Raw genomic sequence first — 230,686 nt, forward strand, 5'->3', positions numbered from 1 at the left:
CAGCGCTCCCACATCAGCGCCTTCTGGCTTTCGGTGTAATGGATTCGCGGTCGCTGTTTCATCTTCAACACTCCTGTGACCTAAGGGTTTTAGGTTAGAGTGTTGCGTTGACCGATTGAATCCACAGGCGGTAGCCGACGTTGGCTTTGAAAGTGACGTAGGAATAGGATCACTTGGTCGACAGTGCCCCGATTCATGAGGCGGCTAATTGGGATTGCTCAACGGCTCTTTATTTGTCGGGTATAGCAGCGACATTTTCAGCATTAACGATTGCTTCTAACTGTCGTCCTAGCTTGTTCCATGCTTCCCGTTTTTCGCGGGCATAGTCGTAGTGCAGGTAGTGGCGGCGAACCTTGCTTCCCGCCAGCACGTGGTTTTGGCAACGGTCGATGACGTCCAGCGTGACGCCGAGACTTTGCATCAGTGTGGCACCCGTCCTGCGCAAGTCATGCGCGGTCCACGCGCCGTGTTTCCCACTTTGCAGCACAAGACGGTCATCCTGGCGGCGATGCGGCATCTTGGCGCGAGGACCGCCGTCGCGCCCGTGCTTGAACATGGTTTGCCGGTCGCTGATCTGTTTGGTGATCGCTCGCGGGGAAATGTGGAGCGTGCCCATGTAGTTCGGGAAGCACCAGTCGGTGTCTCCGCTGCAATCGTACAAGCGGCGAAAATATCGCAGCGCGAAATCGGATAGCGAGATCGTCAGACTGCTGATGCGGTCCTTCACGTTCTCCTTTGGTATAAACCATTCCGCGCGCTCGAAGCTGACGTGTTCCCAGCGTGCCATGGTCAACTCGCCGACCCGGCACAGGGTCGACAGCATGATCCAGATCGCACATTCGGTTGTGATTTCGATGGGCTGCACGGCGATGCGCCTGTTTGCCGCTTGCGCATATTCCTTCCGCGCGCGGTCGAGGACGGTGTGCAATTCGTGAATCTCGGCAGGGGAGAGCACCCGCTCGCGCACGCCGCGCGGATCGAACTCCGGGCTGACGATGCGGCCGATCTCGATCAGATCCATCGGGTTGCCCTCGACGAGCAGACGGCGCCACGGCTGACGCTTCTGTGCCCAGTTCAGCATCTGCTTCAGGTTGTTCCGCAACGAGACAGCGCTGCGGTTGGCGCCACGCGCCACCATGGTACGCAGCACGTGACGCAGATCGTGCTCCGTCAGTGCGCGGACGGCGACGCCGCCAATCTTGGGCAAGACGTCTGCATTGAACTGCCGTTTCAATTCTGCGTTCTCGTTCCTGCGCCGCACGCCGTCCAGCAGCCAGACGTCGAACATATCGCGCACCGTCAGGCCTGCCTCGCGTTGCGCCTCGACCTGGGCCAGCTTCGCTTCCAGCGCCTCCTGAACTTCGATCTTCTGCACCTTTTTTACCGTGGCAGGATCGGCTCCAGTGGCCGCGCGGTCGCGCGCGGCATCGCGGGCTTCCCTGATCTGCGCCAGGCTGTCATGCGGCCAGGAGCCGCATGAAATGTCGTGCAGCTTGTCGCCATGCCGGTAGCGGTAGTAAAACGGAATCGTGAGTTTGTTGTCGGCCTTCACGCGTACGCGCCCGAACAGTCCGCCATCATCCCGGACGACGAGTCCGACTTGTTTCGTCGTAATCGCCAACAATTCCTTCTGTGTGATCCTAGGCATCTTGTATTCCAGAACGTCAGCCCTGCAATGGGCCGGAGGTTTTTACAAGGGGTCGCAAGAGGAGCAAAAAATACCCCAACAAATACCCCAACAAGACGCTCGGCTAGGACTGGATGAGTACGGATGGGTATAGACGGATGGTAGCGCCAAGCCATTGATTATTAATGATGTTGCTCAATGGATGGACGTTCCTGGATGCTAAAGGAAGAGTTAACTCGGCCATGGGGTGCAAGGGGTAGGAAGTTCGAATCTTCTCGCCCCGACCAATAGAATCAACAGCTTAGGCCAGTCTTCGGACTGGCCTTTGTTGTTTTTGCAAGTCTGTACCCTAACAAATACCCCAATAATACACTCCGGTTCAAACTGGAGGAGACGACATCTCCGATCTATGAAAAAAAGCATTGTGGCCTTGTTGCCGGTTATTCTTTTTGCTGTTTTTGTGCCCTTTCTTGCTGCAACAGGTATTGCCCGGTCGAGTGGCGTATTGATTTTGAGTTTGGGATCTCCGGTAGCCGTTTTGTTTAGCTACTTCCTGTTCGGTAAGCGTGATTTTCAATCCGCGCTGTATGGCACCGCATTGTCATTGTTGTTGATGGCATGCTCGACATGGGTTATTTGCCTTGTCAGATCCGCAGAGTTTTTCATGCCAGATTTTTCGATCCAGTATATTTCTGCGATCGTGGCCGTCGCCTTGATGGCCGCAGTAGGCGAGGAGTTCGTTTTCCGGGGAGCTACGGTAGCTTTTGATGTCAATCACGCTGGCATAAATGATGTCGTGTTTTTATTGGCGGTCGGCACGGGTGCGCTGGTCCTGGCAAAATTTCTTCAGTATTCAGAGCGGCGTCTTCTGAGTGCGCGGAGTCAGTTCCTGCAACCCGCCAAATGGCACTTTGCAGGAACTGCCCCCGAAGCGCCGAAGCGCGTAAGTGAAGAGAGGAGACGGTAATTGAAACAAGCGGACTTCGCGGCCAGGCTGTGCGAGTTATTGGGGGCCTCGGCGGCCTCGCTGTTCGACGCGTGGCTGGCGCTGATGGAGCAGGACATCGCCGAGGGCTGGTGCGCCTTTTATGCGCGGGAACTGTGGCTGCGCGATCATCTTCCGCCGCCGCTGATCAACGAGCCGGGGCGGGCCTACATGATCGAGCAATTGCGGCAGCGCCTGCGGCTGCCCTTTGGCGAGGAATGCTTGCCCGCCGCGTCCGTGCTGCCGCAGGGATACCGGAATTACCTGGAGACCGGGCAGTTATCGGTGTTCCACCGGTCGGTGACGCCGTGGGATTTGACGGCCGATGCCGTCGCCACCCGGCTGCTGGAGGTCGAACACCGGCACGCCGCGTTCGAGATGGTCCGCAATGAACTCGACTGGTACGTGGCGGCGTGCGAGCGCTGCACGCTGACGCCGCCGTTGCTGTTGTTGCCGAAAGAGGAATCGCCGGCGCTGCGCGACCAGGCCGTGCCACTGGCCTACGACAACAGCTATTGGTGGGCGCTGTGCCAAGCGCTACTTCACGCAGGCCCTGATGGCACAGCGCGCTATGGAGCTGGAGCTGCGTTTTCATTTGCCGCGCATGCGGCGCTTGATCGCGATCTACCAACCCTTCGTGGACCAAGCCGGAGCGCTGCCGGCCTTGATGGCGACGCATTCGGAGCAGATCACGAAAGCATTTTAAACGGCTTGCGGGTGTCTGGCAGACCCGTGGCGATTCAGAGTGCAATAAGCTAGGGTTTCGTGAGCTAGTCCCGAAGCCCCGCTAAAGCAATTTTTTAAGTGGCTCGGGCGCATTGATAAAGTCGTATCAAGCACCATCTGCCGCTTATGTTTAAAACTAAACTTAACTGGCGGCGCCCGTTATTTTACCTACTGTTTCCGGTGCTACTGGTCATGGTGTTTTTAGGCATTCCGCTTCCGCTTGCGCCGCCACCTGCGACAAAACCTGCGCAAGAGCAGTCCGATACGGTGCGTAAGAAAAAGCGTCGGTGAAGTTGATCACATGTTGCGCCTGGGGGCCGGTGGGTACGCTAGGTTGTTAATTGCTGTAGGCTCTCCTAACATCCTCCACGTGTTTCCAAAACGCGTCCTGCCTCGTTGTTAATTGTCCTGCCTTATCCATACTCAGCAAGGTTCTGGTAAGGATAGGGACGATATCCGCATGAGACTTATGGACGTAGTGATAAAGAGGCCAGGATTGCAACGGCGGCTCCATCGAGCGGAGTCCCGTAATGTTCAGGCGCTCGACTTCGAGCCAGGCATTACGCGGTAAGACAGCGATATCGCATCGACCAGCCTTGAGCATGGAGAATATTTGCTGATAGCTGCTCACGACCGTGACATTCTTTTGTCCAGCCATAGCGAACTCGATTGCTTTAATTCCTCGTCGGATACATGTTTGATGCTGCGCCAAGCCTGACCAGCCCGTGATAAGGATGTCCTTGCCTGACGTAAATGCCACCGCGTCAAACTGAATGATGGCCACCGGGATGCGAATCAAATTGGGATAGTGGTTCTCCAGTCCGCCAACATGCATGACGTCGCCATATACTTCGCCGCTATTGACCATGACCACTGCGCGTTCGCCAGGAGCATTCCTCTCTACGACGGAAATGCCTACCCGACCATACACTTCCTTGAGAGTGGGGAACGCGATGTCTATCAGCGGTTCGTTCTCGGTTCGCGCCAGGTAGACCACGTTATTTGGGGCCGTCGCAGCGGCAATAGTTGCAGCATGAGCGACGATCAGGATCGGAAAAATAGCGCGCAACCCGGCATAAGCTGTTGTCGACCACATTGCGGTATATTCCCTGGCGTTAGGTTAGCTTGGGAGCGAAGGTGCGTCTCAGGCCATTCTAATCTAAATCAAGTTCCAGCTTGAAGTGTACTGTAAGCGTCTGTTCAGCCTTCCGATTTGAGCCAGCTCCACGTTAAATGAGCGAAACGTTCAACGTTTTACCAAGAGCCTTTGCAGCTTGTTCAACAAATTCAATTTTCGAAGAGTGCGTCAAGTCAAACAATCGATCTACTTGCGGCATGTGTACGTCGAGCCTGCGCGCCAGGTCTGCCTTGCGCATATTTTGTGCGTGCATCTCATTCCATAGAAGGACCTTTGCCGTTCCTAACGCAGAAAGGCTCACAACGGCGTTTCCGGTGTTGTTCGCCGATGGCAGCGGTATTGGGCGGCGTTCGTCGAAGTAGATCGACAGCGCTGATTCCAGCGCGTCACCTGCATTTGCCAGTGCGTCGGCGATGTCGTCGCCGACAGAGTTTGCTTCCGGGAAGTCGGGGAAACCTACCAAGTAAGTGCCGTTGGAGTCGGGCGTGAGAGTTATGGGGTAGTTCAACATATCATTCTCCGGTTGCTGTCAGACACTCTGGCTTTTTCATTTCAGTCCAAGGTCCTTTTTGATTTTTTCCACGAGTCCGGTTCCAATTTCTTTCGTTCCATGATCCGGAAAGATGGTCGACTTTCCGTTAAGAGTGACCCTATGGTGGCTGCCTTTGGCCGGTGTGAAAACCGCCCCTTGTCGCGCCAGCCACCGTCGGAACTCGCTGTACTTCATAGGGCCTCTACTTCGATGGCTGATAGCTTCAATATACAACATGTTTGTTGTATATTGTGGATGCAGATCAATGGGGACCTGCCCCGGAGGAACCATGCCACCGTGCCTGGCGAGCCACCGAATCCCGCCCCCGGCGCCGCCTGGCAGTCGGCTGTCGCCCTCCCACCTCTCTTGTTTCCTAAACAACGCTAAACTTCATGCAAACTTTGAAAGTTTGTAGAGCCACCTACGCTTCTTCTGTATAAATCTTTCTGGTTGGAATGCGGTCCCCATCGATATGCAAGCGGCTTTTGAGCCGTTTAGGAAATCCTCAGGGTTCGCGTTTCAATGCGGTAGCCTGCTGCCGCCAAATAAAAAATACAGCCCCTCGTAGGGCACACGACCAGGAGACAGCACATGACCTTAAAAACCCCTCACGCTGCACGCCAGCGCCGCTGGACCAAGACGCCGATCGCCACGGCCTTGAGCCTCGGCCTGATGACCCTTTCCAGCGCCCACGCGCAAACCGCGTCCGCCGATAAGCCGGCCGAGAAAACCGCCGACGGCAAGCCGATCGACTCCGTGGTCGTCACCGGCTACCGCTACGCGATCGAAAAAAGCCTCGACCAGAAGCGCAACGCCAACGCCATCGTCGACGTGGTCACCGCCGAAGACATCGGCAAGTTCCCCGACAAGAACGTGGCCGACGCGCTGCAGCGCGTGCCTGGCGTGATCATCGACCGCAGCGGCGGCGAGGGCAAGAACGTCAGCGTCCGCGGCCTGTCGTCGGAACTGACCCTGACCCAATTGAACGGCAACTACATCGCCACCGCAGAGTCCAACGGCGATCCGACCCGTTCCTTCAATTACATGCTGATGCCGGCCAACATGCTGTCCAGCGCCGAACTGTTCAAGACGCCGGAAGCGCGCATCGACGAAGGCGGCATCGGCGGCACCGTGATCCTGCACACCCGCCGTCCGCTGGAAGTGAAGTCGGGCACCGGCTTTGTCTCGGCCGAAGGCACCTGGGCCGACACCAGCAAGAAGACCGACGGCCAGTTCTCCGGCCAGTACGCCTGGCACGACGAGAGCAACCGTTTCGGCGTGCTGGTCGGCTACACGCAACAGAAACGCACCACCCGCACCATGGGCGCCAGCACCGAAAACTGGCAATGGTATGGCGACGACTACGACGCCCATCCGGCCACCGACGTCAACGGCAAGCCGTCCAATATGAACAGCTACTGGTGGGGCCAGTCCGGCTTCAAGGACCAGAGCGGCAAGAAGTACACCAACTTCATGATGCCGACCTCGGTCAACTTCGACGTCAAGACCGAGGACCGCGAGCGCAAGGGCGGCCAGCTGACCTTGCAAGCCAAGCCTGTCCGCAACCTGACCGTGACCGGTAACTACTTCCGCTTCGATCTGTCGCAGAACTCGCAGACCAACACGCTGAAGATCCCGGAATGGAATCTGGCTCGCTATGACGGCGACGGCAACTGGGCCGGCGGCCGCATGCTCGACGGCCTGACCTTCGACCGCAGCGGCACCATCGTCACCGGCGCGCAATACAGCGCGCATCCCGGCAAGACCTACTACTGCAGCGGCGACCAGGCCAAGGCGGGCGGCCTGACCAACACCGGCGGCTTCGGTCCGGACGATTGCACCATTCCAACGCCGCAGATTACCGGCAGCTACAACCGCGAAAAAGCGCTGTCGCAAACCGCCGACATCGAAGTCGAATGGCATGGCACGTCGCTGGACGCGACCTTCAAGGGCGGCCGTACCTGGGCCGGCGGCGGTCCGGAGCTGCAATTCGGCATGCCGATCAAGCCGCGCCTGCAAAACGCGGATGGCAGCTGGACCCTCGGCAACTACGCCAGCGCCTGGAGCACGGCCGGCAAGCCGACCATGACCTTCTCGCCGGAACTGATGTCTAACCTGCAGAAGGGCATAGGCGAAATCGACCTCGGTTCGACCAGCTCGTCGTGGACCCACAACAGCACCGAGCAGAAATACGCCCAGGCCGATTTCACCTGGCACGCCGACAGCACCTGGCTGGACTCGCTGCAATTCGGCGGCAAGTACCGTGATGGCGGCACCCACCGCAGCACCGGCAACAACTACTGGGTGTGCAAGGGCGCCGATCCGACCAACTACGACAAGCGCTACCAGGCCGGCTGCGATCCCACCGCCAACAAGTTCCAGTCGCAGTTCCTGTACAGCCAATCGCTGGACAATCTGGCGGGTGGCATCAGCGCCAGCGCTTTCCCGGCGATTAACTATCCGGCCTACATCGCCTACCTGAACCAGACCTACGGCGCTATGCAGACCCGCAACGAAGACAACTTCGTCTACAACGTCAACGAGAAGATTTCGTCGACCTACTTCCAGGCCAACATCAAGACCGACCGTCTGCGCGGTAACGTCGGCCTGCGCGTGGTGCGCACCAGGCAGCATGCGGACTCGACCGACCGCGTCGACAACTACAACGACTACTTCTTCAACGGCGCCAATGGCAGCCCGGCGCCTTGCCAGGCGGGCGGCGCTCCTGCGGTCGGTGCACCTGCCGGCTCCGGTTGCACCAGCGGCTTCACCCGACTGCCGGACAGCACCGCGCGCAGCTCGTCGTTCGTGCTCAGTTCGCTCGATCGCAGCTACACCGACGTGCTGCCTAGCTTCAACCTGGCCTTCGACGTGCGTCAGAACCTGCTGCTGCGCGTGGCCGCGTCCAAGGTGGTGTCGCGGCCGAGCTATGGCGACATCGCGTCGCCGGGCGGCTTGCAGTACTACAGCCAGGAATACGTCAACGACCGCCGTCTGATCGGTGGCGGCGACAAGCAGGGCTGGTTCGGCGAAGGCAGCAACAAGCAGCTCGATCCGTACAAGGCTACCCAGCTCGACGTGGGCCTGGAGTGGTACTTCCACCGTGGTTCCGTGCTCGGTGCCGACCTGTTCCGCAAGAACGTCAGCAACTTCTCGGTGCCGGTGGTGCGCGACGTGACCATGAATGTCGGCGGCCAGACCGTGACGGTGCAGAACTATTCGACCACGGCCGGCGGTCGTAACGGGGTGTCGCAGGGTATCGAGACGTATGTGCAGCACACGCTCGATTCCGGCCTCGGCTTCCAGGTCAACTACACGTACAACAAGACCAACCAGGCTGCCATCACCCTTGGCGACGGCACCGAGATCGGCAAGTCGCCGCTGGTCGGCAGCGCGAAGAACCAGGCCAATATCACCGTGTTCTACGAAACCGACAAGTATCTGGTGCGCGCTTCGTACAACCGTCGCGGCGAAGTGGTCAACGGTCTGGTCAACGGTCTGAACGTGTATGAAGATCCGTACAGCCAGATCGACGTGAACGTGGCCTACAACCTGACCAAGGAGCTGAGCCTGACCGCATCGGTGCTGAACCTGACCAAGGAAGAGACCCGCTCCCACCTGGGCAGCGACACCAAGGATCGCTTCTATTCCAACGGCTACACCGGCCGCATCGCGTACTTTGGCCTGAACTACAAGTTCTGATACCTTCCTCCCGTCCCCTCGCGCCCGCTGGTGTGAGGGGAGGTTCCCGTCGGCGCTTGCCTGTTTTGGCAACCGCCGACTTTTTTGCTTGTGCAAGGGATAGCGAAAAATGACAAACAACCGTATCAAGCGCGTGGTGGTGGTCGGCGGCGGCAGCGCCGGCTGGATGGCGGCTGCGGCGCTGGCCACCTATCTGGGCAAGCAGGCTTCCGTACGCCTGATCGAGTCCGAGGAAATCGGCATCGTGGGCGTCGGCGAGGCCAGCGTTCCGCACATCCGCATGTTCAACTCCCAGATGCTGGGCATTGATGAAACCGAGTTCGTCAAACGGACCCAGGGCACGGTCAAGCTCGGCATCGAGTTCAAGGACTGGTCGCGCATCGGCGACAGCTATATCCACGGTTTCGGCGTCATCGGTCGTTCGCTGGGGCCGCTGCCGTTCCACCAGTTCTGGCTCAAGTTGTTCCAGTCCGGCCGCGCGGCGGCGATCGGCGATTATTCGGTACAGACCGTGATGGCGCCGCAGGGCAAGTTCGTGCCGGGCGACGGGAATGCCCCGCCTAATTCACCGCTGGCCGACATCGCTTACGCCTACCATTTCGACGCCAGCCTGTATGCGCGCTTCCTGCGCGAGCTGTCGGAGCAGCGCGGCGTGCAGCGCATCGAAGGCAAAATCGTCGGCGTGAACCAGCGCGCCGATGACGGCTATGTCGAATCGGTGACGATGGAAAATGGCGAAGTGGTCGAAGGCGAATTGTTCATCGATTGCTCGGGTTTCCGTGGGCTGCTGATCGAGCAGACGCTCAAGACCGGCTACGTGGACTGGACGCATTGGCTGCCGTGCGACCGCGCGATGGCGGTGCCCAGCGAGCGCGTCGATTCGATCACGCCGTACACGCGCGCCACGGCGCGCGAGGCGGGCTGGCAGTGGCGCATTCCGCTGCAACACCGCACCGGCAATGGCTATGTGTATTCGAGCCGTTACCTGGGCGACGACGAGGCCGCCGCGACGCTGCTGGCCAACCTGGACAGCAAGGCGCTGGGCGAGCCGCGCCCGCTGCGCTTCACGCCCGGCATGCGCAAGAAGTTCTGGAATAAGAATGTGGTGGCGCTGGGGTTGGCCAGCGGCTTCCTGGAACCGTTGGAATCGACGAGCATCTATATGGTCCAGTCGGGCATCAGCCGGCTGCTGGCGCTGTTCCCCGGGCGTGATTTCAATCCCTTGCTGGCCGAGCGGTTCAACCGGGAATCGGCGTTCGAATACGAGCGGGTTCGGGATTTCCTGATCCTGCATTACCACGCTACCGAACGTAACGACACGCCGTTCTGGGATTACTGCCGCACCATGTCCGTTCCGGACAGCTTGCAGGAGGCGATGGAGTTGTTCCGCAGCGATGGGCGCTACTTCCGCAACGGCGAGGATTTCTTCGCGCTACCGAGTTGGGTGCAGGTGATGCTGGGCCAGCGCATCATGCCGCAAAGCTACCACCCGATCGTGGACGATATGCCGGAAGAGAAGTTGGTGCAATACGTCGAAGGCATGCGCGCGACGCTGGCGCAGGCTGTTGCGGCCATGCCGACGCATGGGGAGTGGATCAACCGGTATTGGAAGGCGGCCACGCCGTAAGCGTACCGGGGGCGTGCCCCCGGTACTTACTGCTTTACGGTCGCTGCGGCTCGCGCAGATCGGCGGGCAGGGCGTCGGCTTGCGTGCCCCAGGTTTGGGCGGCGGCATCGCTGCCTAGCTTCATCTGGATCTGTCCGCCGGCGTTGAGCTGCTCCCAATCCAGCCAGACCTTCGGCAGTGGCTGGCCGTTCCAGCGCACCTGCTCGATCGCCATCGGCGCCTTGTCGCTGGCGGCGTTGCTGTTGATGCGAAGGGTCTTGCCATTGCCGACATCAATCTCGGCGCTTGCAAATTTCGGCGCATGCAGCAGGAAGTGTCCGCTACCCGGCATCGATGGATACAGACCCAGCACACTGAACACATACCACGCCGACATGGTACCCAGGTCGTCGTTGCCGGTGACGCCGTTCGGTGCATTGGTGAACAGCGTCTCGGCAGCGCGCAACACGGTACTGGTCTTCCACGGTTGGCCAACCAGCGTGTACATCCACGGCGCGTGCAGGTCCGGTTCGTTGTTCGGGTTGTAGCGATACTGGCTGTAGTAGTTGTACGGCCCCATCACCCAATCCTTGCGCACCGCCTCGTAGGGATTCTTGCGCAAGGCGTCGTAGGCGAAGAAGGCGTCGAGCCGGCGCGCGGTCTGCGCGCGTCCGCCCATGGCTGCCACCATGCCGCCCACGTCCTGCTGCACCAGCCATTGATATTGCCATGCAGTGCCTTCGTGGAAGCCGTGCTCGGCGCGCGGGCTGTAGCTGCCGTCAAGCTCGGCAAACCATTTGCCATCGGTCATGCGCGCGCGCGGGAAGCCTTTGAAGCCGAGTTCCTTGTCGTCCGCCGCTTCATCCCACACCTTGTGCCAGTTGCCGGCGCGCTTGCGCAGCAGCGCGGCGTCGTCACGCTTGCCTAGCGCCTCGGCCATGTAGGCCAGTGCGCCATCGGCCTGCGCATATTCGAGCGTGGCGGAGCCGCCGTGGTGCGGATCGACATCCATGCCCTTGGCGCGGAAGGCGCGGTCGTACTGCACGTAGCCGTTTTCCAGATAGCTCGGATTGCCGGCGCGGCCTTCGCTGCGGCTGCCGAATGGCGGTGTGCCGAAGGCGTTCTCACGCAGCGCGGTGTAGGCGCGCTGTTCCTGGCCTTTCAGCGCGCCGAAGCGCCACAAGTCGACCAGGAACGGCGTCACCGGGTCGCCCGTCATGACGTTGGATTCGAAGTTGGCGTAGCCCCAGCGCGGCAGCCATCCACCTTGTTCGCGGGTCTTCAGCACCGAATCGGCGATGTCGCGCGCGCGTTCTGGACGCAGCAATGCCAGCAGCTGATTGTGGGCGCGGTAGGTGTCCCATAGCGAGAAGAACTCGTAGTAGGTGGCGCCGCCGGCGTTGTGCAGGGCGTCGTCGTAGCCGCGATAGCGGCCGTCGGCGTCGTTGCCCGTCAAGGGCTGCAGCAGCGCGTGATAGAGGGCGGTGTAGAACACGGTGCGCTGATCCTTGTCGGCGCCGCCGATGCGCACCGTGTTCAGCTCCTGCTGCCAGGCGCGCTGGGAGGCCTCGCGCATCGCATCGAAGCTGCGCGGCTGAGTGCCTGCGTAGGCGTCGGCGTGCAGGTTGCGGCGCGCGCCTTCGGCATCGACGTGCGAGATGGCGCTGATGGCGGTGACGGCCTTGCCGTCTTTCAGGTCAAAGGTGAACCATGCGCCGTGTGGACGGCTGTCGCCTTGCTGGCTCAGGCCGCGCGTGCCGGGCGTGCCGCCGGCGTCGCTCCATACGCCGTGGGTGCTGAAGGGACGGTCGAACTCCATGCGGAACCAGGTGGCGTACTGGGCGCCGCCGCAAAAACTCTTGGTGACGATCTTGCCTTCGATGGCTCGGTCGCCCACTACCTGCAAGCTGCTGCCGACCACCGAATGGCGCTCGTTGGCCTGGCCGACGTTGACCAGCACGTGCCCTTGGCGGGCGGTGTCCGCAAACGTGTAACGCTCGGCGCCGGCGCGCGTGAGCGCCGTGGTTTCGGCGACGATGCCGTCGTAGTCGGTGAGCTTGATCTTGAAGTAGCCGGCCGTGCCGACTTCGCCGTCATGGGTGTAGCTGGACGCGTACTTTTTCTGGTCGAAGCTGGCCGGCTTGGTGGTGTCGAATTTGGCGCCGGGGCCGATGTCGCCGGTCACCGGCAGCACCGACAACTGGCCGCCCTGTTCCCAGCAGCCCGCGCCGGACAGGAAGAAGTGGCCGAAGCCGCGGATCTTCGGGTCCAGGTAGCGCCAGCCGGCGTAGTGCTCGCCGATCGGGCTCAGTTGCAGCATGCCGAATGGGGCGGAGGCGCCGGGGAAGGTGTTGCCGTCGTCCTGGGTGCCGATGAAGGTATTGACCGGGAAGCCCGATTCAGTTGCGGGCGCGGGTGCGGGCGCAGCGGCGGCCCAGATGCTGGTCATGGCCAGCGCGATGCTGAGCGCCAGCTGGCCGGTGGTGCGGTGGTGCGTCATTGAGCGTCTCCAGTTGGTATTGTTGTTCTGTTGTTTATAGCATTTGAAGCCTGCGGCGGCGAGGCGAGGGCGGCGCGGACCGCAGAGTTTAGTGCGGTTTTAGTAAACACCGTCCTAGCTGATCACCTTAGTCGATCGCCTTGAAGCGGATCGCGGCGCCGCCGCCGGCTGCCAGCCATAGCGTCATCGTCTGGTCGCGCTGCGCGGCCTTCTTTTCGATGACGATGGCGTAGGGATTGGTTTCCCAGTGCGCGTCCGGGCCGTCGCGGTAGATTTCGGCCTGGTAGCGCTGGCCCGGCGCCAGGAAGTCGAGCTTGAGATCGAGCGTGCGCGCTGTTTCGTTGGTCAGCGCGCCGAGGAACCAGTCGCGGCCCCCGCGCTGTTGGCGGGCGACGGCCACATACTGACCCACTTCGCCGGCGATGGCGCGGCTTTCTTCCCAGTCGGCCGGGACGTCGACGATGAACTGGAAGGCGTCGCGCCGCGCCTCGTAATTCTCGGGCAGGTCGGCCGCCATCTGGATCGGGCTATACAGCACGACGTACAACGACAGCTCCTTGGCCAGCGTGGAGCGCACGCGGTTCTCCGATTGTTCGCCGTTCGGCTTGAGGTTGAAGATGCCGGGCGTGTAGTCGAAGGGGCCGGACAGCATGCGGGTAAATGGCAGCAGCGCCGTGTGCTCGGGCGGATTGGGCGGATAACCCCAGGCGTTGTACTCCTGGCCGCGCGCGCCTTCGCGCGTGAGCCAGTTGGGGTAAGTGCGGCGCAAGCCGGTGTCCTTGATCGGCTCGTGGGTGTCGATGCTGATGTGGCGCTTGGCCGCCGCCATGACGGAGTGCAGGTATTCGCCTGCCATGTACTGGCCGTCGTGCCATTCGTAGCGGGTGATGCCCTCGGCGTCGACGCGCTTGATACGCGCGTTGTCGGTGACGTAGCCGGTTTTGACCTGCGTGACGTTGTTGTCGCGGTAGTAGTCGAGCGCGCCGTCCATCTGGCTGGCGTAGTGCGATACGGCGCCCGAGGTCTCGTGATGGCCGATCAGGCCCACGCCCAGCTTCTTGCCGTAGGCGGCGATTTGGCGCATGTCGAAATCCGGGTAGGGTTCGGTGAAGCTGAAGCGGTCGCCGTTGTCCTGCCATTCGCCGTCCCAGCCGACGTTCCAGCCTTCCACCAGCACGCCGGAGAAACCGTACTTGGCGGCGAAGTCCATATAGCGCTTGGTCTCCGCCGTCGTCGCGCCATGCTTGGGGCCCGAGGCCCAGGTCTTCTGCCACAGGTGCATGGCCCACCAGATACCGACATATTTGCCCGGCTTGACCCAGGAGACGTCGCCCAGTTTGTTCGGTTCGTTGAGATTGAGGATCAGGTCCGAGTTCAGCAAGCCCTTGGCGTCGGGCGATACCTGCACGGTGCGCCATGGCGTCTTGAACGCGCCGCGCGTCTTGACGCGGCTGCCGTCGTACCACGGCGTGAGGTCGGCCTTGAACACGCCGTCGTGCTGCTGGTTGAGCGTCATCGATGCGTAGTCGGTCAGCGCCGCCTCGTGGATCGACAGGTGCACGCCGGACGGCAGGCGAAGAGTGAACGGCGTTTCCACATGCGGCGCATCTTTCAGCAGTGTGGAACGGTACAGGTATTCCAGGCCGCGCCAGGCGCGCGCCGGGATCCACCAGGCGCGGGTCTTGTCGGCGTCGGGGATCTGGAACTCGGTGGTTTCGTCGACGATCTCGATCTCGCCCGGCATGCCCGGCTGCTCGGGCACTTCGTAGCGGAAGCCGATGCCGTCGTTGAACACCCGGAAGCGCACCGTGAATTTGCTGCGCGTATCGAGCGCGCGCGCGAAGTCGACGCGCAGCTCATTGTGCTGGTCGCGCACCAGTTTGCGCTCACCCCAGGGCTGGGGCCAGGTGGTGTCGGCGCTGTCGCTGGCCGTGGTGGTGATGTTGTAGCCCTCGCCAAAGGACGGGCCGCGCTTGAACACCATGCCGAGGTGGGAGGGCGTGATGACCGGCACGCCGCGATATGTCACGCGATAGGTCGGGTTGGCGCGATCGTCGCTGATGCTGACCACCAGCGCGCCATCGGGCGAACTGACGCTGGTGTCGCGCGCGTGGGCGAAGGGGCCGGCAAGGGCCAGTAGCAGGAGATAGAAAGGTTTCATTATTGGGTTTTTGAGGGCCGTTGATTGACTATTCTCACCTACCCAGGCAGGAAAATTCGCGGAAAGCATGCTTGTATTGCGCAGTTTAGGAATGATTACTAAAAACGGCCCGGTCGCGTTTGCGAGCGGGCCGTTCTGAGTGTCGGTCAGCGTGGTGCTGTTTTACTGTTTCAATGCGTCGGCGGGGATTTCGATGGAGGTCAGCTTCCAGTTCCATAACCCGAAGCGTCGCAACGTTAGCGCACCTTCGGAACCTTCGGTGTCGGCGCGTTGCAAGGTCACCTTGCTCCAGCCCTTGAACGACAATTTGTAGTTCGGTTTTTCACTGGTGCCGGATGGACCGGCGGCCGTATCGGGCGCCGTCGGCGCGCGTTGCATCAGCGCGATCAGCCCGGCGGGCGAGACCAGCGAATCGATCATCGGTCCGATCATGGCCGCGCCGAGCGCCTGGCCGACACCGGCGAACGGGTTGGACTTCAATTCCGGCGTATCCATCGCCGCCATCATGCCGCCCATGACCTGGCCTTTCAGGTTTTCCCGAAGGGTGGGGAAGTCGACATGGTCGGAGATGGCCTCGGCGTCGCGCTCGGCGATGGCGGTGCGAATTTGATACAGGGCGATGTAGGGCGAGCCGAAGGTAATGACCAGGGCGATCGTGATAACCGCAACGGCGCTGAGCGTTAGTTTTTTCAAGTGGGTTCCGGGTTTCGGCAGGGGCGTGCCGTGGCGCGGCTTGATTATATGTTGATGTTGGTAACTTTACAAATCTTCACTCAACGGAGATAAAGCGGCAATCCCCCATCGGTTTAATGGCTGCTGTGTTATTCAACCACGGGGAACAACCATGACAGCATCCGCAGCAGCGCGACCCTTGATGGTCTTGCGCGATTTGAGCAAGCGTTACGACAGCAGCGCCGGCAGCCTGATGGCGCTGGACGGCATCAACCTTGAAGTGCAGGCCGGCGAGTTCGTCGCCGTGGTCGGAAAATCCGGCAGCGGCAAATCGACTTTGCTGAACCTGGCCAGCGGCATCGATACGCCGTCTTCCGGCGAAGTCTGGATAGACGGCGCCGCCGTGCACGGCATGCGGCAATCGGAGCTGGCGCGCTGGCGCGGCCGCCACCTCGGCATCGTGTTCCAGTTCTTCCAGCTGCTGCCGACGCTGACCGTGGCCGAGAACGTGATGCTGCCGATGGACTTCTGCGCCACCTATCCGGCGCGCCAGCGGCGCGCGCGGGCGCTGGCGTTGCTGGAGCGGCTGGATATCGGCGCGCAGGCTGACAAGCTGCCGTCGGCGCTGTCCGGCGGCCAGCAGCAGCGCGCGGCGATTGCGCGCGCACTGGCCAACGACGCGCCCATCCTGGTGGCCGATGAACCGACCGGCAATCTCGATAGCGACACCACGCGCCAGATCATGCAGCTGTTCGCCGGCCTGGTCGAACAGGGCAAGACGGTGCTGATGGTGACGCACGAACGCGACTTCAGCGCGTACTTCACGCGCCTCGTCACGCTGGCCGACGGCCGGATCTGCGTGCCGCGCGACGGCGTTGCGGGCATCGACCATGCCGCCAACCGGGTGCGTCATGCTTAGCCCGCGCTGGCGCAAGCTGTTGCGCGATGTCGCGCTCACGCCCGGTCGCGTGGCCCTGATGGTGCTGGCGATGGCGGCCGGCGTGTGCGGCCTGGCCACCATGTTGAGCAGCTACACCATCCTCAGTCGTGAGACCACCCGCAACTATCTCGACACCAATCCGCCGTCGGCCACGCTGCAACTGGAGCGCATCGACGCGCCGCTGCTGGCGGCGATACGCGCCTTCCCCGGCATCGCGCAGGCGCAGGCCAGCGGCACGGTCGGCGTCACGCTGGCGGGCGAGGGCGCCGCGCTGCCGCTGACCATCTTCGTGGTGGACGATTTCAACCAACTGCGCATCAACACAGTGTATCGCGAGCAGGGCGCATGGCCACCGCCGGACGGATCGCTGTTGCTGGAGCGCGAGGCGCTGCGCCTGATCGGCGCGCGCATCGGCCAGCGCATCGCCGTCGGCACCGGCCACGGCGCGCCGCAATCGCTGCAGATCTCCGGCACCGTGCACGATCCGTCGCTGCCGCCTGCCAGCCGTGGCCAGACGGTGTACGCCTATGCCACCCCGGCCACCGTGGCCGCGCTGGGACTGGACGGCAGCCTGCGCCAGCTGAAGCTGACCGTCAGCGAGCAGCCCATGAATGTCGACGCCATCGAGGCGACCGTGGCGAGGCTGGCCGTCTGGCTGCGGCAGAACGGCCACGCCGTGGAGCGCATCCGCATTCCACCGCCGGGCGAGCACCCGCATCAAAAGGTCATGAGTTCCATCCTGGCGATGCTGCTGGTGTTCAGCGGCGTGGCGCTGGTGCTGTCGGCGGTGCTGGCGGCGACGGTGGTCGGCGGCATGCTGCAACAGCAGCGGCGCCAGATCGGCGTGATGAAGACCATCGGCGCGCGGCGTTCGCAGATCGCCGGCCTGTATCTGACGCTCGTGCTGGCGCTGGCCGGCATCGCCACGGCGCTCGGCATGTCGGCCGGACTGGCGGCGGGGCGCGCGTTCTCGCGCGTGGTGCTGAACCAGCTCCTCAACTTCACCATGCATAGCGGCGCGGTGCCGCACTGGTGCTATCTGCTGATGATCGCGGCCGGCGTGCTGCTGCCGCTGGCGATCGCCGCGGTGCCGATCGCGCAAGCCAGCGGTGCGACGGTACAGGCGGCGATCAGCGACAGCGGCAGCCATGGCCAGCGCTTCGCCGCGCCGGCGGCGTGGCTGGACCGCCTGCCGCTGGTCGACCGCAGCCTGTTGCTGGCGCTGCGCAACAGCCTGCGCCGGCGCGGCCGCCTGCTGCTGACTTTGGGCTTGCTGGCGCTGGCCGGCGCCATGTACATGAGCAGCCTGAATATCCGGGCCGCGTCCGCGCAGCATTTGGTCGACGCGGCGGCGGAGCGCCACTACGACATCGAAACCACGCTGGCCCGTCCGGCGCCGATCGCGCAGGTCAGCCAGCTGCTGGGCGCACTGCCGCAGGTGGCGCTGGTCGAGGCGTGGGAGCGCAGCGGCGTGGCCCGCCAGCGCGCCGACGGCCTGGAGATCGAGCGTGTCTATCCGGACGGCGCGCACGGCACGTTGGCGGTGCAGGCGGTGCCGGAGCAGAACGCCACGCTCAAGCTGGAGATGTTGGCAGGCCAATGGATGAGCGCCGGCCAGCCGGACGAGGTGGTGTTGAACAGCGCCGCGCTGGAGTTCTTCCCGCAGGCGCGGGTCGGCGGCAGCGTCGGCATCGCCGGCCATGGCCGCGCGCTGACGCTGCGGGTGGCCGGCATCGCGCGCCAGGACATGACGGCGGCCACGGTATTCGTCTCGGCGCCGACCTATGCGCGGATGGCGGGGCGTCCGGGGCAGGCGTCCAGCTATCGCATCGTGCTGCGCGCGCACGACGAAGCGGCCATCGATGCGGCGGCGCGCCAGATCGGCCGCACGCTGGCCGCCGCCGGCATCGACGTCCGCATGAATTTGACGGAGACCATGCTGCGCAAGGAGGTCGACGGCCATTTCGATCTGCTGATCGCGGCCATGCTGTTCATCGCGCTGTTGATGGCGGCGGTCGGCCTGTTCGGGTTGGGTTCGGCGATGGGCAGCAACGTGGCCGAGCGCGGGCGCGAGTTCGGCATCATGCGCAGCATCGGCGCCAGTTCCGCCGTGGTGCTGCGCAATGTGTTGTGTGAGGGCGTGCTGGTCGCTTTGATGAGCGTGCCGCTGGCCTTTGCGCTGTCGCTGCCGCTGTCGGCGGCGATCGGCGCCTACCTGGGCGAACTGCTGTTCGGGCTGGCGTTCCCGCTGACCGTGTCTGGCGCCGGCGCGGTGGCCTGGACGGCGATGGTCCTGTTGGGCGCCTTGCTGGCGAGCGGCTTGCCGGCATGGGCGGCGTCGCGGCTCAGCATTCAGTCATCTCTTGCCAGTCTTTGAAAGGAAATCATCATGAAAAAATCCACCGTGGTGGCGGCATTGATCGTCGTCGTTTGCATCGGCCTGTATGCGGGCGCGCAGTATCTCGATCTGGTCGGGCTGTTCAAGCGCATGCACGGCATGTGAGCACCGCTTCAGGGCGGCTTGAGCGGCAGCACCAGCTGGCGCGCGAGCAGATGGCGGTTCATCAATAGCTGGAAGCGGGCGGCGCCGAGGTGGATCAGGCGTTGGTCGGTATATTCCTGGTGCCTCAGGAAATAGTCCGATTCCAGCACCGTCAGGCCGATGAGTGTTTCGTTGCCGAACTCGTCAACGGCGAGCGCGCCGACGATGACCAGAAAGGCCCGGCCACGGGATGATAGATTGAGCATGCTGCTCTCCAAATGTTTTTAACCAAAAGAAGAGTGTACGTGGCAACGGTTGGTTTTCGGTTCGGACTTGGCTTGCAAGCTTGTAGGAGCAACGCTCCCCTAGGACCCTGCCGCGACATGCTGTTGTATGCTTTCGATAACTTTGTCGGTGCGCATCTGGCGCAGCACGGCGGCCAGTTGCGGCACCAGCGCTTCGTGCTTCTTGTGCAGGTAGTGATAGACCGGGAAGGCGGCCAGCGGCGGCGTCATCACCACCACTTCGTCCAGCTTCAGTTGCTTGATCACCGCCATGCCGGACAGGCGGTTGCCGACCACCACGTCGGTGCGTCCCACCATCATTTTCTGGAAGGCCTGGGTCATGGTCGGCACCGCCTCGGTCTTCATGCCGATGGTGTTTTCCTGCACGATCTTGATGCCGCGCACGTGGCCGATGGTGTAGGGCTTGAGGCTGTCCCAGCCGTGGAGGACGAAGCTGGTGCCGTGCGTGAAGACCACGATTTCGTAGGTCAGCAGCGCTACCGGCACGATGACCAGGTTGCCGTAGGTGCGGTCCATGCCGAGCTTGCGATACAGCTCGCCGTCCATGCGGCCTTCGTTGGCGTAGATCAGGGTGCGCTCGCCGGGCAGGCGGTGCACCTCGAGCTGGTAGCCGAGCCGGCTGTAGGCTTCGCGCAGCACCAGTTCGGCGATGTCCGTGGCCGGATCGTCGCCGACCAGGGTGGAGACGTTGATCACCGGCTTGGCAGGCGCGGCCATGGCGGGCAGCCAGGGCAGCCAGGGCAGCAATGCCAGCCGTATCAGGGAGCGGCGCTTCATTTTGCGGGTGCTTTCTGCGTGGATCGTCATGAAGCCAAGTCATCAGCATATACGCTGTCGAGTCGCTACGCCAATAGTATCGTGTCGCTGCGAGTTTTGCATAAAAGCAACACCATGGCCGCCCACCATCGACAGGCTAGCGTGCTCAAGCGTAGGATCGAAGTGCTGCAACCATGGTTCATCCCGTCACCCACCATAAGGAATACCCATGAAACGTTATGCCATTGCTGCGCTCAGTTTGTTGTCGGTCACGCTGCCGGCGCTTGCCGCCGACAAGATGGCGACGCTCGATCCCAAGGTTCCCTGCGTGATCGAGTATCCCAAGGCCTCGCTGATGAACGAAGAGAAGGGCACGGTAGTGCTGAGCCTGAAGCTGTCGGCCGACGGCAAGGTGCAGGAGTCGAAGGTCAGCAAGTCGAGCGGCTTCAAGAACCTCGACAAGGCGGCTTCGACCAGTATCACCAAGTGCAAATTCCTGTCGCCGGGCGGGGATCAATGGCAAACCCTCGAGTACGTGTGGAAGCTGGAATAAGCCGGCGCTAGGGACACATCGGGCTGCCCGCCTGCAAGCCCAGCGACTCGGCCTTGACGATCGTGGTCGCGCTGGGCAGCGTGGCGGGCAGGCTGAACAAGGGCATGATGGCCTGGTAGCTCACCGGGTCGCAGTTGTTGCCGTTCGGCGCGCACAGCCGCACGCGCACGAAGCGGATGCAGCTGGCGCCGTTCGGATCGGCGATGCAATTGAGGCGCGCGCGCGCCACGCAGGCCGGCAGGTTGCCGCTGGGGATGGGCGTGAGCGTCAGGCCGCCGTTGGCGCCGCGCGCCAGCGACAGGTAGTCGATGCGCAGGTGGCTGTCGGTGACGGGCTGGCCCAGTGGCAGCATGCCGGGGCCGTCGCGCAGCAGCGCCGTCTGGCGCACCCGGTCCATCACGGTCGGGCTGCTGAAGTCGCTCACGGCGGCCAGCGCGGCGGCGCGTCGCGTCACTTCCTGCAAGGTATTCAACAAGTACATCGCGCGGGCCACTTCCATGGTGGCGAACAGCAGCGTAAAAAACAGCAGCGACAGCAGGCTGAATTCGATGGTGATCGCGCCGCGCCGCGGCGCGCGCGGGCGCTTAGTTGCCGACATAGCGCATGCTCGCGACGGCGGTCAGCGGCAGGCCGCCGGAACCCAGCAGGTTGTAGGAGAAGTCGGGCAGCACATCGTCCTCCAGCAGGGTAACGACTTGCACGCTGACCGTGGTGGGCACGAGGAAGCCGGTGCACTGGCCGCCGTCGCAATTGACGCTGACGACCGGCGCGTAAGTGCCGGCGCTGCTGCCGTCGAGCTCGGCGGCGGCGATGGCGCGGGCGGCGGCCACCACGTCGGCCGCGCGCGCCGGCGATTTGAAATCCAGCGCGGCGCAGGACGACAGGTAGCGCGCGGCGTCGTGGGCGGCCTTGTGCGAGAGCTGGTAGTGGTACAGCGCGCGCCCGAGGAACAGCGGCAGCGCCAGCAGCACCAGGAACAGCGGCAGCATCAGCGCCATTTCGACGGCGACGACGCCGCGCTGGTGCTGGGCCGGCCGGCTCATGGCAGCAACTCGACGGCGCCGCCCAGCGCCTGGTCCGGCACCGCACCGGCGAATTCGGCGACCAGGCTGGTGGCGGTGGCGGGCACCGTCATGAAGAACCTGCCCACTGCCAGCACGGTGGCGCCGACGGTGCCGCCGGCCGCCACCGGGCAGGCCAGCAGCGCCACATTGAGCACGCGGCGCTGGCGCAGGCCGGGCAGGTTGGCGCTGGACGGCGCCTGGAAGTTGGCGCCGACCAGCGCCAGATAAGGCGTGGTGGCCGGGTAGCCGCTGGCGGCCGGCACGCCGGGCGCATACAGCGATGCCCAGTTGCTGGCGGCGAAGGTGGCGTAGCCGGCGGCGGGTTCGGCGGCGCCGGGCACGTAGGCGGCATAGGGCACCGCCTTGGCGTAGGACCACAGCGGGCCGTAGTCGGCGTTCAGCGTGCCGGCCGGCGAGGGCAGCGGATCGGCCACGGTCCACAGTTTGCCGCTGGCGGCGTCGGCGAACTTCTTGGCGCCTTGGCCGTTGCGCGCCGTGCTCATCCACGGGATCGTCGTGTAGACATAGGCCTTGATGTTGGCGTCGGGCGGCGCGCCGTTGGGCGAGCAGGCGCCGCCGGCGTACTGGTCGAAGCGCGAGTTGAGCTGCGGGTACTGGGTGGCCAGCGGAAAGTTGTGGCTGACGGTGATGGCGCCGCCCTGCAGGCGCGGGATCTGCAGCGTGCCGGCGCACACATAGGGGGTGAGCACGCTGTCGGTGGTGTTGGCGGCGCTGCCGGCGGTGCCGGGCGGCGACAGCGGGTCGATGGCGTAGTGGGCCGGCGCCAGGCCGTTCGGGTTGAGCTGCATCAGGTCGTAGCCGACGCCGCGCCGGAAGCCGTACTCCACCAGCTCGGTCAGCGCCGGCGGGCCTGGATTGAGGCGGGCGGCGGCCGGCGTGTTGGACAGCGCGCACACCGCCAGCGGCGTGGCGGCGATGGTCAGGCGGCCGGCCACCGCGTGGGCCGAGGTGCTCACCGTGGCCAGTGTGTTCGACAGCAGGCGCATGAACACCGTTGTCAGCTGGCCGTGGGCCGGATCGAGCAGGCCGGTGTCGGCGCGCGCGTACAGCAAGCCGTCCGGCGCGGCCTGGGCGGCGGCGGCGTTTTGCCAGGGGCCGGCCGCGTCCGGCGTGGCGCTGAAGCGGAGGGCGGCGCTGGACCAGTTGACCGGCAGCTTGTGGAACTGGTAGCGGACGTCGCCGGCGGCGTCGGCCGCCTTGGTCAGCGCGCTGGCGACGCCGGCGGCGGTGCCGTTCAGTTCGCGCGCGGCGGCCAGCACGGTGGCGTCGGCCAGCAGTTGCAGCTCGGCCTTGCGGCTGTACAGCTGGCCCAGGTCGAGCGCCATGCCGACCAGCACCAACATGCCGACTACGGCCACGCCGAACATCAAGGCCAGGGCGCCGCGCTGCCGGCGCGGCCGGCGGCTGTGGGTTTCCATGCGCGGCCTCCTGAGTGTCGATACCGCTACAGTCTATCCACTAGGAAATATTGGCGTTTGATCGGCGACAAGCGCGATGCTCCTGACAGAAACTGTCACAGCCTGCCGTTAACATTCTGTTCATGCGGCGCCGGGACAGCGCGCCGCGCTAACCCACCAGGAGAACTTCCATGATCAGCCCTAACTATGTCCTGTTGTACGTCGACGATCCGGTCGCCAGCGCCGCCTATTACGCCGACCTGCTGGGCCAGCAGCCGGTGGACGCTTCGCCGACCTTCGCCTTGTTCATGCTGGAGTCCGGTCTGAGGCTGGGCCTGTGGTCGCGTCATACGGCGGAGCCGAAGGCGCTGGCGTCCGGCGGCGGCAGCGAGCTGTGCGTCAGCGTGGCCGACCGCACCGTGGTCAACGACATGCACGCCGACTGGTCGGCGCGCGGCGTGACCATCGCCCAGCGCCCGGTGGCGCTGGACTTCGGCTACACCTTCGTCGCCGTCGACCGCGACGGCCACCGCCTGCGCGTGTTTGTGCGCGAAGGCGAGTAAGCGCGGCGGCAGCCGGCCCGGCGCCGGCTGCCGCAATTGTCGGTTGACACTCAAAATCAATGGGTGATATATTCGTCCGCATGAATTGGTAACGTTTCCAAAGCTTGTTGCATGAACCGTGTCTCTTCGGTCGCGAAGTTGCCGGCGCCCAGGGTGGCGCCGGTTTTTTTGCCCGGAACGGCGGCAACGGCTAAGATCGCATACCAGAACAGCACTGCGCCGGGGCACATCGGCGGACAAGGAGACAGGATGACCAAGCACCGTAGGGGCGGCACCGCCGCGTCACTGCTGGCCGCGCTGGCGGTGGCCGGCGCCAGCCACGCGGCCGCGCCGGCCGCCGCGCCGCGCGCCGAAGTGATGCACTGGTGGACTTCCAGCAGCGAGTCGGCCGCCGTGCGCAAGTTCGCCGAAGCCTACCGCGCCGCCGGCGGCGTCTGGGTCGACACCGCCGTGGCCGGCGCCGACCAGGCCAAGGCGGTGGCGATCAACCGCATCGTCGGCGGCAATCCGCCCACCGCCGCCCAGTTCAACACCACCAAGCAGTTCCGCGACCTGATCGACCAGGGCTCGCTCAACAACGTCGACGACATCGCCGCGCGCGATCACTGGGATCAATTGATGCCGGCGCCGATGCTGGACGTGATCCGCGTCAAGGGCCATTACTACGCGCTGCCGGTCGACATCCACATGTCGACCTGGATCTGGTATTCGAAGGCGGCGTTCAAGAAGGCCGGCATCGCCGCCGAGCCGGCCACGCCGGAGCAGCTGTTCGCCGCGCTCGACAAGCTGAAGGCGGCCGGCGTGGTCGGCCTGGCGCACGGCGGCCAGCCGTGGCAGGAAAACATCCTGTTCCAGGCCATGCTGGCCAATGTCGGCGGCAAGCAGCTGTACCTGCAGGTGCTGCGTGACCGCGATCCCAAGGCGCTCAACTCGGAAGCGTTCAAGCAGGTGCTGGTGGCCTTCAAGCGGCTGCAAGGCTACGTCGACGCCGGCTCGCCCAACCGCAACTGGAACGACGCCACCGCCATGCTGATCAGCGGCAAGGCCGGGGTGCAGATCATGGGTGACTGGGCCAAGGGCGAGTTCGCGGCCGCCAAACAGACCGCCGGCAAGGATTACGGCTGCATCGCCGGCCTGGGACCTGCCGTGCCCTACCTGATCCAGGGCGACGCCTTCGTGTTCCCGAAGACCGCCAACGCCGACGCCGTCAAGGCGCAGAAGCTGCTGGCCACCACCATGCTGGCGCCGGCCGCGCAGCTGGAGTTCAGCAAGCTCAAAGGCTCGCTGCCGGTGCGCAGCGATATCGACGTGTCGTCGATGGACGCCTGCGCCCAGGCCGGCATGGCGATCATGAAGGACAAGGCGCGCCCGCTGGGCATGATCGAGGTCTACCTGACGCCGGACCAGAACGGCGCCCTGCAGGACGTGCTGACGGCGTTCTGGAACACCCGCATGCCGGTGGAGAAGGCGCAGAAGAGCATCGCCGCCGCGCTGCGCGATTAGCCGGATAAGGACCAATGCAATACCGGGCGCAGGCGGCCCGGCAAGCCGATGCCGGCGCGCTTGTCACCGCCGGGCGCGATGGGGTATGCTTGCCGCCGACTGAACGGATAAGGGAAGCTGTGGCAACCATCAAAGACGTAGCCCGCCTGGCGGGAGTAGGGCTGGGCACAGCGTCGCGCGTGATCAGCGGCAAGGGTTCGGTGTCGCAGGCGACGCTGGAAAAGGTGCGCAAGGCGATCGAGGAGCTGGAGTTCCGGCCGTCGCACGCGGCGCGCTCGCTGTTGTCGGGCAGTTCGCAGATGATAGGGGTGTACATCCCCTACCTGAGCGGGACGTTTTACACGCCGATCCTGCAGTCGATCTACACGGCGCTGCGGGCCAGCGGCTTGAACATGGTGGTGGCCTTCGGCGTCGGCGAGGGCGACGCGCGGCAGCAGGCGATCGAGGGCGTCAACTTCCTGATCGAACGCGGCAGCGACGGCTTGATCGTGATGAGCAATTCGCTGGAGGACGAGGACTTTGTGGCGCTGGGGCCGTTCCAGTCGCGGGTGGCGGTGATCAACCACGCCTTCGCCAGCATCGCCGAGCAGTGCTTCACCGTCGACCACGAGGCCGGCGGCCGGCTGGCGGCGCGCACCTTGCTGGAGCTGGGCCATCGCCGGATCGCGGTGATCGCGGGCCGCGCCAGCGCGCCGGACAACCAGCAGCGCATCGCCGGTTTCATGGCGGAGCTGGCGGCGGCGGGCATAGACCCGGCGTCGGTGTGGATGGAGGACGGGCAGTTTTCGCCGGAGGGCGGCTGGGCCTGCACCGAGCAGCTGATGGCGTCGGGCTATGAATTTACGGCGGTGTTTTGCGCCAACGATGAAATGGCGGTGGGGGCCTTGTCCTGCTTCCAGCAGGCGGGGGTAGCGGTGCCGGAGCAGGTTTCGGTGCTGGGATACGACGACACGCACAGCGCGGAATTCACCGCGCCGCGCCTGAGCAGCGTGCATATCCCGTGGAGCGAGATGACCTTGAACGGCCTGAACTTCCTGCTCAACCGCTGCTACGAATTGAAGCGGCCGGTCGAGCGCGAATACAGCGTGCACGTGACGCAGCGCGCGTCGCTGGCGCCGGTAGCTAAAAAGCCGTAAAGAATGAGGGTGTGCGCCGGTCGCACGCTCTTTTTTTGTAGTATATTGGAAACGATTCCACACACGGAGGCGCTGGATGGTCACAACACGATTGCTGAACGCCGCCTGGCTGGCGACCGCCTTGCTGGCCGGCGCAGCCCCAGCGCAGGCCGCGCTACCTATGCTGCACACGGAAGGCACGCGCTGGCTGGCGGCCGACGGCAGCGCGCCGGCGCTGCGCGGCGTCAACCTGGGCAACTACCTGATCCAGGAATTCTGGATGATGGGCCAGGGCAGCGCCGGCATCGGCGACCAGTGCAAGCTGGAGGCGGTGCTGGATAAACGTTTCGGCTACGCCGAGCGCGAACGCCTGTATGCGCTGTACCGCGACAACTGGATCACCGCGCGCGACTGGGACATGCTGCCCAAGCTGAAACTGAACCTGGTGCGCCTGCCCTTCATCTACAGCGTGCTGGAAGATGAAAAAAATCCGCGCCAGCTGCGCGCCGACGCCTGGCATTACCTGGACCAGGCTATTGATGAAGCCGAGAAGCGCGGCATCTACGTGATCCTCGACCTGCACGGCGCGGTCGGCTCGCAGGGCTGGGAGCACCACAGCGGCTGCGCCGGCAAGAACCAGTACTGGGACACGCCGGAGTACCAGGCCCGCACCATCTGGCTGTGGCAGCAGATCGCCGCGCGCTACAAGGACCGTGGCGCGGTGGCCGGCTACAGCATCCTCAACGAACCGTGGGGCACGACGCCGGAAAACCTGGCCGCCGTCATGGGCACGCTGTATCGGGAGATCCGCAAGGTCGATCCCAACCACGTCATCATCCTGCCGGGTCACAGCAAGGGCATAGACGCTTACGGCAAACCGTCCGAGCATGGACAGGTCAACGTGGCGTTCGAGATGCATCCCTATCCCGGCCACTTCGGCTGGGGCAAGCCGGGTGTCGCGGTGCACCGCGACTGGCTGCAATGCGGTCATGGCGCCGATGCCGGCAAGACCGGCGTCTGCGCGTGGAAGGCGCAGCAGCAAAAGCTGGACACCGCCTACTTCATCGGCGAGTTCCAGCCGTGGGCCTTCATGGGGCCGGAGCTGGGCGGCCAGGTCACGCGCGCCAGCTACGACACCTACGTCGCCAACGGCTGGGCCTCGACCGCCTGGGCCTACAAGCTGCTGTCCAACCAGGGCGGGCAGGGCAAGGGCACCTGGGGCATGGTGACCAACGCGCCCGGCGCCCGCATCCCCAAGCTGGACTTCAACAAGGCCTCGCTGGCGGAGATCGAAAACCTGTTTCGCCTGTTCGGCAGCGTGCCTTACGAACCGCAGCAAACCGTCATCAAATGGATGAACGCCACCGTACCGCCTACTCCTTTCGCACAATAAAACTAAAACCATGACCATGATTCTTACCGACCTGCCTACGGCGATCCAGCGTTCCGACTTTGCCAGCGACTTCCTGTGGGGCGTGTCGACATCTGCCTATCAGATCGAGGGCGCGGCCGCCGAGGACGGGCGCGTGCCGTCGATCTGGGACACCTTCAGTGCCACGCCGGGCAAGGTGCGCGACGGCTCCACCGGCGCCGTCGCCTGCGACCACTACCACCGCTGGGAGGAAGACCTGGACCTGGCCCAGTCCATGGGCCTGAACTCCTACCGCTTCTCGATCGCCTGGCCGCGCATCTTCAACGGCGTCGACGCCGAACCGAACGCCAAGGGACTGGCGTTCTATTCGAAGCTGGTGGACGGCATGCTGGCGCGCGGCCTGCAACCTTGGTGCACGCTGTATCACTGGGACTTGCCGCAGTACCTGGAAGACCAGGGCGGCTGGGCCAACCGCGCTACCGTCGACGCCTTCCTGCACTACGCCGATGTGATCAGCAAGCACCTGGGCGACCGCGTTAAGCACTGGATCACGCACAACGAGCCGTGGTGCACGGCCATGCACGGCAACTGGGACGGCATGCACGCGCCGGGCAACAAGAGCCTGCCGCTGGCGCTGCAGGTGTGCCACAACGTGCTGGTGTCGCACGGCCTGGCGGTGCCGCTGATACGCGCCAACGTGCCGGGTGCGAAGGTCGGCATCGCGCTGAGCCTGCACCCGGTCAAGGCGGCCAGCGACAGCGCCGCTGATCAAGAGGCCGTGCTGCGGCACGACGTGCTGCGCAACCGCTGGTTCCTCGATTCGCTGTATGGCCGCGGCTATCCCGAGCTGGCGCTGCAACTGGTGGGCCGGGACGCGCCGCAGGTGCTGCCGGGCGATATGGAAGCCATCGCCGCGACTATGGACTTCCTCGGCGTGAACTACTACTTCCCCGAGGTGGTGAAGGATGCGCCGGAGCAGTATCCGCTGCGGACCTCCATCATCTATCCGCAGGATCGCCAGCGCACCGACTTCGGTTGGGAAGTCTCCCCGCAAGGCCTGGTCGAACTGCTGGAGCGCGTGGCGCGCGATTATCCGACCGGCGATTTGTACGTGACCGAAAACGGTTCGTCCTACGACGATCACCTGGGCGCGGACGGCGCCGTCAACGACACCGCGCGGCGCGATTACCTGATCCGCCACCTGGCCGCCGTGCGCGACGCCATCGCCGCCGGCGGCAACATCAAGGGCTATTTCGCCTGGAGCCTGCTGGACAACTTCGAATGGGCGGAAGGCTATCTGCGCCGCTTCGGCCTGACCTACATTGACTACCCGACGCAGCGCCGCATCCTCAAGCAAAGCGGCCAGTGGTACAGCGGCTTTTTGCGCGACGCATAAAACACCATCAACAACGGAGACAAGTACACGAATGAAGACCAATAACTACATCTTGCGCCGCGCCGTGCTGGCCGCCACGCTGGCGCTGGGCGGCGCCATTGCAACCGCCGCCGCGCCGGCCGCCAAGCCGCTGGCCGACTGGCCGCACATCACCAGCGCCGTCAAGCAGGACAAGGCGATGGAAGCGCGCATCGCGCAGATCGTCGCCGGCATGACGCTGGCGCAGAAGATCGGCCAGATGACGCAGCCGGAAATCAAATTCAGCACGCCGGACGACATCCGCAAGTACTACATCGGCTCGGTGCTCAACGGTGGCGGCAGCTGGCCAAACGGGAACAAGCACGCCAGCGCCGCCGACTGGGTCAAGCTGGCCGACGCCTACTACGACGCCTCGATGGCCACCGACATGAAGGTGAAGATCCCCGTCATCTGGGGCATCGACGCCATGCACGGCAACAGCAATATGTACGGCGCCACGCTGTTCCCGCACAACATAGGCCTGGGCGCCGCGCGCGACGCCAAGCTGATCGGCCAGATGGCCAAATCGGTCGCCAAGGCGGTGCGCGCCACCGGCATCGACTGGGTGTTCGCGCCGACGCTGGCCGTGGTGCGCGACGACCGCTGGGGACGCACCTACGAATCCTTCTCCGAAGATCCGGCCATCGTCAAGGACTACGCCGGCGCCTACGTCAAGGGCCTGCAGGGCGATCTGAAATCGGACAACACGGTGGTCGCCACCGCCAAGCACTTCATCGGCGACGGCGGCACGGCCGAAGGCAAGGACCGTGGCGAGAACCAGTCGACGATGGCGGAGATGATCAACATTCACGCCCAGGGCTACTACCCGGCGCTGCAGGCGGGCGTGCAGACGGTGATGGCGTCCTTCAACAGCTGGAACGACGTCAAGGGCGGCACCGACCACGGCAAGATGCACGGCAGTAAAGAGCTGCTGACCGACGCGCTGAAAACCAAGATGGGGTTCGACGGCCTGGTGGTCAGCGACTGGAACGCCATCGCCGAAGTGCCGGGCTGCGCCAACGACAGCTGCGCCGCCTCGATCAACGCCGGCGTCGACATGGTGATGGTGCCAGAACATTGGAAGGCCTTCATCGCCAACACCATCGCGCAGGTGGAGAAGGGCGAGATCCCGATGTCGCGCATCGACGACGCCGTCACCCGCATCCTGCGCGTGAAGCTGCGCGCCGGTCTGTTCGACGGCAAGAAGCCGTCGCAGAACATCTACGCCGGCAAGCAGGAGCTGCTGCAGGAGCGCGCGCTGGCGCGCCAGGCGGTGCGCGAATCGCTGGTGCTGTTGAAGAACAACGGCGGCGTGCTGCCGCTGGCGCGCGGCAAGAAGATCCTGGTGGTCGGCAAGAGCGCCGACAGCATGGCCAACCAGTCGGGCGGCTGGTCGCTGACCTGGCAGGGCACCGACAACAAGAATAGCGACTACCCGGTCAGCGACACCATCCTGGCCGGCATCCAGGACGCCGCCGGCAAGGACAACGTCACCTTCAGCGAAAACGCCGCCGGCGTCGACGTCAGCAAGTTCGACGCCGTCATCGCCGTCATCGGCGAGACGCCGTATGCGGAAGGCGACGGCGATATCGGCCCATCGGGCACGCTGCGCCTGTCCGGCCGCCACCCCGAAGACCTGGCGGTATTGCAGGCGGTGGCGGGCAAGGGCAAGCCGGTGGTGACGGTGCTGGTGACCGGCCGTCCGCTGTTCGTCAACGATCTGCTCAACCTGTCGGACAGCTTCGTCTCGGCCTGGCTGCCGGGCACCGAAGGCAAGGGTGTGTCCGATGTGCTGTTCCGCAAAGCCGACGGCAAGGTCAATGTGGACTTCCACGGCAAGCTGTCGTTCTCGTGGCCGAAGTCGGCCTGCCAGTCGCCGCTGAACGTCGGCGACGCGGCCTACGATCCGCTGTTCAAGTACGGCTACGGTTTGACCTACGCGAGCAAGGGCGCCTTGCCGCTGCTGGACGCCAGCTATCCGGCCGGCGGCTGCGGCAAGACCAGCGCGGTGCCGGTCTACGCGCCGGCCGACCGTTCGACCTACGCGCTGTACGTCAGCAGCGGCGGCCAGCGCGTGGCCTTGGGCGCGGACCTGAACGCCGTCTTCAAGCTGCCGACCGTCACCGTCGAAACCGCGCAGATCAACACCCAGCAGGACGCCAAGCGCCTCACCTGGACCGGCGCGGCCAAGCTGGAAGCGCAAGCTGCCAAGGCCCATAAGTTGCCGGCCTTCGCTTCGACCGACGGCGCGCTGCAATTTGATGCTATCGTGTCGGCTGCGCCGCAGGGCAAGGTCAGCGTCGGCATCGAAACGGTGGAGCTGGACGCCAGCGCCGTGTTCCAGCGTTTGGCGGGCAAGGGCAAGCAGACGGTTAAAATCCCGTTGGCCTGCTTCAGCGCCAAGGGACTGTCGCTGGCGGCACTGAGCACGCCGTTCAGCGTGGCCGCCGATGCGCCGTTCGCCGCGACCTTCGCCAACATCCAGATCGTTGGCGGCGCCGCCAAAGACAAGGATGCGCTGGCGTGCGGCGACTTTAAATAACAATCAGGAGACTTTCAAAGCATGGAACAATACTCCCCAGCCGTCCCGATGTCGGGCGGCCAGACGCAGACCGGCGGCAATACCGGTCCGCTGGTCATCGTCACCATCCTGTTCTTCATGTGGGGTCTGCTGACCTCCCTGAACGACGTGCTGATCCCGCACCTGAAGGCGGTCTACACGCTGACCTATGTGCAGGCGATGCTGGTGCAGTTCTGCTTCTTCGGCGCCTACTTCATCGTCTCGCTGCCGGCCGGTATGCTGATCAAGAAGATCGGTTACCAGAACGGCGCCGTTGCGGGCCTGACCATCGCGGCCGCCGGTTGCGCCTTGTTCTACCCGGCGGCGACCAGCGGCTACACGCTGTTCCTGATCGCCTTCTTCGTGCTGGCGGGCGGCATCACCATCCTGCAGGTGGCGGCCAATCCTTACGTGACGGTGCTGGGCGATCCGCAGACGGCATCGAGCCGCCTGACGCTGACCCAGGCCTTCAACTCGCTGGGCACCACCGTGGCGCCTACGCTGGGCGGCATGTTGATCCTGGCCGGCGGCGTGATGAGCTCCGCCGACATGGCCAAGCTGACCACCGAGCAGCTGGCAGCCTACCATACGACCCAGGCGGCCAGCGTGCAAGGCCCTTACCTGGTGCTGGCGGCGGCCTTGCTGGCGCTGGCGGTGCTGTTCGCACTGGCGCGCCTGCCTAAGATCGTCGACGCCGAACAGGTTGGCGGCGAGAGCGCCGGCTGGTCGGCGGTGCTGCAACACCGTCACCTGGTGCTGGGCGCGGTGGCGATCTTCCTGTACGTGGGCGGCGAAGTCAGTATCGGCAGCTTCATGATCAACTTCATCGGCGATGCGAAAGTGGCCGGGCTGTCGGCTGCCGACGCGGCGCCGTTCGTCAGCTACTACTGGGGCGGAGCGATGGTGGGCCGCTTCATCGGCTTCGCCGTGATGCGCTACGTCAGCCCGGGCAAGGCGCTGGCCTTCAACTCGGCGGCGGTGATCGCGCTGGTGCTGATCGCGATCTTCAGCGGCGGCAAGCTGGCGATGTGGGCGATGCTGTCCGTTGGCCTGTTCAACTCCATCATGTTCCCGACCATTTTCTCGATGGCGCTGAACAAACTCGGTCCACTGACAGGCCAGGGTTCGGGCGTGCTGTGCATGGCCATCGTCGGCGGCGCGCTGGTGCCGTTCGCACAAGGCCTGTTGGCCGACACCATCAGCCTGCAGATGTCCTTCCTGGTCCCTGCGGCCTGCTACACCTTCATCCTGTACTTCGGCCTGAAATACGCCGGCATGTATTCAGCGGAAAAGTAAAACTGCCGGGGGGGCTCTTGCGGAACGTCGTCAGACGTTCCCGCCCCCCTGGATATTGAACAACGTGTCTTCGCCATCATTGTTCACGGTGACCCAATAGATCACGTCAAGACCGTTTGGCACCCGTATTCTTTTTTCTTTGGTGAAATTTGAAACTTCGAGGCTGCCGGGTCCGATGGGATTTGCCATGATCCACTGGGCGCCAAAATCCTCGCTGTTCCCCAATGTAAGCCAGACGCGAACGGGCTCCGAACCGATGCTGAAGGGGCCATCGCTTGGTTGTACGTTATTGAATGCCATAAGAAAAGTCCTTTCCAAAATGACGACAAACACGAACCTACTTTTTGGTCCGTGGTGAGTGTTCAAGAACGTCGGAACCAAGTGGAAGTCGATGATCAAGCATCGCGCGGAGGCGCTGCTCGGGATTGAGCGCCTTCAGTTGTTCGGGAATTTCGACAACCTCGACTCTCTGACCGGGGAGCGCGCCCAAACCGCATGACGATCCGCCGGATGCGGAAACGCCGGGTGCGGATGCTTCCGGCGCAACTTCAGGTGCCGCATGCGCTGCGGCGACTACTTGCCCCTGCTCATTTACTACGACTATCATTTTCATAGATGTCTCCTTGAGTAGTCTCTAAGAGTCTAGTACGACGCGACACACCACCTTTGACTTTGCACAAATCGCCCGGTACGCAGAGCGGGCGGATATATTTTTGGATTTTTGATCTGGCGCATGGATATGGTGCTTTTGCGTAACGTGCGGCATTTTTGACAAGACAACCCGCACTATCATGGCAACTTGTTTTCACGAAAAGGGCACTGTCATGAGCAATACCATCAAAGCATATCTGGTCGGCGGCGGCATCGGTTCGCTGTCCGCAGCCGCCTTCATGATCCGCGACGGCGGCGTTGAAGGCCGCAACATCACCATCTTCGAAGCGATGCCGCTGGCCGGCGGCAGCCTCGATGGCGGCGGCAACGCGGACACCGGCTACACGCTGCGCGGCGGCCGCATGCTCACCACCGACAACTACGAATGCACCTGGGAGCTGTTCAAGAGCATCCCCTCGCTGGAACACGAAGGCCAGAGCGTCTACGACGAAACCGTCGCCTTCAACGCCATGCACAAATCGCACTCGCAGGCCCGCCTGGTCGACCGCAACCGCTTCCGCGTGGATGTAACCTCGATGGGCTTCAGCATGCAGGACCGCACCGAGCTGCTGGCGCTGGCCGAAGCCGACGAAGAAAAACTGGGCAATAGCGCCATCACCGACTGGCTGTCGCCGGAATTCTTCGACACCAAATTCTGGTATATGTGGGCCACCACCTTCGCCTTCCAGCCGTGGCACAGCGCGGTGGAGTTCAAGCGCTACCTGCATCGTTTCATGATGGAGTTCTCGCGCATCGAAACGCTGGCCGGCGTCAAGCGCACCGTCTACAACCAGTACGATTCGCTGGTGCGGCCTTTGCAGCACTGGCTGCAACAGCAGGGCGTGCAGATCGTCCGCAACTGCAAGGTCGACGATATCGAGCTGCTGGAGGAGGGCGGCACGCTGACTGCGACGGCATTGAAATGCACCCGCAACGGCGAGGCCATGACCATCGCCGTCGCTCCGCATGACCTGGTGTTCTTCCAGAACGGTTCGATGACCGACGCTTCCAGCTTTGGCAGCATGCGCAACGCGCCGCCCAAGCTGGACAAGCGCGACAGCCAGGGCTGGGCCTTGTGGGAGAAACTGGCGGTGGACCGTCCGCAGTTCGGCAATCCGGCCGCCTTCAACACCAGCATTCCGGAATCGTGGTGGGAGTCGTTCACGGTCACGCTGAAAGACCCGGCCTTCTTCGACAAGATGGAACAGTTCAGCGGCAACGTGGCCGGTACCGGCGGACTGGTGACGTTCAAGGATTCGAACTGGCTGATGTCGATCGTGCTGGCCCACCAGCCGCACTTCGCCGGCCAGCCGGAAGGCGTGCAGGTGTTCTGGGGCTATGCGCTGCACCCTGACCGCATCGGCAATTTCGTCGCCAAGCCGATGGCCGATTGCCGCGGCGAAGAGATCCTGCGCGAACTGTGCGGCCACCTGAATTTCGACATGGAGATCATGGCCAAGGCGAACTGCATCCCATGCCGCATGCCCTACATCACCAGCATGTTCATGCCGCGCTTTAAGAGCGACCGTCCGCTGCCGGTGCCGGCCAACTCGCGCAACCTGGCCTTCGTCAGCCAGTTCGTCGAGGTGCCGGAAGACGTGGTGTTCACCGTCGAATACTCGGTGCGGGCGGCGCAGATGGCGGTCTACCAGCTGCTCGACATTAAACGCGAAGTGCCGCCCGTCAGCCATCACGACCAGTCGCTGAAAGTGAAACTGGACGCGCTCGTGAAAGCTTTTAAATAGACGGCTATACTCTCCGTGTCCACCACACGGGGAGTGTCCATGATTGCCGGTATCGGAAGGAAACACTGGTTCGCGTTGATCGTCTTGCTGACCATGTCGGCGCACTACCTCTACTTCCGCGTGCCGTTCATCGCCAACGATTATGGCCGCAACATGGTCGACTGGCCCTTGCTGGGCGATCTGCTGGTGAGCTTCCCGCTGCTGTACTACTTCATGTTTCGCCCGTCGTGGAAGGCGTTCCTGCTCAAGTGGCTGGTGTTTGCGATGGCGGGATTCGCCTTCGGCAGCCTGATTATCCCCGACGGCAGCAAGGACCTGTGGCGCGGCATCGAGCGGCTTTGGCCGCTGCTGGCGGTGGTGCAGGGGGCGCTGGAGCTGTTCCTGCTGGTGTACATGGTGCGCCGGATCAAGGCGCTGATGCGCCTGAGCGGCAACGCCGACGAGGCGCTGGCGACCGCCATCCACGGCCGCTTCGCCGGCACCGGTTTCGCGCCGTTCGCGCTGTTCGAGGCGCGGATCTGGTACTACGGCTTGTTCATGCGGCGCGGCGAGCAGCTGCGCTTCGCCGGCCAGCAGCACTTCAGCTACGACAAGAACGACGGCAACGTCTCCAACCAGTTCGCGCTGATCATGGTGATGCTGTTCGAGATGCCACTGTCGCACCTGATGCTGCATTTGATAGCGGTGAAGCCGGTGTTCGCTTGGGTGGTCGATGTGCTCAGCGTGTGGTCGGTGCTGTATCTGGTGGCGGAGTACCGGGCCAGCCAGTGGCGGCCGGTGTCGCTGGACGCAGAGGCGATCCTGATACGCTACGGCGTGTTCGCGACCGACCGCACGGTGCCGTACCACCTGATCGAATCGGTGGCCCGCTGCGGCGACGACATCTGCCGCCAGCGCGGCCTGCTGCGCTACCGCCAGTTCGGCAGCATGAACGTGGAGCTGCGCCTGAAGGCCGGCAGCAAATTACTCAACGCCTTCGGCCGCGCACAGCCCGTCGAGCGCATCTGCATCAGCCTCGACAAGCCCGACGCCTTCATCGACGCCGTGCGCGCCCGGCTCGCGGAATCAGGCTAGAACACCCATCAATTTTTGCATCGGGCTCAGTTCAATCAGCGAGTCCGGTTCGTCAATTTCCATGACGACGTCGTTATAAGCCACTGCGCGTAACGGCTCCACTTCGATAGTGTCGGAAAGACGCGCTTCATCCAGCATTTGCTGGAGTATCGGCGTGTCCAGTGTGTTGAGCTTTGCTAGTAGCGCGCCGTACTTACGGACGTCCGCATCGTTGGCTGCGATTTTGTCGGCTGGTCGTATCGCCAGATTGATACAACTGAAAACTGCAAATACGCCCAGAAGCCAAGCAGATGGAATCAACATCTGGGCCGCCAGCGCCGCGACCGCGCTGCTGCCAGCCAGCAGGCTGATGAAAGTCAGCATGGTTTGCATCCGGCGATAAAAGCGCGCTGTGCGTTGGCACAGACGCTGGGCGTAGCGCAAATTGAACTGCAACTCTTCCTTGTCCTCATCCATGACTATTTCCTTTTCTTCAAAGGTCCCTGCGCCGGCGGCTTGGCAGGAGCAGGTTTGCGCCGCTTGCGTTTGCGCTTGGGCGCAGGAAGTAGCGGAAAGTGGGATTTTAGTTCCAACAGTTTCATTGTATGCCTTGCAGCGCCGCGATGACGGACGCACGACATCAATCATCCGAGGCTCTTGAAGGCACACGCTGCGGTCTGTCAAACGTGCGGAGCAGTCTGGCAGTTCGTTGCCGAACTGAGCATTCGATGTGCGCTACGGTGCATGGATGGTACTATGGCCGCTCACTAGGAGTCCTATGCCCGATGAACTCCCCGCCAGCGACTATGGCCTGCATCAACTGACGCTCGATGGACTGGCTTTGCATGGCTGGTCGCAGCAGAACCTGTTTTTATCCCATGATTTGACGCTGGCCCTGGCCGCCGAATGCCGCGCCGGTGCGGCCGCTGGTGTGCTGGCGCTGGCCGCTGTCGGACGCGGCGCCGCGCAGGCGGTGCGCAGCGATATACGCGGCGACCGCATCCTGTGGCTGGAGGCCGGCCAGTCTGCCGCCTGCGACAGTTATCTGCTGGTGATGGAAACCCTGCGCCTGGCGTTGAACCGGGAATTCTTTCTGGGCCTCGACAGCTACGAAAGCCACTTCGCGCACTACGCGCCCGGCGCCGCTTACCACAAGCACCTGGACCGTTTTCGCGACGACGACCTGCGCACCGTCTCGGTGGTGATCTATCTGAACCCGGATTGGCGGGTGGAGCAAGGCGGCGCGCTGCGCGTGCATCCGCTGGACGCGCCCACCTGCGATATCGCGCCGCTGGGCAGCCGGCTGGTGCTGTTCATGTCGGCCGACATGCCGCATGAAGTGCTGCCGGCCACGCACGACCGCCTGTCGCTGGCCGGCTGGTTCCGCCGCCGGCCGCACTGAGAGAACGCGCTTACAGGAAGCGGTCGAGGATTTTCTTGCTGTGCTTATCCAGATCGCGAACGTCGCGGATCAGGTAGTGGATGCCGTGGATGTCGGAGATCAGCAGCGTGTCCACCGTCAGGCGGCGGATGTCTTCCTCGCCGCGCAGCACGAACTCGGTGTCGCCGCGATCGGTCGCCACCGACCAGGTGCACGGCGTGGCGAAACTGGTCACGCTGTTGATGCGCGCGATCTCCGGCATGAACTCGCGTCCTTCCAGCTCCTCGCGCACCAGCTGGCCCACGGCCGCCGGCAAGTCCTCGATGCGGTCGATCCAGCCCACTTCCTTACCGTCGGTGCTGACCAGCGCGATGCCGTCGTCCGGCGCCTGCACCGGGAAGGCGCGCACCGGCGCCACGCTCTCGTGTACTTCACCTTCTGCCGTGGTCAACACCAGGCGGCCAAAGGGATTGCGTGTCAAATTAAAATTCGTCGTCATATTCTTGTTCTCTTATTCTTTGCTGCCGCTGTCGTCGAGATCCGTGTCGACGTTGCGGGCCTGCGCCTGATACAGGCGGAAGTAGGCGCCTTCGCGCGCCATCAGGTCGTCGTGCGCGCCTTCTTCCACCACCACGCCGCGGTCCAGCACCACCAGGCGGTCCGCCTTCTGCAAGGTGGACAGGCGGTGCGCGATCGCGATCGTGGTACGGCCTTGCACCAGGTTTTCCAGCGCGCGCTGGATTTCTTTTTCGGTCTCGGAATCGACCGAGGACGTGGCCTCGTCGAGGATCAAAATCTTCGGATCGATCAGCAGCGCGCGCGCGATCGAGATGCGCTGGCGCTCGCCGCCGGACAAGCCTTGTCCGCGCTCGCCCACCATCGAATCGTAACCCTGCGGCAGGCGCAGGATGAACTCGTGCGCATGCGCCGCGCGCGCGGCGGCGATGATCTCGGCGCGCGTCGCTTCCGGCTTGCCGTAGGCCAGATTCTCGGCGATGGTGCCGAAGAACAGGAACGGCTCCTGCAGCACCAGGCCGATGTTGCGGCGATAGTCCGACACCGCGAACGAGCGGATGTCTACGCCGTCCAGCATGATCGCGCCTTCCGATACGTCGTAGAAACGGCAGATCAGGTTGACCAGCGTCGACTTGCCGGAGCCCGAATGGCCCACCAGGCCGATCATCTCGCCGGCCTTGATGTCCAGCGAAATGCCGCGGTTGACGGCGCGGTTACCATAGCGGAAGCCCACTTCGCGCAAGGTGATGTTGCCGTCCACCTTGGCCAGCTTGACCGGATTGGTGGGTTCGGGCACCGACGACACGTGGTCGAGAATGTCGAAGATGCGCTTGGCGGCCGACGCCGATTTCTGCGTCACCGAAACGATGCGGCTCATCGAATCCAGGCGGCCGTAGAAGCGGCTGGAGTAGGCGATGAAGGCCGACAGCACGCCGACCGTGATATGGCCCTTGGACACCTGGTAGATGCCGAACACCCAGATCACCAGCAAGCCCAGCTCCGTCAGGAAGGACACGGTAGGTGAGAACAGCGACCAGATTTTATTGAGCTTGTCGTTGACCGCCAGATTGTGCTTGTTGGCGGTGCGGAAGCGCGACGCTTCGCGCGACTCCTGCGCGAACGCCTTCACCACGCGGATGCCCGGGATGGTATCGGCCAGCACGTTGGTCACCTCGCCCCACACGCGGTCGATCTTTTCGAAGCCGGTGCGCAGGCGGTCGCGCACCACGTGGATCAGCCACGCGATGAACGGCAGCGGCAGCAGCGTGAAGATTGCCAGCCACGGATCGATCGAGAACAGGATCACGCCGGTCATGATGATCATCAGGCAGTCCGACGCGAAGTCCAGCAGGTGCAGCGACAGGAACACGCAGATGCGGTCACTCTCGCTGCCGATGCGCGACATCAAATCGCCGGTGCGCTTGCCGCCGAAGTACTCCAGCGACAGCCGCAGCAGGTGGTCATACGTCTCGGTGCGCAGGTCGGCGCCGATGCGCTCCGACACCAGCGCCAGCACATAGGTCTTGCCCCAGCCCAGCACCCACGCCAGCACCGCCGACGCCACCAGGCCCGACATGTACAGCGCCACCAGCGAGGCATCGACCGGTTGCCCGTTCTGGTAGGGGATCAGCACCTTGTCCATCAGCGGGATGGTCAGGTAGGGCGGGATCATGTGCGCGCCGGTCGACAGCAGCATCAGCGCGAAGCCGAAGCCCAGCGGCAGCTTGTACGGCTTGGCGAAGCGCCACAGGCGGAACAGCGTCCAGGTCGACGGCGGCGTGTAGACCACCTTGGTGCAGATCGGGCACTCTTCCTGTTCCGGCTCCAGCGGCGCCTTGCAGCTCGGGCAGACATTCTTTTCCTCGCGTACCACCGGCACGCCCAGCGCATGGCTGTCGCGGTGCGCACCGAACTGCTCGACCAGGCGGATCGCATGCAGGTTCTGGCCCAGCGTGAAGCGCCAGGCGCCCAGGCGGCCGCCGTCGTCGATCAGTTCCAGGTGGCCGACGCCCGCGTGGTCGTGGTGTTTCAGCGCCAGATCCTTAGCGAAAGGCCAACGTTGCCAGTCGCTGCGGCCCGGCGCGCGCGCCAGCACGCCGCGTTCGGTGACGAGAATTATCCCCTTGGCGAAACGAAGTTGTTCATCCAAGTCAACCTCCAGGGCACTTACAACGTTTTCCCCTTGGGAAAGTTGTGCCTGTATCTCGGAACGCCAGCGTTCAGGAAGCTCGCTCTGGCTGGAGTTGGAGGAAAGTTGTTCTGTTGTCATCGTGCAGCGTACTCCGGTGGCGAAAAGGTGGAACAAAGGTGGAACTAGTCGAAGTTGCGACTGATATAAGTGCTTTATTTACGGTATTCTGTCATTGGTTACATCCTTGACAGAAATCAAGAATAACCAGTGTTTTGTTGGCGGCAAGTATAACGCACGCGCAGGGTGGGCCAAATGCAATTTGGCCGCAGGCGGTGGTACAGAGGTTAAAATACGGCGCGGGCTGGCCACGGCTGATAACAAAGATACAAGAATAGAAACATGACCAAGAAGAAAGACATAGAAGTTCTCCGCGTAACCCATTTGCGCGGACCCAACATCTGGACCTATCGCCCGGTGATCGAGGCGTGGCTGGACATTGGCGAACTGGAGAAATTTCCCTCGAATTTGTTGCCTGGCTTGTATGAGCGCCTGACCGCGATCCTGCCGGGGCTGATCGTCCACCGCTGCGGCGTGGGCGAGCACGGCGGCTTCCTGGAGCGCCTGCGCGACGGCACGTATGCCGGTCACATCCTCGAACACGTGGTGCTCGAACTGCAAAACCTGGCCGGCATGAAGACCGGCTTCGGCAAGACGCGCCAGATCGGCGACGGCACCGGCCTGTACAAGATGGCCTTCCGCACCCGCCAGGAGCAGGTGGGACGCGCCGCGCTGGCCGCCGGCCGCGACTTGCTGATGGCGATGATCGAAGACAAACCTTACGATCTGGCCGCCACCATTATCGATTTGACCGACCTGGTCGAGTCGGTGTGCCTGGGCCCGAGCACCGCCAACATCGTCGATGCCGCCACCGTGCGCAAGATCCCATCGATCCGCCTGACCGACGGCAACCTGGTGCAGCTGGGCCACGGCGCCATGCAGCGCCGCATCTGGACCGCCGAAACCGAAGAAACCAGCGCCATCGCCGAAGGCATCGCCAGCGACAAGGACTTGACCAAGTCGCTGCTGTCCTCCTGCGGCGTGCCCGTGCCCGAAGGCGAGCTGGTCACCAGCGCCGAAGCGGCGTGGGAAGCGGCGCAGGACATCGGCGTGCCGGTGGTGGTCAAGCCGTACGACGGCAACCACGGCCGCGGCGTCTCGCTCAACCTGATGACCGAAGCCGACGTCACCGCCGCCTACGTGCTGGCCGCGCGCAAGGGCGACAGCAAGAGCGTGATCGTCGAGCGCTTCATCGCCGGCAACGAACACCGCCTGCTGGTGGTGGGCAAGCGCCTGATCGCCGCCGCCGCCGGTGAATCGCTGTGGGTAACCGGCAACGGCAAATCCAACATCATCGAGCTGGTCGACGACCAGATCAACACCGATCCGCGCCGCGGCACCACCGAGGATTCGCCGCTGAACGCGCTGGCGCCGGAGCACGGCGCCGAGATCATCCTGGAGCTGGAGCGCCAGGGCATGACCGCCTACTCTGTGCCGCAGGACGGCCAGAAGGTGCTGATCCAGCCGAACGGCAACGTCGCCTTCGACGTCACCGACCAGGTGCACCCGCAAGTGGCCGCGATGGCCACGCTGGCCGCGCGCGTGGTCGGCCTGGACATCGCCGGCATCGACGTGGTGGCCTCCGACATCTCGCGCCCGCTGCACGAAACGGGCGGCGCCATCATCGAAGTCAACGCCAGCCCGGGCCTGCTGGCCCACCTGAAGCCGGCCAGCGGCGAGCCGCGCAACGTCGGCGAAGCCATCGTCGACCACCTGTTCGCGCCCGAAGAGGGAGGCCGCATGCCGATCGTCGGCATCACCGGCAAGCACGGCACCACCATGGCCTCGCGCCTGATCGCCTGGCTGCTGCAAATCAGCGGCAAGAAGGTCGGCCTGGCCTGCGCCGACGGCCTGTTCGTCAACGGCCGCCTGCTGCCGCGCGACGGCTTCAGCGACTGGGAAACCGGCGAGCGGCTGCTGCTGAACAAAAATGTCGAAGCCGGCGTGTTCGAAGCCAGCGCCCGCATGATCCTGACCGAAGGCCTGGCCTACGACAAGTGCGCGGTCGGCGTGGTCACCGACGTCAGCGATTTCGAAGACGTGGCCGAGTTCCATATCCCTAGCCTCGACAAGCTGTACGGCGTGCTGCGCACCCAGGTCGACGTCATCCTGCCGAGCGGCGTGGCGGTGCTCAACGCCGCCGACGCGCAAGTGGTCGACATGGCCGAGCTGTGCGACGGCGAAGTGATCTTCTACGGCGTCGACGAGCACCTGGCCGCCATCGCCGAACACCGCCAGGACGGCAAGCGCGTGGTGTTCCAGCGCGCGGACCGCATCGTGCTGGCGCAAGGCTACGACGATGTCGCCAGCCTGCCGCTGTCGCCGCTGGTGCCGCCGGAGGCCGTGCTGGCCGCGATCGCCGCCGGCTGGGCGCTGGGCCTGTCGCCGGAGCTGATAGGCGCCGGCCTGCGCACGTTTGATGCGAACCCAAAGCGAACTCATCACTGATACATCACTGAAAGAACAAGCAGATTTATGGAAGTCATCCGCACCCGCGCCCTTCGCGGCCCGAATCTTTGGAGCCACCACACGGCGGTGGAAGTGATCGTATCGTGCCCGCCCGAGGAGCAGTCGATCGCCACGCTGCCCGGCTTCGAGCAGCGCCTGCACGCGCGCTTTCCCGCCATCGGCGCCCTGCAAACCACCGGTCACACCGACGCCGTGCCGCTGGCGCGCGTGCTAGAAGTGGCGGCACTGAGCCTGCAAGCGCAAGCCGGCTGCCCGGTCACCTTCAGCCGCACCACGGCCACGCTGGAAGACGGCATCTACCAGACCGTGGTCGAGTACACCGAAGAAGCGGTCGGCCGCCTGGCGATGACCTTGGCGCACAACCTGATCAACTCGGCCCTGGCCGACACCCCGTTCGACCTGACCGGCGCGCTGAACGAACTGCGCGACCTGGATGAAGACGTGCGCCTGGGCCCAAGCACCGGCGCCATCGTCAGTGCCGCCGTCGCGCGCGACATCCCGATCCGCCGCCTGACCGAAGGCAGCATGGTGATGTTCGGCTGGGGCTCGCGCCAGCGCCGCATCCAGGCCGCCGAAATGGACAGCACCAGCGCCATCGGCGAATCGATCGCGCAGGACAAGGAACTGACCAAGAAACTGCTGCACGCGGCCGGCGTGCCGGTGCCTATCGGCCGCTCGGTGGAAGACGCCGAAGACGCCTGGGCGGCCGCGCTGGAAATCGGCCTGCCGGTGGTGGTCAAGCCCAAGGACGGCAACCAGGGCAAGGGCGTCACGGTCAACGTGATGTCGAAGGAGCACCTGGAGAAGGCCTTCCACACGGCCAAGGAATTCCGCGACGACATCATGGTCGAGCGCTACCTGCCTGGCCACGATTATCGCCTGCTCGTCATCGGCAACAAGCTGGTGGCCGCCGCGCGCCGCGACCCGCCGCAGGTGGTGGGCGATGGCGTGAACACCGTGCGTGAACTGGTCAACATCGTCAACGCCGACCCGCGCCGCGGCAGCGGCCATTCGACCTCGCTGACCAAGATCCGCTTCGACGACATCGCCCTCGCGCGCCTGGCGCTGCAAGACCTGGAAGCCGATTCGATCCCGGCCAAGGGCCAGCGCGTCATCCTGCGCAACAACGCCAACCTGTCGACCGGCGGCACCGCCACCGACGTCACCGACGACGTGCACCCTGAAGTGGCGGCGCGCGCGGTGGAAGCGGCGCAGATGATCGGCCTCGATATCTGCGGCGTCGACGTGGTCTGCGACGGCGTGCTGCAACCGATCGAGAACCAGCGCGGCGGCGTGGTCGAAGTCAACGCCGCCCCCGGCCTGCGCATGCACATCGCGCCATCGTTCGGCAAAGGCCGCGCGGTGGGTGAAGCCATCGTCAACACCATGTTCGCGCCGGGCGAGAACGGCCGCATTCCGGTGGTCGCCGTCACCGGCACCAACGGCAAGACCACCACCGTGCGCCTGATCGCCCACCTGCTGACCGCCAGCGGCCTGCGCACCGGCATGACCAATACCGACGGCGTCTACATCGAAGGCCGCCAGACCGACAGCGGCGATTGCAGCGGCCCGCGCAGCGCGCGCAACGTGCTGCTGCACCCGGACGTCGACGCTGCGGTGTTTGAAACCGCGCGCGGCGGCGTGCTGCGCGAAGGCCTGGCCTTCGACCGCTGCCAGGTTGCCGTCGTCACCAACATCGGCAGCGGCGACCACCTCGGCCTGAACTACATCACCACAGTGGAAGACCTGGCCGTGCTGAAGCGCGTGATCGTGCAGAACGTCTCCGAGAGCGGCTTCGCGGTGCTGAACGCGATCGATCCTATCGTCGCCGGCATGGCGGCCAACTGCCGCGGCAAGGTGATCTTCTTCGGCGCCGAACGTGGCCATCCGGTGATCGCCACGCACCTGGCGCAGGGCAGCCGCACCGTGTACGTGGAAGACGGCCATGTGGTCGCCGCCGAAGGCAAGAACCTGCAGCGCATCGCGCTGTCGGAAGTGCCGATCACCCGCAACGGCGCCATCGGCTTCCAGGTGGAGAACGTGATGGCGTCGGTCGCCGCCGCGTGGGGCGTGGGTATCAGCTGGGATGCGATCCGCCTCGGCCTGAAAACCTTCGCCAACGATTCCGACAACGCGCCGGGCCGCTTCAACGTGTTCGACTACAAGGGTGCGACGCTGATCGCCGACTACGGCCACAATCCGGACGCCATCCTGGCGCTGGTGCAGGCGGTGGAAACCATGCCGGCCAAGCGCCGCTCGGTGGTCATCAGCGGCGCCGGCGACCGCCGCGACCAGGACATCACGCAGCAGACGCAGATCCTCGGCCGCGCCTTCGACGACGTGATCCTGTACGAAGACGCCTGCCAGCGTGGCCGTGTGGACGGTGAAGTGGTGGGCCTGCTGCGTTCGGGCCTGAACGGCGCGCCGCGCACCACGCACATCCAGGAAATCTACGGCGAGTTCCTCGCCATCGACACCGCCCTGGGCCGCCTGAAAGAGGGCGACCTGTGCCTGATCCTGGTCGATCAGGTCGAGGACGCGCTGGCCCACATCGCCAAGCGCATCGCCGAAGCGTAAAACCAACCGGGGCCAGTCCCCGGTTTTTTTACGCCCGCACTCATTGTTAATGACTATCGATTCCATAAATATATATAGATTTTATTTATGACGTTGTATGGGTAGAATGATTTCACTATCAAACAACGAGGAGTCATAGCAATGAGCCAGCCACCTATCACCACCGCCTCCGGCATCCCGGTCGCCGACAACCAGAATTCCGCCAGCGCCGGCCCGCGCGGCCCGCTGCTGCTGCAAGACTTCCATCTGATCGAAAAGCTGCAGCACTTCAACCGCGAGCGCATCCCTGAGCGCGTGGTCCACGCCAAGGGTTCGGGCGCCTACGGCAGCTTCACCGTCACCCACGACATCACCAAATACACCAAGGCCAAGCTGTTCTCCGAGATCGGCAAGAAGACCGACACCTTCGTGCGCTTCTCCACCGTCGGCGGCGAGAAGGGCAGCGCCGACACCGAACGCGATCCGCGCGGCTTCGCCATGCGCTTCTACACCGAGGAAGGCAACTGGGACCTGGTTGGCAACAACACGCCGATGTTCTTCATCAAGGACGGCATCAAGTTCCCCGACTTCATCCACACGCAAAAGCGCGACCCGCAGACCAACCTGAAATCGCCGACCATGATGTTCGACTTCTGGAGCAAGACGCCGGAAAGCCTGCACCAGGTGACGATGCTGTTCTCCGACCGCGGCACGCCGGACGGCTACCGCCACATGGACGGTTTCGGCAGCCACACCTTCAGCCTGATCAACGCCGCCGGTGAACGCGTCTACGTCAAATGGCACTTGAAGACGAAGCAGGGCATCAAGAACCTGCCCGCCGCCGAAGCCACCCGCATCGCCGGCACCGACCCGGACTACGCGCAGCGCGACCTGTTCGGCGCCATCGCCGCCGGCGACTTCCCGCAGTGGGACGTCAAGCTGCAAGTGGCGACCGAGGCCGAACTGGCCGCATGGGAAGCGCGCACCGGCTGGAACCCGTTCGACCTGACCAAGGTCTGGCCGCACAAGGACTTCCCGCTGATTCCGGTCGGCGTGTTCGAGTTGAACCGCAACCCGCTGAACTACCACGCGGAAGTGGAGCAGGCCGCGCTGTCGCCATCGAACGTGGTGCCTGGCCTGGGCTACTCGCCGGACAAGATGCTGCAAGCGCGCCTGTTCGCCTACCACGACGCCCAGCTGTACCGCGTCGGCACCAACCACCAGCACCTGCCGGTGAACGCGCCGCGCTGCCCCTTCCACAACCAGCAGCGCGACGGCGCGATGGCGATCGCCAACGGCGGCGCGGAGCAGAACTACGCAGCCACCGAAGCGGGCGGCAGCCAGCCGCAAGGCCTGGGCCACGGCGAACCGGCGCTGGCGCTGCAAGGCGGCGCGGCCCGCTACGACGGCCGCGGCAAGGAAGACGATTACACCCAGGCCGGTAATCTGTTCCGTTTGATGCCGGCGCAGGAGCAGCAGAACCTGTTCGACAACATCGCCGGTCCGCTGAGCCAGGTGAGCGCCGAGATCATCGCCCGCCAGCTGGCCCACTTCGACCTGGCCGACCCGGCCTACGGCGCCGGCGTGCGCGCCGCGCTGGCCGCCAAGGGTGTAGTGGTGGCATAAAGGAAGGCTGCGGGCGACGCTGAATTGCACTACAATCGGATGGTGCAGTGCAGCGTAGTCCGCATCCTTCCGGAGGTCACACTTGAATCGCAAACCCGCTCAGCTCTCGTCGCCTTCGATGCCGGGGCAAGTCGTACTGGCGCTGCAGGGCGGCGGTGCGTTGGGCGCCTACCAGGTGGGCGTCTACCAGGCCATGCACGAAGCCGGCGTCGAGCCGGACTGGGTGATCGGCACTTCCATCGGCGCCATCAACGGCGCCATCATCGCCGGCAACGAGCCGCGCTACCGCATGGATAGGCTGCGCCAGTTCTGGCACCGCATGGAGCAGAACGCGCTCGGCTTCTCCGTCATGCCGCGCGCGCTGGCCAACGCGGTGACGATGGGGCAGGGCATACCGGCCTTCTTCGAACCCAATCTCTCCTCGTGGTGGAATCCCGACGCCAAGGTCGGCGTCGAACACGCTTCCTACTATCAAACCGCGCCGCTGCGCACCACGCTCGATACGCTGGTCGATTTCGAGCGCCTCAACGATTGCGATACCCGCTTCACGGTCGGCGCGGTCAATGCGCGCACCGGCGGCATGCGCTATTTCGACAGCCGCAAGGACACGCTGAGCGCCTCGCACGTGATGGCCTCCGGCGCGCTGCCGCCGGCCTTTCCCGCTGTGCGCATCGACGGCCAGCCCTACTGGGACGGTGGCATCTATTCCAACACGCCGATCGAGGCGGTGCTGGACGACGAGCCGCGCCGCAGCTCGGTGATCTTCTCGGTGCAGGTGTGGAACCCGGACGGCAGCGAGCCGCAAAGCATGTTGCAGGTGCTGGACAAGTACAAGGAGATCCAGTACGCCAGCCGCGCCAGCAATATCGAGCAGCAGCGCAAGCTGCACCGGCTGCGCCACGTGATCCGCCAATTGACGCTGCACCTGTCGGACGAAGCGGCGATGTCGCCCGAGGTGCGCGAGCTGGCCGCGTGGGGCTGCGGCACCACCATGCACGTGGTGTCGCTCAAATCGCCGCGCGTCGGCAACGAGGACCACACCAAGGACATCGACTTCAGCGCCGCCGGCATCCGCGCCCGCTGGCAGGCCGGCTACGAAGACACCCAGCGCATGATCGCGCTGCGGCCATGGGACCGCGAGATCGATCCGATCGAGGGCATCGCCATCCACGAGCTGCCGCCGCCCTAGTTGCCGGCCGCTGGTAAAATAGCGTCATCGGCATTCACTTCATATTGGATCGACATGACTATCAAAATCAGCCAAAACTTTGACTCCGGCGCCATCGAGGTGCTGCGCGCGGACAGCGCGGCGGAGATCGAACTGAATCTGCGCAAGGACTCGCACGCCGACATCCACCAGTGGTTCCACTTCCGCCTGCAGGGCGCGCGCGGCCAGCAGGTGCGCATGCGCTTCCTGAACGCCGGCCAGGCCACCTACGCCAAGGGCTATGAGGACTACCAGGCCGTAGCCAGCTACGACACCGAAAACTGGTTCCGCGTGCCGACCGCCTTCGATGGCGAGGTCATGACCATCAAGCACTCGCCGGACACCGACAGCGTTTACTACGCCTACTTCGAGCCGTATTCGTTCGAGCGCCATCTGCGCCTGCTGGGCGAGGTGGCCGAGCATCCGCTGGCCCGCGTGCAGGACCTGGGCAACACCATCGACGGCCGCGACATGAATCTGGTCGTCATCGGCAAGCCGGAAGCGGAAAAGAAAATCTGGGTCATCGCGCGCCAGCATCCGGGCGAGTCGATGGCCGAGTGGTTCGTCGAAGGCCTGATCGATTCGCTGCTGGACGACGCCAATCCGATCGCCCGCAAGCTGCTGCAGCGCTGCGTGTTCTACATCGTGCCGAACATGAATCCGGACGGCTCGGTGCGCGGCAACCTGCGCACCAATGCCTCGGGCGCCAACCTGAATCGCGAGTGGATGACGCCATCGGTCGAGCGCAGCCCGGAAGTGCTGTACGTGAAGCAGAAGATGCACGAAACCGGCATCGACATGTTCTTCGACATCCACGGCGACGAGGCGCTGCCGTACAACTTCGTGGCCGGTAACGAGATGCTGGAGAACTTTAGCGAAGAGCGCCGCGTCAAGCAGCAGGATTTCATCGACCGTTACAAGAACGCCAGCCCGGACTTCCAGGACAAATACGGCTACGCCGCCAGCAAGTACAAGGAAGACATGCTGACCCTGGCGTCCAAGTACGTCGGCCACCACTTCGGCTGCCTGGCGCTGACCCTGGAGATGCCGTTCAAGGACAACGCCGACCTGCCGGATCCGCACGTGGGCTGGAACGGCGCCCGCAGCGCGGCGCTGGGCGCGTCCATCCTGCAACCTATCCTGCTGTCGCTGGACGCCTGAGATGGGCGTTGAAATCGAGCGCAAGTTCCTGTTGCGCGGCGATGCGTGGAAGAGCCTTGGCGAGCCGGTGTTTTTCCGCCAGGGCTATCTGTCGTCGCACAAGGATCGCGTGGTGCGGGTGCGCATCGAGGGCGATCGGGCGGTGATGACGATCAAGGGCCGCAACGTCGGCGCCACGCGCGGCGAGTGGGAGTATGCTATCCCGATGGCCGACGCGGTCGAGCTGCTGGACCGCTTGTGCGAGCAGCCGCTGATCGAAAAATATCGCCGCCGCATAGACTACGCCGGCAACGTGTGGGAAGTCGACGAGTTCCTCGGCGCGAACGCCGGACTGGTGGTCGCCGAGATCGAATTGAGTTCGGAAGACCAGGCGTTCGACAAGCCGGAATGGATGGGCGACGAAGTCACCGATGACCTGCGCTACCTCAACTCCAGCCTGATAAAGCACCCGTATTCGGCTTGGTAGCTCGGTGGATTTGTACTAAGCTGGTTGGATGGACAACGAGCGATTTGCCGCACTTGAGGCGCACTACAATGCCATCCTGCCAACGCTAGCGACGAAGGCGGACATTGAGGCCTTGCGTGCTGAAATGCACAAGATGTCGGCCGAAACCCACAAATGGATGGTGGCCAGCCTGATCGGCCTGTTCATCGGTTTTGGCGGCCTGGGCATTACGCTCGGCCAGATCCTGAAACCGCAGGCGCAGTCTGCTTTCACGCAGGTGGCTGCACAGCCGCCGCAACCTATCGTCATCTACTTGTCGCCACCGCCGGCCCCAAAATAAAAACGCCCTCATTTGAGGGCGTTTTGCTTAGTGGAAGTGCTCGGTGCCGGTAGGCGTATCCTCGGGCATTTCCGCGTGCGCCAGTTCGCCGACCGGGTCGGCAAACAGCGGCGCGCCGCAGTCGTCGCAGAACTCGGCCACGAAACGCTCGCTGTGCTTCTTGATCTGCGTAACGCCGGCCTCGTTCAGGTGGGTGATGATTTCCTCCACCGGCGTGATCGGCTGCTGCACCACGCCGCCAGGACCGCCTTGCAGCGGACCTTCCGGCGGCGTGCCTTCTTCATCTTCCTGCCCGTACAGCGGCCACACCACGCCGTAGATCACATCCGGCGACGAGCGCTGCGTGAAGGCCACACGGTATTCGTCGATCTGGCCGTCGGCGTTTTCCTCGCCGAAGCCGGCGATCACCGCGCGCAGTTCGGATGGCTCGATCGCCAGCGTATGCGTCAGGTAGTGCACGGCGGCGCGGATCGATACCGGACGTATCAACTTGTCCGCCTCGCGGCAGGCCATGTAGTAAGCCTCCGGCAGCAGCAGCTCGACGCCGCAACCCGGCAGCAAACGGTTGATGGTCGGCGTGACCTGCGCGCGCCACTGCTCCAGCGCGTTGGTGCGTTCAGTGACAAAGTTGGCCTGGTTGGCCGGCATCTGCCAGCGGAACAGCGGGCCGCCAGCCGGCGTCACCACGGCCACCAGCAGGTAGCGGGTGTCGGCCAGGAAGGGCGCCGTCTCCGGCACCTTGGTGTCGGCCTTCAGCACCGTGCCCTTGAGCGCGGCCTGCGCCAGCTTGTGCACCTTGGCATACGTCTCGACGTGGCTGCGCGGCAGCTGGTCGATCGAGAACAGCGTCGGCGACATCGCCATGTGCGTGCCGTCGGCCAGCAGGTGGGCTGAGAAGTGCGCCGACAGCGTGCTCAGGATATCGGCCGGGATCGCGCCCGAAGCGATGGCGAAGCGGGTCCACGCCAGGATGGGCGCGGCCACCAGCAGCACGTCGTACTGCTTGGCGACGCCGTCGGTTTCGACGGTGATGCTGCTCGATTCGCTGACCGCTTCCACGCCATCCATCAACACGTCGTACGCGTTCAGGTCTTCCTTGAACAGGCTGTTCAAGGTCGAATCGATGGTTTCCTGGTGACCGGTCTTGAGGAGTTTGTGGAGCTGCGCATCGAGGCTGTGTTCCCAGGCCCGCTCTTCGATACGGCTGGCCGCCTGCCCGACTGCGAGGGCATAGGTGACGAGGCGCTGGCTCTCGGCAGACAACTTATGGGATGAATCTTTGTTTGGACGACGCATAGCGCAATAAGAGTCTCATAAAAGTGGATAAAGCGGATCAGTCATGCAGATGATAACCCTTATGAACCGTATTGTAGTTGATTCAGCAAACGTGCATAAAAAAACGCCGGGCTAGCCGGCGTCTTCTGTGAAGCAACTAACCGCTTAGGCGGCCAGCAGCTGACGCAGCACGAATGGCAGGATACCGCCATGCTTGTAGTAGTCGACTTCGATCGGGGTATCGATACGCAGCAGCACTTTCACTTCCTGTGCCGGCTTGCCTTCGCGATGGATGACCAGGGTCGCCAGTTGCTGTGGCTTGATCTCGCCTTCCAGACCCTTCAGGTCGTAGACTTCCTTGCCGGTGATGCCCAGCGATTCAACGCTGTCGTTGCCGATGAATTGCAGCGGCAGCACGCCCATGCCGACCAGGTTCGAGCGGTGGATACGTTCGAACGAACGCACGATCACAGCCTTCACGCCCAGCAGCTGGGTGCCTTTGGCTGCCCAGTCGCGCGACGAGCCGGTGCCGTATTCTTCGCCGCCGAACACCATGGTTGGCGTGCCTTCAGCAACATACTTCATCGCTGCGTCGTAGATCGACAGCTGTTCGCCGGTAGGCTGGTGAATGGTGATGCCGCCTTCAACCGCCGAACCGTCCGCCTTGGCAGGAATCATGCGGTTCTTGATACGCACGTTGGCGAAGGTGCCGCGCATCATGATCTCGTGGTTGCCGCGACGCGAGCCGTAGGAGTTGAAGTCCGCCTTCATCACGCCGTTCGCCAGCAGCCATTTGCCCGCTGGACCGTCTTCCTTGATGGAGCCGGCAGGGGAGATGTGGTCGGTGGTGATCGAGTCGCCGAACACGCCCAGTGCGCGCGCGCCGGTGATGCCGGTGGCGGCCGCTTTCGGGGTCATCTCGAAGCCGTCGAAGAACGGTGGCTCGGCGATGTAGGTCGACGCTGGCCAGTTGTAGACATTGCCTTCGGTCGACGACACGTGTTCCCACAGCTTGCCTGGGTTGCCCTTGACGTCGGCGTAGTTCGACTTGAACACTTTCGAGTTCATCGCGAACTTCATCAGCTTGGCGATCTCTTTCGAGGTCGGCCAGATGTCGCCCAGGTACACGTCCTTGCCGTCCTTGCCCTTGCCAACTGGCTGGGTCATCAGGTCGACGGTCATGTTGCCGGCGATGGCGTAGGCCACGACCAGCGGTGGCGATGCCAGGAAGTTCGAACGGATGTTCGGGTGGATCCGCGCTTCGAAGTTGCGGTTACCGGACAGCACGGCCGAAGCGACGATGTCGTTGCTGCTGATCGCGGCGTTCAGTTCCGGGGTCAGGTCGCCGGCGTTACCGATGCAGGTGGTGCAACCGTAGGCGGTCACGCCGAAGCCCAGTTGCTCCAGGTATGGCAGCAGGCCGGCGGCGGTCAGGTACTCGGTCACAACGCGCGAGCCAGGAGCCAGCGAGGTCTTGATGTGCGGAGCGACGGTCAGGCCGGCTTCGACGGCTTTCTTCGCCAGCAGGCCGGCGGCCAGCAGCACGCTCGGGTTCGAGGTGTTGGTGCACGAGGTGATCGCAGCGATCAGCACGTCGCCGTTTTTCACGTTCACGCCGTTGGTGGTGGTGTAGGTCTTGTTCAGGTCGTCGGCTTTTTTGTTGAAGCCGTTGTCGGTGGTCGGCTTCGAGAACAGTTCGGTGAAGTTGTTCTTCACGTTGCCGATTTCGATACGATCCTGTGGACGCTTAGGACCGGCCAGCGAAGGCGTAACGCTGGTCAGGTTCAGTTCCACCACGCGGGTGTAGTCGATGTCGCCGGCTTTCGGTACGCCGTACAGGCCCTGGGCCTTGAAGTAGGCGGCGAATGCAGCGATTTCGTCCTTGGTGCGGCCGGTGCCTTCGAAGTATTCGATGGTGGCGTCATCAACCGGGAAGAAGCCCATGGTCGCGCCGTATTCAGGCGCCATGTTGGCGATGGTGGCGCGGTCGGTCAGCGACAGCGTCTCGGTGCCTTCGCCGAAGAACTCGACGAACTTGCCGACGACTTTTTCCTTGCGCAGCAGTTCGGTGATGGTCAGTACCAGATCGGTTGCGGTGCAGCCTTCGCGCAGGATGCCGGTCAGGTTCACGCCGATCACGTCCGGGGTCAGGAAGTAGACTGGCTGGCCCAGCATGCCGGCTTCCGCCTCGATGCCGCCCACGCCCCAGCCGACTACGCCGATGCCGTTGATCATGGTGGTGTGCGAGTCGGTGCCGACCAGGGTGTCCGGGTAGTACACGCCGTCAGTGGTCTTGTGCACGCCGCGCGCCAGGTATTCCAGGTTGACCTGGTGGACGATGCCGAAGCCAGGAGGCACGACGCCGAAGGTGTCAAAGGCTTGCATGCCCCATTTCATGAACTGGTAGCGCTCGTTGTTGCGCGAGAATTCCAGCTTCATGTTCAGGTCCAGCGCGCCCTTTTCGCGGAAGTGGTCGATGGTGACCGAGTGGTCGACCACCAGGTCGACTGGGACCAGTGGTTCGATTTTCTTGGCGTTGATGCCCATCTTGTAGGCGACGTTGCGCATCGCGGCCAGGTCGGCCAGCAGTGGCACGCCGGTGAAGTCCTGCAGCACCACGCGGGCGACTACGAATGGGATCTCGTCGGTACGGTCGGCGGTCGCGCCCCAGTTGGCCAGCTGCTTGACGTGTTCTTCGGTGACCTTCTTGCCGTCGCAGTTACGCAGCACGGATTCCAGCACAACACGGATCGATACCGGCAGGCGGGAGATTTTGGCGCCCAGGCTCTTTTCCAGGGCTGGCAGGGAGTAGAACTTGCCCTTTTTGCCGGAAATGTTGAAATCCTTAAGCGTGTTCAGAGTGTTGCGGGACATGACCTCTCCTTCGTGGGTATCGTCTATTATTGAAGTTAAAACCGTGGTGCTGGCGCCCGTGTCGGCGCGCCCCTTTTGGAACTTATTTGTAACTAACTTAGTGGAACGTGACCTTGGTGCTGGTCGGCTCCGATGGATTGGCGGCGACCGGTTTCAGTTGCTCGGCGTTGCGGCATTCGTTGGCCAGCTGGCGGTTCTGCTTGGAGTCCAGCAGCATGGCCTTGGACGGAATGCCGATCCAGATCAGGCCGTACATTTTGTTTTCAAAGCGCTGCGCGCCGGTGGTGGTGCCCACGCGGGTCAGGCGGTGCAGGCGCTTCTTCCAGCGCAGCGCGATGTGCGCCTCGTCGTTGGCGTTGGCGTAGATGGTGATCTTGTTGCCCAGTTCGCAGTCGAACTCGGTCACGGCGTCATCGGTGATGGCCGGTTCGTCGGCGTCTTCGTCCGGCGTCTTGGCTTCGGCCGGCTTGGCGGCGGCTTTGGATTTGCCCGCCTTCTTGACGGTTTTTTTGGCTGGCGCGGTGGTCTGCGCCTGCGCGCCGGCGGCCAGGGTCATGGAGGCCAGCGCGAAGCTGCAAGCCAGGAGTAGTTTGGAGATGGACATCATGGTGTTTCCAGTGTGGGGTCGGTGGGGCTGCCGTTCATCAGCGTGGTGGCGGACTCGGGCAAGCTCAGCCCGGCCAGCTTGGCGCGCTGTAAAACGGTCCAATAGTATCTGTAGCTTGCACGGTCATGCAAGCGCCCGTTTTGGGAAATTGGCCCCCATTGCTTCGCCTCTGCTTCAAGCAGGATGGCGGCCGCCTCGCTGACCTCGGACAGGCGCGGCGTGAAGGTCTTGATAATTGGTTTGATCTGGTTCGGGTGGATGCTCCACATGCGCGTGTAGCCGAATTCGGCGGCGGCGCGCTGGGCATCGTTGGCGGCGACCGCCGTGTCCTTGATCTCGGTGGTCACGTTATGCGACGGCACCTTGCCGTGCGCGTGGCAGGCGGCGGCGATGTCCAGCTTGGCGCGCACCACCAGCGGGTGCGTGAACTGGCCCGGCGTGCGCATCGCGTTGGCGGGAATCGCGCCGTAGTGCGAGGAGACGAAATCCATGATGCCGAACGACAGGCACTGCACCTGGGGCAGGGCGGCGATGTCGTAGGCTTCGCGCAGCGCGCCGTGGGTTTCGATCAGCACGTGCACCGGCAGGTCCTTGCGGCCGGCCTTGGCGGCGTGGGTGTTGATCAGCTTGATGGCGGCGGCGACTTCCTTGGCGCCGTGCACCTTGGGCAGCACCACGTAGGCCAGGCGCCGGGCGGCGGCGCAGATGATCTCGACGTCCTGGGAAAAGAACGGGCTGGCGACATCGTGCACGCGGGCGCCGATGCGGTTGAATTTGTTCTCGTCCGACAGCAGCAGCTCCACCACCAGGCGGGCGTGGGCTTCCTCGTTGCCGGCGCTGGCGCCGTCTTCGCAATCGAGGGTGATGTCGAACAGGGGGCCAAGCTCTTGTTGCAGGGCGATCGATTTGCGCATCAGCTTTTCGGAGCCGGCGTAATGGTCGCAAGCCGGCAGCAGCAGCGGCTGGCGATTGCCCTGGAATAAAACCTCGGATGGGTGCATGCGGGAATCTTGAGTAGATACAGACACCGCGCTGCTCTCGGCAGCGCGGCGGGTGCGGCGGATCGGTGGTTTAACCGGTTCCACTTGCGGTGATGTCAGAACTTAGGCTGGCAGCAGGTGCTTGACGCCTTCGCGCTCTTCGGTCAGTTCTTTCAGGGTCAGGTTGATGCGCTCTTGCGAGAACGCGTCGATTTCCAGGCCCTGGACGATTTTGTATTCGCCGTTTTCGGTGGTCACCGGGAAGCCGAACATGGTGCCTTCAGGGATGCCGTACGAACCATCCGAAGGAACGCCCATGGTGGTCCACTTGCCGCCGGTGCCGACGTGCCAGTCGTGCATGTGGTCGATGGCTGCGTTGGCTGCCGATGCTGCCGACGACAGGCCGCGTGCTTCGATGATCGCTGCGCCGCGCTTGCCGACGGTCGGCAGGAAGGTGTTGGCGTTCCATTCCTGGTCGTTGATCAGGTCCTTGACGTTCTTGCCGTTCACGGTAGCGAAACGGTAGTCGGCGTACATGGTCGGCGAGTGGTTGCCCCATACGCACAGCTGTTCGATGTCCTTGACGGCGGTGCCGGTCTTGGCGGCCACTTGCGACAGCGCGCGGTTGTGGTCCAGGCGCAGCATGGCGGTGAAGTTCTTGGCCGGCAGCGAAGGCGCCGATTTCATGGCGATGTAGGCGTTGGTGTTGGCTGGGTTGCCGACCACCAGTACTTTAACATTGCGCGATGCGACGGCATCCAGCGCCTTGCCTTGTACGGTGAAGATCTGGGCATTGGCTTCCAGCAGGTCTTTACGTTCCATGCCTGGGCCGCGTGGACGGGCGCCAACCAGCACGGCGTGGTCGACATCCTTGAAGGCGGTCATCGGGTCGGAGTGGGCGGTCATCCCGGCCAGCAGCGGGAAGGCGCAGTCGTCGATTTCCATCATGACGCCCTTGAGCGCTTTCTGGGCTTTTTCGTCGGCGATTTCCAGCAATTGCAGAATGACTGGTTGGTCTTTGCCCAGCATGTCGCCATTGGCGATGCGGAACAGCAGAGCGTAACCGATTTGACCGGCGGCGCCGGTGACAGCAACACGCATTGGGGTTTTAGCCATGATGAATCTCCAAAGTGGGAATTAAAACGTTCTCGAAGCAGGACCGGTGCCGGTCCGGGAAATCGTAATCATACTGCAAATTGAGCGCTTAGAATGGTTGCCGAAGCGTTAGCTAGAGCGTCTCGCCGGGGAGTGTAGGCCTGTGGATGGCATCTGTCAATCCTATCTTATGTCTTATATAAGACAGATAAGTTATTGCTTGTTTTTGCTGGACGGCACCGGGCATTTGTGGTGAAATCTTGGTCTATGAATTCAGTCCCGCCCAATCCGAACAGCAATTCCACTGCCGTCAGCACCGGCGGGGCTGCCGGACCGTCTGCGGGCTCCGCGGCCGCGCCGTCGCCGACTTTCTCCCCACTGTACCAGCAAATCAAGGCGCTGATCACGCAAAGCCTGCAATCGGGCGAGTGGAAACCGGGTGAATTGATCCCCAGCGAAGTGGAGCTGGCCAACCGTTTCAAGGTCAGCCAGGGCACGGTGCGCAAGGCGATCGACGAACTGGCGGCGGAAAACCTGGTGATGCGCAAGCAGGGCAAGGGCACTTTCGTGTCCACCCACCATGAGGCGCGCGCCCATTTCCGCTTCCTGCGCCTGATGCCCGACGAGGGCGTGCCGCACTACCCGGAAAGCAAATTCATCGAAGTCAAGCGCATGCGCGCGCCCGCCGACGTGGCGCGCCTGCTGGACCTGAAGTCCGGCGATGCCGTCATCTTCATCAAGCGCGTGCAATCCTTCGACAGCCTGCCTACCATCGTCGAGGAGCTGTGGTTGCCGGGCATGACCTTCAAGGGACTGACCGCCGAGCGCCTGGTCGAGTACAAGGGGCCGATGTACGGCCTGTTCGAATCCGAATTCGGCACCCGCATGATACGCGCGACGGAGAAGATCCGCGCCGTCTGCGCCGGCGCCGAAGATGCCCAATTGCTGCATATTCCCGTCAATACGCCCTTGCTGGCGTCCGAGCGCGTGTCGTTCACATATGGCGACAAGGCCGTGGAATTGCGCCGTGGCTTGTACTCCACGGAGCGCCATCACTATCACAATGAATTGAATTAGGGAGACCCTGAAGCACCGGAAAAGCCGCTTCAGGCAGCGAAAACAGGGCGGCGTCACACCCCGGTAGCATTGTTGCGCTGATAATACGTTGAGCTACGGAAAGTAGCCGCCGCTTAGTGTTGCCAAACACTATTTTAGTTATATGTAACAATAGATATTGGTTATGAGTGCGAAAATCGGCGAAAATCGCAGTCTCGATATTTTTGTTTAAGCTTAGGAGGTCTTGTTATGTCAGAAGCCGTAAGGGAAACCCCAAAAAAAGAACGGCCTCAATTCACTAACATTCATGTTACTGAATTGTCCAACTACCGCATGCCTTTGGCCGCGATCGTCTCCATCCTGCACCGTATCAGCGGCTTCATGATGTTTGGCCTGCTGCCTTTCGTGCTCTATCTGCTGGAGCAGAGCTTGCGCTCCGAGATCTCCTTCGCCTACTACCAGGGGATAGTTTCCTACCCGCTGGTCAAACTGATCATCCTGGCCCTGGTCTGGGGTTATATGCATCACTTCTGCGCTGGCGTACGCCACCTGGTGATGGATGCCCACATCGGCCTGGACAAGGATTCGGCCCGCAAATCGTCGGCCGGCGTGCTGATCGTCAGCCTGACGCTGACCGTGATCGTCGCCCTCAAACTGTTTGGAGTTTTCTGAGATGGCAAATAACAATATCGGACCTAAACGCCTGGTCGTCGGCGCCGGCTACGGCATGCGCGACTGGCTGGCACAACGCGTGACCGCCATCATGATGGTGCTGTACACCGCCATCCTGCTGATTTCCTTCCTCACCGGCCAGAACTTCACCTATGAAGGCTGGGCTGGCCTGTTCGCGCAGCAGTGGTTCAAGCTGATCAGCGCCGTAACCCTGTTCGGCCTGTTCTTCCACGCCTGGATCGGCGTGCGCGACATCTGGATGGACTACGTCAAAGCCGTCGGCCTTCGCCTGACCCTGCAAATCGCCACCATCCTGTGGTTGGTCGCTTGTGCCGTTTGGTCGGTACAGATACTCTGGAGTGTGTAATCGTGGCAGCTATTAAATCTGCAATCCCTACCCGCCGCTTTGACGCGGTAATCGTCGGCGCCGGCGGCTCCGGCATGCGCGCATCCCTGCAACTGGCTGAAGCCGGTCTGAACGTGGCGGTGCTGTCCAAAGTCTTCCCGACCCGCTCGCACACCGTGGCGGCGCAGGGCGGCATCGGCGCCTCGCTGGGCAACATGGCCGAAGACAACTGGTTCTGGCATATGTTCGACACCGTCAAGGGTGGCGACTACCTGGGTGACCAGGATGCGATCGAATTCATGTGCCGCGAAGCACCGAAGGTCGTCTACGAGCTGGAACACTTCGGCATGCCGTTCGACCGCAATCCAGACGGCACCATCTACCAGCGTCCGTTCGGCGGCCACACCGCCAACTTCGGCGAGAAAGCCGTGCAGCGCGCCTGCGCCGCGGCCGACCGTACCGGCCACGCACTGCTGCACACCCTGTACCAGCGCAACGTCCGCGCCCGCACCCACTTCTTCGTTGAGTGGATGGCGATCGACATCATCCGCGACGCCGAAGGCGACGTGGTTGGCGTGGTGGCACTGGAAATGGAAACCGGCGAAACGATGATCCTGGAAGCGAAGACCACCATCTTCGCCACCGGCGGCGCAGGCCGCATCTTCGCCGCATCGACCAACGCCTTCATCAACACCGGCGACGGCATGGGCATGGCGGCACGCGCCGGCCTGCCGCTGCAGGACATGGAATTCTGGCAGTTCCACCCGACCGGCGTGGCCGGCGCCGGCGTCCTCATTACCGAGGGTGTGCGCGGCGAGGGCGGTATCCTGATCAACTCCGAAGGCGAACGTTTCATGGAGCGTTACGCTCCGACGCTGAAGGATCTGGCGCCGCGCGATTTCGTGTCGCGCTCGATGGACCAGGAGATCAAGGAAGGCCGTGGTTGCGGTCCGAACAAGGATCACGTCATGCTGGACCTGCGCCACATCGGCGCCGACACCATCGCCAAGCGCCTGCCGTCGATTCTGGAAATCGGCCACAAGTTCGCCAACGTCGACGCGACCAAGGAGCCGATCCCGGTCGTACCAACCATCCACTACCAGATGGGCGGTATTCCAACCAACATCCACGGCCAGGTCGTCACGCCTAACGCCGACGGCTCGCAGAAGGTCGTCAACGGCCTGTACGCGATCGGCGAATGCGCCTGCGTTTCGGTGCACGGCGCCAACCGCCTGGGCACCAACTCGCTGCTGGACTTGCTGGTCTTCGGCCGCGCAGCCGGCAACCACGTGGTCGCCTCGAACCTGAAGCAGAAAGAGAACAAGCCTCTGCCGAAGGACGCCGCCGACTTCGCGCTGGGCCGCCTGAACAAGCTGGAAACCTCGACCGGCTCGGAAAAAGTGCAGGGCGTCGCCAACGACATCCGCGCCACGATGCAGAAGTACTGCGGCGTGTTCCGTACCGACGAAATGCTGACCCAGGGCGCCAAGGAAATCATGGTGCTGGACGAGCGTCGCAAGCACGTGTCGTTCAAGGACAAATCCATGGTGTTCAACACCGCGCGCGTCGAAGCGCTGGAACTGGACAACCTGATCGAAACCGCGAAAGCGACGATCACGTCGGCCGTAGCCCGCAAGGAATCGCGCGGCGCCCACGCCCACAACGATTTCCCGCACCGCGACGACGACAACTGGATGAAGCACACCCTGTGGTATTCGGAAGGCAACCGACTGGAATACAAAGCGGTCGTTACCAAGCCATTGACGGTTGATACCTTCAAACCGAAACCACGTACTTTCTAAGGGCTAGAACATGGCACGCACTCTCAAACTGAAAATTTATCGTTACGATCCGGACCAGGACGCCAAGCCGTACATGCAGGACGTGACGGTTGAGCTGAAAGACACCGACAAGATGCTGCTGGACGCACTGCAGCGCATCAAGTCCGACGTCGACGACTCGCTGGCCCTGCGCCGCTCGTGCCGCGAAGGCGTGTGCGGTTCGGACGCGATGAACATCAACGGTAAAAACGGCCTGGCCTGCACCACCAACCTGAACGAGCTGACCGAGCCTATCGTGCTGCGTCCGCTGCCAGGCTTGCCGGTGATCCGCGACCTGATCGTCGACATGACCCAGTTCTTCAAACAGTACGATTCGATCAAGCCTTACCTGATCAACGATTCGATCCGTCCTGAAAAAGAACGCCTGCAATCCCCGACCGAGCGCGAAGAGCTCGACGGCCTGTACGAGTGCATCCTGTGCGCCTGCTGCTCGACGTCGTGCCCATCGTTCTGGTGGAATCCGGACAAGTTCGTCGGTCCTGCCGGCCTGCTGCAAGCCTACCGCTTCATCGCCGACTCGCGCGACGAAGCCACCGGCGCGCGCCTGGACAACCTGGAAGATCCGTACCGCCTGTTCCGCTGCCACTCGATCATGAACTGCGTCGACGTTTGCCCTAAGGGTTTGAACCCGAACAAGGCGATCGGCAAGATCAAGGAATTGATGGTTCGCCGCGCGATCTAAGCGGTACCACACGGGCGGCGGTCCCGCCGCCCGTTTTCGTATAAAGTAGCACATCCATATGACTGAACCGAACAGCTCAGCGCATCAGGCCGACCCCGCCAACCGAGCGCGCCTGCGGTGGCGTTCCCGCCGGGGCCTGCTGGAAAACGACATTATCCTGACCCGTTTTCTCGATGCGCATGAAACCGAATTGACCGACGAAGAAGTGGACGCATTCACGCGGCTCCTCGATTTGTCGGACAATGCCCTGATGGATCTGGTACTGGCCCGCAAGGAGCCGGAAGGCGAGGTCGATCTGCCGCATGTGCACGCACTGTTGCAGCGACTGCGTCGCGCGTAAAGACACACCCAGAAAAGTTTCGTTTTTTTTATTTGTCGCATCTCTCCAAGAAGGAAGAGTCCATGAACACCTCTGATAACAAAGCCACCCTATCGTTTTCCGATGGCAGCCCATCGGTAGAATTCCCGATCTACAAAGGCACCGTCGGTCCTGACGTGATCGACATCCGCAAACTGTACGCCGGCACCGGCAAGTTCACCTACGATCCAGGCTTCATGTCGACCGCTGCATGCAACTCGTCGATCACCTACATCGACGGCGACAAGGGCGAGCTGCTGTACCGCGGCTACCCGATCGAGCAGCTGGCCGTGAACGCCGACTTCATGGAGTCGTGCTTCCTGCTGCTGAACGGCGAACTGCCGAACAAGGTTGAAAAAGAGAAGTTCGTTGAAACCGTGACCAAGCACACCATGGTTCACGAGCAGATGCAATTCTTCTTCCGCGGCTTCCGCCGTGACGCGCACCCGATGTCGGTGCTGGTTGGCACTGTCGGCGCGCTGGCGTCGTTCTACCACGACTCGCTGGACATCAATGATGCCAAGCAGCGCGAGATCTCGGCCATCCGCCTGATCGCCAAGATGCCTACCCTGGTGGCGATGGCCTACAAGTACTCGATGGGCCAGCCGTTCATGTATCCGCGCAACGACCTGTCGTACAGCGCCAACTTCATGCGCATGATGTTCGGCAATCCGTGCGAAGAATACAAAGTCAACGACGTGCTGGTGCGCGCCCTGGACCGCATCCTGATCCTGCACGCGGACCATGAGCAGAATGCATCGACCTCGACCGTCCGTCTGGCCGGTTCGTCGGGCGCCAACCCGTTCGCCTGCATCGCTGCCGGTATCGCCTGCCTGTGGGGCCCTGCCCACGGCGGCGCCAACGAAGCGGCACTGAACATGCTGAAAGAAATCGGCACCGTCGAGAACATTCCTGCCTTCATCGCTCAGGTGAAAGACAAGAACTCCGGCGTCAAGCTGATGGGCTTCGGTCACCGCGTGTACAAGAACTTCGACCCGCGTGCAAAACTGATGCGCGAAACCTGCTACGAAGTGCTGGAAGAGCTGGGCCTGCAAGACGACCCACTGTTCAAGCTGGCGATGGAACTGGAAAAGATTGCACTGAACGACGAATACTTCGTTTCGCGCAAGCTGTACCCGAACGTCGACTTCTACTCGGGCATCGTGCAATCCGCCCTGGGCATCCCAGTGTCGCTGTTCACCGGTATCTTCGCCATGGCTCGCACCATCGGCTGGATCGCCCAGTGGAACGAAATGATCGCCGATCCGGAACAGAAAATCGGCCGTCCACGCCAGCTGTTCGTTGGTTCGACCACGCGCGACGTCAAGCCGCTGGACCAGCGTTAATCGCCGGTCTTTGCAGCACACAAAAAAACGGGCTTCGGCCCGTTTTTTTATTGTGCGCTGTCCGATTCGGATTGCGGATTGCGCCGGTCGGGCCGCACCACCAGCAACCACCAGGCGATCACGCCCAGCGTCGCCTGCGGCAGGTTGAACAGGAACTTGTCGATGACGACCTGCTGGCGCAGCGGCCAAGGGAGGTTGGCGGTTTCCGCGATGATGTTGGTGTGATACAGGCAAACGCCCAGCAACAGCACCATGGCGATCGCCCAGATCGATGGCAGGCTGGTGACCCGGCGGCGCAGCAGCGCCGCGACCGGATAGACCACGATACAGCAGGCGAAATAGGCGAACAGATTGGCCATCAAATCTTGCAAACGGAAATGCGGCACCAGGATAGGCACGGCGCAAATCGCCAATGCGAGCATGACGGCGATGATGGGGTGAGGGCGCTCGGGCCAGTGGTTGAAGCGGCTGATCATGAGTAAGGCTCTGATGAATGGGGCCTCATTGTAGAGCAGGAAGAACCGGGAGGGTCAAGTCTGACATTCGGACACAAGCTCAACCTGAATCATCCCATTACGGCTAAGGCCGTGTCCGAATGTCAGACTTGACCCTCGTCTTATTTTTCCTGATCCAGCAGCGCCTGGATTTCCTCGCGCTCCTTCTTGCTGACATGGCCGCCGCGCAGCGCGGCCAGCACCAGCGCCTTGCCGGAGCCGGAGAAGGCTTTCTGGATCAGCTCTTTCAGCAGATTGGTTTGCAGCGAATCCTGCTCCTGCGCCGGCGCGTAGACGTGGGCGCGCTGGCTTTCGTCGCGGGTCAGCAGGCCTTTGGTGTGCATGACTTGCAGCAGCCGCAGCACCGTCGCGTAGTTCATGTCGGGACGCGCTTCCACCGCCGCCTGGTGCACCTGCTTGGCGGTCGCCGGCCCGCTTTGCCATAACAGGCGCAGCATTTCCAGTTCGGACGGGGTGGGCTTCGGTGGGGCAGTGGTCATGATGATGATGGAATGCGAGACAATGCATCTAGAATAAAATATCTAGATGCATTTGTCTAGTTCTACCGCGTTCTTTACATCACCACTTCATTTCACCCTTGGCGACCTTGGCGCTGGTTTCCAGTGCGCCGTTCAGGCCGGCGGTCGGATACAGCTCCTTCATGCGGGCGATCAGCGCTGCCGAGTTGGCGGCCTTGGCGGTCTCGGCTTCGAAGCGCACCAGGTAGTCGCGGGTGAAGGCGATGCTGTCCGGCGTCAGCGCCGTGCCTTGCTTGAAGTGGCCCGGCACGATGGTGGCTGGCTTCAGCGCTGCCACGCCGTCCAGCGTCGCCAGCCATTGCTTGCGCGATTCAGCCGTCTGCGTATCGGCGGTCCACACGTGCAGGTCGTTGAACAGCACCACGCCGCCCACCACGGCCTTGATCGATGGGATCCACACATAGCTGCGTTCCGGCGTCGCGCCTTTCAGGCCTTCGATCTTCAGCGTCTGCCCTTCCAGCTTGATGGTGTCGCCCTGCAGCGGCTGCGGCACGATGATGCTCTTCGGCGCGTTGTCTTTCAGGATAGGCCCCCAGAACGCCACCTTGGCATCCTTCTTCTTCTCGATGCCGGCGATGGTTTGCGGCGTGGCGACGATCTTCGCGTCCGGGAAGGCGGCGTGGATCACGTCCAGGCCGAAGTAGAAGTCCGGGTCGCTGTGGCTGACGTAGACCGTGGTCAGGTGCTTGCCGCCGGCGCGGATCTGTTCGACCAGCTTGAGCGCTTCGCCGCGCGAGAACTGGGCGTCGATCAGCACCGCATCCTTGGCGCCGCTGACGATCACCGAGGCGACCGGGAAGATGGCCGCTTCGCCCGGATTGAACACTTCCAGTGTCAGCGGTGCGGCGGTGGCGCCGGCAACGGTGGCGGCGAGGGCGGCGGACAACAGGCTTTGCTTGATCATGATGGTCTTTCGTGTGAAGTTGGAGTGACGCCATCTTAAATTTCTTTATCCGATAGAAAAATAGGGTAATCTGCACCTGTTAATTGCATAAATCGGACGAATTGATGGACAGGATCACGGCAGCGCAGGTTTTCGTCAGCATCTCCGAGCGCGGCAGCATGATCGCGGCGGCCGAGGCGCTGGACATGTCGCGCGCCATGGTCACGCGCTATCTGGCCGAGATGGAGGAGTGGGCCGGCGCCCGCCTGCTGCACCGGAGCACGCGCCGCCTGAGCCTGACCGACGCCGGCGACGTCACGCTGGCGCGCTGCCGCCGCATGCTGGAGTTGGCCGAGGCGATGGAAGTGAGCAGCGGCGCCGATGCCGACACGCCGCAAGGCCTGCTGCGCATCACCTGCTCGCAATCGCTGGCGCAGGCCGCGCTGGCGATCGCCGTGACGGCGTTCCTGAAGCGCTACCCGCGCACGGCGGTCGACCTGCAAATGAATAACCGCGCCGTCAACCTGGTCGAACAGCGCATCGACTTGGCGCTGCGCATCACCAACGCGCTGGAGCCCAACCTGATCGCGCGCCAGCTGGGTTGGTGCGATTCGGTGGTGTGCGCGGCGCCGTCCTACCTGGCCGAGCGCGGCACGCCGCTGCGGCCCGAAGACCTGGCCATCCACAACTGCTTGACCTATACGTATTTCGGCAAAAGCCTGTGGCAGTTCACGGACCGCGATGGCGAGGCGGTATCAGTGCCGGTCAGCGGCAACCTGTCGGCCAATGAGGATCTGATTTTGCTGAAGGCGGCCGAGGAGGGCGCCGGCATCGCGCTACAACCGTTGTACAGCGCGGCGCCGCTGATCGCCGACGGCCGGCTGGTGGCGCTGCTGCCGGACTACGCGCCGCAGCAGATGGGCATCTATGGCATCTACACCTCGCGCCAGCACATGTCGCCGGCGCTGCGGGCGATGCTGGACTTTCTGCTGGATTGGTTCGCCCGCGACCCAGCCTGGCTGGGAAGCGCGCAGCCGCGTTAGATGTGGATGGATGCGATCCGCTGCTCCACATCCGCCAGCGATGGCCGGGCGACGGGATCGGTTTGAACACAGGCCGTCTGCAGTTCCGTCAGCGCCGCCTGCTGCGCGATCGGCAGCTCGCAACGCGCCATCAACTCATCGAGCAAATGGCCGAAGGCCCGCACTTCCAGCCGTTGCAAGCCCGCCGCGTACGGCGCGTCCGGCGCGAACAGCGATGCCGCGCCGAAGTCGCCCAGCAGGCTGCGGCCCTGGTCGCAATGCAGGATGTTGTGGCCGTACAGATCGCCGTGCATGATGCCGCGCCCGTGCAAGTGGCGCGCCGCCGAGGCGATGCCGCCGGCGATGCGCAACAGTTCGGCCGGGCTGAAGCGCTTGCTGTCCGGGTAGGTGTCGCGGGTGCAGCTGTCCAGGCTGGGCGGGCCGGCCAGGTTGCCGAAGCCGGGGTCGATGAGTGGCATCACGCAGCCTTTCGCACCTTCCGGGTGATCGTGTACTTCGCCCAGCACGGGAATCAGGTTGGGATGCTCACCCGAGCTGACGCAGGCAGTCATCTCACAGCGCGGCAAGCCGTCGCTGGTGACTGCGCCCTTGAACATCTTGACGGCCACGGCCCGCGCGCCGTCGGCCTGCCGCAGCACCGCCTGATGGATCACGCCGGACGCGCCTTCGCCCAGTTTCTGCTGGATGCTCAATCGATCCCAGCCGATACTGGCAATGCCCGCACCGGCTTCGGCGGCCAGTTCGTCCGCCTCGCAGAAAGGATTGCCGGCGTAAGCCAGCCAGGACAGGCGCGGCATGCCGAGCAGCCACAGCGGCAGTTCGCTCAGCCGGTTGGCGGCGATGCGCAGCAACTCCAGCCGCGAGCAGGCGGCCAGTTCGGGCGGCAGGGTGCTCAGCCGGTTCCCCGCCAACATCAGCTTTTGCAGTGGTGCGCAGCGGCCGATGGCGGCCGGCAGTTGCTCGACCTGGTTGTCGGTCAGGACCAGCCAGCGCAGCGCCGGCGGCAGCGCGGCGGCCGGAACTTCGCGGATCTGGTTGCTTTTGAAGCCGATCATCGTCAAAGCCGGACAGGCGCCCAGTACCGCCGGCAGCGTCGTGAACTGGTTGGCGGAGCAGAAAATGATGCGCAGCTTGTGCAGGCGCGGCAGGTCGTCCGGCAACGAGGACAGGGCGTTGCCCGATAAATCCAGGATTTCCAGCGTGTCGGCCAGGTCGAATATCTCTTGCGGGAACTCGCTCAGGCCGCAGGACATTTGCAGGCGCTGGATGCCAGCCAGTTGTCCGGCGCGTAACTGCTCTAAAGTGTGCATGAAGGGCGGGCGTGATCAGAAAGCGCTATTCTACAACCTCCGGGACTACGCAAAAAAAGCCGTTAAAAATATGGAAACATTGCAAACGAACCGAGCAGCCATGCGGTTTAAGTGAAAACGCGTACCGAAACATTTGTTACGCTTTTTGTCGCACAAATGGTTGTTGGGATACAATACCGGTGCTATCCTGAATGACCGATTTTTGTAGTACTGAAGAACTATAGCCCTTCCCCACAACTTGATGTGCAATCCGCTAACCGGTCAGGCCGTGTCGCGGAAGGTTAGATTAACCCGCTAATTCCTCGCGAAGCGCGAAGAAAGGTGAGCAAGATGATGCAACAATATACGTCCAATTCCTACCTGTTTGGTGGGAACGCACCGTACGTCGAAGAACTGTACGAGGCGTACCTCAACAACCCAGGTTCCGTGCCAGACAACTGGCGCGCCTACTTCGACGCCATGCAGCACGTGCCGGCTGTCGACGGTTCCAATAAGCCAGACGTCGCTCACGCTTCGGTCATCGCCTCCTTCGCCGAACGCGCGAAAGCCGGCCCGATCCGCACCGTAGTTGCCTCCGCCGACGCTGAAATGGGCCGCAAGCGCGTCGCCGCGACCCAGCTGATCGCCGCTTACCGCTACCTGGGTTCCCGTTGGGCCAACCTGGATCCGCTGCAACGCCAGGAGCGTCCGGCGATCCCTGAGCTGGAAACCAGCTTCTACGGCTTCACCGATGCGGACATGGACACCGTGTTCAACATCAGCAACACCTACTTCGGCCCTGAGACCGCGACCCTGCGCGACCTGCTGAACTTCCTGCGCGACACCTACACCCGTTCGATCGGCGCAGAGTACATGTACATCTCCGATCCGGCTGAAAAGCGCTGGTTGCAGGAACGCCTGGAGTCGATCCGTTCGACCCCGAACTTCACGCCTGAGAAGAAAAAGCACATCCTGGAACGCCTGACCGCGGCCGAAGGCCTGGAACGCTACCTCCACACCAAATACGTCGGCCAGAAGCGCTTCTCGCTGGAAGGCGGCGAAACCTTCATCGCCTCGATCGACGAAATCATCCAGCGCGCCGGCGAAAAAGGCGTGCAGGAGATCGTTATCGGCATGGCCCACCGCGGCCGTCTGAACGTGCTGGTCAACACCCTGGGCAAATCGCCTAAGGAACTGTTCGAAGAATTCGAAGGCAAGCACGGCGACGACCTGCCAGCCGGCGACGTCAAATACCACCAAGGCTTCTCGTCGGACATCTCGACCGCTGGCGGTCCTGTCCACCTGTCGCTGGCGTTCAACCCGTCGCACCTGGAAATCGTCAACCCTGTGGTTGAAGGTTCGGTCAAGGCGCGTATGGACCGTCGCGGCGACACCTTGGGCAAGCAAGTGCTGCCTATCCTGGTGCACGGCGATGCGGCATTCGCAGGCCAGGGCGTTGTAATGGAAACCCTGAACCTGGCGCAAACCCGCGGCTACGGCACGGGCGGTACGGTTCACATCGTCATCAACAACCAGATCGGCTTCACCACGTCCGACCCGCGCGATGCGCGTTCGACCATCTACTGCTCGGACGTCGTCAAGATGATCGAAGCACCGGTGCTGCACGTGAACGCCGACGATCCTGAAGCCGTGGTACTGGCTTCGCAGATCGCCATGGACTACCGTCTGCAGTTCCAGAAAGATATCGTTGTCGACATCATCTGCTACCGCAAACTGGGCCACAACGAACAAGATACGCCAGCGCTGACCCAGCCGCTGATGTACAAGAAAATCGGCACCCACCCAGGCACCCGCAAGCTGTACGCGGACAAGCTGGTGGCGCAGACCGTGATCGCAGCCGATGGCGGCGAGCAGATGCAAGCGGCCTTCCGCGACGCCATGGACGCAGGCAAGCACACCGTCGATCCAGTGATCTCCAACTTCAAGAACAAGTACGCCGTTGATTGGCTGCCGTTCCTGAACCGCAAATGGACCGACTCGGCCGACACCGCCGTGCCGATGACCGAACTGAAGCGCCTGGCCACCCGCATCACCACCGTGCCGGAAAACTTCAAAGTGCACTCGCTGGTCGAGAAAGTACTGGGCGACCGCGCCAACATGGGCAAGGGCGAACTGAACCTGGACTGGGGCATGGGCGAACACCTGGCCTACGCATCGCTGGTCGCTTCGGGCTACGCAGTGCGCCTGACCGGCCAGGACGCCGGCCGCGGCACCTTCGTGCACCGTCACGCCGTGCTGCACGACCAGAACCGCGAGCGTTGGGATGCAGGCACCTACGTGCCGCTGCAGAACATCGCCGAAGGTCAGGCGCCGTTCACCGTGATCGACTCCGTGCTGTCCGAAGAGGCGGTACTGGGCTTCGAATACGGCTACTCGACCGCAGAACCAAACACGCTGACGATCTGGGAAGCCCAGTTCGGCGACTTCGTCAACGGCGCGCAAGTGGTGATCGACCAATTCATCAGCTCCGGCGAAGTGAAGTGGGGCCGCGCTTCGGGCCTGGTCATGATGCTGCCGCACGGTTACGAAGGCCAGGGTCCTGAGCACTCGTCCGCGCGTCCAGAGCGCTTCCTGCAGCTGTGCGCTGACAACAATATGCAAGTGGTGCAGCCGACCACCGCGTCGCAGATCTTCCACGTGCTGCGTCGCCAGATGGTGCGTCAGTTCCGTAAGCCGCTGGTGATCCTGACTCCTAAATCGCTGCTGCGTAACAAGGATGCGGGTTCCTCGCTGAACGAGCTGGCCAAAGGCGCGTTCCAGACCGTGATCGGCGAAGTCGACGAGAAAATCGACGCCAAGAAAGTCAAGCGCGTGGTCGCCTGCTCGGGCAAGGTCTACTACGACCTGGTCAACGCACGCAAGACCCGTGGCCAGACCGACACCGCCATCATCCGCGTTGAACAGCTGTATCCGTTCCCGCACAAATCGTTCGCTGCCGAACTGAAGAAGTTCCCGAACCTGGCGGAAGTGGTGTGGGCGCAGGACGAGCCGCAGAATCAGGGCCCATGGTTCCAGATTCAGCACAACATCTTCGAGAGCATGGACGCAGGTCAGCGCCTGGCATACGCCGGCCGCCCAGCGTCGGCATCGCCGGCTGTCGGTTACTACGACAAGCACTACGCCCAGCAAAAAGACCTGCTGGAGACGGCGTTCTCGAAGCTCAAGGGCTTCATTCTGACCAAATAATCACTTAATGACGGAGCGCCCTGCTGCTACGCGGCGGGGCGCCGCAACAATAAAATATACGGAGTTTTACATGGCACAAATCGAAGTCAAAGTCCCCCAGCTGTCGGAATCGGTAGCAGAAGCAACCATGCTGACCTGGCATAAAAAAGTCGGCGACGCAGTCGCTCGCGACGAAAACCTGATTGACATCGAAACCGATAAAGTCGTTCTGGAACTGCCGGCACCAGCCGCAGGCGTTCTGATCAAAATCATCAAGGGCGACGGCAGCACCGTGGTTGCCGACGAACTGATCGCTGTTATCGACACCGACGGCGTTGCCGCCGCTGCGGGCTCGGCGCATGCGCCGAGCGCAGCCGCAGCAGCTCCAGCCGCAGCCGCCGCACCAGCCGCCGCTCCAGCAGCAGCCACCGGCGGTTCGAAAGGCGACGTGGCCATGCCTGCCGCCGCCAAGATCCTGTCGGAAAAAGGCCTGAGCGCTGGCGATGTCGCCGGTTCGGGCAAAGACGGCCGCGTGACCAAGGGCGACGCCCTGGCCGCTTCCGCTCCATCGACTCCAGCCGTTGCCGCACTGGCGCCAGCTGCCGCCAAGCCGGCCCTGCAACAAGTCGCCGCTCCGTCGGTCGCCAGCCTGGGCGCGCGTCCGGAAGAGCGCGTGCCGATGAGCCGCCTGCGCGCACGTATCGCCGAGCGCCTGGTGCAATCGCAATCGACCAACGCCATCCTGACCACGTTCAATGAAGTGAACATGGCTCCGGTCATGGACCTGCGCAACAAGTACAAAGACAAGTTCGAAAAAGAGCACGGCGTCAAGCTGGGCTTCATGTCCTTCTTCGTCAAAGCCGCTGTTGCAGCGCTGAAGAAATACCCGATCATCAACGCTTCGGTTGATGGCAACGACATCGTCTACCACGGCTACTTCGACATCGGTATCGCGGTCGGTTCGCCACGCGGCCTGGTCGTGCCTATCCTGCGCAACGCCGACCAGATGTCGATCGCCGACATCGAAAAGAAAATCGGTGAATTCGGCCAGAAAGCCAAAGAAGGCAAGCTGACCCTGGACGACCTGACCGGCGGCACCTTCTCGATCTCGAACGGCGGCACCTTCGGCTCCATGCTGTCGACCCCGATCATCAACCCGCCACAATCGGCCATCCTGGGCGTGCACGCGACCAAGGACCGCGCCGTGGTTGAAAACGGCCAGATCGTGATCCGTCCTATGAACTACCTGGCAATGTCCTACGACCACCGCATCATCGACGGCCGCGAAGCCGTCCTGGGCCTGGTCGCGATGAAAGAGGCGCTGGAAGATCCAGCACGCCTGCTGCTGGACCTGTAATCGCCGGGCTGTAGTTGCCGCATCCCCCAGGCCCGTCCGGGCCGGGGGAATTCTCAGAGGGTCATCAATGAGCGTATCTGAAGAAATCAAGCGTTTGCACGAACTGCACCAGGCTGGCGCGCTGTCGGACGAAGAGTTCGCCGCTGCCAAAGCCCGGTTGCTGGACAAGGACACATCCTCCGGCATCTCCAACGACATCACCCGATTACGCCGCTCGCAAAGCGATCGCTGGCTGGGTGGCGTATGCGGCGGTCTCGGCCAGACCACCGGGGTCGAATCCTGGATCTGGCGTTTGCTGTTCGTACTGTTTGTGCTGACCTTTGGCTTCGGACTCGCCATCTACATTCTGCTATGGATTTTCGTACCAGAAGAGAACTGATTGGAAAATAAAAAATGAGCAAACAATTTGACGTAGTAGTCATCGGCGCCGGTCCTGGCGGTTACATCGCGGCGATCCGCGCAGCGCAACTGGGTTTCTCGGTCGCTTGCGTCGACGCATGGGAAAATGAAAAGGGCGGCCCGGCCCCAGGCGGCACTTGCACCAACGTTGGTTGCATCCCGTCGAAGGCGCTGCTGCAATCGTCGGAGCACTTCGAGCACGCCGGTCACGCGTTCAAGGAACACGGCATCGATGTCGCCGGCCTGTCGCTGAACCTGCCGCAAATGCTGAAGCGCAAGAACACCGTTGTGAAGCAAAACAACGATGGCATCCTGTTCCTGTTCAAGAAAAACAAGGTCACCTTCTTCCACGGCCGCGCAGCTTTCGCCGGCGCCGCCACCGCTGACGGCTACCCGCTGACGATCTCCGCGCCTGCCAACGAGACCATCAACGCCAAGCAAGTCATCATCGCCACCGGCTCCAACGCCCGTGTCCTGCCAGGCGCAGAGTTCGATGAAAAACTGATCCTGTCGAACACCGGCGCACTGGCCATCGAAGGCGTGCCTGCCAAGCTGGGCGTGATCGGCGCCGGCGTGATCGGCCTGGAAATGGGTTCCGTATGGCGCCGCCTGGGTTCCGAAGTGACCGTGCTGGAAGGCCTGCCTGTATTCCTGGGCGCGGTCGATGAGCAGATCGCCAAGGAAGCCGGCAAGCTGTTCGCCAAGCAAGGCCTGAACATCAACCTGGGCTGCAAGATCGGCACCATCACCAAGGGCGCCAACAACGTCACCGTGGCCTACGAAAACGCCAAGGGCGAAGCGCAGACCGCCGTGTTCGACAAGCTGATCATCTCGATCGGTCGCACCCCGAACACCGACGGCCTGGCCGCCGACAAAGTCGGCCTGAAGCTGGACGAGCGCGGTTTCGTCGCGGTCGACGACGACTGCAAGACCAACCTGCCAGGCGTATGGGCAGTGGGCGACGTGGTACGCGGCCCGATGCTGGCGCACAAGGCGGAAGAAGAAGGCGTTGCTGTTGCAGAGCGCATGGCTGGCCAGCACGGCCACACCAACTTCAACACCATCCCTTGGGTCATCTACACCTCGCCGGAAATCGCGTGGGTAGGCCGCACCGAGCAGCAGCTGAAGGCGGACGGCGTGGCATACAAGGCCGGCACCTTCCCATTCCTGGCGAACGGCCGCGCACGCGCGCTGGGCGACACCTCGGGCATGGTCAAGTTCCTGGCCGATGCGACCACCGACGAAATCCTCGGCGTGCACATCATCGGACCGATGGCTTCCGAGCTGATCTCCGAAGCGGTCGTGGCGATGGAGTTCAAGGCTTCGGCTGAAGACATCGCGCGCATCTGCCACGCACACCCGTCGCTGTCGGAAGCGACCAAAGAAGCTGCGCTGGCGATCGACAAGCGCACGCTGAACTTCTAAGCAGCACCCATAAGCGGACTGCGGGCGGACTGCGGTCCGCCCGTTTTTATTTGCGCGCCGCCACAAAGAATCGAACACATGAACGTCGAAGAGTTTTATCAGCATGCGCTGGAAGAGCGCAATTTCAAGGCCGATGCCGCCCAGCGGCGCGCGGTGGACCGCCTGCAACTGTGCTATGACGAATGGGTGGCCTACAAAGGCCAGCGTTCCAGCACCTTCAAGCGCCTGATCCATCGTCCCGACGTGCCGAAAGGCGTCTACATGTGGGGTGGGGTGGGGCGCGGCAAGTCCTTCCTGATGGACAGCTTCTATTCGGTGGTGCCGCTGGTGCGCAAGACGCGCCTGCACTTCCACGAGTTCATGCGCGGCGTGCACCGCCAGCTCGACGAGCTGACCGGCGTCGCCAATCCGCTCGACGAAGTGGCCAAGCGCATCGCCAAGAAATACCGTCTGATCTGCTTCGACGAATTCCATATCTCGGACGTGGCGGACGCTATGATCATGTACAACCTGTTGAGCGCATTGTTCGACAACGGCGTGTCCTTCATCATGACCTCGAACTACGATCCGAAGCTGCTGTATCCGGACGGCCTGCACCGCGACCGCATCCTGCCGACCATCGCGCTGCTGTACGATAAGCTGGACGTGATGAACATCGACGCCGGCATCGACTATCGCGGCCGCGCGCTGGAACAGGTCGATTCCTACCTGACGCCACTCAACGCCAAGACCGACAGCGCGCTGCGCGAGGCCTATGCCAGCATCGCCGAGACCGCCGACGAAGATCCTGTGGTGCGCATCGAGGCACGCGAAATCCGCGCCCTGCGCCGCGCCGGCACCATCATCTGGTTCGACTTCAACACCCTGTGCGGCGGTCCCCGTTCACAGAACGATTACCTGGAAATCGCCAGCCGCTTCCATACCGTGATATTGTCCGGGATTCCGATGATGTCGGCCGCGATGTCGTCGGAGGCGCGGCGCTTTACCTGGTTGATCGACGTGTTCTATGACCAGGGCGTCAAGTTGCTGATGTCGGCCGAAGTGGAGCCGGAAGAGCTGTACACCAACGGCACGCTGGCCAACGAATTTCACCGCACGGTTTCGCGCATCGTCGAGATGCAGTCGCGCGAGTACATGGATAAAGAGCAGCGCGCCGCGGCCGGCGCGCTGGCGTGATGCAACAGGATAAAAATATGAGACCAAGTTTGAAACCGCTGGGCGAGATGATTGCGGTCGCCGCGTTGGCGGCCCTGGCGGCCCTGGCGGCGCTGGCCGCGCCGGCGCAAGCGCAGACCCATTCGGTCGAGCAGGCCAACGCCACGCTGGCGCAAGTCGCCAGGGACCGCGCCGCGGTCCACGAGGAATTCGCCGCCAGCGAGCGCGTGTGCTACACCAAGTTCTTCGTCAATCACTGCCTGGACCAGGCCAAGGAAACACGCCGCGCCGCGCTGGCCAAGCTGCGCGCCACCGAGGTGGAGGCCGAGCATTTCAAGCGCGCCGACTCGGTCGAGAAGCGCGACGCCGACCTGGCCGAGCGCGCCCGCAAGGATGCGGAAGACGAAGCGCTGCGCGCCGCCCAGCCGCCGAAGGAAGCCAAGGTCGTGGATGAAACGCCGCGCCCGGTGCCGAACGGCGGCAAAGTGCTGGACCGCGCAGCCGAGCATGCCGCCAAGGTCAAGCGTCAGGAAGCGCAGGATGCGGCCGATGCCGGCAAGCGCGCCGCCAATGCCGCCGCGTTCGCGCAGAAACAAGCCGAGTCGGAAAAACGCCAGGCGCAAGTGGTCAAGAAGAAGGCTGAAAGCGAGGCCAAGCGCGCTGCCCACGAAGCGTCCGAGAAGAAGAAGGCGGACGCCGAGGCCGCAGCTGCAGCGGCCGCAGCCGCCTCCGCCAAGAAGCAGTAAGCGCTGCGCTTCAGACCGCGCGGCGCATTTTCTGGATGGTGTAGTTCGGAATTTCCTTGGGCTGCTCGATCAGTTTGATGATGGCCATCGAGCAGTTGTCGCCCTTGCCCTGGGCGCGTTCGCCGGCCTTGCTGATCAGGCGTTCGGCCGCCTGGCGCGGTGTGTTGCGGGCCACCGCCGCCGCCAGTTCCGTGTCCTTGAATAATTGCCACAGTCCGTCAGAGCACAGCAGGAAGGCATCGCCCGCCTTCAAACCGTCGTGGTAGCCGGCCGTGACGAAGGGCGATTTGAAGCTGTTGCCCAGCGCGTTGTTGAGCAGCTTGGAATTGCGGTGCCGCTTGGCTGCTTCCAGCGGCAGATTGTCCTGCTTGACCAGATGTTCGATGTAGGCGCCGTCGTTGCTGCGCATGGCGCAGGTTTCGCCTTCAAAGCGGTACACCCGGGCATCGCCGACATGGGCCCACACCGCCTGGCCGGCCGGCGTCAGCACCATCAGCGCCAGCGCGCTCTGCGGCTCGGCGGTCTTGGCGATCGGGTTCATCTTGATGACCTGGTGCGCTTCCTCGGCGATGGCCCGCATCAATTCCTGCAGGCGAGGGATGCTGGGCGTGTCGCCGACGCGCATCTCGTCGAACAAGTGTTTGCTGGTCAACAGCACCTGGTCCGAGCCGATGGCGCTGGTGTTGCCGTCGGCCAGCACCGCCATCACGTAGCCGGGAGCCTGGGCGGCCGTGAACAGGGCCACGCGGTCGTTCTGTTGGGACCGGTTTCCGATATGCTGGGCAGTGCCTGCTTCTATTTTGTATGCGCTCATATGCGACACTGTATCCTAGACGGCGGGTGAGCGATCATTATGTTGGCGACAAGCGCGCCGTAGATTAAACTATGCACCGTGTCGCAGTTTGTTTGCAATACGTTTGTTGTTCCAGTGAAACTATTTGTGTGGGTAAAGACTGAGAATTATGACTGATGTACAAGATATCCAGCGTCGTCTGATAGAACTCGACGTCGAACACCGCGATTTGGACGCGGTCATCGACATGCTCACGCTGGACGGCCATCACGACCAGCTGCAATTGCGCCGCCTCAAAAAGCGCAAGCTGCAATTGAAAGACCATATCACTCTGCTGAAAATGCAATTAGTGCCCGACGTTCCGGCCTGAGTCCGGCTCAGCGCCACAACTAAGTTTACCTTGACCGAACACCTTCCCACGCCCGCCGACACCATCCCCGCCGTAGTCGGCGCCACACCCGATCAGCCCCCCGGAAAACATGACGCCGAGGTCGAGCGCCTGTTTGGCGCCGGTGGACCGCTGGGTCCGGCTGTGGGTGAGTACCGTCCGCGCCGCTCGCAAACCGAGATGGCCAAGGCGGTGGCCGACGCCATCGACCACCAGACCACGCTGATCGCCGAGGCCGGCACCGGCACGGGCAAGACCTTCGCCTATCTGGTGCCGGCGCTGCTGTGGGGCGGCAAGACCATTGTTTCCACGGGTACCAAGAACTTGCAGGATCAGCTGTTCCTGCGCGACATCCCGACCGTGCGCGCCGCCCTGCAGGCGCCGGTGTCGGTGGCGCTGCTCAAGGGGCGCTCGAATTACGTCTGCCATTACCACCTGGAACGCACGCTGCAGAACGGGCGCATGACCTCGCGCGACGACGTCGGCCACCTGCGCGAAATCTCGCGCTTCCTGAAAATGACCAGTTCCGGCGACAAGGCCGAGCTGGCCCGCGTGCCGGAAAACGCGCTGATTTGGAACCTGGTGACCTCGACCCGCGACAATTGCATGGGCGCCGAGTGCCAGTATTACCAGGATTGTTTCGTCATGAAGGCGCGCAAGGAAGCCCAGCAGGCCGATGTGGTGGTGGTCAATCACCACCTGTTCTTCGCCGACGTGGCGCTGAAGGATTCCGGCATCGCCGAGTTGCTGCCGTCCGCCAATACCGTGATCTTCGATGAGGCGCACCAGCTACCGGACACCGCCACCTTGTTCTTCGGCGACACGTTTTCCACCTCGCAAGTACTGGAATTGTGCCGCGATGTACTGGCCGAAGGCTTGTCCAACGCCCGCGACGGCGCCGACTGGGGCAAGGTTGTCACGGTGGTGGAGAAGGCGGCGCGCGACCTGCGCCTGACATTCCCGCAAGATATCGTCCGTTTGTCGCTGCCGCAAATCGCGCCGTCGAGCGACTTTTTCCCGGCTTTGCAGACGCTCAAGGACGAGCTGGACGGCATGCTGGCGGTGCTGGAAACCCAGGCCGCCCGCGCGGAAACGCTGGAACAGTGCCGCCAACGCGGCCTGGAACTGGCGCAAAAATTAAAAGACTGGAAATTCGATCCCAAGGCGCGGGTTGAAAAAGGCGCCGAGGCGGTGTTCTGGGTCGAGGCCTATGCGTCGTCCTTGCAGCTGCATAAGACGCCTTTATCGATCGCGCCTATCTTCAACGGCCAGCGCGAAGGCGTGCCGCGCAGCTGGATTTTCACCTCCGCGACCTTGGCTGTGAAGAATGATTTCAGCCATTTTTCCGAGCAAATGGGGCTGGACGGCGAGCCGTCGAAGACCTGGCCAAGCCCGTTTAACTACGAGCAGCAGGGGATTTTGTACGTCCCGCAAGGCTTGCCGGACCCAAATTCCATGGGTTACACCGACGCGGTGCTGGACCACGCGCTGCCGATTATCGAAGCGGCGGGCGGAAAAACTTTCCTTTTGTGCACGACTTTGCGCGCCGTCAAGCGCGCCGCCGAGCGTTTGCGCGACGAATTCGAGAAGCGCGGCTTGCCGTATCCGCTGTTTGTCCAGGGCGATAAAGGTCGTACCGAGTTGCTGGATCAGTTCCGCAAGGCGGGAAATGGCGTGCTGATCGGGTCGCAAAGCTTCTGGGAAGGCGTCGATGTGCGCGGCGATGCGCTGTCTTTAGTGATTATCGACAAGCTTCCGTTCGCGCCGCCGGACGATCCGGTGCTGGCCGCGCGCATCGAAGTGATGGAAAAACAGGGCAAAAACGGCTTCATGCATCACACTTTGCCGGAAGCGATTATTAACCTGAAGCAAGGTGCCGGTCGCTTGATTCGCGATGAGGGCGATCGCGGCGTGCTGATGTTGTGCGATCCGCGGGTGATTTCCAAGCCGTACGGCAAGCGGATCTGGCAGAGTTTGCCGTCCTTCAAACGCACCCGCGAGCAGGCGGAAGTGATTGAATTCTTCAAAAACAAGAATTATGATCAGTAACTTCCGGTATCAATAAGTGCGACGGCCGTGTCGCCGGCGGCTCCGTTTCGCGGACGCCGCCGGCGTGGCAAGCTTGTTAGCCAGGCAATATCACCACCTTGCCCGTGACCTTCCTGGCCGCCATATCATTGAGCGCCTGGGCCGTTTCCTCCAGCTTGTACCGCCCCGAAATATGCGGCTTGATCTTTCCCTCTTGTAACCATCCCATCAACTGACGCATGCCGGCCAGGTTGGCTTTTGGCTCGCGTTTGACGAACTCGCCCCAGAACACGCCGACCAATGACGCACCTTTGAGCAAGGTCAAGTTGAGCGGCAATTTCGGAATCTCGCCGTTGGCGAATCCCACCACCAGATAACGTCCCCGCCACGCAATCGAGCGGAACGCCGGCTCCGCATATTCGCCGCCGACCGGGTCGTAAATCACGTCCGGCCCCTTGCCGCCGGTCGCCGCCTTGATCGCCTCGCGTAAATCTTCCTTGCTGTAGTTGATCAGCACGTCCGCGCCATGCGCTTTGCACACTTCCAGCTTCTCATCGGTCGAAGCGCAAGCAATGATGCGGGCTCCAAGGGCTTTGCCGATCTCGATCGCAGCCAGCCCCACACCGCCAGCCGCGCCAAGTACTAGCATGGTCTCGCCAGCTTTTAGCGCGGCACGGTCCACCACCGCATGATGCGAGGTGCCGTAGGTGAGGGTAATCGCCGCCGCTGTCTCAAAATCCATGCCTGGCGGCATGGGCGCCAGGGCCTGCACCGGCGCCAAAAGTTGTTGTCCAAAACCACCGGTCGAAGTGAAGGCGATGACCTTGTCGCCCGGCTTGAAAGTTGTCACATCGTCAGCAACCGAGCGCACCACGCCGGCCACTTCGCTGCCCGGAACGAACGGCAATTCCGGCTTGAATTGATACTTGCCCTGGATGATGAGTACGTCCGGAAAGTTCACGCCGGCCGCTTTGACATCGATCACGACCTGTCCCGGACCGGCTTGCGGATCGGGCAATTCCTGGACGGTGAGGGTATCCGGCAATCCCCAGCTTTGACATACGACAGCTTTCATGATGGTCTCCTTGGTTTAAAAATAGAACGGTCGTTAGATTTTTATAATACCTGAATCCGCCACCGGTTTGCGCAAAGTTCGGCCTGCCGCACGTTTGCGTTTGCACAAAGTGCCTGCTGAGCCGATTGTTAGAGTTGGTTAAGCGCTGCACCGCTTTAGGGCAGCAACGGAGGATGTCATGACTATCCGTCACGGCTGCTTTTTCAGTTATGCACACGGCCAGCACGCGTACATGAGCAAGTTCAAGAACGATCTGGTCGAAGCGCTCAAGTGCTACCTGGAGCCGCACTTCGACAACGAGAACGAACTCTTTGTTGATAGCGAGCAACTCGGCGGCGGCGACGACCTCGATCAGAAGATCGCGCGCGCCATGTGTGAGAGCGCTTGCATGATTGTCATTTATACACCCAAATACGAAGCCCACGCTTACACCCGCCGTGAGTTTGCAGCAATGCAACTTATTGAAAATGAACGCAAGCAGTGGTACCCGCTGCCGAGCCACCTGATCATCCCCGTCATCATGACCCGTCACCCGGACGGTTTGCCGCCGCAAATTTCCGGGCCGGGCATGTATGTCGATTTTTCCCGCTACACGCTGGCCAGCGGCGATTTGAAAACCAATCCCGAATTCCTGCCGGATATAGAAAAGATTGTTTTGCGAATTGCCGAGCATTACCACTACCTAAAACGATGCACGCCGCCGGGGCATGACTGTGGTCGTTTTGTCATGCCGGAGATCCCGCCTGAATGGCGCGCACATCCTCCTCCACACTTCCCACGCTAAAAGGTTTGCCATGGACATCACTGCCTTGTCGCTGCCGCCGTTGACTGGAACCGGCGAAGTCGTCACTTTCTATTCTTACAAGGGCGGGACCGGGCGCACCATGGCCCTGTCCAATATCGCAGTGTTGCTGGCGCGACAACAGAACGCCACCACGCCGGTATTGATGATCGATTGGGACCTGGAAGCGCCGGGCCTGCATCATTACTTCGATCACCACGACGAGGGGCCGGGCGTGCTGGAGTTGTTCGAGGCTTGCCGCGAGCAACTGATGCGTCGGCGCAAGGGCGCGGCCCTGCTGGACGAGGAGGAACTGGCGCGCGAGGTGCTGGCCGCCGTCGGCTGGGAACAATATGTCAGCCGGGTCGACCAGAGCAGCCAGTTGTACCTGATGCGCGCCGGCCGCTTCGACGACAGCTACGGCGAGCGGCTGGCGGCGATGCACTGGGACGAACTGTTCAACAGCTGCCCGGCGCTGTTTCGCTGCTTTGCCGACAATCTGGCACGGCATTTCCGCTATGTGCTGGTCGATTCCCGCACCGGCCGCACCGACAGCGCCGGCATCTGCACGACCTTGCTGCCGCGCAAGCTGGTGGTGGTGTTCACGCCCAACCGCCAAAGCCTGGAGGGCGTGCAGGCGCTGGTCACCCGCGCGACCGCCTATCGCCGCAGCCACGAGGATGAACAGCGGCCATTATTGGTCTATCCTCTGCCATCGCGCATCGAAATGGGCGACAGCGCCCAGCGCGCCCAATGGCGGCGCGGCGACCAGCAGCAGCGCATACTGGGCTATCAGCCCATCTTCGAACAATTGCTGTGTTCCTGCTACGGCATGTCGCAGATGTCGCTGGACAGCTATTTCGACGAAGTCCAGCTGCAACAGACCCGCACTTTCGCCTACGGCGAGCAACTGGCGGTGCGCATGGACCAGGGCGGCGACCGCTTTTCGCTGACGCGCACCTTCGAAGCCTTCCTCGACTGGCTGGCCGGCGGCTATTTCCCGTGGCAATCGAGCCGCGAGATTCACCTGCTGGCCTCGATAGTCGATGCGCGTCGGGCGCTGGAGGAGGGGGGCGTGCGGGCGCTCTCCCAGCCGCTGGCGCGCGACCTCAACCTGCTGGGCGAACTCTACCGTCGCGAAGGACGGTTGCGCCAGGCGCTGACATGTTTCGAGGAAAGCATGAGTTTGCGCCAACGCGGCTTGGGCGAAGACCATCCGGACACACTGGCCAGCAAGAGCAACCTGGCCGGCGTGCTGCGCGTGCAGGGCCAGCTGGACGACGCGCAGTTCCTGGAGGAATGCATCGTCGAGACGCGCGAGCGCCTGCTGGGGCGGGAGCATCTCGATACGCTGGCGGCGCGCGCCAACCTGGCGGCCACGCTGGCCGAACAGGGTCGCTCGGCCGAGGCGCTGGCCATGCTGGACGCGGTGCTGGACGCCTACCTGCGCCTGCTGGGCTCGGAGCACCTGCTGACCTTGGCCTGCAAGGCGAGCCGGGCCGACATGCTGTTCCGGCGCGGCGACACCGAGCACGCCCGCATCGCGCAGGAGCAGGTGCTGGCGGCGCGCAAGCGCCTGCTGGGCGCAGAACACGTCGACACCCTGCGCAGCAAGACCGCGCTGGGCTGCACCTTGCTGCGGATGCAGGAGCTGGACGCCGCCAGCAGCCTGTTCGAGGCCGTGGTCCAGGCGCAAATCCGGCGCCTGGGGCCGGATCACCCGGACACCCGCAAGGCGCGCGCCCAGCTGACGGACGTGCAGGTGCAATTGGGCGGGCCGGTCGGCGGCCGGATTGGCGAGCCGGCACTGGTGCCGGAACTGCATCAGGACGCCGCCGCGGCCGATTACGACGACGCCCTGTCCCGCCCGCTGCGCCAGCGCGAGCGGCACGGCGCCAGCGATCTGTGGACCCGCGCGGCCGAAGAGCTGCTGGCCCTGGACGTCCATTTGAGCGCCACCCGGCCGCCGTCGCGCTAGCGCAAATTTATCTGGTCTGGAGGCCGCCGGTACGCGCAGTCCGGCCATTGCTTCAGGTAAAATCTCCGTATGAGAATCCTGATCAGTAATGACGACGGCTACCTGGCGCCGGGCATCAACGCGTTGGCGGAAGCCCTGGCGCCCATCGCCGACATCGTGGTCGTGGCGCCGGACAGCAACCGCTCCGGCGCTTCCAATTCGCTGTCGCTGGACCGGCCCTTGTCGGTGCAGCGGGCGGCCAATGGTTTCTATTTTGTCAATGGCACGCCGACCGACTGCGTCCACGTGGCGCTGACCGGCATGCTGGACTACAAGCCTGACCTGGTGGTGTCCGGCATCAACAACGGCCCGAATATGGGTGACGACACGCTGTATTCCGGCACCGTCGCTGCCGCCACCGAGGGGTATCTGTTCGGCATCCCGGCCATCGCCTTCTCGCAGGGCGCCCACGGCTGGGAGCACATCGAGGACGCCGCCCGTCATGCGCGTGACATCATCCAGCGCTATTATGAAACGTTGCCGGCGCCATATCTGCTGAACGTCAACATCCCGAACCGGCCCTACGATCAGCTGACGGCCCCGGTCGCCACGCGGCTGGGCCGGCGCCACCAGGCCGAGCCGGTGATACGGGCCCAGGACCCGCGCGGCAAGGAAATTTTCTGGATCGGCCCGCCGGGCGCGACCAAGGACGCCGGCGAGGGCACGGATTTCTTTGCCTGCGCCCAGGGCCGGACCTCGATCACGCCGCTGCAGATCGACCTGACCCACAAAACTCAACTCGATGCATTGGCAAAGGCCCTGGCATGAACGACAAGAACCGTAGCTTTCCCCTCCCGCTATCCTCGGTAGTCGATAAGGGGGCCAAGAAGGCGACGGTGTTCGCGCCGGTGGCGACGCCGCAGACGGCGACCCAGAACGCGGCCCGCCACGTGGCGCCGCAGCACGGTTATGCCACGCCGCGGCCGGTGGCGGCGCCGTCCAAGTCGCACAGCTACGCGATGGAGCGGGCGCAGCCGGTGGCGGCGCCGGCGCCGCGCGGTAATCCGCTGGTGTCGGACGCGGTGCGCCGCGCCATGGTGCAGCGCATCGCCAGGCAGGGCGTCAAGGATGCGGTGGTGCTGGGCGCGATGGAAAACGTGCCGCGCCATATGTTCATGGACGAGGCGCTGGCTTCGCAGGCGTATATCGACGCCTCGCTGCCGATCGGCCACCACCAGACCATCTCCCAGCCCTACATCGTCGCCCGCATGATCGAGGTGATGCGCAACGGCGGTCCCTTGCAGCGTGTGCTGGAGATCGGCACCGGTTGCGGCTACCAGGCGGCGGTGCTGTCCTGCGTGGCGCAGGAGGTGTATTCGATCGAGCGCATCAAGCCGCTGCACGAGCTGGCCAAGGCCAATCTGCGGCCGCTGCGCGTGCCGAACCTGCGTTTGCATTACGGAGATGGTATGCTAGGCCTGCCGCAAGCTGCGCCGTTCGACGGCATCATCCTGGCCGCCGCCGGCCTGGAAGTGCCGCAAGCACTGCTGGAACAGCTGACCATAGGCGGTCGGCTGGTGGCGCCGGTGGGCGTCCGCGCGCAGCACCTGGAATTAATTACACGCATCGGCAAGGCAGAATGGGCCAGCGTCACGCTGGAAGACTGCCATTTCGTGCCGCTGCGTCCGGGCACGATATGACGTGCCCGTATCATTAGACTAAGATGAGAATGACAAATAAAAGTAACTTGCTCGCAATGAGCTTTGCGCTCGCTTTATTGAGCGCCTGCAGCACCACCCCGAATCAGGCACCGGTCGTCGACCGCACCGTGCCGCCGCCAGTCAAGCCCGCCACCCCCAGCGAAACGGCGCAGATCGCCCGCGACGAGCGCGGCCTGTACACGGTCAAGAAGGGCGATACGCTGATCCGCATCGCGCTGGAATACGGCCAGAACTACCGCGACCTGGTGACCTGGAACAACCTGGCCAACCCGAACGACATCAAGGTCGACCAGGTGCTGCGCGTGCTGCCGCCCGACAGCGCGTCCAACGGCGTGCAGACCGGCGCCATCGTCATGCCGCCGGCGGAGAAGACGCCGCCGCCACCGCCGGTGGTCAAGAAAACCGAGCCGAAAGGCGAGAAAAAACCGTATTCGGATAGCGCGCTGGCCGAGTTGCAACGTCCGGAAGGCAATGGCGGCGGCAAGGCCGAGGGCAGCGTCAAGCCGGCCCCGGCGCCATCGCCGGCCGTGGTCGCCGCACCGCCGGCTGCCGCCAGCGCCGCCGCCAGCGTCGACGAGGAAAAACTGAGCTGGATGTGGCCGTCCGAAGGCCGCGTCATCGCCACCTTCGACGAGGGCAAGAACAAGGGCGTGGATATCGCCGGCAAGGCGGGCCAGCAAGTCGTGGCTGCCGGGGCCGGAAAAGTGATGTATGCCGGCAGCGGCATCCGTGGTTATGGTAATCTCGTTATTGTGAAACACAGTAATAGCTTGTTGTCGGCCTACGCCCACAATCGTACTATTGTGGTCAAGGAAGGCCAGAGCGTGACCAAGGGACAAATGATTGCTGAAATGGGCGATTCGGATGCCGATTCCGTCAAGCTGCACTTTGAAATCAGGCAGCAGGGCAAACCGGTGGACCCGTCCAGATTCCTGCCTAACCGCTAGCTGAACCATGACACAGACGCCGCACGACCCGATGGATGACGACTCGGCCCCGGACGAATTCCCGGACGAGAGCAATGATGATGTCGCCATCGAATCTGCGGATGGCGAGGCGGAAACCGTCGAACCGGGCGCGGTGCTGGAAAGCGTCGACGAACTGAAAAAAGTGCTGGCGGCCGAACTGTCGACCGACACCACCCAGCACTACCTGAACCAGATCGGCACCCGTCCGCTGCTGACGGCGCCGCAGGAAGTGCACTACGCCACGCTGGCCAAGTCCGGCGACTTCAGTGCCCGCCAGACCATGATCGAGCACAATCTGCGGCTGGTGGTCTCCATTGCCAAGCACTACATCAACCGCGGTGTGGTCCTGCTCGACATGATCGAGGAGGGCAACATCGGCCTGATGCGCGCCATCGACAAGTTCGAGCCGGAGCGCGGCTTCCGCTTCTCCACTTACGCCACCTGGTGGATACGCCAGAGCATCGAGCGCGCCATCATGAACCAGGCCCGCACGGTGCGCCTGCCGGTGCACATGGTGCGCGAGCTGAACCAGATCCTGCGCGGCAAATACCATCTCGAAGCCCAGCACCACAACGGCAAGGACGCCACCGCCGAGGACATCGCCGAGCTGGTCGGCCGCCCGGTGGAGGAAGTGCAGGACATCCTGGCGCTGTCCGAGCACGCCACTTCGCTGGACGCGCCGCTGGACAACGATCCGCAATCGTCGCTGATGGACATGCTGCCCGGCGACGCCGACGACAGCCCGGACGCCCGCGCCGAGCACCACGAAATGACCTTGCTGGTGCGCGACTGGCTGACCAAGCTGCCCGACAAGCAGCGCATCGTCATCATGCGCCGCTTCGGCCTCGACAACGACGATCCGGCCACGCTGGAAACGCTGGCCGAGGAAATGGGCGTCACCCGCGAGCGGGTGCGCCAGATCCAGCAGGAAGCGCTGGTCAAGCTGAAACGCGCCATGGCCGCGCGCGGCGTGGTGCGCGATTCCCTGCTGTAGTTCCCTTCTGCTATCATGTTGGCCCCGGCGCACGAGTGCCGGCGCTAGCCATTCCCAATCCAACATTGAACGTTATGCAAGAAAATACAATCTTCATCAAGTCGCTCGACATGGACGCCCGCGGCGTCGGCCATCTGGAAAATGAAGACGGCTCCCAGGGTAAAGTGGTGTTTGTCGAAGGCGCTCTGCCTGGCGAGACGGTGAAATTCACCACGTTCAAGAAGAAGAAAAACTGGGAAATGGCCCGCATGGACGAGCTGCTGCACGAGTCCCATATGCGCGTGAAGCCGCAGTGCGTGCACTTCGACATGTGCGGCGGCTGCTCGATGCAGCATCTGGAAGCGACCGCGCAGGTGGCGATCAAGCAGCGCGTGCTGGAAGATAACCTGCGCCATATCGGCAAGGTCCGCCCGCTGACGGTGATGCGCCCGATGTACGGGCCGACCTGGGGCTACCGCTACCGCGCCCGCCTGTCGGTGCGCCACGTGGCCAAGAAGAACACGGTGCTGGTCGGTTTCAAGGAAAAGAAAACCATCTTCGTGGCCGACATCCAGAGCTGCGAGATCCTGCCCAAGCACGTGTCGGATCTGCTGCTGCCGCTGCGCGGGCTGCTCAGCTCATTGACCCTGTTCGACCAGATTCCACAGATCGAAGTGGCGATCGGCGAAGGCGTGACGGCGCTGGTGCTGCGCATCATGTCGCCGCTGGGCGCCGGCGACGACGCCAAGCTGAAGGCTTTCGCCGACCTGCACCAGGTACAGTTCTGGCTGCAAACCAAGGGCCCGGAAACGGCGGAGCCTTACTACCCGCTGGACCAGCAGCTGTACTATCAGCTGCCGGAATTCGGCATCAAGATGCCGTTCAAACCGGTCGACTTCACGCAGGTGAATCACTACATCAATCGCGTGCTGGTGGTCAAAGCCCTGCGCCTGCTGGACGTGCAGCCTGAAGACCGCGTGGCCGACCTGTTCTGCGGCCTGGGCAACTTCACGCTGCCGCTGGCGACGCAGGCTCGCGAAGTCGTCGGCATCGAGGGCCTGACCTCGCTGACCGAGCGCGCGCTGGACAACGCCAAGGCCAACGGCCTGTCGGACAAGACCACCTTCTACACCCGCAACCTGTTCGAGATCACCGCCGATCACCTGGTCGAGCTGGGCAAGTTCGACCGCATGCTGATCGACCCGCCGCGCGACGGCGCCATGGCGCTGAGCGAAGCGCTGGTGGCTCTGAGCCAGACCCGCGCCGACCTGCTGCCCAAGCGTATCGTCTACGTGTCGTGCAGCCCGTCGACGCTGGCGCGCGACGCCGGCATCCTGGTCAACGCCGGCTATGTGCTCGACAAGGCTGGCGTGATCAATATGTTCCCGCACACCTCGCACGTGGAATCGATGGGTGTATTTAATCTGGCTTGATGCGCTGGCCTGATGTTTTTCTTGTAATGTTGTTGACATTGCCGGGGGCGTTTGCAACACTGGTCTGATTCCTCATCAGCACCGGAGTTGGCATGCGCCTCCTGTCCCGCTTTATCGGCATGGCCGCCTTGTGCAGCCTTCCTCTGGCCGTCCTGGCCCAGACTTCCGTCACTTCCTTTTCTCCCGTCGGCGTCGTCAAAGGCGTGCGCCAGGCGACGGCGCGCTTCAGCGGCCAGATGGTCCCGCTGGGCGACATGCGCCTGGGCGATCCGTTCACCATCGATTGCCCGGAAGAGGGCAAGGGCCGCTGGATCGACGGCAAAAACTGGAGCTACGATTTCGCCCGCGACCTGCCGGCCGGCGTGGCATGCAGCTTCACGCTGAAGCAGGACGCCAAAGACCTGGCGGGCAAGCCGCTTGCCGGCGAACGCCGTTTCGCCTTTACCACCGGCGGCCCCGCCATCGTGCAGTCGATGCCGCGCGAGGGCGCGGCGGATATCGACGAACAGCAGATCTTCATCCTCGGCCTGGACGCGCCGGCCAGCGACGACACCGTCGCCGCGCATACATGGTGCCGCGCCGAAGGCATCAACGAAAAAATCGGCGTGCGCGTGCTGGCCGGCGCGGAACGCGAGCAGATACTGGAACAGCGCAAGTCCTTCATGGACCGCTACCTGACCATCTACTTCAAGGCGCGCGGCGTGGTGTGGGGCGCGACGGCGACCGTGCGCAGCAAGCGCCTGGAAAAGCTGCCGCTGGCGGTCCTGCAATGCAAGCGCCGCCTGCCTGCGAATGCGGAAGTGTCGCTGGTCTGGGGCGCGGGCATCGCGGCCGACAGCGGCATCGCGACGACGCAGGAGCAGACCTGGTCGTACAAGACACGGCCTGAATTCACCGCCAAGTTCAGTTGCGACAGGCTGAAAACCAACGGCGCCTGCATCCCCTTCCTGCCCGCTCGCCTGGAGTTCACGGCGCCGATCCGCATGGCCGATGCCTTGGCCGTCAAGTTGACCGGCCCTGGCGGCAAAGTCTTCAAGGCCAGCGTCAACAAGGAAGAAGCCAAGGCCGATTATGTCAGCTGGCTGACCATTGAAGGCCCGTTCCCGGAGAAGTCCAAACTGACGCTGTCGCTGCCGGCCGGCTTGAAGGACGACGCCAACCGCCCCTTGCTGAATCAGGCGCGCTTCCCGATGGCGGTGCAGACGGATGTGCAGCCGCCGCTGGTCAAGTTCCCGGCGCGTTTCGGCATCATCGAGGCCAAGGGCGACCGGCTGCTGCCGGTCACGGTGCGCAATGTCGAAGGCAGCCTGGCCGGGCGCACGTCGCGAGTCGACGGCGCGGCCTTGCGCGTCAACGACGCCGGCGTCGCGCAGGATGAGCAGGACCGCCAGGTCATGTTCTGGCTGCGCCGCATGTCCGGCTATGGCTGGGAACCGCAGGAGCTGTATGGCGACGCCTTGTATCAGCCGCTGCTGGGCGAGAGCAGGAAGGCGCCGGTTGGCGCGGTCGAACGCTTCATCATGCCCAAGCCGGGCGGGCGCCAGGCGTTTGAGGTGGTCGGCATCCCGTTGCGCAAGCCTGGCTTCTACGTGGTCGAACTGGCCAGCCCCAAGCTGGGCGCGGCGTTGAACGACAAGCCATCCACCGCCTATATCAGCACGGCGGCGCTGGTGACCAATATGGTGGCGCACTTCAAGCGCGGCGCGCGGTCGTCGCTGGTGTGGGTGACGTCGCTGGACAAGGGCAAGCCCGTGCCGCAAGCGCAGGTGACGGTGCGCGATTGCGCCGGCAAGCAGATATGGCAGGGCGTCACCAACAGCATGGGCGTGGCCAGCATCGCGAAGGAGCTGCAAGAGAGCAGCTGCGAATCCGCAGGCGGCTACTTCATTAGCGCACGCAGCGGCGCCGACATGACCTTTACGCTGTCCAGCTGGACGCGCGGCATCGAGAGTTGGCGCTTCAACCTGCCGACCGAAGGCAGCGGCGCCGACAACGTCATCGCCGCCACGGTATTCGACCGCACGCTGCTGCGCGCCGGCGAGACGGTGCACATGAAGCACTTCCTGCGTCGCCATGTCGAACGGGGCATAGCGCTGGTCGGCGCGAACGATGCGTCGCGCAAGGCGCAGCCGGGCAGCATCTTCGTCATGCACGAAGGGAGCGAGCAGAAATATGAGCTGCCGATCGCCTGGAACGCCAACGGCAGCGCGGAAAACCAGTGGGTGATACCGGCCGACGCCAAGCAGGGCTGGTACTCCGTCATGCTGGGCGGCCGCACGGCGGGGCGCTTCCGTGTCGAGCAGTTCCGCGTGCCGACCATGAAGGCCATCCTCCAAGGACCGAAGACGCCGGCCATCCAGGCACCTGCGGTGGATCTGGATGTGCAGCTCAGCTACCTGTCCGGCGGCGGCGCCGGCGGCGCGGCGGTGCAGCTGCGCACCGTGGTGCAGGACAAGGCGGTCAGCTTTGAAGACTACGCGGACTTCACCTTCAGCGCCGGCGACGTCAAGGTCGGCGTGGAGCGCAGCAACGGCGCCTTCGATGAAGACGAGGGCATGTTCGAGGAAGGCGAGGCCGATGCCGATGCCAGCGGCGGTGCGGTCAGCGGCCCGTCCGGCATCAAGACCCGCAGCCTCACGCTGGACAAGGCCGGTGGCGCGCGCGTCACGCTGGACCAGCTGCCGACGGTGCAAACGCCGCACGACCTGACGGCCGAAATGTCCTACCAGGACGCCAACGGCGAAACGCTGTCCGTGTCCACTCGCATTCCCCTGTGGCCGTCCAGCTACGTGATCGGCATTCAGCCGGACGGCTGGGTGCTGAGCAAGGACGCGTTGAAATTCCAGGTGGTGGTGCTGGACCTGCAGGGCAAGCCGGTGGCCGATGCGCCGGTGTCGGTGGACTTCTTCCAGCGGCAATCGTACTCGCACCGCCGGCGCCTGATCGGCGGCTTTTACGCCTACGAGAACAACAACGAAGTCAAGGCGCTGGGCGCCGCCTGTGAAGGCAAAACCGACAACAAGGGTCTGCTGATCTGCCAGGTCAAGGCGCCCGCATCGGGCAACCTGATTCTGCGCGCCAAAACGCAGGATAGCCAGCAGCGGGTGGCGATGACCAACCGCGAAACCTGGGTGGCGGACGGTGCCGACTGGTGGTTCAACGCCACCGACAACGACCGCATCGATCTGCTGCCGGAGAAGAAGCGCTACGAGCCGGGCGACACGGCCAGCTTCCAGGTGCGCATGCCGTTCCGCGAGGCGACCGCGCTGATCACCGTGGAGCGTGAAGGCATCATCGATACCTATGTGCGGCCGTTGTCGGGCAGTTCGCCGGTGTTCACCATCCCGGTCAAGAACAGCTATGCGCCCAACGTGTACGTATCGGCGCTGGTGGTGCGCGGCCGCGTGGCCAGCGTGCAGCCGACCGCGCTGGTCGACCTGGGCAAGCCCGCCTACAAGCTTGGCATCACGCCGCTGCGCGTGGGCTGGTCGGCCAATGAGCTGAAGGTGCAGGTCACCGCCGACAAGCCGGTCTACAATATCCGCGACAAGGCCACCGTGGCGGTCAAGGTCACGCGCTCGGACGGTTCGGCGCCGCCCGCAGGCGCCGAGGTGGCGCTGGCGGCGGTCGATGTCGGCCTGCTGGAGCTGATGCCCAACACCAGCTGGGACCTGCTGGAAGCGATGATGCAGCAGCGCAGCCTGCAAGTGGAAACGGCGACCGCGCAGATGCAGGTGGTCGGCAAGCGTCACTTCGGCCGCAAGGCCGTGCCGCACGGCGGTGGCGGTGGCAAGGGCGCGGGTCGTGAGCTGTTCGATACGCTGCTGTTCTGGAAAGCCCGCGTCACGCTGGACGCCAACGGCGAAGCCACGGTGCAGGTGCCGATCAACGATTCGCTGACGGCCTTCCGCATCGTCGCCATCGCCAGCGCCGACGCCGATTTGTTCGGCACCGGCCGCACCGAGGTGCGTAGCTCGCAGGATCTGATACTGCTGTCAGGCCTGCCCGCGCTGGTGCGCGAGGGCGACCGCTTCCGCGCCGGCTTCACGCTGCGTAACACCACCAATGCCGCCGTCAAGGTCGCGTTGACCGCCAGTGCGGGCGGCAAGGCGCTGGCGCCGCAGCAGGTGTCGTTGGAGGCCGGGCAGGCGCAGGATGTCGGCTGGGATTACCAGGTGCCGCTGTCCGTCAGCACGCTGGCGTGGGACGTGAGCGCCAACATCATCACTGAAGGCGAGGGCGGTGCTGCATCGCGCGACCGGCTGAAGGTCAAGCAGAAAGTGGTGGCCGCCGTACCGGTACGCACCACGCAGGCGACCTTGCTGCAACTGGACGGCAAGCAGTCCATGCAGGTGCGCTTGCCGGACGATGCGCTGCCGGGACGCGGCGGCGTGCAGGCGCAGTTCAGCGCCAGGCTCGGTAGCGACCTGCCGGGTGTGCGCGACTACATGAGCGCTTATCCATACCGCTGCTTCGAGCAGGTCAGCTCACGCGCCATCGCGCTGCATGACAAGGCGATGTGGCAGTCGGCAGTCGATACGCTGCCGGCGCACTTGGACGCCGATGGCCTGGTCAAGTACTTCGCCAGCATGCAGCAGGGTTCCGACACGCTGACCGCCTATGTGCTGTCGGCCTCGCAGGAAGCCAGCTACGCCATTCCCGATGAGCTGAAGGGGCGCATGGAGAGCGGCCTGATGGCCTTTGTGCAGGGCAAAGTGACGCGCTACTCGTCGCTGCCGACCACCGACCTGGCAATTCGCAAGATGGCTGCGCTGGAGGCGCTGTCGCGTTCCAACGGCATCCAGCCGGAAGCGCTGGAGTCGTTCTCCGTCGAGCCGAATCTGTGGCCGACGTCCGCCGTCATCGACTGGTACCTAGTGCTCAAGCGCTCGCCCAAGCTGCCGCAGCACGCGCAGCGGCTGGCGCAGACGGACCAGATTCTGCGTTCGCGCCTGAACCTGCAAGGCACGACGATGGGCTTCTCGACCGAACGCACCGACGACTGGTGGTGGCTGATGGCCTCCGCCGACAGCAACGCCAACCGGCTGCTGCTGGCGATGGTGGACAACCCGGTCTGGAAGGAAGACATCGGCCGGCTGGCGCGCGGCGCGCTGGGACGCCAGAAGAAAGGCCGCTGGGGCACGACGGTGGCCAATGCCTGGGGCACGCTGGCGATCGACCGCTTCTCGCAGAAGTTCGAGAACGTGGCGGTGACCGGCACCAGCAGCGCCACGCTGGGACAGGCCAGCAAGAGCATCGCCTTCGGTGGCGCGACCAAGGGCGGCAGCGTGCTGCTGCCATGGCCGCGTGGCAGCGGCGAACTGGAACTCGCGCACGCAGGCACCGGCAAGCCGTGGGTGACGGTGCAGACGCTGGCCGCGCTACCGCTGAAGACGCCGGTATCGAGCGGCTACAAGATCGCCAAGACCATCACGCCGGTGGAGCAGAAGAAGGCCGGCGTCTGGTCGCGCGGCGACGTCTATCGCGTGCATCTGGATCTGGAAGCGCAGTCGGACATGACCTGGGTGGTGGTGGATGATCCGATCCCGGCCAGCGCCACGGTGCTGGGTTCCGGCCTGGGACGCGATTCGCAGTTGCTCAGCAGCGGCAATAAGAGCAGCGGCTGGGCGTGGCCGGTGTTCGAGGAGCGCACCTTCGAGGGCTATCACGCGTTCTATCAGTTTGTCCCGAAAGGCAAGTGGAGCGTGGAGTACACTGTGCGCTTGAATAATCCGGGCCAGTTCAACCTGCCGACCACGCGCGTCGAAGCGATGTACAGCCCGGAGATGTTTGGCGAAGCGCCGAATGCACCGATGAGCGTTAAATGAAACTGATTGCAGCAACCCTGCTGGCGCTGGCCGGCGCCGCACAAGGGGCGCCGGCCGCCGGCCCCGCTGCATCCACCGATGTCGCTGGAGTGCCGACGCCGGAGCAGGTGCGCGCCGGCTATCGCTCGTCGGAAGCCGAACTGCTGGACCGCCACGGCCAGCCGGTGCAATCGCTGCGCATCGACATGAAGGTGCGCCGCCTGCCGTGGGTGGCGCTAGCCGACATCTCTCCCAGCCTGCCGGCGGCGGTGCTGCAAGCCGAAGACCAGCGCTTCTACGAACATGGAGGCGTCGACTGGAGCGCGGCCACCAAGGCCGCTTGGGATAATCTGTTCCGCAGCCGTCCGCGCGGCGCCTCCACCATCACCATGCAGCTGGCGGCGCAGTTGGATCCGCATCTGCAAGCATCTACCAAGGGCCGCAGTTGGGGCCAGAAGTGGGACCAGATCAAAGCCGCCCGCCAGCTCGACGCTACCTGGACCAAGCCGCAGATTATGGAGGCCTATCTGAACCTGGTGTCGTTTCGCGGCGAGCTGCAAGGTGTGGGTGCGGCGGCGCGCGGCTTGTTCGGCAAGGCGCCGTCGGGATTGAACCTGACCGAATCGATGATCCTGGCCAGCCTGCTGCGCGGGCCGGGCGCGGCGCCCAAGGTGGTGTGGCAGCGCGCGTGCGCACTGTCGCGCGAACTCAAGGCGCCCGCCACCTGCAACGAGATCGAGCTGCGGACCATGATCGCGATGAGCCGCCCGTTGTTGGCAGCCGAATTACCGCCAGCGCCGCAAGTGGCCCAGCAGCTGTTGACCAGTGGCGGCCAAGCGGTGCGCAGCACGCTCGATGGCGATTTGCAGCGTTACGCGCAAACGGCATTGCGGCAGCAGCTGATATCGCTGAGGGAACGCAACGTCAACGATGGCGCGTTGGTGGTGCTGGATAACGCCAGCGGCGAGATCCTGGCCTACGTCGGCAATGCGGGCGGTGGCGAGGTCGATGGTGTGGCGGCGTTGCGGCAGGCCGGTTCCACGCTCAAGCCCTTCCTGTACGAGCTGGCGCTGGAGCGCAAGCTGATCACGGCGGCGTCGGTGATGGACGATACGGCGATCGATATCTCCACGCCGTCCGGCCTGTACATTCCGCAGAACTATGACAAGGACTTCAAAGGCCATGTCAGCGCGCGTACCAGTCTTGCCAGTTCGCTCAACGTGCCGGCGGTGCGCACGCTGGTGATGACCGGCATGGACCGCTTCTACGAGCGCCTGCATGACGTGGGGCTGAGCAGCCTGACCGAGGCGCCGGATTTCTATGGCTATTCGCTGGCGCTGGGTTCCGCCGAGGTGTCGCTGCTGGAGTTAAGCAATGCCTATCGCACGCTGGCCAACGGCGGAATGTACGGTGCGGTGACACTGGCGCCGCGCGCTGGTGCTGCGCCTTCGTCGCGCCGGGTGCTGGATGCCAGGGGCGCCTTCATCGTAGGCGACATCCTCTCCGACCGCGCCGCGCGCAGCCTGACCTTCGGCCTGAAGAACGAGCTGGCCACCACCTTCTGGAGCGCGGTCAAGACCGGCACCAGCAAGGATATGCGCGACAACTGGTGCATGGGGTACTCGGACAAATACACGGTCGGCGTCTGGGTCGGCAATTTCGATGGGCAGTCGATGTGGGACGTTTCCGGCGTCACCGGCGCGGCGCCGGTGTGGCGCGATGTGATGGACTACCTGCATCGCGGCCAGGCCAGCCGCGCGCCGCAGCCACCGGCGGGCATGCTGCGCCAGCAGATCGTCTACCAGCCGGCGCTGGAATCGGCGCGCGGCGAGTGGTTCATCTCCGGCACCGAAACCCCGGTCATCGCGCTGGTGCAGGACACGCAGCGCGCACCCAAGATTCTGTATCCGGGCGACGCCAGCATCATCGCCATCGATCCCGACATTCCGGACGCCGTCCAGCGCGTCTTCTTCCAGGCCCAGGCAGGGAAGGGGCTGCACTGGCGCCTGGACGGAGCCGACCTCGGCCAAGCCAACGCCGACTATGCCTGGCGCCCCATTCCCGGCCCGCACCAGTTGGCCCTGATCGACGCCAACGCCCAAGTCATCGCCACCACCCGCTTCCACGTCCGCTAAAATGAAAAAAGCCGGCGCTGGGCCGGCTTTCGAGGGTGCTGCTGGTTCGCTTAGTCGCGGCTGCCGCCGAAGATGCCCAGCAGGCGCAGCAGGTTGACGAAGACGTTGTACACGTCCAGGTAGATGCTCAGTGTGGCGCGGATGTAGTTGGTCTCGCCGCCGTTGATGATCTGCTGTACGTCATACAGGATGTAGGCCGAGAAGATCACGACCGCGATCACCGAAATCACCAGCGACATCGCCGGGATGTGCAGGAAGATATTGGCCAGCGACGCCAGCATCAGGACGACAACGCCGGCGAACAGCCAGGTGCCCATGCCCGAGAAATCGCGCTTGGAGACGGTGGCGATCGAAGCCAGCACCGCAAACACGGTCGCCGTGCCGCCGAATGCCGTCATGATCAGGAAGGCGCCGTTGGTGTAGGCGCGCAGCGTGAACGACAGGATAGGCGTCAGCATCAGTCCCATGAAGAAGGTAAAGCCCAGCAGCAGGGCCACGCCCACGCCGGAATCCTTGTTCTTTTCGATGCCCCAGATGAAGCCGAAGGCCACCGCCAGGAACAGCAAGCTCATCAGCCCGCCGCCCAGCGGCAGCTGCAGGGCCACGCCCAGCACGGCGCCAAAGATGGTCGGCACCATCGACAGCGCCAGCAGCCAGTAGGTGTTGCGCAGCACGGCGTGCTGCACCGAACGGCGGCTTCCCGCCAGGTCGTAGGTGTTTTGCATGTTGTTCATAAGGAACCTCCTTCAGAGTAATTCGAATACCGCTTGCCAAAAGCATAGCACGCCGGGGTAAAAATGCGCAAAATGGGCCCCAAAACCCGCTTAAAGATGGCTTAATCTAGCCATAGTCCTAATATATGGCCGCTCTTGCAAGCTTATCTACGCCCGATTCTCGGTATATGGGGTGTTCTATGGTAAAATCAAAGGTTGATTGAGTTATCAATTTTGTTTTAAACCTTTCTTTTTATTGGAGTTTTTTAAATGGCAATCGAACGCACCCTGTCGATCATCAAACCAGACGCAGTTGCAAAAAACGTAATCGGCCAAATCTACAGCCGTTTCGAAGGCGCTGGCCTGAAGATCGTTGCTGCTCAAATGAAGCAACTGTCGCGTGAAGAAGCTGAAGGCTTCTACGCTGCACACAAAGAGCGCGGCTTCTTCAAGGATCTGGTTGACTTCATGGTCTCCGGTCCAGTCATGATCCAAGCTCTGGAAGGCGAAAACGCAGTCCTGAAAAACCGCGAACTGATGGGCGCTACCGATCCTAAGAAGGCTGACAAGGGCACCATCCGCGCCGACTTCGCCGATTCGATCGACGCTAACGCTGTTCACGGTTCCGACGCTGTCGAAGCCGCCCAAGTTGAAATCGCTTACTTCTTCGGTAAGTAATTTTTAGTAGATCCGTTTCCGCGCCGCGGTGCGGAAACGGAAAAAATGATTAGTACTGTTTTGAACCTGAATATGAACGCACCTCTGACCAACTTGCTGGACTTCGATCCCGCGCAACTTATCGCTTATTGCGCCGAGTTGGGGGAGAAGCCGTTCCGCGCCAAGCAACTGCAACGCTGGATCCACCAATTCGGTGCGTCGGATTTCGACAGCATGACCGATCTGGCCAAGTCGCTGCGCGACAAACTGAAAACCCGCGCCCACGTCACGGCGCCGGCCGTCATCAGCGACCACACGTCCACCGACGGCACGCGCAAATGGCTGGTCGACGTCGGCAACGGCAACGCGGTCGAAACCGTGTTCATCCCGGAAGAAAACCGCGGCACGCTGTGCATCTCGACCCAGGCCGGCTGCGCCGTCAACTGCCGCTTCTGCTCGACCGGCAAGCAAGGCTTCTCGCGCAACCTGACCGTCGGCGAAATCATCGGCCAGCTGTGGATGGCGGAATTCGAACTGCGTCGCACCAAGGGCATCGAGCCAGGCCCGAAAGGCGAACGCCAGATCACCAACGTGGTCATGATGGGCATGGGCGAGCCGCTGCTGAACTTCGAGCCGACCGCCACCGCCCTCAAGCTGATGCTGGACGATAACGCCTACGGCCTGTCGCGCCGCCGCGTGACCCTGTCCACCTCCGGCGTGGTGCCGATGATGGACAAGCTGTCGCAGGAAGTGCCGGTGGCGCTGGCCGTCTCGCTGCACGCCTCGAACGACAAGCTGCGCGACAGCCTGATCCCGCTGAACAAAAAATACCCGCTCAAAGAGCTGATGGCCGCCTGCAAGCGCTACCTGGAATTTGCGCCGCGCGACTTCATCACCTTCGAGTACTGCATGCTCGACGGCGTCAACGACTCCGACGAGAACGCCCGTGAACTGCTGGCCCTGGTGCAGGACCGCGAGTTCGGCGTCAACTGCAAATTCAACCTGATTCCGTTCAATCCCTTCCCGGAATCGGGCCTGCTGCGCTCCAAGAACCCGCGCATCAAGGCCTTCGCCCAGATCCTGGTCGACGGCGGCATCGTCACCACCATCCGCAAGACGCGCGGCGACGATATCGACGCCGCCTGCGGCCAGCTGGCCGGCGAAGTCCAGGACCGCACCAAGGTCGCCCAGCGCATGGAGAAGATGGCCGAGTACCAGCAGAAATTCGGCGCTGACTTCGGCAAGATCGTGGAGATCCGTTCCTGATGACCTTCCTGGCGCAGCGTAGCCGGCTCAGTCTCGTCGCCTTGTGCGCGGCAGGGGCGTTGGCCGGCTGTGCGTCGCCAGGACCTGAACGCGGCAAGAGCGGCCAGGCCGAGCTGACCACCGTGTCGGACCAGACCGCCGCCCAGCGCAAGGTGGAGATCCGCATGCAGCTGGCGGTCGGCTACTTCGAGCAGGCGCAGTACACCTTCGCGCTGGACGAAGTGAAGCTGGCGCTGGCGGCCGATCCGAACTACGCCGACGGCTACGGCATGCGCGGCCTGATTTACCAGGCGATGGGCGAGAACGGCCTGGCCGAAGACAACTTCGTTCGCGCTCGCAAGCTGGCGCCGGCGAATCCGGATTTGGCCAACAATTACGGCTCCTTCCTGTGTCAGGCCGGCCGCGTGGCCGAGGCGCTGCCGTTGTTCGATGCAGCCCTGGGCAACCGTGCCTACCGTTCGCCGGCCAACGCCGCGAACAACGCCGGTTCCTGCGCATTGAAGATCAAGGACTACGCCAGCGCGGAGCGTTATCTGCTGCAAGCCTTGCAGTTGACGCCCGACCTGCCGGCCACCAACGCCAATCTGGCGCGGGTTTATTTTGAAAAGCGCGATTATGTGCGCGCCAATTTCTTCATTACCCGTCTGAACAAGGTGGCAAAGATGGAGAGCCTGACGGCCGATGTGCTGTGGCTCGGGATTAAGGTGCAGCATAGAGTGGGCGACACGGGTGCGGAAACCAGCTGGGCGACGCAATTGCGCCGCCACCACCCCGGTTCGACCGAGTATGCTGCTTATCAACGTGGGGCGTTTGATGAGTGAGACAGGGATACCAATGAATTCAGAGTGGGCAGAACCGCCAAAGGACCAGGGCAGCAGCCTGGCCACGCCCGGAGCACAACTGGCAGCCCAGCGTGAAGCGATGGGGCTGACGGTCGAACAGATTGCCGACCAACTGAAACTGGCGCCGCGCCAGGTCAAGGCGCTGGAAGCGGGCGACTACGCCGCGCTGCCGAATATGGCTGTGGTGCGCGGCTTTGTGCGCGCCTATGCCAAGGTCGTGAAGATAGACGCCACGCCGCTGGTGGCGATGATCGAAGTGATCTCGCCGACCAGCCACGAGGCTGCGCCGCCGCGCAAGGAAATCGCCGCCACCTTCACCGAGTCGCGCTTCCCGTCGATGACGGGACGTTCGCCCGGCCCGGCCGCATGGCTGGTCGGCGTGGCGGTCGTGGTGGTGGTTGCCGCCGCCGGCGCGTATGCCTACCAGACCGGTTTGATCCCGGCCACGCTGTTCCAGCGTTCGGACAAGGATGCATCGGCCAGCGCAAGCGCGGCCGCAGAGGCGACCAAGCCGGCCGACGTGCCGGTCGCGCCGATCGAAACCGCGCTGCTGAAGCCGGGCCAGGAAACGGCGCCGTTGCAGTCGCCAAGCGTGCCGCTGATTTCGGTGCCGCCGCAAGGCTCCGCCACGGATACGGCGCCAGCGCCAGCGACGACCACTCCGGCCGCCGCAGTGCCGGCACCAGCGCCGGCTCCGGCCGCGCCGGTCGCGCAAGTATCGCCGCCTGCCGCAGCTGCGGTGGCGGCCAACGGCACCCAGCTGGTGCTGAAGGTGACGCAGGATTCGTGGGTGGAAATCCGCCGCCCGGGCACGACGCCGCTGATTTCGCGGCTGGTGAAAGCCGGCAGCACCGAGACCTTTGACATCAAGGATCCGGCGCTGCTGATCGTCGGCAAACCGACTGGCGTGGAAGCCACGCTGGGCGGCGCGCCGCTGGCGTTGCCGCCGGTCGCGGGCGGTACGATTTCGCGCGTGAACATCAAATAATCAGTACGAGTACAACGATCATGTCTTCAACGCAAACAGCTATTCCTTCGGGACCATTGAATCGCCGCGCCAGCCGCAGCGTGCTGGTGATGCACGGCCAGCGCAAGATCTGGGTGGGCGGCGACGCCCCCGTGGTGGTGCAGTCGATGACCAACACCGACACCGCCAACGTGATCGAAACCGCGATTCAGATCAAGGAGCTGGCGCGCGCCGGTTCGGAGCTGGTGCGCCTGACGGTGGACCGTCCCGAAGCTGCCGCCGCGGTGCCGTACATCCGCGAACAGCTGGACAAGATGGAGATCGACGTGCCGCTGGTCGGCGACTTCCACTACAACGGCCACACGCTGCTGAACGATTATCCGGAATGCGCCAAGGCGCTGTCGAAGTACCGCATCAATCCGGGCAACGTCGGCAAGGGCGCCAAGCGCGATACGCAGTTTGCGCAGATGATCGAAGTGGCCGCGCGCTACGACAAGCCGGTACGCATCGGCGTCAACTGGGGCAGCCTGGATCAGGCGCTGCTGGCCCGCATCATGGACGAAAACGCCGGCCGCGCCGAGCCGTGGTCCGCACAGGCGGTGATGTACGAGGCGCTGATCACTTCCGCCATCGAGAACGCCGTGCGCGCCGAAGAACTGGGCCTGGGCCGCGACAAGATCATCCTGTCGTGCAAGGTCTCGGGCGTGCAGGATCTGATCGCCGTGTACCGCGAACTGGCCAAGCGCTGCGACTATCCGTTGCACCTGGGCCTGACCGAAGCGGGCATGGGCAGCAAGGGCATTGTCGCATCGACGGCCGCATTGTCGGTGCTGCTGCAAGAGGGCATCGGCGACACCATCCGCATCTCGCTGACGCCGGAACCGGGCGGCGACCGCACCAAGGAAGTGGTGGTCGGCCAGGAGATCCTGCAGACCATGGGCCTGCGCAAATTTACGCCGATGGTGATCGCGTGCCCGGGTTGCGGCCGCACCACCTCGACCACCTTCCAGGAACTGGCCGACAACATCCAGACCTATCTGCGCGACCAGATGCCGGAGTGGAAAAAGACCTATCCGGGCGTGGAGGCGATGAACGTGGCCGTGATGGGCTGCATCGTCAACGGCCCTGGCGAATCGAAGCACGCCAACATCGGCATCAGCCTGCCGGGCACCGGCGAATCGCCGGCCGCGCCGGTGTTCGTCGACGGCGCCAAGTTCGCCACGCTGCGCGGTGAGCGCATCGTTGAAGAGTTCCAGGAAATCGTACTGAATTACGTGAAAAAGAACTACAGCAAAGAATATGTCCAAAACTGAAAAAATTGTAGCCGTCAAAGGCATGAACGACATCCTGCCGACCGACTCGCATCTGTGGCAGCTGTTCGAGAACACCGCGCAATCGGTGGTGCAAAGCTACGGCTTCCAGCAGATCCGCACGCCGATCGTGGAAAACACCGCGCTGTTCGCGCGCGCCATCGGCGCCGTGACCGACATCGTGGAAAAGGAAATGTACTCGTTCGAGGACTCGATGAACGGCGACAAGCTGACCCTGCGCCCTGAGGGCACGGCCGGCACGGTGCGCGCGGTGATCGAGCATAACCTGGTCTACGAAGGTCCGAAGCGCCTGTGGTACACGGGCCCGATGTTCCGCCACGAGCGTCCGCAGCGCGGCCGCTATCGCCAGTTCTACCAGTTCGGCTGCGAAGCCGTCGGCTTCAACGGCCCGGACATCGACGCCGAAATGATCATGCTGTGCCGCCGCCTGTGGGATGACCTGGGCCTGGAAAACATCCGCCTCGAACTGAACTCGATCGGCGACGCCGAAGAGCGCGCGCGCCACCGCGTCGACCTGATCGCGTACCTGGAAAAGCACGAGGACGTGCTGGACGCCGAAGCCAAGCGCCGCCTGCACAGCAACCCGCTGCGCATCCTGGACACCAAGAATCCGGCGCTGCAGGAAATCGTCACCGCCGCGCCGAAGCTGCTGGACTACCTGGGCGAGGAATCGCTGGCGCACTTCAACGGCGTGCGCAAGATCCTCGACCACAACAACATCCCTTACGTGATCAACCCGCGCCTGGTGCGCGGCCTTGATTACTACAACCGCACCGTGTTCGAATGGGTGACGGACGCACTGGGCTCACAGGGCACCGTGTGCGCCGGCGGCCGTTACGATCCGCTGATCGCCTCCTTCGGCGGCAAGCCGACGCCCGCCGTCGGTTTCGCCATGGGCATCGAGCGCCTGCTGGAACTGATGAAGGAAGCCGGCGAGCCGTCGGCTCCCGACCAGTGCGACGTCTACCTGGTGCATCAGGGCGAGGCGGCGCAGCTGCAAGCCTTCGTGCTGGGCGAGCGCCTGCGCGACGCCGGCCTGGACGTGGTGATGCACGCCTCGACCGCCAATGGCCCTGGCAGCTTCAAGACCCAGATGAAAAAAGCCGATGGCAGCGGCGCCTCGTTCGCCGTCATCATCGGTGAAGACGAAGTCGCCAACCACACCGCCAGCGTCAAGGCGATGCGCGCGGAAGAGGGCGCAGCGCAGCAGTCGACGGTGCCGTTCGACGACGTCGTCGATTTCGTGGTCGACCAGATCACCGACAGCGGCGACCATCACCACCACGTGCACGACGAGCATTGCAATCACTAAGCCGTACTATTTATAAACCCGCATTTACTTAACCTCTAGTAGACGAAACGACATGGCATACGATCTCGAAGAACAAGAACAAATTGCAACCCTCAAAGCATGGTGGGACAAGTACGGCAATCTGACCTCGTGGGTGCTGATCGCCGGCCTGGCCGCGTATTCGGGTTTCACCGGTTGGAACTACTACCAGCGCAACCAGGCGACGCAAGCCGCGGCGCTGTACGACGAAGTGCAGGCGGCCGTGAACGCGAAAGACAACGCCAAGGTGCTGCGCGCCGCCGGCGACATGGAAAGCAAGTTCGGCAACACCGCCTACGCCTCGATGAGCGCACTGGTGGCGGCCAAGAGCAGCTTCGAAGCGAGCGACCTGAAATCGGCCAAGGCCCAGCTGCAATGGGCGGCGGAGCATGGCGGCGACGAGTTCAAGTCGGTGGCCAAGGTACGCCTGGCCGGCCTGCTGCTGGACGAGAAAGCCTACGATGAAGCGCTGAAGGTGCTGGCTGGCGACGTGGCGCCGCAGTTCGCCGGCTCCGTGGCCGACCGCAAGGGCGACATCCTGGTCGCGCAGAACAAGCTGGTGGAAGCCCGCGCCGCCTACCAGGCCGCGCTGGACGCCACCGACAAGAAGAACCCGGGCCGTCAGCTGATCCAGCTGAAGTTTGAAGCCATCGGCGGCTCCGTGCCAGCCGCCAAGGACGCAGCGTAATTCATCGGCGCCGGCCGCTGCCGGCGCCTCCAGATCAAGGTTAAAAAATGCGTATTACCGAAAAAGTTATTGCTGCAAGCGTGTTTGCGATGTTGGCCGGTTGTTCCTTGTTCTCGTCCAAAGAAACCAAGAACCTGCCGGCGCCGCTGGTGGAGCTGAAGGGCGGCACCACGCCCAAGACGGTCTGGAAATACTCGATGGGCAAGGCCGGCACCGCCGTCTTTACCCCGGCGCTGGTGGGCGACAGCCTGTACGTGGCCGACGCCGACGGCGCGCTGGCGCGCCTGAACGCGGCCACCGGCAAGGAACAATGGCGCATCAAGACTGGCACCGACCTGACCGCCGGCGTCGGCAGCGACGGCGAGGTGATTGTGGTCGGCGGCGTCAAGGGTGTTATCCTCGCGTATGACGCCAGCGGCAAGCAACTGTGGAAAGCCCAGGCGTCGAGCGAAGTGCTGTCGTCGCCGGTGGTGGGCGGCGGCATGGTGATCGTGCGCAGCGTCGACAACCTGATCACCGCGTATGACGCCAAGACCGGCGCCAAGCGCTGGAACGTCACCCGCACCACGCCGGCCCTGACCCTGCGCAACGCGCCGGGCATGGTGGTCAACGGTCCGAATGTGTACGTGGCCCAGCCGGGCGGCAAGCTGCTGGCGCTGGTGCTGGCCACCGGCCTGCAGCGCTTTGAAGTGGTGGTCGGCGAACCGCGCGGCGCCACCGAGCTGGAACGCGTCACCGACATCGCCGGCACTCCGGTGGTGCTGGAAAAAGATGTTTGCGCCGTGTCGTACCAGGGCCGCGTGGCCTGCTACGACGCCATCACCGGTGCACCGCACTGGAGCAAGCCTGCTTCGTCCGACGTGGGCGTGGCGGTGGACCAGCGTTTTGTATTCGTCTCCGACGACAAAGGTGAAGTTGCAGCCTACAGCCGTGAAAACGGCAGCAACGCCTGGAAGAACGACAAGCTGGCTTACCGCCGCCTGTCGACGCCAGTTTCCTACGGCCGTGCAATTGCCTTGGGCGACTACCAGGGTTATGTCCATCTCCTGTCACGGGAAGATGGCGCATTAATAGGTCGCGCCGCGACCGACGGCAGCCCGATCCAATCGGACCCTGTCATCGCCGGCACGAATTTGATTTTCCAAACCCAATCAGGGACAGTGACCGCTCTCGCGGTCGAGTAATAAAATGAAGCCGGTAATCGCACTAGTGGGTCGACCCAATGTAGGGAAATCGACCTTGTTTAATCGTCTGACCCGCTCGCGCGACGCGCTGGTGGCGGACTTGCCTGGGTTGACGCGCGATCGTCACTATGGCGAGGGCCGTGTCGGCGAACGTCCCTTCCTCGTCATCGACACGGGCGGCTTCGAGCCGGTCGCCAAGGAAGGCATCATGCATCAGATGGCGCTGCAGACCAAGCAGGCCGTGGCCGAAGCCGACATCGTCGTGTTCCTGGTCGACGGCCGCCAGGGCCTGACGCCGCATGACAAAACCATTACTGACTTCCTGCGTAAAAGCGGCCGTCCGGTCATGCTGGTCGTGAACAAGTCGGAAGGCATGCGCTACACCTCTGTCGTCGCCGACTTCTACGAACTGGGACTGGGCGAGCCTTACTCGATCTCGTCGGCACACGGCGACGGCGTCGCCGACCTGGTGGAGGAGGCGCTGGACCTGGCCTTCGCCCAGCGTCCGGACGATCCCGAGGAACTGGAAAAGACCGAGCACGGCATCAAGCTGGCGCTGGTCGGCCGTCCGAACGTCGGCAAGTCCACGCTGATCAACACCCTGCTGGGCGAAGAGCGCGTGATCGCCTTCGACATGCCGGGCACCACCCGCGACTCGATCGAGATTCCGTTCGAGCGCGAAGGCAAGCAGTACACGCTGATCGACACGGCCGGCATCCGCCGCCGCGGCAAGGTGTTCGAAGCGATCGAGAAATTCTCGGTCGTCAAAACCCTGCAATCGATCTCGGAAGCCAACGTCGTCGTGCTGATGCTCGACGCCCAGCAGGACATCTCCGAGCAGGACGCCCACATCGCCGGCTTCGTGCTGGAGACAGGCCGCGCGCTGGTAATCGCCGTCAACAAGTGGGACGGCCTGCGCACCGACGAGCGCGACGAGATCAAGATCGACATCGACCGCAAGCTGGACTTCCTGTCCTTCGCCAAGATGCACTTCATCTCGGCGTTGAAGTCGCAGGGCATTGCTCCACTGATGAAGTCGGTTGAATCGGCCTACGCCGCCGCCATGTGCAACCTGTCGACGCCTAAGCTGACCCGCGCCCTGATCGAGGCCGTGGAGAAGCAGGAGCCGCGCCGCAAGGGTTCGATCCGTCCGAAGCTGCGCTATGCGCACCAGGGCGGCATGAATCCGCCGGTGATCGTCATCCACGGCAATGCCCTGGACGCGGTCGGCGAGCCGTACAAGCGCTATCTGGAAAAGCATTTCCGCGACACCTTCCAGCTGGTGGGCACGCCTCTGCGCATCGAACTGCGCACCGGTAAGAATCCATTCGCAAAAACTCAGTCGAAATAAGCGGTTTTTTTTGCAGGTGCGCCCTGCAAAAAAGGCAAAAACAGGTTACAGTGGCTTAGAAGCACCATTCCCGGCGTGGCGAACGGTGTTTCAGCGAAAATTGTTTGACTTTCGCTGGGCCACGTACTTGAAATTAAGCGTTTCGCCTCCAATTCCAACACAACAACATAAAATGGAGCTGTTATGAGCAACAAAGGGCAACTGTTACAAGACCCATTCCTCAATGCCTTGCGCAAAGAGCATGTTCCTGTCTCGATCTACCTGGTCAACGGCATCAAGCTGCAGGGTCATATCGAATCGTTCGACCAGTACGTCGTACTGCTGCGTAACACCGTGACCCAGATGGTCTATAAGCACGCCATCTCCACCGTGGTACCGGCACGCGCCGTCAACCTCAACATTGAATCCGAAGCGGAATAAGCGCTTGCAACACAGCTTCTTCTCAACTCGCCCAGCCTTGACCGTCGTATGCGCGCAGCTCTAGTCGGTATCGATTTCGGTCAGGGCGACTTTGCCGCCAGCGTCGAGGAACTGAACCTGCTGGCTCGCTCAGCAGGCGCGGAACCGGTGACGACGATCACGGCCAAGCGTTCCTCCCCGGACGCCGCCTATTTCGTCGGCAGCGGCAAGGCCGATGAAATCGGTCTGGCCGTGCTGGATCACCGCATCGAAATCGTCATCTTCAATCACGCCTTGTCGCCTGCCCAGCAGCGCAACCTGGAAAAGCGCCTGAACATCCGGGTGCTGGACCGCACCAGCCTGATTCTCGACATCTTCGCCCAGCGCGCCGCCTCCCACGAGGGCAAGCTGCAGGTGGAGTTGGCTCAGCTGCAGCATCTGGCCACGCGCCTGATCCGCGGCTGGACTCACCTCGAGCGTCAAAAAGGCGGTATCGGTTTGCGCGGCCCCGGCGAAACCCAGCTCGAGACCGACCGCCGCCTGATCGGCGAGCGGGTCAAGGCCTTGCGCGCGCGCCTGGACAAGCTGCGCAAGCAGCATGAAACCCAGCGCCGTTCGCGCGGCCGCAGCCAGACGTTCTCGGTGTCGCTGGTCGGCTATACCAATGCTGGCAAGTCGACGCTGTTCAACGCCGTCACCAAGGCTGGCGTGTATGTCGCAGATCAATTGTTCGCCACGCTGGACACCACCTCGCGCCGTGTGTACATGGGGCAGGAAGTGGGCAACGTGGTGATCTCGGACACGGTCGGTTTCGTGCGCGAGCTGCCGCACCAGCTGGTGGCGGCGTTCCGCGCCACGCTGGAGGAGACCATCCATGCCGACCTGCTGCTGCACGTCGTCGACGCTTCGTCGCCGGTGCGCATGGAGCAGATCGAGCAGGTCAACCTGGTGCTCAAGGAAATCGGCGCGGACCATATCCCGCAGATCCTGGTGTGGAACAAGATCGACGCCGCCGGGCTGGAGCCGTCGGTCGAGCGGGATGAATATGATAAGATTTCCCGCGTTTTCCTCAGCGCCCGCACCGGTCAGGGAACTGACCTTCTGCGCGGCGCCATCGTGGAATGGGCCAAGAATGCGCCGGGTGCCCGGCTCAATCAGGCCTACCACGTCGATGCCGAAGCAGACGAAGAATCAGCTGAACCCGCAGCGGAACCGGATAGCAGTCCCACCCTCACTCATGTCGGATCACACTAATGCGTGTCTCGTCACTTATGAAACGTCTCGGCCTGAAGCTGTCGCTGAACGATCCCCAATGGGGCTCGGGCAAAAAAGACGGCAAGCCGCAAGCCAATGAAGGCAAGAAGCCCGGCGAAGGGCCGCCTGACATGGAGCAGCTGTGGCGCGATTTCAATCAGCGCCTGAACAGCTTCTTCGGCCAGAAGAATCGTCCCGACGGTAACGGCGGCGGCAATGGCGGTGGCGGCGGTCGTCCCGACCTGGCCGGCATGCGCGCCACGGCCGGCGCGATCGGCGCCGTGATCGCGCTGATCTGGCTCGCCAGCGGCTCCTTCATCGTGCAGGAAGGCCAGGCCGGCGTGGTCTACACCTTCGGCAAGATCAGCCATGTGACCGGCTCCGGTTTCAACTGGCGCTGGCCGTATCCGTTCCAGAGCGACGAAACCGTCAAGGTCTCGCAGATGCGCATGGTGGAAATCGGCTACCGCAACAACATCAAGAACAAGCAGGCGCGCGAATCGCTGATGCTGACCGATGACGAAAACATCATCGACATCCAGTTCGCCGTGCAGTTCAAGCTGAAAGACCCGGTGGCCTGGCTGGTGAACAACCGCGACGAGGAGGAAACCGTACGCCAGGTGGCCGAGACCTCGATCCGCGAAATCGTCGGCAAGAACAAGATGGACTTCGTGCTGTACGAGGGCCGCGACAAGGTCGCCCTCGAAACCCAGCAGCTGATGCAGCAGATCCTCGACCGCTACGCTTCCGGCGTACTGGTGTCGAACGTGACCTTGCAGGCGGTGCAGCCGCCGGAGCAGGTGCAGGTCGCCTTTGACGATGCCGTGCGCGCAGGGCAGGACCGCGAGCGCCAGAAGAACGAAGGCCAGGCCTACGCCAATGACGTGATTCCCCGCGCACGCGGCAGCGCCTCGCGCCTGTTGCAGGAAGCCGAGGGCTATCGCTCCATGATCACCGAGAACGCCACCGGTAACGCCTCGCGCTTCAAGCAGGTGCTGGCCGAGTACCAGAAAGCGCCCGGCGTCACGCGCGACCGCATGTACCTGGAAACCATGCAGCAGATCTTCACCAGCACCAGCAAGGTGATGGTCGACGCCAAGTCCGGCAGCAATATGCTGTACCTGCCGCTGGATAAAATGATCGCCCAGGCCGCGGCCACCGACAGCGCCGCCGCTGCCGCCCGCGCCGCCTCGCAGGCTGCCTCCTCGTCATCGTCGTCCGCGCTGCCGGCCGAAGTGATGCCGCAGGTGGAAGTCAGTCGCCAGCGCGATTCACGCGCCCGCGATGCCTTACGTGAACGGGAGGGTCGTTAATGAACCGCATAGCCAGTACCCTCATAGCGGCCTTCGTCGCGTTCCTGCTGCTGTCGTCCACCATGTTCGTGGTCGACCAGCGCAAGTACGCCATCGTGTTCGCGCTGGGCCAGATCAAGGAAGTCATTCGCGAACCAGGCCTGCATTTCAAACTGCCGCCGCCGTTCCAGAACGTGGTCTACCTCGATAACCGCATCATGACCATCGAGACCCCGGACGCGGAGCGCTTCATCACGGCCGAGAAGATGAACATCCTGGTCGACAGCTTCGTCAAGTGGCGCATCGGCCGCGCCGAGAGCCAGCCCAAGCTGTACTACGTGACCTTCGGCGGCGACGAGGGCCGCGCCCGCGACCGCATGTCGCAAATCGTCAAGGCGGCGCTGAACGAGGAAATCACCAAGCGCACCGTGGGCGAAGTGATCTCCGGCCAGCGCGGCAAGGTGATGGAAGCGATCCGCGCCAAGGTGGTGGCGGAATCGTCGCAGATCGGCGTCGAGATCATCGACGTGCGCCTCAAGCGCGTCGAGTATGTTGAACAGATCAACAACTCGGTGTACGAGCGCATGAAGGCCGAGCGTACCCGCGTGGCCAATGAACTGCGTTCGACCGGTAGCGCCGAATCGGAGAAGATCCGCGCCGACGCCGACCGCCAGCACGCCGTGATCATCGCCGAAGCCTACCGCGACGCCGAGCAGATCCGCGGCGAGGGCGATGCCAAGGCCTCGGCGATCTACGCCGAAGCGTTCGGCAAGAACCCGGAGTTCTACAAGTTCTACCGTAGCCTGGAAGCCTACCGCGCCACCTTCAAGAATCGCAGCGATGTGATGGTGATGGATCCGAGTTCGGACTTCTTCAAGTACTTCAAGGGCTCCGGCGCCGCCGGCCCGGCAGCGGCTCCTGCCAAAAAATAAGTTGTATAGTCATTCCCGCAAGGTGGGAATCCATAGTCAGTATGGATTCCCACCTGCGCGGCGATGACATCCGGTGTATCTTTTTCCCCTCCCGCAACGCATTTTCGCGTAAAATATCAGGTTCGGCCTTCTGCTTCACGGGCCTCGGCGCGTGCGCCACATTGTTCATTTTTAAACTGCCTCCCCATGCCGAATTGGCTTTTGCCTGAGAATATCGCCGACGTTTTGCCGTCGGAAGCGCGCAAGATTGAAGAGTTGCGTCGTCTGATGCTGGATAATTTCCGTCTGTACGGATATGAACTGGTGATGCCGCCGCTGCTGGAGTACCTGGAGTCGCTGCTGACCGGCGCCGGCCAGGATACCGATCTGCGCACCTTCAAACTGGTGGACCAGCTGTCGGGCCGCATGCTGGGCCTGCGCGCCGACATGACGATCCAGGTGGCGCGCATCGACGCCCACCTGCTGAACCGCGACTCGGTCACCCGCCTGTGCTACGCCGGCAGCGTGCTGCATACCCGTCCGTCGGGCCTGCACGCCACCCGCGAGCCGCTGCAGATCGGCGCCGAGATCTACGGCCACGCCGGCCTGGAGGCGGATGCCGAGATCCAGGAACTGGCGCTGGCCTCGCTGGCCCTGGCCGGCTTCACCGAAGTGCGGCTGGACCTGACGCATGTCGGCGTGCTGCGCGCCATCCTCGAAGGCGACGCCGCGGCGATGAGGGATGAAGCCCAGCTGTACCTGCTGCTGCGCGCCAAAGACGTGCCGGGCCTGCAGGCGTTGACACAAAATTATTCGCCGGTGGTGCGCGACGCGCTGCTGGCATTGCCGAATCTGTACGGCGACGTCGAAGTATTGAAGCGCGCGCGCGAAGTGCTGCCGGACCTGCCGGGCATCAGCAAGGCGCTGGCCGAACTGGCCGCGTTGGCGGCCTCGGCCATCAATCGCGCCGAAGTGGCGATCGACCTGGCCGACCTGCGCGGCTATCAGTACGAAAGCGGCGCGATGTTTGCGCTGTACGTGCCGGGCCTGCCGAACGCGGTGGCGCGCGGCGGCCGTTACGATCACGTAGGCGAGGCCTTCGGCCGGGCACGTCCCGCCACCGGCTTCTCGCTCGACCTGCGCGAACTGGCGCGCCTGTTGCCAACCGCGGAGCGCAAGCATTCGATCCGCGCGCCGTGGGGCAATGCGCCGGAATTGAAGGAAAAAATCGCCGAACTGCGCAAGTCCGGCGAAGTCGTGATCCAAAGCATGCCGGGTCACAGCAACGAACTGGACGAGTTCGAGTGCGATCGCGCTCTGGTCCTCGATGATAATGGTAGCAACTGGATTCTTAAAAACTTAGGTTAGTGTGATGTCAAAGAAAAACGCAAAAAACGTCGTCGTCATCGGTACCCAATGGGGCGATGAAGGTAAAGGCAAGATCGTCGACTGGTTGACCGATCATGCACAAGGTGTGGTCCGCTTCCAGGGCGGCCACAATGCCGGCCACACGCTGGTCATCGGCGGCGTCAAGACCGCGCTGCAACTGATCCCGTCGGGCATCATGCGCCCGGGTGTGGCCTGCTACATCGGCAACGGTGTGGTGGTGTCGGTGCCGGACGTGCTGCGCGAAATCGACAAGCTGGAAAAGGTCGGCGTTGAAGTCGCGTCGCGCCTGAAGGTGTCGGACGCGGCCCCTGTGATCCTGCCTTACCACTCGGCACTCGACCTGGCCCGTGAAGCCAAGCGTGGCGAAGCCAAGATCGGCACCACCGGCAAGGGCATCGGCCCGGCCTACGAAGACAAGGTCGCGCGCCGCGCGATCCGCGTCGCCGACCTGCTGAACGAAAGCCGTTTCGCCGAAAAGCTGGCCGAGAACCTGGACTACCACAACTTCGTGCTGGAACACTACCTGAAGGCGCCTAAGGTCGACTATCAGAAGACCCTGGACGACGCGCTGGCCTACGTGCCGCGCCTGCGCCCTATGGTGACCGACGTCTCGAGCGCGCTGTACGCCGCGCACAAGGCCGGCGCCAACCTGCTGTTCGAAGGCGCGCAAGGTTCGCTGCTGGACGTCGACCACGGCACCTATCCGTTCGTCACCTCGTCGAACTGCGTGGCCGGCAATGCCGCCGCCGGCGCCGGCGTCGGTCCGAACATGCTGCACTACATCATGGGCATCACCAAGGCCTACACCACCCGCGTCGGCTCCGGCCCGTTCCCTTCGGAACTGCCTACCGATGCAGGCGTTGGCCATCACTTGGCGCAAGTGGGCCACGAATTCGGCACCGTGACGGGCCGCGCCCGCCGCTGCGGCTGGTTCGACGCGGCGCTGCTGCGCCGTTCGGTGCAGATCAACGGCGTGACGGGCATGTGCCTGACCAAGCTGGACGTCCTGGACGGCCTGGAAACGCTGAAGCTGTGCACCGGCTACACCATCGACGGCGTGGCCGTGGACATCTTCCCGTCCGGCGCTGAAGAAGCCGCCCGTTGCGTGCCGGTGTACGAAGAAATGCCGGGTTGGACCGACAGCACCGTGGGCGCCAAGTCGCTGGCGGCACTGCCGGCCACGGCCCGCGCTTACATCAAACGTATCGAAGAGTTGGTCGGCGTGCCGGTTGACATGGTATCGACCGGCCCGGATCGTGAGGAAACGATCGTGCTGCGTCATCCATTCGAGTAATCAAAGGATTTTGCAAAAATGACGACCCCACAATCGAATGACAAACACCTCTGGGTCTCCTGGGATGAATACCACCGCCTGATCGAGCGCCTGGCGCTCAAGGTGCACGAGTCGGGCTGGAAGTTCGACCAGGTGCTGTGCCTGGCGCGCGGCGGCGTGCGTCCTGGCGACGTGTTCTCCCGTATCTTCGACGTGCCGCTGGCGATCCTGTCGACCAGCTCGTACCGCGAAGAAGCCGGCACCGTGCGCGGTGACCTGGACATCGCCAAATACATGACGATGACCAAGGGCCCGCTGAGCGGCCGCATCCTGCTGGTCGACGACCTGGCGGATTCGGGCGTCACGCTGGTCAAGGTGATGAAGCATTTGACCGACAACTTCGAAGGCGTGACCGAAGTGCGTTCGGCGGTGATCTGGACCAAGGGCAGCTCGGTGTTCAAGCCGGACTACCAGATGGAAGAACTGCCGCACAACCCATGGATCCACCAGCCGTTCGAAGACTACGACGGCATCCGTCCGCACCAGCTGGCGGCATGGATCAAGAAGGGCGAGAGCGGCAACTAAACGTCAAATACACTGCGTTTATTGCTCCACGGAAAAGCGGCCACTGGCCGCTTTTTCTATTTGTATGTCGTGGACAACGAATATATGCTTTATGGCAACTAAAGTTGCATATTAATTCTCTTCGATGTGTAAAAAGAAATGCAAATAGGACATTTTGTGTTAAGATTGCTTTAAGTATGCAAGTGGCAGCAGAGCAGGATCCCTGCGGTTGCCTTACAGCACCGTAACTGGGTAACCATTTTTAAGGAAATTGAATGAAACTGAAAAATTTTGCTGCCGCAGCAATTTGCGTAGCCGCTGGCGTGTTCGCGGCACCTGCGATGGCCAACACCGTCACCTATGACATCACCTCCTTTGGCCCAAGCTACACCGACCTGCTGACGGCATTGACCGTTAAGCAATTCGACCCAACCAAGGGTATCCTGACCGGTATCAGCATTTCCTACGCCACGACCGTGTCCGGCCAGGTACTGCTGTCCAATTCCAAGAACGTGAACAAGCAAGTCGATATCGACCTGTCGTCGACGATGACCCTGAAGCTGCCGGACAACTCGGTATTTGGCACTGACACCAAATCCCTGTTCTCGGACACCGTCACTTCGTACAAGAAAACCACCGACGTGCTGGCAGGCCAGGGCAGTGCCGTATTGTCGGCTTCCGGCAATCTGAGCAACAGCTACTTCTCCATGTTTACTGGTCACAGCAATGTTGCAGGCATGCTGGCCGTTACCGCAGTCAGCAGCGCTGACAGCCCGAGCGGCATCACTGCCGACTACACCACGACGGCTATCGGCCAGGGTCAAATCACCTACACCTATAACACTGCCCCAGTGCCAGAGCCAGAAACCTACGGCATGCTGCTGTTGGGTCTGGGCGTCGTTGCCTTCGCAGCCAAGCGCAAATCGCGCTCGGCTCAGGCTTAAGACTTGACTCTCACGACAACGATTGCGGATATAACATGAAAAAATTCACGAAAACCCTGTTCGCGGCTGCGGCCATGACCGTCGCTTTTGGCGCACAGGCTGCCACCAAGCACACCACGCCAGTCATCACCAGCACCATTTTTGACGTTGAATCGAATCCTGGTTCGCTGAGCTTTGCGCAGTTCAACGCCAGCCTGGGCACGTTGACCTCGGTTCAGTTTGAACTGTTCAACACCATCTACGGCACGATCGACATCAAGAACAAGGCTTCCAGCGGTTCGACCTTCACCATCCACACCGGCGGCGACCTGACCGCTACCGTGGCCGGCCAGACTGTCACCACCGGCAACTGGATCGATCCAAGCTTTACCCTGGCCGCCGGCGCCAGCCAGCACACCGACGTGGCTGCAGTGACCAATAGCAAGGTGCTGACGTTCAACCTGCCGACCAACCTGAGTGCCTTCATCGGCGGCGGCACCTACTCGGCAACGCTGGACGGTGTTTCGGCGCAGGCGCTGACCTCGGGCGGCAATGCCAAATACGGCACCGACATTCTGATGGACGGCTACGCCAAGGTGACCTACACCTACGAAACCGCACCAGTACCTGAGCCGGAAACCTACGCCATGCTGCTGGCTGGCCTGGGCCTGATGGGTGTGGTGGCACGCCGCCGCAAATCGGCATAAGCTGAATCTGGTGGTACACTGCAAACGGGAGCTTCGGCTCCCGTTTTTCATTTGACCCAGGGATGCCATGACCCAGAATTTTTTCCAGACCTTCATCCTGCTGCTGCTGGTGACCGACCCGTTCGGCAACGTGCCGCTGTTCGCCAGCGTGCTCAACCCGGTGCCGGTGGCGCGCCGTTCGCGCATCGTCATCCGCGAATGCGCGATCGCCTTCGTGCTGCTGCTGGTCTTCATGTTTTTCGGCCGCCACTTCCTGACCGCGCTGCAGTTGTCGGAAGTGTCGCTGCGCATCGGCGGCAGCGTGATCCTGCTGCTGATCTCGATCCGCATGATCTTCCCGCACCCGGACGGCGTGCTGGGCCGCACCGAAGGCGGTGAACCCTTCATCGTGCCGCTGGCGATCCCGGCGCTGGCAGGGCCGTCGGCGCTGGCCACGGTGCTGCTGTTCTCGCGCGAGAGCACCGGCGAGGTGCTGGTGCACGTGGCCGCGCTGGCGGCGGTGGGCGTGGTCTGGCTGGCCGTGTTCCTCAGCGCCGAGAAGCTGCAGAAAGTCCTCGGCCCGCAGGTGATGACGGCCTTCGAACGGCTGATGGGCCTGATCCTGACGGCGATGTCGGTTGAGATGCTGCTGGGCGGCATACGCGAGTTCGTCAAGACCCTGTAACGCAGGGCGGCGGGGCGGGCGTGCACAGTGTTGTGCAATGTTGTGAAAATCTCTTTACAGCCTCGACAAAACGCGAGTAGACTTATCGCCATCGAATGTAACCGGTTACATTGCAAAAAAACGTAGCCGGTTTTCTTTTCGATCGTAATGTAACCGGTTACATTTTAATGAAAGCACTCAATGGCGATCACCATCAAGGATGTGGCACAAGAAGCGGGCGTTTCCGTCGCGTCCGTTTCGCGCGCGCTGAACGGCCATGCCAGCATCACCGACGACACCCGCAAGCACATCCTGGCCGTGGTCAAGCGCATGCGCTACATGCCGCACGTGGGCGCGCGCAGCCTGACCACCAGCTTCACCAACACCATCGGCGTGCTGCTGCCGGACCTGTATGGCGAATTCTTCTCGGAGATGATACGCGGCATAGACGGCGCCGCTCGTCGCCGCGGCCTGCACCTGATGGTCTCCAGCCTGCATGGCGACGCCGATGAAGCGGCGCTGGCGATCCGCGCCATGCGCGGCCGCGTCGACGGCCTGCTGGTGATGTCGCCGCACGTCGATGCCGCCTTCCTGTCCGATAACCTGCCGGAAGACCTGCCGATCGTGTTGATGAACACCGCCGCCGGCGGCACCCAGTATCCATCTATCTCGGTCGACAACTACAGCGGCGCATACGCCATGGTGGCGCACCTGGCGGCCGGTGGCTATCGGCGCATCGCCTTCCTGGCCGGCCCCTCGGGCAACTTCGAAGCACAGGAACGTCTGCGTGGCTACCACGCCGCGTTGGCCGCATTGGTGCCGGGCGCCGCGCCACTTGTCTACGAAGGCGACTTCTCCGAGGTGTCCGGCCAGGCGGTTGGCCAGGTGCTGCTGGAGATGGATGCGGCCCTGCGTCCGGACGCGCTGTTCGCCGCCAACGACATGATGGCGATCGGCGCGCTGCTGGCGCTCAAGCAGGGCGGCCTGCAACTGCCGCGCGACATGGCGCTGGCCGGCTTCGATGATATTCCGATTGCGCGGTATGTCAGCCCGGCGCTGACCACCGTTCGAGTCCCGATTGCCGATCTGGGTGTGCGGGCGCTGGAAAGCCTGGTCGCCAAGATCGGCCAGCCGGGTAGCGTGTCCGCCTCCGCGCAGACATTGGGCGCCGAGCTGGTGGCGCGCGCTTCGACGGGAGAGAGCACACCCATATAACTCGCAGTTCCGCTTCATGCCCTAGATGTACACAACAAAAATCAGGAGACAAACATGAAAACAAGTCCACGGCATTTGCCGGCATTACGCCTTTCCGTCATGGCGGCCTCGCTGGCCGCCGCCTTGCTGGCCGCGCCCCACGCCGGTGCGCAGTTGAGCAGCGCAACCATCCAGGGCCAGGTCACGGCCGCCAACGCGGCGCCGTCGGCCGGCGCCGCCGTCACGGCCACCAATCAGTTGAATGGCTACGCCTACCGCACTACCACGCGCGCCGACGGCAGCTATGTGCTGAGCGGCGTCGCCCCCGGCACCTACCAGATCAAGGTCGGCGATCAGAAGGCGGAGCTGGTCACCGTCAGCGTCGGCCAGACCAGCCAGGTCAACCTGGCGCTGCAGGGGGGCTTGCAGCAGGTGGTCATCACCGGTTCGGCCGCGCGGCGCGATGTCGCCGGCTCCGAGATCGGCACGGCGGTCTCGCGCGAGCAGATCGAGAAGCTGCCGCAGGTGACGCGCAATTTCCTGTCCTTCGCCGACCTCGCGCCGGGCGTGCGCTTCAACGTCGATGGCAGCGGCAACGTCAAGGTGCAGAGCGGCGCGCAGAACCAGGATAACGTCAACGTCTTCATCGATGGCGTCAGCCAGAAGAACAACATCCTGCGCGGCGGCGTCTCGGGCATTGACTCCAGTCGCGGCAACCCGTTCCCGCAATCGGCAGTGGCGGAGTACAAGGTCATCTCGCAGAACTACAAGGCGGAGTTCGACCAGGTGTCCAGCGCCGCAATCACCGCCGTCACCAAGTCCGGCGGCAACGAGCTGCATGGCGACGTGTTCTGGGATCACACCGGCACCAACCTGACCGCGCTCGATCCGTTCCAGAAGAGTGCGGAGCGGCAGGGCATTGCGCGGCCGGCGTCGTCGCAGGACCAGTACGGCATGACGCTGGGCGGTCCGATCAAGCAGGACGTGGCGCACTTCTTCTTCGCCTACGAAGGCAAGAAGATCGACAGTCCGCGCCAGGTGGTGGCGCAGCGCACCGACCTGTTGCCGAACGCCGGCGTGGTGCCGGGACTGCTGGCGCAGCAGGGCGCGGCGGTGTCGTCGTTCAAGGAGAACCTGTTCCTGTTGAAGGTGGATGCGCAGATCGACCGCGACCAGCGCGTCGAGGCGACCGCCCGCGTGCGCCGCGAGAGCGACCTGATACCGGAAGACGCCAAGTTGAGCGTGGCCGAGAATGTCCTCAACCGCAGCAACGACGAGGACCGTTTCGACTTCAAGCACGAATGGAGCAACGACCGCTGGCTCAACGAGGCACGCCTGGGCTACGAAAAATACAGCTGGAATCCGCATTCGAACTCCACGTCGCCGTATATCCGCTACCAGGTCTCGCCCAGTAATACGGACAACAACGTGGTCGACGTGATCATCGTCGGCGGCTCGCCCAACAACCAGTTCCGCGAACAAAGCGGCACGCTGTTGCAGGACGACCTGACCTACACCGGCCTGGCCGGCCACACGATGAAGGGCGGCGTCAAGGTCAAGCACATCACCTATGACTTGTCCGGCACCGCGCGCGCGGTCGACCAGATCTACAAGCGCATCGATACCGTCACCGGCCTGGCCAGCGTCATCCGCACCGATTCGGCGATCCCCGCCAGCGGCGTGGACTTCGCCAACAACCAGTACGGCCTGTACTTCCAGGACGACTGGCAGGCCAGCGACAAGCTGCTGCTGAATCTTGGCCTGCGCTACGACTACGAAGACAATATGCTCAACGACAGCTATGTCACGCCGGCCGACCGCGTCGCCATCTTCGACAAGCAGGACCCGCGCGACGGCGCTCCGGCAGGCCAGACCTATGCACAGTCGCTGGCCAAGGGCGGCATCAACATCAAGGACTACATCAGCACCGGCAGCAACCGCAAGCCGTTCAAGGGAGCGTGGGCGCCGCGACTTGGCCTGTCCTACGACATCAAGGGCGACCGCGCCTCGGTGCTGTTCGCCGGCTGGGGCAGGGCGTATGACCGCACCATCGCCAATCACGCGCTGGACGAATCGCAGAAGAACGCGCAGGCCGGCGGCGAAGTCTGGATGATCAAGAGCGACCACAAGATGGCCTACACTGATCAGTTCAGCTTTGGCCTGCGCCAGGCGCTGGGTATCTGGAACGGGGAAGCTGGCTACACCAATTCGCGCAGCCACAACCAGTTCAACTGGTTCGGCGGCAACCGCGATCCCAAGGGTGGTTGGGGCACGGCTTCGCCGATCGACCCGCTGTGGGGTTCGGTCCCGGGGTTCAGCACGTTGATCCTGGGGGACTTTATCAGCGAGGCGAAAACCGATTCGGCCTACTTGAAGATGGACAAGCCTTACACCAAGGCCTCCACCTGGAGCCTGGGCGCGACCTATACCTACAGCCGCGGCGAGACCACCAACAAGGAATGGACCAACGACATCTTCAACTGGACCTACGGCCGCAACACCTCGGGCTGGAATCCGTCGACCGACGTCGAGCGCCATCGCCTGGTGGTGGCCGGCGTGAGCGACGGCTTGCTGCCGTTCGGGATGATGTTGTCCGGGAAGCTGACGCTGGGTTCCGGTCTGCCTTACCGCATCACCGATTGCTCGACCGGCTTCGATCACTGCGTATCGGCCAAGGGTAACGGCAGCGCCTTCCATCAGGTCGATGTCGGCGTGTCGAAGGAAGTCGGTTTCCGCTACGGCAGGGTGTCGCTGCGCGCCGACGTGCTCAATCTGTTCAACAGCGTCAACTACGGCGGCTATGACGGCTGGGGTGGTGGCCCCGGCAATCCGCAGAACCGCCTGGGTGGCGACAACAAGAACCTGGGCACGCCAAACTCGGTGGGCGGCCCGATGCGCACCGTGAAGTTCAGCGCGCGCTACGCCTTCTGACTCCGGCCGTAGTACCGTTGTGTAGTGCCGCTCCCGGTCCAAAGGGAGCGGCGGTTTCCTGACGCGCCTTGCGCGCTCGCCATTGGAAGATAACGATTCATGTCACTTGCCATGCCCTTCGCATTACGCCGCGTACCGCACGCCCTTGCCGGCCTCGCGCTTGCCGTCTTCGCGCTTTACTCCGGCGCCGTTGCCGCGCGCGACAACCAGCTGCCGCCGCTGTTCGACCAGCTGGAACAGCGCACCTTCGACTTTTTCTGGGAAACCGCCAATCCGGCCAACGGCCTGGTGCCGGACCGCCATCCGACGCCCTCGTTCTCCAGCGTGGCGGCGGTGGGCTTCGGCCTGACCGCATATCCGGTCGGCGTCGAACGCGGCTACATCACGCGCCAGCAGGCGCGCGACCGCGTGCTGGCCACCTTGCGCTTCTTCCGCAACGCGCCGCAAGGTGCGGCCAAAGGCACCGGCACCAGCGGCTACAAGGGCTTCTTCTATCATTTCCTCGATATGAAGACGGGGCTGCGCTACAACGACAAGGTTGAACTGTCGACCGTCGACACGGCGCTGTTCCTGGCGGGTGCCTTGTTCTGCCAGTCCTACTTCGATGGCGATGACGCCGCCGAGAAGGAAATCCGCAAGCTGGCGGCGGAGATCTACGAACGGGTCGACTGGACCTGGGCGCAGGCGCGCAAGCCGTCCATCGCGCTGGGCTGGCACCCGGAGTCGGGCTTCATCGGCTATGACTGGAAGGGCTATAACGAAGCGATGCTGGTCTACGTGCTGGCATTGGGATCGCCATCGCATCCGGTGCGGCCGGATGCGTGGAAAGCCTGGACCAGCAACTACGCCAAGAGCCTGGAGGGCAAGGGCGACAAGGAACACCTGGGATTCCCGTCGATGTTCGTCCACCAGTACAGCCATGTTTGGATCGACTTCCGCAACATCCGCGACGATTACATGCGCGAACGCGGCTACGACTATTTCGAAAACAGCCGCCGCGCCACCTATGCGCAGCGCGACTACGCGATCAACAATCCACTGCGCTGCAAAGGCTACGGAGCCAATGTCTGGGGCATCACCGCCAGCGACGGGCCAGTCGACAAGACGCTGGAGTATGACGGCCAGCAGCTGCCATTCCATACCTACGCCGCACGTGGCATCGGCGGTGTGAAAACCTATGACGACTGCACGCTGGCGCCAACCGCCGTTGCCGCGTCGCTGCCGTTCGCGCCCGAGATCGTGATCCCCGCAGTGCTGGAAATGAAGCAGCGCTATGGCGACTTCATCTATGACCGCTACGGCTTCCTGGACGCCTTCAATCCTAGCTTCCAGTACAAGATGCCGTTGCCGCAGGGCCGCATGGTGGCCGGTAAAGGCTGGGTAGACAACGACTACCTCGGCATCGACCAAGGGCCGATCATCGCCATGACCGAGAACTATCGCAGCGATTTGATCTGGCGCGTCATGCGCGGCAATTCCGCCATCCGTCGCGGGCTTGAACGCGCCGGCTTCACCGGTGGCTGGTTGTCGAAATGATGATGCGTTTTTCTCCGGCCCTGCTGGTGTTGGCCTGCGCCGCGCTGCTGTCCTCGTGCGCGCCGCGCAAGGAGGAGGGTGTGGTGCTGAAGTTCTGGGCCATGGGGCGCGAGGGGGAAGTGGTCACCGCGCTGATGCCGGAGTTCGAACGCACCCATCCCGGCGTGCGCGTCGAAGTGCAGCAACTGCCGTGGACCGCCGCTCACGAAAAACTGCTGACCGCATTCGCCGGCAACGTCATGCCGGATATTTTCCAGCTCGGGAATACCTGGGTGCCGGAGTTCAAGGCCATCGGCGCGCTGCAGGCACTGGACGGCGTGGTGGCGGCGTCGCAGTTGGTGACGCCGGCCGACTACTTCCCGGGCATCTGGGATACCAATATCGTCGATGGCAAGTTGTGGGGCGTGCCCTGGTACGTCGACACCCGCGTGATGTTCTATCGTCGCGACATGCTGGCCCGTGCAGGCTACGCCAGGCCGCCGCAGAATTGGGCGGACTGGATGAAGGCGATGACCGCGATCAAGCGCATCGTCGGGCCGGACAACTACGCCATCCTGCTGCCGAGCGATGAATTCGAACCGCTGCTGGCGCTGGCCTTGCAACAGGACGAGCCGCTGCTGCGCGACGGTGGCCGCTACGGCAATTTCCGCACCGCCGGTTTCCGTCGCAGCTTGCAGCTGTATGCCGACATGTACGCGCAGAAGCTGGCGCCGCTCAACCGCATCACCAACGTGTATCACGAATTCGGCATGGGTTACGTCTCCTTCTACATTTCCGGCCCGTGGAATATGGGCGAATTCAAACGCCGCCTGCCGGCCGGGCAGCAGGACAGCTGGATGACGGCCATCCTGCCCGGTCCAACCGGCCCTGCCGCGTCGGTGGCGGGCGGCTCCAGCCTGGTGTTGGCCGCATCGTCCAAACATCGGCGCGAGGCCTGGCAGCTGATCGAATACCTGTCGAGCACCGACAGCATGGCGCGTTTCCACGAACTTACCGGCGACTTGCCGCCACGCCGCAGCAACTGGCTGCACGCATCCCTGGCGAACGACAAGTACGCCAGCGCCTTCGGCCAGCAACTGGAGCGCGTCAAGCCGGCGCCCAAGGTTCCGGAATGGGAGCAGATCGCCACCGAGATGCGGCTGGTCACCGAGCGCGTCACGCATGGCGAGCTGACGGTCGAACAAGCCGCCGTCGAACTGGATGCGAAGGCTGACCATATCCTGGAAAAGCGCCGCTGGATATTGGCGCGCAAGGAGGGAAAATGAACTCGCAACGCGCCGCCTGGTGCTTCGCCGGACCGGCTCTGCTGGTCATCAGCGTGTTCTTCTTCCTGCCGGTACTGGCCGCGCTGGTCATGAGCCTGACGGACTTTGACATCTACGCGCTGGCCGACCTGCGCAACCTGCGCTTTGTCGGTCTGCGCAACTACGTCGAACTGCTGCAAACGCCGTTGTTCTGGCAGGCGCTGGGTAACACGCTGTATTTCGTCGTGGCGGGAGTTCCTCTGTCGATCGCCGCGTCGCTGGGCGCGGCCTTGCTGCTGCATTCGCGGCTGACGCGCTTCAAGGGGCTGTTCCGCACCGCCTTCTTCGCGCCGGTGGTGACGTCGCTGGTGGCGGTGGCGGTGATCTGGCGCTACCTGCTGCACACGCGCTACGGCATGATCAACCATGGACTGGAATTGCTGGGCATCTCGCCGGTGGACTGGCTCAACGATCCGCACTGGGCGATGCCGGCCATTATCCTGTTCGCGCTGTGGAAAAACTTTGGTTATAACATGATCATTTTCCTGGCCGGGCTGCAAAGCATCCCGGACGATTTGTACGAAGCCGCCGGCCTCGATGGCGCGGGCGTGTGGCAGCAGTTCCGCTACATCACCTGGCCGATGCTGGGACCGACGCTGCTGATGGTCAGCATCCTGAGCATGTCCGGCTATTTCCAGCTGTTCGCGGAGCCGTATGTGATGACGCAGGGCGGGCCGGTGCAAAGCACGGTCAGCGTGTTGTACTTCATGTATGAGCAGGGCTTCAAGTGGTGGAACCTGGGCGCGGCGTCGGCGGTGGCCTTCGTGCTGTTCGCGATCATGTTCTGCGTCACGCTGCTGCAACTGCGGGTTGCCAAGGGAGTGGACGCATGAGCGCCTTGCATAAAAAACCGCGTGCGTTGCTGCTGAACGCCCTGATGCTGGGCGCAGGCGCGCTGACGTTGTTCCCGCTGCTGTGGATGTTGTCGACGTCCTTGATGGCGCCCGGGGAGTCGAGCAGCTTCCCCTTGCCGCTGCTGCCGCGCTCCGCCACGCTGCATAACTACCGTGAGCTGTTCGGTCACGCAGGCATCGGCAAGTATCTGCTCAACAGCGTGCTGTTGTCGTGCGCGGCGACGCTGCTGTCGCTGCTGTTCAACGTCAGCGCCGGCTATGCCTTCGCCAAGCTGCGCTTCCAGGGGCGCGACCGCATCTTCAAGGTCATGCTCGGCGCGCTGGTGATACCGAGCCAGGTGGCGATGCTGCCGCTGTTCCTGCTGCTGAAGTATATGGGGCTGGTGAACAGCTACGGCGCCGTGCTGGTGCCGGCGATGGCGGGCATCTTCGGCATTTTCCTGGTGCGGCAATATGCGTTGACGATACCGGACGCCTTGCTGGAGGCCGCGCGCATGGACGGCGCCAGCGAATTCCAGATCTTCCGCATCATCGTGCTGCCGCTGCTGACGCCTATCCTGGTCACGCTGGGGATATTTACTTTCCTCGGCACGTGGAACGATTTCATGTGGCCGTTGATCGTATTGACCGACAAGGACTTGTACACGCTGCCGGTGGCGCTGGCGTCGCTGTCGCGCGAACACGTGCAGGATAATGAACTGATGATGGCCGGCTCGGTGCTGACCATCCTCCCGGTGCTGCTGTTGTTCCTCGGTTTGCAGCGCTACTACATACAGGGCTTGCTGGTGGGGAGCGTGAAGGGATGAAGCGCATCTTCACATTGTTGGCCATGCTGTGGGTGGCGCTGTCGGCGCATGCCGGCGTGCTGGACGACTTTTCGAACGTCACCCAGTGGCAGGCGCAGGCTTCGGATGGCGTGCTGTCCAGGGCCAGCGCGGCCGATGGCGGCCTGCGGCTGGACTTCGACTTCGCGGGCCGGGGCGGTTATGCCTTCGCGCGCCGCAGCCTACCGCTCGATTTGCCGGAGAACTACGAGATATCGTTCTACATCCGTGCCGATGCGCCGGTCAATCACTTCGAGTTCAAGCTGACCGACGCCAGCGGCGACAACGTCTGGTGGTTCCAGCAGCAGAACTACGTGTTTCCCAAGCAGTGGCAGCAGGTGCGCATCAAGAAACGCCAGATCCTGTTTGCTTGGGGGCCGACCAGGGACCGCAACCTGACCCACGCAGACCACGTCGAATTTGTCGTCAGTGCGGGCAGTGGTGGCGGCAACGGCTCGGTGACCATACGGCAGCTGGCGATCCGCGAACTTCCGCCGGTACCCAAGGTCTGGCCGCGAGCCACGGCGCGTGCCTCGTCGGTGTCCGCACGGAGTGCGGCGGCGCTGGCGCTGGATGGCGATGCGGCGACCGCGTGGATCAGCGCAGCGGGAAAAGGCCAGCAATTAGTGATCGACCTCGGCGTGGAGCGCGAATTCGGCGGCCTGGTGCTGCACTGGCAGGGCCGCCGCTATGCGCGCCGCTACGATGTCGAGTTCTCCAGCGATGGCGTCAATTGGCGCACGGTGCGCCGGGTGGTCGACGGCAACGGCGGCGCCGATCCGCTGCGCTTGCCCGAGTCGGAGGCGCGTTACATCCGCCTTGTCTTGCGCGACGGCCCCGCAGGCAGCTACGCACTGGCTGAAGTGGAGCTGAAAGAACTGGCCTACGGCGCCACGCCCAACGATTTCATCTCGGCCGTGGCGCAGGACGCGCAGCGCGGCCTGTATCCGCGCGGCTTCTCCGGCCAGCAGCCTTACTGGACGCTGGTGGGCGTGGATGGCGGCGGCGATCACAGTGCGCTGATTTCCGAAGACGGCGCCATCGAGGCGCGGCAGGGTGGCTTCTCGCTCGAGCCTTTCGTCGAGGATGGCGGAGCGCTGGTCAGCTGGGCCGATGTCAAAGTCAGCCAAAGCCTGCGCGACGGATATCTGCCCGTGCCCACGGTGCAGTGGCAGCACCGCTCATGGATGCTGAGCGTGACTGTGGCTGCGGCTGGAACGCCGGCCTCTTCGCAACTGCTGGCCCGCTACGAGCTGAAAAACCTGACTGGCGCAAGCCGGAAATTGAAACTGGTGTTGGCCGTGCGGCCATTCCAGGTCAACGCGCCGCGCCAGTTCCTCAACACGCCCGGCGGCTATAGCGTGATCAGCGACCTTGCATGGGATGGCAAGGCGTTGACCATCAATGGCGACGCCAAGGTCTATCCGCTGGAGCGTCCGGCCCGCGTGGCGCTGGCGTCGTTCGATGGCGGCTTGTTGCCGACCGGCGCCGGTGCGGGAACGTCTGCGGCGCGATCCGCCGCTGCACACGACGATACCGGCATGGCATCGGCCGCGCTGACCTACGAGATTACTTTGCCGCCGCATGGTAGCGTGGTACTGGGCGCCGTTCTGCCGATGGCCGGTGGCGCCGCTACGCCTGCGCCGGATGGCCGACAGATCGACTGGCTGGCGCGGGAGCAGGAAAAAGTGGCGGGTGAATGGCGGATCAAATTAAATCAGGTCACGCTTGGCATGCCGCCGGCCGGCCAGCACATGGCCGACACGTTGCGTTCGTCGCTGGCCCATATCCTGATGACCCGCGAAGGCGCAGCGCTACAGCCAGGCACGCGCTCCTACCGCCGTTCCTGGATACGCGATGGCGCGATGATGTCCGAAGCGCTGCTGCGCCTTGGTCAATCCGATATCGCCGCCGACTATCTCCGCTGGTATGCGCCATACCAGTTCGACAACGGCAAGGTGCCGTGCTGCGTCGACCGCCGTGGCGCCGATCCGGTGCCGGAAAACGATAGCCACGGCCAGCTGATCTTCCTCGCCGCCGAGCTGTATCGCTACACACAGGACAAGGCTGCGCTGGCCGCATCCTGGCCGCGCATGGACGCCGCCGCGCGCTACATGGAAACGCTGCGTCAGTCCGAACGCACGGCCGCCAACCAGACGCCGGAACGCCGCCCGCTCTTCGGCCTGATGCCGGCGTCGATCAGCCATGAAGGCTATTCCGAAAAGCCTATGCATTCGTATTGGGACGACTTCTGGGCCATGCGCGGTTACAAGGATGCGGCCGACATGGCGGCGGTATTGGACGACAGCGCGGCCGCACAGCGGCTATCGGCCCAGCGCGACGAGTTTCGTCACGATCTGTATGCCTCGCTGGCTGCCAGCACTGCCGCGCACAAGGTGGACCACATGCCCGGCGCGGCGGAGCTGGGCGACTTCGATCCCAGCTCGTCCACCATCGCGCTGACACCCGGCGGCGAGCAGCAGCAATTGCCGCCGGCGTTGCTGCAGGCAACCTACGAAAAATACTGGGACTTCTTCCGCGCCCGCCGCGACGGCGGCAAAGCCTGGGAGGACTACACACCCTACGAACTGCGCAACGTCAGTGCCTTCATCCGGCTGGGCTGGCGTGAGCGCGCCGCTGAACTGCTGGATTACTTCTACGCCGACCAGCGCCCGGCCGCATGGAACCAGTGGGCTGAAGTGGTCGGCCGCGATGCGCGCCAGCCGCGCTTTCTCGGCGATATGCCGCATGGATGGATCTCATCCGACTACATCCGCGCGGCGCTCGACACGTTCGCGTATGAACGCGAATCCGACCACGCGCTGCTGCTGGGCGAGGGCATACCCAACGCGTGGTTGCAAGGCGCCGGTGTCGGACTGCACGGCCTGCGCACGCCATATGGCTCGCTCAGCTACATGCTGGCGGCGCAGGATGGCCGTCTTACATTGCGCATCGAAGCCATGCCGCGCATGCCGCCCGGCGGCGTGATTTACACCTGGCCGGGAACCGGCGTGCCGAACGCGATACACCTGAACGGCCAACCGGTGGCGTTGCAGGGCAAGCAGATCACCATTACCAGACTTCCAGCGGTTTTGCAGATAGATGCAGCACCGTTTTAACTTCCGTATTCAAGGGATTTTTACATGAACAAAGCAATGCAATTTCCAGCCAACTTCCTGTGGGGGAGCGCCACGTCGGCCTACCAGATCGAAGGATCGCCGCTGGCCGACGGCGCGGGACCGAGCATCTGGCAGCGTTTCTGCGCGGTGCCCGGCAATGTGCGCGACGGCGACCATGGCGACATCGCCTGCGACCACTACAACCGCTACAAGGAAGACGTGGCGCTGATGGTCAAGCTGGGATTGAAAGCCTACCGCTTCAGCGTGTCGTGGAGCCGCATCCTGCCGCAGGGACGCGGGGCCGTGAACCAGGCCGGCCTGGATTTCTACAGCCGCCTGATCGACGAGCTGCTGGCCAACGGCATCGAGCCGATGGTGACGCTGTATCACTGGGACCTGCCGGCAGCGCTGGATGACCGTGGCGGCTGGCTCAATTCCGATATCGCCGACTGGTTCACCGACTACGCGCGCGTGCTGTTCCGCGCCTTCGACGGCCGCGTCAAATCCTGGGCCACGCTTAATGAGCCCTGGGTGGTGACGGACGGTGGCTACCTGCACGGCACCCTGGCCCCCGGCCATCGCAGCCTGCACGAAGCGGCGCTGGCCAGCCATAACCTGATGCGCGCCCACGGCAGCGCAGTCAAGGCCTACCGCGAGGAAGGCAAGTACCAGATCGGCATCGTCGTCAATATCGAACCCAAGTACCCGGCCAGCGACTCGCAGGCCGATCTCGATGCGACCCGCCGCGCCGACGCCTACATGAACCGCCAGTACCTGGACCCGATTTTCCTCGGCAGCTATCCGCCGGAGCTGAAGGAGATCTTCGGCGATGCCTGGCCCGATTGGCCCGCCGCCGACTTCGAGTTGATCGGCCAGCAGCTGGACTTCGTCGGCATCAATTACTACACCCGCAGCGTGGTGCGCAACGAGCCGACAAACTGGCCGCTGCGCGTGGCGCCGGTGCGCCAGAGCCAGGCCACCTACACGGAAACCGGCTGGGAAGTATTCTCCCAAGGCCTGACCGATACGCTGCTCAACTTCAAGCAGCGCTATGGCGACACGCCGCTGTATGTGATGGAGAACGGCTCCGCCTTCTACGACCCGCCGCAGGCCGAGGATGGCCGGGTGCATGATCCCTTGCGCGTCAGCTGCCTGCGCAAGAACATGGGCGCGCTGCATGCGGCGCTGGAGCTGGGCGTGGACCTGCGCGGCTACATGGTGTGGTCGCTGTTGGACAACCTCGAATGGTCGCTGGGCTTCTCCAAGCGTTTCGGCATCATCCACGTCAACTTCGAAACTCAGCAGCGCACCCTGAAGGATAGCGCGCTGCTGTACGCTGATATCGTCGCCAGCAATGGCGCCTGCCTGAACCAACCGGTATAACGCCATGACCACTCCTGAACTGTCGCGTCACGCGCAACTGCTGTCCAACGGTAGCTTTACCACCTTGATTACTGGCGCCGGCACCGGTTTTAGTCGCGTCGGCGAGTCCATGCTGTCGCGCTGGAACGGCGATCGCATCGAGGATGCGGAAGGCTATTTCTTTTATCTGCGTGACGCAGGGACTGGCCAGCTATGGTCGCTGGGCGCGCAGCCCGGCGCAGTTGACTCGGCCGGCGTGCAGCGCTCCGCCGGCGGCGATGCCGGCAGCTGCTGGATCGACGTCGTCGCCCACGGCATCGGGGCACGCATGGAAGTCGCCGTCGATCCGCTGCGCGATGTGGAGTTGCGCAGCGTCTTGTTGAGCAATCTGTCGGACCGCGAACGCGCCATCGAATTGACGAGCTATCTGGAGGTCGTGCTGAACCGCCAGTCCGACGAGGCTTCGCATCCAGCGTTCTCCAAGCTGTTCGTGCAGACCGAACATGACGACGCCACCGGCGCCTTGCTGGCGCGGCGGCGCCCTCGTGGAGAAGGAGAGGCCGGTTTGTGGATGGTGCATGCCGCGGCCGGTGGCGCCGCAGCAGGATACGAAACGGACCGCACGCGCTTTATTGGCCGTGGACGCGACCTGCGCGCGCCAGCTGGATTGGACGGCGAGCTGTCCGCCACCGCCGGCAATGTGCTCGATCCGGCTTTCAGCCTGCGCCGCAGTGTCGTGCTCGGGCCGGGCGAGCAGGTGCGCCTGGTCTTCATGCTGGGCGCGGCGCCGGGCCGCGAACAGGCGTTGGCGCTGACATCGGCCATGGATGGCGATGGGCGGCCGCTGTTCGCCGCCGCGCGCGCGGCCGGCCAGACATTGCAGCAGCAGATCGGGCTCAGTGATACGCAGGCCGAATACTGTCATCGCCTGGCGGGCGCCATGTTGTACGGCCAGTCGGCAGTGCGGGTGCCGGCTTCCACGGCGGCCATTGCCAGCGCTGTATTCAGCGCGTCCGCTGGCATCACCGAAGCGCCTGACGCGCAAGGTTCCGACTTGCCGGCGGGCCCGATGATACTGCTGCGCAGCGTGAGCCGCGTCGATTCCAGTGTCGACCTGGTGCTGCGCGCGCGCCGCTACTGGGCCGCATTGGGTCTGCCGCTGAACGTGCTGCTGCTGACGGCCGACGGCAATTGGCCGCAGCAGGAAGGTGTCTACCAGCGCAAGCCTGACGATATCGCTCCGGCCGATATGGCGAAGATTGAACTGCATGCGCTGTTGATCGTGCGTGGTGGCTTGCCTGCGCTCGGTGATGTCGACGGCGCGGCCCATGTGCCGGCGCCGCTGCCTGAAGCGAGGGCCGACGGTCCCGCGTTGGCGCCTGGCCGTTCGCTGCTGCGGCTCTTTAACGGCAACGGCGGCTTCTCCGATGCCGGCGACGAGTATGTGATCCGCCTGGGCTGGGATGCGCAGCGCGGCCTGCACCGGCCGCCGCTGGCCTGGACCAATGCCATCTCCAACGAAGGCTTCGGCTTCCTGGTCAGCGAGAGTGGCGCAGGTTATACGTGGAGCCGCAACAGTCGCGTACATCGCCTGACCCCGTGGTACAACGACCCTATCCGCGATCCGCATGGCGAAGCCTTGTATCTGCGCGATGAGGACAGCGGAGTTTTCTGGTCGCCGCTCCCCGGTCCGGCGCCCGCCGGCGCCGGTTATGAAGTGGCGCACGGTTTCGGCTACTCGCGTTTCAGCCACGTTAGCCACGAGCTTGAACAGGAAACCGTGATGTTCGTACCGCGACATGATCCGGTCAAGATCGTGCGCATCCGCGTGACCAATCGCGGCGCCGCAGTGCGCCGGTTGTCGCTGTTCTCGTATCAGCGCCTGGTGTTGGGCGGCACGCCGGCCGACAGCAGCCGCTTTGTCGTCACCGAGTATGACGCCAGCGGCGTGCTGCTAGCCCACAATCCGCTGGCCGGACAGTTCTCCGACGGTGTGACCTTCGCGGCCGCATTGGCTGGTACCGGCGCAGCGGTGCACCACAGCGCCGACCGCGCCGCCTTCATTGGTCGCCACGGCAGCCCGGCCAATCCGGCCGCGCTGGCGGCGCCGCGACTCGACGGCGCGACCGGCGCCGGTCTGGATCCTTGCGCGGCGTTCCAGGCAGTGCACGAGCTGGCGCCCGGCGCCACGCTGGAATGCGTATTCCTGTTGGGAGAAACGGTGGAGCGAGAGGCTGCGCTGGACCTGGTGCAGCGCTACAAGGCGCCGGGCGCGGTGCAAACGGCGTTCGATGAGATCACCGCGTTCTGGCGCCACACCGTCGGCGCCGTGCAGGTGACGACGCCGGTGCCTGCGGTGGATCTGATGCAGAACGGCTGGCTGGCCTACCAGAACCTGAGCTGCCGCATCTGGGGACGCTCAGCCTACTACCAATCCGGTGGCGCGCTGGGCTACCGCGACCAGTTGCAGGACTCCAGCGCGATGATCTACGCCCGCCCCGACCTGACGCGCCAGCAGATCCGCATCCATGCGGCGCACCAGTTTGTCGAAGGCGACGTGCTGCACTGGTGGCATACGGCGCCAATGGAGCAGGGCTTGCGCACGCGCTTCGCGGACGACCTGCTATGGCTGCCCTATGTGACTGCCTTCTACATCACCACCACCGGCGACTGGAGCGTGCTCGATGAAATCGAACCATTCCTGAGCGCGCCCTTGCTGGAGGAGGGCGAGGACGAGATCTACCTGAAGCCGGAACTGTCCGGCTCCAGCGGCGACGTCTACGAGCATTGCTGCCGCGCGCTGGACCGCTCGCTGACGCAGGGGGCGCATGGCCTGCCGTTGATGGGCACCGGCGACTGGAACGACGGCATGAACCGCGTCGGCCGCGAAGGGCGCGGCGAAAGCGTGTGGATGGGCTTCTTCCTGTCCCGCATCATCAAGGACTTCCTGCCGATCTGCGAGAAGCGCGGTGACAGTGCGCGCGTGATGATCTACAGCGCCTATCACGACCACCTGGACCACGCATTGAACGCGGACGGCTGGGACGGCGAATGGTATCGCCGCGCCTTCTACGATAACGGAGCGGTGATCGGTTCGAAGGACAGCGACGAGTGCCAGATCGACGCACTGGCCCAGGCCTGGGCCGTCATTTCGGAAGTGGCGCCGCCGCAGCGCGCCAAACTGGCGCTGGACGCGATGGAGCAGCGCCTGGTGTCCGTGCCGGACAAGCTGATACGGCTGTTGACCCCAGCTTTCGTCAATACGCCCAATGATCCCGGTTACATCAAGGGCTACGTGGCCGGCGTGCGCGAGAACGGCGGCCAGTACACGCATGCAGCCTGCTGGGCGGTACGGGCGATGGCCGAGGCGGGACGCCGCGATCGGGCCGCGGCCTTGCTGGAGATGCTCAGCCCCGCCAGTCACGCGCTCGACCCCGCGGCGGTGGCCGTGTATCAGGTCGAACCCTATGTGATCGCCGCCGACATCTACGGCGAGGCGCCGCACGTCGGGCGCGGCGGCTGGACGTGGTACACCGGCTCGTCGGGCTGGATGTACCGGGTGGGACTGGAATCGGTGCTTGGTTTCCGCATCGAAGGTGGCAACACGATCGTGATGTCGCCACGCATACCGGATGAATGGCCGGAATTCACCGTCAAGCACCAACTGCCTGATGATGGAGGCAGCTACGAGATCGTCGTGCGCAATCCGCAGCGCAGCGCCGGCGGCGTGTTGAGCGCCACGCTCGATGGCGCTGCGCTGGCGGTGTACGACGGCATAGCGCGCATACCGATGCTGCGCGACGGTGCGGCGCACCGCATCGAGCTGGTGATGGGCTAACAGGGGAACGGAATGGCTGGACTGGAAATACAAGGCATCAAAAAAGGGTTTGGCCAGCAGCAGATCTTGCGGGGCATTGATCTGAGCATCGCCGACGGTGAGTTTGTGGTGTTCGTCGGACCATCCGGCTGCGGCAAGTCGACGCTGCTGCGCACCATCTGCGGCTTGGAGAATAGCGACGAAGGCGCGGTGCTGATCGGCGGTAAAGACATGACCGACGTGGCGCCGGCGGCGCGCGGCATCGCCATGGTGTTCCAGAGTTATGCGCTGTATCCGCATATGACGGTGTACGACAATATGGCTTTCGCACTCAAGCTGGCCGGCCTGCCGCAAGATGAGATCCACAGCAAGGTGACGCAGGCGGCCGCCATCCTGCGCATCGAGCCGCTATTGCAGCGCAAGCCCAAGGAACTCTCAGGCGGCCAGCGGCAGCGGGTGGCGATAGGCCGCGCTATTGTCCGCCAGCCGCAGGTGTTCCTGTTCGACGAGCCGCTGTCGAACCTGGATGCGGCGCTGCGGGTGCAGATGCGCATCGAGTTGAAGAACCTGCACCGCACCTTGCGCAGCACGATGATCTATGTGACCCACGACCAGGTGGAGGCGATGACGCTGGCCGATCGCATCGTGGTGCTGCGCGGCGGCGTGGTGGAGCAGGTGGGAGCGCCGCTGGATCTGTATCAACGTCCCGCCAATCTGTTTGTGGCGGGCTTCCTTGGCTCTCCGGCCATGAACTTCGTTGGCGGCACGGTGGAGCAGCTGGCGCCGGCAATGATGTCGGTGCGGCTGGCTGGCGGCGCGCTGGTGCAGGTTGTCTTGCGCGCGGGCCTGGCCGTGGGGGACCGCATCACGCTGGGCGTGCGCGCCGAGCACATGGCACTGGAGGCGGCGGATGGCGACGGCATCGCCGTCACGGTGCTGGCGGCGGAGCTGCTGGGCGATGCCAGTTATGTGTACCTGACGCTGGATGGCGGCGCCACGCAGTTCATCGCCCGCACCGACCCCGAGGTGCGCTGGCAGAACGGGCAGTTGGCGGTGGTGCGCGTCGATCCGGTGCGCTGGCATATGTTCGACAGCGACGGCCTGGCCATATAGCCCGGCACGGCGGCGGCAGCGGATATCGCTTGACCGCCGTTTTTTATGCGTCTATAGTTAGATAACTGTCTAATTAGATGATTGCCTTAATATGAGCGCCTCCAACAATGCCTTCAAGGCCATCGCCGATCCGGCGCGGCGCGAGATACTGCGCCTGCTGCGTTCCGGCGAGATGACGGCCGGCGACCTGGCGGCGCATTTCGACATGAGCAAGCCGACCATGTCGCATCACTTCGCGGTGCTGGCCGACGCCGATCTGATCACGCGGCGCCGCGAAGGGCAGACCATCTGGTACGGCTTGAACACCACGGTGCTGCAGGATGTGCTGTCATGGATGATGGACCTGACCGGTGCCGAAACCAAAGGGAGGAAGAAATGAAAACGCGTTATCTGCTGTTTTGCACTTTGCTGATCGCTGCCGCCAGCGTGGCCACCGTCTACTTCTGGCCGCAACTGCCCGCGCAAGTGCCGGTGCACTGGAACGCCGGCGGCGTGGTCGACGGCTATGGTCCCAAGGCGGCCCTGTGGCTGCTGGGTCCCGGCATGATGGCGATAGTGGCGTGGCTGGGCGTGGTGATGCCCGCGATCTCGCCGCGCCGCTTCGAGATCGGCGGCTTCGAGTCGACCTACTATTACGTGAGCGGCGTTGTGGTCGGCCTGCTCTCCTACGTCTATGCGCTGGTGCTGGCGGCTTCGCTGCACGTCCAGGTGCCGATGGGGACGGCCATCCCGGCCGGCATGTTCGTGCTGCTTATCCTGGCCGGCAACCCGCTGGGCAAGGTGCGCCGCAACTTCTTCATGGGCATCCGCACGCCGTGGACGCTGGCCAGCGAGCGCGTTTGGTACGCCACGCACCGGCTGGCGGCGAAGTTGATGGTGGCCAGCGGCGTGCTGGGATTGTTCGCCCTGTGGCTGGGCGCTCCGCTGTGGGGCCAGCTGGCGCTGATGCTGGTCTGGGCGCCGCTGGCTGCGGGCTACTCGCTGCTGCTCTACAAACGTCTTCCTCACTGATCGGAGAATTGGTATGCGCTTCAAGCTATTGCTGTCTTTGTTGATGTTGTCGGTGTCGGTCCATGCGGCCCAGCGTCCGGTGTCGCTGGATGTGGGCGGCGGCACCCTGTATGGAACGGAGCTGCTGCCTGACGGCGGCGGCAAGTTCCCGGTGGTGCTGCTGCATGCCGGCTCCGGCCCGACTGACCGCGACGGTAACAGCAGGCTGCTGCCGGGCCCTAACGATTCGCTGCGCATGGTGGCCGAGGCCTTGGCCCAGCGCGGCATCGCCTCGGTGCGCTACGATAAGCGCGCCATCGGCGCCAGTGCGCTGCCGGTGTGGAAGGAGCAGGATCTGCGTCTGGACGACTACATCGACGACGCCACCGCATGGCTGCGCAAGCTGCGCGCCGATCCGCGCTTCTCGCGCGTGGTGATGGCGGGGCATAGCGAAGGCGCGCAGATCGCCGCCGAAGCCTGCAGGCAGGCCGCCACCGATGCCTGCGTGCTGATCGCCGGCGCCGGCCATCCGCTCGACGACATCCTGCGCGACCAGCTCAAGGGCAAGCTGCCGCCGGAGCTGGAGGCGCAAAGCGAACGCATACTGGTCGCGCTCAAGCAGGGCAAGACGGTCGACGATGTGCCGCAGGCCCTGATGATGCTGTACCACCCGTCGGTGCAGCCGTATCTGATCTCGTCGCTGAAGCACGATCCGCGCGCGGCGATTGCGGCGCTGACGATGCCGGTGCTGATCCTGCAAGGCACGTCCGACATCCAGGTGCAGGTGTCGGAAGCGCAGGCGCTGGCGGCGGCCGCGCCGCGCGCCAGGCTGGTGGTGGTGGAAGGCATGAACCATCTGCTGAAGATCGTCGGCGACGACGAGGCCAAGCAGAAGAAATCCTACGGCAGCCCGGAGTTTCCGGTGGCGCCGCAGCTGATCGACGCCCTAAGCACTTTCGTCAAGGCGCCGCCAGCGGGCAAGTAAGCATCAGGCGATATTGTCCGCGCCCGGCGCGCCGAACAGCTGCTGCTTGAGGTGATGCAGCTGGTCGCGCACCTGTGCGGCTTTTTCGAACTCCAGGTTCTTGGCGTGATCGAGCATGGCCTTCTCCAGGCGCTTGATCTCCTTGCTGATCTGCTTCTCGCTCATGGACTCGTACTTGGCCGTCTCCTGCGCCACTTGCAGCTCTTCGCGCGCTTCCTGCGGGCTGTAGACGCCGTCGATCATGTCGCGGATCACCTTGTGCACGCCGCGCGGCACGATGCCGTTGGCGGTGTTGAAGGCGATCTGCTTGGCGCGGCGGCGTTCCGTCTCGCCGATGGCGCGCTCCATCGAATCGGTCATGCGGTCCGCGTACAGCAGCGCCACGCCGTTCAGGTTACGCGCGGCGCGGCCGATGGTCTGGATCAGCGAGCGTTCGGAACGCAGGAAGCCTTCCTTGTCGGCGTCCAGGATCGCCACCAGCGACACCTCCGGCAAGTCCAGGCCTTCGCGCAGCAGGTTAATCCCCACCAGCACGTCGAAGGTGCCGAGGCGCAGGTCGCGCAGCAGCTCGACCCGTTCCACCGTCTCGATATCGCTGTGCAGGTAGCGCACCTTGATGCCATGGTCGCTCAGGTATTCGGTCAGCTGTTCGGACATGCGCTTGGTCAGCGTGGTCACCAGCACGCGCTCGTTCTTGGCGACGCGCAGCGTGATCTCGGACATCAGGTCGTCCACCTGCGAGCTGGCCGGACGCACGATGATCAGCGGGTCCACCAGGCCGGTCGGACGCACCACCTGCTCGACAATCTGGTCGGCGTGGGTGCGTTCGTATTCGGCCGGGGTGGCGGAGACGAACACCGTCTGCCGCATCTTCTGCTCGAACTCCTCGAACTTCAGCGGCCGGTTGTCCATCGCGGACGGCAGGCGGAAACCGTAGTCCACCAGGTTGGCCTTGCGCGAACGGTCGCCGTTGTACATGGCGCTCAGCTGGCCGATCAGCACGTGCGACTCGTCGAGGAACATCAGTGCGTCCTTCGGCAGGTAGTCGACCAGCGTCGGCGGCGGTTCGCCGGGCTGGGCGCCGCTCAGGTGGCGCGAGTAGTTCTCGATGCCCTTGGTGAAGCCGATCTCGGTCATCATCTCCAGGTCGAAGCGGGTGCGCTGTTCCAGGCGCTGTTCCTCGATCAGCTTGTTCTCCTTGCGGTAGAACTCCAGCCGCTCGCGCAGCTCCACCTTGATGGTCTCGATCGCGCGCAGCACGGTCGAACGCGGCGTGACGTAGTGCGAACCCGGATAGACGGTGAAGCGCGGGATCTTCTGCTTGACGCGGCCGGTCAGCGGATCGAACAGCTGGATCGATTCCAGCTCGTCGTCGAACAGGTCCAGGCGCACCGCCAGTTCCGCATTCTCCGCCGGGAAGATGTCGAGCGTGTCGCCGCGCACGCGGAAGGTGCCGCGGCCGAAGTCCACTTCATTGCGGGTGTACTGCATCTGGATCAGGCGGGCGATGATGTCGCGCTGCGAGACGCGGTCCTTGGCGCGCAGCGTCAAAATCATCTGGTGGTATTCGGTCGGATTACCGATACCGTAGATCGCCGACACGGTGGCGACGATGATGACGTCGCGCCGCTCCATCAGCGACTTGGTGCACGACAGGCGCATCTGCTCGATGTGCTCATTGATGGACGAATCCTTTTCGATGAACAGGTCGCGCTGCGGCACGTAGGCTTCCGGCTGGTAGTAGTCGTAGTAGGAGACGAAGTACTCGACCGCGTTCTCCGGGAAGAACTCGCGGAACTCCGAGTACAGCTGCGCGGCCAGCGTCTTGTTCGGCGCGAAGACGATGGCGGGGCGGCCCTTGCGGGCGATCACGTTGGCCATCGTGTAGGTCTTGCCGGAACCGGTCACGCCGAGCAGGGTCTGGAAGAACAGGCCGTCGTCGATGCCTTCGCACAGCTGGTCGATCGCGGTGGGCTGGTCGCCGGCCGGCGGGAAGGGTTGGTGCAGCTTGAACGGCGAGTCCGGGAAGGTAACTACCGTTGCGTTTGGAGTGTCTACTACTGGTAAATCAGCCATCTTGTCCGACCTTTGTTAAAATAATGGCCTGCCAGCGGCCTGAAGCAGTTTTTCATTGGGCGCTGTCTACCTTCAACCGCTGCGTACCGCTTCCAATCGAATCCAATCTTATCATGACGAATCCTAGCTTGTTCAGCGCCATCGACATGGCCCCACGCGACCCTATCCTGGGCATTACCGAAGCCTTCAACGCCGACCAGAATCCGGCCAAAATCAATCTGGGCGTGGGCGTCTATTATGACGACAACGGCAAAGTGCCGCTGCTGTCGTGCGTGCAGAAAGCGGAAGAAATCCTGATCGCTACGCCGGCCCCGCGCACCTACCTGCCGATCGAGGGCCTGGCTGCCTACGACAAGGCGGTGCAGGAGCTGGTGTTCGGCGCCGACAGCGCCGTCATCCAGGAGAAGCGCGCCGTGACCGTGCAGGCCATCGGCGGCACCGGCGCACTAAAGATCGGCGCCGACTTCCTGAAGCGCTTCGCGCCGGATTCGCAGGTCTACATCAGCGACCCGAGCTGGGAGAACCACCGCGCGCTGTTCGAAAGCGCCGGCTTCACCGTCAACAACTACGCTTACTACGATGCGGCCACCCACGGCGTGAACTTCGCCGGCATGCTGGCCGACCTGAAGGCCATGCCGCGCGGTTCCATCGTGCTGCTGCACGCCTGCTGCCACAACCCGACCGGCGCCGACCTGACCTCGGCCCAGTGGGATGAGGTGATCGCCGCCGTGACCAATGGCGGCCTGGTGCCGTTCCTGGACATGGCTTACCAGGGCTTCGGCGCCGGTATCGCCGAAGACGGCGCCGTGGTGCGCCGCTTCGCTGCCGCCGGCGGTCCGCTGCTGGTGTCGAACTCGTTCTCGAAGTCGTTCTCGCTGTACGGCGAGCGCGTGGGCGCGCTGAGCGTGGTCGCCGCCAGCGGCGAAGAGGCGAGCCGTCTGATGTCGCAGTTGAAGCGCGTGGTGCGCACCAACTATTCGAATCCTCCGGTCCACGGCGGCAAAGTGGTGGCCACCGTGCTGACCACGCCTGAGCTGCGCCAGATGTGGGAAGACGAGCTGGCCGGCATGCGCGTGCGCATCAAGGAGATGCGGGTGGCCTTCGTCGCCAAGCTGAAGGCCAAGGCTCCGGCCCACGATTTCGCCTTCGTGAGCGACCAGGTCGGCATGTTCTCGTACTCGGGCCTGAGCAAGGCGCAGGTCGAGCTGCTGCGCGCGCAGTCGATCTACGCGGTCGATACCGGCCGGATCTGCGTCGCCGCGCTCAATTCCCGCAACATCGACATCGTTATTGACGCGATCGCCAAAGTCCTTTAAAATCTTGCTTCTTCGGGTTGAGCGACTAAGCTTAACCTGAAAGTGCTAATCCCTGATAGCTCAGTTGGTAGAGCGACGGACTGTTAATCCGCAGGTCCCTGGTTCGAGTCCAGGTCGGGGAGCCAGAATTCAAAAACCGCATGTGTGCCGAAAGGCTGCATGCGGTTTTTTTTGTTTGCGCGTTCCAGGCGACCAATCTGGCTTTTATTTCTACGTAGTAATGTATATTGCTTTCGGTTAACTTTATGGCTATCATTTCGATAGTTGAAAATTCGGCCCAGCGCCGCTACCGGAAGGAACCCCATGTCAGCCCTGCACGCCGCCCCTGTCAATCGCCACTACCTGGAGAAGGTGATGTCGGTGGCTGAAGTCATGGAGGTGGAGGTGATCGTCGACATCCTCGACGTGCGCGGCTTGAAGTTGGTCGCCAAGGGCACCCAGGTTACCCGTGCCCTGCAGGAAAAGCTGATCCTGCATAAATTGCGGCAACCATTTGAAAGTTGCGTGCGGGCGAACGGCAGCGTCGATGCGCGCGCCATCGTCGCCATTGCAAGCCGTCTGATCGACACCAGTCCGTCGGTGGCCCATATCGTGCGCGCCACCAGCAAGGGCGGTGCCTCGGTGCTGGCGCAGCTGGGGCGGCTGGAATTCGGCAGCGCGCTGGAGATGATGTTGACCGTGGCCGATCGCAGCGGCGCCCATGCGCTCGAACACGCAGTGCTGGTCAGCCTGCTGTCCATCTGCATGGCGCAGAAGCAGGGCTTGAGCGAGCAGGACCAGATGGTGGCCGGGCTGTCGGGTATGCTGCACGATATCGGCGAGCTGTACATCGCCCCGGCCCACCTGGCGCGCGGCAGACGGCTGCTGCCGCATGAGTGGTCGCATGTGGTCGTGCATCCGCGCATCGGGCAGATGCTGATCGATGAGCTGGGCAGCTATCCGTTCTCCGTCGGCCGGGCAGTGGCCGAGCATCACGAACGTTTCGACGGCAGCGGCTACCCGCGCCAGATCTGCGGTGACCAGATCAGCGCGCCGGGCCAGGCGGTGGCGGTGGCGGAGATGATCGCCGGCCTGTTGTTGAAAGATCATCCGCTGGAGCGGGCCGAGCTGGCGCTGAAGATCATCCCTGGCGAGCACTCGCACCAGTTGCTGTCGGCCATCTCGGGCGCACTGCGGATGGCCGCCCCGGAAGTGGGCGCCGATCCGGTCCGGGCGCAGGGCGGGGAGGGCGTGGGGAGCTTGTTTGCCCGTATTGCGGCCATTCTCGACCTCGGCGAGGGATTGACGGCGGGGACGGCGGCGAAGTCGGCCAGTACGCTGCAGCTCTTGCGCAAGACGATGGAGCGGGTGCGCAATATCCGCCGCGCCTTCATCAGCACCGGCCTGGACGTGTATTTGCGGCCCGAGCCGGACCTGGGCGCCGGCGCGGACCACATGCTGCTGTTCGAGCGCGAGGTAGCCTGCCGGGAAATTCAATGGCGGCTGCGCGACATCGCGCGCGACCTGGCGTTGCAAACCACAACCCCGGACGAGCGGCTGGCCCTGGCGCCGCTGGTGCGCATGCTGGATGATGACTTGCCTGGTGGGCCGATTGGCGAAGCTGGCGTTGTCATGCCGCTAAGGCCAGTGTACCCTGGCGCAGGCATGGTGAGTGTGCGGCGCTACGGCACCTGAGGAAAATTTTTCCCCAAGGGGAAGCTAAATTGGCTATGAGCAGTTATAATGTCGCCTCTTTTCCCTGATAGCTCAGTTGGTAGAGCGACGGACTGTTAATCCGCAGGTCCCTGGTTCGAGTCCAGGTCGGGGAGCCAGAATTTTAGTGGTAAAGAATCAAGGGGTTACATGCTTAGGCGTGTAGCCCCTTTTTTTGTTTTTTGCCATACCGAGACTGGGGAGGGGGCGCTTGTCCTTTGGCTTGGACGGGGGAGGGAAAGCCCCCTAAAGATGCGCGGCGGCGGTGCAGGGCGGCGGCAGGCCTAAACGTACAGTTGAAAAGCTTGGATTACCACACTGAAGCTCATTGCAATATTTCCAATGGGTATGTATCCTTGAGTGATTGCTTATTAATAATCAATGGAGAATTTTAATGCTTGGTACCTCGCGCATTATCCCAGCTGTAGTTTTATGTCTGATCGGCTTGACTCTTCAAGGCTGCTCGCCGAAGGTGGACTGCAATGGCGACAAGGTTAAAGAAGATGTCTTGACGATTTTGAAAGAAAATCTTGATAAGGCGGTTTGGTATAAAGAGGGGGAGCTGGCGTTTTCAGAAAAGCGAGCCATTGGCGACGTAAAGACGATTTCCAAGAATGAAGAGTTGAAGACTGCTTCCTGCTCAGCACAATACAGTTTCACTTACAATAATACTGAGCGAAAAGTACCTGTCGATTACAACTTGTCTTTCTTGGAGGATAAAAAAGAAGTGCAGGTGTTGGCGGACGCAAATTCTGTGAAAGCGGGAGTCATGCAATTGGTTATGGCCCAAGCTCCAGTTAAGAATGGCACCCAGAAGATTTACGATCCAGGCACCGGTAAGCTTGTTCAGTCTATTGAATGGAAAGACAATCAGCGCAACGGCAATCAAAAAATGTGGTTACCCGATGGTGCGACACTGGTCGCTGACATTAACTGGATTAACGGCAAATCGAACGGTTGGGAAAAACACCCTGATAGTTCGGGAAAGATTGTTACCGACTTAACCTGGAAAGAAGGATTGGCGACTGGTTATCAGACTATCTTCCTGATCAATGGCAGCCCAATGTCTTATACCACTTTCAAAGACGGGAAAAAAAATGGAGTCCATAAGGTTTTTTCCACGATGAGCAGCTCCAGCGACTCTTATGTCAGCATTGAAGACAATTACAAGGCCGATGTGTTAGATGGTCTGCAAAAGACTTATTACGATGCGAAGTTGGAAAAGGAGATTGTCTATAAAGACGGCGTGGTGGTGTCAGAGACTGATAAAACGAATTCAAACTCGGCGGTAAATGCGTCTAGCGTGGATAAATGTGTAAATGTGAAGATTGATGCCTTCCACAAAGCTAACGGTAACGATGCTCCGATCAACAATGACGCTCTTCAGGAGTGGACGGCTGACTGCTCAAAATAAGCTCTTCGGGGCGGCGGAGTTTTGTGGCCTTGCCGAAGCCTGACTTTGGCAACCACAGCGCTCTGATTCGAGTCCAGCTTCGGATAAACCGATGGGAAATAGCGGTGTTTACTCCCGCTTGCCGAGTTTCTTGCATTTCTGCAGGGCTAGTTCGGGCCGAAAATGGCAATCCAGAGAAATGAAGAAGTCGCGCGTCACGCCATAATCGCTTTGGTAGCGCTCCAGGATGCGGTCGATCTCCCCGGTGGCGTACAGTTGCGCGATGCCGCGTTCAAACGTGTCCCGCTGCACCTCCGTGCGGAACCGCATCCAGTAGAATTTTCCCGGCCCCAGCACGTCGTGGTACGCCAGTTCTGCCTCGGCATTGCGCTTCTGGGGCAACTGCTGCCTGAGGTAATACCGGAACACATCGGGCTGCGAAATAATGACGTCCGTGCGGTCAAGGAAGAGGGTGCCGGAAGGCATGGTGACTGCCTCCCTGTATTGCGGATGATCCGCCGTCGCTGCGGCGTAGGCCGGCCCCAGCACCTTTTGAGCGTTGCGGAACGCGGTCACCCGATACTTTTTCAAGTCGTCCACGCTGGATAGCGTTGGAATCCGGCTGCGCAAGGTAATCGCCATGTTGTGGAAATACGTAACCGGCCACCGGCTCAGATAGCCATCTTGCGTTTGCCGGGGATCGGATGCCGTCGTAACGTCGAATACGCCTTGGCGAAATTGCTCTTCGAAACGCACATTGGGCAAATAGAGAAATTCGACGGTGACCTGCTGCGATGCGAACGCGGCGCGCAACACGTCGGCAAACAGGCCGGATGCGCGGTCCGAAAGCACGAAGGGCGCGATCACGCTTTGCAGGCCTATCTTGACGGTAGTAGGGCCGGGACTGGTTGGCGCCTGCTCGGCGACGGGGCTCGCGGCGGCAGTCGCGGCAAAAACTACGGCGGTTAACCACATCGGCGCCCCCATCAGTCCAGTTAGCTTTCTTCATTATAGCCAGAATAATTTCACAGATCTCCTGCAAATGGGCCTACCATTTGCAAATCAACACGCAATTTGTGTCCCTTGTGCCGACTGATCAAGGAGCTCGCCCTTATGTTCCAACAACGTGTCGTTTCAGATGATTTCCTGGGGAAGTGGCAGCAGACCACGAATGTGATGGCTGGCATCTTCGACGTGCCGGCCGGCCTGATCATGCGCGTCGGACAGGAGCAGATCGAGGTGCTGGTGTCCAGTCACACGCCGGGCAATCCCTATGAGGCGTACGAGAAAGCCAACCTCAACACCGGCCTGTACTGCGAAACGGTGATGGCGACACGCTCGCTGCTGCATGTGCCGCACGCGCTGGAGGACGAGCACTGGAAAGACAATCCCGATGTCGCGCTGAACATGATTTCCTACCTGGGCGTGCCGCTGCTGTGGCCTGACGACGAGGTATTCGGCACGATCTGCGTACTCGACAGCAAGAAGCGTTCATATCAACAGCGCTACGTCGATTTGCTGTGGGAGATCAAGAAGGCGATCGAGGCGGATTTCAAGGTCATGGAGCAGCAGCGGAAATTAATCTCAAGTAATGCCGATCTGCTCAGCGCCAATCAGGCGCTGTCGCTCAGCAACGGCGAGTTGAAGACTGCGCTGGACAAGATAGGCGCGATGCAGACCGAGTTGCTGCGCGCGGAAAAGATGTCGGCCCTGGGCAATCTGGTGGCCGGCGTCGCGCATGAACTCAATACGCCGATCGGCAACGGCCTGTTGGTCGCCAGCACGCTCAAGAGCAACGTCGGCACGATAGCCAGGGAGCTGGAGGCGGGCGTGACGCGCAAGCATATGGACGACTTCATCGGCGGCGTCGACCAGGGCGCCGACATCCTGCTGCACTGCCTGGGACGGGCGGCCGAGCTGGTGGACAGTTTCAAGCAGGTCGCGGTGGACCAGTCCAGCCGGCGCCGGCGTCAATTCGACCTGAAGAAGACATTCGGCGAGATCCTGGCGACTGTGGGAACGGTGATCCGCCAGAGTGGCCACCAGGTGCTGTGCGAAGTGGACGGCGAGATCACCATGGATAGTTACCCCGGCGCGCTTGAACAGGTGCTGCTCAATCTGATCAACAACGCCTTGGTGCATGCCTTCCCAGATGAGGTCCAAGGCCAGATCCGCATCGCGGCCTGCCGGCATGCCGACGATTTTGTGGAGATAAGCGTTGCCGACGACGGCATCGGCATCCCGCAAGCCAATCTGGCGCGCGTGTTCGAGCCATTCTTCACCACCCGGCTGGGGCAGGGCGGTAGCGGCTTGGGGCTGCACGTGGTCTACAACCAGGTGACGACCGCCCTGTGCGGCAGCGTGCGGGTGGTTAGCGAGCCGGGCCACGGCGCCTGCTTTACGCTGCGGGTGCCGCGTGTCGCGCCGCCAAGTCTGTCCGCGGAATAGGCCGGGATCGGCCAAGAGGTGATTCGTTGTTTTTGGGATGTTTCTAAAATGAAACAGTTGATGTTTCCTTGTTATCGTATACCATGACGTTAATTCTAGGAAATCCTAGTTGCCGTTGTGATACTAAATGGGGAAAATAACATGTTGAAAATTAAAAAACTTGCTGCAATCGCTGCGTTGGTCGCGCTGGCTCCACTGGCGCATGCATCATCGCCGGAGTTGATCGCCAATGGTGGCTTCGAGTCCGCCGCGAACGCGTTCAGCGGCAATTTCATCACGCTGGGCTCCGGCCTGGATGGCTGGGTCATCAACAGCGGCAGCGTCGATCTGATCAATAACTACTGGCAGCCTGCCAGCGGCAGCTATAGCCTGGACCTGAATGGCAGCGGCACCGGCACGATTTCCCAGTCGTTCGCCACCACGGTCGGCGCCACGTATAACGTCAGCTTCAGCATGGCCGGCAACCACGACGGCGGCGGCGACAAGACCATCACCGTTGGCGTGACTGATCCGCACAGCTTCTCGTTCGCACTGGCCGGCAGCTCGCACGCCGCCATGGGCTGGCAAACCGAGGGCTTCAGCTTCGTCGCCACCTCGACCCAGAGCACGCTGACCTTCGCCGGCAACGATGCCAACTCGTATTATGGCGCGGCGCTGGACAACGTCTCGGTCACCGCGGCTGTACCTGAGCCGGAAACCTATGCCATGCTGCTGGCCGGCCTGGGCCTGGTGGGCGCGATCGCGCGCCGCCGCCGCCCTGCATAAAAAAAATTCACGGCGGGGTCGCCAAATCCGATTTGAGCAGATATAATTCGGGCCTCAATTCCCTGATAGCTCAGTTGGTAGAGCGACGGACTGTTAATCCGCAGGTCCCTGGTTCGAGTCCAGGTCGGGGAGCCAGAATACAGAAGAGCCCGTGAGCAATCACGGGCTTTTTTCGTTTTATCCCGTTATTTCTCCTGCCGCAACGGCGGGAAGAGGAAATACTCGGGATGTTGCCGTATCATCTCCGCCGTCTGCGGCGACAGCAGCGGATTCGGCAGGTGAAACACCAAACGGTTCTTCATATGGTTGGCGATCAGCGTTTTGCTCCAGCGCTTGTCGAAGATCGCGTTGAAGCTGCCGTCCTCCATCATCAGGCGCAAGCCTTTTTCGATGCGCTCTGCCAGCGCCTTCTTCTTCGGCGTGACAAAGAAGAACACCGGCGCGGGGTAGGCGATCGCGATATTCCGTTCTATGGTCAGGTCGGGGTCCCGCTGCTTGGCCAGCTCCTCTTCGACCTCGTTCGCACCGAGCGAGATGCCGTCGAAACGCTTGGCCTTCAGCATGCGGAACAGGGTTTCGTACGAGGATGAGGTGACGACATGCAGCCCGGCCGCGGTTTTGATGGCCGTGTCCGGCCAATCCAGGCCCTGGCCGATGCTGATGGTCTTCAGGTCGTCCAAGGTCTTGATGCGGTCGAATTTGCCGAGCGTATCCTTGCGGATGATCAGCAGCCTGCTGCCGAGCAAGTCTTTCATCAGCGGAATGCGGACCGCGATCACGCCTTGTTCGCGCGCCGTCGACGTCATGCTCCAGTAGATATCCAGATCCTGGCCTGCCCGCAGCAGCGCGAACGCGCGGTCCTGGTTCATTCTGGTTTCCACCCAGCGCCATGTGTCTGGCTCGGGGCCACGCGTCCTGGCCAACGCTTCGGTGAGTAGTTCAAGGACATAACCCGCCCAAGGCTCACGCTGGCTGAACTTCGGGACGCTCAATTCTTCTGCGTCGACGCGCATGCACATCAGGCTCATCAGTATTGCAAGAATTATTCGCATTCTTATGCCTCCCTGCTCAGCCGATTATAGGTGCACTCAGCAGGCCTGTGGTGGTCACGGCATCCGCTCGGCGTTAATTTCCAGCGTTGGGCTTTTTGCATTTTGGCACGCAAATCTCACCGAAATGCGCGATTCCGGTGGACGGGAATCTTGCACCTCGGTATTCTGAATCTTATTTCTGGCCGGAAGGAAAAGCGATGGTCATCTCAGCCGAGGCGGTCGATCAGGTGCGACGGGTGCGTGAGCTGGAGCGCGAAGTGGCGCTGCTGCGCAGCACCCTGGCCTCCCTGCCGGCCGGCGGCAGGGACCAGGAATGGAAAGATGAGGTCGTCCGCTTGCTGAGCGAAGTGGTCTTGTTCCGTCTCTCGCTGGACCAGGAAACTGTGCTTTCATCTTTTAAAAATAACTAGAGGTAGATCATGAGCGAGGAAAACAAGGAAGTTGTGTACGGGACCGAAGACTTGTTGATGAGTCTGTGCAACTCGGTAACCCGTGTCTTGAACGTCGCCACCCAGAGCAAGGTCAATTATTCCGGCATGGTGCAGCGAATCACCAAGACCGGCCTCAAGCCCGATATCGGCTGTTTCGTGCTGTTTGACGGCGGCTTCACCGGCCTGGTGGTGCTGAACTTCGCGGCCGACACGGCCATGGAAATCTACGAGCGCTATATGCTGCACATGGGCATGCCGAAGTCCGAGCTGGCCAGTTCCCATACGTCGGACGAGGTGTCCAACATCATGGGCGAGCTGATGAACCAGATCGTCGGCGACTTCACCGGCAAGGTGCGGCGCGAGCTGCAAACCAATATCACGCAGAACCAGCCGAAAATGCTGGTGCTGACCAAGCAGGTGATGCTCAGCGTGGACACACCGTTGGATCGCCCTGAGATGCGGCGCGTCACGTTCTATACGGAAAAGAGTAATATCTTTTATCTGGAGCTGGCCATCGACCGTACCGAGTTCATCCGGTTGCACGACTTTGATTCCAGCGAGGTCACCGATACGGACGCGCTGATGGACCAGGAGCGCGGCAATCAGGGCGGCGGAGCAACGGCCCCGTCCGTGTCGGCGGAAGACGAAGCCAACGACGAGCTGTTGAGGTCGCTGGGCATGTAGGCGATCTGCGACTTGTGCTATTAAAGCCACCACGACCGCCCGGGATCAGACTATGATCAAAAGCAAGGGGCCGTAGTTGTCGGTGGGTGCGGCCCGGTGACTTACACTCACGGAGGCGCGACATGGACAAGCACACTCTTCTTGGCGGCCTGCGGCTCGGGCACAAGTTTCTGATCCTGAGCCTGATCGCGATGATCCTGGCCAGCATCCCCACCTGGCTGTACATGCGCGAAGCAGGCAAGGGGCTGGATGCTTACCTGGACGAGCGCGCCGGCATGCCGGCCGTGGTGGGCGGCTTGCGCATGGTGCAGCTGACCCAGCAGCATCGCGGCCTGGCGGCGCTGGTGCTCGGCGGCGTCACCTCGGACGACAAGCGCGCGGCCAAGCAGCAGGAGGCCGACAGCGCCTACGCCGCCACCGATGACCTGGTCAAAACCCTGCACGACGCCACGCTCGATGCCGCCTGGTCACAGGCGCGCAGCGACTGGCAGACCTTGCGCTCCCAAGTCTCTTCAAAAAGCCTGACGGTGCCGCAAAGCTACGCCGCGCATACCGCGCTGGTGCCCAAGCTGCTCAAGGTGAACGACCTGATCGGCGACTACTACGGCCTCAGCCTTGATCCCGACCGCGACACCTACCAGCTGATCCAGGCCATGTTCTACCAGCTGCCCTACTTGGCCGAGGAGCTGGGCAAGACCCGCGCCAAGGGCGCCGGCCTGCTGGCGAAGAAGGAAGCCAGCCCGGCGGACCGGCTGCTGATGTCGTCCATCGTCGCGCGCGTGTCGGACCGGCTGGACCAGACCCTGACCGCATTCGGCAAGGCCTCCCGCTACAACGCCGAGTTCGAGACCACGCTGGCGCCAGCCATGCGCGAGGCCGCCCAGGCAGCCACCAAGATCACCGACCTGGCCATCCATGAGATCGTGCAGCCGGAGACGCTGAGTTATTCGGCGGAGAATTACGTGGCGCTGTCGACCCAGGCCATCGACCTGCAGTTCGCGCTCAACGCCGTCGCCAGCAAGCAGCTGGACGCGCTGTTGGACGAGAAGATCCGCGCCTTCTACACCACCCGCTGGCTGATGCTGGGCGCCATGCTGGGGCTGGTGGCGCTGGCTGGCTACGTGGCGCTGCTGATTTCGCGTTCGGTGACGCGGCCATTGAGCAATGCCATCGCCGTCGCGCAAAGCGTTGCGCGCGGCAACCTGGTGAGCGACTTCGACGTCGGTGCGCCCAATGAAGTGGGGCTGGTGCTGCGCGCGCTCAAGGACATGAACGACAGCCTGCGCGATATCGTCGGCGACGTGCGGGGCAGCATCGACCATATCAGCGCCGCCACGCGCGACATCGCCAGCGGCAACGCCGATGTGTCGGCGCGGCTGGAGTCGCAGGCCTCCAACCTGGAGGAGACCGCATCGTCGATGGAGCAGCTGACCTCCACCGTCCGGCAAAACGCCGACAACGCACGCCAGGCCAACCAGCTGGTGATCAGCGCCTCCGACGTGGCCAGCCGGGGCGGCGCAGTGGTGTCGCAGGTGGTGCAGACCATGGGCGAGATCAACGAGAGTTCGCACAAGATCGTCGACATCATCAGCGTCATCGACGGCATCGCATTCCAGACCAACATCCTGGCGCTGAACGCCGCCGTGGAAGCGGCGCGCGCTGGCGAGCAGGGCCGCGGCTTCGCCGTGGTGGCTTCCGAGGTGCGCAACCTGGCGCAACGCTCGGCCGCCGCCGCCAAGGAAATCAAGGAGCTGATCGGCCGCAGCGTCGAGCGGGTCGAGGTCGGCAATCGGCTGGCCGACCAGGCCGGCGATGCGATGGGCGAGATCGTCACCAGCGTGCAGCGCATCACCGTCATCATGTCGGACATCGCGACCGCCTCGGCCGAGCAGGGCGTTGGCATCGAGCAGGTCAATCAGGCGGTCACGCAGATGGACGACATGACCCAGCAAAACGCCGCCCTGGTCGAGCAGACGGCGGCAGCCTCCGCCAGCCTGGAAGAGCAGGCCCAGGCGTTGGTGGTGGCGATGAGCCGCTTTGTCCTGGGGAACGAGAAACCCGCCGGCGGCGCTTCGGCGCCCCGGCCGCCGGCAAGGCCTGTTGTGCAACAACAACGTCTGGCGATCCGCCATGGCTGAACAACAAGCTTGATCGATCGGCCAGACAAACCGCCATGGCGGTTTGTCTGGCCTTTTATTATTCAGTCCTCCCTCCTGAGGCACCAAATTTCTAACAGTAAATTCCCATTTGATTATATTGCCCTTGCAATACCTGCTATCAATGAAAGAAAATACCGCCTTTCTGCAAGACGGTGCATTCTAGACATCGAAAAACGGCCTCACATCCGCTTGCGCCGCCACGGTCACGTTAGATGACCGGGTGGTATCAAAAAGAAAGAGAGAACAGGAGACACTGTTTTTAACTCTTTGCCTTACCTCAAATCGGGAAATTGAATGATCAAACTGTCGAAGATGCACAAGCGCCTGCTGGCGCTGAGCGCCGTTATGCCTATCGGTACCGCCATGGCGCAAACCGCCGCTGAACCGCAACTGGAAACCGTCACCGTCACCGCCCAGCGCCGTGCCGAAAACATCAAGGACGTGCCGGTCTCCGTCACGCTGTTGAAGGACGAGAAGCTGGACGTGCTGCTGTCCGGCGGCCAGGACATCCGTCTGCTGGCAGGCAAAGTGCCGTCGCTGAACGTGGAATCGTCGAACGGCCGTACCTTCCCGCGCTTCTACATCCGCGGCTACGGCAACACCGACTTCAGCACCTTCGCTTCGCAGCCGGTGTCGCTGGTGTATGACGACGTGGTGCAGGAAAACGGCATCCTGAAAGGTTTCCCGATCTTCGATGTGGCTGGCGTGGAAGTGTTGCGCGGCCCGCAGGGCACGCTGTTCGGCCGCAATACCCCGGCCGGCGTGGTCAAGTTTGAATCCGAAAAGCCGAACACCAAGAAGGTGGAAGGTTATTACAACCTGTCGTGGGCGACCCACAACACCATCAACGCCGAAGGCGCCGTCAACGTGCCGCTGACCAGCGAATGGGCGATGCGCGTTTCGACGCTGCGCCAGCACCGCGACAACTTCGTCGACAACACCTTCACCAAGCAGAACGATGTGCTGGAAGGCTACAACGAACACGCCGAACGCGTGCAGTTCCTGTACACCCCGAGCACCACCTTCAATGCCTTGTTCAATGTGCACTCGCGCACCACCGACGGCAGCGCCCGTCTGTTCCGCGCCAACCTGATCAAGAAGGGCACCAACGACTTCGCCGACGGTTACGACTTCACCAAGATCGCCACCAACGGCCAGAACATGCAGAGCCTGAGCACCAACGGCGCCAATGCCCGCCTGAGCTGGGACCTGGGCGCGGTCAAGCTGTTCTCGATCACCGGCTACGAAGCCGTGGACAACTACTACAGCCGCGGCGACATCGACGGCGGCAGCCCGGCCGGCCCTGGCTTCATTCCGTTCCAGGTGCAGACCGGTGGGGGCCTGAGCGGCCTGCATCAGTACACCCAGGAATTCCGCGTCGAGTCGAAGAACCCGGGTCCACTGAACTGGCAGAGCGGCGTCTACTACTTCAAGGAAAGCGCCAGCGGTTACAGCGACAACTTCGACAGCAACACCCAGCTGCAAACGTCGCACCTGGCCAGCCACCAGAACAACACCGCCGCGGCAGTGTTCGGCTCGCTGACCTATGACTTGTCGGACCAGCTGGTGCTGCGCGGCGGCCTGCGCTACACCCACGACAAGAAGGACTTCGCCACCACCTCGCGCGTCAACGTGACGCAGACCGGTCCTGATTCGGTCGACGAGAGCAAGAGCAAGGCCAACTGGGACATGAGCGCGACCTACAAGATCAACAAGGACGTCAACGCCTACGCCCGCGTAGCGACCGGCTTCCGCGCGCCGAGTATCGCCGCCGCTTCGGCATCGGTGCCGATCACCGTGGCCGATGCTGAAACCATCGTGTCGTACGAAGCCGGTATCAAGGCCGACCTGTTCAACCGCCGCGCCCGCGCATCGGTCAGCATCTACAACTACGATGTGAAGAACCAGCAGCTGACCGTGGTCGGCGGCACTTCCAACGTGACCAAGCTGATCAACGCAGCCAAGACCGTCGGTCGCGGCCTGGAAGCGGACTTCGAAGCCTTCGTGACGCCTGACTTCAAGGTCACCGCCGGCGGTTCGTACAACTTCACCAAGATCGAAGATCCATCGCTGTCGGTCGCCAAGTGCGGTTCGTGCACCGTGACCGATCCGCTGAACGCAGCCGGCCGCGTCATCATCGACGGCAACCCGCTGCCGCAAGCGCCCAAGGTCATCCTGAACGCCACCGCGCGCTACAACTGGGCGCTGGCCGACGGCAACCTGTTCGTGCTGACCGACTGGGCCTACCGCAGCAAGATCAACTTCTTCCTGTACGAAGCCAAGGAATTCACCGGCAAGTCGATGGTTGAAGGTGGCCTGCGCGTGGGTTACAACTGGCAGGGCGGCAAGTATGAAGTGGCGGCTTTCGCGCGCAACATCACCAACACCGAGCGTATCATCGGCGCGATCGACTTCAACAACCTGACCGGTTTCGTCAACGAACCGCGCCAGTTTGGCGTGCAGTTCAAGGGCAACTTCTGATTTTTTGGAAATTTGCCTGCTAGCCTAGACAGCTAGAAATTGGCCGTATATAATGCGGCCTCTTTTCCCTGATAGCTCAGTTGGTAGAGCGACGGACTGTTAATCCGCAGGTCCCTGGTTCGAGTCCAGGTCGGGGAGCCAAAATTATCGAAGGGCTACGCTTAGGCGTAGCCCTTTGTCATTTCTGAGTCACGGAATAGCGTAAAGTAGATGAGGGACTTCAAGCAGTATTCCGGTTATGCTGGATCGGCGCCAACAAGCAGCGCGCTTTTTCGGACTAGTTCAGGGAGTGGGAATGAAGGGTATCTCTTTGCTTGCCTTGGTGTTGTTGGGGGCCTGCGCCACGGTGGCCTGCGCGGCAGGTCCCGCCTTGGAACTGCACATTGTGCATCGCCCGCCGTATCTGGTGGTCGGGCCGAACGTGCAGGTCAGCGGCTTGTCGGTCGAGCCAGTTACGGCGGCGTTTGAAAAAGCCCATATCGCCGTCGTCTGGAGGGAAATGCCCGCCTTGCGCCAGCTGGCGCTCTTGCGTAAAAATAGCGGCAAGTTTTGTTCGGTCGGCTGGTACAAGACACCGGAGCGCGAAAAATTTGCCAAGTATTCCAATCCGGTGTCACAGGACGGCCCTTGGGTGGCCGTGGTCTCCTCCAGATTTCCACACGCTGCAGCGACCGTCGACGACATCCTGTCCGACGCCAACATGACGGTGCTGGTGAAAGAGGGCTTCGTCTACGGCAGCTACCTCGACAACAAGTTCAGCACCATGAAGGCGGCGCGCATGACCACGGCGGGCGAGATGCCGCAGCTGTTCAATATGATCGCCGCCGGGCGCGCCGACGTGATTTTCGCGCCGAAGGAAGAGGCGGAATATTATCTGGCGCATGGCGTCATGCATGCGGGGCAGATGCGCATCATCACCTTCAAGGAAATGCCCCAGGGTTATTACCGCCATCTGATGTGCTCCCTGCAAGTGGACGACAGCGATATCGCCAGGTTCAACGCGGCGCTCATTGTAAAATAGTCATCTCTTCCATGCTATATTTTGTGCCTTACCAATTTGATGGAATGGCGCAGATGATGAAGAGATTGCTTGCCGGGCTGGTGCTGGCGTTGCCGATGACAGCCGGATGGTGTGCGAAGCCTTTGCCGGTGCAAGTCCGCCTGACGCATGTGGCGCCCGATACCTGGCGTGCCGACTATCGGTTTTCGCAGCCAGTGACGTCGATGCAGTTCGAGCCGGTGGCCGACTTCCGCAAATCCGCGTGGAAGGTGTTGACGCCAGGCGTAACGCTGACCACCGGCGGCGAGCATGACACGCTGGCCGCCGCCGACGGCAAGCCGCTGCGACAGCTCAGCGTGGAAATCTCGACCTTCGATCAACTGATGGAGAAGCAATACGTCGCCATGGACCGCTTCTCCGATGGCGGCCGCCTGATCTACCTGGGCTTCCTGCAAGGCGAGGCCAGGCAGGGCAAGGTGGTGCGCAATATCGCGGCCAACTTCACGCTGGAAGGACTCGGCAAGGAAACCGTGCTGGTGCCCGCCACCCCGGCCGCGCCTTCCAACAGCGCCACGCCCTATGCCTACTTCGGCCCGCAGTCGCCGGTCACCGCCGGCGAGGCGCAGGTGCTGCTCGACCCCGGCCTGTCCGACTGGGCCAGGGAAACCTTGCTCGACACCACGGCCAGGATGTCCACCTACTACCGCGCGGCGTATCGGCAAAAATTGCGGCAACCCTTGTTGCTGCTGGTGGCCGTCAGCGATACCGCCTCGCCGGGCCTGTCGATCAAAGGCGGCGTGGTCGGCGCGCAGATCGTCTACCGTTTCGGCGGCACGGCCCTGATGACCGCCGAATCGCCCAAGAAGCGGGAGATGGTCGCCAAGGTCGTGGCACATGAAATGGCGCATCTGTGGCAGAACAATGCGCGCCGCGGCGGCATCAGCGCGCAGTCGCCGCCGTGGGTGCACGAGGGCGGCGCCGAGGCCATGGCGCTGGACGGCCTGCTGCGCAGCGGCATCTGGAGCGAAGAGCAGGGCCAGGCGTTCACTGCGGCCACCCTGGACGAGTGCGCGAAGCTGGAGCACAGCTTCGACAGCTATCGCGGCATCTACGCCTGCGGCTTCGAGCGCTACAGCCAGCTGAAGGTCGACATCGTGCCCCTGTGGCGCGACATGATCAGCGCCGCCGACATCAAGGGTGAATTCTATAGCGAGGCGATGATCAACTCGCTTGTCGCGCGCGCGGGCAAAGCCGCGCCTTGATGTGCGTCAAAGGAGGGGCTGGGGCGCTTCTTATCATGGTAGTCCAGACATTTGAAGGAGGCTGCCATGGCTAACAGTTTGATGCGTCTTGACCCTTTCCGCGACCTTGCCCGTTTCGATCCCTTCCGCGACATGGATGAAATGTTCCGCGACTTTGCGCCGGCAGCGTGGCGCGGCGCCGACGTGGCGCCGCGCATGCGCATGGATGTGAGCGAGACCGACAAGGAGTATCTGGTCAAAGCCGAAATCCCGGGCGTGCAGAAAGAGGACATCAAGGTGGCCGTCAACGGCAACCAGGTGTCGCTGAGCGCCGAGATCAAGGATGAACAGCAGGCCGGCGCCAACAAGACCGGCGCCCTGCGCAGCGAGCGCTACTACGGACAGATTCAGCGCAGCTTCACGCTGCCGCAGGACGTGGATGACGAGCAGGCCGAGGCCCGCTACGAAAACGGCGTGTTGCACCTGACCCTGCCGAAAAAAGTCGGCACCGGCGGCAAGCAGCTGTCCATCCAGTAATCAGCGCGAGGGGGCGTTGCAGGCCGGGTCGGCATCCCAGCGGCCGGAGCAGATGCGCGAGCGGCACAGCATGCCTTCGATCAGTCCTAGCTGCTTGCATCGCGCCAGCAGTTGCGCCGTGCTGTCGCCTTCCTGGCGCTCGACCACGTCGCGATTGCGCTCCGGCAGTACGGCAGTCGGCTTGTTCGAGTGCGCGACCAAAGCGGTGAGCAGGGCGACATCGGTATCGCCGGCAGCCGCTGCCGATGCCGCGACGGCGGGACGCGCCACCGGCAGGTGTGCAGCGGGCGCAGCGGCGGTGCTTGCCTGCCTGTGTGTTGTGCCGGCCGCGCGTGGCGCGTCGGACCTTGCCAGCGTGTGCGTGGCCGGCGCTGCTGCGGATTGCGGGTGAGACGCAGGCACCGGTGTTGGTGATGGCCGGGCTATCGACTCATTCACAATAGCCGCCGCCTGGTCGGCCGGTGGGTTTGCCGCAGCAGCTTGCGGCTCCACCGCTTCAATTGGCCGCCGCTCGAAATGCGTGCGTACGCTGCTGCGACTGCGCGCGAATGAGCCAGGGGTGAGTGTGTCATCGTGCACCAACCAGGCGACCGTGCAAATAGTCACCACCAGCAGGCCCAGGCCGACGGTCCAGCCGTCGACGGTCCAGCCGCCGGTGCGTGACGGCTTGGCCGCTGTCTTCGGGCCGTGTTCCAGATGCGCCAGGATGCGCTTGCCGCCATCCGCCGCTGCGCGGTTGGAACTCATCAGGTCGGGTTTTTGCTTCGAAGTATCCACGGTATTTCCTCCGAATTTGATCTGGTCTTTCACGCCGCTTGCTGGAGCGCCTACGATGAAACGTTCTCGCACCTCAGTGTCCGATCTGCGGCGCGACCTTGCTTTGACGGAGCGCACCATGTTTCTCTTTTCAGTCTTGCTGTTTTTCATCTTCGCTTGCGTGGGCGCATGGCTGGCGCTGTTTCCTGCGGGGCGCGACGTGGTGGCGCAGTCGATGTCGGCGATCGGCCGGCGCATCGAACAGGGACTGCGCGGCGGCTACCGGCAGGGCACGCAGCAGGCGGCGCAGGCGGGACGCAGCGCCGGCGGCGGTGTGCTGCGCGCGTTGAAATTTTTACAGCGCCGCTATCTATTAGTGCTGTCGGCCACGGTGCTGCTGACCGTGCCGCCGATGCTGGCGCTGGTGCTCAGCGGCCGCAGCATGCTGGGCGGCTACGACAGCGACAGCCACGCCATCAACGACCAGGTCGCGGATCTGCTGAAGGGCGAGCAGTTGGCGGCGCCTGCGCCGTTGCCGCCGCTGGCCTTCACGACGGCGGAGGTGGCGCTGGTGCGGCCGCTACTCGACGGCGCCAACCGCAACTGGCGGCAGCTCGATCCCGACTTCGCCCAGCGCCTGTTGCTGGTGTTCAGGATCATGAAAGAGAACCACGGCTACGACATGGCGATCCTGGAGGGCTACCGCACCCCGGAGCGGCAGAACGCGCTGGCCGCCGCAGGTCCCAGCGTGACCAACGCCAAGGCCTTCCAGAGTTATCACCAGTTCGGCCTGGCGGCCGACTGCGCCTTCCTGCGCGATGGCAAATTGCTGATCTCCGAAAAAGATCCGTGGGCGATGCGCGGCTACCGCCTGTACGGCGAGGCGGCCGAGGCGGTCGGCCTGCGCTGGGGCGGGCGCTGGACCATGATGGACTTCGGCCACACGGAGTTGCGGGTGGCGGGCACCGTGCGGAAATAGCCCGGCATGCGGTGATAGTTGCGCAGTCTCAAGAAATCCCAGCATTATTGGTGGCAACATTTATTGGTCCGCTTGCTGCTCAGGCGCCGTCGTTCAAGCCGGCCTAGACCCATGATGCGAAGAATCTGGTACTTCCTTACCGATACCCGCCACCTGACCATCATCGGCCTGACTGCGATGGCGGCCCTGTTCTACCTCGGCGCGCAAGTGCTGGAGCTGGCCCTGATCTGGGCGCTGGCGGCCACCGCGCTGATGCTGCTGCTGGCCGGCGCGGTCTGGCTGTGGCGGCGCCGGCGCGCCCGTCGCGAATCCGAACAGCTGGGCGCGGCCATCGGCGCCCAGGCCGCTGCCGAGGCGCCGCCGCAGGACCAGTCCGGCGCCGAGGTCAAGCTTATCCGCGACGACATGCTGAAGGCGATCGACACCATCCGTGGATCGAAGATGGGCATCGTGTCCGGCACGCGCGCCTTGTACGAGCTGCCGTGGTACATGATCATCGGCAATCCGGCGGCCGGCAAGAGCACGGCCATCACCAACTCCGGCTTGCAGTTCCCCTTCGCCGACGGCAAGATCGTGCAGGGCGTGGGCGGCACGCGCAACTGCGACTGGTTCTTCACCACCGACGGCATCCTGCTCGACACGGCGGGCCGCTACTCGGTGCAGGACGAGCATCGCGCCGAATGGTTCGGCTTCCTGGACCTGCTGAAGAAGTACCGTCGCCGCGCGCCCATCAACGGCATCCTGATCGCGGTCAGCATCGCCGAGTTGCGCGGCGACGATCCCGAGGTCGGCATCAAGCTGGCGCGCAGCCTGCGCAAGCGGGTGCAGGATCTGATCGAGCGGCTGGAGGTGTTCGCGCCGGTGTACGTGGTGTTCACCAAAGCCGACCTGATCGCCGGCTTCGGCGAGTTCTTCGCGCGCGCCGAACGCGGCGAGCGCGAAGGCGTGTGGGGCGCGACCATGCCCTACAAGCGCAACAGCGGCAGCCAGCAGATGATGACTTTCTTCGACCACAGCTTCGATGAGCTGTGCGCCGGCCTGAAGGAACTCAGCCTGGCCAATATGAGTCAGCAGCGGCGCGACCGCATGGAGCCCGGCGTGTTCACCTTTCCGCTGGAGTTCGCGACGATACGCGCGCCGCTGCGCAGCTTCCTCGTCACCCTGTTCGAGGAAAACCCGTTCCAGTTCAAGCCCGTGTTTCGCGGCTATTACTTCACCAGCGCCTTGCAGGAGGGCGTGGCGGTCAGCGAACAGTCGCAGCGGCTGGCCAGGCGCTTCGAGCTGTCGCTGCCGGACGCGCCGCCGGTCGCCGCCAGCGGGCAGTCGGGCTTCTTCCTGCTGAACTTATTCCGCAACGTGATCTTCGCCGACAAGGACCTGGTGTCGCAGTACGCCAGCAAGCATAAGGTCAAGCTGACTTACGCGGCGTTCTTCGCGGCGGCGGTTTTGCTGGGCGTGTCGCTGGGCGGCTGGAGCTGGTCGTATCTGGGCAACCGGCAGCTGGTCAGCAATGTCCAGGCGGACCTGGACAAGGTGATCAAGCTGCAAGCCAATCGGTTGGATCTGCAATCGCGGCTGGAGGCGCTGGAGATTCTGCAGGATCGCATCGAGCAGCTGGACAAGTACCGTGAAGACCGGCCATGGTCGCTGCGTATGGGCCTGTATCAGGGCGAGCTGCTGGAGCGTAAGCTGCGCGAGGAATACTTCGCCGGCGTGCGCGAGGTGATGCTCAAGCCGGTCGTCGCCAACCTGGAGACGCTGCTGTCGGAGATGAACGCCCATGCCGACCAGTTGCAGGCGCCTGGCGCAGCTGCGCCGGCCACACCGGCCGCCGCGCCGGGACGCCAGTTCCAGGAAGCCTCCGCCGTCAACGTCGAAGATGCCTACAACGCCTTGAAGAGCTATCTGATGCTGGCCGATACCGCGCGCGCCGAACCCGGTCACCTGAACGACCAGTTGACCCGCTACTGGCGCGGCTGGCTGGAAAACAACCGTGGCGCCATGCCGCGCGAGCAGATGATACACAGTGCCGAACGGCTGATGTCTTTCTACTTGGCGCAGATCGCCGATCCATCCTGGCCGCGCATCGAGCAGAAGCTGGCGCTGGTCGACCAGGCGCGCGAGAACCTGCGTCGCGTGGTGCGCGGCATGCCGGCCAGGGAGCGTGTCTACGCCGACGTCCGCGCCCGCGCCAACACGCGCTTCCCGGCGATGACGGTGGCGCGCATGGTGGGCGAGCAGGATCAGGCGCTGGTCACGGGAAGCTATGCCATCGCCGGCGCCTACACCCGCGAGGCATGGGAAAAATATGTGCAGGATGCCTTCCGCGAAGCCGCCACGCACGAACTGCAAAGCGTGGACTGGGTCCTGAAAACCGCCGCCCGCGACGACCTGACACTGGAAGGCAGTCCCGAACAAATCCAGAAGGGGCTGACCGATTTGTACAAGGCCGACTACGCGCGCGAATGGCAGAAGTTCGTCCAGGGTGTCACCATCGCCAACCTGAATGGCTTCGATGCGGCGGTCACCGCGATGAACCGCCTTGGCGATCCGCAGTCCTCGCCGATCGCCAAGCTGCTGACCACCATCCATCAGCAAACGTCCTGGGACAATCCGGCCATCATGAGCGCCGAGTTGAAGGAAGCGCAGACCGGTTTCGTCAACTGGGTCAAGAACAGCGTGCTGCGGCGCGGGCGTTCGCAAGTGAACGTCAACGTGCAGCTGGAGCAAACCCGCAGCGACAAGCCGATGGGACCTATCGGCCGCGAGTTCGCCGGCGTCGGCAAGCTGGTGGCGGCCAAGGACAAGGATGCGTCGCTGATGCGCTCCTACATGGAGGCGCTCTCCAAACTGCGCAGCCGCCTGAACCAGCTGAAGAACCAGGGCGATCCCGGCCCCGGCGCGCGCCAGTTCATGCAGCAGACCTTGGAGGGCAGCGGCTCCGAACTGGCCGACGCGCTGCGCTACGTCGACGAGCAGATGCTGACCGGGATGAGCGACTCGCAGAAGCAGTCCATCCGTCCCATCCTGGTGCGACCGTTGATGCAGACCTTCGCCGTGCTGGTCGGCCCTGCCGAGGCGGAGATCAACAGGACCTGGGTGGCGCAGGTCTACGAACCGTTCCAGCAATCGCTGGCCAACAAGTATCCGTTCTCGCCGAACGCCCGCATCGAAGCCGGCAGCGCCGAAATCGCCCAGTTCTTCGGGCCGGACGGCTTGATCGCCAAGTTCGCCACCGGCGCCATGGGGCCGCTGGTGCTGCGGCGCGGCGACGTGCTGGCGCCGCGCACCTGGGCCGACATGGGCATCACGCTGTCGCCGCAAACCGTGGCGCGCTTCCCCGGCTGGATCGCACCGATAGGCGCGGGCGGCGTCGCTTCGTCGTCGGCCGCCGCGCAGACCATCTTCCAGATCCAGCCGATGCCGGCGCCCGGCACGCTGGAATACACGGTCGATATCGACGGCCAGCAACTGCGTTACCGTAACACGCCGGCGCAGTGGGCCAACATGGTTCATCCCAGTCCGCAGGGAGTGCCCGGCGCGCGCATCACGGCGGTGGCCTTCGATGGCCGCAGCGTGGAGGTGTTCAACGAGCCTGGCCAGTTCGGCCTGAAGCGCTTGATCGACGCGGCGGCCAAGCAGAAGCGCGACGGCGGCGTGTTCGAACTGCGCTGGACCAGCGGCGCGATCACGGTGGCGATGGGACTGAAAATCATCAGCAGCCCTGACAGCAGCGGCGCGGCGCCACAGGACCAGGGCTTCCGCGGCATGAAGCTGCCGGAAACGATAGTCGGAGCCGCGCCATGAAGCGGCCGGCGCAAGCCGCGCGCATCGGCTACTTCGGCAAACTGCCTGCGCGCGCCGACTTTATCAAGGCCGCCGACAGCCTGGCGCTGGCCAATCTGCTGGATGGCTGGCTGGCCGAGGTCATGAATCTGCTCAGCGTCGATCCCCGCTGGAAGCTCAACTACGACGCCATGCAGCCGCTGGATTTCGCCTTTGTTGGCACGCGCAGCAGGCGCGCCATCGCCGGACATCTGCGGGCCAGCAGCGACCTGTCGCAGCGACGCTATCCCTTCCTCAGCATGAGCGCCATCGAGATCGACGACCCGCGCAGCTTCGTCGCGCGCAGCCCGCTGGTGCTGGCGCCGTTGTGGGAGCTGCTGGAGCCGTTGGCCGACGACGTGTTCGACGCGGCGGAGCCGGAAGCGAGCTTGCAGGTGATGGCCGCCACCACTGTCGATATCGATCCCGCCGCCGCCGACCATCAGCAGCTGTTCACCGACTTCCTCGACCGCCACAGCGTCGCCGGCCTGGAGGCGATGCTGGGTAAGGCGTCGGTGCGGCGGATGATATTGGCGATCGGCCTGCTGTTGCAGCCGGTGCGCCGCTGCGGCGCTGCGCGTCTTGATAAAAGCCTGGTGCTGCCCTTGCCGCCGGCCCCGCGCCAGCGCTACCTGGTGGCGGCGTTCTGGCTCGATCTGATCGCGCCATTCCTGCAGCAGGCCGACTTCGAATTGAGCCTGTTCTTCGGCGAGCAGCGCGAGCAGTCGGTGCTGGTGGTCGGCTTCGGCGGCGCCGCGCCGGAGACGCTGCAGGCGGTGATCGATCCGCTGTATGCGGCCGAGCAGCAGATCACCTTCGAGTACGCGGGCTGGGTCGATGAACTCATCGCCGGCGATGCCAATGTGCAGAAGCTGTCGGCCTATCTGGACCAGGGCCAGTTGTCGCTGCGCTCGGCCCACGCGCTGTTCCACGAAACCTTTGCCTGATAAGGAGCCATGCGATGCGCCAGCGGATCCTCTGGCCGGCGGTGATGCCGGCTTTGCTGTCCACCTCATTCTATTGCGTCGCGCAGGCGCCGCAGCCTGCCACGCCCAAGCCGGGGCAGATACTGGTCAGCGGCGCCGTGCCCGACGAGGCGAGCAAGGCCGCCATGCTCCAGCACCTGCGCGATCTGTACGGCGCTGATCGGGTGGTCGACCAGATCGCGATCTCGCCGGTGTCGCTGCCGCCCAATTGGAACGGCTACGTGCAGAAGCTGATCCAGCCGAACCTGAAGCTGATCAGCAAGGGCGAGTTGAAAATCGACGGCACCAACGTCACCGTGCGCGGCGAGGTGGCCAACGAGGCGCAGCGCCAGCAGATCGCCAGCGACATCGCCACCAGCCTTAATCCCAGCTACACGGTCAACAACGGCTTGCGCGTCAGCGCGGCGGAGCAGAACCTGCTGGATGAAACGCTGGCCAAGCGCATCATCGAATTCGAGAGCGGCAAGGCGACGCTGACCGCGTCCGGCAAGGGCATCCTGGACGAGATGGCGGCCGCGCTGCAAAAGGTCAAGGGCAAGAAGGTGGAGGTGATCGGCCACACCGACAACATCGGCCTGCGGGAGAGTAACCTCGCGCTCAGCCAGGCGCGCGCCGAAGCCGTGCGCACCTACCTCGCCGACAAGGGGATTCCGGCGGAGATGGTCATGGTGTCGGGGCAGGGGCCGGACCGCCCTGTGGCCGAGAACAGCAACGCGGAAGGACGCGCGCGCAATCGGCGCATCGAGTTCCGCGTTGCTCAGTGAAGTTCAAGGCAGGGTGATCGTCACGTAGGCCGGGCGAGGCGCCAGTTTCACCAGGTCGCTGTAGCCGGCCAGCGTGTTCTGCGTCGAATGCGACAGCGACGACGACAGCCCGATGTAGGCGCTCAATCCGATCAGCGCGAACACTGCGGACATGGCCCACAGCGGCGTATTGCTGCGCAGCTTGTGGACGATTTGGTCCGGCCGTTCGGCCTGCGGCGCGAAGCCCTTGCTCTTGCCCTGAATGTGGGCGATCTCGTCGCCGACCCGCGCCGTCATGTAGGCCAGTTTGTCGCCGGAATCCAGCGCGTACTTGCCGCGAAAGCCGATCAGCAGGCACATATGGAACACCTGGAGCGCAGGCAGGCGCGCACCGCCGCCGCTGCGCAAGGCTTCGAGACGGTCGAAGAAGTGTTCGCCGGCCAGCTGGTCGCCAAAGATCACCAGTTGCAGCGGGCGCCGCTCCCAGGCGACGCGGATCGGGAAGGACGACGACAGAATGATCTCGTCCAGCGCCGCGCAGAAGGCGTACTTGGCGGCGTCGATGTCCTCGCCCTGGGCGCGCAGCTTGCGTGCTTCGCGGTCGAATTCCGCCAGGTAGGCGGTGACGGTGTCGAGGAAGTGCGCCTCTCCCGGCGGCACGCTGCCGTTCTTCAGCATGAACAGCAGGTAGAAGCCTTCCTGTAGCAAGTCCACCAGCGTATGTACATGGCCATAGCCAGGCTGCTGCTGGCGGCGCTGGCCGCCCATCAGCGTCGGAATGGCGCGGCGTTCGACCGGGGGCGTCATGCTGTCACCGCGATCAGGCCGAGGCGCAGGTCGCGTATGCCTGCCGGGACGTAGATCGAAATCGACTGCGCCTTCAACATCTGCTCATACAGCATGCCTTTGCCCTCCAAAGCGAAGTAGTGGGTGTCCGGCTGCACCGGAATCGCTGCGGGGACTTGTGGCGCATGGGTGATTTTCACGCCGGGCATGGCGGACAGCACGCATTTCTCCACGTCGTCCGGCGCACCGACCTTGACGCGCAGTGGGACGATTTCCACCAGCTCCAGTGCCGACAGCGACGCGCTGACGGCCAGGTACAGCGTGGTGCGCTGGTCGATCTTGCCGGAATCGAGCTTGCCCAGGTGGTAGCTGGGTTTGTCCTCCGTCAGCGCGATCGAGAAGTATTTGGTCGAGATGACCGTGTCCAGCAAATCGCGGATGATGTGATCGAGGCCGGAGAAGCACTGCGCCAGGTCGTCGTGCCGATAGCTGGGCAGGTGCGTCAACGAGTACTGTTTGGAGTAGGTCATCATGGCGCCGGCCAGTGCGAGCAGCGCTTCGAACAGCCGCTCGGGATGCAGGTCGGGATTGCGGACGTAGTGCATCAGCGCCGCAGCGGAGGTGCTGACCGTGTGCAGCAGCCAGAAGGATGAAACGTCGCCCGAGCGGAACTCGATCACGTTGCGGCTAGGCTCGCGCATGTGGCCTTGCAGCGATTGCACCTTGGCCTGCAAGGCGTCCATCAACCGGTCCAGCAGCGCCTTCAGACCCGGTGCGCTGGCGATCGACACCGCCGGTGGAATGAACTGTGGGTCCGGCTCGAAGCCGCCGGTGACCACGCGCCGCAGGCGGATCGCCGGAATGCAGTCGAAGGCGCCCAGTGGTTCCTGGTCCGACACCAGCCGCGCGGATTTTTTCAGATAGCTGACGTCCGTGCCGACAGCCTGTGTGTACAGGTCCGCCGTTTCGCGCGTGGTCTGGCGGTAGCGCGCGCCGTTTTGCTGCTCCTCGGTCGCGGCGTTGCCGCCGCCGGGCGACAGTGTGGGCAGTGCGATGTAGAAGGTCAGCTCCTGCAAGGTCGTCGGCAGCATGGACAGATCGATGGCCACGGGCAGGGGATCGCTGGCCGGCGCATCGACGATTTCGCCGTCGTGGAAAATCGCCGACAGCGACTGCAAGCGCAGGCGCTCGGTCTTCAGCGCATCCAGGTCCCACTCGATTTTGCGCACGCCCCACAGATAGGGATGCAGCGCATGGGCGGTCTGCTGCAATCGGGCTTCGTGATACTGGTCCTGCTGCTGGAAGTGCTGCGGCCGCAGGAACAAGCCCTCACCCCAAAGAACTTTGGACGGAATACTCATGCTGTCTCCAATCTTATTGACAACGGACAGAGGCCAACGGCTTGCCGGCCTCGCTGGAAGCTGCCGCACCGTCGCCCACGCTCATCGCACAGGCATGCAGGCCGACAGTGATGCCGGATTTTTCCGCGTCGCCGGCGGCGAAAGCCAGCCGCCAGCGTTGTTCGGCGGGTGAACGGAACAGCGCAACCACGCCGATGAAGTAGGCCTCGCGCGTGACCTTCTCGACGATCTCATAACGCTGGCCGGGGATCAGCATCACCTCCTTGACCTCCAGCAGATCGTTGCCGAGCAATTCGCGTTCTCCTTGAGCGCTGAGGAAACCGTTGAGCGGCATCTGCTGAAACGCTGCCGTTTGCCGCAATTTATAGATCCGCGCCGCCAGCGCCAACGGCTGGGAACCCGCGCCGGCATTGAGGTTCTGGCTCGCATGCAAACGGATCGCGACGCTGCGCGGCGGCTTTTGCGCATCCGGCAGCTCGGGCGGTTTGCGGATGCCGGCCATCTCCATCGCCGCGCTGGCGATGGACCCTGCGGCGCAGCCCTGCAACGCCAGCAACCCTGCGATCACGATAGTTTTCTGGGCATTCATATTTTCTCCAAGCGGTTCAGCCATTAGAGCGAAAGGCGCGCCGCTGAAAGTTGAGGCTGCGCAAGCTAAGCCAAGAAGAAACAGTCATTGAGTAAGCGCAATGGTGGACACAAGCATTCGGGAATAATGGGACCCTTCATGACCGCATACGCAAGAGGAGAACTTGATGATCACTCCAAGAACGTGGTTGCCCTGCATGGCGAGCTTGTTGTTGCTGTCGGCTTGTGCGACGGACGGCGACTCGGTCCGCAGCGACAAGCTGCAAGCGTCGACGCTGGAGCATGCGCTGGCCGAAGCGGATACCGCCCTGGCGTCCGGCCAGAGCGACAAGGCCCAAAGTATCCTGAAGGGCGCGGCGACCAGCTACCCGGCCGACAAGACGCCCTGGCTGCATATGGCGCAGATCAAATTCGACCGCGCCAGCTATGGCGAAGCGATCATGAATGCGCTGGAGGCCTTGCAGCGCGATCCCAACGACAAACTCGGTAACAGCATCGTCGCCGTCAGCGGCCTGCGCCTGTCGACCAAGGCGCTGGCGGACCTGAGCCAGCAGAACAATCTCAGCGGATCGTTGCGCTCCGAAGCGCAGGACCTGGCCAAGCTGCTGCGTAGCAGCCTTGGGGAGGACGTGTTGGTGCCCACTTCGAACAACTCACGCAAGGCAGTTCCTGCGGCAGCTTTCGGCAAGAAGACTGCCGTCGCGCCGGCGGCGCCGCAGCCCAAGGCGAGCAACCAATCCAACAGTAGCGACCCTTTCGGCGGCTTGAAGTAAGTCCGTCGCCCGCGTTTTCCTTTTCGATGGAGTGTGTATGGCTAACGGAGACAGTGTACAAAAGCGCCTGACCAAGGTGCGTCCGCCACGGGTGCAGATGACATATGACGTGGAGATCGGCGATGCGATGGAAAACAAGGAGCTGCCATTTGTGGTCGGCGTGGTCGGTGATTTCGGCGGCAATTCGGACGTGGAAAAAAAGCGCCTGAAGGACCGAAAATTCGTCAGCATCGATAGCGGGAATTTCGACGAAGTGCTGAGCGGCGTTGAACCTGTGGCGCGCTTCCAGGTACCCAATCAGCTCAGTGGCGACGACACCAGCTTCAACGTGGAGCTGCGCTTCAAGGCGATGTCGGATTTTCGTCCGGAGTCAGTGGTGCAGCAGGTCGAGCCGCTCAACAAGCTGCTGGAAGCGCGCAGCAAGCTGGCCGACCTTCGCAACAAACTGGCCGGCAACGACAAGCTGGAAGACATCCTGAGCGACGTCCTGACCAACACCGACAAGCTGGCTAGCTTGAAATCCGCCAAGGGAGGCTGACATGTCCGCACAAATGAACCCGATGCAGGAGGCCGCGCCGGCGGCGGAAGGCGCCAGCCTGCTGGACCAGATCGTCGAGCAGAGCAAAGTGGCCAAGTCCAATGTGGAGCATGCGCGCGCCAAGGACATCATCTCGGAACTGGTTAGCCAGGTACTGGATGGAACGGTGGTCGTGTCTAATAATCTGTCGGCCACGCTGGATGCGCGCGTGGCGGAACTGGACCGCCTGATTTCCAGCCAGCTGAGCGCCATCATGCACGCACCGGCTTTCCAGAAGCTGGAGCAAAGCTGGACCGGCCTGCATTACCTGGTCAAGAACTCCGCCACTGGCCAGGGCCTGAAGATCCGCATGCTCAACGCCACCAAGCGCGAGCTGGTGAAGGACTTCCAGTCGGCGCTGGAGTTCGACCAGAGTTCGATGTTCAAGAAGGTCTACGAAGAAGAATTCGGCACCTTCGGCGGTGCGCCCTATGCGGCGCTGCTGGGGGACTTCGAGATCTCGCGCCAGCCCGAGGACATGTATTTCATCGAGCAGATGTCGCACGTCGCCGCCGCCTCGCATGCGCCCTTCATCGCCTCGGCCGCGCCGGAGCTGTTTGGCCTGGAGAGTTACGGCGACCTGGCCAAGCCGCGCGATCTGTCCAAGGTGTTCGACACCGTGGAATACGCCAAGTGGAAGGCCTTCCGCGAATCGGAAGACTCGCGCTATGTCGGCCTGGCGTTGCCGCGCTTCCTGGGCCGCCTGCCATTCAACCCGGTCGACGGTACCACGGTCGAGGGCTTCAACTTCGTCGAGGAGGTGGACGGCACCGACCATCAGAAGTACTTGTGGTGTAACGCCGCCTACGCCTTTGGCGCGAAGCTGACCAAGGCCTTCGACGATTTCGGCTGGTGCGCGGCGATCCGCGGCGTCGAAGGCGGCGGCCTGGTGGACGACCTGCCCACCCACACCTTCAAAACCGACGAGGGTGAAGTCGCGCTCAAATGCCCGACCGAAGTCGCCATCACGGACCGCCGTGAAAAGGAACTGAGCGACCTCGGTTTCATCTCGCTGGTCCACTGCAAGAACACGGCCTATGCAGCCTTCTTCGGCGCGCAGTCGGCGCAGAAGGCCAAGAAGTACAACTCCGAAGCGGCCAACGCCAATGCCGTGCTGTCGTCCCAGCTGCAATACATCTTCGCCGTCTCGCGCATCGCGCACTACATGAAGGCCATGATGCGCGACAAGATCGGCAGCTTCGCCGCAGCCTCCAACGTCGAGGACTTCCTCAACCGCTGGCTGATGAAATACGTCCTGCTGGACGATAACGCCAGCCAGGAGCAGAAGGCCCAGTTCCCGCTGCGCGAAGCGTCGGTGCAGGTGCACGAGGTGGCGGGGCGGCCGGGCGTGTACCGCGCCGTGTCCTTCCTGCGGCCGCATTTCCAGCTGGACGAACTGTCCGTTTCCCTCCGTCTGGTCGCGGAGCTGCCGCAGTCGACCAACAACTGATGTTCACTATAACCTGAGACAGGAGCATGCAATGGCAATCGACGTCTATCTGTACATTGATGGTATCAAGGGCGAATCCAACGACGACCGGCACAAGGACTGGATCGAATGCAAATCGGTCAGCTTCGGCGTGGAGCAGCCGAAATCGGCTACCGCTTCCACCGGCGGCGGCCACACGGCGGAGCGCTGCGAGCATCGCGACATCGTGCTGTCCAAGCTGGCCGACTTGTCCTCGCCGATCTTGCTGCAAACCTGCTCGGCGGGCCGCACCATCCCCAAGGCCAAGTTCGAGTTCATGCGCGCCGACGCCCAGGGCGAACGCGTGAAGTACTTCGAGATCGAAATCGAAAATGTGCTGATCGGCGCCGTCTCGCCGTCCGTTGAGGAAGGCGACATCCTGACCGAAGACGTGGCGCTGAAATTCTCGAAGGTCAAGTGGAAATACACGCAACAGAAAATTAGCGGTGGCGCCGGCGGCAATACCTCCGGCGGCTGGGACCTGGCCAGCAACCGCATCGTCTGAACCTTGTTCCCCTGCGCCCGCAGCGGATCGTGCGGATCCGTCGTGGTGCGCGTTTTATGGCCAGGCCGGCCTGGCCTGGCCTTTTTTTGAAAGCATGCGATGAATGGCTTTACTCCCGGCCTGTTCGACCGTTTGCTGGACCCTCAGGGCGGCCATGCCCGCAACGGCGCGGGCCTGTCGCTGGAGCAGTGGAAGGACGCCGTGGCGCGCGACCTCGAGGACCTGCTCAACACCCGCTGCGCGCTATCGGAAGAGCTGCTGAATGCCTATCCCGAGTGCGCCGGCTCCATCGTCAACTACGGGCTGATCGACTTTGCCGGCATGTGCCTGAGCAGCAGCGAGGACCGGGCCCGCATCTGCGCCTGCCTCAAGGCCGCCATCGAACGACATGAATCCCGGCTGCGCAATGTGCAGGCGCGCCTGGAGCGCGAGATCGGCTCGATCAACCGCGTCAGCTTCGCCATCAGCGCAACGCTGGCTGGATTGCCGATGCGCGAGGCGGTCAATTTCGACGCCGTCCTGCAACCCTCATCGCTGCACTATTCAATCAATCGCAGCACCCGCGGAGCGTGAGCATGAATCTCAACCTGAAAACCCTGATCGGCAAGCTCAATGACACCACCCGCCTGGCCGCCACGCGCGCCGCCAGCATCTGCGTGGCGCTGGGCCAGTATGAAGTGGAGGTCGAACATCTGTTCCTGGCCTTGCTGGAGCAGGAGCGCTGCGATGTGGCGCTGATCGCCCGCCAATGCTGCGTCAGCACCGAGGCGCTGGAGGCGGACCTGCACCATGAAGTCAGCCAGTTCAAGACTGGCAGCACCCGCACTCCGGTGTTCTCGCGGCAGTTGCCGCTGCTGCTGGAGCACGCGTGGCTGATCGCATCGCTGGCCACGCCACAGCCGGATCGCATCCGCAGCGCGCACCTGCTGGTGGCGCTGCTGACGGAGCCGGAGTTGTCGCAGCTGGCGCAGCGCGCCTCGCCGCTGTTCGGAGAGATTCCCATCGATGAGGTCAAGCACAAGCTGGAGAAATATACCCATGGCTCGCAGGAAGAAACGGCCGCAGCCGACGCAACCACCGCCACCACGCTTGCCGACCTGGCGCCGCAGGGCAGCCCGCGCACGCCGGCGCTCGATCAGTACACTACCAGCCTGACGCAGTTGGCGCGCAGCGGCAAGCTCGATCCCGTCATCGGCCGCGAAGCTGAGATCCGCCAGGCCATCGATATCCTGATGCGCCGCCGCCAGAACAATCCCATCCTGACTGGCGAGGCCGGCGTCGGCAAGACCGCCGTGGTGGAAGGGCTGGCGCTGCGCATCGCCGCCAGCGACGTGCCGGACGTGCTGAAGGGCGTGGAGATCCGCACGCTGGATATGGGCCTGTTGCAGGCAGGGGCCAGCGTCAAGGGCGAGTTTGAAAATCGCCTGAAGAACGTCATCGACGAGGTCAAGCAAAGTCCGCACGCCATCATCCTGTTCATCGACGAAGCCCACACGATGATAGGCGCGGGCGGCCAGGCGGGCCAGAACGATGCGGCCAACTTGCTCAAGCCGGCTTTGGCGCGGGGCGAGTTGCGCACCATCGCCGCGACCACCTGGAGCGAATACAAGAAGTACTTCGAGAAGGATGCCGCGCTGGCGCGGCGCTTCCAGGTGGTCAAGGTCGATGAGCCAAGCGAGGAAATCGCCAGCGCCATGCTGCGCGCCATGACGCCGCTGATGGAACGGCACTTCGGCATCCGCATCCGCGACGAGGCCGTGACCGAAGCGGTGCGGCTGTCGCACCGCTACATCAGCGGCCGCCAGTTGCCAGACAAGGCGGTCAGCGTGCTCGATACCGCCTGCGCGCGTGTCGCGCTGGCGCAGAGCGGAACGCCGGCGCTGCTGGAGAACGCCGCCAGGAGCATGGAACGCCTGTGCGTTGAAATCGCCGCCTTGAAACGCGAGGACGATGGTCACGCGCACGCGCAGCGCCTGCGCCAGTTGGACGAAGCGTATGCGAAGCTCAAGGTGGAACACGCACAGCACAACGAGCGCTGGCAACGCGAGCAATCGATCGTCGCCGCCATCGCGCGTGAACGTGCCGCCACCAACGGCGCGGCGCAGACCCATGCTCTACGCGCGGAGCTGGCGGCGCTGCAAGGCGAAGCGCCGATGGTGCCGGTGGACGTGGACGCCGCCACCGTCGCCGCCATCGTCTCCGGCTGGACCGGCATACCGCTGGGGAAAATGGTCAAGGACGAGATCCGCACCGTGCTCAAACTCCAGGATGCGCTACAGACGCGCATCCTCGGCCAGGACCACGCCATCGCCGCAGTGGCCCAGCGCGTGCGCACCGCGCGCGCCAACCTGGACGACCCCAACAAACCCAAGGGCGTATTCCTGTTCGTCGGCCCATCCGGCGTTGGCAAGACCGAAACCGCGCTGGCGCTGGCGGACCTTTTGTACGGCGGCGAACGCAAGCTCCTCACCATCAACATGAGCGAATACCAGGAGGCGCACAGCGTCTCCGGCCTGAAAGGCTCGCCGCCCGGTTACGTCGGCTATGGGCAGGGCGGCGTGCTGACCGAAGCGGTGCGCCGCAATCCCTACAGCGTGGTGCTGCTGGACGAAATCGAAAAGGCCCACCCGGACGTGACCGAGCTGTTTTTCCAGGTCTTCGACAAGGGCGTGATGGACGATGCGGAGGGGCGCGAAATCGACTTCCGCAACACCATCATCATCGCCACCTCCAACGCCGGCTCGGCCGCCATCATGCAGGCTTGCCTGAACCAGGAAACGTCGCCGACCGAGGCCGCGCTTGAAGCGCTGCTACGGCCACACTTGGTCAAACATTTCAAGCCGGCCTTCCTGGGCCGCCTGAAAGTGGTGCCGTACTACCCGATACCGGACGCGGTGCTGGTGCAGATCATCGCGCTCAAGCTGGATCGCATCGGCCAGCGCATCCGCGATCACCACCACGCGGAATTCAGCTACGACCAGGCGCTGATCGAAGCGGTGCTGGCACGCTGCACCGAAGTCGATTCCGGCGCCCGCAACGTCGACCATATCCTCAACGGCAGCCTGCTGCCGGAGATCGCCGAGGCAGTGCTGCAGCGGATGTCGGAAGGCGCCGCCATCGGCAAGATCAAGGTCGGCGCCAACAAGCAGGGCCAGTTCAAATACACTATCAAATAGTCCGGAGGCGAACCATGTTCAGCATCGTTCAACTGCTACAGCCCATCAGCGCAGCGCAACCCTGCGGCGAGGACGTCGCCTTCAGCGCGGAGGTGGACCAGATCGCGCAGGCGCGCGTGCACGACGACCCCACGCTGGACCAGGGCGAATGGATCTCCGCCTTGAGGGAAGCCGATTGGCCGCTGGTCGCCAGCCGCAGCGCCGGCATGATCGCCAGCCGCAGCAAGGACATGCGGCTGGCGGTGTGGCTGGCCGAGGCCTTCGCCAAGACGCGCGGCCTGCGTGGCCTGGGCGACGGCTACGCGGTGTTGAGCGGATTGTGCGAGCACTATTGGGACGGCATGTACCCGGGCGCCGACGACGGCGACTACGAACAGCGCATCGGCAACCTGTTCTGGCTTCTGGCCCGCACGCCGCCGCTGGTCAAGGAGATGCCGCTGACGGAAGGCGCGGCGCTGCTGCCTGACGCCGAATACTGCCTCGCCATGCTCACGGGCCTGGAAGGCATCGTCGACCAGCGTCTGGGCGCGGAGGGGCCGGGCTTCAGCGCCGCCAAGGACTGTCTGCTGGCCGTGATCCGAAGTGTGGCTCCGGTGGGGAGCGTGCCGATATTGGCGGCCGCCGGTGACGCCCCGGCCGGCCAGGTGGCCGTGGTTGCCAGCGGGACGCCGCAGGACCGTCGCCAGGCGCTGGCGCAGCTGCGGGTGGTCGCCGATTTCTTCCGCCGCACCGAGCCGCACAGCCCCGTCGCCTACCTGGCCGACAAAGCTGCCAGCTGGGGCGACATGCCGCTGCACGTCTGGCTGCGGGCAGTGATCAAGGACCCTGCCGCCATCTCCAGAGTCGAAGAGTTGTTGGGCGCGCAAACCGCCAGCGAGTGAGTAATATCCTTGAAGAAATATTTCCTTTGAGGCTATAGTTTTCCCTTAAATGGTGCTAGCATGGATTTAAAGGCCCATCCATCTCCATTTTGAGGACTGCTATGAACAACCTGAAAATTGGCACTCGCCTCGGTTTCGGCTTTTCACTCATCCTGTTGATGCTGACGGCAATGACCATCATCGGCATCCTCCGGTTGAGCAGCGCCAGTGCGCTGACCGACCACATGATCAACGAGAAGATCCGCGACGAGCGGCTCATCGCCGAGTGGGGCAAGATCATCGAAGTGAACGCCGCCCGCACCACCGGCGCCTGGATGGTCGCCGATCCCGCCGACCAGAAGAAACTGGAAGGCATGATGGCAGAGTCCTCCGGTCGCGCGACCAAGATCCAGGACCAGATCGGCGCCAGCATCGAGGACGAGGAGCTCAAGCCCTTGTTCAAGAAGGTGCTTGATACCCGCAAGACCTACACCGAGATCCGCAAGGCCGTCTTCGCCGCCAAAAATGCCGGCGATCTGGAAAAGGGCAAGAGCCTGTACGAAGGCGACATGGCGCAAAGCCGTATCCTCTACCTCGACGCGCTGAAAAAATTCGCCGACAAGCAGGCGGAATTGCTGGACCAGGCGGCAGTCGAAATCCAGCAGCAGTACACCAGCGGCCGCACCTTGCTGGTGTTGCTGGGATTGGCAGCGATTATCATGGGCGTATTCGCCGCATGGTGGATCACGCGCACCATCACCAATCCGATCAACGAAGCTGTGAAAGTGGCGGAGACCGTGTCATCGGGTGACCTGACCAGCGACATCCAGGTCAGCAGCAACGATGAAACCGGCCAGTTGATGAGCGCCCTCAAAACCATGAACACGAACCTGGTCAACATCGTCGGCCAGGTGCGCAACGGTACCGACTTGATGGCCAACGCTTCCACCGAGATCGCCGCCGGCAACCACGACCTGTCGTCGCGCACCGAGCAGCAGGCCAGCTCCTTGCAGGAAACCGCCTCCTCGATGGAGGAGCTGACATCGACCGTGCGCTTCAACGCCGAGAACGCGCGCGAGGCTAACAAGCTGGCCGTCACCGCGTCGGAGATCGCCAGCCGTGGCGGCGCCGTGGTGGGTGAAGTGGTCAGCACCATGGGCTCGATCAACGACTCGTCGCGCAAGATCGTCGACATCATTTCGGTCATCGACAGCATCGCCTTCCAGACCAATATCCTGGCCTTGAACGCAGCCGTGGAAGCGGCGCGCGCCGGCGAACAGGGACGCGGCTTCGCGGTGGTGGCCTCGGAGGTGCGCAACCTGGCGCAACGCTCGGCCGCAGCGGCCAAGGACATCAAGGGCTTGATCGACGACTCGGTGCAAAAAGTGGCGCAGGGTTCGGACCTGGTCGACAAGGCCGGCCAAACCATGAGCGAGATCGTCGTCAGCATCAGCCGTGTCACGCAGATCATGACACAGATCAGCCACGCCAGCGAAGAGCAGAGCATCGGCATCGCGCAGGTCAACGACGCGATCACGCAGATGGATCAGGTCACGCAGCAGAACGCGGCGCTGGTGGAGGAAGCCGCGGCGGCGGCCGAATCGATGCAGGAGCAATCGGCCAAGCTGGCCGACGTGGTCAGCGTGTTCAAGCTCGATGCGTCGCAAATGGCGACGCAGGCCCGTGCTTTGCCGCCTGCGCGGCCGCGTGTGGCGGTGCCTGCACGCCGTCCGGCGCCGGCGGCAGCAGCTCCCGCCAAGAAAGCGCTGGCGACCGCGCCCAAACGCGCGGCGGTGGCTTCCAGTGAATCCGACTGGGAAGAGTTCTAAGCACCTTCGGCGCCTTCGGTACAATGGTGGCCTATGACGACCAGTACCGACGGCGCCGCCGCACCATCCATTCCACGTTCCACCCGCGCGCTGTGCGCTACCTGCCTGCGTCCGCAGCAGACCTGCATTTGCCGCTGGGTAGCCGCGCTGCCGAACCAGGTGGAGGTGCTGATCCTTCAACACCCAATGGAAGTGAACAACGCCAAGGGCAGCGCGCGCCTGCTGCATCTGAGCCTGGCCGCCAGCCGCCTGGAAGTGGGCGAAGCCTTCGCGCCTGAGCGCTTGCAGACGCTGATGTCGCCCGCGCGCCGCAGCGTGCTGCTGTATCCCGACACGGCGGCCGACAAGTCGCTCGGCCTGGCCGCAGCGCAGCCGTTCGATGTGGACTGGTTGCGCGAGCCGCAGCTTCTGCGCCTGGTAGTGCTGGACGGGACTTGGCGCAAAAGCCGCAAGATGCTGTATCTGAATCCTGCGCTGCAAGCCTTGCCGCGCCTGCCGCTGCGCGATACGCCGCCGTCGCACTACCTGATCCGCAAGGCGCACCTGCCGGACCAGCTGTCCACGCTGGAGGCCACGGTCTACGCGCTGGCCCAATTGGAAAACGATATAAACAAATTCAATCCATTGATCGACGCCTTTGATGGCTTCGTGGCGCAGCAGGCTGGCTACGTTGCGCGACCGCCGTCAGGCGATCAGCTTTAAGCCCGGGGGCAGGGCCTCGCCCAGCATGCGTTTTTCGTCGGCCTGATCGAGCTGCACCACCTCGCGCACCATCGCGCTCCAGTTGGCCGGTGCGCCAACGGCGGCAAGGCGCCGCAGGATTTCCGTCCGCAGCGTTTCGCCGATATCGCGGGTACGGTCGCCCGTCATGCGAGCCAGATGGGCTGCGGCGAAACCGGCCGGCTCCACCTTCTTCCAGTCCAGCGACAGGATCGCGGCCAGCCATTGCTCGACGACGGCCGTCTCCACCACATCGTGCGCACTGCCGTGGAAGGGCTGGCGCGCGCCGACCCGGCTCAAGCCCCACAGGAAGCGCGCCTGTGCTGCTTCGGCCTTGCCGGTTTCGGCTGCGGCGCTGCGGGTTTTGTTGGCGGCTGCTTTGACGGCGGCCTTGGTGGCCGCTTCCAGCTGCCCCAACATCCACGCGCCGATTTCGGCCTTGTAGTTGCCGGGGATGCGTTCCAGTGATGCGCCCAGGCGCAGCATGTCTTCTTCGCTGCCGTTGACCAGCGTGTGCGGGCGGCGTCCGCGTTCCTGTGCGTCGGCCTGCACGTTGAAGGCGAAATCGTCCAGCACGCGCAGTTGCGCTTCCACACTCAGGCCGCCGGCCACGCGGCGCCACAGCGTCCACCATTCGGCGCAGACCTGGCTGTCCTTGTGGTGCTGGATGCCGGTGTCGAACATGGCCCACAGCTGCTCGATGCGCCATTCGTCCAGCGTGTAGCCAAAGCCGGGGCGCAGGCAATAACCGCTCAGGTTCAGCCACGCGCGTTCATGCTCGGACGAGCGGCGGCGGCCTTTGGTGCGCTGCATCAGCGCGTCGAACAGGCGGCGCAGCAACGGCGTGGCCCAGCTCTCGCGGTTGCCCAGCAGGTGTTCGAGCTGCGCGCGCAGCTGCTTGACTTCCTTGATCTCGACTTGCTGCGCGCGGCTGCCGAAGATGCGGTCTATCTTGTCGATGGCGGCATCGAAGCCGGCCGGCATTGGCGCTTCCTGCGGTGCTGCGGTATCGGCTTCGCCATCATCAACGGCGGACTCGCCGCGCAGCTGGAACTCCAGCAGCCAGCGCTGTGCGCCTTCGATGGCGACGCAATGTACGTCGAGTGTGCCGACTTCGCTCAGCGTGGCGGCCAGCTGTACCGGGATCTCCTTGCGTGCGTCGGCGCTGCTGCTGTCGCGCAGCACGGTGGCGATCGGTGGTAGCTGGATGTATTCGTCAGCTTGCAGCTCGACCAGCTCACCGGCTTGCGGCGGCGCGGCTTCGGAGATCGACGAGGCCAGATGGAAGCGCACCGGCCGGCCAAGGCGCAGCGCGAAAGTGCGGTCGACCAGCAGGATCTCGCGGTTCTCCACACTGCCGCGCGGCAGGATGCAGATCGCGCGGCGTGGCTTGTCCTGGCGCGCTTCGTCATCGAGCAGCAGGAAGTAGCTGCGCGGCGAGCCGCCACCGATCACCGGCGCTTGCCCGGCCTGACCCAGCGCGTAGGCGACACCGCCGCGCGCCACTGCCACATCCGGATTGTCGTTGTGCAGAACTTGCAGCGGCTGCCCGCGCCAGTTGGTCAGCGTGGCCTCAAGACGGCTGGCCAGCGCGTCGGCGCGGAACACACCGCCGTTGAGCAGCAGCGTGTCCGGCATAGGGATGGCGGCGCGGTCGTCGGCCGCCATGCCCAGCGCCTCGCGCGCGGCCGCCGCGTGCTGGCGCAGGAAGCTGGCGAGATGGCGCGTGATTGCCGCGTCGCTGGCGTAGGGCAGGCCGAATTCGACGATGGCGCCACGGCCGCGCCGCGCGGGTTCCTGCTGTTCGTTGAGGGGGAAGAATCCGTCCACTACCATCGCTGCGACTTCCTCGCGGGTCAGGTCGGCGGAGCGCGAACCGCCGATCAGGCGCGAGCCGGAACCGAGCAGGGTAACGGTGGTGCGCTCCGGCGCATCGGCCGCCAGCAGCAGCTCCTTTGCTGCCCTGCAGCGTTCCGCCAGTTGCGACAGGCTGCTGGCGGACAGGCGCGTCGCCGCACCGCCGGTATTCGACGCCATGCGCGTCTCGACCAGATGCGCCAGCGCCAGGTCCATGTTGTCGCCGCCGAGTATCAGGTGGTTGCCCACGCCGATGCGGCTGATCTGCGGCTGGCCTTCGATCATTTCGACTTTGATCAGACTGAAGTCGGTGGTGCCGCCGCCGACGTCGCACACCAGTACCAGGCGGGTGTCCGCCAGGTCGGTGGACAACGTCGCGCGCTGGCGGAACAGCCAGTCGTAAAACGCCGCCTGCGGCTCCTCCAGCAAGCGCAGGCTGGGCAGGCCGGCCAGGCGCGCCGCCTCCAGCGTCAACGCGCGCGCGCCTTCGTCAAAGGACGCAGGTATCGTCAGCACCAGCTGTTGATGTTCCAACGGATGCGCAGGGAAGCGCGCGTCCCACGCCGCCCGCACATGCGCCAGGTACGAGGCGCTGGCTGCCACCGGCGACACCTTGGCCACATCGGCCTCCGCGCCCCACGGCAGTATCGGCGCCATGCGGTCCACCTGGGGATGGGACAGCCAGCTCTTGGCGCTGGAGACCAGTCGCCCCGGCACCTGCGCGCCCAGCTTGCGCGCCAGGCGGCCTACCACGACCTGCGACAGGCCCGCGACATCCGCCGAAGGCCAGGGCAGTTGCAGGTCGCCGTCCGCCAGCTCGCCCTGCGCCGGGTGATAGCGCAGCGAAGGCAGCAGCGCACCGGCGCCGACTTCGCCAGGCGCCACCAGCTGCTCGATCTCGAACAGCCGGATCTGCGCGCTGTCCGGCTCCGAATAAGCCAGCACCGTATTGGTGGTGCCGAGATCGATGCTGACGACGTATTGACTCATGCTCAGGCTTGGGCACCCGCGCGGACGTCGAACTCCACCTTCCAGCGCTGGCCGTCGTTGGCCACCGCTTGCAGTTCCAAGGTGCCCGACTCGGTCGCCATCGCATGCAGGCGCACCTGCACCACGTCGCTGGTCTGGCGGCCTTCCGGCGACAGCGTCGCCTGAATCTCGTTCAACTCGATCAGCTCATCGGCACTCCAGAAGTCCAGCAGGTCGCCGATCTGGTCCTGGCGTCGCACCGACGAACCGAAGAAGCGGAACTGCACCGGCTCACCGACCACCAGGCCGAATTCCTGGTTCGGCAGTTCGATCTCGCTGCCTTCCTCCATGCCGAACGGCGCCACGCACAGCGCCTGGATCGGCGGCTCCATGCCGGGGATGGCAGGCATCGACGATTCGATCGCCACGTAGTAGGCACGCGCCGTGCCGCCGCGAATGCGCACGCCGCTGCCGCGACGCACATAGCTGTAGTAGGCCGCGCCGCGCGCCACCGCCAGGTCCAGGTCCGCGCCGCCCAGCATGCGCGCAGGCTCGGAGCCTTCCAGGTACAGCCAGTCGTTGATGGCGCCCATGATGCGTTGCGACAGCAGGTCCGACTTGAACACGCCGCCGTTGAACAGTACCGCCGTCGGATGCAGGAAGGTCGCGTCGGCGCTTTGTTTGCCGACGTAGCCTTCCAGTTCGCTGGTCGCGCCCAACTGGCGCGCCAGGAAGGCGGCCAGGTGGCGCGTGATGCCCGCGTCCTGCGCATACGGCAGGCCAAGCTGCGTCAGGCCTGCGCGCGTGCGCACCGCCGGACGGGCCGACGCTTCCACCTGCGGGAAGAAGCCGTCGAGGATGAAGGTGGTCACTTCGTCGCGCGTCAGTTCGGTGCGGATCGAACCGCCGATCAGTTTCGAGCCACGGCTCGGCACCACGATAGGCCAGGTATCGACGCTGGCGTCGGCCAGCAGTTTTTCCTTGGCGCTGCGGCAGCCATAGGTCAGCGCGCGCATTTGCCAGGCGTCGAGCTGGGTGCCGTTGGCGGCCAGCTTGCGCGCCACCAGATGCGCCAGCGCCAGGTCCATATTGTCGCCACCGAGCAGAATGTGGTCGCCTACCGCGATGCGGTGCGGTTCCAGCACGCCGTCGCGTTCCAGTACTGCGATCAGCGAAAAGTCGCTGGTGCCGCCGCCCACGTCCACTACCAGAATGATGTCGCCCGGCTTGACTTCCTTGCGCCAGCGGCCTTCGCTGCCCTGGATCCAGCTGTACAGGGCCGCTTGCGGCTCTTCCAGCAAAGTCAGGTTGGTGTAGCCGGCGGCGCGTGCCGCGTCGGCCGTCAGTTCGCGCGCGCCGGGGTCGAACGATGCGGGGATCGTTACCGTCACTGCCTGTTCGCCGAACGGCGCGTCAGGGTAGGCCTGCTCCCATGCCTGGCGCAGGTGCGTCAGGTAGCGGGTCGAAGCTTCCAGCGGCGAGACGCGCGACACTTCTTCCGGCGCGTCGTTCGGCAGCAGCGCGGAGCGGCGGTCGACGCCCGGATGGCTCAACCAGCTCTTGGCGCTGGAGACCAGGCGGATAGGCGTGGTGGCGCCACGGCTGCGCGCCATCTCGCCGGCGACGGCGGTTTGTTCTTCCGGCGACTGCGGCCATGGCAGGCTCAATTCGCCCGGCGCCAGTTCGTCCGCGTGCGGCAGGTAAAGGAAGGACGGCAGCAGCGGCAGTTCTTCCACCGTGCCCGGTGCGGTCAGCTGCGGAATGGCCAGCACGCCGTGCTGGGTTTTCTCGCCGTCGCTGGCGCCCAGGTCCACATAGGACAGCGCGCTGTGCGTGGTGCCAAGGTCGATGCCGATGGCGTAGCGTGGGTCGCTCATAATTCCACCTCCGCCGGCGCCAGGATGGCGGCATCGTGTGCTTCGGCCAGTTTCGGCAGGCGCACGTTGGAGGCGCGCCAGCCGCGATGGCTCAAGGCGCCACGGAACGGCGCGCTGCCAACCACGTTGCCGGTCAGGCGCACGGCCCTGGCGTCGAAGCCTTCTTCCAGCACCACGCGGCTGCCTTCGGCCTCGCTGCGCACCGCTTCGATGGTGAAGTGCTCGCGCAGCACTTTGCTGCAGCCTTCATGCACCACGCGTGCGGCGGCGCCGATGTCGGCGTCGGAATAGGCGCTCAGGTTTTCCTGGGTGAAGTCGATCAGGCGCGCTTCGCGCTGGAACAGGCTCAGAAGCTGCAAGGCGGCATCCGGCGTGGCCACGCGCAGCGGCGTCGGCGCAGGCGCGGGAGCCGGTGCGGGCGCGGGCGCAGCCACTGGCGCGGCGGCTGGCTGCGGCGCATCGTCGATGCGCGTCAGGCGGGCGGCGTAATCGGCGTCGGACAGGGCGCGGAAAAACGCGCCGATCGCGATGGAAATCCGGCTAAAAAAAGACGGCAATGGTTGTGTCGAATTGTTCATTTTATTTGCTCGTATCGGGTGAGCCGGGACGCCGCATCGGCGGCATCCTGGCGAGGTGTGGGTTGGGGGGCGCGCGTGGCGCGGGGAAATTCCGTCCCCCGGAAGCCCTGCATGATACCAGCTTGATCACTTGGTTCCCAAGAAGGCAAGCATGCACCTTTGATATTTCGCTTGATATCGTCATTTTAAGCGCCTAGAATACTGTATATGTATACAGTAGTTTGGTGCCACGATGTCCCACGATGAAAACAATCAAGAGCATGTGATGCTGCCGCCGCCGTCGCTGAAGGCGCAAAAAGGCCGTGGCGCGGTATCGAACCTGCAAGGCCGGTTCGAGGTCCATGCGCGCGAGGCGTATGATGACGGCTGGGACCGTGAAGAGGAGGAAGCCGCGCCCTGGAAGACGCAAGTCACGGACGAGCTCTGCAAATCCATCCTCAGCCGCAACGCCTCGCCGGACTTGCCGTTCAGCGTGTCGCTCAATCCCTACCGGGGCTGCGAACATGGATGCATTTATTGCTTCGCGCGGCCCACGCACAGCTATCTCGGCCTGTCGCCCGGCATGGACTTCGAGAGCAAGATCTTCGCCAAAATCAACGCGCCGGAAGTGCTGCGGCGCGAGTTGGCCAAGGCCAGCTACGAGCCGTCGTCGATCGCGCTCGGCGTCAACACGGACGCCTACCAGCCCTGCGAGCGCGAACGCAAGCTCACCCGCCGCGTGCTGGAGGTGCTGCAGGAATGCCAGCACCCGGTTGGCCTGATCACCAAGTCCTCGCTGATCGAGCGCGATATCGACATCCTGTCGGCGATGGCGGCAAGGCAGCAGGCCGGCGTCGCCATCACGCTGACCACGCTGGACCCGGCCATCGCGCGCACGCTGGAGCCGCGCGCCGCCGCACCCGCCCGCCGCCTGCGCACGATCCGCACGCTGACCGAGGCCGGCATCCCGGTCGCGGTCAGCGTCGCGCCCATCATCCCCTTCGTCACCGAGCCCGATCTGGAGCGCATTTTGGAAGCGGTGAAGGAAGCCGGCGCCGTCAGCGCCCACTACACGGTGTTGCGCCTGCCGTGGGAGGTGGCGCCGCTGTTCCACCAGTGGCTGCAAGCGCACTTCCCGGAGCGGGCTCAGCGCGTGATGAACCGTGTGCGTGAAATGCGCGGTGGCAAAGACTACGACAGCAACTTCGGCGCCCGCATGAAAGGCGAGGGCGTGTGGGCCGAGCTGATACGCCAGCGCTTCAAGATCGCCACCGAACGTCTCGGCCTGACCGGGCGCGGCAGCCGCTTTCACAATATGGACGCGTCGCAGTTTACGCGCCCGCTGGTGGTGCCGCCGCTGGGCGCGCGCGCCAAGGCGGCGGCCGACGCCGGGCAGCTGGATTTATTTTGAGGAGGCCATCGCACCAGTGTAGACGGAGAGTTCAACATCTTCCGCGAACGGCAGCGACATGAAGCCAGATGCAGGCGAACGCACCAGCGCCACATAGTCCGGATTCATGTCGGCGTTGTCCGCGATGATGAGCGCGCCCGCCCGCAAGCGGCTTCGCACCAGGCCGAGGATCTCGGGGTAGAGCGCCTTGGCGCCGTCGAGCAGCAGCAGGTCGATCTGTTCCGGCAGATCGCTGGCGAGCGTTTCCAGCGCATCGCCGGCGCGGATGTCCACCAGGTCGAGCAGGCCGCCTTGCTCCAGGTGGTCGCGCGCCCGCGCCACCTTGGTCGGTTCGAACTCGCTGGTGATCAGATGCCCGCCGCCGTTGTCGCGCAGCGCGGCGGCCAGGTACAAGGTCGAGATACCGAACGACGTGCCGAACTCGACGATATTGCGGGCACGGCAGCCGCGCGCAAGCATGTACAGCAACTCGCCGGTCTGGCGCGATACCGGCAGCGGCACATCCTTCAGCCGATGGTAGAGGTTGAGGTATTCGGTTTTGCTGCGCATCAGGCGATCGCGCTCGTCCTTGGACAATTCGGCGACGGCAGGAATCGCGGCGATCTGCAAGGCATCGGCTTCGTCAAACAGGCGGTCGAGCAGGGAAGCTACAGGGTTGTTGGTCAGGGTTGTCATGGTGATTCCTTTCGAATGAAGAATGGATATAATATGAAGAATCCTTCATGTTTCATATTCGCATTCGGAAACTCTCCTATGGCAGACCCCGCAAAAGCCCCAATCTCCTCGCGCAGGAAGCCTAAACAGGCGCGTTCGGCGGACCTGGTTTCGGCCATTCTTGAAGCGGCTATTCAGGTTTTGGCGAAGGAGGGCGTGCGCCGCTTCACCACCACGCGGGTGGCCGAGCGTGCCGGCGTGAGCGTGGGATCGGTGTACCAGTACTTTCCGAACAAGGCGTCGATCCTGTTCAGGCTGCAGGCCGACGAGTGGCGGGAAACCACCGACATGCTGATCAACATCCTGCAAGACAAGCAGAAGCCGCCGCTGGAACGGCTGCGCATCCTGGTCCACGCCTTCCTGCGCTCGGAGTGCGACGAGGCCGAGATCCGCACCGCACTCAACGATGCCGCCCCGTTCTACCGCGACACGCCCGAAGCGCATGAGACGCGCTCGACGGCCGACCGCATCATCGAGGTCTTCATGCGCGAAGTCCTGCCAACAGCGACGGACAGCGTGCGCACATTGGCCGGCGATCTGGTCATGACGACCTTCAGCTCGGTCGGCAAACAGTTCTCGGAAACGCCGCGCACGAAGGAAGAGATCCACACCTACTCGGAAGCGCTGGCCGACATGCTGTGCGCCTACCTGGCCAACCTCAGCTAGCTTTTCAGCGCGGCCAGATGGCGTTCGATCTCAAACACATGCTGGTCATGGCGGCCCAGTTCGCGCAGCGCGTTGGCCAGATGATTGAGGTAGTCGCTATTCGGCCCGCTGGGTCCGGCGGAGCGGGCGATATGCTGTGCGATCTCCTGCTCGGAGGCGGCGCCGAGGAAGGCCGTGTTGTCCGGTGTGGCGATGTAGACCAGTCCTTCGACGCTGTCGCCGTCCTCGAACGCGATGGCGATCGCCAGTCGCAGGTAACCGTTCTTCTCGCGATGGTCCAGGTGCGCGAACACTTCCGGCGTCACCAGGTAGGCCATGCCGTGGCACACCGCACCGGGCTCTTCGATGATGGTCACGACCCGGCCCGGCGCGTCCGGCGTGCCGCGATGGTCGTGCGAGCCTTGCCAGAAGCGCCGCGTCCAATTGGCGATGCTGGCTGGACGCCGTTCGAGGTAAGGGAAGTCGGCCTTGTAAATCAGTGAGCCGTAGCCGAACAGCCAAACGCTGTGGTGGCCGTCGAACTGGTCCATCTTCTGATTGATGGCGATGGTATCTGCTGTCATGCGTCAATTATAAAACGTTCAGCCCTGCGGCACATTCCACTGATGCGCCGCTGCAAACTCTTGCAGGAAGGCGACGAAGCTCTCGGCAGCAGGGGACAGCGCCCGTGCGTTGCGGGTATAGACGAAGAATCGCCGCGTCAGCGCCGGCGATTCCAGCGGCCGCATCTGCAAGCCATACAGCTGCACCATCTTTTCCGCATACGGCAGGCACACCGTGATGCCCAGCCGCGCATGCACCATGGCCAGCGCGGTGGTCATGAAGGTCACCTCGTTGTACGGGCTCAGCGACTGCTCGCGGAACGATGCGTGCATGTCGCGCAACAGCCGCTCGGTGAACTGTCCCTGCAAGGAAATCAGCGGAAACTCGTTCACATCGGCCCAGGTGATGCGCTTGCGCTGCTCCAGCGGATGGCCGGGCGGATACACCACCACAAACGGCATCTCAAACAGCGGCTGCGCCTCGATCTCTGCGGTAGTGTCGCGGTCCGGGCCGATGCCGAAGTCGGCCTCGCCACTGAACACCCGCGCCGACACCATCTCGACCGGACTGTCGGCCAGCCACACCTGCACGTCCGGATAGCGCGCCTTGTAGGCCGCGATCACCTCCGGTATCAGCGTGCAGGACAGCATCTGCGGCGCCGCCACCCGCACCGAACCCTGCTTGAGCGCCTTGCGGCTGGCGATGTCGGCCATGGCGCGGTCCAGGTCTTGCAGCATCTTCTCGAACAGCGGCGTGAGCTCGCGGCCGATCTCCGACAACTGCGCCTTGCGCGTGGTACGCTCAACGACGCGCACCCCCAGCATCTGTTCCAGCTCCTTGATCTGGCCGCTGAGCGCGGATTGGGTCACATTGAGGTGCTCGGCGGCCAGCGTAAAGCTGCCGGTTTTGGCGAGCGCCACCAGGGCGCGCATCTGGCGCAAACTAGGATTCATCGGAAAATCTGATAAGTGAGCTGGAAAATATCGTTTGTATGATATCTGAAATTCGCATTTAATGCGGAATGACTGAGTTGGAGACAAACATGAAAATCAAGCAAATACACCACGTGGCCTACCGCTGCATCGACGCCAAGCAGACCGTCGAGTGGTACGTCAAACACCTGAACATGAACTTCGTGCTGGCCATCGCCGAAGACGAAGTGCCGTCCACCAAGGCGCCGGACCCGTACATGCACGTGTTCCTGGACGCCGGCCACGGCAACGTGCTGGCCTTCTTCGAGCTGCCGACCCAGGCGCCGATGGACCGCGACCACAACACCCCGGCCTGGGTGCAGCACCTGGCGATGGAAGTCGAGACCATGGACGAGCTACTGGCCGCCAAGGAGCGCCTGGTCGCCGGCGGCATCAGCGTGATCGGACCGATCAACCACACCATCTTCAAATCGATCTACTTCTTCGACCCGAACGGCCATCGCCTCGAACTGGCGGTCAACACCGGCACGCCGGAGATGATGCAGAAGCTCGACGCCGTCAAATGGGAGATGCTGGAAGAGTGGTCGCAGACCCGCAAGGCGCCCAAGCACGCCGCCTGGATGCACGCACCGGAGGTGAAGGCATGAAGCTCGCAACCCTGAAAGACGGCAGCCGCGATGGCCGCCTGGTGGTGGTCAGCCGCGACCTGTCGCGCTACCAGCACGTACCGAAAATCTCCGCCACGCTGCAGCACGCGCTGGACCACTGGGAGCTGGTGTCGCCGCGCCTGGAGCAGGTCTACGCCTCGCTGAATGCCGGCGACGCCATCGACACCCATCCGTTCGACCAGCAGTATTGCCACTCGCCGCTGCCGCGAGCCTACCAATGGGCCGACGGCTCGGCCTACATCAACCACGTTGAGCTGGTGCGCAAGGCGCGCAACGCCGAAGTGCCGGCCTCCTTCTACACCGACCCGCTGATGTACCAGGGCGGCTCGGACAGTTTCATCGGCCCGCGCGATCCGATCTTCGCGCTGTCGGAAGAATGGGGCATCGACCTGGAAGCCGAAGTGGCCGTCATCACCGGCGATGTGCGCATGGGCGCCAGCGTCGGCGACTGCGCAAAAGCGATCCGCCTGGTCATGCTGGTCAACGACGTCTCGCTGCGCAACCTGATCCCGAACGAACTGGCCAAGGGCTTCGGCTTCTTCCAGTCCAAGGCCGCCAGCGCCTTCTCTCCTGTGGCAGTCACGCCGGACGAACTGGGCGCGCATTGGGCCGACACCAAGCTGCACCTGCCGCTGCTGGTCGATCTGAACCAGCAGCCTTTCGGCAAGCCGAACGCCGGCGAAGACATGACCTTCAACTTCGCGCAACTGGTGGCGCACGCCGCCACCACGCGTGAGCTGGCGGCCGGCACCATCATCGGTTCCGGCACGGTGTCGAACAAGCAGGGCAGCCTGCACGGATCAAGCATCGCCAACGGCGGTGTGGGCTACTGCTGCCTGGCCGAGGTGCGCATGTACGAGACCATCGAAAGCGGCAAGCCGCAAACCGGCTTCCTTAAATTCGGCGACAGCGTGCGCATCGAGATGAAGGACGAGCAGGGCGCCAGCATCTTTGGCGCCATCAAGCAAACCGTCACGCACTACCAAGAGCGCAGCTAAAGCGCCGGCGAGGCAGGAGGAGACAACGATGGAACAAGCAGTAGATATCCCCGCACTCATCGATAAGAGCAAGATCAGCGCCTTCCAGATCGGCGTCTATGTGCTGTGCGGCCTGTGCATCCTGATGGACGGCTTCGATGTGCAGGCGATGGGTTACGTGGCGCCGGCCATCATCCAGGAATGGCATGTCAGCAAAGCCAGCCTGGGGCCGGTGTTCGGCGCGGGCCTGTTCGGCATGCTGGCCGGCTCGCTGGTGTTCAGCGTGATGGCCGACAAAATCGGCCGTCGTCCGGTGCTGATCGTCGCGACCTTGTTCTTCTCGGTCTGCATGCTGCTCACGCCTTCGTGCACGACGCTGGAGCAGCTGCAGTGGCTGCGCTTCGTCACCGGCATCGGCCTGGGCGCCATCATGCCCAACGTGATGGCGCTGGCCGGCGAGTACAGTCCTGCGCGCCGCCGCGTCACGCTGATGATGCTGGTCTCCTGCGGTTTCACCGTGGGTGCCGTGGTCGGTGGCCTGGCTTCGGCCGCGCTGATCCCTTCGTTCGGCTGGCAGTCGGTGTTCTATGTCGGTGGCGTGATGCCGCTGGCGATCGGCGTGCTGATGATCTTCATGCTGCCGGAGTCGATGCAGTACGTGGTCCTGAGCGGCAAGCGTGTCGAGCGCGTGGTGCAGTGGTTGCGCCGCATCGACCCATCGTCCACCGTGCATGCGGGCAGCCGCTATCTGGTGCATGAGAAGGCCGGCAAGCGCGGCTCGGTGACGGAGCTGTTCCGCGACGGCCGCGCGCGCACCACCGTGCTGCTTTGGCTGGTCAACTTCCTCAACCTGCTCAACCTGTACTTCTTGTCGAACTGGCTGCCGACCATCCTCAAGGGCGCCGGCCTGTCGACCAGCATGGCGGTATTGGCCGGCACCATCCTGCCGATCGGCGGCACCATCGGCACGCTGATGATGGGCCAACTGATCGACCGCTCCAGCTTCCGCCGCGTGCTGATACCTGGCTTCCTGGTGGCCGCCGTGGCGATCGTACTGATCGGCCGTCCGGAAGCGTCGCTGGCCTTCCTGTGCCTGGCGATCCTGGTGGCGGGCTTCTGCATCGTTGGTGGACAGCCCGCCGTCAATGCGCTGGCGGCCAACTATTATCCGACCACGCTGCGTTCCACCGGCATCGGCTGGAGCCTGGGCGTAGGCCGGGTCGGCTCCATCATCGGCCCGGTGCTGGGCGGTGAGCTGATACGCATGAACTGGCCGAACAGCACCATCTTCATTATCGCCGCCGTGCCGGCGCTGCTGTCCGCCGCCATGCTGTGGATGATGGAGCGTCCGCAGGCAGCCCCAATTCTTGAACGAGACTTTGCATGAAGCTTTATACCTACTTCCGCAGCACCGCAGCCTACCGCGTGCGCATTGCGCTGAACCTGAAAGGCCTGGCCTACGACGCCGTGCCGGTCCACCTGCTGCGCGACGGCGGCGAACAGCTCGCCGAGTCCTACCGCGCGCTCAATCCATCGGCGCTGCTGCCGACGCTGGACGATGAGGGTAGCGTGATCGGCCAGTCGTTGGCCATCATCGAATACCTGGAGGAGACGCGCCCGCAAGTGCCGCTGCTGCCCACCACCGCGGCCGATCGCGCCCGCGTGCGCGCGCTGGCGCTGACGGTGGCCGCCGACACTCACCCGCTGGGCAACCTGCGCGTGCTGAAGTACCTGAAGAACCAGTTGAAGGTGACCGAAGAAGCCAAGCTGGAATGGCAGCAGCACTGGCTGCGCACCGGCATGGCGACGCTGGAGCGCATGCTGGCCGACGATGCGCGCACCGGCCGTTACTGCCACGGCGACACGCCAACGCTGGCCGACTGCTGCCTGGTGCCGCAGGTATTCGGGGCCCAGCGCTTCGGAGTGGACATGGCGCCGTATCCGACCATCATGCGCATCTTCGAGGCCTGCTCCGAACTGCCGGCCTTCCAGCAGGCGCACCCGTCGCAGCAGCCGGACGCGGAATAAGCGCCGTCAGGCGCTGACCACCCGGTCGCGCCCTTCGTGCTTGGCCTGGTAGAGCGCCTTGTCGGCGCGCGAGATCAGCGACGAGGCGCTGTCCGGCGCCCCTTCCGGCGCCGACGCCGCCACGCCGATGCTGACGGTGAGCGCGATCAGTTCACCGTTGTCGCCCTCGATGCGCAGGTCGGCGACATCGCTGCGCAGACGCTCGGCGGCGCCGCTGGCGACGCCGATATCGGTCTCCGGCATCAGCAGCACAAACTCCTCGCCGCCGAAGCGCGACGCCATGTCGATATTGCGCATGCCGCCCGCCAGCGCCTTGGCCACCGCCACGATGGCGCGGTCGCCGGCCTCGTGGCCATAGACATCGTTGACGTTCTTGAAGTGGTCGATATCAACCATCAGCAGCGACAGCGGATGCTTGAAGCGGCGGCTGCGTTCCAGTTCCTTGTTGATCTGCTCCGTCATGCGGCGACGGTTGCCGATGCCGGTCAGCGGATCGGTGGTGGCCAGCTGTTCCAGCTTGGTGTTGGCGATCATCAGCTCCAGCGTGCGTTGCATCACCCTCGCTTCCAGCTGGTTGCGCTCATCGTGCAGCGCGGACAGCGTCTGGCGGCGCCCGCGCAGCGCGACGATCAGCGCCGAAATCAATATCCCTTCCAGCACGATCAGCGTGGCGCCGGCCAGTATCTGCCACAGGTATTCCTCGAACACGCTGCGCGGCCGGTTGGTCCATTGCGCCGTCGGCGGAATGTTCTGCAAGTGGAAGCGCTGCACGGCGCCATAGTCGAACAGGTAGCCCGGAATGCCGGCGACATCGGGCGTCCGCTGCATCAGGATGGCGGCGATGGCGCGGCCGATGCGCTCGGCGCTGACCACGTAGCCGCCAACCACGCCGGGCACCACGATGGCCTCCCAGTTGGTGAACACCGGCACCTGCGTGGTGGCCGCCAGCCTGCGCGCGATGTCCACCGGCCGTTGCCGCGCGCCGGTGCTGTCGTGGTAGGTGGGCAGCAGGAAGATGGCGCTGCCGGGCCGCAGCAGCGCGGCCTGGCGGAAGATCTCGTCGTAGCTGAGTTGATCCCAGTATTCGAAGCGCATCTGCTTGTCGTAGCTGGCGGCCGCCTTGCGCACGCCGACCACCGACTCCTGCATGCGCTCCGTGCTGTCGCCGATCACCACGATGTGCCGCACTTGCGGCGCCACCTGCGGGATGATGCCGATGGCGCGTTCGAAGCTGGCCTGCACCTGGTAAGCGGTGCCGTCGGACGGCGTCCAGTCCAGGCGGCCGTGGTTCATGTAGTGGCGCGGCACGCCCCGGAACAAGTCGGGACGCTCGCTGAGGAAGCGCGCCGCCACGTAGTTCTCGGTGATGATGGCGTCGAACTGGATGTGGGCGTACTTGGTGCGCAGGTACTGCTCCATACCGGCCTGCGCCTGCTCATCGCCCACGCGCACGGCGTCGAAGCGTTCTTCGAAAATACCCAGCGCGGAAGTCAGGTTTTTATCGGCCAGTTCAGCCGACAGGCCTTTGTGGATCAGGCGCTGCCAGGCCGACGCGGAATCGGATCCCAACGAATATAGCACCAGCACCTTGCGCTCGCTGGCGGCCCATGCGGGCGCCGCCAGCATCGACATCAGCAGGGCGCAGCAAAGCAGTAGCCGGCGCCAGAGTTGGCGTGGCCCGGTTCCGTGCGCGGCAGGTGTGCGGTCCTTGTGCGGCATGGTCGGCTGTGATTCCGAAGGCAAAGAAGGCGTATGCGGCGAAATTTGCATTCAGGCAAGTCTAGCATGCTTTCTTTCACTATTGTTGCTGCAGCGGTGCGGTGTGGGGTGCCATTGGTCATGCGGCGCGCAAGGCGTCGACGATTTTCATGCGGGCTGCGCGCAGCGCCGGCAGGAAGCCGCCGACCATGCCCATCGCCAGCGAAAACATGAGCGTTTTGACCACGATCGCCGGCGTCAGGCGGAAGCCGAAGGCCAGCTCGGAGAAGGACTGGAAATTGGTGGTTGAGAAGGACAGGAACTGCATCAGCGAGGCGCAGGCCAGGCCCAGCGCGCCGCCCAGCACCGCCAGCAGCATCGACTCGGCCAGGAAGGCGGCCAGGATGCTGCGGCGCTGGAAGCCCAGCGCGCGCAAGGTGCCGATTTCGCCGACGCGGTTGGCCACCGAGGCGTACATGGTGATGGTGGCGCCTATCATCGCGCCGATCGAGAAGATGATCGACAGGATCAGCCCCAGCACGCTGATGAAAGTGGACAGCGCCTTCGATTGGTCGGAGTAGAAGGTCTGTTCGCGCTTGGCGTCCAGCGTCAGGCGCGGGTCGGCTTCGATGTCTTTCTTGAAGCCGTCGAACAGCGAGGTGTCGGCCAGCCGCAGCACCATGGCCGAGTAGGCGTTGCGGCGGAAGGCCGGCATCAGCTGGTCGGCGTCGCCCCAGATCTCGGAATCGAAGCCGCTGTTGCCGGCGTCGAACAGGCCGACCACGGTCCATTCGCGCTGGCCGAAGCGCAGCGTCTCGCCGATGCCGGCTCCCTCAAAGCGGCGCGCGATGCTGGCGCCGGCGATGATCTCGGAAGCGCCGGGGCGGAACATGCGGCCGGCCGTCAGCTTGACCTGCGGCCGCAGCATCAGCCCGCGCTGCGAGATGCCACGGATGATGACGTTGGACGGCTTGGCCGAGCCGCGCTTGTTGAGCGAGATGAGCACCACCGTTTCCTTCGACAGCAAGGGCTGGCCGTCGGCGCCGAGCGCGATGGCCGGATGGCTGGAGGCCACGCTGGCCTGGGTGCGGTCCACGCCGCTCTGCACTTCGGTGTCGGCCGAGCGGCGGATCAGGATCACGTTGTCGTATTCGCCGGTGGTGACCATGGTGTTACGCAGGCCCTCGTCCAGCATCAACACCGTGGCGAACACGAACACCACCAGCGCCAGGCCGGCGCCGGTCAGCGTGGTGGTCAGGCGGCGCGCCCACAGGTTGCGGGCCACGTAGGAGAGTGGGATCTTCAACCTATGCTCCTCAAGCCGTCGACGATGTTGATGCGCACCGCCCGTATCGTCGGCGCGATGGCGGCGACGGCGCCGATGGCCAGCGCCGCCAGCAGCTGCAGCACCACCGTCAGCTGCGACACTTCAAATACAGGGAACATGGTGCCCATCACCTTGCCGAGGAAGGCCGCGAACGGGAACAGGATGACGATGCCGATCGCCGCGCCGAACGCCGACAGCAGCAGCGATTCGCCCAGGATCATCAGCGTCAGGAAGCCGGGGCCGAAGCCGAGCGCCTTCAGCGTGGCGTACTCGCCCAGCCGCTCACGCGCGCTCATGGCCATGGTGTTGGCCATCACCGCCGCGATAATGATGATGACCACGAACGACACCACGCGGATCGCCACCACGATCGCTTCGGACATCGACACGAAGCCCAGCTGGAATGCCTTCTCGGTCTCGGTCAGTGTTTCTGCCAGCGAGTTGGCGAACTCCTTGTCGACAGCGGAGGAAATGGCGGCGGCGTTTTCCGGCTGGTCGATCTGCACCACGTACACGCCGATCTGGTTGGAGCGGCGCGGCGCCACCTTCTTCATCGTCTCGTTGACGTAGTCCCAGTGGAAGAACAGGGTGGCGGTGTTGGTGGTGCTTTGCTTGCCGTCGTAGATGCCGCGCACCACCAGCTCCCAGTTGCCGGGGTAGATGGTGCCCTTGAGCGGAATGATGTCGCCGACCTTGAAGCCGTATTGGTCGGCCAGCTTGCGGCCGACAATGCAGCCCTTGCGGTCCTTGAGGAAGGCGGCGCGGTCGTCCGGCGGCAGCAGGTAGTCGGGATAGATGTTCAGGTAACTCTCGCCGGAGATGGCGAACTGCGCGAAGAAGTTTTTCGGATCCTTGTAAGTGCCCTGGAACCAGTTGGCGAAGCCGACGCCGGACACGCCGGTCACCGCGCGGATGCGTGCCTGGTAGGACAGCGGCAGCGGGAACACCAGCGAGGTCTTGTTGCGCGTGACCAGCGTGGTGTTGGACGCGCCCTCGGCGCCGGCGTACCAGGCGTCGACCACCGTTTGCAGCAGCCCGAAGGAAAAGATAGCCACCACCAGGCCGAGTATGGTCAGCGAGGTGCGCAGCTTGTGGCGCATGGAGTTCTTGAAGATCAGCCGCAGCGTGTACATGGTCTAGGCCGTAACGACCGGTTCGCCGGCGATCAATTCGCCTTTTTCGAGATGGATCATGGTGCGCGCCTGCGCCGCCGCGTTGGCGTCGTGCGTGACCATGATGATGGTCTTGCCCAGCTGCTGGTTCAGTTGCTGGAGCAGGGCCAGGATCTCGGTGGCGGAATTGCGATCCAGGTCGCCGGTCGGTTCGTCGGCCACGATGATCGTCGGGTCGGTGACGATGGCGCGGGCGATCGCCACGCGCTGCTGCTGGCCGCCGGACAGTTCGTTCGGCGTATGGTCCATGCGGTCGGCCAGGTTGACCATCTCCAAGGTCAGCTCGACGCGCTCGCGCCGTTCGCGGCGCGACAGGGGCGTGAGCAGCAGCGGTAGTTCGACGTTCTCGAACGCCGACAGCACCGGCATCAGGTTGTAGAACTGGAAGATGAAGCCGACGTTGGTGGCGCGCCAGCGCGCCAGGTCGGTCTCGCCCATGCCGGCGATGTCGAGGCCGGCTATGCGCAGCACGCCGCGGTCCGGCTTGTCGATGCCGGCGATGAGATTGAGCAGCGTGCTTTTGCCGGAGCCGGAAGGGCCCATCAGCGCCGTGAAATCGCCGGGCGGTATCGCCAGGCTGATATCGCGCAGAACCTCCACCACCTGGTCGCCGCGGCGGTAGGACTTGACCAGGTGTTCTATCAGTACCAGTGGTTCGCTCATTATTTTTTCGCCAGGCTGACCGGGGCGCCGTCGTGCAGTTTGGCGTCCGGCGTCATCACCACTTTGTCGCCGGGCTTGACGCCTTTTACTTCGACCAGTTCGCCGATCTTGCGGCCCTGCGTGACGGCGACCTGTTTGACCTTGTCGCCTTCGATCACGAACACCACCGCTTTGCCGTCGCGCGTGACGATGGTGGCCGGTTGCACCGCGGTGACGGCCTGCTTGTCCTCCGGCGGCACGGCTTTCGACAGGAAGGCCACCTTGGCGCTCATGTCCGGCAACACGCGCGGATCGCGGTCGACAAAGCGCACCTTGACCAGCAAGGTCGCCTTGCTGCGGTCCATGGTCGGCACCATGCGCGAGACGGTGCCGGCCAGGTGCAGTTCGGGGAAGGCGTCGAGCAGGATTTCGGTAGGCTGGTCGACGCGGATCTTGCTGAGGTTTGATTCGGAGACGTCGGCCTCTACCTCCAGCGTATCCATGTCGGCGATGGTGACCACCGCGCCCTTGCTGTCGGCGGCGGAGGAGAAGGGCGTGATGTTGTCGCCGACGTTGGCGTTCTTGGTCAGGATCACGCCGTCGAAGGGCGCGCGTATCACCGTCTGGTCCAGCGCCACCTGGGCTGTCTGTGCGTTGGCCTTGGCGGCGGCGATGCCGGCGTTGTAGCCCGAGATATTGGCCTTGGCCTTGGTCAGCCGCGCCTGCGCGGTGTCGTAGGCGGAGGCGGTGATGAACTTCTGGCTCAGCAGCTCGGCGGTGCGCTTGAAGTTGGCCTGCGCGTCCAGCAGTTCGGCCTGGCCCTGTTCCAGGTTGGCCTGCGCCACCTTGACGTTGGCCTGCGCCTGACCCAGCGAGGCGCTGACGTCGCGGTTTTCCAGGCGCGCGATGACTTCGTCTTTCTTGACCTTGCTGCCTTCAAGCACGCCCAGCCACTCCAGCCGGCCGGTGGCCTTGGACGACAGCGCCGCCTTGCGCTGCGCCACCACATAGCCGGTGGCGTTGAGCAGCGTGTAGCTCTGCGCGGGATAGGTCTGCGCCACGGTTACGGTGTCCACGCTGGTCTTGCCGCCGAGCTGGCCCATGGCGACCTTGCCGCCGATGCCGACGACGATGATCACCACCGCGATCTTGATCCAGCGGCGGCGCCTGGACCGCAGCCCCTGAACCTGCACGGTCGCGCCGCGTTCAATTTTCAGCCGGGAAATGTCGGGAGTCGCCACGAAAGCCTCACAAGTTCAAATTGCATGAATGTTGACAAGATGGTTAGCAAATAGTGCTAGAAAATCCCGATCGCTGCAAGCTGAATTGCGGTAGCACGCTGGCCACAAATGAGTCCGCCGCTTGGCGATTGGGCAAAAGCGCGGTTCGGCGATACAATCTCGCCTTTCCCCAAAAGCTTACTCTCATGACGATCCCGACTTCGATCCTGGATGCGCTGGCGCGCGCGGATGCTTCCTGGCGTCCATTGCTGGTGCAAGGACTGGAGGCCATGATGGCCGCCACGCCCGATTACCTGCCGCAACTGGCCAACGACCAGTACCTGCCGACCGAGCAACGCCTGTTCGCCGCCTTCGCGCTGCCGCTGGATAAGGTGCGCTATGTATTAGTCGGTGAAGGCCCGTATCCGCGCGAAGCGAGCGCCACCGGCGTCTGCTTCATGGACGGCGCCGTCGGCAGCCTGTGGTCGGACGAGCAGGGTGGCGGCCTGTCCAAGCCTGTCAACAAAGCCACCTCGCTGCGCAACTTCATGAAGATGCTGCTGGTGGCCGACGGCCAACTGTCGCTGGACAACACCGCCGGCGAAGCGATGGCTGCCGTCTCAGCCCGTGCCCGCAGCGGCGCCGGCAGCCACATCCAAACCCTGGCCGACATGCAGCAGAAATTGACCCAACAGGGGTTTTTGCTGCTGAACGCCTCGCTGGTGTTCCGCAGCCACGTCGCCCCGGCCAAGGACGCCAAGGCCTGGCTGCCGTTCTTCGAGACCGTGATGGCCGGCTTGGCCGCGCAGGCACCGAAGACGCCGACCATGGTTTTATGGGGAAAGATCGCTGAATTGCTGAGCAAGTTGCCGGTAATGAAAGATTTTCCGCAAATCGGCGCGGAACATCCCTACAACCTGAGCTTCATCGGCAACCGGGACATGCACCTGCTGTTCCAGCCGATGCAGTTGTTGAAAGGGTAAGTACCCTGACAGGCCATAGGGCCTCCCGGCAAACTTTGCTAAAGTTTGGTATACTTGACTAAATCGATCAACTAATCAGCCTTTGTGATTAGCGACAAGGTCGATATTTTAACCCAGTTGAACCGAGGTAGTGATGCGTCTGACCACCAAAGGCCGTTTTGCTGTGACTGCGATGATCGATCTGGCTTTGCGCCAAGGCAAAGGCCCGGTCACGCTCTCCGGCATCAGCCAGCGGCAAGCGATTTCGCTGTCCTACCTGGAACAGTTGTTCGGCAAGCTGCGCCGCCACGAGATCGTCGAATCGATCCGCGGCCCGGGCGGCGGTTACAGTCTGGCGCGCCGCGCCGACAAGGTTACTGTGGCCGACATCATCATCGCCGTCGATGAGCCGCTCGATGCGACCCAGTGCGGCGGCAAGGAAAATTGCCACGGCGCGGACGCCGCTAGCGGCGCGCGCTGCATGACCCACGAACTGTGGGCCACGCTGAACGAAAAAATGGTGGATTACCTGGATTCCGTGTCGTTGCAGGATCTGGTCGATCAACAGAAGCAAAAGAATGCTGAACAAAACGTGGTCGTGATGCACCGTAACCACGCCGCGCTTGGTTAAGAGAACTAAATAACGGAGTAACCCAGATGAACGCCCCTGAAAAAAACATCGCGCCAGTGAAGTTCCAGACCGCCCCGCATTTCCCGATCTACATGGACTACTCGGCCACCACGCCGATCGATCCACGCGTCGCCGACATGATGATTCCTTACCTGCGCGAGCAGTTCGGCAATCCGGCATCGCGCAGCCACATGTACGGCTGGACTGCGGAAAAAGCAGTGGAAGAGGCGCGCGGCCACGTCGCCGCCCTGGTCAACGCCGACCCGCGCGAAATCATCTGGACCTCCGGCGCCACCGAATCGAACAACCTGGCGATCAAGGGCGCCGCCCAGTTCTACAAGACCAAGGGCAAGCACATCATCACCGTCAAGACCGAGCACAAGGCAGTGCTGGACACGGTGCGCGAACTGGAACGCCAGGGCTTTGAGGCGACTTACCTGGAACCGCAGGACAACGGCCTGATCACCATTGAGCAGCTGACCGCCGCGATCCGCCCGGACACCATCCTGATCTCCGTCATGCTGGTCAATAACGAAATCGGCGTGATCCAGCCGATCGACGAAATCGGCGCGCTGTGCCGCTCGAAAGGCATCATCTTCCACTGCGACGCCGCGCAAGCGACCGGCAAGCTGGTGATCGACCTGCAAAAAACCAAGGTCGACCTGATGACCTTCACCGCGCACAAAACCTACGGCCCTAAAGGCGTGGGCGCGCTGTACGTCTGCCGCAAACCGCGCGTGCGCATCGAAGCGCAAATGCACGGCGGCGGCCACGAGCGCGGCCTGCGCTCCGGCACCCTGCCTACCCACCAGATCGTCGGCATGGGCGAAGCCTTCCGCCTGGCCAAAGTGGAAATGGACAGCGAGATCACCCGCATCAAGGGCCTGCGCGACCGCCTGGCCAAGGGCCTGCAAGAGATCGAAGAAACCTACATCAACGGCGACATGGAACACCGTGTGCCGCACAACCTGAACGTCAGCTTCAACTACGTCGAAGGCGAGTCGCTGATCATGGCCGTGAAAGACCTGGCCGTGTCGTCCGGTTCGGCCTGCACCTCGGCCTCGCTGGAGCCATCGTATGTGCTGCGCGCACTGGGTCGCAGCGACGAGCTGGCGCACAGCTCGATCCGTTTCACCATCGGCCGCTTCACCACCGAAGAGGACATCGACTTCGCCATCAACCTGATGAAGTCCAAGGTACACAAACTGCGTGAGCTGTCGCCACTGTGGGACATGTTCAAAGAAGGCATCGACATCAGCTCGATCCAATGGGCAGCCCACTAATTTTTAAGATACAGGAGCATCAAAATGGCTTACTCGGAAAAAGTGTTGGACCACTATGAAAATCCACGCAACGTTGGCGCGTTCGAAAAGGGCGATGACAGCGTTGGCACCGGCATGGTCGGCGCGCCGGCTTGCGGCGACGTGATGAAGCTGCAAATCAAGGTCGGCGCCGATGGCCTGATCGAAGATGCGAAGTTCAAGACCTATGGCTGCGGTTCGGCTATCGCTTCCAGCTCGCTGGTGACCGAATGGGTCAAGGGCAAGACGCTGGATCAGGCGCTGGCCATCAAGAACACCCAGATCGCTGAAGAGCTGGCGCTGCCGCCAGTGAAAATCCACTGCTCGATCCTGGCGGAAGACGCCATCAAGGCAGCGGTACTGGACTACCAGACCAAGCACCCAGTCGCGGCCTAAGTCTGTTTTACACCGGCGGCGCATGTCGCCGCCGGTACGGAGAATCAAATGGCAATCACCCTGACCGAAAAAGCAGCCAAGCATATCAACCGCTACATCGAACGCCGTGGTAAAGGCGTCGGTTTGCGTTTTGGCGTGCGCACCACCGGCTGCTCGGGCCTGGCCTACAAGCTGGAATATGTGGACGAAATCGCCGACGAGGACAGCGTCTTCGAATCGCACGGCGTCAAGGTATTCGTCGATCCGAAAAGCCTGCCGTACATCGACGGCACCGAGCTCGATTTCGCGCGCGAAGGCTTGAACGAAGGCTTTAAGTTCCATAACCCGAACGAGAAAGACGCTTGCGGTTGCGGCGAAAGCTTCCGCATCTGATAAGCCATGCAAAATCACTTTGAGCTGTTCAATCTGCCGCAGCAGTTTGCCGTAGACGCGGGGGCGCTGGACAGCGCCTACCGCGACGTGCAGGGCCGCGTCCATCCCGACAAGTTCGTCAATGCCACCGACGCCGAAAAGCGCGTCGCCATGCAGTGGGCCACCCGCGCCAACGAAGCCTATCAGACCCTGAAAAATCCGCAGAAGCGCGCGCAGTACCTGTGCGAGCTTAATGGCGTCGATTTGCAGACCGAGTCGAATACGGCGATGCCGATGGCCTTCCTGATGCAGCAGATGGAGTGGCGCGAAGAACTGGGCGATGCCCGCGCCGCCAAGGACAGCGAAGCGCTGGAAGCGCTGGACAAGCAGCTGCGCAATGAACGCAAGGCGCGCCTGGCGGAAATCGAAACGCAGATCGACGGCGGCGATTTTCACGCGGCGGCGCAAGGCGTGCGCGCGTTGATGTTCCTTGAAAAATTCGGCGAAGAAGTCCGCTTCGCCTTCGAAGCAATCGAAGCCTGAGCGCCGCGCCTCGCGCGCGCCTTCAGCAGACAAGATAAGAATACAGGTCCATCCATGGCACTTCTGCAAATCTCCGAACCAGGCATGTCCACCGCACCACACCAGCATCGGCTGGCGGTCGGTATCGACCTGGGCACCACCAATTCGCTGGTCGCCACTGTGCGCAACAGCATTCCAGAAGTGCTGAACGATGAGGATGGCCGCCCGTTGCTGCCGTCCGTGGTGCGCTACCTGCCGAACGGCCATGCCAACATCGGCTACAAGGCGCAGGCCGCGCAGACCACCGATCCGAAGAACACCATCGTTTCCGTCAAGCGCTTCATGGGCCGCGGCCTGGCCGATATCGCCTACGCGGAAAACATGCCCTACGATTTCCAGGACACCCCTGGCATGGTGCAGCTGAAGACGATCGCCGGCGTCAAGAGCCCGGTCGAGATCTCGGCGCAGATCCTGGCCACGCTGCGCCAGCGCGCGGAAGATTCGCTGGGCGACGACCTGGTGGGCGCGGTCATCACCGTGCCGGCTTATTTCGACGACGCGCAGCGCCAGGCCACCAAGGATGCGGCGCAACTGGCCGGCATCAACGTGCTGCGCCTGCTGAGCGAGCCTACCGCCGCCGCCATTGCCTATGGCCTGGATAACGGTTCGGAAGGCCTGTACGCAGTTTACGACCTGGGTGGCGGCACTTTCGATATCTCCATCCTCAAATTGAGCAAGGGTGTGTTTGAAGTACTGTCCACCGGCGGCGACTCCGCGCTGGGCGGCGACGACTTCGATCACCGCCTGTTCTGCTACATCCATCAGCAGGAAAAACTGGCGCCGCTGTCGGACGAAGACACCGCCGTGCTGATGGTCAAGGCGCGCGAAGCGAAAGAGCAGCTGTCGACCAAAAACGATGTGACCGTCGATGCCATCCTCGGCTCCGGCGAAGAAGTGCATCTGAAGATCACCGCCGAGACCTTCCAGGAGATCACCAAGCACCTGATCGACAAGACCATGAAGGCCATCAAGAAGGCGCTGCGCGACGCGAATGTCGATGCGGACGACGTTGATGGCGTGGTCATGGTCGGCGGCGCGACGCGCATGCCGCACGTGCAGCGCGCGGTCAGCGAATACTTCCACACCATCCCGCACGCGAACATCGACCCGGACAAGGTTGTGGCGCTGGGCGCGGCGGTGCAGGCCAATCTGCTGGCCGGCAATCGCGCGCCGGGCGACGACTGGCTGCTGCTGGACGTGATCCCGCTGTCGCTGGGCATCGAGACCATGGGTGGTTTGGTCGAGAAGATCATCCCGCGTAACTCGACCATCCCTTGCGCCCGCGCGCAGGAGTTCACCACCTTCAAGGATGGCCAGACCGCGCTGGCGGTGCACGTGCTGCAAGGTGAGCGTGAGCTGGTGTCCGACTGCCGTTCGCTGGCACGCTTCGAGCTGCGCGGCATTCCGCCGATGGTGGCTGGCGCCGCGCGCATCCGCATCACCTACCAGGTGGATGCGGACGGCTTGCTGTCGGTGTCCGCGCGCGAGCTGCGGTCCGGCGTGGAAGCGTCGATCATCGTCAAGCCGGCCTATGGCCTGGGCGACGACGACGTCGCGCGCATGCTGCAGGATTCGTACAAATCGGCCGATACCGACATGGTCGCCCGCGCACTGCGCGAAGAGCAGGTCGAGGCCGAGCGCATCATGCTGGCCACGCAATCGGCGCTGGACGAAGATGCATCCCTGCTGAGCGATGAAGAGCGCGCAGCGGTCGACGTATTGATGAACAAGGTGCGCGACGTGGTCGCCCAGTCGCAGACCGGCGCCGTCGATCATGCGGCGGTGAAGTCCGCCGTCGAAGCGCTGGCCAACGGCACCGAAGAATTCGCATCGCGCCGCATGGATCGCAGCGTGCGCAGCGCACTGGCCGGCAAGACGCTGGACCAGGTCGTTTAAACAAACCTAGAGGTATCAAGTGCCACAAATCGTATTCCTGCCCCACGCAAAACTGTGCCCGGACGGCGCCGTCGTCGAAGCCGAAGTCGGCAAGACCCTGTGCGACGTCATGCTCGAAAATGACATCCATATCGAGCACGCCTGCGAGAAGTCCTGCGCCTGCACCACCTGCCACGTGCTGGTGCGCGAAGGCTTCAACTCGCTGAGCGAAGCCAGCGAAACCGAAGAAGACCTGCTGGACAAGGCCTGGGGCCTGGAAGCGGTGTCGCGCCTGTCGTGCCAGGCCGTGGTGGCGAACGAAGACCTGGTCGTCGAGATCCCCAAGTACACCATCAATCACGCAAGCGAAGGCGGGCACTGATATGAAATGGACTGACATCACCGCGATTGCGGAAGCGCTCTACGATAAGCACCCGGACATCGATCCGCTGACTATCCGCTTCACTGATCTGCACAACTGGATCGTCGACCTCGAAGAGTTCGACGACGACCACTCGCGCGGCGGTGAAAAGGTCCTGGAAGCGGTTCAGCAGGCGTGGATCGATGAAGCCAAGTAAGCCAGCGGTGAAAGCCGCCCCGGCGAAAATCGGCGCCACCGTCACCGGCGCGGACAACATGCCGGAAATCCGCGAAGGCCAGACCGTCGCGCTGCTGCAAGAGCTGCACATCCTGACCCGCGACGGCAAGATGAACCAGGACAGCCGCCGCAAGCTGAAGCAGGTCTACCACCTGTACCAGTTCATCGAGCCGCTGCTGAAGGAAGTGCTGGCAGAGAAGGAAAGCGTTTCGCTGGTCGATCATGGCGCCGGCAAGTCCTACCTCGGTTTCATCATCTACGACCTGTTCTTCAAGGCCCTGGGCGACAACTCGCACATCTACGGCATCGAAACCCGCGAAGAGCTGGTGGCGCGTTCGCAGGAACTGGCCAAGCAGTTCAAGTTCCCCGGCATGTCCTTCCTGCCGCTGTCGGTGGCCGAGTCCACCGAATCGAAGCTGCTGCCCGACCAGATCGACGTCGTCACCGCGCTCCACGCCTGCAACACGGCGACCGATGACGCCATCCACTTCGCGCTGAAGAAGAAGGCCAAGTACATGGTGCTGGTGCCGTGCTGCCAGGCGGAAGTCGCCTCGGTGCTGAAGAAGAACAAGGGCAAGTCGCTGGCCAAGTCCGCGCTGACCGAGATCTGGCGCCATCCGATCCACACGCGCGAATTCGGCAGCCAGATCACCAACGTGCTGCGCTGCCTGCAACTGGAGGCGCACGGCTACCACGTCAACGTGACCGAGTTGGTAGGCTGGGAGCACTCGATGAAGAATGAGCTGATCATCGCCACGTACAAGAACCTGCCGCGCCAGCGACCATCGGAGCGTTTGCAGGAAGTGCTGGAGACATTGGGGCTGGAGGAGATGGGCAACCGTTTTTTCACCGAGCAGCTAGCAAAACAGTAAGAAGTCGTTTCAAAAAGATCGCAGCGTCGTTGCGGCGTCTCGCCGTGCTAGCGCACTGTCTTCGCCGCCGCGCCTGGCTGCGCTCATTTTGAAACAACTTCTAAATCAACAAGGGTGATGGAACGATGAGTGAGCTGAACGAAAAATGGTTGGACCTCCGCAGCGACACCGTCACCCGCCCCAGCGCGGCGATGCGCGCCGCGATGAACGCAGCGGACGTCGGCGACGACGTCTACGGCGATGATCCGACCGTCAACCACCTGCAGGAATACACGGCCGACTTGTTCGGCTACGAGGATGCGCTGTTCGCGCCGTCCGGCACACAGAGCAATCTGCTGGCACTGCTGGCCCACTGCGGCCGCGGCGACGAATACCTGGTCGGGCAGGAAGCCCATACCTACCGCTACGAAGGCGGCGGCGCTGCGGTGCTGGGCAGTATCCAGCCGCAGCCCATCATCAACCAGCCTGACGGCAGCATCGCGCTGGCCGATATCGCAGCCTACATCAAGCCGGACGATTTCCATTTCGCGCGCACCAAGCTGCTGGCGTTGGAGAACACTATCGGCGGCCGCGTGCTGGGCCTCGACTACCTGAAGCAGGCGACCACGCTGGCGCACGAACGCGGCCTGGCCACGCACCTCGACGGCGCGCGTGTCTGCAACGCCGCCGTCAAACTGGGCGTAAGCCCGCGCGCTGCAGTGGCGGGCTTCGATTCCGTTTCGGTGTGCCTGTCCAAAGGCCTGGGCGCGCCGATCGGTTCCGTCCTGTGCGGCAGCAAGCCATTGATCGCAGAGGCCAAGCGCTGGCGCAAGATGCTGGGCGGCGGCATGCGGCAGGCCGGCATGATCGCGGCGGGCGGCATGTACGCCTTGCAGCACAATTTCGAGCGGCTGTCGGAAGACCATGACAACGCCACTTACTTTGCGAGCGAACTGGCTAAGCTGAAAGGCCTCAAGGTCAGCACGCCGCAAACCAATATTTTCTACGTCGATATCCCGGCCGATACCTGCCGTGCCTTGAACGATGTGCTGCAACTGACCCGCATACGCGTATCGATGTCGCCGCACCTGCGCATCGTCACGCACATGGATGCATCGCGCGAGGACATCGACCGCGCCATTACCGTTTTTGGAGACTTTTTCGGATGACCGATACCACCACTGATAACAGCATCCGCCTGGCCAAGCGCCTGTCGGAAATGCGCCCTTGCTCGCGCCGCGAAGCCGAACTCTATATCGAGGGCGGTTTCGTCAGCGTCGATGGCGTTGTGGTGGAGGAGGCGGGCGCCCGCGTGACGATGGAACAGCAGATCGAGGTCGCGCCGGACGCCACGCTGCTGGAGATCTTGCCGGTCACGATCCTGCTGCACAAACCGGTGGGCGCCAACGGCGGCATCGGCAAGGACGGCTCGCCGGCGGTGCATCTGCTGAATCCTGCCTCGCTGACGCGCTCAACGCCGGGCCAGCGCTTCCTCAAGCGCCACCTGGTCAACCTGACCTTGACCAATCCGCTGGAGACGCATGCCAGCGGCCTGCTGGTGTTCACGCAGGACTTTCGCGTCAGCCGCAAGCTGGTCGACGAAGCGGCCAAGATCGAGCACGAGATCATCGCCGAGGTGACCGGCACCATCATGGAAAACGGCCTGGCGCTGTTGAACCACGGCCTGCCGTTCAACGGCAAGCCGCTGCCGCCGATGAAGGTCAGCTGGCAGAACGAGAACCGTCTGCGCTTCGCGCCGAAGAATCCCAAGCCGGGCCAGATCGAACATATGTGCAAGCTGGTCGGCTTGACCGTGGTGTCGCTGAAGCGTATCCGCATTGGACGCATCGCGATGGCTAGCCTGCCGGTAGGCGAGTGGCGCTACCTGCAGGATCACGAGCGTTTCTGATTACTTCGCGGTGGTCTGCGACAAAATGAAGGCGTAGGTATCGGCCGATTCCGCGTCTTGTTGCGCGCGGGTCGAGCCCATGCCGTGGCCGGCGTCGAAGTCCACCCGCAGTATCACCGGCTTGCCGCTGGCCGTCGCCGATTGCAGGCGCGCCGCCATCTTCGCCGGATGGAATGGCGCCACGCGCGGATCGGTCACGCCGGTGGTCAGCATGATGGCCGGGTACCTGGCGCCATCCACCACCTGCTGATAGCTGTCGATGCTCTTCAGCGCCTTGAAGCCGGCAGGATCGGCAATCGCACCCCACTCAGGCTCTTCGCCGTAGCCGTTCTGCTCCGCCACGTAGCGCAGCGGATTGTGCCAACCCACTCCCGATACCACCGCCGCAAACAGGTCCGGCCGCTCTTCCAGCGCGCGGCCCATGGTGATGCCGCCGGCCGAACGGCCGCCGATCGCCAGATGCTCCGGCGAGGTGTAGCCCTTGGCGTTCATGTCCTCGCACACGGCGATCAGGTCGCGCCAGGTGTTAGGCTTGTTTTCCAGCTGGCCGGCGCGGTGCCACTGGCGACCGAACTCGCCGCCGCCGCGCACATTGGCGTAGCCGATGATGGCGCCCTGGTCGGCCAGTGCCAGCGTGCGGCCCGCGAACGCCGGCGTGTACGCGGCCGAGCCGTAGCTGCCGTAGGCGGAGATGAAGGCCGGATTTTTACCGTCCATCTTCAGGCCTTTTTTGTAGATCAGGCTATACGGGATCTGCGTGCCATCCTTGGCGGTGGCGTAGCGACGCTCGGTGGTGTAGGCGCTGGTGTCGATGGCCGGTTTCGGCGTGATGCCGGTGTCGGTCATTTTGCCGTCGGCGGCCGCGTTCCAGATGCCGGCAGGTTCCAGCCAGCCGGTCAGCACGGCCAGCACGCCCGGTGCGTTGGGATCGGCTTCGATCTCGCGCAGCGTGCCTTCGAAGGGCAGAGCGATGGTGGTCAGCTTGCCGTCGTTGCCCAGGCGTTGCAGCGTGCTTGGGCCGCCGTCCATCGCCCGCAGGTACAGGCCGTCCTTGGCGCGCGCCATGCCTTGCAGGACCAGCTTCGACTCGGCCACTATCTCACTTGCCTTGGCCAGCGATGGTGCCTTGGCTGAGGTTTTCAGCAGGCGTCCGCGTGGATGGTCCTTGGTCGACAGCAGGTACAGGTCGTCGCCGTCCATGTCGACGTCGGTGACTTCATCGGCGAAGTCGGCCACCTGCTGCCATTTGGCCTTGCCCTTGATGACATCGCGCAGCGGTGCGGCGTAGATGCGCTTCTCGGGACGCACGTCGGCCAGTATCAGCAGCGCGGTGGCCGAGTGCAGCGAGGTGCCGATGTACGGCCCCTGGATTTTTTCATAAGCGATTGCAGGATCGAGGCCGCGCTTCATCAGCAACGGGTCCTTGGCTGGATCGCCGCCCAGCTTGTGGAAGCGGGCCACCGAATCGAGGTAGCGTTCCGGCGTGTTGTTCTTGCCGGTCAGCTGGTTGTAGAAGAAGCCGGAGCTGTCGTCCAGCCAGCTGGGATTGGCGCCCTGCGTGTCGGCGATGCGTTCCTTGAGAATGGCGCCGGTGCGCACGTCCATGATCTGCAACACAGAGTCTTCGCTGCCGTCCTTGGACAGGCCGTAGACCAGCTTGCTGCCGTCCGGCGAGGCTTGCCACCAGTCCAGCGAGATGTGGCTGGTCTTGGTGTCGAGCTTGGTCGGATCGACCAGTACGCGGTCCTTGCCTCCTTCGCGCACGAACAGTTTGAAGTTGTTGGCGCCGGCCGGACGCTGCTGGTAGAACAGGCGCGCGCCGGCCTTCTGCACGCGGGCCGGCGTGGCCACGTCGCCGGACAGTTGCTGGATGCGGGCCAGCAGCACGTCGCGTTTGGGCAGCGCGTCGAGCACACCGCGGGCGTGGGCGTTCTGTTGCTTGAGGTAGGGCAGCCACTCGGGGTCTTTGTCGTTTTCCATCCAGCGGTAGCGGTCGACCACGGCTTCGCCGAAGTAGGTGTCGCTGACTGGTTCAACCCGCGCCACCGGCGCGGCGGGAATGTCGGCCGCGAAGGCGGCGGAGACTGACAGGGCGAGGACCGCCCCGTACATCGTGCAAACAACTTTGCTCATTTGTACCCCCTGTGGCGAAAGGCTTATTCTGCCACAGAAGATTGCAAGAATTACACCGCCGGCACGGTCTTCTTTTTCTTTTCCAGCGGCGGCAGCTGGACCAGGCGGGTGCCGGTCAGTTTGTCGTGCAGGAATTGGCGGTCCTGGTCGAGGAAGGCCGTCAGCGACCACAGCAGGATGCCGGCGCCGACCGCGCCCAGCGCCTGCCATTTGTGCAGGTCCAGCACCAGCGACACCAGCAGCGCCGGCAGCACCCACATCCAGCTCAGCAGGTAGCGCACGGCGGCCGCTTGCAGCGACAGGTGATTGTGGCCGGGACGCACGACTTTCAGGCGCCAGGTTTTCATCGCCAGCGTCTGGCCGTCGCGGCTCCACTGGTGGATGAAGTAGGCGCCCAGCACCAGGAAGGCCAGCGCCTGGCGCATGTGCTCCAAGGTAGGCGTGTGGTTGCCGTGGACGGCGACTTCAAAGATCAGGAAGGGCAGGAACAGCACCGCGAAACCCAACAGGGTTTCGTAGACCATCGAAATCAGACGGCGCTTGACGGTGGGGATGGTGACAGCCGGATTATTTGACATTGCTGGTGGCGGGTGGAGCAGGCGGCACGGGCGCCGAAGCGGCTGGCGCGATCACCGGCGCTACGTTCGATGCGTTGGGGATCGCAGCGCCGGTGGCGGGATCGATGGCAGGCGCGGCGGCAGGCGCGCCGCCTGCGGTGGCCGTCGTTGCAGCCGGCGCCGTGGAAGGGCCGGCGCCGGTGGTCGGCACAGCCGGCTTGATCGGCGCCACGGTTTTCATCTTGCTCTGGGCTGGCGTCGGCAGGTTGGCGACTTGCTTCTTCGTCGCCGCCTTGGCCGCCAGTTCCTTTTTCTGTTCTTCAGGCAGCTGCTGGTACGACTCCCACTGCGTGGATTTCTGCGACGGATCGAGCTTCTGCGCGCGGGTGAAGTTCTGGCGTACCTGGCGGCGTTCTTCCGGCGTCATCTTGACCCATTCGCGCATGCGTTCCTGCACGCGGGCCTGCTCGTCCGGCTTCATCGACGCATAGCGCTTGCCGATGCCCAGCCATTTTTGCTTGCGGATCGGCTCCATCTGGTCCCATTCGGGCGCCAGCGGCTCCAGCGCCTGCTGTTGCTCAGGCGTCAAATCCTTCCACATGGTTTTTTCCGGCGACTTGGCCGACGCGTGCTTGCCCGCCGCTACGCCCGGCTGCGCGCCGGAAGCGGAAGAACTCGGCGCGGCAGGCTGGGCCGGCGTTTCAGAACGGCCGCAGCCGACCAACGCCGCGCTCGCCGCTGCTATCGTCAACACCACTACCGTTCCAGCGCCCCATTTTGCGCGACCGCTCAATCCCATGCTGGTTACTCGCTTTGGGTCAGGTAGGCGTTAAAACCGTGGTCCAGATAGGCGGACAACGGCAATTCGTCCGACAGCACGGCGGCGTCGAGCTCGGCCAAGTCGGCCACGCGCTGTTCCTGCTCGTACTGGTAGATGCCGACCAGGCCGCCGACCAACACCAGCAGCGGCAGCGCCACGCCCATGCGGGTCATCCAGGTGAACGAGAAGAAGCCGGTGCCGGCGCCAGCCAGTGCATTCTTGCTGACGCGCACCTTCAGCGGCGCTTCCACGTGGGCTTTCTTGCGGGCGAGCGCCTGCTTGCGCGCTTGCGCCAGGCGGTCGGTGGTCGATGCGGGCAGATCGTCCAGGTGCTCATTGAGCGCGTGGCGCACCTTGTAAGCGAAATTCAGATCGTCGGTGTTCATAATGTTATTCCCTTGGCTTTTAGCGATTCGGCGAGCGTATGTGTTGCGCGTGAGCAATGTGTCTTCACGCTCCCCTCGGAACATCCCATCGCTTCGGCTGTTTCGGCCACGTCCATGTCCTGCCAATAACGCATAAGGAAGGCTTCCCGTTGACGCGCCGGAAGCTTTTGTACTTCGGCATCGATCAACGCCAGCATCTGCTGGCGCTCGATCTTGTCCGCGCTGGACTCGGCGGCCTCGGAACCCTCTTCGGCGGCATACGATTCGAGCATGTCGAAATCGTCATGGTCGTCGCCGGACGGGCCCATGCCCGAGAACAGGCTGACCCAGGTGTTGCGGACCTTTTCCCTGCGGAAATAATCGAGGATGGTGGTTTGCAGGATGCGCTGGAACAGCATCGGCAGCTCGGCGGCCGGCTTGTCGCCGTATTTTTCGGCGAGCTTGATCATCGCGTCCTGCACGATGTCCAATGCGGACTCGTCCTTGCGCACTGCATAGACGGCTTGTTTAAAGGCACGCCGCTCGACGTTTTCGAGAAAGTCGGATAATTCTTTGTCTGTGGCCATGCGTCGGGTGTGGATACTGCCGGGAAAGCCGGCGCTGGGCCGCTAGGGGGCGGCTCGTGAACTGAGCGCATGCTAGCAAAAATTAGCCATTTCTGCATGGTTTTTGCGGCTTCGACGATGCAAAATGTACCGAAGCAGGGATTTTTTCGATATTTCCCTTGCCCAAACGGGGCCGCCGGGTGTACCGTATGGGACGCTTTGAACACCCCGAAGCTCTATGGTCTGGTCGCAGTTGGCACACAACGCCGCAATCGACGAGACGCGCTTTCATATGTCAGCAGTTTGCTCTAACCCGTGCCACAAGCGCGAGAGGTACGCAGAACCGCTACAGACAGATCCAGCCAAACGAGAGTTTGCAGCTAGCACTGCTTTGCACGTCACTACGGTTGACGGAAGAGGCAGGTGTGACTGCAGAAAAAAAGGGAAGCAGGGCAATGCTGTAGAGGTGGGCCTACTTCGTTAGGAAAGAGCATCCGATCAATCTCCTATGGACCTTGAAAGGAATGTTTCATGAATACCGAAGCAACCGCATCACAAGGAGCGAACACGCTCACAGGCGCTGAAATACTGGTGCGCTGCCTGGCCGAGGAAGGCGTAGAACACGTCTTTGGCTATCCGGGCGGAGCCGTACTGTATATCTACGACGCCATCTTCAAGCAAGACAAATTCCAACACGTCCTCGTGCGTCACGAACAGGCCGCAGTGCATGCCGCCGATGCGTACTCGCGCAGCTCGAACAAGGTTGGTGTCGCGCTGGTCACGTCCGGTCCGGGCGTCACCAATGCCGTGACAGGTCTTTCCACCGCTTACATGGATTCCATCCCCATGGTCGTGATCTCGGGCCAGGTGCCTAGTCACGCCATCGGCCAGGATGCCTTCCAGGAATGCGACACGGTCGGCATCACCCGTCCCGTGGTCAAGCACAATTTCCTCGTCAAAGACGTCAAGGATTTGGCGGAAACCGTCAAGAAAGCCTTCTTCATCGCCCGCACCGGCCGTCCAGGCCCCGTGCTGGTCGACATCCCGAAGGATATTTCGATGCACAAGACGACGTACTCGTACCCGAAAGAGGTCGAGATGCGTTCGTACAAACCGGTCGACAAGGGCCACTCCGGCCAGATCCGCAAGGCAGTCCAGCTGCTGCTGCAAGCCGAACGTCCGATGATCTACACCGGCGGCGGCGTGATCCTGGCCAATGCCTCGCCCGAGCTGAACAAGCTGGTCGACAAGCTGGGCTTCCCGGTCACCAACACGCTGATGGGCCTGGGCGCCTACAAAGCGTCGAGCGAGAACTTTGTCGGCATGCCCGGCATGCACGGCACCTATGAAGCGAACATGGCGATGCAGCACTGCGACGTCCTGATCGCCATCGGCGCCCGCTTCGACGACCGCGTGATCGGCAACCCGAAACACTTCGCCTCCAACCCGCGCAAGATCATCCACGTGGACATCGATCCATCGTCGATCTCCAAGCGCGTTAAGGTCGACATCCCTATCGTCGGCAACGTCAAGGACGTGCTGATCGAATTCCTGGCCCAGCTCGACGCTGCGGACGCCAAGCCGAACGCGCCTGCCGTCAAGGACTGGTGGAAGCAGATCAACGAATGGCGCGGCAAGGACTGCCTGAAGTTCGCCTCGTCGGACCTGGTGATCAAGCCGCAGGCCGTGGTGCAGAAGCTGTGGGAAGTGACCAAGGGCGACGCCTTCATCACCTCCGACGTCGGCCAGCACCAGATGTGGGCCGCGCAGTACTACCCGTTCGACAAGCCTAAGCGCTGGGTCAACTCGGGCGGCCTGGGCACGATGGGCGTGGGCCTGCCGTACGCCATGGGCGTGCAGATGGCCAACCCGGACGCCACCGTCGCCTGCATCACCGGCGAAGGCTCGATCCAGATGTGCATCCAGGAACTCGCGACCTGCAAGCAATACCATCTGACGCCGAAGATCATCATGTTGAACAACCGCTTCCTGGGCATGGTGCGCCAGTGGCAGCAGATCGATTACGGTTCGCGCTATTCCGAGTCCTACATGGATTCGCTGCCGAACTTCGAGAAGCTGGCGGAAGCCTACGGCCACGTCGGCATGCGCATCGAGAAACCGGGCGACGTCGACGGCGCGATGCGCGACGCCTTCGGCATGAAAGACAAGCTGGTCTTCATGAACTTCATTACCGATCAATCGGAAAACGTCTGGCCGATGGTGAAAGCGGGCAAAGGGCTCTCTGAAATGCTGTTGGGTTCGGAGGACTTATAAGATGCGACACATTATCTCTGTCTTGCTGGAAAACGAAGCCGGCGCGCTGTCGCGCGTGGTGGGCCTGTTCTCTGCCCGCGGCTACAACATTGAAACGCTGACCGTGGCGCCGACCGAAGACGCGACCCTGTCGCGGATGACCATCGTCACCACCGGCTCGGACGACATCATCGAACAGATCACCAAGCACCTGAATCGCCTGATCGAGGTGGTGAAGGTGGTCGACCTGACCGAAGGCCAGCACATCGAACGCGAACTGATGTTGATCAAGGTGCGCGCGGTGGGCAAGGAGCGTGAAGAGATGAAGCGCACGGCGGACATCTTCCGCGGCCGCATCATCGACGTCACCGAGAAGACCTACACGATCGAACTGACCGGCGCCAAGAGCAAGCTCGACGCGTTCATCGATTCGATCGACCGCGCCTCCATCCTGGAGACGGTACGTACCGGCGGTTCCGGCATCGGACGCGGCGAACGCATCCTCAAAGTTTAAACAAATTCAAAAATACTACTAAGGAAATACCATGAAAGTTTTCTACGACAAAGACGCTGACATCTCCCTGATCAAGGGCAAAAACGTTGCCATCATCGGCTACGGTTCGCAGGGCCACGCCCACGCGCAAAACCTGAGCGATTCCGGCGTCAATGTGACCGTCGGCCTGCGCAAGGGTGGTGCTTCGTGGAACAAGGTTGAGAAAGCCGGCCTGAAAGTGGCGGAAGTGAACGACGCGGTCAAGGCCGCCGACGTCATCATGATCTTGCTGCCGGACGAGAACATCGCCCAGGTCTACAACGAAAACATCGCTCCGCACGCCAAGCAAGGCGCGGTACTGGCCTTCGCCCACGGCTTCAACGTGCACTACGGCCAAGTCGTGCCACGCGCCGACCTGGACGTGATCATGGTCGCACCGAAGGCCCCGGGCCACACCGTGCGCGCCACCTATACCCAGGGTGGCGGCGTACCGCACCTGATCGCCGTGTACCAGGACAAGTCCGGCATCGCCCGTGACATCGCCCTGTCGTATGCATCGGCCAACGGCGGCGGCCGTGCCGGCATCATCGAAACCAACTTCCGCGAAGAGACCGAAACCGACCTGTTCGGCGAACAGGCTGTCCTGTGCGGTGGCGCGGTCGAGCTGATCAAGGCCGGCTTCGAAACCCTGACCGAAGCTGGCTATGCTCCGGAAATGGCTTACTTCGAATGCCTGCACGAACTGAAGCTGATCGTCGACCTGATCTATGAAGGCGGCATCGCCAACATGAACTACTCGATCTCGAACAACGCCGAATACGGCGAGTACGTGACCGGTCCTAAGGTTGTGACCTCGGCCACCAAGGACGCGATGCGTCAGTGCCTGAAAGACATCCAGACCGGCGAGTACGCCAAGTCCTTCATCCTGGAAAACAAGGCAGGCGCTCCGACCCTGATCTCGCGTCGTCGCCTGACGGCCGAGCATCCGATCGAAGAAGTCGGCGCAAAACTGCGCGCCATGATGCCTTGGATCGCCAAGAACAAGATGGTCGACCAGTCGAAGAACTAAGCTTTATCTTCGATGCAAAAAAACCGGCGCGAGCCGGTTTTTTTTTGGCTTTCGTACCTGGGCATAAAGACTGTATCTTCGTCACGGGTGCGGCCGGCGTATTTGCGGCCGGATTAATTTGTAGGTGAATAAAGCATTTCGCCCTTGCTGAAGCCCTGCGACGATATCAGCAGTTTCTTGATGGCTGGGCTGCTCAAAATATAGTACCCCTCGCCGCAACTGGCGTTCTCGCCGGGTACCGACGGGAACTCGACGATAATCTCGTGGTTGCTTAAAATCGAGACGGCATCCCACTCGAATTGCCGGTTGCGCCGGCAGTTTCCGAGATCATCGATATTTAATGCGGGCGTCTCCCTGAAGCTGCGTTCGATACTTTGCTCCAGCATTTGAGTCAGCTGGCCTTTTGCACCTCGTTTGAAGAGAGATTCCGCCTGTACCTGTTGTCCACTGAGATAGTCAAAAATCGGATGGGTTAATCCATGCGAGGGGTGTGCTGCACCTGACATCTCGGTGTAATGGGTGAAGGTGATGTGTCGTGCAAATCGCCGGGACGGCATTAATACTGATTGAGTCAGCGCGGCTTCGCGCGCCGCTTTCTCTTGCGACAGCAGTGCGATCACAGCAGAGTCCTTGCTGGCCGTGGCTTTTGGCGACCAGATGTCGTCGTACGAAAACAGCTGTTGCAGCGAAATAGTGCGCGCCCATGCATTCAATTTTTCAAGGCGAACTTTGTCGAGGCTTTTAAAGACCGGGTAGTTCCATGTAATGCTGTATCCGCCCGCGTAGGAGTCTTCCAATGGTTCACCGGCCCATGGCGGCACTTCACCGCCGCCTGTCAGGCGCACTGTCGGTTGTCCTCCTACCGATTCAGCATGGGTGAACGGAGCGCACAGCGCGAACCCGCCAGCTATCAGCGCGATGGAAATCCGCTTCATGATAAATGGTCTTTCATGTTGCCGGCCGCAGCAGGCGCGCGCGGGCTGAGAATCACCGCGCCGATAGCACCCATTGCAATCAACGATGCCGCGATGATCTCCGCCTGCGTGGCATGCAGGCCGGCGACATTAAGCACCGGGTTGACCCGGATCTGCTCGATCAGCAAGCGCTCCACGCCGGCCAGCATCAAATACACAGAGAACAGCCAGCCGATGCGGAACGCGTGCTTGCGCAGCGCCCACAACACGGCGAAGCACAGCAGCGCCATCGCGGTTTCATAGATCGGCGTCGGATACACGCCGGGCAGGGCGATCAGCTCGCCGTAGATGTTGTTGTCGTAGGTTTGCGCCCACAGCCAGGTCGGCAGCCAGTCCGGCTTGAGCGCCATATTGGCTGCGATACCCCAGTCGCCGTCGCCCGACACCTGGCAGCCGATGCGGCCGATGGCGTAGCCGATCATCATCGCCGGCGCCGCTGCGTCCAGCAGCGGACGCACCGGCAAACGCCAGCGCCGCACGCACACCATGCCGGCCAGCGTGCCCACGATCAGCCCGCCGAAAATGCTCAGGCCCGAGCGCGTGAAGATCATGCTCATCGGATCGGCCGCAAACTGGGTGGTGTGCTCCAGGATGTGGAACAGGCGCGCGCCGAATATGCCGGCCGCCAGCACCACCATCGTCAGGTCGCTGACCACGTCCTGCGGCGGCGTCTCGCGGCCGCGCACGCGCGCCGGCCCGATCTGGCCCGCATCGTACAGACGCTTGAGCTCGGCCCGCAGCAGCGCTCCCGCCGCCAGCGCGCCCAGGGCCACGAACAGTCCGAAGGTCGCCAACGGCAGCGGCAGTTCATAGCCTGTCCAGGCCTGGATCACATCACTCAAATACGGATACGACATGTCAGCTTTCAAAAAGGAGTCCGGCGGAACTTTAGCACATGGGAGTTTGTTACAAACACTCACTATGTCTTACATATCTTGTAGGTAATTTCAGGTAAAGTTCTCCTTGTTGTAATTTTAACTTTGGAGCCCGCAATGACCGTCATGAAAACAATCGCCGCAGCCGCTGCCGCCTCCTTCGCGCTCGCCGCACACGCCGCCCCGCTTGAATCGCTGCCGACCTCCGGCACGCTGGTCGTGGTGCCGGCCTTCGGCGAAGTCAAGCACGCCAATGATCAAGCGGTCGCCACCTTGGCGATCGAAGAGCAGGACAAGGACAAGGCCGCCGCCGCTTCGCGCGTCAACCTGAAAATGAAACAGGGCCTGGACATCGTCAAGAAGGAAGACCCGAGCGCCAGCCTGAAAACCCAGGGCTACTACACCTATCCGGTCTATCCCGAGGAACGTCCAACGATCAATGGCCAGTCGTCCAAGCCGCGCGTGCCGACCGCCTGGCGCGTGGGCCAGTATCTGCAAGTGACCACCACCAACCTGGAGAGGCTGCCGAAAACCGTGGCCGCGGCCCAGAAGATCCTGACCCTGAACGGCCTGCAATTCGGCCTGACGCCGGAAACCACGCGCCAGCTGGACGACCAGCGCATCGCCGCCACCTACAAAAACCTGAACGAGCGCATCAACTCGATCGCCAGCGCGATGGGCCGCAAGGTCGGCGACGCCGTGCTTGACACCGTCGACTTCGAAGGCTCGGGCAACTACGCCCAGGAACGCATGGGCGGCGCACCGGCGCCGATGATGATGCGCTCGGCCAAGATGTCGGACGCCGCCGATGTGGCCGAGCCAAGTTTCGAGCCGGGCGAAACCACGCTGCAAATGAACCTGGTGGGCAAGGTTCGCTTCAAGTAATCCCCGGTGCGCGGCGGCGCATGTTGATGTACAGTTACGATTGCCTTTCTATTAATCCCGGAGATCGTAATGACTGCATTGAAACACCTGGCCGCCGCCGTTATCGCCGCCTTCGCGCTGTCCGCGCAGGCCGCGCCGCTGGAATCCCTGCCGACCAACGGCGCCCTGATCGTGGTGCCGGCTTTCGGCGAAGTCCGCCACGTCAACGACCAGGCCATCGTCATGCTGACCGTCGAGGAAGTCGACAAGGACAAGGCCGCCGCCGCCTCTCGCGTCAACCAAAAGATGAAGCAGGGCCTGGAGATCGTCAAGCAGGAAGATCCGCAGGCCAGCCTGAAAACCCAGGGCTACTACACCTATCCGGTTTATCCGGAAGAGCCGGCCCCTGTGCCTGGCCAGCCGCGCAAGCCGCGCGTGCCGACCGCCTGGCGCGTGGGCCAGTCCCTGCAGGTGACCACCGTCAACCTGGCGGGCCTGCCGAAGACCGTCGCCGCCGCGCAGCGCATCATGGCGCTGAGTAATCTGCAGTTCGGCCTGACGCCGGAAACCACCCGCAAGCTCGACGACCAGCGCATCGCCGCCACCTACACCAACCTGAATGAGCGCATCAACTCGATCGCGCATGCGATGGGCCGCAAGCTCAGCGACGCGGTGCTGGACACGGTCGATTTCGAAGGCTCGGGCAATTTTGTCGACCGCGTCAGCATCACCGGTTCGCGCGTGATGGCGGCGCCGGCGGCGGCCTACGCCACTTCCGAGGCGGTGGTGGAGCCGAGCTTTGAAGCGGGCGAAACCACGCTGCAGATGCGGCTGGTGGGCAAAGTGCGCTTCAAGTAAGCAAACATGGGCAGAATAGGGGATGCTGAGCCATCCCCTTTTTTATGGTCGGCTCCTCTATAATGACGAGGCAACATGACCAGCTAATCAGAAACGGAACCCCATGGCCAAATTCCCCCGTCGCCGAGCCAAGAATGGCGCAGCCCAAGGCAAAACGCCGCAGATGTCGCGCTTTAGCCGCTTTGCGCGCCGCGCCAGGGGTGAGGACCTCGACCGGCCGCGCCACCGCGGGATCTATCTGCTGCCGAACGCTTTCACCACCGCCGCGCTGTTCTGCGGCTTCTACGCCATCGTCATGGCGATGAACCAGAAATTCGAACACTCCGCCTGGGCCATCTTCATCGCCATGGTGCTCGACGGCCTGGACGGCCGTGTCGCCCGCCTGACCAATACCCAGAGCGAATTCGGCGCCCAGTACGACTCGCTGTCGGACATGGTGTCCTTCGGCGCCGCGCCGGCGCTGGTGATCTACGAATGGTCGCTGCGCGGGCTGGGCAAGCTGGGCTGGATCGCCGCCTTCGTCTACTGCGCCGGCGCCGCGCTGCGCCTGGCCCGCTTCAACACCAATATCGAAGTGGTCGACAAGCGCTTCTTCCAGGGACTGCCTTCGCCGTCGGCCGCCGCGCTGGTGGCCGGCTTCATCCTGCTGATGGTGGACCAGGAAGTGCCGGGGCTCCAACTGAGCTGGGTCTCGTGGAGCATCGCCGTGTTCGCCGGCCTGACCATGGTGACCAACGTGCCGTTCTACAGTTTCAAGGACGTGAACTTCCGCAAGTCGGTGCCGTTCATCGCGGTGTTCCTGATCGCGCTGGTGTTCGCGCTGGTGTCGATCGACCCGCCGAAAGTGCTGTTCCCGATCTTCATCGCCTACGGCCTGTCGGGCTATGTGGTGTCGGCGTGGCGGCTGGCCAAGGGCAAGAAGGTCAGCCTGATCCAGACCGACGAACACACCGACGACCCCAGCGAGCGTCGTTAAACAAGAGGGCGGCAGGCCCTGAGAATTCAAGCAACGAAGCATCAGCCACGGAGCTATCATGAGCAACTCATCCAACCGCCTCATCATCTTTGACACCACCCTGCGCGACGGCGAGCAATCGCCTGGCGCGTCGATGACCAAGGACGAAAAAGTCCGCATCGCCAAGCAGCTGGAGCGCTTGCGCGTCGACGTCATCGAGGCCGGCTTCGCGGCCGCCTCGCAAGGCGATTTCGAGTCCATCAAGGCGATCGCCTCGGTGGTGCGCGAATCGACCATCTGCTCGCTGTCGCGCGCCAACGACCGCGACATCGCGCGCGCCGCCGAAGCGCTGGCGCCGGCCGAACGCAAACGCATCCACACTTTCATCGCCACCTCCAAGCTGCACATGGAGATGAAGCTGCGCATGCTGCCCGACCAGGTGCTGCTGCAGGCGCGCAATGCGGTGCGCTTCGCCCGCCAGTTCACCGACGATATCGAATTCAGCCCGGAAGATGGCAGCCGCTCGGACGAGGACTTCCTGTGCCGCGTGCTGGAAGGCGTGATCGAAGAGGGCGCGACCACCATCAACTTCCCGGACACGGTGGGCTACGCGGTGCCGGAGATCTTCGGCGAAACCATCCGCCGCCTGCGCGAACGCATCCCCAATTCCGACAAGGCCATCTGGTCGGTGCACTGCCATAACGACCTGGGCCTGGCCGTGGCCAATTCGCTGGCCGGCGTGATGATAGGCGGCGCGCGCCAGATCGAATGCACCATCAACGGCCTGGGCGAACGCGCCGGCAACACCGCGCTGGAAGAGGTGGTGATGGCGCTGCGCACCCGCAAGGCCTACTACAACCTGGAGGTCGGCATCGACACCACGCAGATCGTCGCCGCCTCCAAGATGGTGTCGCAGATCACCGGCTTCGCCGTGCAGCCCAACAAGGCGGTGGTGGGCGCCAACGCGTTCGCGCACGCCTCCGGCATCCACCAGGACGGCATGCTGAAATCGCGCGAGACCTACGAGATCATGCGCGCCGAAGATGTGGGCTGGGCCGCCACCAAGATCGTGCTGGGCAAGCTGTCGGGCCGCAACGCCTTCAAGCAGCGCTTGCAGGAACTGGGCATCGACCTGGATTCGGAAGCGGAGGTCAACGCCGCCTTCGTCCGCTTCAAGGAGCTGGCCGACCGCAAGTCCGAGATCTTCGACGAGGACATCCTGGCGCTGGTGTCGGACGAAGAGCAATCGCATGAGAGCGAGTACTACCGCTTCCTCTCGCTGTCGCAGCAGTCGAACACCGGCCAGACGCCGAGCGCGAAAGTGGTGTTCACGATCGACGGCGAGGAGCATGCGTCCGAAGGCAAGGGCGATGGTCCGGTCGACGCCACCGTCAACGCCATCGAATCCGAAGTGGGCAGCGGCGCCGAGCTGGTGCTGTTCTCGGTCAACGCGATCAGCACCGGCACCCAGTCGCAGGGCGAGGTGACGATGCGCTTGTCGAAGGAAGGCCGCATCGTCAATGGCGTCGGCGCCGATCCGGACATCATCGTCGCTTCGGCCAAGGCTTATCTGTCGGCGCTGAACAAGCTGCACTCGAAGATCGAGCGCGTCAATCCGCAGCCCTGATGCAGAGTACGCCCTATACATATTGCATGAGGCTTGTCGCCTTGCTTGGGCTGCTGCTTGCCTGCATGACGGCAAGCGCCCAGGCTGACACCGAGCTGAGGGGATTGGAGCCATTACGGCTGGCGATCGATCAGCGCCTGCTGCTGGCGCCAGCCGTGGCGCGCGCCAAATGGAATGTGCAGGCACCGATTGAAGACTCGGGGCGCGAAGCGCAGGTCATCCAGACGGCGGTGAAGGAGGGGAGTGGACTTGGCCTTTCCAGTGCATGGGTCGAGACGGTGTTTCGCGCGCAGATCGAAGCATCGAAAACCGTGCAGCGGGAATTGTTCGTGCAATGGCGCGCGCAACAGGCCGGCAAGTTTGACGACGCTCCCGATCTCGCCAAGACCATACGCCCCGAACTGGACCGGCTCACCACCCAGCTGCTGCGGTCCATGGCCGACAATCAGGCGTTGCTGAACGACGAGGCGCGAAAAGACGATGTCACTCGCTTCATGGGATCGCTTGAGGCAAGGGCACTGAGTCCACATGCTGTTATGCAAGCGCTCGCGCCATTCTCCACGCTTGCCCCGGCTGAGCCCGTCCCGCAAGTGGCGGTGGCGGGCACCAAAGATCCCGACTGGAAGCCGTACCGGAAAATGCTGGACGGTTTAAACGCGTTCGATCAATACCACGCGCTGGCGCCCAAGGCCGAGCTGAAATTCATCTTGCGCCCGCAGCAGCCCAACCTGACGCTGGCCGATCTCAAGCTGCGCATCGTGGGCGACAGCACCAACATCGAACTCCCGATCGCGGCCGACTCCACCTTCTCGGTGCCGCGCGACGAGTCGGCCGCCAAGGACGATGCCGACTTGCGGCTCAATAGCAAGAAGGGCTTGTTCCGCTGGCGCCCGGACATTCACACTGCCGGCCTTCCCGCAGGGACGCGCCGGCTGGGCGATCTGCGCCTGGAGTGCGAAGTGCGCTGGGCGGTCGACAAATTTGACGCCTCGTTTATCAAGCTGGCCTACATTGTTCCGCTGGGCGGGGTTTGCCACTCTTCCAGAAGCCGGGTTTTCTTCACGACCGCCACGCCGATCGCCGGCGCCACGCTGGTATCAGGCACCCGTCGCGAAAAATTGCCGGCAGAGCGACTTAATGCAACGGACCGCACCCGCTACGCACCGCCGCTGCATGACCAAAGCTGGCCGGATGACACGCTGGTGGAATTTGATTTCTGATGGAAAGTTCTCAAAGGAGTACTAATTGAATAGCGACAGATTTACGGGATATTGCATCCTTGCGGCGGCAGCGGTGATCGGTGCGGCTCTGGTCTATCACGCTCAATGTGGACGGTATCAATTTCGTACATCGACTCCGCCTGGTATCGTTTGGGTCCTTGATACATTCACAGGCGAGGTGAAAGGAACAAACAGCTGGAAAACGGGTTCCCCGTAACAAGCCAGCAGCCGGCATTCAATCATCGCGCGCATGCTTCGTTCCACGCCGAAGCATGCGCCGATTCAAACAGCTATCTTGTCTACTCGATGACAGGAGGCTGGAATGATCAAACTGATGGAAACGCCCATGCTGGCGCTGCAAGTACGCCGCGCCGCCGAGGACCTGGGCGATGTAATCTACGTGCACGGCTCGACGTTCGGCGCCGATCTCTCCGTGTTCTATTCTTTCGACGACCGCAGTTGGGCCGACGCGTTGAACGCCGCCGGTTTCAATGTATGGGGCTTCGACTTTGTCGGCTATGGCGCGTCAGAGCGATACGCGCAACACGACAACATTCCCGTTGGAGATTTGCGCAGCGTGCAGGAGCAACTGCACCGCGTGGTCTGCGCCGTTCGCGAGCACAATGGCGGCCGGCCTGTCATGCTGCTGGCGCATTCATGGGGCGGCTCGGTGGCCTTGCGCTATGCCGGTGCGCATCCGCAGGCACTGGCCGCGCTGGTGCTGTTCGCGCCTATCGTGATGCGCGGCGCCGCCTCTTCGGCGAGCGGCTATGTGCCGGCCGCCGCCGGTACCACGTCACACTTTCCGTTGACGGCATGGGCGCAGTACCGCCGCTTCGTTGAAGACGTCCCGCGCGGCCATCCACAGCTGCTGGATGAAGCCCACTTCCAGCACTGGAGCGCCGCCTTCCTGGCGACCGATCCCGGTGCAGCTGGCCGCACGCCGCCAGCGGTGTTGACGCCCACGGGGCCACAGGCCGATGTCCGCGCCTTGTGGTCCGGCGAGGCGCTCTACGATGCCTCGCGCGTCACTGCGCCTACGCTGCTGGTGCGCGGCGAATGGGACAGCGTGTGTTCCGAAGCCGACGCCGTCAATCTGCTAGCCGACTTGGGTGGTAGCATCAAGCGCTGCGAGACCTTCCCGCGCGCGACGCACCTGATGCACCTGGAGTCGTCACGCGGGCTGCTTTACAATGTTGTCAACGCCTTTTTGCATAGGAGCGCCACATGATCGCCGTGATATTCGAAGTCATCCCCAGCACCGAAGGCTACGCCGAATACCTCGACCGCGCGGCCCAGCTGGCGCCGTTGCTGGAAAAGATGGACGGTTTCATTTCCATCGAACGCTTCGAAAGCCTGAAGTCCCCCGGCAAGCTGCTGTCGCTGTCCTTCTGGCGCGACGAGCAGGCGGTGCGCGCCTGGCGCGAGCAGGAACAGCACCGCGAGGCGCAAAGCGCAGGCCGTGCCGGCGTGTTCGACAACTATCGTTTGCGTGTGGCCAGCGTCATCCGCGATTACGGCTTGATGGAACGCGACGAAGCGCCGCCATATCACCCACCGGTGGCCGCGCGATGAGCACGCCGCAACCACGCTTCGCCCGCGTCGCCGCCGCGATTGGCGACCCGACCCGTGCGCTGATGCTGTCGCGATTGCTCGATGGCCGCTTCTACACCGCCACCGATCTGGCGCAGCATGCCGGCGTGTCCGCGCCGACCGCGTCACAACATCTGAAACTACTGGTGGAAGAGCGCCTTGCGAGCGTGCGCGCGCAAGGGCGGCACCGCTACTACATGCTGGCTGACGGCAATGTCGCTCACGCACTGGAAGCGCTGCTGCGCGTGGCCGACGGCGCGCTGCCCGAGAGCACGCGCTGGCAGGCGCCGGCCATGCGCGGCCTGCGTCATGCGCGTAGCTGCTACGGCCACCTGGCCGGCGTGCTCGGCGTGGACCTGTGCCGCTGCTTCGTCGATAACGGCTGGGTGAAACCAGGGGAGGGCGATGGCCACGACTATCCGCTCACGCCTGCGGGCGAAGCGCAGATGCGGCAGCTAGGCATCCAACTGACGGAAGGCGCACCGGCCCAGCGCCAGTTGTATGGCTGCGTCGACTGGTCAGAACGGCGCGACCACTTCGCTGGACCGCTGGCCGTCGCGCTGCTCGATAACTTCGTCGAGCGCGGCTGGCTGCGTCGCAGCGACGACACGCGTGCGCTGCAAGTCTCGGCCAGCGGCAAGACCGAACTGGCCGCCTGGCTTAGGGGCTGATCCTACTCATCCTCTTCAATACGCATCGACAGCGCGGCCGCGATGAACATCGAGATGCCGCCGAGTACCAGCATCATCACGGCGCTGCCGTTGAACACATGCGTCAGGAAATAACCCAGGCAGACGCCGGACACCACCTGCGGAATCACGATCGACATGTTGAACATGCCCATATACATGCCCATCTTCTTTGCTGGAATCTTCCCCGCGAGGATGGCATACGGCATCGACAAGGTGCTGGCCCACGCCAGCCCGACGCCGGCAAACGACAGCAGCAACATCATCGGCGACGTGATGAAGTAGATCGAGATGAAGCTGAGCCCGCCCACGACCAGCGCCAGCGCGTGCGCAGTCTTGCGGCTGGTGCGCGCGGCGATCAGCGGCAGCACGAAGGCGAAGGCGATCGAGGCCGCGTTGTAGACCGCGCCGCATACGCCCCACCAGTTGGCGCCTTCGTTGTACAGCGCGGAGCTGGTGTCGGTGGCGTGGTAGATGTGCTGCGTCAGCGTGGCCGTGCCGTAGGTCCACATCGAGAACCAGGTGAACCAGGTGAAGAACTGCACCAGCGACAATTGCACCATGATCTTCGGCATGTTGAGGTAGTCGTTGACGAAGCCGCGCAGGCCGGTAGGCGCGTGCGCCTCCGGTTCCGCCTCGGGATGGAATTGGTTCAGCTGCTCCGGCGAATATTCGCGGGTGCGCAGTACGGTCCACAACACGGCCGCCAGGTAGATCGCGCCGCCGATGTAGAAGGCATAGACCACCGAGTCCGGCGTCTTGCCGGCGGCGGCGGTGTTGGCCACGTCGAACCAGTGCGTCAGCACCCACGGCAGCGCCGAGGCGCCCACCGCACCCACGCCGATGAAGAAGGTTTGCACCGCATAGCCGGTGGTCAGCTGTTCTTTCGGCAGCAGGTCGCCGACGAAGGCGCGGAACGGCTCCATCGAAATATTGATCGCGACGTCGAGCACCAGCAGCATGGCGGCGGCGGTCCACAGCACGGTGGCGTTCGGCAAGCCCAACATGGCCAGCGTGGCCAGCACGGCGCCAATGAAGAAGTAGGGGCGGCGACGGCCCCAGCGGCCCCAGGTGCGGTCGCTCAGGTAGCCGATGATGGGTTGCACCAGCAGGCCGGCCAGCGGCGCGGCGGTCATCAGGAAGCCGATCTTGTCGAGCTCGGCGCCCATGGTCTGGAAGATGCGGGGGACGTTGCTTTGCTGGAGGGCGAAGCCGGCCTGGATGCCGAGAAAACCAAAGCTCATGTTCCAGATGGCCCAGAACGACAGCTTCGGCTTTTGCGCCGGCGCGGCGGCGGCGCCGGTTTCGGCTAGTTTCACATTTGCATGCATGAGGATCTCCGTTTTTGTTGGCGTATTATCTACTTGAAAAAGTAGTTTGGCTACAAAATGCGGAGATCCTGCACGATACTCAGTAATTCCTTTGTATCTTCGCTACATTTTAACGGCGACGCGATTCCCGTTCCGGGTCCGGGCCGTTGACCATGGCCTGGACGATGCCGTCGCGGTCGAATTCCACATGCATCACGGAATCCCACACGTTTTGTTCCTTGTAGCGATAAACCCACACGTCGCCGTCGACGCTGGCGTAGTGCACCTGCTGGGCCGGCTTGCCGAAGGTGCTGAGGATGGTTTGCTTGCTATCCTTGCGCGGTTTGACGGTGGCAAACTTCTCGCTGCTGAGCACCTGTTCGAAGGAAATCAGCTTGCCGTCCGGGCCGATGCGCGCCATATGGGTGTACTGGCCGAACGGGCCGCCGGCATATTCGAGCATGATGTCCGGGCCGTTGGCATAGGTGCCGGTGGGCTGGCCCAGCTTGGCCTTGACGGCGTCGACCGGTTCGCCGGCCGCCAGCGGAGGGGAGTTGAGGCTGGCGCAAGCGCTCAGCATGGCAGGCAAGATTGCCATAAATATCAGTTTTTTCATCACAAACCCCTCTGTAGGACCGGAAAGATAGAACAATTGTAGCCAACACAGGATACATGTGGGAGTTTTTCCGCTATACTTCCGGGTCTGGTCTTTGGATCAGTTTTTTTTGAAGTTCACGATGTGCAGGGTTACGACTCCGCGCACCGCATGTTAAAGGTAAATATCATGACCGTAGAAAACATCAACAAAGCCGCCATTATCGCGGACAACGCCCGTGGTCAAAAAGACACCGGCTCCCCAGAAGTTCAAGTTGCGCTGCTGACCGCACGCATCAACGAATTGAACGGCCACTTCAAGGCACACAGCAAGGATCACCACTCGCGTCGTGGTCTGATTATGATGGTTAACCGTCGTAAGAGCCTGCTGTCCTACCTGAAGGGCAAAGATGCTACCCGTTATCGCGATCTGATCGCTAAACTGGGTCTGCGTAAGTAATTTTTGCGTCATCCGGCTTAATCGAAATGCCTGCGCCAGTTTGCTGACGCGGGCATTTTGTCATTTTTGCCGGGAAAAACTTGCCAAGCAGAATAGCGTCTTGGCAGTGCGACATGGAATTCCTGGGTTTTAGCAGTTGCAGTAAAGACGGCAGCACTGCCGTCTGTGGTGAGGTGAACGACAGCCCCTGAAAATCTGTCGGCAAATAGAAAGGGATTACCCATGTTTAATAAAGTTACGAAAACCTTCCAGTACGGTCAACACACCGTGACGCTGGAAACCGGCGAAATCGCTCGCCAGGCCTCCGGTGCAGTTCTGGTATCGATCGAAGATACCGTGGTGCTGGCTACTGTCGTCGCACGCAAAGACGCCAAGCCAGGCCAGGACTTCTTCCCGCTGACCGTCGACTACGTTGAAAAAACCTATGCTGCCGGTAAAATCCCGGGCGGTTTCTTCAAGCGTGAAGGTCGTCCTTCGGAAAAAGAAACACTGACATCCCGCCTGATCGACCGTCCTATCCGTCCTCTGTTCCCAGAAGGCTACCTGAACGAAGTGCAAGTGATCATTCACGTGCTGTCGGTCAACCCGGAAATCGATCCAGACATCGCCGCCATGATCGGCGCATCGGCCGCCCTGTGCGTGTCGGGCGTACCGTTCAACGGCCCGGTCGGCGCAGCACGCGTCGGCTACGCCAACGGCCAGTACATCCTGAACCCTACCGTTGAACAACTGAAGACCTCGCAGATGGATCTGGTTGTCGCCGGTACCGAAACCGCCGTGCTGATGGTGGAATCGGAAGCCAAGCAACTGTCCGAAGAAATCATGCTCGGCGCGGTCGTATTCGGCCACACCGAAATGAAAGCAGTCATCGACGCGATCCACGAGCTGGTACGCGACGGCGGCAAGCCGGAAGTTGAATGGGTCCCACCAGCGAAGAACGAAGCGCTGATCGGCCGCGTTTCGCATTTCGCTGCAAGCAAAATCAACGCCGCTTACCAGACCAAAGACAAGCAAGAGCGCACCGCCAAGCTGAAGGCCGCCACCAGCGAAGTGCTGGCCGACCTGTCCGCTGAAGCCGCTGCCGCTGGCGCCGCGCCAGTCGACGCAGCCGAAGTGAACAACATCCTGTTCGACATCGAAGCCAAGATCGTCCGTACCCAGATCCTGGACGGCGAGCCACGTATCGACGGCCGCGACACCCGCACCGTTCGTCCGATCTCGATCCGTACCTCGGTGCTGCCACGCACCCACGGTTCGGCGCTGTTCACCCGCGGTGAAACGCAGGCGCTGGTGGTTGCCACCCTGGGCACCGCACGCGACAGCCAGAAGATCGATGCGCTGATGGGCGAGTTCACCGACTCGTTCATGCTGCATTACAACATGCCACCGTTCGCCACCGGCGAAACCGGCCGCGTAGGTACGCCTAAGCGCCGCGAAATCGGCCACGGCCGCCTGGCCAAGCGCGCGCTGATCGCCGCACTGCCGGCACCGGAAGAGTTCAGCTACTCCGTGCGCCTGGTGTCGGAAATCACCGAATCGAACGGTTCGTCGTCGATGGCTTCGGTCTGCGGCGGCTGCCTGGCACTGATGGACGCTGGCGTTCCAATGAAAGAGCACGTCGCCGGTATCGCGATGGGCCTGATCAAGGAAGGCGGCAAGTTCGCGGTTCTGTCGGACATCCTGGGCGATGAAGATCACCTGGGCGACATGGACTTCAAAGTAGCCGGTACCCGCAACGGTATCACCGCGCTGCAGATGGACATCAAGATCATGGGCATCACCAAGGAAATCATGCAAGTGGCGCTGGCGCAAGCCAAAGAAGGCCGCGAGCACATCCTGGGCGAAATGCAAAAAGCCATGCCGACCGTGAAGACCGAACTGTCGGACTTCGCACCGCGCCTGATCACCATCAAGATCAACCCAGAGAAGATCCGTGACGTCATCGGCAAGGGCGGCGCAGTCATCCGCGCGCTGACCGAAGAGACCGGCACCCAGATCGACATCAGCGACGAAGGCGTGGTCACCATCGCTTCCGTCGACGCTGCTGCCGGCCAGGAAGCCAAGCGCCGCATCGAAGAACTGACCGCTTCGGTCGAAGTGGGCAAGACCTACGACGGCGTGGTTCTGAAGCTGCTGGACTTCGGCGCGATCGTTCAAGTCATGCCAGGTAAAGATGGTCTGCTGCACATCTCGCAAATCGCCAACGAGCGCGTCAACGCCGTTGCCGACTACCTGAAAGAAGGCCAGGCAGTGCGCGTCAAGGTTCTGGAAACCGACGACCGCGGCCGCCTGAAACTGTCGATGAAAGCCGCTGCTGAAGAAGCCGCTGCTGCCGCTGCACAGTAATCTCAGACTAGTCTGAGCGAAAACCGCCCTGTGGCGATGCGATGGCCTTGGCCATTGCATGCGCGCAGGGCGGTTTTTTTTATTTGGCCTGGCGTTTGCTGCGCCGGGACCAAGCCAGCATTCCAAGTCCGGTCAGCATCATGGCGTAGGTTGCCGGTTCAGGCACTTGGGGCGTGGGGATGGATTGCAGTATGTCCGGCGACAGGATCATCTCAGTGCAGCTGCGGCCTTGATTTTTGCAGGCACGGGTCAGAATCTGGCCGCGGTCATTGATGTCCAGCGCTGCTTCGACCGACCAGCCCTGCGCCGGGTCGATGAAAGTGTTCAAGTCGATGACCTGGCCGTTGACATACATGAAGCCATAGCTACGGGAGCGATCCCACATGCGGCCGACAATTTGCCCGTAGTTGTTCAACGCGCTCGATTTCGATTGGAAACCATTGGGTGTCTCGATCAGCGTGGAAGTACCGTTGGCATGCACATACGCGTACGAGTTATGCGACCAACCGAAGTCGGCGTTGCCAATAATCAGTCCCGCATCGTTGATGTCGATTGCCTGGTCGGAGTTGGCGCCCGCTATCCCGCCGAGATCCACCATCTTTCCACCGGACGTTACGAAACCATGCTGCGTGCGGTCCGAAAGCGATGCCCACCCGACCACCTCGCCTTTGTTGTTGATCCCATTCGCCTCGCTTTCGAAACCGCCAAGGGTGCCGAGATCGGTTATGGTGCTTCCATCGGTACGGAAGGCGTGCATGCTCCAAATGGATTCGCCATCGTGACTCGAGATGCGGTGGGTAGTGCTGGCGACGCCCGCGCCTTGACCAACGTTGTTGAGCGCAGTGACCGAAGCGAAGCTGTTATAACTTTGGTTGAAAGAGGGCAACAGGACAGAACTGCCCTTGCTGCTTAAGATCGCGTAGCCAGAATTATGATCGCCTATCGTGCCGCCCACCACGCCCTTGTCGTTAATGACATTGGATTGATAATAAGTCGCGCCCCAGTCTGTTGCCGGCGGGGCGCTGAATTGTCCACCAATATAGGCCGAATAGCCGCCAGCCAAATCGCCGAAATTGTTTATGGATTGCCAACCCATGTATGCACCGCCTGGCGCGACGGATGCCGTATAACCAGTCGAGGCATTAGCCAGCATGGACGCGGAAACGGCCGTTAAGGCAAGTACCGAACGGAAAAACTGTAGATTGCACATAGATACCCTTTAGGAGTTAAAAGAAATATTGTCCTAAATGATATCATTTTTGTAATCATTAGTTAAATTAAAATTAACTTCCGAGAGGGGGCGACGCTGCACGCGGGCAAGTCCCGCCCCCGGCGCGGGCCGGCTACTTGCCGTCGTAAGTAACGCGGTACACACGGCCGCCGTAGTCGTCCGACACGATCATCGAACCATCCGGCAGCGTAGCCACGTCCACCGGCCGGCCCACCACTTCCTCGCCGCGCAGGAAGCCGTCGATGAAGGCTGTGTCGGTGACAACCTTGCTGTTGTACAGCGTAATGAGGCGCACGCTGTAGCCGCTCTTGGTCGTGCGGTTCCACGAACCATGCTCGGCGATGTAGACGTTGTTGCGATACGCCTCGGGGAACTGCTTGCCGGTGTAGAAGGTCAAGCCCAGCGGCGCCACGTGCGGCCCCAGCTTGGCGACCGGCGGCTCGAACTCCTCGCAGCTACGACCCTTGGCAAAGTCCGGGTCCGGCACCACGCCGCCGTGGCAGTAGGGGAAGCCGAAATGAATGCCGGCCTTGGGTGCCACGTTCAGTTCGCACGACGGCGTGTTGTCGCCCATCTCGTCGCGGCCGTTATCGGTGAACCACAGCACCTTGGTGGTCGGATGGAAGGCGAAGCCCACCGTGTTGCGCACGCCGCGCGCATATTCTTCCAGCTGGCTGCCGTCCGCATTCATGCGATAGATCTTCGCGCTCTTGGTGTCCTCGACATCGCACACATTGCACGGCGCGCCGACCGGGATGTACAGCTTGCCGTCCGGCCCGGCCTTGATGACCTTCTCGCCATGCCACTTGTCGTTCGGCAGGCTGACCTTGACCACTTCGTAGGACGGCTTCTGCGCGTAGCGCTTGTCGATATTGTCGAAGCGGATCACGCGGCTGATCTCGCCCACGTACAGCGCGCCGTTGAGCAGCGTCACGCCGATCGGGTGCTCCAGGCCTTCGGCGATGGTGACCACGTCGGCCGTCTGCTTGTCGGCGCGCGGCACCAGCGCATACACCTTGCCGGCCTTGCGCGAGCCGACGTAGACGATGCCGCTGTCCGACACCACCATGCTGCGCGCGGCGCTGACCTGGTTGGCGTAGACGCTGATGTGGAAGCCCTTCGGCAGCTTGAAGCCGCTCAGGTCGGGCACGTATTGCTGCGCCCTGGCCTCGGGCGTCAGCGCAACGGCGGGCTTGGCGGCGTTGGCAGCGATCAGGTCGGCCAGCAGCGCGATTTGCGTTGCGTTCAGGGCAGGGGACCAGGCCGGCATGTCCTTCTCCGGCACGCCCTTGCTGATGATCTTGATGAGGTTGGCCTTGGTGGGCGCACCGTGCAGCCAGGCGTGATCGCCCAGCGACGGGCCGACGGCGCCTTCCATCTTGGCGCCGTGGCAGGCGGCGCAGTTGGCCTGGTAGAGCTTTTCGGCGGCGCCGAGTTTCGGTTCGGCCGCATGGCTGACAAAGGAGGCTGCGGTCAGGCAGGCCAGGAGGGCGGCGCGGAGTGCGGGATGTTTCATGGACGATTCCTTCGAGTGGCGACACGGTATTGTGCCAGTGTCTACCAGCTATTACCATGTTGCCGATACCGCAAGCCCCATGCATGCAGGGTGTCCGGATGTACAATATTCCTTCTTTACCAACTCTCTCGCCCGCCATTCCATGATCAAACCCTTGCTGGCCGCCGTGCTCTGCGGCCTTGCCGCCTTTGCCTCCGCAAACACACCTGACGACAACTGGAACAAGCCGGTCGAACCATTCCAGATTTACGGCAACAGCTACTACGTCGGCGTAAGCAGCCTCAGTTCGGTGCTGGTGACTTCGCCGCAGGGCCATATCCTGCTGGACGGCGCCTATCCCGATTCGCCGCAACGCATCGCCGCCAGCATCCGCAAGCTGGGTTTCCGCATACAGGACGTTAAGCTGATACTGAGTTCGCACGGTCACATGGACCACGCCGGCGGCATCGCCGAACTTCAGCGCATGAGCGGCGCGACGGTGGTGGCCAGCCCCCTGACGGCTGCGGACCTGAAGCGCGGCGGCATGGCCAAGGACGATCCCCAGTTCGTCGGCAGCACGCCATTTTCCAAGGTGGCCAAGCTGCGCACGGTGCGCGATGGCGAAGCCGTCAAAGTCGGGCCGCTGACGGTGACCGCGATGTACACGCCCGGCCACACGGCGGGCGGCACCAGCTGGACGTGGAGCTCCTGCGAACAAGACCGCTGCGCCAGCATCGTGTTCGCCGACAGCATCAACCCGGTTTCCAGCGACGGCTACAAGTTCAGCGCCCATCCGGAAGTGGTGAAGCAATATGAGCAGAGCTTTGCGGCGCTGGGGCAGGCCTCGTGCGACATCATCATCGCCGTGCATCCAGAATTCTCCGGCACCTGGGACAAGCTTCAGAGCGGCAAACCGCATCCCTTGCTGGACGGGGGCGAGGGTTGCAAAGCCTACGCCAGGCAATCGCGCGACAATCTGAATCTGCGTTTGGCGAAGGAGGCAGGCAAATGATCGTGGACTTCGATGTGGCCTTCGACGGCCATGTGCTGAAGGGCGACCAGTACGTCGGCGATGGCTACAATCGCGTGCTGTATTTGCATGGCGCCGGCGCCAGCAGCCGGCGCGGCCACCATCTGCTGCGCAGCGCCTTGCAGCGGCGCGGCATCGGCAGCACCAGCTTCGATTGCATCGGCCATGGCGACACCGGCGGCACGCTGGCGCAATCGTCGGTGGCCAGCCGCACGCGCCAGGCGCAGACGGTGGCCGCTGCGCGCGGCCTGCCGGAGCCGATGGCGGTGTTCGGCGCCAGCATGGGCGCCTACAATGCGGTTCGCATGACGCAAAGCCATCGTGTCGATGCGCTGGTGCTGATCGTCCCCGGCGTCTACACGCCGTCGGCGTACGAGGTGCCGTTCGGGCCGGACTTCTCGGCCGTGATACGGCGTGAGCGCAGCTGGATCGACAGCGACGCCTGGGACATCCTGTCGCGCTTCGAAGGCCGCCTGCTGGTGATCGCCGCCGAGAACGACGCCACGATCCCGCTGGAGATCCCTGAGCGCCTGGTGGCCGCCGCGACACGCGCGCAATCGAGCCGGCTGCACGTGGTGCA

General features: G+C 63.2%; 198 protein-coding genes and 4 tRNA genes (1 of these 202 cut by a window edge). 143 read left to right on the forward strand and 59 right to left on the reverse strand.

Annotated features, from left to right (window positions below; genetic code table 11):
* Positions 1-229: 229 nt before the first annotated feature.
* Positions 230-1,648: a site-specific integrase gene (locus D0T21_RS00005; RefSeq protein WP_116987841.1), complete on the reverse strand. Its 1,419-nt coding sequence runs from the start codon at positions 1,646-1,648 to the stop codon at positions 230-232.
* Positions 1,649-2,036: 388 nt separating this feature from the next.
* Between D0T21_RS00005 and D0T21_RS00010 the strand changes: the two genes are divergently transcribed.
* Positions 2,037-2,594: a hypothetical protein gene (locus D0T21_RS00010; protein ID WP_116987842.1), complete on the forward strand. Its 558-nt coding sequence runs from the start codon at positions 2,037-2,039 to the stop codon at positions 2,592-2,594.
* Positions 2,595-3,371 carry a hypothetical protein gene (locus D0T21_RS00015; protein ID WP_116987843.1) on the forward strand — a complete coding sequence of 259 codons (777 nt, stop codon included), beginning with the start codon at positions 2,595-2,597 and terminating at the stop codon, positions 3,369-3,371. It abuts the gene before it with no gap.
* Positions 3,372-3,675: 304 nt separating this feature from the next.
* Here D0T21_RS00015 and D0T21_RS00020 read toward each other — a convergent pair whose 3' ends face one another.
* The 3 genes from D0T21_RS00020 to D0T21_RS00030 form a co-directional block, all read right to left on the reverse strand.
* The gene (locus D0T21_RS00020; protein WP_116987844.1) at positions 3,676-4,434 is read right to left on the reverse strand and encodes a hypothetical protein; all 759 of its coding nucleotides are present in this window, start codon (positions 4,432-4,434) and stop codon (positions 3,676-3,678) included.
* 133 nt (positions 4,435-4,567) lie between these two features.
* Positions 4,568-4,987 (reverse strand): type II toxin-antitoxin system HicB family antitoxin, encoded by a 420-nt coding sequence (locus tag D0T21_RS00025; RefSeq protein WP_116987845.1) that lies wholly within the window; start codon positions 4,985-4,987, stop codon positions 4,568-4,570.
* 36 nt (positions 4,988-5,023) lie between these two features.
* A complete protein-coding gene (locus D0T21_RS00030; RefSeq protein ID WP_307720688.1) occupies positions 5,024-5,299 on the reverse strand; it encodes a type II toxin-antitoxin system HicA family toxin in 276 nt (91 codons plus the stop codon).
* Positions 5,300-5,599: 300 nt separating this feature from the next.
* On the opposite strand from D0T21_RS00030, the gene D0T21_RS00035 reads away from it, so the two are divergent.
* Both D0T21_RS00035 and D0T21_RS00040 read left to right on the forward strand, forming a co-directional pair.
* Positions 5,600-8,710, forward strand: coding sequence for a TonB-dependent receptor (locus D0T21_RS00035; protein ID WP_199538373.1), 3,111 nt, complete (start codon positions 5,600-5,602; stop codon positions 8,708-8,710).
* 109 nt (positions 8,711-8,819) lie between these two features.
* Entirely contained in the window at positions 8,820-10,337 is a 1,518-nt protein-coding gene (locus tag D0T21_RS00040; protein ID WP_116987847.1) for a tryptophan halogenase family protein, read from the forward strand.
* A gap of 34 nt (positions 10,338-10,371) precedes the next feature.
* Here D0T21_RS00040 and D0T21_RS00045 read toward each other — a convergent pair whose 3' ends face one another.
* The 3 genes from D0T21_RS00045 to D0T21_RS00055 all read right to left on the reverse strand — a co-directional run bounded on the left by D0T21_RS00045 (position 10,372) and on the right by D0T21_RS00055 (position 15,670).
* On the reverse strand, positions 10,372-12,816 hold the full coding sequence (locus D0T21_RS00045) for a GH92 family glycosyl hydrolase (RefSeq protein WP_116987848.1): 2,445 nt from the start codon (positions 12,814-12,816) through the stop codon (positions 10,372-10,374).
* 127 nt (positions 12,817-12,943) lie between these two features.
* Positions 12,944-14,977 carry a glycoside hydrolase family 97 protein gene (locus tag D0T21_RS00050; protein ID WP_116987849.1) on the reverse strand — a complete coding sequence of 678 codons (2,034 nt, stop codon included), beginning with the start codon at positions 14,975-14,977 and terminating at the stop codon, positions 12,944-12,946.
* 162 nt (positions 14,978-15,139) lie between these two features.
* A complete protein-coding gene (locus tag D0T21_RS00055; RefSeq protein ID WP_158567939.1) occupies positions 15,140-15,670 on the reverse strand; it encodes a DUF2939 domain-containing protein in 531 nt (176 codons plus the stop codon).
* Positions 15,671-15,821: 151 nt separating this feature from the next.
* Between D0T21_RS00055 and D0T21_RS00060 the strand changes: the two genes are divergently transcribed.
* Positions 15,822-16,568: an ABC transporter ATP-binding protein gene (locus tag D0T21_RS00060; protein ID WP_229211273.1), complete on the forward strand. Its 747-nt coding sequence runs from the start codon at positions 15,822-15,824 to the stop codon at positions 16,566-16,568.
* A complete protein-coding gene (locus D0T21_RS00065; RefSeq protein ID WP_158567940.1) occupies positions 16,561-18,966 on the forward strand; it encodes an ABC transporter permease in 2,406 nt (801 codons plus the stop codon). The genes D0T21_RS00060 and D0T21_RS00065 overlap by 8 nt, the downstream gene beginning before the upstream one ends.
* 134 nt (positions 18,967-19,100) lie before the next feature.
* On the opposite strand, the gene D0T21_RS00070 is transcribed toward D0T21_RS00065, so the two are convergent.
* A complete protein-coding gene (locus D0T21_RS00070; RefSeq protein ID WP_116987853.1) occupies positions 19,101-19,337 on the reverse strand; it encodes a hypothetical protein in 237 nt (78 codons plus the stop codon).
* A gap of 99 nt (positions 19,338-19,436) precedes the next feature.
* Entirely contained in the window at positions 19,437-20,183 is a 747-nt protein-coding gene (locus D0T21_RS00075) for an ABC transporter substrate-binding protein (protein ID WP_229211274.1), read from the reverse strand.
* 178 nt (positions 20,184-20,361) lie between these two features.
* On the opposite strand from D0T21_RS00075, the gene D0T21_RS00080 reads away from it, so the two are divergent.
* Entirely contained in the window at positions 20,362-20,685 is a 324-nt protein-coding gene (locus D0T21_RS00080) for an energy transducer TonB (RefSeq protein ID WP_116987854.1), read from the forward strand.
* Positions 20,686-20,692: 7 nt separating this feature from the next.
* Here the strand turns inward: D0T21_RS00080 and D0T21_RS00085 are convergent, their stop codons facing one another.
* From D0T21_RS00085 to D0T21_RS00095, 3 genes are read right to left on the reverse strand one after another with little or no spacing between them, the layout of a single operon-like run.
* Positions 20,693-21,283: a TadE/TadG family type IV pilus assembly protein gene (locus D0T21_RS00085; protein ID WP_116987855.1), complete on the reverse strand. Its 591-nt coding sequence runs from the start codon at positions 21,281-21,283 to the stop codon at positions 20,693-20,695.
* Positions 21,270-21,728 carry a TadE/TadG family type IV pilus assembly protein gene (locus tag D0T21_RS00090; protein WP_116987856.1) on the reverse strand — a complete coding sequence of 153 codons (459 nt, stop codon included), beginning with the start codon at positions 21,726-21,728 and terminating at the stop codon, positions 21,270-21,272. Before D0T21_RS00090 ends, D0T21_RS00085 begins: the two co-directional genes overlap by 14 nt.
* Positions 21,725-23,188 carry a pilus assembly protein TadG-related protein gene (locus D0T21_RS00095; RefSeq protein WP_116987857.1) on the reverse strand — a complete coding sequence of 488 codons (1,464 nt, stop codon included), beginning with the start codon at positions 23,186-23,188 and terminating at the stop codon, positions 21,725-21,727. Before D0T21_RS00095 ends, D0T21_RS00090 begins: the two co-directional genes overlap by 4 nt.
* 170 nt (positions 23,189-23,358) lie before the next feature.
* On the opposite strand from D0T21_RS00095, the gene D0T21_RS00100 reads away from it, so the two are divergent.
* Positions 23,359-23,730: a VOC family protein gene (locus tag D0T21_RS00100; protein WP_116987858.1), complete on the forward strand. Its 372-nt coding sequence runs from the start codon at positions 23,359-23,361 to the stop codon at positions 23,728-23,730.
* 56 nt (positions 23,731-23,786) lie between these two features.
* Here the strand turns inward: D0T21_RS00100 and D0T21_RS31535 are convergent, their stop codons facing one another.
* Positions 23,787-23,987: a hypothetical protein gene (locus D0T21_RS31535; protein WP_147328010.1), complete on the reverse strand. Its 201-nt coding sequence runs from the start codon at positions 23,985-23,987 to the stop codon at positions 23,787-23,789.
* On the opposite strand from D0T21_RS31535, the gene D0T21_RS00105 reads away from it, so the two are divergent.
* From D0T21_RS00105 to D0T21_RS00130, 6 genes are all read left to right on the forward strand, one after another.
* Positions 23,980-25,233: an ABC transporter substrate-binding protein gene (locus D0T21_RS00105; RefSeq protein WP_116987859.1), complete on the forward strand. Its 1,254-nt coding sequence runs from the start codon at positions 23,980-23,982 to the stop codon at positions 25,231-25,233. The genes D0T21_RS31535 and D0T21_RS00105 overlap by 8 nt on opposite strands.
* A gap of 119 nt (positions 25,234-25,352) precedes the next feature.
* A complete protein-coding gene (locus tag D0T21_RS00110) occupies positions 25,353-26,369 on the forward strand; it encodes a LacI family DNA-binding transcriptional regulator (protein ID WP_116987860.1) in 1,017 nt (338 codons plus the stop codon).
* Positions 26,370-26,445: 76 nt separating this feature from the next.
* The gene (locus D0T21_RS00115) at positions 26,446-27,741 is read left to right on the forward strand and encodes a glycoside hydrolase family 5 protein (RefSeq protein ID WP_116987861.1); all 1,296 of its coding nucleotides are present in this window, start codon (positions 26,446-26,448) and stop codon (positions 27,739-27,741) included.
* A gap of 10 nt (positions 27,742-27,751) precedes the next feature.
* Positions 27,752-29,116 carry a GH1 family beta-glucosidase gene (locus tag D0T21_RS00120; RefSeq protein WP_116987862.1) on the forward strand — a complete coding sequence of 455 codons (1,365 nt, stop codon included), beginning with the start codon at positions 27,752-27,754 and terminating at the stop codon, positions 29,114-29,116.
* A 31-nt stretch (positions 29,117-29,147) separates the two neighbouring features.
* Entirely contained in the window at positions 29,148-31,676 is a 2,529-nt protein-coding gene (locus tag D0T21_RS00125; RefSeq protein WP_116987863.1) for a glycoside hydrolase family 3 protein, read from the forward strand.
* Between the two features lie 21 nt (positions 31,677-31,697).
* Entirely contained in the window at positions 31,698-32,990 is a 1,293-nt protein-coding gene (locus D0T21_RS00130; RefSeq protein ID WP_116987864.1) for a sugar MFS transporter, read from the forward strand.
* 30 nt (positions 32,991-33,020) lie between these two features.
* On the opposite strand, the gene D0T21_RS00135 is transcribed toward D0T21_RS00130, so the two are convergent.
* Positions 33,021-33,290 (reverse strand): hypothetical protein, encoded by a 270-nt coding sequence (locus tag D0T21_RS00135; RefSeq protein ID WP_116994246.1) that lies wholly within the window; start codon positions 33,288-33,290, stop codon positions 33,021-33,023.
* A gap of 37 nt (positions 33,291-33,327) precedes the next feature.
* Positions 33,328-33,603 (reverse strand): hypothetical protein, encoded by a 276-nt coding sequence (locus D0T21_RS31540; protein WP_147328011.1) that lies wholly within the window; start codon positions 33,601-33,603, stop codon positions 33,328-33,330.
* 211 nt (positions 33,604-33,814) lie between these two features.
* On the opposite strand from D0T21_RS31540, the gene D0T21_RS00140 reads away from it, so the two are divergent.
* Positions 33,815-35,386 (forward strand): oleate hydratase, encoded by a 1,572-nt coding sequence (locus tag D0T21_RS00140; protein ID WP_116987866.1) that lies wholly within the window; start codon positions 33,815-33,817, stop codon positions 35,384-35,386.
* A 39-nt stretch (positions 35,387-35,425) separates the two neighbouring features.
* Positions 35,426-36,460, forward strand: a complete 1,035-nt coding sequence (locus D0T21_RS00145; RefSeq protein WP_116987867.1) for a hypothetical protein — start codon at positions 35,426-35,428, stop codon at positions 36,458-36,460.
* Here D0T21_RS00145 and D0T21_RS00150 read toward each other — a convergent pair.
* Positions 36,452-37,087: a hypothetical protein gene (locus tag D0T21_RS00150; protein WP_147328012.1), complete on the reverse strand. Its 636-nt coding sequence runs from the start codon at positions 37,085-37,087 to the stop codon at positions 36,452-36,454. The genes D0T21_RS00145 and D0T21_RS00150 overlap by 9 nt on opposite strands.
* A gap of 130 nt (positions 37,088-37,217) precedes the next feature.
* On the opposite strand from D0T21_RS00150, the gene D0T21_RS00155 reads away from it, so the two are divergent.
* Complete coding sequence (locus tag D0T21_RS00155; RefSeq protein ID WP_116987869.1) at positions 37,218-37,841, forward strand: 2OG-Fe(II) oxygenase; 624 nt, start codon at positions 37,218-37,220, stop codon at positions 37,839-37,841.
* A gap of 10 nt (positions 37,842-37,851) precedes the next feature.
* On the opposite strand, the gene D0T21_RS00160 is transcribed toward D0T21_RS00155, so the two are convergent.
* Both D0T21_RS00160 and D0T21_RS00165 read right to left on the reverse strand, forming a co-directional pair.
* The gene (locus D0T21_RS00160) at positions 37,852-38,319 is read right to left on the reverse strand and encodes a DUF1854 domain-containing protein (RefSeq protein WP_116987870.1); all 468 of its coding nucleotides are present in this window, start codon (positions 38,317-38,319) and stop codon (positions 37,852-37,854) included.
* 12 nt (positions 38,320-38,331) lie between these two features.
* Entirely contained in the window at positions 38,332-40,605 is a 2,274-nt protein-coding gene (locus tag D0T21_RS00165) for an ABC transporter ATP-binding protein (RefSeq protein ID WP_116987871.1), read from the reverse strand.
* A gap of 261 nt (positions 40,606-40,866) precedes the next feature.
* Here D0T21_RS00165 and cphA (D0T21_RS00170) point away from each other — a divergent pair, with 261 nt between their 5' ends.
* The 7 genes from cphA (D0T21_RS00170) to D0T21_RS00200 all read left to right on the forward strand — a co-directional run bounded on the left by cphA (D0T21_RS00170) (position 40,867) and on the right by D0T21_RS00200 (position 50,388).
* Positions 40,867-43,032 carry a cyanophycin synthetase gene (gene cphA / locus D0T21_RS00170; RefSeq protein WP_116987872.1) on the forward strand — a complete coding sequence of 722 codons (2,166 nt, stop codon included), beginning with the start codon at positions 40,867-40,869 and terminating at the stop codon, positions 43,030-43,032.
* A gap of 27 nt (positions 43,033-43,059) precedes the next feature.
* Positions 43,060-45,630 carry a cyanophycin synthetase gene (gene cphA / locus D0T21_RS00175; protein ID WP_116987873.1) on the forward strand — a complete coding sequence of 857 codons (2,571 nt, stop codon included), beginning with the start codon at positions 43,060-43,062 and terminating at the stop codon, positions 45,628-45,630.
* A gap of 141 nt (positions 45,631-45,771) precedes the next feature.
* A complete protein-coding gene (locus tag D0T21_RS00180) occupies positions 45,772-47,235 on the forward strand; it encodes a catalase (RefSeq protein ID WP_116987874.1) in 1,464 nt (487 codons plus the stop codon).
* 118 nt (positions 47,236-47,353) lie between these two features.
* A complete protein-coding gene (locus D0T21_RS00185; protein ID WP_116987875.1) occupies positions 47,354-48,424 on the forward strand; it encodes a patatin-like phospholipase family protein in 1,071 nt (356 codons plus the stop codon).
* A gap of 54 nt (positions 48,425-48,478) precedes the next feature.
* Positions 48,479-49,603, forward strand: coding sequence for a M14-type cytosolic carboxypeptidase (locus D0T21_RS00190; protein ID WP_116987876.1), 1,125 nt, complete (start codon positions 48,479-48,481; stop codon positions 49,601-49,603).
* A 1-nt stretch (position 49,604) separates the two neighbouring features.
* Complete coding sequence (locus D0T21_RS00195; RefSeq protein ID WP_116987877.1) at positions 49,605-50,069, forward strand: CYTH domain-containing protein; 465 nt, start codon at positions 49,605-49,607, stop codon at positions 50,067-50,069.
* A gap of 28 nt (positions 50,070-50,097) precedes the next feature.
* Positions 50,098-50,388, forward strand: a complete 291-nt coding sequence (locus D0T21_RS00200; RefSeq protein WP_147328013.1) for a hypothetical protein — start codon at positions 50,098-50,100, stop codon at positions 50,386-50,388.
* 27 nt (positions 50,389-50,415) lie between these two features.
* Here the strand turns inward: D0T21_RS00200 and D0T21_RS00205 are convergent, their stop codons facing one another.
* The 5 genes from D0T21_RS00205 to D0T21_RS00225 all read right to left on the reverse strand — a co-directional run bounded on the left by D0T21_RS00205 (position 50,416) and on the right by D0T21_RS00225 (position 57,240).
* Positions 50,416-51,684 carry a DUF2863 family protein gene (locus D0T21_RS00205; protein WP_116987879.1) on the reverse strand — a complete coding sequence of 423 codons (1,269 nt, stop codon included), beginning with the start codon at positions 51,682-51,684 and terminating at the stop codon, positions 50,416-50,418.
* A 144-nt stretch (positions 51,685-51,828) separates the two neighbouring features.
* Entirely contained in the window at positions 51,829-54,537 is a 2,709-nt protein-coding gene (acnA, locus tag D0T21_RS00210; RefSeq protein WP_116987880.1) for an aconitate hydratase AcnA, read from the reverse strand.
* Positions 54,538-54,634: 97 nt separating this feature from the next.
* A complete protein-coding gene (locus D0T21_RS00215; protein ID WP_116989296.1) occupies positions 54,635-55,141 on the reverse strand; it encodes a hypothetical protein in 507 nt (168 codons plus the stop codon).
* Positions 55,141-56,145: a CoA ester lyase gene (locus D0T21_RS00220; protein ID WP_116987881.1), complete on the reverse strand. Its 1,005-nt coding sequence runs from the start codon at positions 56,143-56,145 to the stop codon at positions 55,141-55,143. The genes D0T21_RS00215 and D0T21_RS00220 overlap by 1 nt, the downstream gene beginning before the upstream one ends.
* Before the next feature lie 102 nt (positions 56,146-56,247).
* Positions 56,248-57,240 carry a malate dehydrogenase gene (locus tag D0T21_RS00225; RefSeq protein WP_116987882.1) on the reverse strand — a complete coding sequence of 331 codons (993 nt, stop codon included), beginning with the start codon at positions 57,238-57,240 and terminating at the stop codon, positions 56,248-56,250.
* Positions 57,241-57,486: 246 nt separating this feature from the next.
* Here D0T21_RS00225 and D0T21_RS00230 point away from each other — a divergent pair, with 246 nt between their 5' ends.
* The 7 genes from D0T21_RS00230 to gltA all read left to right on the forward strand — a co-directional run bounded on the left by D0T21_RS00230 (position 57,487) and on the right by gltA (position 63,520).
* A complete protein-coding gene (locus D0T21_RS00230) occupies positions 57,487-58,296 on the forward strand; it encodes a GntR family transcriptional regulator (protein WP_116987883.1) in 810 nt (269 codons plus the stop codon).
* 228 nt (positions 58,297-58,524) lie between these two features.
* Positions 58,525-58,947 (forward strand): succinate dehydrogenase, cytochrome b556 subunit, encoded by a 423-nt coding sequence (gene sdhC, locus D0T21_RS00235; RefSeq protein ID WP_116987884.1) that lies wholly within the window; start codon positions 58,525-58,527, stop codon positions 58,945-58,947.
* 1 nt (position 58,948) lies between these two features.
* On the forward strand, positions 58,949-59,314 hold the full coding sequence (gene sdhD / locus D0T21_RS00240; protein ID WP_116987885.1) for a succinate dehydrogenase, hydrophobic membrane anchor protein: 366 nt from the start codon (positions 58,949-58,951) through the stop codon (positions 59,312-59,314).
* Positions 59,315-59,316: 2 nt separating this feature from the next.
* Positions 59,317-61,095, forward strand: a complete 1,779-nt coding sequence (gene sdhA / locus D0T21_RS00245; protein WP_116987886.1) for a succinate dehydrogenase flavoprotein subunit — start codon at positions 59,317-59,319, stop codon at positions 61,093-61,095.
* A gap of 10 nt (positions 61,096-61,105) precedes the next feature.
* On the forward strand, positions 61,106-61,816 hold the full coding sequence (locus tag D0T21_RS00250) for a succinate dehydrogenase iron-sulfur subunit (RefSeq protein ID WP_090314620.1): 711 nt from the start codon (positions 61,106-61,108) through the stop codon (positions 61,814-61,816).
* 58 nt (positions 61,817-61,874) lie between these two features.
* Positions 61,875-62,156, forward strand: a complete 282-nt coding sequence (locus D0T21_RS00255; RefSeq protein ID WP_008450683.1) for a succinate dehydrogenase assembly factor 2 — start codon at positions 61,875-61,877, stop codon at positions 62,154-62,156.
* 62 nt (positions 62,157-62,218) lie between these two features.
* The gene (gene gltA / locus D0T21_RS00260; RefSeq protein WP_116987887.1) at positions 62,219-63,520 is read left to right on the forward strand and encodes a citrate synthase; all 1,302 of its coding nucleotides are present in this window, start codon (positions 62,219-62,221) and stop codon (positions 63,518-63,520) included.
* A 47-nt stretch (positions 63,521-63,567) separates the two neighbouring features.
* Here the strand turns inward: gltA and D0T21_RS00265 are convergent, their stop codons facing one another.
* From D0T21_RS00265 to D0T21_RS00275, 3 genes are all read right to left on the reverse strand, one after another.
* Complete coding sequence (locus D0T21_RS00265; RefSeq protein WP_116987888.1) at positions 63,568-63,996, reverse strand: hypothetical protein; 429 nt, start codon at positions 63,994-63,996, stop codon at positions 63,568-63,570.
* Between the two features lie 140 nt (positions 63,997-64,136).
* Positions 64,137-64,514 carry a BlaI/MecI/CopY family transcriptional regulator gene (locus tag D0T21_RS00270; RefSeq protein ID WP_116987889.1) on the reverse strand — a complete coding sequence of 126 codons (378 nt, stop codon included), beginning with the start codon at positions 64,512-64,514 and terminating at the stop codon, positions 64,137-64,139.
* A gap of 79 nt (positions 64,515-64,593) precedes the next feature.
* Positions 64,594-65,457 carry an MBL fold metallo-hydrolase gene (locus D0T21_RS00275; RefSeq protein ID WP_116987890.1) on the reverse strand — a complete coding sequence of 288 codons (864 nt, stop codon included), beginning with the start codon at positions 65,455-65,457 and terminating at the stop codon, positions 64,594-64,596.
* Between the two features lie 104 nt (positions 65,458-65,561).
* Between D0T21_RS00275 and D0T21_RS00280 the strand changes: the two genes are divergently transcribed.
* Complete coding sequence (locus D0T21_RS00280) at positions 65,562-66,479, forward strand: LysR family transcriptional regulator (protein ID WP_116989297.1); 918 nt, start codon at positions 65,562-65,564, stop codon at positions 66,477-66,479.
* Here the strand turns inward: D0T21_RS00280 and D0T21_RS00285 are convergent.
* A complete protein-coding gene (locus D0T21_RS00285; RefSeq protein WP_116987891.1) occupies positions 66,476-67,789 on the reverse strand; it encodes a leucine-rich repeat-containing protein kinase family protein in 1,314 nt (437 codons plus the stop codon). The two genes, D0T21_RS00280 and D0T21_RS00285, sit on opposite strands and share 4 nt — an antisense overlap.
* A gap of 330 nt (positions 67,790-68,119) precedes the next feature.
* On the opposite strand from D0T21_RS00285, the gene D0T21_RS00290 reads away from it, so the two are divergent.
* From D0T21_RS00290 to D0T21_RS00315, 6 genes are all read left to right on the forward strand, one after another.
* The gene (locus D0T21_RS00290) at positions 68,120-70,975 is read left to right on the forward strand and encodes a 2-oxoglutarate dehydrogenase E1 component (protein ID WP_116987892.1); all 2,856 of its coding nucleotides are present in this window, start codon (positions 68,120-68,122) and stop codon (positions 70,973-70,975) included.
* Between the two features lie 70 nt (positions 70,976-71,045).
* The gene (odhB, locus tag D0T21_RS00295; RefSeq protein ID WP_116987893.1) at positions 71,046-72,311 is read left to right on the forward strand and encodes a 2-oxoglutarate dehydrogenase complex dihydrolipoyllysine-residue succinyltransferase; all 1,266 of its coding nucleotides are present in this window, start codon (positions 71,046-71,048) and stop codon (positions 72,309-72,311) included.
* A 67-nt stretch (positions 72,312-72,378) separates the two neighbouring features.
* A complete protein-coding gene (locus D0T21_RS00300) occupies positions 72,379-72,690 on the forward strand; it encodes a PspC domain-containing protein (RefSeq protein ID WP_116987894.1) in 312 nt (103 codons plus the stop codon).
* A gap of 14 nt (positions 72,691-72,704) precedes the next feature.
* Complete coding sequence (lpdA, locus tag D0T21_RS00305; RefSeq protein WP_116994247.1) at positions 72,705-74,135, forward strand: dihydrolipoyl dehydrogenase; 1,431 nt, start codon at positions 72,705-72,707, stop codon at positions 74,133-74,135.
* A 78-nt stretch (positions 74,136-74,213) separates the two neighbouring features.
* Positions 74,214-75,311 (forward strand): cell division protein ZapE, encoded by a 1,098-nt coding sequence (gene zapE, locus D0T21_RS00310; RefSeq protein WP_116987896.1) that lies wholly within the window; start codon positions 74,214-74,216, stop codon positions 75,309-75,311.
* A gap of 17 nt (positions 75,312-75,328) precedes the next feature.
* Positions 75,329-76,036, forward strand: a complete 708-nt coding sequence (locus tag D0T21_RS00315; RefSeq protein WP_229211275.1) for a hypothetical protein — start codon at positions 75,329-75,331, stop codon at positions 76,034-76,036.
* A 10-nt stretch (positions 76,037-76,046) separates the two neighbouring features.
* Here the strand turns inward: D0T21_RS00315 and D0T21_RS00320 are convergent, their stop codons facing one another.
* Positions 76,047-76,850: a PP2C family serine/threonine-protein phosphatase gene (locus D0T21_RS00320; RefSeq protein WP_116987898.1), complete on the reverse strand. Its 804-nt coding sequence runs from the start codon at positions 76,848-76,850 to the stop codon at positions 76,047-76,049.
* A gap of 148 nt (positions 76,851-76,998) precedes the next feature.
* Between D0T21_RS00320 and D0T21_RS00325 the strand changes: the two genes are divergently transcribed.
* On the forward strand, positions 76,999-77,199 hold the full coding sequence (locus tag D0T21_RS00325) for a YdcH family protein (protein ID WP_008450659.1): 201 nt from the start codon (positions 76,999-77,001) through the stop codon (positions 77,197-77,199).
* A 30-nt stretch (positions 77,200-77,229) separates the two neighbouring features.
* Positions 77,230-79,266, forward strand: a complete 2,037-nt coding sequence (locus tag D0T21_RS00330; RefSeq protein ID WP_373886642.1) for an ATP-dependent DNA helicase — start codon at positions 77,230-77,232, stop codon at positions 79,264-79,266.
* 76 nt (positions 79,267-79,342) lie between these two features.
* On the opposite strand, the gene D0T21_RS00335 is transcribed toward D0T21_RS00330, so the two are convergent.
* Positions 79,343-80,320: an NADPH:quinone oxidoreductase family protein gene (locus D0T21_RS00335; protein ID WP_116987899.1), complete on the reverse strand. Its 978-nt coding sequence runs from the start codon at positions 80,318-80,320 to the stop codon at positions 79,343-79,345.
* Positions 80,321-80,498: 178 nt separating this feature from the next.
* Between D0T21_RS00335 and D0T21_RS00340 the strand changes: the two genes are divergently transcribed.
* The 9 genes from D0T21_RS00340 to pbpC all read left to right on the forward strand — a co-directional run bounded on the left by D0T21_RS00340 (position 80,499) and on the right by pbpC (position 96,095).
* Complete coding sequence (locus D0T21_RS00340) at positions 80,499-81,104, forward strand: toll/interleukin-1 receptor domain-containing protein (protein WP_116987900.1); 606 nt, start codon at positions 80,499-80,501, stop codon at positions 81,102-81,104.
* Between the two features lie 10 nt (positions 81,105-81,114).
* Positions 81,115-83,079, forward strand: a complete 1,965-nt coding sequence (locus D0T21_RS00345) for a tetratricopeptide repeat protein (RefSeq protein ID WP_116987901.1) — start codon at positions 81,115-81,117, stop codon at positions 83,077-83,079.
* A 69-nt stretch (positions 83,080-83,148) separates the two neighbouring features.
* A complete protein-coding gene (surE, locus tag D0T21_RS00350) occupies positions 83,149-83,886 on the forward strand; it encodes a 5'/3'-nucleotidase SurE (RefSeq protein ID WP_116987902.1) in 738 nt (245 codons plus the stop codon).
* Positions 83,883-84,758 (forward strand): protein-L-isoaspartate(D-aspartate) O-methyltransferase, encoded by an 876-nt coding sequence (locus tag D0T21_RS00355; RefSeq protein WP_116987903.1) that lies wholly within the window; start codon positions 83,883-83,885, stop codon positions 84,756-84,758. The genes surE and D0T21_RS00355 overlap by 4 nt, the downstream gene beginning before the upstream one ends.
* 29 nt (positions 84,759-84,787) lie before the next feature.
* Positions 84,788-85,726 carry a peptidoglycan DD-metalloendopeptidase family protein gene (locus tag D0T21_RS00360; protein WP_116987904.1) on the forward strand — a complete coding sequence of 313 codons (939 nt, stop codon included), beginning with the start codon at positions 84,788-84,790 and terminating at the stop codon, positions 85,724-85,726.
* A 7-nt stretch (positions 85,727-85,733) separates the two neighbouring features.
* Positions 85,734-86,741 carry an RNA polymerase sigma factor RpoS gene (gene rpoS, locus D0T21_RS00365; protein WP_116987905.1) on the forward strand — a complete coding sequence of 336 codons (1,008 nt, stop codon included), beginning with the start codon at positions 85,734-85,736 and terminating at the stop codon, positions 86,739-86,741.
* A gap of 74 nt (positions 86,742-86,815) precedes the next feature.
* Entirely contained in the window at positions 86,816-88,153 is a 1,338-nt protein-coding gene (rlmD, locus tag D0T21_RS00370) for a 23S rRNA (uracil(1939)-C(5))-methyltransferase RlmD (protein ID WP_116987906.1), read from the forward strand.
* A 92-nt stretch (positions 88,154-88,245) separates the two neighbouring features.
* Entirely contained in the window at positions 88,246-93,981 is a 5,736-nt protein-coding gene (locus D0T21_RS00375) for an alpha-2-macroglobulin (RefSeq protein WP_116987907.1), read from the forward strand.
* The gene (gene pbpC, locus D0T21_RS00380) at positions 93,978-96,095 is read left to right on the forward strand and encodes a penicillin-binding protein 1C (protein WP_116987908.1); all 2,118 of its coding nucleotides are present in this window, start codon (positions 93,978-93,980) and stop codon (positions 96,093-96,095) included. Before D0T21_RS00375 ends, pbpC begins: the two co-directional genes overlap by 4 nt.
* Positions 96,096-96,145: 50 nt before the next feature.
* Here pbpC and D0T21_RS00385 read toward each other — a convergent pair whose 3' ends face one another.
* Positions 96,146-96,829 carry a Bax inhibitor-1/YccA family protein gene (locus D0T21_RS00385; protein ID WP_116987909.1) on the reverse strand — a complete coding sequence of 228 codons (684 nt, stop codon included), beginning with the start codon at positions 96,827-96,829 and terminating at the stop codon, positions 96,146-96,148.
* Between the two features lie 249 nt (positions 96,830-97,078).
* Between D0T21_RS00385 and ndk the strand changes: the two genes are divergently transcribed.
* The 32 genes from ndk (at position 97,079) to D0T21_RS00545 (ending at position 135,808) form a co-directional block, all read left to right on the forward strand.
* Positions 97,079-97,486, forward strand: a complete 408-nt coding sequence (gene ndk / locus D0T21_RS00390) for a nucleoside-diphosphate kinase (RefSeq protein WP_008450630.1) — start codon at positions 97,079-97,081, stop codon at positions 97,484-97,486.
* Positions 97,487-97,558: 72 nt separating this feature from the next.
* The gene (rlmN, locus tag D0T21_RS00395; RefSeq protein ID WP_116989299.1) at positions 97,559-98,731 is read left to right on the forward strand and encodes a 23S rRNA (adenine(2503)-C(2))-methyltransferase RlmN; all 1,173 of its coding nucleotides are present in this window, start codon (positions 97,559-97,561) and stop codon (positions 98,729-98,731) included.
* Positions 98,731-99,552, forward strand: a complete 822-nt coding sequence (gene pilW, locus D0T21_RS00400; RefSeq protein ID WP_116987910.1) for a type IV pilus biogenesis/stability protein PilW — start codon at positions 98,731-98,733, stop codon at positions 99,550-99,552. Before rlmN ends, pilW begins: the two co-directional genes overlap by 1 nt.
* A 13-nt stretch (positions 99,553-99,565) precedes the next feature.
* Positions 99,566-100,561, forward strand: coding sequence for a helix-turn-helix domain-containing protein (locus D0T21_RS00405; RefSeq protein WP_116987911.1), 996 nt, complete (start codon positions 99,566-99,568; stop codon positions 100,559-100,561).
* 20 nt (positions 100,562-100,581) lie between these two features.
* A complete protein-coding gene (ispG, locus tag D0T21_RS00410; protein ID WP_116987912.1) occupies positions 100,582-101,853 on the forward strand; it encodes a flavodoxin-dependent (E)-4-hydroxy-3-methylbut-2-enyl-diphosphate synthase in 1,272 nt (423 codons plus the stop codon).
* On the forward strand, positions 101,840-103,183 hold the full coding sequence (hisS, locus tag D0T21_RS00415; RefSeq protein WP_116987913.1) for a histidine--tRNA ligase: 1,344 nt from the start codon (positions 101,840-101,842) through the stop codon (positions 103,181-103,183). The genes ispG and hisS overlap by 14 nt, the downstream gene beginning before the upstream one ends.
* 52 nt (positions 103,184-103,235) lie before the next feature.
* A complete protein-coding gene (locus tag D0T21_RS00420; RefSeq protein WP_116987914.1) occupies positions 103,236-103,889 on the forward strand; it encodes a tetratricopeptide repeat protein in 654 nt (217 codons plus the stop codon).
* Positions 103,890-103,936: 47 nt separating this feature from the next.
* Positions 103,937-105,073, forward strand: coding sequence for an outer membrane protein assembly factor BamB (bamB, locus tag D0T21_RS00425; protein WP_116987915.1), 1,137 nt, complete (start codon positions 103,937-103,939; stop codon positions 105,071-105,073).
* Between the two features lie 4 nt (positions 105,074-105,077).
* Entirely contained in the window at positions 105,078-106,424 is a 1,347-nt protein-coding gene (gene der / locus D0T21_RS00430) for a ribosome biogenesis GTPase Der (protein ID WP_116987916.1), read from the forward strand.
* Positions 106,425-106,607: 183 nt separating this feature from the next.
* Complete coding sequence (gene hfq, locus D0T21_RS00435; RefSeq protein WP_008450615.1) at positions 106,608-106,844, forward strand: RNA chaperone Hfq; 237 nt, start codon at positions 106,608-106,610, stop codon at positions 106,842-106,844.
* Between the two features lie 48 nt (positions 106,845-106,892).
* Entirely contained in the window at positions 106,893-108,077 is a 1,185-nt protein-coding gene (gene hflX / locus D0T21_RS00440; RefSeq protein ID WP_116987917.1) for a GTPase HflX, read from the forward strand.
* Positions 108,078-108,094: 17 nt separating this feature from the next.
* Complete coding sequence (gene hflK / locus D0T21_RS00445) at positions 108,095-109,390, forward strand: FtsH protease activity modulator HflK (protein ID WP_229211276.1); 1,296 nt, start codon at positions 108,095-108,097, stop codon at positions 109,388-109,390.
* Positions 109,390-110,301 (forward strand): protease modulator HflC, encoded by a 912-nt coding sequence (gene hflC / locus D0T21_RS00450; RefSeq protein ID WP_116987919.1) that lies wholly within the window; start codon positions 109,390-109,392, stop codon positions 110,299-110,301. The genes hflK and hflC overlap by 1 nt, the downstream gene beginning before the upstream one ends.
* A gap of 186 nt (positions 110,302-110,487) precedes the next feature.
* The gene (locus D0T21_RS00455) at positions 110,488-111,648 is read left to right on the forward strand and encodes an ATP phosphoribosyltransferase regulatory subunit (protein WP_116987920.1); all 1,161 of its coding nucleotides are present in this window, start codon (positions 110,488-110,490) and stop codon (positions 111,646-111,648) included.
* A 4-nt stretch (positions 111,649-111,652) separates the two neighbouring features.
* A complete protein-coding gene (locus D0T21_RS00460; RefSeq protein ID WP_020701999.1) occupies positions 111,653-112,963 on the forward strand; it encodes an adenylosuccinate synthase in 1,311 nt (436 codons plus the stop codon).
* An 18-nt stretch (positions 112,964-112,981) separates the two neighbouring features.
* Positions 112,982-113,527, forward strand: a complete 546-nt coding sequence (locus D0T21_RS00465) for a phosphoribosyltransferase (RefSeq protein ID WP_116987921.1) — start codon at positions 112,982-112,984, stop codon at positions 113,525-113,527.
* 254 nt (positions 113,528-113,781) lie between these two features.
* Positions 113,782-114,450: a choice-of-anchor E domain-containing protein gene (locus D0T21_RS32320; protein WP_116987922.1), complete on the forward strand. Its 669-nt coding sequence runs from the start codon at positions 113,782-113,784 to the stop codon at positions 114,448-114,450.
* Positions 114,451-114,485: 35 nt separating this feature from the next.
* Positions 114,486-115,136: a choice-of-anchor E domain-containing protein gene (locus D0T21_RS32325; RefSeq protein ID WP_229211277.1), complete on the forward strand. Its 651-nt coding sequence runs from the start codon at positions 114,486-114,488 to the stop codon at positions 115,134-115,136.
* 67 nt (positions 115,137-115,203) lie between these two features.
* Positions 115,204-115,800: a MarC family protein gene (locus D0T21_RS00480; protein ID WP_070268658.1), complete on the forward strand. Its 597-nt coding sequence runs from the start codon at positions 115,204-115,206 to the stop codon at positions 115,798-115,800.
* Positions 115,801-115,980: 180 nt separating this feature from the next.
* Positions 115,981-116,994, forward strand: a complete 1,014-nt coding sequence (locus D0T21_RS00485) for a LacI family DNA-binding transcriptional regulator (protein ID WP_116987923.1) — start codon at positions 115,981-115,983, stop codon at positions 116,992-116,994.
* A gap of 54 nt (positions 116,995-117,048) precedes the next feature.
* Positions 117,049-119,904 carry a TonB-dependent receptor domain-containing protein gene (locus D0T21_RS00490; RefSeq protein ID WP_116987924.1) on the forward strand — a complete coding sequence of 952 codons (2,856 nt, stop codon included), beginning with the start codon at positions 117,049-117,051 and terminating at the stop codon, positions 119,902-119,904.
* 111 nt (positions 119,905-120,015) lie between these two features.
* Positions 120,016-121,440, forward strand: a complete 1,425-nt coding sequence (locus D0T21_RS00495; RefSeq protein WP_199538374.1) for a glucoamylase family protein — start codon at positions 120,016-120,018, stop codon at positions 121,438-121,440.
* A 2-nt stretch (positions 121,441-121,442) separates the two neighbouring features.
* Positions 121,443-122,705, forward strand: coding sequence for a sugar ABC transporter substrate-binding protein (locus tag D0T21_RS00500; protein WP_158567941.1), 1,263 nt, complete (start codon positions 121,443-121,445; stop codon positions 122,703-122,705).
* On the forward strand, positions 122,702-123,577 hold the full coding sequence (locus tag D0T21_RS00505; RefSeq protein WP_116987927.1) for a carbohydrate ABC transporter permease: 876 nt from the start codon (positions 122,702-122,704) through the stop codon (positions 123,575-123,577). The genes D0T21_RS00500 and D0T21_RS00505 overlap by 4 nt, the downstream gene beginning before the upstream one ends.
* The gene (locus D0T21_RS00510) at positions 123,574-124,404 is read left to right on the forward strand and encodes a carbohydrate ABC transporter permease (RefSeq protein ID WP_199538375.1); all 831 of its coding nucleotides are present in this window, start codon (positions 123,574-123,576) and stop codon (positions 124,402-124,404) included. Before D0T21_RS00505 ends, D0T21_RS00510 begins: the two co-directional genes overlap by 4 nt.
* Positions 124,401-127,541, forward strand: coding sequence for a discoidin domain-containing protein (locus tag D0T21_RS00515; RefSeq protein ID WP_116987928.1), 3,141 nt, complete (start codon positions 124,401-124,403; stop codon positions 127,539-127,541). The genes D0T21_RS00510 and D0T21_RS00515 overlap by 4 nt, the downstream gene beginning before the upstream one ends.
* A 24-nt stretch (positions 127,542-127,565) precedes the next feature.
* The gene (locus tag D0T21_RS00520; protein WP_116987929.1) at positions 127,566-128,924 is read left to right on the forward strand and encodes a GH1 family beta-glucosidase; all 1,359 of its coding nucleotides are present in this window, start codon (positions 127,566-127,568) and stop codon (positions 128,922-128,924) included.
* A gap of 4 nt (positions 128,925-128,928) precedes the next feature.
* Positions 128,929-132,741 (forward strand): GH36-type glycosyl hydrolase domain-containing protein, encoded by a 3,813-nt coding sequence (locus D0T21_RS00525; protein WP_116987930.1) that lies wholly within the window; start codon positions 128,929-128,931, stop codon positions 132,739-132,741.
* Positions 132,742-132,753: 12 nt separating this feature from the next.
* Complete coding sequence (locus D0T21_RS00530) at positions 132,754-133,833, forward strand: ABC transporter ATP-binding protein (RefSeq protein ID WP_116987931.1); 1,080 nt, start codon at positions 132,754-132,756, stop codon at positions 133,831-133,833.
* A 91-nt stretch (positions 133,834-133,924) separates the two neighbouring features.
* On the forward strand, positions 133,925-134,212 hold the full coding sequence (locus D0T21_RS00535) for an autorepressor SdpR family transcription factor (RefSeq protein ID WP_116987932.1): 288 nt from the start codon (positions 133,925-133,927) through the stop codon (positions 134,210-134,212).
* Positions 134,209-134,844 (forward strand): SdpI family protein, encoded by a 636-nt coding sequence (locus tag D0T21_RS00540; protein ID WP_116987933.1) that lies wholly within the window; start codon positions 134,209-134,211, stop codon positions 134,842-134,844. The genes D0T21_RS00535 and D0T21_RS00540 overlap by 4 nt, the downstream gene beginning before the upstream one ends.
* A gap of 13 nt (positions 134,845-134,857) precedes the next feature.
* Positions 134,858-135,808, forward strand: coding sequence for an alpha/beta hydrolase (locus tag D0T21_RS00545; protein ID WP_116987934.1), 951 nt, complete (start codon positions 134,858-134,860; stop codon positions 135,806-135,808).
* A gap of 3 nt (positions 135,809-135,811) precedes the next feature.
* Here D0T21_RS00545 and uvrB read toward each other — a convergent pair whose 3' ends face one another.
* Positions 135,812-137,884, reverse strand: a complete 2,073-nt coding sequence (gene uvrB / locus D0T21_RS00550; RefSeq protein ID WP_116987935.1) for an excinuclease ABC subunit UvrB — start codon at positions 137,882-137,884, stop codon at positions 135,812-135,814.
* Positions 137,885-137,997: 113 nt separating this feature from the next.
* Here uvrB and D0T21_RS00555 point away from each other — a divergent pair, with 113 nt between their 5' ends.
* The 5 genes from D0T21_RS00555 (at position 137,998) to D0T21_RS00575 (ending at position 142,306) form a co-directional block, all read left to right on the forward strand.
* A complete protein-coding gene (locus tag D0T21_RS00555) occupies positions 137,998-139,200 on the forward strand; it encodes an amino acid aminotransferase (protein ID WP_199538376.1) in 1,203 nt (400 codons plus the stop codon).
* Between the two features lie 49 nt (positions 139,201-139,249).
* Positions 139,250-139,325, forward strand: a tRNA-Asn gene (locus D0T21_RS00560).
* Between the two features lie 178 nt (positions 139,326-139,503).
* Positions 139,504-140,874, forward strand: a complete 1,371-nt coding sequence (locus D0T21_RS00565; protein ID WP_116987936.1) for an HD-GYP domain-containing protein — start codon at positions 139,504-139,506, stop codon at positions 140,872-140,874.
* A gap of 61 nt (positions 140,875-140,935) precedes the next feature.
* Positions 140,936-141,011: transfer RNA gene (locus D0T21_RS00570), tRNA-Asn, on the forward strand.
* A gap of 275 nt (positions 141,012-141,286) precedes the next feature.
* Positions 141,287-142,306: a toxin-antitoxin system YwqK family antitoxin gene (locus D0T21_RS00575; RefSeq protein WP_116987937.1), complete on the forward strand. Its 1,020-nt coding sequence runs from the start codon at positions 141,287-141,289 to the stop codon at positions 142,304-142,306.
* A 108-nt stretch (positions 142,307-142,414) separates the two neighbouring features.
* Here D0T21_RS00575 and D0T21_RS00580 read toward each other — a convergent pair whose 3' ends face one another.
* Complete coding sequence (locus tag D0T21_RS00580; protein ID WP_116989303.1) at positions 142,415-143,260, reverse strand: ABC transporter substrate-binding protein; 846 nt, start codon at positions 143,258-143,260, stop codon at positions 142,415-142,417.
* Between the two features lie 138 nt (positions 143,261-143,398).
* Here D0T21_RS00580 and D0T21_RS00585 point away from each other — a divergent pair, with 138 nt between their 5' ends.
* From D0T21_RS00585 to D0T21_RS00595, 3 genes are all read left to right on the forward strand, one after another.
* On the forward strand, positions 143,399-144,733 hold the full coding sequence (locus D0T21_RS00585; protein WP_116987938.1) for a GAF domain-containing sensor histidine kinase: 1,335 nt from the start codon (positions 143,399-143,401) through the stop codon (positions 144,731-144,733).
* A 141-nt stretch (positions 144,734-144,874) separates the two neighbouring features.
* Positions 144,875-145,498, forward strand: coding sequence for a choice-of-anchor C family PEP-CTERM protein (locus D0T21_RS00590; protein WP_116987939.1), 624 nt, complete (start codon positions 144,875-144,877; stop codon positions 145,496-145,498).
* Positions 145,499-145,557: 59 nt separating this feature from the next.
* Positions 145,558-145,633: transfer RNA gene (locus D0T21_RS00595), tRNA-Asn, on the forward strand.
* A gap of 50 nt (positions 145,634-145,683) precedes the next feature.
* Here D0T21_RS00595 and D0T21_RS00600 read toward each other — a convergent pair.
* Entirely contained in the window at positions 145,684-146,367 is a 684-nt protein-coding gene (locus D0T21_RS00600; protein ID WP_373886643.1) for a substrate-binding periplasmic protein, read from the reverse strand.
* A gap of 380 nt (positions 146,368-146,747) precedes the next feature.
* On the opposite strand from D0T21_RS00600, the gene D0T21_RS00605 reads away from it, so the two are divergent.
* The 8 genes from D0T21_RS00605 (at position 146,748) to D0T21_RS00640 (ending at position 155,083) form a co-directional block, all read left to right on the forward strand.
* The gene (locus D0T21_RS00605) at positions 146,748-146,960 is read left to right on the forward strand and encodes a hypothetical protein (RefSeq protein WP_116987941.1); all 213 of its coding nucleotides are present in this window, start codon (positions 146,748-146,750) and stop codon (positions 146,958-146,960) included.
* A 9-nt stretch (positions 146,961-146,969) separates the two neighbouring features.
* Positions 146,970-147,665, forward strand: coding sequence for a DUF3334 family protein (locus D0T21_RS00610; protein WP_116987942.1), 696 nt, complete (start codon positions 146,970-146,972; stop codon positions 147,663-147,665).
* A 122-nt stretch (positions 147,666-147,787) separates the two neighbouring features.
* Positions 147,788-149,803 carry a methyl-accepting chemotaxis protein gene (locus D0T21_RS00615; protein WP_116987943.1) on the forward strand — a complete coding sequence of 672 codons (2,016 nt, stop codon included), beginning with the start codon at positions 147,788-147,790 and terminating at the stop codon, positions 149,801-149,803.
* 315 nt (positions 149,804-150,118) lie between these two features.
* Entirely contained in the window at positions 150,119-152,305 is a 2,187-nt protein-coding gene (locus D0T21_RS00620) for a TonB-dependent receptor (RefSeq protein WP_116987944.1), read from the forward strand.
* A 65-nt stretch (positions 152,306-152,370) separates the two neighbouring features.
* Positions 152,371-152,446 (forward strand) — tRNA-Asn (locus D0T21_RS00625).
* Between the two features lie 154 nt (positions 152,447-152,600).
* Positions 152,601-153,326, forward strand: coding sequence for an ABC transporter substrate-binding protein (locus tag D0T21_RS00630; RefSeq protein WP_158567943.1), 726 nt, complete (start codon positions 152,601-152,603; stop codon positions 153,324-153,326).
* Between the two features lie 53 nt (positions 153,327-153,379).
* Positions 153,380-154,567 carry a basic secretory family protein gene (locus D0T21_RS00635; protein ID WP_229211278.1) on the forward strand — a complete coding sequence of 396 codons (1,188 nt, stop codon included), beginning with the start codon at positions 153,380-153,382 and terminating at the stop codon, positions 154,565-154,567.
* Positions 154,568-154,633: 66 nt separating this feature from the next.
* Complete coding sequence (locus D0T21_RS00640; protein ID WP_116987946.1) at positions 154,634-155,083, forward strand: Hsp20/alpha crystallin family protein; 450 nt, start codon at positions 154,634-154,636, stop codon at positions 155,081-155,083.
* On the opposite strand, the gene D0T21_RS00645 is transcribed toward D0T21_RS00640, so the two are convergent.
* Positions 155,084-155,860: a hypothetical protein gene (locus tag D0T21_RS00645; RefSeq protein WP_229211279.1), complete on the reverse strand. Its 777-nt coding sequence runs from the start codon at positions 155,858-155,860 to the stop codon at positions 155,084-155,086. It lies immediately after the preceding gene.
* 118 nt (positions 155,861-155,978) lie between these two features.
* On the opposite strand from D0T21_RS00645, the gene D0T21_RS00650 reads away from it, so the two are divergent.
* The 4 genes from D0T21_RS00650 (at position 155,979) to D0T21_RS00665 (ending at position 162,393) form a co-directional block, all read left to right on the forward strand.
* Positions 155,979-156,818 (forward strand): M15 family metallopeptidase, encoded by an 840-nt coding sequence (locus D0T21_RS00650; RefSeq protein WP_116987948.1) that lies wholly within the window; start codon positions 155,979-155,981, stop codon positions 156,816-156,818.
* A gap of 114 nt (positions 156,819-156,932) precedes the next feature.
* Positions 156,933-160,625, forward strand: coding sequence for a type VI secretion system membrane subunit TssM (gene tssM, locus D0T21_RS00655; protein ID WP_229211403.1), 3,693 nt, complete (start codon positions 156,933-156,935; stop codon positions 160,623-160,625).
* A complete protein-coding gene (gene tagF, locus D0T21_RS00660) occupies positions 160,622-161,590 on the forward strand; it encodes a type VI secretion system-associated protein TagF (RefSeq protein ID WP_116987950.1) in 969 nt (322 codons plus the stop codon). The genes tssM and tagF overlap by 4 nt, the downstream gene beginning before the upstream one ends.
* A gap of 14 nt (positions 161,591-161,604) precedes the next feature.
* Complete coding sequence (locus D0T21_RS00665; RefSeq protein ID WP_116987951.1) at positions 161,605-162,393, forward strand: OmpA family protein; 789 nt, start codon at positions 161,605-161,607, stop codon at positions 162,391-162,393.
* Between the two features lie 3 nt (positions 162,394-162,396).
* Here the strand turns inward: D0T21_RS00665 and D0T21_RS00670 are convergent, their stop codons facing one another.
* The 3 genes from D0T21_RS00670 to tssJ are packed head-to-tail and all read right to left on the reverse strand — an operon-like array spanning position 162,397 to position 165,108.
* Entirely contained in the window at positions 162,397-163,179 is a 783-nt protein-coding gene (locus D0T21_RS00670; protein WP_116987952.1) for a DotU family type IV/VI secretion system protein, read from the reverse strand.
* A complete protein-coding gene (gene tssK / locus D0T21_RS00675) occupies positions 163,176-164,519 on the reverse strand; it encodes a type VI secretion system baseplate subunit TssK (protein WP_116987953.1) in 1,344 nt (447 codons plus the stop codon). The genes D0T21_RS00670 and tssK overlap by 4 nt, the downstream gene beginning before the upstream one ends.
* Before the next feature lie 13 nt (positions 164,520-164,532).
* Positions 164,533-165,108 carry a type VI secretion system lipoprotein TssJ gene (gene tssJ / locus D0T21_RS00680; protein ID WP_116987954.1) on the reverse strand — a complete coding sequence of 192 codons (576 nt, stop codon included), beginning with the start codon at positions 165,106-165,108 and terminating at the stop codon, positions 164,533-164,535.
* A gap of 166 nt (positions 165,109-165,274) precedes the next feature.
* On the opposite strand from tssJ, the gene D0T21_RS00685 reads away from it, so the two are divergent.
* From D0T21_RS00685 to D0T21_RS00725, 9 genes are all read left to right on the forward strand, one after another.
* Positions 165,275-165,880, forward strand: a complete 606-nt coding sequence (locus tag D0T21_RS00685; protein WP_116987955.1) for a hypothetical protein — start codon at positions 165,275-165,277, stop codon at positions 165,878-165,880.
* A 37-nt stretch (positions 165,881-165,917) separates the two neighbouring features.
* Positions 165,918-166,418 (forward strand): type VI secretion system contractile sheath small subunit, encoded by a 501-nt coding sequence (tssB, locus tag D0T21_RS00690; RefSeq protein WP_116987956.1) that lies wholly within the window; start codon positions 165,918-165,920, stop codon positions 166,416-166,418.
* A gap of 1 nt (position 166,419) precedes the next feature.
* Positions 166,420-167,907, forward strand: a complete 1,488-nt coding sequence (gene tssC / locus D0T21_RS00695) for a type VI secretion system contractile sheath large subunit (protein WP_116987957.1) — start codon at positions 166,420-166,422, stop codon at positions 167,905-167,907.
* A gap of 31 nt (positions 167,908-167,938) precedes the next feature.
* Positions 167,939-168,430, forward strand: coding sequence for a type VI secretion system tube protein Hcp (locus D0T21_RS00700; protein WP_116987958.1), 492 nt, complete (start codon positions 167,939-167,941; stop codon positions 168,428-168,430).
* A gap of 99 nt (positions 168,431-168,529) precedes the next feature.
* Positions 168,530-169,003 carry a type VI secretion system baseplate subunit TssE gene (gene tssE / locus D0T21_RS00705; protein ID WP_116987959.1) on the forward strand — a complete coding sequence of 158 codons (474 nt, stop codon included), beginning with the start codon at positions 168,530-168,532 and terminating at the stop codon, positions 169,001-169,003.
* Positions 169,004-169,005: 2 nt separating this feature from the next.
* Complete coding sequence (gene tssH, locus D0T21_RS00710; RefSeq protein WP_116987960.1) at positions 169,006-171,606, forward strand: type VI secretion system ATPase TssH; 2,601 nt, start codon at positions 169,006-169,008, stop codon at positions 171,604-171,606.
* A gap of 14 nt (positions 171,607-171,620) precedes the next feature.
* Positions 171,621-172,487 carry a type VI secretion system protein TssA gene (gene tssA, locus D0T21_RS00715; protein WP_116987961.1) on the forward strand — a complete coding sequence of 289 codons (867 nt, stop codon included), beginning with the start codon at positions 171,621-171,623 and terminating at the stop codon, positions 172,485-172,487.
* Positions 172,488-172,588: 101 nt separating this feature from the next.
* Positions 172,589-174,295: a methyl-accepting chemotaxis protein gene (locus tag D0T21_RS00720; protein WP_116987962.1), complete on the forward strand. Its 1,707-nt coding sequence runs from the start codon at positions 172,589-172,591 to the stop codon at positions 174,293-174,295.
* Between the two features lie 33 nt (positions 174,296-174,328).
* Positions 174,329-174,997 carry a tRNA-uridine aminocarboxypropyltransferase gene (locus D0T21_RS00725; protein ID WP_116987963.1) on the forward strand — a complete coding sequence of 223 codons (669 nt, stop codon included), beginning with the start codon at positions 174,329-174,331 and terminating at the stop codon, positions 174,995-174,997.
* On the opposite strand, the gene D0T21_RS00730 is transcribed toward D0T21_RS00725, so the two are convergent.
* From D0T21_RS00730 to D0T21_RS00740, 3 genes are read right to left on the reverse strand one after another with little or no spacing between them, the layout of a single operon-like run.
* Positions 174,980-177,862: an Hsp70 family protein gene (locus D0T21_RS00730; RefSeq protein ID WP_116987964.1), complete on the reverse strand. Its 2,883-nt coding sequence runs from the start codon at positions 177,860-177,862 to the stop codon at positions 174,980-174,982. The genes D0T21_RS00725 and D0T21_RS00730 overlap by 18 nt on opposite strands.
* A 2-nt stretch (positions 177,863-177,864) precedes the next feature.
* Positions 177,865-179,718, reverse strand: a complete 1,854-nt coding sequence (locus tag D0T21_RS00735; RefSeq protein ID WP_116987965.1) for an Hsp70 family protein — start codon at positions 179,716-179,718, stop codon at positions 177,865-177,867.
* Positions 179,715-180,296, reverse strand: coding sequence for a DUF2760 domain-containing protein (locus tag D0T21_RS00740; RefSeq protein WP_116987966.1), 582 nt, complete (start codon positions 180,294-180,296; stop codon positions 179,715-179,717). Before D0T21_RS00740 ends, D0T21_RS00735 begins: the two co-directional genes overlap by 4 nt.
* A 232-nt stretch (positions 180,297-180,528) precedes the next feature.
* Between D0T21_RS00740 and D0T21_RS00745 the strand changes: the two genes are divergently transcribed.
* Complete coding sequence (locus D0T21_RS00745) at positions 180,529-181,686, forward strand: PA0069 family radical SAM protein (protein ID WP_116987967.1); 1,158 nt, start codon at positions 180,529-180,531, stop codon at positions 181,684-181,686.
* On the opposite strand, the gene D0T21_RS00750 is transcribed toward D0T21_RS00745, so the two are convergent.
* On the reverse strand, positions 181,678-182,361 hold the full coding sequence (locus tag D0T21_RS00750) for an O-methyltransferase (RefSeq protein ID WP_116987968.1): 684 nt from the start codon (positions 182,359-182,361) through the stop codon (positions 181,678-181,680). The genes D0T21_RS00745 and D0T21_RS00750 overlap by 9 nt on opposite strands.
* 78 nt (positions 182,362-182,439) lie before the next feature.
* On the opposite strand from D0T21_RS00750, the gene D0T21_RS00755 reads away from it, so the two are divergent.
* Positions 182,440-183,066 carry a TetR family transcriptional regulator gene (locus D0T21_RS00755; RefSeq protein ID WP_116987969.1) on the forward strand — a complete coding sequence of 209 codons (627 nt, stop codon included), beginning with the start codon at positions 182,440-182,442 and terminating at the stop codon, positions 183,064-183,066.
* On the opposite strand, the gene D0T21_RS00760 is transcribed toward D0T21_RS00755, so the two are convergent.
* Together D0T21_RS00760 and D0T21_RS00765 are read right to left on the reverse strand one after the other, a co-directional pair.
* Positions 183,063-183,629 carry a gamma-glutamylcyclotransferase gene (locus tag D0T21_RS00760; RefSeq protein ID WP_116987970.1) on the reverse strand — a complete coding sequence of 189 codons (567 nt, stop codon included), beginning with the start codon at positions 183,627-183,629 and terminating at the stop codon, positions 183,063-183,065. The genes D0T21_RS00755 and D0T21_RS00760 overlap by 4 nt on opposite strands.
* Before the next feature lie 18 nt (positions 183,630-183,647).
* A complete protein-coding gene (locus D0T21_RS00765) occupies positions 183,648-184,562 on the reverse strand; it encodes a LysR family transcriptional regulator (RefSeq protein WP_070268713.1) in 915 nt (304 codons plus the stop codon).
* A gap of 89 nt (positions 184,563-184,651) precedes the next feature.
* Between D0T21_RS00765 and D0T21_RS00770 the strand changes: the two genes are divergently transcribed.
* From D0T21_RS00770 to maiA, 4 genes are read left to right on the forward strand one after another with little or no spacing between them, the layout of a single operon-like run.
* Positions 184,652-185,188, forward strand: a complete 537-nt coding sequence (locus tag D0T21_RS00770) for a VOC family protein (RefSeq protein WP_116987971.1) — start codon at positions 184,652-184,654, stop codon at positions 185,186-185,188.
* Positions 185,185-186,207 (forward strand): fumarylacetoacetate hydrolase family protein, encoded by a 1,023-nt coding sequence (locus D0T21_RS00775; RefSeq protein WP_116987972.1) that lies wholly within the window; start codon positions 185,185-185,187, stop codon positions 186,205-186,207. Before D0T21_RS00770 ends, D0T21_RS00775 begins: the two co-directional genes overlap by 4 nt.
* 28 nt (positions 186,208-186,235) lie before the next feature.
* On the forward strand, positions 186,236-187,573 hold the full coding sequence (locus tag D0T21_RS00780) for an MFS transporter (RefSeq protein WP_116987973.1): 1,338 nt from the start codon (positions 186,236-186,238) through the stop codon (positions 187,571-187,573).
* Positions 187,570-188,214, forward strand: a complete 645-nt coding sequence (maiA, locus tag D0T21_RS00785) for a maleylacetoacetate isomerase (protein ID WP_116987974.1) — start codon at positions 187,570-187,572, stop codon at positions 188,212-188,214. The genes D0T21_RS00780 and maiA overlap by 4 nt, the downstream gene beginning before the upstream one ends.
* Positions 188,215-188,220: 6 nt before the next feature.
* Here the strand turns inward: maiA and D0T21_RS00790 are convergent, their stop codons facing one another.
* From D0T21_RS00790 to D0T21_RS00810, 5 genes are all read right to left on the reverse strand, one after another.
* Positions 188,221-189,933 (reverse strand): sensor domain-containing diguanylate cyclase, encoded by a 1,713-nt coding sequence (locus tag D0T21_RS00790; RefSeq protein ID WP_229211280.1) that lies wholly within the window; start codon positions 189,931-189,933, stop codon positions 188,221-188,223.
* Positions 189,934-190,051: 118 nt separating this feature from the next.
* Positions 190,052-191,218 (reverse strand): ABC transporter permease, encoded by a 1,167-nt coding sequence (locus tag D0T21_RS00795; protein ID WP_116987976.1) that lies wholly within the window; start codon positions 191,216-191,218, stop codon positions 190,052-190,054.
* On the reverse strand, positions 191,215-192,372 hold the full coding sequence (locus D0T21_RS00800) for an ABC transporter permease (RefSeq protein ID WP_116987977.1): 1,158 nt from the start codon (positions 192,370-192,372) through the stop codon (positions 191,215-191,217). The genes D0T21_RS00795 and D0T21_RS00800 overlap by 4 nt, the downstream gene beginning before the upstream one ends.
* Positions 192,373-192,375: 3 nt before the next feature.
* Positions 192,376-193,074: an ABC transporter ATP-binding protein gene (locus D0T21_RS00805; RefSeq protein ID WP_116987978.1), complete on the reverse strand. Its 699-nt coding sequence runs from the start codon at positions 193,072-193,074 to the stop codon at positions 192,376-192,378.
* A complete protein-coding gene (locus D0T21_RS00810; protein WP_116987979.1) occupies positions 193,074-194,294 on the reverse strand; it encodes an efflux RND transporter periplasmic adaptor subunit in 1,221 nt (406 codons plus the stop codon). The genes D0T21_RS00805 and D0T21_RS00810 overlap by 1 nt, the downstream gene beginning before the upstream one ends.
* A gap of 185 nt (positions 194,295-194,479) precedes the next feature.
* On the opposite strand from D0T21_RS00810, the gene D0T21_RS00815 reads away from it, so the two are divergent.
* The 12 genes from D0T21_RS00815 to D0T21_RS00870 all read left to right on the forward strand — a co-directional run bounded on the left by D0T21_RS00815 (position 194,480) and on the right by D0T21_RS00870 (position 203,729).
* Positions 194,480-195,256: a uracil-DNA glycosylase gene (locus tag D0T21_RS00815; protein ID WP_116987980.1), complete on the forward strand. Its 777-nt coding sequence runs from the start codon at positions 194,480-194,482 to the stop codon at positions 195,254-195,256.
* A 133-nt stretch (positions 195,257-195,389) separates the two neighbouring features.
* Positions 195,390-195,866, forward strand: coding sequence for a Fe-S cluster assembly transcriptional regulator IscR (iscR, locus tag D0T21_RS00820; protein WP_008450513.1), 477 nt, complete (start codon positions 195,390-195,392; stop codon positions 195,864-195,866).
* 26 nt (positions 195,867-195,892) lie between these two features.
* On the forward strand, positions 195,893-197,149 hold the full coding sequence (locus D0T21_RS00825) for an IscS subfamily cysteine desulfurase (RefSeq protein ID WP_116987981.1): 1,257 nt from the start codon (positions 195,893-195,895) through the stop codon (positions 197,147-197,149).
* 24 nt (positions 197,150-197,173) lie between these two features.
* Positions 197,174-197,563 (forward strand): Fe-S cluster assembly scaffold IscU, encoded by a 390-nt coding sequence (gene iscU / locus D0T21_RS00830; protein WP_020702063.1) that lies wholly within the window; start codon positions 197,174-197,176, stop codon positions 197,561-197,563.
* 48 nt (positions 197,564-197,611) lie between these two features.
* Complete coding sequence (iscA, locus tag D0T21_RS00835) at positions 197,612-197,935, forward strand: iron-sulfur cluster assembly protein IscA (protein ID WP_056160441.1); 324 nt, start codon at positions 197,612-197,614, stop codon at positions 197,933-197,935.
* 6 nt (positions 197,936-197,941) lie between these two features.
* Positions 197,942-198,457, forward strand: a complete 516-nt coding sequence (hscB, locus tag D0T21_RS00840; protein ID WP_116987982.1) for a Fe-S protein assembly co-chaperone HscB — start codon at positions 197,942-197,944, stop codon at positions 198,455-198,457.
* Between the two features lie 54 nt (positions 198,458-198,511).
* Positions 198,512-200,392 (forward strand): Fe-S protein assembly chaperone HscA, encoded by a 1,881-nt coding sequence (gene hscA, locus D0T21_RS00845; protein ID WP_116987983.1) that lies wholly within the window; start codon positions 198,512-198,514, stop codon positions 200,390-200,392.
* 19 nt (positions 200,393-200,411) lie between these two features.
* Complete coding sequence (gene fdx, locus D0T21_RS00850; protein WP_116987984.1) at positions 200,412-200,753, forward strand: ISC system 2Fe-2S type ferredoxin; 342 nt, start codon at positions 200,412-200,414, stop codon at positions 200,751-200,753.
* 1 nt (position 200,754) lies between these two features.
* Positions 200,755-200,949, forward strand: coding sequence for a Fe-S cluster assembly protein IscX (gene iscX, locus D0T21_RS00855; RefSeq protein ID WP_116987985.1), 195 nt, complete (start codon positions 200,755-200,757; stop codon positions 200,947-200,949).
* Positions 200,936-201,841: an SAM-dependent methyltransferase gene (locus D0T21_RS00860; RefSeq protein ID WP_116987986.1), complete on the forward strand. Its 906-nt coding sequence runs from the start codon at positions 200,936-200,938 to the stop codon at positions 201,839-201,841. Before iscX ends, D0T21_RS00860 begins: the two co-directional genes overlap by 14 nt.
* Positions 201,842-201,966: 125 nt before the next feature.
* The gene (ltaE, locus tag D0T21_RS00865) at positions 201,967-202,989 is read left to right on the forward strand and encodes a low-specificity L-threonine aldolase (protein WP_116987987.1); all 1,023 of its coding nucleotides are present in this window, start codon (positions 201,967-201,969) and stop codon (positions 202,987-202,989) included.
* A complete protein-coding gene (locus tag D0T21_RS00870) occupies positions 202,986-203,729 on the forward strand; it encodes an rRNA pseudouridine synthase (RefSeq protein ID WP_116987988.1) in 744 nt (247 codons plus the stop codon). The genes ltaE and D0T21_RS00870 overlap by 4 nt, the downstream gene beginning before the upstream one ends.
* Here the strand turns inward: D0T21_RS00870 and D0T21_RS00875 are convergent, their stop codons facing one another.
* The 5 genes from D0T21_RS00875 to D0T21_RS00895 are packed head-to-tail and all read right to left on the reverse strand — an operon-like array spanning position 203,730 to position 208,191.
* Positions 203,730-205,862 carry a prolyl oligopeptidase family serine peptidase gene (locus D0T21_RS00875; protein ID WP_116987989.1) on the reverse strand — a complete coding sequence of 711 codons (2,133 nt, stop codon included), beginning with the start codon at positions 205,860-205,862 and terminating at the stop codon, positions 203,730-203,732.
* 50 nt (positions 205,863-205,912) lie between these two features.
* Positions 205,913-206,440, reverse strand: coding sequence for an RDD family protein (locus tag D0T21_RS00880; protein ID WP_116987990.1), 528 nt, complete (start codon positions 206,438-206,440; stop codon positions 205,913-205,915).
* Entirely contained in the window at positions 206,430-207,173 is a 744-nt protein-coding gene (locus D0T21_RS00885; protein ID WP_229211281.1) for a DUF3106 domain-containing protein, read from the reverse strand. The genes D0T21_RS00880 and D0T21_RS00885 overlap by 11 nt, the downstream gene beginning before the upstream one ends.
* A 50-nt stretch (positions 207,174-207,223) precedes the next feature.
* Complete coding sequence (locus D0T21_RS00890) at positions 207,224-207,625, reverse strand: DUF3619 family protein (protein ID WP_116987992.1); 402 nt, start codon at positions 207,623-207,625, stop codon at positions 207,224-207,226.
* Positions 207,622-208,191, reverse strand: a complete 570-nt coding sequence (locus tag D0T21_RS00895; RefSeq protein ID WP_116987993.1) for an RNA polymerase sigma factor — start codon at positions 208,189-208,191, stop codon at positions 207,622-207,624. The genes D0T21_RS00890 and D0T21_RS00895 overlap by 4 nt, the downstream gene beginning before the upstream one ends.
* A 510-nt stretch (positions 208,192-208,701) precedes the next feature.
* Here D0T21_RS00895 and D0T21_RS00900 point away from each other — a divergent pair.
* The 3 genes from D0T21_RS00900 to ilvC are packed head-to-tail and all read left to right on the forward strand — an operon-like array spanning position 208,702 to position 211,985.
* Positions 208,702-210,444: an acetolactate synthase 3 catalytic subunit gene (locus tag D0T21_RS00900; protein ID WP_116987994.1), complete on the forward strand. Its 1,743-nt coding sequence runs from the start codon at positions 208,702-208,704 to the stop codon at positions 210,442-210,444.
* 1 nt (position 210,445) lies between these two features.
* Complete coding sequence (gene ilvN / locus D0T21_RS00905) at positions 210,446-210,937, forward strand: acetolactate synthase small subunit (protein WP_008450481.1); 492 nt, start codon at positions 210,446-210,448, stop codon at positions 210,935-210,937.
* 31 nt (positions 210,938-210,968) lie between these two features.
* On the forward strand, positions 210,969-211,985 hold the full coding sequence (gene ilvC / locus D0T21_RS00910; RefSeq protein WP_020702076.1) for a ketol-acid reductoisomerase: 1,017 nt from the start codon (positions 210,969-210,971) through the stop codon (positions 211,983-211,985).
* 113 nt (positions 211,986-212,098) lie between these two features.
* On the opposite strand, the gene D0T21_RS00915 is transcribed toward ilvC, so the two are convergent.
* Together D0T21_RS00915 and D0T21_RS00920 are read right to left on the reverse strand one after the other, a co-directional pair.
* Positions 212,099-212,920 (reverse strand): hypothetical protein, encoded by an 822-nt coding sequence (locus tag D0T21_RS00915; RefSeq protein ID WP_116994248.1) that lies wholly within the window; start codon positions 212,918-212,920, stop codon positions 212,099-212,101.
* Positions 212,917-213,816 carry a prolipoprotein diacylglyceryl transferase gene (locus tag D0T21_RS00920; RefSeq protein WP_116987996.1) on the reverse strand — a complete coding sequence of 300 codons (900 nt, stop codon included), beginning with the start codon at positions 213,814-213,816 and terminating at the stop codon, positions 212,917-212,919. Before D0T21_RS00920 ends, D0T21_RS00915 begins: the two co-directional genes overlap by 4 nt.
* Before the next feature lie 135 nt (positions 213,817-213,951).
* Here D0T21_RS00920 and D0T21_RS00925 point away from each other — a divergent pair, with 135 nt between their 5' ends.
* The 8 genes from D0T21_RS00925 (at position 213,952) to D0T21_RS00960 (ending at position 221,622) form a co-directional block, all read left to right on the forward strand.
* Complete coding sequence (locus tag D0T21_RS00925; protein ID WP_116987997.1) at positions 213,952-214,719, forward strand: SIMPL domain-containing protein; 768 nt, start codon at positions 213,952-213,954, stop codon at positions 214,717-214,719.
* 69 nt (positions 214,720-214,788) lie between these two features.
* Positions 214,789-215,556 (forward strand): SIMPL domain-containing protein, encoded by a 768-nt coding sequence (locus tag D0T21_RS00930; protein ID WP_116987998.1) that lies wholly within the window; start codon positions 214,789-214,791, stop codon positions 215,554-215,556.
* 103 nt (positions 215,557-215,659) lie between these two features.
* Positions 215,660-216,532 (forward strand): CDP-diacylglycerol--serine O-phosphatidyltransferase, encoded by an 873-nt coding sequence (gene pssA, locus D0T21_RS00935; RefSeq protein WP_116987999.1) that lies wholly within the window; start codon positions 215,660-215,662, stop codon positions 216,530-216,532.
* Positions 216,533-216,590: 58 nt separating this feature from the next.
* Positions 216,591-218,138 (forward strand): 2-isopropylmalate synthase, encoded by a 1,548-nt coding sequence (locus D0T21_RS00940; protein WP_116988000.1) that lies wholly within the window; start codon positions 216,591-216,593, stop codon positions 218,136-218,138.
* Positions 218,138-219,358 (forward strand): gamma subclass chorismate mutase AroQ, encoded by a 1,221-nt coding sequence (gene aroQ, locus D0T21_RS32330; RefSeq protein WP_229211282.1) that lies wholly within the window; start codon positions 218,138-218,140, stop codon positions 219,356-219,358. Before D0T21_RS00940 ends, aroQ begins: the two co-directional genes overlap by 1 nt.
* A gap of 322 nt (positions 219,359-219,680) precedes the next feature.
* The gene (locus tag D0T21_RS00950) at positions 219,681-220,589 is read left to right on the forward strand and encodes an alpha/beta fold hydrolase (RefSeq protein ID WP_116988001.1); all 909 of its coding nucleotides are present in this window, start codon (positions 219,681-219,683) and stop codon (positions 220,587-220,589) included.
* Positions 220,586-220,933, forward strand: a complete 348-nt coding sequence (locus D0T21_RS00955) for an antibiotic biosynthesis monooxygenase (RefSeq protein ID WP_116988002.1) — start codon at positions 220,586-220,588, stop codon at positions 220,931-220,933. The genes D0T21_RS00950 and D0T21_RS00955 overlap by 4 nt, the downstream gene beginning before the upstream one ends.
* Positions 220,930-221,622 carry a helix-turn-helix transcriptional regulator gene (locus D0T21_RS00960; RefSeq protein ID WP_116988003.1) on the forward strand — a complete coding sequence of 231 codons (693 nt, stop codon included), beginning with the start codon at positions 220,930-220,932 and terminating at the stop codon, positions 221,620-221,622. Before D0T21_RS00955 ends, D0T21_RS00960 begins: the two co-directional genes overlap by 4 nt.
* A 2-nt stretch (positions 221,623-221,624) precedes the next feature.
* On the opposite strand, the gene D0T21_RS00965 is transcribed toward D0T21_RS00960, so the two are convergent.
* Positions 221,625-222,971, reverse strand: a complete 1,347-nt coding sequence (locus tag D0T21_RS00965; RefSeq protein WP_116988004.1) for an MFS transporter — start codon at positions 222,969-222,971, stop codon at positions 221,625-221,627.
* Between the two features lie 109 nt (positions 222,972-223,080).
* A complete protein-coding gene (locus D0T21_RS00970; protein ID WP_229211283.1) occupies positions 223,081-223,548 on the reverse strand; it encodes a hypothetical protein in 468 nt (155 codons plus the stop codon).
* 186 nt (positions 223,549-223,734) lie between these two features.
* Here D0T21_RS00970 and rpsO point away from each other — a divergent pair, with 186 nt between their 5' ends.
* Entirely contained in the window at positions 223,735-224,004 is a 270-nt protein-coding gene (rpsO, locus tag D0T21_RS00975) for a 30S ribosomal protein S15 (RefSeq protein ID WP_008450438.1), read from the forward strand.
* 222 nt (positions 224,005-224,226) lie between these two features.
* On the forward strand, positions 224,227-226,350 hold the full coding sequence (pnp, locus tag D0T21_RS00980) for a polyribonucleotide nucleotidyltransferase (protein ID WP_116988006.1): 2,124 nt from the start codon (positions 224,227-224,229) through the stop codon (positions 226,348-226,350).
* Between the two features lie 79 nt (positions 226,351-226,429).
* On the opposite strand, the gene D0T21_RS00985 is transcribed toward pnp, so the two are convergent.
* Both D0T21_RS00985 and D0T21_RS00990 read right to left on the reverse strand, forming a co-directional pair.
* Positions 226,430-227,446: a DUF3466 family protein gene (locus D0T21_RS00985; protein ID WP_158567944.1), complete on the reverse strand. Its 1,017-nt coding sequence runs from the start codon at positions 227,444-227,446 to the stop codon at positions 226,430-226,432.
* Between the two features lie 247 nt (positions 227,447-227,693).
* Positions 227,694-229,097 (reverse strand): PQQ-dependent sugar dehydrogenase, encoded by a 1,404-nt coding sequence (locus D0T21_RS00990; RefSeq protein ID WP_116988008.1) that lies wholly within the window; start codon positions 229,095-229,097, stop codon positions 227,694-227,696.
* Positions 229,098-229,239: 142 nt separating this feature from the next.
* On the opposite strand from D0T21_RS00990, the gene bla reads away from it, so the two are divergent.
* Together bla and D0T21_RS01000 are read left to right on the forward strand one after the other, a co-directional pair.
* Positions 229,240-230,088 (forward strand): subclass B3 metallo-beta-lactamase, encoded by an 849-nt coding sequence (bla, locus tag D0T21_RS00995; protein ID WP_199538377.1) that lies wholly within the window; start codon positions 229,240-229,242, stop codon positions 230,086-230,088.
* Positions 230,085-230,686: the 5' portion of an alpha/beta fold hydrolase gene (locus D0T21_RS01000; RefSeq protein WP_116988009.1), read on the forward strand. The gene runs 106 nt beyond the window's last position; only the first 602 of its 708 coding nucleotides appear in the window; its start codon is at positions 230,085-230,087; its stop codon lies beyond the right edge, outside the window. Before bla ends, D0T21_RS01000 begins: the two co-directional genes overlap by 4 nt.

It is taken from the genome of Duganella sp. BJB476, from assembly GCF_003416895.1.
GTDB lineage: Bacteria > Pseudomonadota > Gammaproteobacteria > Burkholderiales > Burkholderiaceae_D > Rugamonas.

Bases quoted from the DNA above. Each gene is read 5' to 3' on its own strand.
- D0T21_RS00005 (WP_116987841.1), bottom strand. From the start codon at position 1,648: ATGCCTAGGATCACACAGAAGGAATTGTTGGCGATTACGACGAAACAA.
- D0T21_RS00010 (WP_116987842.1), top strand. From the start codon at position 2,037: ATGAAAAAAAGCATTGTGGCCTTGTTGCCGGTTATTCTTTTTGCTGTT.
- D0T21_RS00020 (WP_116987844.1), bottom strand. From the start codon at position 4,434: ATGTGGTCGACAACAGCTTATGCCGGGTTGCGCGCTATTTTTCCGATC.
- D0T21_RS00025 (WP_116987845.1), bottom strand. From the start codon at position 4,987: ATGTTGAACTACCCCATAACTCTCACGCCCGACTCCAACGGCACTTAC.
- D0T21_RS00030 (WP_307720688.1), bottom strand. From the start codon at position 5,299: ATGGTTCCTCCGGGGCAGGTCCCCATTGATCTGCATCCACAATATACA.
- D0T21_RS00035 (WP_199538373.1), top strand. From the start codon at position 5,600: ATGACCTTAAAAACCCCTCACGCTGCACGCCAGCGCCGCTGGACCAAG.
- D0T21_RS00040 (WP_116987847.1), top strand. From the start codon at position 8,820: ATGACAAACAACCGTATCAAGCGCGTGGTGGTGGTCGGCGGCGGCAGC.
- D0T21_RS00045 (WP_116987848.1), bottom strand. From the start codon at position 12,816: ATGACGCACCACCGCACCACCGGCCAGCTGGCGCTCAGCATCGCGCTG.
- D0T21_RS00050 (WP_116987849.1), bottom strand. From the start codon at position 14,977: ATGAAACCTTTCTATCTCCTGCTACTGGCCCTTGCCGGCCCCTTCGCC.
- D0T21_RS00060 (WP_229211273.1), top strand. From the start codon at position 15,822: ATGACAGCATCCGCAGCAGCGCGACCCTTGATGGTCTTGCGCGATTTG.
- D0T21_RS00065 (WP_158567940.1), top strand. From the start codon at position 16,561: ATGCTTAGCCCGCGCTGGCGCAAGCTGTTGCGCGATGTCGCGCTCACG.
- D0T21_RS00070 (WP_116987853.1), bottom strand. From the start codon at position 19,337: ATGCTCAATCTATCATCCCGTGGCCGGGCCTTTCTGGTCATCGTCGGC.
- D0T21_RS00075 (WP_229211274.1), bottom strand. From the start codon at position 20,183: ATGACGATCCACGCAGAAAGCACCCGCAAAATGAAGCGCCGCTCCCTG.
- D0T21_RS00080 (WP_116987854.1), top strand. From the start codon at position 20,362: ATGAAACGTTATGCCATTGCTGCGCTCAGTTTGTTGTCGGTCACGCTG.
- D0T21_RS00085 (WP_116987855.1), bottom strand. From the start codon at position 21,283: ATGTCGGCAACTAAGCGCCCGCGCGCGCCGCGGCGCGGCGCGATCACC.
- D0T21_RS00090 (WP_116987856.1), bottom strand. From the start codon at position 21,728: ATGAGCCGGCCGGCCCAGCACCAGCGCGGCGTCGTCGCCGTCGAAATG.
- D0T21_RS00095 (WP_116987857.1), bottom strand. From the start codon at position 23,188: ATGGAAACCCACAGCCGCCGGCCGCGCCGGCAGCGCGGCGCCCTGGCC.
- D0T21_RS00100 (WP_116987858.1), top strand. From the start codon at position 23,359: ATGATCAGCCCTAACTATGTCCTGTTGTACGTCGACGATCCGGTCGCC.
- D0T21_RS00105 (WP_116987859.1), top strand. From the start codon at position 23,980: ATGACCAAGCACCGTAGGGGCGGCACCGCCGCGTCACTGCTGGCCGCG.
- D0T21_RS00115 (WP_116987861.1), top strand. From the start codon at position 26,446: ATGGTCACAACACGATTGCTGAACGCCGCCTGGCTGGCGACCGCCTTG.
- D0T21_RS00120 (WP_116987862.1), top strand. From the start codon at position 27,752: ATGACCATGATTCTTACCGACCTGCCTACGGCGATCCAGCGTTCCGAC.
- D0T21_RS00125 (WP_116987863.1), top strand. From the start codon at position 29,148: ATGAAGACCAATAACTACATCTTGCGCCGCGCCGTGCTGGCCGCCACG.
- D0T21_RS00130 (WP_116987864.1), top strand. From the start codon at position 31,698: ATGGAACAATACTCCCCAGCCGTCCCGATGTCGGGCGGCCAGACGCAG.
- D0T21_RS00135 (WP_116994246.1), bottom strand. From the start codon at position 33,290: ATGGCATTCAATAACGTACAACCAAGCGATGGCCCCTTCAGCATCGGT.
- D0T21_RS31540 (WP_147328011.1), bottom strand. From the start codon at position 33,603: ATGAAAATGATAGTCGTAGTAAATGAGCAGGGGCAAGTAGTCGCCGCA.
- D0T21_RS00140 (WP_116987866.1), top strand. From the start codon at position 33,815: ATGAGCAATACCATCAAAGCATATCTGGTCGGCGGCGGCATCGGTTCG.
- D0T21_RS00145 (WP_116987867.1), top strand. From the start codon at position 35,426: ATGATTGCCGGTATCGGAAGGAAACACTGGTTCGCGTTGATCGTCTTG.
- D0T21_RS00150 (WP_147328012.1), bottom strand. From the start codon at position 37,087: ATGATTGATGTCGTGCGTCCGTCATCGCGGCGCTGCAAGGCATACAAT.
- D0T21_RS00155 (WP_116987869.1), top strand. From the start codon at position 37,218: ATGCCCGATGAACTCCCCGCCAGCGACTATGGCCTGCATCAACTGACG.
- D0T21_RS00160 (WP_116987870.1), bottom strand. From the start codon at position 38,319: ATGACGACGAATTTTAATTTGACACGCAATCCCTTTGGCCGCCTGGTG.
- D0T21_RS00165 (WP_116987871.1), bottom strand. From the start codon at position 40,605: ATGACAACAGAACAACTTTCCTCCAACTCCAGCCAGAGCGAGCTTCCT.
- cphA (WP_116987872.1), top strand. From the start codon at position 40,867: ATGACCAAGAAGAAAGACATAGAAGTTCTCCGCGTAACCCATTTGCGC.
- cphA (WP_116987873.1), top strand. From the start codon at position 43,060: ATGGAAGTCATCCGCACCCGCGCCCTTCGCGGCCCGAATCTTTGGAGC.
- D0T21_RS00180 (WP_116987874.1), top strand. From the start codon at position 45,772: ATGAGCCAGCCACCTATCACCACCGCCTCCGGCATCCCGGTCGCCGAC.
- D0T21_RS00185 (WP_116987875.1), top strand. From the start codon at position 47,354: ATGCCGGGGCAAGTCGTACTGGCGCTGCAGGGCGGCGGTGCGTTGGGC.
- D0T21_RS00190 (WP_116987876.1), top strand. From the start codon at position 48,479: ATGACTATCAAAATCAGCCAAAACTTTGACTCCGGCGCCATCGAGGTG.
- D0T21_RS00195 (WP_116987877.1), top strand. From the start codon at position 49,605: ATGGGCGTTGAAATCGAGCGCAAGTTCCTGTTGCGCGGCGATGCGTGG.
- D0T21_RS00200 (WP_147328013.1), top strand. From the start codon at position 50,098: ATGGACAACGAGCGATTTGCCGCACTTGAGGCGCACTACAATGCCATC.
- D0T21_RS00205 (WP_116987879.1), bottom strand. From the start codon at position 51,684: ATGCGTCGTCCAAACAAAGATTCATCCCATAAGTTGTCTGCCGAGAGC.
- acnA (WP_116987880.1), bottom strand. From the start codon at position 54,537: ATGTCCCGCAACACTCTGAACACGCTTAAGGATTTCAACATTTCCGGC.
- D0T21_RS00215 (WP_116989296.1), bottom strand. From the start codon at position 55,141: ATGTCCATCTCCAAACTACTCCTGGCTTGCAGCTTCGCGCTGGCCTCC.
- D0T21_RS00220 (WP_116987881.1), bottom strand. From the start codon at position 56,145: ATGCACCCATCCGAGGTTTTATTCCAGGGCAATCGCCAGCCGCTGCTG.
- D0T21_RS00225 (WP_116987882.1), bottom strand. From the start codon at position 57,240: ATGGCTAAAACCCCAATGCGTGTTGCTGTCACCGGCGCCGCCGGTCAA.
- D0T21_RS00230 (WP_116987883.1), top strand. From the start codon at position 57,487: ATGAATTCAGTCCCGCCCAATCCGAACAGCAATTCCACTGCCGTCAGC.
- sdhC (WP_116987884.1), top strand. From the start codon at position 58,525: ATGTCAGAAGCCGTAAGGGAAACCCCAAAAAAAGAACGGCCTCAATTC.
- sdhD (WP_116987885.1), top strand. From the start codon at position 58,949: ATGGCAAATAACAATATCGGACCTAAACGCCTGGTCGTCGGCGCCGGC.
- D0T21_RS00250 (WP_090314620.1), top strand. From the start codon at position 61,106: ATGGCACGCACTCTCAAACTGAAAATTTATCGTTACGATCCGGACCAG.
- D0T21_RS00255 (WP_008450683.1), top strand. From the start codon at position 61,875: ATGACTGAACCGAACAGCTCAGCGCATCAGGCCGACCCCGCCAACCGA.
- gltA (WP_116987887.1), top strand. From the start codon at position 62,219: ATGAACACCTCTGATAACAAAGCCACCCTATCGTTTTCCGATGGCAGC.
- D0T21_RS00265 (WP_116987888.1), bottom strand. From the start codon at position 63,996: ATGATCAGCCGCTTCAACCACTGGCCCGAGCGCCCTCACCCCATCATC.
- D0T21_RS00270 (WP_116987889.1), bottom strand. From the start codon at position 64,514: ATGACCACTGCCCCACCGAAGCCCACCCCGTCCGAACTGGAAATGCTG.
- D0T21_RS00275 (WP_116987890.1), bottom strand. From the start codon at position 65,457: ATGATCAAGCAAAGCCTGTTGTCCGCCGCCCTCGCCGCCACCGTTGCC.
- D0T21_RS00280 (WP_116989297.1), top strand. From the start codon at position 65,562: ATGGACAGGATCACGGCAGCGCAGGTTTTCGTCAGCATCTCCGAGCGC.
- D0T21_RS00285 (WP_116987891.1), bottom strand. From the start codon at position 67,789: ATGCACACTTTAGAGCAGTTACGCGCCGGACAACTGGCTGGCATCCAG.
- D0T21_RS00290 (WP_116987892.1), top strand. From the start codon at position 68,120: ATGATGCAACAATATACGTCCAATTCCTACCTGTTTGGTGGGAACGCA.
- odhB (WP_116987893.1), top strand. From the start codon at position 71,046: ATGGCACAAATCGAAGTCAAAGTCCCCCAGCTGTCGGAATCGGTAGCA.
- D0T21_RS00300 (WP_116987894.1), top strand. From the start codon at position 72,379: ATGAGCGTATCTGAAGAAATCAAGCGTTTGCACGAACTGCACCAGGCT.
- lpdA (WP_116994247.1), top strand. From the start codon at position 72,705: ATGAGCAAACAATTTGACGTAGTAGTCATCGGCGCCGGTCCTGGCGGT.
- zapE (WP_116987896.1), top strand. From the start codon at position 74,214: ATGAACGTCGAAGAGTTTTATCAGCATGCGCTGGAAGAGCGCAATTTC.
- D0T21_RS00315 (WP_229211275.1), top strand. From the start codon at position 75,329: ATGAGACCAAGTTTGAAACCGCTGGGCGAGATGATTGCGGTCGCCGCG.
- D0T21_RS00320 (WP_116987898.1), bottom strand. From the start codon at position 76,850: ATGAGCGCATACAAAATAGAAGCAGGCACTGCCCAGCATATCGGAAAC.
- D0T21_RS00325 (WP_008450659.1), top strand. From the start codon at position 76,999: ATGACTGATGTACAAGATATCCAGCGTCGTCTGATAGAACTCGACGTC.
- D0T21_RS00335 (WP_116987899.1), bottom strand. From the start codon at position 80,320: ATGAAAGCTGTCGTATGTCAAAGCTGGGGATTGCCGGATACCCTCACC.
- D0T21_RS00340 (WP_116987900.1), top strand. From the start codon at position 80,499: ATGACTATCCGTCACGGCTGCTTTTTCAGTTATGCACACGGCCAGCAC.
- D0T21_RS00345 (WP_116987901.1), top strand. From the start codon at position 81,115: ATGGACATCACTGCCTTGTCGCTGCCGCCGTTGACTGGAACCGGCGAA.
- surE (WP_116987902.1), top strand. From the start codon at position 83,149: ATGAGAATCCTGATCAGTAATGACGACGGCTACCTGGCGCCGGGCATC.
- D0T21_RS00355 (WP_116987903.1), top strand. From the start codon at position 83,883: ATGAACGACAAGAACCGTAGCTTTCCCCTCCCGCTATCCTCGGTAGTC.
- D0T21_RS00360 (WP_116987904.1), top strand. From the start codon at position 84,788: ATGACAAATAAAAGTAACTTGCTCGCAATGAGCTTTGCGCTCGCTTTA.
- rpoS (WP_116987905.1), top strand. From the start codon at position 85,734: ATGACACAGACGCCGCACGACCCGATGGATGACGACTCGGCCCCGGAC.
- rlmD (WP_116987906.1), top strand. From the start codon at position 86,816: ATGCAAGAAAATACAATCTTCATCAAGTCGCTCGACATGGACGCCCGC.
- D0T21_RS00375 (WP_116987907.1), top strand. From the start codon at position 88,246: ATGCGCCTCCTGTCCCGCTTTATCGGCATGGCCGCCTTGTGCAGCCTT.
- pbpC (WP_116987908.1), top strand. From the start codon at position 93,978: ATGAAACTGATTGCAGCAACCCTGCTGGCGCTGGCCGGCGCCGCACAA.
- D0T21_RS00385 (WP_116987909.1), bottom strand. From the start codon at position 96,829: ATGAACAACATGCAAAACACCTACGACCTGGCGGGAAGCCGCCGTTCG.
- ndk (WP_008450630.1), top strand. From the start codon at position 97,079: ATGGCAATCGAACGCACCCTGTCGATCATCAAACCAGACGCAGTTGCA.
- rlmN (WP_116989299.1), top strand. From the start codon at position 97,559: ATGAACGCACCTCTGACCAACTTGCTGGACTTCGATCCCGCGCAACTT.
- pilW (WP_116987910.1), top strand. From the start codon at position 98,731: ATGACCTTCCTGGCGCAGCGTAGCCGGCTCAGTCTCGTCGCCTTGTGC.
- D0T21_RS00405 (WP_116987911.1), top strand. From the start codon at position 99,566: ATGAATTCAGAGTGGGCAGAACCGCCAAAGGACCAGGGCAGCAGCCTG.
- ispG (WP_116987912.1), top strand. From the start codon at position 100,582: ATGTCTTCAACGCAAACAGCTATTCCTTCGGGACCATTGAATCGCCGC.
- hisS (WP_116987913.1), top strand. From the start codon at position 101,840: ATGTCCAAAACTGAAAAAATTGTAGCCGTCAAAGGCATGAACGACATC.
- D0T21_RS00420 (WP_116987914.1), top strand. From the start codon at position 103,236: ATGGCATACGATCTCGAAGAACAAGAACAAATTGCAACCCTCAAAGCA.
- bamB (WP_116987915.1), top strand. From the start codon at position 103,937: ATGCGTATTACCGAAAAAGTTATTGCTGCAAGCGTGTTTGCGATGTTG.
- der (WP_116987916.1), top strand. From the start codon at position 105,078: ATGAAGCCGGTAATCGCACTAGTGGGTCGACCCAATGTAGGGAAATCG.
- hfq (WP_008450615.1), top strand. From the start codon at position 106,608: ATGAGCAACAAAGGGCAACTGTTACAAGACCCATTCCTCAATGCCTTG.
- hflX (WP_116987917.1), top strand. From the start codon at position 106,893: ATGCGCGCAGCTCTAGTCGGTATCGATTTCGGTCAGGGCGACTTTGCC.
- hflK (WP_229211276.1), top strand. From the start codon at position 108,095: ATGAAACGTCTCGGCCTGAAGCTGTCGCTGAACGATCCCCAATGGGGC.
- hflC (WP_116987919.1), top strand. From the start codon at position 109,390: ATGAACCGCATAGCCAGTACCCTCATAGCGGCCTTCGTCGCGTTCCTG.
- D0T21_RS00455 (WP_116987920.1), top strand. From the start codon at position 110,488: ATGCCGAATTGGCTTTTGCCTGAGAATATCGCCGACGTTTTGCCGTCG.
- D0T21_RS00460 (WP_020701999.1), top strand. From the start codon at position 111,653: ATGTCAAAGAAAAACGCAAAAAACGTCGTCGTCATCGGTACCCAATGG.
- D0T21_RS00465 (WP_116987921.1), top strand. From the start codon at position 112,982: ATGACGACCCCACAATCGAATGACAAACACCTCTGGGTCTCCTGGGAT.
- D0T21_RS32320 (WP_116987922.1), top strand. From the start codon at position 113,782: ATGAAACTGAAAAATTTTGCTGCCGCAGCAATTTGCGTAGCCGCTGGC.
- D0T21_RS32325 (WP_229211277.1), top strand. From the start codon at position 114,486: ATGAAAAAATTCACGAAAACCCTGTTCGCGGCTGCGGCCATGACCGTC.
- D0T21_RS00480 (WP_070268658.1), top strand. From the start codon at position 115,204: ATGACCCAGAATTTTTTCCAGACCTTCATCCTGCTGCTGCTGGTGACC.
- D0T21_RS00485 (WP_116987923.1), top strand. From the start codon at position 115,981: ATGGCGATCACCATCAAGGATGTGGCACAAGAAGCGGGCGTTTCCGTC.
- D0T21_RS00490 (WP_116987924.1), top strand. From the start codon at position 117,049: ATGAAAACAAGTCCACGGCATTTGCCGGCATTACGCCTTTCCGTCATG.
- D0T21_RS00495 (WP_199538374.1), top strand. From the start codon at position 120,016: ATGCCCTTCGCATTACGCCGCGTACCGCACGCCCTTGCCGGCCTCGCG.
- D0T21_RS00500 (WP_158567941.1), top strand. From the start codon at position 121,443: ATGCGTTTTTCTCCGGCCCTGCTGGTGTTGGCCTGCGCCGCGCTGCTG.
- D0T21_RS00505 (WP_116987927.1), top strand. From the start codon at position 122,702: ATGAACTCGCAACGCGCCGCCTGGTGCTTCGCCGGACCGGCTCTGCTG.
- D0T21_RS00510 (WP_199538375.1), top strand. From the start codon at position 123,574: ATGAGCGCCTTGCATAAAAAACCGCGTGCGTTGCTGCTGAACGCCCTG.
- D0T21_RS00515 (WP_116987928.1), top strand. From the start codon at position 124,401: ATGAAGCGCATCTTCACATTGTTGGCCATGCTGTGGGTGGCGCTGTCG.
- D0T21_RS00520 (WP_116987929.1), top strand. From the start codon at position 127,566: ATGAACAAAGCAATGCAATTTCCAGCCAACTTCCTGTGGGGGAGCGCC.
- D0T21_RS00525 (WP_116987930.1), top strand. From the start codon at position 128,929: ATGACCACTCCTGAACTGTCGCGTCACGCGCAACTGCTGTCCAACGGT.
- D0T21_RS00530 (WP_116987931.1), top strand. From the start codon at position 132,754: ATGGCTGGACTGGAAATACAAGGCATCAAAAAAGGGTTTGGCCAGCAG.
- D0T21_RS00535 (WP_116987932.1), top strand. From the start codon at position 133,925: ATGAGCGCCTCCAACAATGCCTTCAAGGCCATCGCCGATCCGGCGCGG.
- D0T21_RS00540 (WP_116987933.1), top strand. From the start codon at position 134,209: ATGAAAACGCGTTATCTGCTGTTTTGCACTTTGCTGATCGCTGCCGCC.
- D0T21_RS00545 (WP_116987934.1), top strand. From the start codon at position 134,858: ATGCGCTTCAAGCTATTGCTGTCTTTGTTGATGTTGTCGGTGTCGGTC.
- uvrB (WP_116987935.1), bottom strand. From the start codon at position 137,884: ATGGCTGATTTACCAGTAGTAGACACTCCAAACGCAACGGTAGTTACC.
- D0T21_RS00555 (WP_199538376.1), top strand. From the start codon at position 137,998: ATGACGAATCCTAGCTTGTTCAGCGCCATCGACATGGCCCCACGCGAC.
- D0T21_RS00565 (WP_116987936.1), top strand. From the start codon at position 139,504: ATGTCAGCCCTGCACGCCGCCCCTGTCAATCGCCACTACCTGGAGAAG.
- D0T21_RS00575 (WP_116987937.1), top strand. From the start codon at position 141,287: ATGCTTGGTACCTCGCGCATTATCCCAGCTGTAGTTTTATGTCTGATC.
- D0T21_RS00580 (WP_116989303.1), bottom strand. From the start codon at position 143,260: ATGTGGTTAACCGCCGTAGTTTTTGCCGCGACTGCCGCCGCGAGCCCC.
- D0T21_RS00585 (WP_116987938.1), top strand. From the start codon at position 143,399: ATGTTCCAACAACGTGTCGTTTCAGATGATTTCCTGGGGAAGTGGCAG.
- D0T21_RS00590 (WP_116987939.1), top strand. From the start codon at position 144,875: ATGTTGAAAATTAAAAAACTTGCTGCAATCGCTGCGTTGGTCGCGCTG.
- D0T21_RS00600 (WP_373886643.1), bottom strand. From the start codon at position 146,367: ATGAACCAGGACCGCGCGTTCGCGCTGCTGCGGGCAGGCCAGGATCTG.
- D0T21_RS00605 (WP_116987941.1), top strand. From the start codon at position 146,748: ATGGTCATCTCAGCCGAGGCGGTCGATCAGGTGCGACGGGTGCGTGAG.
- D0T21_RS00610 (WP_116987942.1), top strand. From the start codon at position 146,970: ATGAGCGAGGAAAACAAGGAAGTTGTGTACGGGACCGAAGACTTGTTG.
- D0T21_RS00615 (WP_116987943.1), top strand. From the start codon at position 147,788: ATGGACAAGCACACTCTTCTTGGCGGCCTGCGGCTCGGGCACAAGTTT.
- D0T21_RS00620 (WP_116987944.1), top strand. From the start codon at position 150,119: ATGATCAAACTGTCGAAGATGCACAAGCGCCTGCTGGCGCTGAGCGCC.
- D0T21_RS00630 (WP_158567943.1), top strand. From the start codon at position 152,601: ATGAAGGGTATCTCTTTGCTTGCCTTGGTGTTGTTGGGGGCCTGCGCC.
- D0T21_RS00635 (WP_229211278.1), top strand. From the start codon at position 153,380: ATGATGAAGAGATTGCTTGCCGGGCTGGTGCTGGCGTTGCCGATGACA.
- D0T21_RS00640 (WP_116987946.1), top strand. From the start codon at position 154,634: ATGGCTAACAGTTTGATGCGTCTTGACCCTTTCCGCGACCTTGCCCGT.
- D0T21_RS00650 (WP_116987948.1), top strand. From the start codon at position 155,979: ATGTTTCTCTTTTCAGTCTTGCTGTTTTTCATCTTCGCTTGCGTGGGC.
- tssM (WP_229211403.1), top strand. From the start codon at position 156,933: ATGCGAAGAATCTGGTACTTCCTTACCGATACCCGCCACCTGACCATC.
- tagF (WP_116987950.1), top strand. From the start codon at position 160,622: ATGAAGCGGCCGGCGCAAGCCGCGCGCATCGGCTACTTCGGCAAACTG.
- D0T21_RS00665 (WP_116987951.1), top strand. From the start codon at position 161,605: ATGCGCCAGCGGATCCTCTGGCCGGCGGTGATGCCGGCTTTGCTGTCC.
- D0T21_RS00670 (WP_116987952.1), bottom strand. From the start codon at position 163,179: ATGACGCCCCCGGTCGAACGCCGCGCCATTCCGACGCTGATGGGCGGC.
- tssK (WP_116987953.1), bottom strand. From the start codon at position 164,519: ATGAGTATTCCGTCCAAAGTTCTTTGGGGTGAGGGCTTGTTCCTGCGG.
- tssJ (WP_116987954.1), bottom strand. From the start codon at position 165,108: ATGAATGCCCAGAAAACTATCGTGATCGCAGGGTTGCTGGCGTTGCAG.
- D0T21_RS00685 (WP_116987955.1), top strand. From the start codon at position 165,275: ATGATCACTCCAAGAACGTGGTTGCCCTGCATGGCGAGCTTGTTGTTG.
- tssB (WP_116987956.1), top strand. From the start codon at position 165,918: ATGGCTAACGGAGACAGTGTACAAAAGCGCCTGACCAAGGTGCGTCCG.
- tssC (WP_116987957.1), top strand. From the start codon at position 166,420: ATGTCCGCACAAATGAACCCGATGCAGGAGGCCGCGCCGGCGGCGGAA.
- D0T21_RS00700 (WP_116987958.1), top strand. From the start codon at position 167,939: ATGGCAATCGACGTCTATCTGTACATTGATGGTATCAAGGGCGAATCC.
- tssE (WP_116987959.1), top strand. From the start codon at position 168,530: ATGAATGGCTTTACTCCCGGCCTGTTCGACCGTTTGCTGGACCCTCAG.
- tssH (WP_116987960.1), top strand. From the start codon at position 169,006: ATGAATCTCAACCTGAAAACCCTGATCGGCAAGCTCAATGACACCACC.
- tssA (WP_116987961.1), top strand. From the start codon at position 171,621: ATGTTCAGCATCGTTCAACTGCTACAGCCCATCAGCGCAGCGCAACCC.
- D0T21_RS00720 (WP_116987962.1), top strand. From the start codon at position 172,589: ATGAACAACCTGAAAATTGGCACTCGCCTCGGTTTCGGCTTTTCACTC.
- D0T21_RS00725 (WP_116987963.1), top strand. From the start codon at position 174,329: ATGACGACCAGTACCGACGGCGCCGCCGCACCATCCATTCCACGTTCC.
- D0T21_RS00730 (WP_116987964.1), bottom strand. From the start codon at position 177,862: ATGAGTCAATACGTCGTCAGCATCGATCTCGGCACCACCAATACGGTG.
- D0T21_RS00735 (WP_116987965.1), bottom strand. From the start codon at position 179,718: ATGAGCGACCCACGCTACGCCATCGGCATCGACCTTGGCACCACGCAC.
- D0T21_RS00740 (WP_116987966.1), bottom strand. From the start codon at position 180,296: ATGAACAATTCGACACAACCATTGCCGTCTTTTTTTAGCCGGATTTCC.
- D0T21_RS00745 (WP_116987967.1), top strand. From the start codon at position 180,529: ATGTCCCACGATGAAAACAATCAAGAGCATGTGATGCTGCCGCCGCCG.
- D0T21_RS00750 (WP_116987968.1), bottom strand. From the start codon at position 182,361: ATGACAACCCTGACCAACAACCCTGTAGCTTCCCTGCTCGACCGCCTG.
- D0T21_RS00755 (WP_116987969.1), top strand. From the start codon at position 182,440: ATGGCAGACCCCGCAAAAGCCCCAATCTCCTCGCGCAGGAAGCCTAAA.
- D0T21_RS00760 (WP_116987970.1), bottom strand. From the start codon at position 183,629: ATGACAGCAGATACCATCGCCATCAATCAGAAGATGGACCAGTTCGAC.
- D0T21_RS00765 (WP_070268713.1), bottom strand. From the start codon at position 184,562: ATGAATCCTAGTTTGCGCCAGATGCGCGCCCTGGTGGCGCTCGCCAAA.
- D0T21_RS00770 (WP_116987971.1), top strand. From the start codon at position 184,652: ATGAAAATCAAGCAAATACACCACGTGGCCTACCGCTGCATCGACGCC.
- D0T21_RS00775 (WP_116987972.1), top strand. From the start codon at position 185,185: ATGAAGCTCGCAACCCTGAAAGACGGCAGCCGCGATGGCCGCCTGGTG.
- D0T21_RS00780 (WP_116987973.1), top strand. From the start codon at position 186,236: ATGGAACAAGCAGTAGATATCCCCGCACTCATCGATAAGAGCAAGATC.
- maiA (WP_116987974.1), top strand. From the start codon at position 187,570: ATGAAGCTTTATACCTACTTCCGCAGCACCGCAGCCTACCGCGTGCGC.
- D0T21_RS00790 (WP_229211280.1), bottom strand. From the start codon at position 189,933: ATGCCGCACAAGGACCGCACACCTGCCGCGCACGGAACCGGGCCACGC.
- D0T21_RS00800 (WP_116987977.1), bottom strand. From the start codon at position 192,372: ATGTACACGCTGCGGCTGATCTTCAAGAACTCCATGCGCCACAAGCTG.
- D0T21_RS00805 (WP_116987978.1), bottom strand. From the start codon at position 193,074: ATGAGCGAACCACTGGTACTGATAGAACACCTGGTCAAGTCCTACCGC.
- D0T21_RS00815 (WP_116987980.1), top strand. From the start codon at position 194,480: ATGACGATCCCGACTTCGATCCTGGATGCGCTGGCGCGCGCGGATGCT.
- iscR (WP_008450513.1), top strand. From the start codon at position 195,390: ATGCGTCTGACCACCAAAGGCCGTTTTGCTGTGACTGCGATGATCGAT.
- D0T21_RS00825 (WP_116987981.1), top strand. From the start codon at position 195,893: ATGAACGCCCCTGAAAAAAACATCGCGCCAGTGAAGTTCCAGACCGCC.
- iscU (WP_020702063.1), top strand. From the start codon at position 197,174: ATGGCTTACTCGGAAAAAGTGTTGGACCACTATGAAAATCCACGCAAC.
- iscA (WP_056160441.1), top strand. From the start codon at position 197,612: ATGGCAATCACCCTGACCGAAAAAGCAGCCAAGCATATCAACCGCTAC.
- hscB (WP_116987982.1), top strand. From the start codon at position 197,942: ATGCAAAATCACTTTGAGCTGTTCAATCTGCCGCAGCAGTTTGCCGTA.
- hscA (WP_116987983.1), top strand. From the start codon at position 198,512: ATGGCACTTCTGCAAATCTCCGAACCAGGCATGTCCACCGCACCACAC.
- iscX (WP_116987985.1), top strand. From the start codon at position 200,755: ATGAAATGGACTGACATCACCGCGATTGCGGAAGCGCTCTACGATAAG.
- D0T21_RS00860 (WP_116987986.1), top strand. From the start codon at position 200,936: ATGAAGCCAAGTAAGCCAGCGGTGAAAGCCGCCCCGGCGAAAATCGGC.
- ltaE (WP_116987987.1), top strand. From the start codon at position 201,967: ATGAGTGAGCTGAACGAAAAATGGTTGGACCTCCGCAGCGACACCGTC.
- D0T21_RS00870 (WP_116987988.1), top strand. From the start codon at position 202,986: ATGACCGATACCACCACTGATAACAGCATCCGCCTGGCCAAGCGCCTG.
- D0T21_RS00875 (WP_116987989.1), bottom strand. From the start codon at position 205,862: ATGAGCAAAGTTGTTTGCACGATGTACGGGGCGGTCCTCGCCCTGTCA.
- D0T21_RS00880 (WP_116987990.1), bottom strand. From the start codon at position 206,440: ATGTCAAATAATCCGGCTGTCACCATCCCCACCGTCAAGCGCCGTCTG.
- D0T21_RS00890 (WP_116987992.1), bottom strand. From the start codon at position 207,625: ATGAACACCGACGATCTGAATTTCGCTTACAAGGTGCGCCACGCGCTC.
- D0T21_RS00895 (WP_116987993.1), bottom strand. From the start codon at position 208,191: ATGGCCACAGACAAAGAATTATCCGACTTTCTCGAAAACGTCGAGCGG.
- D0T21_RS00900 (WP_116987994.1), top strand. From the start codon at position 208,702: ATGAATACCGAAGCAACCGCATCACAAGGAGCGAACACGCTCACAGGC.
- ilvN (WP_008450481.1), top strand. From the start codon at position 210,446: ATGCGACACATTATCTCTGTCTTGCTGGAAAACGAAGCCGGCGCGCTG.
- ilvC (WP_020702076.1), top strand. From the start codon at position 210,969: ATGAAAGTTTTCTACGACAAAGACGCTGACATCTCCCTGATCAAGGGC.
- D0T21_RS00915 (WP_116994248.1), bottom strand. From the start codon at position 212,920: ATGAAGCGGATTTCCATCGCGCTGATAGCTGGCGGGTTCGCGCTGTGC.
- D0T21_RS00920 (WP_116987996.1), bottom strand. From the start codon at position 213,816: ATGTCGTATCCGTATTTGAGTGATGTGATCCAGGCCTGGACAGGCTAT.
- D0T21_RS00925 (WP_116987997.1), top strand. From the start codon at position 213,952: ATGACCGTCATGAAAACAATCGCCGCAGCCGCTGCCGCCTCCTTCGCG.
- D0T21_RS00930 (WP_116987998.1), top strand. From the start codon at position 214,789: ATGACTGCATTGAAACACCTGGCCGCCGCCGTTATCGCCGCCTTCGCG.
- pssA (WP_116987999.1), top strand. From the start codon at position 215,660: ATGGCCAAATTCCCCCGTCGCCGAGCCAAGAATGGCGCAGCCCAAGGC.
- D0T21_RS00940 (WP_116988000.1), top strand. From the start codon at position 216,591: ATGAGCAACTCATCCAACCGCCTCATCATCTTTGACACCACCCTGCGC.
- aroQ (WP_229211282.1), top strand. From the start codon at position 218,138: ATGCAGAGTACGCCCTATACATATTGCATGAGGCTTGTCGCCTTGCTT.
- D0T21_RS00950 (WP_116988001.1), top strand. From the start codon at position 219,681: ATGATCAAACTGATGGAAACGCCCATGCTGGCGCTGCAAGTACGCCGC.
- D0T21_RS00955 (WP_116988002.1), top strand. From the start codon at position 220,586: ATGATCGCCGTGATATTCGAAGTCATCCCCAGCACCGAAGGCTACGCC.
- D0T21_RS00960 (WP_116988003.1), top strand. From the start codon at position 220,930: ATGAGCACGCCGCAACCACGCTTCGCCCGCGTCGCCGCCGCGATTGGC.
- D0T21_RS00965 (WP_116988004.1), bottom strand. From the start codon at position 222,971: ATGCATGCAAATGTGAAACTAGCCGAAACCGGCGCCGCCGCCGCGCCG.
- D0T21_RS00970 (WP_229211283.1), bottom strand. From the start codon at position 223,548: ATGGCAATCTTGCCTGCCATGCTGAGCGCTTGCGCCAGCCTCAACTCC.
- rpsO (WP_008450438.1), top strand. From the start codon at position 223,735: ATGACCGTAGAAAACATCAACAAAGCCGCCATTATCGCGGACAACGCC.
- pnp (WP_116988006.1), top strand. From the start codon at position 224,227: ATGTTTAATAAAGTTACGAAAACCTTCCAGTACGGTCAACACACCGTG.
- D0T21_RS00985 (WP_158567944.1), bottom strand. From the start codon at position 227,446: ATGGGTTGGCAATCCATAAACAATTTCGGCGATTTGGCTGGCGGCTAT.
- D0T21_RS00990 (WP_116988008.1), bottom strand. From the start codon at position 229,097: ATGAAACATCCCGCACTCCGCGCCGCCCTCCTGGCCTGCCTGACCGCA.
- bla (WP_199538377.1), top strand. From the start codon at position 229,240: ATGATCAAACCCTTGCTGGCCGCCGTGCTCTGCGGCCTTGCCGCCTTT.